This window comes from Microbacterium sp. BWR-S6Y, assembly GCF_041379845.1.
Lineage (GTDB): Bacteria > Actinomycetota > Actinomycetes > Actinomycetales > Microbacteriaceae > Microbacterium > Microbacterium hydrothermale.
In genome coordinates this window covers 115,343-340,118 of record NZ_JBFECV010000002.1, presented here as the reverse complement: position 1 = coordinate 340,118, position 224,776 = coordinate 115,343, and the positions used below count along the sequence as shown (strand labels likewise).

Below are 224,776 nucleotides of genomic sequence, written 5' to 3'. Positions count from 1 at the left end.
TCTCTCCGGCGAGGAATCCGTGGGCGAGCGGATGCGACGGGGTCACCGCCATGTTCTGCGCCGACGCGATCAGGCGCACGTCGCCGTCGAACTCGGAGCGGCGCAGCACGTTGTAGGGCACGTCGAGCACGGTGATGCGCGGGTAACCGGCCGACGACAGGATGCGCGCCTCGACGAGCTGCGCGGCGGTGTAGCCGTGCGCGCCGATCGCGCGGACCTTGCCGGCCTCGACCAACCACTCGCTCGTCGCGAGGGTGTCCTCGAGCATCGCCGTGTCGCCGCGCGCCGCGTCGAGGGAGAGCACGTCGATGCGGTCGGTGCCCAGACGCGTCAGCGACGCCTCGACCGCCCGCACGAGGTTGACGGAGTCGAGCCCGGGGTTGTCGGGATGGCGGCCCACGCGCACCGTCAGCACGATGTCGTCGCGCATGCGCCGCGAGCGCATCCACTCGCCGATGATGTACTCGCTGCGTCCCGCGGCGTAGCTGTCGGCGGTGTGCAGCGCGTTGCCGCCGAGCTCGGCGTACGCGTCGAGGATGTCGTGGCTGGCGGCGGCGTCGACGTTCCAACCGAACTCGCCGCCGCCGAGGAACAGGGGGAACACCTCGAACCCCGTCTCGCCGAGCGGGACGCGCACGTGCGAACCGAGACCGGGGCCCTGCAGGGTGATGGGGGCGGACGGGTGAGGGGCGCGATCCCGACGCAGGCGCGGCGAGGCCGTCTCGTCGACGCCCGAGCCGCTCATGGTGGGCTCCCCTCTCGCGCCGGGAACCGGTGCGGAAATGCCGCACCCTTTCGCCCCCCGACGTACTCCAACGGTATGCGCTCGCCCGGACAGGGCCGCGTTTTCACCCGGCTCGGCGATAAACATTGCGTAACGCTTGAGCGCGGCTGCGTCGCACCGGTCCCTCTGTTCACTTCCGTCACACGACGGATGCCCGCCCCGCGCGGTGCAATGCGGGACGGGCATCCGGTGATCGCGGAATCAGCCTTCGGCGGGAGCCTCGGGGCCCTCGCTCGCGGCGGCCGAGCTCTGCGTGTCGGCCGGCTCGGGCGTGGTGGCCTCCTCGTCGAGCACGGGCTCGAGCGAGAGCTTGCCGCGGTCGTCGATCTTCGTGATGCGCACGAGGATCTTGCGACCGACCGACAGAACGTCTTCGACGTTCTCGACGCGCTTGCCGCCGGCGAGCTTGCGGACCTCGCTGACGTGCAGCAGGCCGTCCTTGCCGGGAAGGAGCGAGACGAACGCCCCGAAGGTCGCGATCTTGACGACGGTTCCGAGGAACTGCTCGCCCACCTCGGGATTGGTCGGGTTGGCGATCGCGTTGACCTGGGCGCGGGCGGCCTCGGCCGAAGGGCCGTCGGTCGCGCCGATGTAGACGGTGCCGTCCTCCTCGATGGAGATCTGCGCGCCGGTCTCGTCCTGGATGGCGTTGATCGTCTTGCCCTTGGGGCCGATGAGCTCGCCGATCTTGTCGACCGGGATCTGCACGCTGATGACGCGGGGCGCGGTGGGCGCCATCTCGTCGGGAGCGTCGATCGCGGCGTTCAGGACGTTGAGGATCGTCAGACGAGCCTCCTTGGCCTGGGTCAGGGCTGCGGCCAGCACCGACGACGGGATGCCGTCGAGCTTGGTGTCGAGCTGGATCGCGGTGATGAACTCCGAGGTACCGGCGACCTTGAAGTCCATGTCGCCGAGCGCGTCTTCGGCGCCGAGGATGTCGGTCAGCGCGGCGTAACGCGTCTGTCCGTCGACCTCGTCGGTGACCAGACCCATCGCGATACCGGCGACGGGGGCGCGAAGGGGCACACCCGCGTTCAGCAGCGACAGGGTCGAGGCGCAGACCGAGCCCATCGACGTCGAACCGTTGGAGCCGAGGGCCTCGGACACCTGACGGATCGCGTAGGGGAACTCCTCGCGGCTGGGCAGCACCGGCACGAGCGCGCGCTCGGCGAGGAAGCCGTGGCCGATCTCGCGACGCTTCGGCGAACCCACGCGGCCGGTCTCACCGGTCGAGTAGGGCGGGAAGTTGTAGTGGTGCAGGTAGCGCTTGCTCGTGATGGGCGAGAGCGAGTCGATCTGCTGCTCCATCTTGAGCATGTTCAGCGTGGTGACGCCCAGGATCTGGGTCTCGCCGCGCTGGAAGATCGCCGAGCCGTGGACGCGCGGGATGACCTGCACTTCGGCGTCGAGCGGGCGGATGTCGGCGACACCGCGGCCGTCGATGCGGACGCCGTCGCTGAGGATGCGACCGCGCACGATCTTCTTGGTGACCGACTTGTACGCGGCCGAGAACTCCAGCGGCGCGCCCGCGGGCAGCTCGCCCGCCTCGACGGCGGCGATGAGCTCGCCCTTGACGCGGTCCTTGACGGCGTCGTCGGCGTTCTGACGCTCCTGCTTGTCGGCGATCTGATAGACGCCCACGAGGTCGTCGTACGAGCGGCCGGCGACGAAGTCGTAGACCTCGGAGCTGTACGCGGGGAACACCGGGTAGGGCTGGATCTCCTTGGCCGCGGTGCGCGCGACCTCGTTCTGCGCGTCGACGAGCTGACGCAGGAACGGCTTGGCGGCCTCGAGGCCCTCGGCGACGACCTGCTCGTTGGGCTTGGTCGCACCGCCCTTGATCATGTTCCAGCTGCCCTCGGTGGCCTCGGCCTCCACCATCATGATGGCGACGTCGCCGTCGTCGAGCACGCGGCCCGCGACGATCAGGTCGAAGACGGCATCCTCGAGCTGCGTGACGGTCGGGAACGCGACCCACTGGTCGGCGTGCTCGCCCTGGCCGGGGATGAGCGCGAGGCGCACACCGGCGATGGGGCCCGAGAACGGCAGGCCCGAGATCTGGGTCGACATCGAGGCGGCGTTGATCGCGAGCGCGTCGTAGAACTCGCCCGGGGCGATCGAGAGCACGGTGACGACGATCTGGACCTCGTTGCGCAGGCCGTCGACGAACGACGGGCGCAGCGGGCGGTCGATGAGGCGGCACACGAGGATGGCCTCGGTGGAGGGGCGACCCTCGCGGCGGAAGAACGAGCCGGGGATCTTGCCCGCGGCGTACGAGCGCTCTTCGACGTCGACGGTCAGCGGGAAGAAGTCGAAGCCCTCACGGGGGTGCTTGCCGGCACTGGTGGCCGACAGGAGCATCGTCTCTTCGTCGAGGTAGGCGGCGACGGCGCCCTGCGCCTGCTGGGCGAGGCGTCCGGTCTCGAAACGGATCGTGCGGGTACCGAAGCGGCCGTTGTCGAGAACGGCCTCGGCGGCGGTGATTTCTGGACCTTCCAAGAGGTCCCTCCTTCTTTGTTTAGGCTCGCCGCCCCGTGTGGGCGACGAGCTGACATGCGAAGGAGCAGGAACAGGCAGAAAGGGCGCGCCGACGAATCGACCCGGAAATCCCGGCGACTGGCCACCAGTAGACGACCACCCGGCGATCCGACGGGGAGTCCACCACAGGGGACCAGCGTCTGCCGGCCTGCTCCGTGAGCTCATATGCAGTTGAGCGGATGCCAAGACGGCATTCGCGCACCACCCTACCAGCGTCGACTCCGCCGGGGTGGTCGCGCCGCACCTCCGTGCTCTAGCGTGACCTCATGGGTCTCACGCGTCTCACCTGTCACACGCTCACCGCGTGCCTGGTGCTCGGCGCCGTGTTCACGCCGGTGCCCGCCTCGGCGACACCCGCGCCGACCCTCGCTTCCTCCTCATCGGTTACGCGCCCCGCGGCCGTCGCCGAGGCCGCGATCGCCGTCGTGAAGCAGGAGTTGGATGCCGCGGAGGCGACCGCGGCGTCCGCGTCACGCCGCGCGCTGGATGCGTCCGCGGCCGCCGAGCGCGCGCGCGAACTCGCGGCCACGACGACCGAGCGCGCCGACACGCTGACGCGGCAGAGCGCCGCGGCCGACGCCGCGCTGTCGCAGGCGAGCTCGCGGGCCGGGGCGAGTGCCGCCCGCCTCTACCGCACGGTCGGAGCCGGTCCCCTCGTCGCGCAGCTGCTGACCGAGGCCGACCCTGACTCGTTGCTGCAGCGCCTCGGTCTGCTCGACCACGTCACGGCGGTCAGCGCGCGCACGGCGGGCGAGGCCCGCAGCGCGGCGGATGTGGCGACCTCGCTGCGCGCCCAGGCGGAGGTCGCGCGCGATGAGGCGACGCGCCTGTCGGCCGAGGCGCAGACCAGTGCCGCGACGGCGTCGGCCGAAGCGGATGCCGAGACGGCGGCCGTGTCGTCGGCGCAGGCGCGTCTGAACGACCTCTACGCCCAGCTCGCGGCCCTGCGGGAGACGACCGCCGCTGAGGAGCGCGCGGCGCGCGAACGCGAGAAGGCGGCGCGCGACGCCGCCGACGAGGGGGGCGCGACCGGCGGCGGATCGGGGTCCGGCGGCTCCACCGGCGGCGGCTCGGGCGGATCGGGCGGCGGGAGCGGCTCGGGCGGGTCCGGCGGGTCCGGCGGCGGAAGCGGGTCCGGTGGGTCCGGCGGCGGAAACGGTTCCGGCGGGTCCGGATCCGGCGGCGGCTCCGGTTCCGGGAGCGGCAGCGGCTCGAACGGCGGCGGCTCGAACGGCGGCGGCTCCGGCGGCGGCGGGTCCACGGCGCCGGCCGGACCCGTCATGAGCCCGAGCGAGGCGCGCGACCACGCGCGCGGCGCGATCCGCTCCTACGGCTGGGGCGACGACCAGTTCTCGTGCCTGGTGTCGCTCTGGAACCGCGAGTCGGGCTGGCGCGCCGACGCGCTCAACCCCTGGAGCGGCGCTTACGGGATCCCGCAGGCGCTCCCGGGCGAGAAGATGGCATCCGCGGGTCTGGACTGGCGCACGAACGCCGCGACGCAGATCTCGTGGGGACTGTCGTACATCAGCGCGCGCTACGGCAGCCCGTGCGGCGCGTGGGCGCACTCGGAGCAGACCGGCTGGTACTGACCGCGAGGCCCTGAGCCGTACGGCCCGACCACGCTCCTGCTCGTGAGGACGCCGCGCCGGGCACGAGTTCCCCGGCGTATCAGAGAGTGCGCGTGCGCTCCCGATCGCCACGGGTGGGCAGGTCGACGTAGCCCTCGTGCTTCGCGTGGATGCCGTCTCCGGCGGTGCGTCCGCGCACGCGGCGCCAGACCCACGGCAGGGCGTCGCGCGTGAGCCACCCGCCCCGCGGGGCGTCGTCGTCGGCGTGCAGCGCCTCGTCGAGGCCGAGCAGGGCGCGGGCATCGGGGACGCCGAGAGCCTCGGCAGCCCGGTAGGCGACCAGGCGGTGTCCCGAGGAGCGAAGGTGCACCAGATCGTCGGCCCACAGGGGAAGCTCGCCGATCTCGGCGACCGCCTCGAGGTCGAGCAGGATCGCCCCCTGCTCGGCGGCGATGCGGCGCAGGTGCACGTTGTAGGCGGCGAAACGGCGGGCGAAGATGCGCGCCGCGGGGCGCCGCGGGAGGAAGGTCGTCACGAGCAGCACGTCGGCTCCCGTGCGACGCACGGCCCGCACGGCCGACTCGACCTCGGCCACGAGCGCGGGCAGCACCGGAGCGGGACCCACCAGGTCGTTCGCACCGATGAGGATCGACACGAGGTCGGGACGCAGGGCGAGGGCCGCGGGGATCTGCTCGTCGATGAGGTGCCGCACCCGCCGACTGCGCACCGCGAGGTTGGCGTAGCGAAACGGCCCCTCGTCGCTCGTGTGCGCGAGCAGCTCCGCGAGGCGGTCCGCCCAGCCGCGGAACTGCCCCGACGGCATGCGCGACCGGTCGCAGAGCCCCTCCGTCAGCGAGTCGCCGAGAGCGACGAATCGGGTCCACCGCCCCCGCGTGCGCGTCGCCTCGGGCGCGGCCGGGCGCGGTCCGCCGCGCAGCAGCAGGCCGTCGTCGATGCGGCGCAGGGCCACGGCATCCGCGTAGTGTCCGACGAGGTCGCGTGTCAGCGCCTCCCACGTGCGCCCCTGCACGGCGTCGCGGGCGGCCCGCGCGAAGGCCCGCCGCTTCGCGTCGTCGCCCACGAGGTCGGACACGCGCGCACGGAGGTCGTCGAGGTCCCCGGGCCGGTAGAGCCAGCCGTCGACGCTCGAACGCACGAGGTCGAGGGGCCCGCCGACGCCCGTGGCGACCACCGGCACCCCGCTCGCGAGAGCCTCCTGGATGGTCTGCCCGAAGGTCTCGCTCTCGCCCGGGTGCACGAACACGTCGAAGCCCGCCATGACCGACGACAGGGTCGCTCCGGAGAGGTGGCCGGTGAAGACGGCATCCGGGATCGCCCTCTCGAGCGCCGCGCGCGAGGGTCCGTCGCCCACGATGACCAGTCGCGTGCCGGGCAGACCCGCGAGCGCGCGCAGATCGTCGACCTGCTTCTCGGGGGCGAGCCGGCCGACGTATCCGACGATTCGCTGCCCCTCCGGCGCCACCTCGGCGCGCCACGCCTCGTCGCGGTGCGCGGGGGCGAAGCGCACGGCATCCACTCCCCGTCCCCACCGGCGGATGCGGTCGACGCCCAGGCCCTCGAGCTGCCCGGTCGACGCCGACGAGGGAGCGAGGGTCAGCGTCGCGCGGCGGTGCAGGCGAGCGACGTGCGCGGCGACGAGGGCGGTGGCGTGGGGCAGGCCGTACTTCTGCGAGTACGCCACGACGTCGGTCTGGTACACCGCGACCGAGGGGATCTTCAGGGCGTCGGCGGCGGCGAGCCCCTGCCATCCGAGCACGAACGGGGATGCCAGGTGCACGACGTCGGGGTCGAAGTCGCGCAGCAGCGCGCCCAGGCGGGCGGCGCGCGCGAACACGACGCGGACCTCGGGGTACGAGGGAAGGGGCACCGAGCGCAGCAGCTCGGTGCGCGCGCCGTGCAGATCGGCGGTGACATCGCCCGCCTTGGGGGCGATCACCAGGGTCTCGTGCCCCATCTCGGCGAGATGGCGCAGGACGTGCAGAACGGAACCGGTGACCCCGTTCATGTGCGGGAGGAAGGACTCGGCCAGCAGCGCGACTCTCACGAGACCAGGGTGCGACCTCCGCGCCCGCCGCGGGGCGCGCAGGGGCCCGACGTTCGCGATGTTCACCGGATGCTCCGCGGGCGGTCACCGGCCCGTGGGCGGGGCGTCTCGATCGGCGACGGAGAGTGACGGGATGGACGGTGTCGACGCCTGGCTGCAAGCGATCGCGACGAGCCCGTGGGCTCTTCCCGCGATGGCGGTGCTGGTGTTCGCCGACGCGTTCCTCGTCGTCGTTCCGGGCGAAGCGGCCGTGACGGCCTTCGGCGCCCTGGCCGTGGCGCACGGGACGCCCTCGCTCGCCGCGGTGATCCTCGTCGCGGGGGCGGCGGCCTTCGCGGGAGACCTGGGCTGCTACCTCGTCGGACGCGCCGTGGGCGTGGAGCGCTGGGCCTGGATGCGCGGGCCGCGGGTGTCGGCGGCGCTGGAGTGGGCGCGTCGGCGTCTCGAGCGCAACGCCGCGGTCGTGCTGTTCACCGCGCGCTTCGTGCCGTTCGCCCGACTCGCGGTGAACCTCGCGGCGGGTGCCGCGCGGGTGAGCCCGGTGCGGTATCTCGGGGTGGCCGCTCTGGCTGCTCTCGCCTGGGCGGCGTATCAGGCGGTCATCGGCGCGGTGGTCGCCGCGGTGGTACCGGGTGGTCCGGTCGTGGCCGTCGTGGTCTCGATCGTCGTGGCGGTGGGGATCGGCGTCGGGATCGATGTCGTTCTCGCCCGGCGGGCGAAGCGGCGCGCGGCGCGGCGGGAGGCCGCGCGGAGCTGACCGGTGTCCGACCGTGCGCGGCGTCGTCGCGCCCCTCAGCCGTCCGCGACCTCGACACCGGCCGCGCGGAACGGCGCCAGGGTGCGCTCCAGCGGCGCCCATCCGCGCGGATCGAGCGGGACGAACACCGTGCGTCCCGCTCGGGTCGCCGCGCGGTCGAGCTGGACACGGAGATCGCGCGTCGCCGTGCGCGGGTCGGCACTCCCGGCGAGGTCGACCGTGGCCTGCCCATCGCTGACGATCACGAGACGGCACCGCTCGCGCGGAGCGTCGGCGAACTGCTCCACCGCCAGGCGCACGGCGTCTGCGAGGGGTGTGCCCCCGCCGCCTTCCACGCTCGCGCGCTGCAGGGCCGCCCGGGCACGCGAGACACGCGGCGTACGCTCCTGCACGACGCGGGCGAACGACCCGGCGGCGAGGATCACGCTCACGTCTCCCCGATCGCGGTAGACGTGTCCGAGCGCGACGTCGGCGACGCTGCGGGCGTGAGCGGCTCCCGCGCTCCCCATCGACGACGACCCGTCGACCACGACGACCGCGTGCGTCGCCGTGGGCTGCGCGCGCAGGCGGCCGCGGAGATCGTCACGGGTCACGGCGAGGTCTCCTTCCGCGCCGTGGGCCGCGTACCGCTGCGCTGCTCGCTGGAGCGTGGGGAGGATCGCGATGCGACCACCCGCGCGCTCCGGCGCCACGATGCGCCCCGGTCGCCCGCGGCCGGCGGCGGAGCGTGTCGCTCCGCGGCGCGCAGAACGGCCTGACCGCACCGTCGCGCGCACCGCCTGGTCACCGAGGTCGACGGAGGCGAAGGCTGCCGCGCGGGCCGACGGGAGCGCGTCGGCTGCGGCGTCGATCGCGATCCCGGCGTCCGGAGTCCCCGCGGGGCCCGCGTCATCGGTGCGGGACGCCCGCTGGCGCTCGTCGCCGGGATGGGGCGATTCGGCAGAGGGCACCGCGTCGGCGTCGCTGTCCGGTCCGGATTCGTCACGGATTCGGCGCGGGTCCGTCGCGTTCTCGCCGGAAGGCGCCTGTGCGTCGCCGACCCCGTCGACGCCCTCCCCCGTGTCGATGCTGTCGGACGGTTGCTCCACGCCGTCCTCGGCGCCGTCCTCCGCGCCGCCCTCGGCGGGTGCCTGTTCGCCGTTCCCTTCCTCCGACACCTTCTCGGTCTCCGTCTCTGCGTCGGCGTCGGTGTCGGCGCCCTCCGGGCCGGCGGGGCCCTCGGACTCCGCCCCCGGCGGTTGCTCCACGGCATCCGCGGGTTCGGTCCCGCCCGCCTCGCCCGCTCTCGCCGTCGCGAGCCGCCGTCCGTGCGGTACCGCGACCCACACGCGCACGAGCGCGACCGGGTCGCCGTCGTATCCCGCGTCGACGAGGGCGGATGCCAACGCGCAGGCCGCGACATCGATGGCACCGTCGTTCACACCGTGCGCCGCGAGGGCGGCGACGACTCGGCGCCACAGCTGCCCCTCGGTCTCACCCGCGGGCCGCCGCCCTGGAGCGATGACCGCATCGACGTCGACGACGGCCGTACAGCGGCGACCGACGGCGGAGGGGAGGGTCGCGGACTTTGCGCACAGGGCGAGGCCGCGCGCGGCCCGCGGCGGGGGCTCGTCGGCATCGGAAGCACGCGCGACCCAGTCGGCGTGCGGGCGAAGCCGACGGAAGAGGGTCTCGGCGCGTTCGGCGTCACCGCCGAGCGCGAGTCCGAACGGTGCGCCGGCGCGCCAGGCCTCGATCGTCGCGCCTACCGCGAGAGGGAGCGCGAGGTCTCCGTCGAGCCGCGCGCGCAGCTCGGCGGCGGGGGTGTTCCGCGCACGGCCCCCGGTGCGTGAGGAGACCTCACGCAACGCGCCGCCCGAGCACGGCCGCGGCCGCGATCCGCACGCGGGCAGCCGTCGCCGTCGCCGGCTCCAGGGCCGTGCGCGGAGTGCGGTGTCGCAGGGCGGCGACGGCGACCGCCGCGAGGTCGTGCACGGTCACGGCCGGGCGGCCCGCCAGCGCGGCCGCGGCGCGAGCCGCACGCACGAGCACGAGCTCGGCGCGGTGGCCCACCGCCCCCACGTCGACGCAGATGCGCACGGCCGCGTGCAGCACGTCGTCACCGATCTCAAGGGCGACGCACTGTTCGCGAGCGAGGCGGATCCGCGCGGCCAGCCGATCCTCGCGCTCGACCCACGCGGCCGTGAAGGCCTCGGGGTCGCGTTCGAAGGCCATTCGGCGACGCACGATCTCCCAGCGCTGCCCGACGTCGCGGATCGTCGCGACGGGGGTCGACAGACCGAATCGGTCCTCGAGCTGAGGCCGCAGCTCGCCTTCCTCCGGATTGCCGCTGCCCACCAGCACGAACCGCGCGGGGTGGGTGTGACTGAGACCGTCGCGCTCCACGGTGTTCACGCCGGAGGCCGCGACGTCGAGCAGAAGGTCGACGAGGTAGTCGTCGAGCAGGTTGACCTCGTCGATGTACAGGATGCCGCCGTGCGCCGCCGCGAGCAGGCCGGGCGCATAGGCGATCTCGCCGCGGAGCGCGCGGTCGATGTCGAGCGAGCCCAGCACGCGGTCTTCGCTCGCACCGAGCGGCAGGTCGACGACCGGCATGTCCAGGCCGTCGCGTGCGAGGAGGTGTGCGAGTCCGCGCACGGTCGTCGACTTGCCCGTCCCGCGATCGCCCAGGGCGAGAACGCCGCCCACTGCGGGGTCCACGGCACAGAGAGTGAGGGCGTGGCGCAGGTCGTCCTGGCCGACGACGGCGGTGAAGGGGAAGACGGGTGAGGTCATGGCATCCATTCTATTGAGAATGATTCTCGCCAAGCACGCACGAACCTCAGGCCAGCGCGAGCGTCCGCTCCGCGGCGTCGACGAGCGCGTGTCCGTACGAGGGGCCGTGTCCCGCAGCGTGCACGGCCAGCGGATGCAACTGATGCAGGGGCACCCGTTCGCGCCACCCCGCGCGCAGCGGCTTCGCCGCGTCGTAGGCCGCGAGGATCCGCTCGAGGAACGGGCAGCCGAACAGCGCGAGCATCGCCAGGTCGGTCTCGCGATGCCCGCCGTGGGCCGCGGGGTCGATGAGCACCACCCCCTCGGGCGACCACAGGACGTTCCCCGCCCACAGGTCGCCGTGCAGGCGCGCCGGCGACTCGTCATCGTCGAACACGCCGTCGGCGATCAGCGCGCATACGCGGCGCACGAGCTCGGCTCCGGATGCCGAGAGGTTTCCGGCCGCGACAGCGATCGGCACGAACGGCTCGACGCGCTGCGCGGCGTAGAACGCTCCCCACGTCGCGCGCGGGACCGCGGGCTGCGCGCGTCGACCGATGAAGATGTCACCCTCCCACCCCGGGGGCGCGGCGCCGAAAGCCTCGGCTCCCGCCGCGTGCGTGACGGCGAGCGCAGCGCCGAACGCCTCGGCGGCCTCGATCGTCGGTCGCACCTCGGCGACGCGTTCGAGCACGATCTCGAGCGCCCCGGTGTCGATCACCCGCGCGATCCGCGCACCGCGGGCCTCGGCCAGCCAACCGAGGCCCGCAGCCTCGGCGGCGAAGAACCCCGCGGGGGCGTCGGCGCGGGTCTTCACGAGCTGTTCCATCACCTCAGTCTGTCGCGATGTCGGAGGTGCGCGGCACCATGGACGCATGAGCGACGGCTACGACCCGGACTTCCTCGGCATCCCCCTGCCCCTGCCTTCCCCCGCGGCGGCGACGACGCGGCTGGACTACCCGCGGTTCTCCGTGCTGCTCGACGAGCGGCGCCGGTTCGCCGCGGTCACCGGCGTCGTCATCGACGGGGCGACGCTGCGCGATCAGCCCCGCACGGGCGAGTGGCGCCTCGATCCGCGCGTACCCGCCGCATCTCAGGCCGGTCCCGACGTCTACAGTCGCAACGACCTCGACCGCGGGCACCTCGTACGCCGACGCGATCCGGGCTGGGGGTCGGCGGACGAGGCTCGGGATGCCACCGAGGCGACGTTCTCCTACACGAACGCCGCACCGCAGGCGGCCGGCTTCAACCAGTCGAAGGAGCTCTGGCTCGGGCTCGAGGACCACGTGCTGACCTACGCCGAGACGACCGACCAGCGTCTGGCCGTCTTCACCGCCCCCGTGCTCGAGGACGACGACCCGCCCTATCGCGGCATCCGCGTCCCTCTCCGGTTCTGGAAGATCGCGGCCTGGAGCACGGGCGAAGCGCTGGCGGCGGCGGGCTTCATCCTCGATCAGACCGAGCTCGTCGACACTCGGCAGGGGCTCACGGTGCCGCCGCTGGGAACGTTCCGCACCTTCCAGACGCCGATCGCCGACATCGCGGCCGAGGCCGGCATCGACACCGGGCCGCTTGCGGGCGCCGATGTGCTGGTGCAGCGCGGGCTGCGGCCGGTCGCCTCCCGTGAGATCCGGGAGGTCGCCGACATCGTGCTGTGAGCGATCCTCGGCGGAGCGAGGCGCGCGGTCGAGTCAACACGCCGCGGGCCGGCGGCCCTCCGCGACCGAGCGGAGACGCGCCGGCCGGGCCTCAGCGCACCGGCAGGGCATGCGTCGACGAGCGCCGGCCGGGCCCCGGCGCACCCGCGCGGCATGCGTCGGTGACGGAGGCCCGTGAAGCGTCCGCACCGCGCACGAGCGACCGTGCCGGCGGGCCTCAGCGCACCCGTACCGCGTGCAGCAGCGTGTCGACCGCCGCAGAGGCGTGTCCGCCGCGCAACTCGGCGTCGTCGCTCTCGCGGACGACCTGCGCGCAACGCACGAGGTGGAACCGGTCGCCGAGTGCACCGCGCAGCAGCTCGGGCGTGTAGAGGATCGCGGGGTCCGACGGCCCGTGACCGCCCGCGGCGATGTTGTCGACGTCGTGGCCGATCACCACGAGCGTCCCGCCGGGCGCGACCCACTCCGCGATCCGCGCGACGGCTGCGGCACTGTCGCGCAGGTGCAGATAGCAGGAGACGACCAGATCGACCGATGCCGCGGGTTCCCACTCGCGCACGTCGGCGTGCGCCCAGGTCACGGAATCCGCGCCGGGGCGAGCCGCGGCGAGCGCGAGCCCCGCGGACGAGAAGTCGACGGCCGTGACGTCCCAGCCGCGCGCGGCGAGCCAGATGGCCGTGCGTCCGTCGCCGGTCGCGACATCGATCGCCGCACCGGGGGTGAGCTCGGCGACGATCTCCCGCACGGCGGCGGGCGGCTCTGTGGCCCAGACCCCTCCGGCGGAGGCGCGGTAGCGCTCATCCCACTGCGTGGCATCCATTCGACTCCCTCTCGTCGTTGCCACCCTAGAACGCCAGAACCGCGCCGCGGCGAGCGCTCGCTCACAGCCTCCGCGATACGCACAACCTCAGCCGCTGAACCGCAAACACGACGAAGGTTGCGCACATGAGGGAACCTTCGCCCCGCCCGTCCGCACGAAGGTCGTTGAGCACGCACCACCGACCCAGCCCCACCACACGTGCGTCGACGCCCCGCCACCTCCACGGGCGACGGAGCGTCGACGTGCGGGCTCACTCCCCCGACAGACCACCCAGCAAGTGGCCGAACGACCGGCCCTCGCCGAGGTACGACGACGGTTCGAACGGATCGGCGTCCTGCACGGGTTCGCGGGCCGCGATGGCATCCGCGAACTCCCGGGCGCCGCGGTCGACGCGCGAACCGAGGGGGGCGACCTCGTCGGCGTTGGCACCCCAGTCACTGGATGCCGCGAACACGCCCGTCGGCACCGGGTTGGCGTGCAGGTAGGTGAACAGGGGCCGGATGGCGTAGTCGATCGCGAGCGAGTGCCGGGCGGTGCCGGCGTTCGCGCCGATGAGCACCGGGGTGCCCGTGAGCGCCTGCGGGTCGAGCACGTCGATGAACGACTTGAACAATCCCGAGTAGCTCGTGGAGAAGATCGGCGTGACGGCGATGAGGCCGTCGGCCGAGACGACGGTGTTGATCATCTGCTCGAGAGCCGCGGGAGCGAAGCCGGTGAGCAGGTTGTCGGTCAGGTCGTGCGCGTAGTCGCGGAGCTCGAACACGTCGGCCGTGGCCTCGATGCCGCGCTCGCGCAGCTCGGCGAGCGCGGCGTGGGCGAGACGGTCGCCGAGCATGCGCGTCGACGAGGGCGTGGACAGCCCCGCGGTCACGACCGCGATGCGGCGGGCGGCCATCTCAGGCACCCACCTTCGTCGCGGCGGCGCCGAACGCGCTGCCGGTGCGGGGCGCGGCATCCTGGTACGGGCTTCCCGAGACCATGTTGTCGCCGCGGTTCGCGCCGGGCACGGCCTGACGCGGGGCCGCGCCGGCGTAGATCTTCTCGACCTGGTTGGCGTGCGTGGGAGCGTCGGGCACCTCGGCCGGGCGGTTCTTCTGCAGCTCCTTGCGCAGGACGGGAACGACCTCGCCACCGAGGATGTCGAGCTGCTCGAGCACCGTCTTGGTCGGAAGACCCGCGTGGTCGATGAGGAAGAGCTGGCGCTGGTAGTCGCCGAAGGTCTCGCGCATCGCGGCGTAGCGGTCGATGATCTGCTGCGGCGAGCCGACGGTCAGCGGGGTCATCTCGCTGAAGTCCTCGAGGCTCGGGCCGTGGCCGTACACGGGGGCGTTGTCGAAGTACGGACGGAACTCCCGCACGGCGTCCTGCGAGTTGGCGCGCATGAACACCTGGCCGCCGAGGCCGACGATCGCCTGCTGGGGCGTGCCGTGTCCGTAGTGGGCGAAGCGCTCGCGGTACAGCGTGATGAGGCGCTGGTAGTGCTCCTTGGGCCAGAAGATGTTGTTCGCGAAGAACCCGTTGCCGTAGTAGGCGGCCTGCTCGGCGATCTCGGGCGTGCGGATCGATCCGTGCCACACGAACGGGGGAACGCCGTCGAGGGGACGCGGGGTCGAGGTGAAGCCCTGCAGCGGCGTGCGGAACTTCCCCTCCCAGTCGACGACGTCCTCGCGCCACAGCTTGTGCAGCAGGTCGTAGTTCTCGATCGTGAGCGGCAGGCCCTGACGGATGTCCTTGCCGAACCAGGGGTAGACCGGGCCGGTGTTGCCGCGGCCGAGCATGAGGTCGGCGCGACCGCCCGAGACGTGCTGCAGCATCGCGAAGTCCTCGGCGATCTTCACCGGGTCGTTCGTGGTGATCAGCGTCGTCGACGTCGTGAGGATGAGGCGCTCGGTCTGCGCGGCGATGTACGCGAGCGTCGTCGTGGGCGACGACGACCAGAACGGCGGGTTGTGGTGCTCGCCGAGGGCGAAGACATCGAGGCCGACCTCTTCGGTGTGCTTGGCGATGGTGAGCGTGTCCTTGATGCGCTGGGCTTCGCTCGGGGTCTTCCCCGTGGTCGGGTCCTGGGTGATGTCGCTCACCGTCATGACACCGAACTGCATGCCCGGCCAAGTGGTGTTCTCGCTCATGATGCGCCTCCGTTTTGTATGCATCTGAATATACATGGAAGAACGCACGACGCCCGACTTTATTCCGCCCTACCCCATCGGCATCCGGGATCCGACCCCGTGGACCGCGCGACACGTCGCGGTTATCGTCGCCGGGGATGACGGATGCCACCCCCTTCCCGCCGACCCGCGTGCCCTTCTGGGACAACGCGCGCTTCGCCGCCATCGTCCTGGTGGTCCTCGGGCACGCGATCCAGCGGCTGACCTACGACTCAGATGCCGCGGAGGCCGTCTACCTGCTCGTGTACGCGTTCCACATGCCGCTGTTCGCCCTCGTCTCGGGGTACTTCTCGTCGGCGGCCGAGCCGACGCGGCGTCGCATGGCCCGCCTGTTCACGGATCTCGTCGCGCCGTATGTCATCTTCGAGACCCTGTGGACGATCACGCAATTCCTCGTCACGGGGAGGACCAACCTCGACCCCGCGCAACCGTCGTGGACCCTGTGGTTCCTCCTCGCCCTGGCCCTGTTCCGCCTCGTCCTGCCTTACCTCGCCCTGCTGCGGGGCCCCCTCTTCTGGGCCCTCGCGATCTCGGTTGTCGCCGGGTACCTCCCCAGCATCGACTCGACGTTCTCGGTGTCGCGGTTCCTGGGACTGCTGCCGTTCTTCACCCTGGGGTGGTGGCTGTGCGAGCACGACGTTGTCGCTCGAGCGGGTCTCCTCGCCGCCCGACCCGTGTGGCTGCGTCTGCTCGCGGCGGGGGTGCTCGCGGGAGCCGGCGTGCTCGCGTACGTCTTCGTCGACGCCTGGAGCGCGATGCGCCTCGGCACGTGGTTCTTCTTCGTCGACGCCTACGTCGACCTCGACGCGCCGCAGTGGTGGGCCGGGGCCATCCGCCTCGCGATCATCGCGCTCGCGCTCGTGCTGATGACGGCTTTCCTGGCGCTGATCCCCCGCCGCGAGACCCGCTGGACCCCTCTGGGCCGGTACACGATGTACGTCTACCTGCTGCACACGTTCGTGCTCTATCCGTTCCGGCAGTCGGGGGTGCTGCGCGGTCTCGAACCCGTGTGGCTGTGGATCCCCGTGGTCGTGGTCGCGAGCGTCGTCATCGCCGTGGTCCTGTCGAGCCGCCCGGTGCGGCGCCTCACGCGCCCCCTGGTGGAGCCCCGGATGCCGTGGCTCTTCCACGACCGCGAGCTCGGCGCGGGCCGCGGCTCGCGCTAGCCGGCGCGCCCCGCGCCCCCCGCCCCGCGCCCCTGCGCCCCGCGCACCCCCGCCCCGCGAGATCAAGCGATCGGCGCGAGAGCACAGCCTCGGCGGCACCGCTTTCGTGTGACCTCGCGCCGAACGTGTGATCTCGACCGCGGCAGCGGCGCGGCGCAGCGCGACGCCGCAGCGGCGCGGCGCGACGCCTGCGCCGCGGCCGGGCGGCGCGCGGTCGCTACGCGCCGAGCAGGCCCGCCCCGATCGAGGTTCCGGCGGGAGCCGCGGGCGGCACCGCCCACAGTCCCGACCCGACGTGGCGGAGGTACTCGCCCATGGCATCCGTCGCCAGGGCCTTCTGCACGGTGATGTAGCGCTCGGGACTCTTCTGGAACGACAGGAAGAACAGCCCCGCGTTGAGCCGACCGAGGTCGGTCGTGCCGTCGACGAAGTTGTAGCCCCGCCGCAGCAACCGGATGCCGCCGTTCATGTCGGGATGCGCGAGACGCACGTGACTGCGCGGATCGATCGCGGGCGCGCCGCTGGCCCCCACGGCCGCGAAATCGGGGGCCGCGAACTCGTCGCCGCCGGAGAGCGGCGCACCGTTCGCCTTGTCGCGACCGACGACGCGGTCCTGCTCCGCGAGGCGGGTGCGGTCCCACGTCTCGATGAGCATCGCGATGCGCCGGGCGACCAGGTACGATCCGCCCGCGAGCCACGCCGGCCCCTCGGATGCCGAGACCCAGACGTTTTCGTCGAGGGCGGCGGTGTCGTCGGCGAGGATGTTCGCCGTGCCGTCCTTGTAACCGAAGAGGTTGCGGGGCGTCGCCTGCGAGGCCGTCGTCTTGGACGTGCGGCCGAAGCCGAGCTGCGACCAGCGGATCGTCGCCCGGCCGAACGCGATGCGGCTGAGGTTGCGGATCGCGTGCACGGCCACCTGCGGGTCGTCGGCGCAGGCCTGGATGCAGAGGTCGCCGTCGGAGCGCAGCGGATCGAGGTCGTCGCCGAGGAACGCCGGCAGGCGCTCGAGCCCCGCGGGCTTCTGGGCCGCGAGCCCGAAACGGTCGTCGAACAGCGACGGACCGAATCCGAACGTGATCGTGAGGTTGCTCGCGGGAAGACCCAGCGCCTCACCGGTGTCGTCCGGCGGAGCCTCGGGAGAGCCGCCGACCGCGCCCGTCGCGCTGACGTCGAGTCCCTGCATCATCCGCGTCGCGGCGTAGGTCCAGTCCGCAAGCAGCTCGGCGAGGTCGTCGCGGGTGGTGCGGGCCATCATGTCGTACGACGCGAAGTGCAGGTGGTCCTGGACCGGGGTGGTGATCCCGGGCTGGTGCACGCCCGCGGCCGGGGCGACGGCATCCGTCGCCGTCCGCTCCTGCTCGCGGCCGTACGCCGCTCCGCCCACGAGCCCGACGCCACTGCCCACGACGAGGCCAGTGGCGCCGGCGCCGAGGGCCAGGCCCATCAGGCCGCGGCGGGACAGCCCCTGACTCGGGGCGGACGGCTCTGCGGCCGGCTCGGGAACCGGGGAGGCGGCGTCGGTGCGGTCGTCGTGCACGCTCACTCCAGGATCGTCACCGTCAGCTGCGAAAGCGGCTCGGCGAGGGCGTTGATGAGGTCGGTGAGCTGCCGCTTGTCGGCCTCGGTGAGCTGCGAGTACGGCACGAACCCGGCGTCTGCGGAGCCGTGCGCGGCGAGAGCCGCCTCGAGGTCGGCGTATCCCTTGTCGATGCGCGAGACCAGCTCGGCGCCCTTGTCGCCCTTCGAGTCGGCGAAGTCGCGCACGAGCGAGAACGCCATCTTCGACCCCTCGACGTTCGCGGCGAAATCGTACAGGTCGGTGCCCGACCACCAGTCCTCTTCGCCGCTGATCTTGCCGGTGGCGACCTCGTCGAGCAGCGCGATCGCGCCGTTCGAGATGCCGGCGACGCCCTGCGCGTCGAGCGCCTGGGTGAAGGCGTCGGAGTGCACGTAGTCGTACAGCTCCTGCGTGTCGGCGATGAGCTTGTCGCCATAGGTGGCGCGCTCGGCGGGGGTGGACGGCGCCCAGTTGTTCCAGGCCGGGGTCTCGCCGTCGGCGTTCAGGGCGTCCTGCGCGGGGACCCACAGGTCTTTCTCGAGGCGGTGGAACCCGGTCCAGTCCAGGCCCTCGGCAACGGCGTCGACCTCGCGGTAGTCGATGCGGGGGTCGAGGTCGCCGAGCGCCTCGGCGATGGGCTCGATGCGCTCGTAGAAAGCGCGCACGCGGGGGAACTGCTCGCGGGCCGCGGCGTCGTCCCCGCCCTCGTAGGCGGCGGCGAGGGTCTGCACCGCGGGGATGAGCTGGCCGACCTGGTCCTTCACGAACGCGGCGTAGAGGTCGACGGCCTGCTGCTTCTGCTCGGCATCCGGTCCCTCCACGGCCACCGCGTCGCCGGTGACGGTGAACGCCGCCTTGCCGACTCCGTCGCCGACCATCCCCGGCTTGCACAGGGTGTAGTAGTCACCCGGCTGGGCGACCACGGTGAGGCTGCGCGAGGCGCCCGGGGCGATGTTCTCGACCTCGCCGACGATGCGGAGGCCGTCGGATGCCAACAGGTAGAACTCCGTCGTCTGCTCGCTCTTGTTGTCGACAGTGAAGGCGACGGTGCCGCTGGGCGCGCTGCCGGCCGAGACGGCGCAGCCGTCGGCGGTCGAGGTGACCGTGAGCGCGCCGGAGGCGGCGGCGTCGGTCTTGGCCACGCAGCCCGAGAGGACGAGGACGGCCGCGCCGGCCGCAGCCGAGGCCGCGAGGAGGCGTGTCGAGTTCATGATGCTCCGTTCGATGAAGGAAGAAGGATGCCGCGGCGTCGGGCGCGCGCGGGAGAAGCGGGGGCTACGGGGCCGTGGGCGTGCCGACCGCCGCCGCGGGGCGTGCGGTCGCCGCGCGCGCGGGGTGCGGCGCCTCGGAGGGCGCCGGTCCGGCGGGGACGGGGACGGCCGGGGCCGAGACGGCGGGGCGAGGACGACGGCCCGCGCGCACGCCCCGGATGAACAGCGGGGCGACCACGGCGACGTACACCACCCACGCGAGCACCTGCAGCCACGTCATCTGCGGCATGAAGCCCACGGTGGCCTGCAGCAGCACGGCCAGGGCGCTGTCGGGGGCGATCGAGGTCGAGACGTCGAACGCCCAGCCGAAGGGGAAACCCGCCCAGCCGACGGCGACCAGCCCCGTCGTCGGGTCGACGGGCGCGCCGGCCCCGAACGGGCCGGGGAGCGCCCCCGCCTCCTGCAGGTCGTGGAAGGCGTAGGCGAGCACGCCTGCGGCGACGATGACGAGGACGCCGCCGGTCCAGGTGAAGAACCGGCCGAGGTTGAGCCGCAGCATCCCGCGGGCGATGAACCATCCGAGCACGACCGCGGTGGCGAGTCCCAGGAGGGCGCCGAGCAGGGCGATCGGGGATTCCCCGAACGACTGCACCATCGACCACAGCAGCAGGGTCGTCTCGACGCCCTCCCGGGCCACCGAGACGAAGCCGATCGCGACGAGCGCCCACACCCCGCCGCGCAGCGCCTTGTCGATCCCGCCCTCGAGACCCGCCTTGAGCGTGCGGCCGGCCTTCTGCATCCAGAAGATCATCCAGGTGACCATGGCCACGGCGAGCAGCGACAGGCCGCCGCCCAGGAGCTCCTGCGCCTCGAAGGTCAGCATGTACGCGCCGAAGGTGAAGATCGCTCCCACCCCGAGCGCGAGGGCGACCGCGAGGCCGACGCCCGTCCACAGCTTGGGCAGGGCGTCGCGGCGGTCGAGGCGCGTCAGGTAGGCGACGAGGATGCCGACGACGAGCGCGGCCTCGAGGCCTTCGCGGAGGCCGATGAGGAAGGTGGCGAAGAAGCTGGCAAGCACGGGCGGGTATTCCGACTTTCACGAGGAGGAAGGACCGCGACGCTGCGGATCAGGTAAGGACAGCCTCACCTGACTGTGACAGATTACGCACTTTCGCCGGATCGCGCATCCCCGATTCCTCGACGCATCGTTCGCCACCCCCGGCGGCGGTAACGCTCGGCAACAATCGCGCGCCGCTCCCCGCCCCGACCTAGCCTCGATCCATGTCCGCGTTGAACCTCCCGATCCTCGACCTCTCGCTCCTCGACCAGGGACCCGAGGCCGCGTCCCGCTTCCGCGACGAGCTGCGCGCCGCCACCCACGACGTCGGCTTCTTCTACCTCACCGGCACGGGTGTGACCCCCGATCTCGAGGCGCGTCTGCTGCAGGCCGCCCACGACTTCTTCGCCCTCCCCGAGGCCGACAAGCTCGCGATCGAGAACATCACGAGCCCGCACTTCCGCGGCTACACCCGCGTCGGCGGTGAGCGCACGCAGGGTCGCGTCGATTGGCGCGAGCAGATCGACATCGGCCCCGAGCGCGAGGCGATCCCGGATGCCGACGGCCCCGGCTACAACCGCCTCGTCGGGCCGAACCTGTGGCCCGCGGCCCAGCCCGAGCTCAAGGACGTCGTGACCGAGTGGCACGACCACCTCACCGGCGTCGCCCGCAAGCTGCTGCGCGCGTGGGCTCTCGCCCTGGGTGCGGAGGAGCAGTACTTCGACCGCCACTTCGGCGACCCGCAGACCCTCATCAAGATCGTCCGCTACCCCGGCAAGGACGACCCGACTCCCCAGCAGGGCGTGGGCGCCCACAAGGACTCGGGCGTGCTCACCCTGCTGTGGGTCGAGCCCGGCAAGGGCGGACTTCAGGTCGAGCGCGACGGCGAGTGGGTCGACGCTCCCCCGGTTCCGGGCGCCTTCGTGGTCAACATCGGCGAATTGCTCGAGTACGCCACGCAGGGGTACCTGACGGCGACGAACCACCGCGTCATCTCGCCGACGTTCCCCGACGAGCGCATCTCGGTGCCGTTCTTCTTCAACCCCGCCCTCGACGCGCGCCTGCCGATCATCGAGCTGCCCGAGGAGTTGGCATCCGAGGTCCGCGGCGTCACCGACGACCCGACCAACCCCATCCACGCGACCTACGGCGAGAACGCCCTGAAGTCGCGCCTGCGCGCCCACCCCGACGTGGCCGAGCGCTGGCACGCGGATCTGCTGGCCGCGCGCGCGGCATCCTGAGCGCTGGGGAACCCTCTCGATAAACGCCGATCCTGTCGAGACACGCCGCGACACCGCGTGTCTCGACAGGATCGGCGTTTATCGCGTGGAGGCGCGGCGGAGCGGGAGCGGCGAGCGCCCGGGAACGCCGAAGGCCGCCCCACACCGTGGGGCGGCCTTCCAAGAATGTTTTGCGCGATAGAACGCTGGTGCGATTAGCGACGCAGACCGAGACGCTCGATGAGCGAGCGGTAACGGTTGATGTCGACGTCCTGCAGGTAACCCAGCAGGCGGCGGCGCTGACCGACGAGCAGGAACAGCCCACGGCGCGAGTGGTGGTCGTGCTTGTGGAGCTTGAGGTGCTCGGTGAGGTCCTTGATGCGCTGCGTCATCATCGCGACCTGCACCTCGGGGGATCCGGTGTCACCGGGGTGCGTCGCGTACTCTTCGATGATCGCCTTCTTGACGTCTGCTTCGAGTGCCATAGATGGGATCCCCTTCCTCTTGTTGCGCGGCGCCCGGCACCTGATGTGCGAGCTCTCTTTATCCGCGGCCGATCGAACGGCAACCGCATGAGTCTACCAGCATCGGGATGCCGCGAACGACCCGCCGTGGACAGGCCGACCGTCCGCCCGCCAGGGTCGCCCGCGTGCCGTCGTGTCGGAGGCCTGGCGTAGCCTCGATCCGTGCAGCTCACCGTTCGCGTCAAGCCCGGCAGCTCCCGCGGCCCCCTCGTCGAGGACGACGCCGACGGGCTCGTCGTGCACGTGCGCGAGCGGGCCGTGGACGGCGCGGCCAACCGCGGAGTGGTGAAGGCCCTTGCCGCCCACTTCGGCGTGGCCCCGCGCGACGTCGAGATCGTGCGCGGGCACACCTCCCGCACGAAGCGGGTCGAGGTCGACGCGTGACGACCCGCCAGAGCGCCCTCATCGATCTGCGTCCGCTGACGACCTCGCCGGCGTTCGCGCGCCTGTGGATCGGGTCGACCCTCGCGGGCCTGGGCGGACAGCTCACGGTCGTGGCGGTCATGCTGCACGTGTTCGAGCTGACGCAGAGCACGTTCGCGGTGTCGATGATCGCGGTCGCGGGCCTGCTCCCGATGGTGGCCGCGGGGCTCTACGGCGGCATGCTCGCCGACGCCTTCGACCGGCGAACCGTCGCCCTGCTCTCCGCGGTCGTCACCTTCGCCTCGACCGCCCTGCTCGCGATCCTCGCGTGGACGGGGCTCGAGACGGTCGGGTGGCTCTTCGTGCTCAGCGTCGTGAACTCGGCGGCGAACTCGATCGTGATGGCCACCAAATCGGCCATCACGCCCCGCCTGCTCCCCCGCGACCTGCTCCCCGCCGCCGCCGCTCTGCAGGGGGTCACCGTCGGGATCATGGTCATGGCCGGTCCCGCCCTCGCCGGCGTGCTCGTGGCCTTCGCCGGCTACGCGTGGACCTACTCGCTCGACGTGCTGCTGATGACCTCGCTCTTCCTCGGCCTGTGGTCGTTGCCGCGACTGCGGCCCGAGGGCGAGGTGGTGCGCCCCGGCCTCGAGTCGCTGCGCGACGGCGCGCGCTTCCTGCGCCGCGCCCCCAACATCCGTCTGCAGTACATCCTCGACATCATCGCCATGACCTTCGGTCAGCCGGTGGCGCTGTTCCCCGCGATCGGCGCGGTCCTGCTCGGCGGTGGAGCCATCACCACCGGCGTGCTCACCGCCGCCGTGGCCGCGGGGGCGTTCCTGTCGAGCCTGTTCTCCGGACCCGTCGGCCGGGTCCGGCGCCAGGGCCTCGGGATCGAGCGGGCCATCCAGGTCTACGGCCTCTCGATCGGCGGGTTCGGCCTCGTGCTGCTCGCGGGGAGCCTGGGCTGGCTCCGCCCCGATCTGGTCGACGAGACGCACGCCGCCGTCGCGCTGATCGTCCTCGCGGCGGTCGTGCTGGCCGTCTCAGGCGCCGCCGACAACGTCAGCGCCATCTACCGCTCCACGATGATGCAGGCGGCGGTCCCGGATGCCATGCGCGGACGACTCCAGGGCATCTTCATCGTCGTGGTGGCCGGCGGCCCCCGCGTCGGGGCGCTCTACGCCGGAACCCTGGCCACCCTCGCCGCCCTGTGGGTTCCGCCCCTGTTGGGCGGGATCGTCATCCTGGCCCTCGTGGGCACGCTCGTGCGGTTCTCGCCCCGATTCCGCGACTACGACGCGCTGAACCCGCAGCCCTGACGACGCCCGAGCGGGCCCGCGGCGCGCCGTGTCACACCGCACCGCACCGCGTCTTGCGGCGCCGGACGACGCCGGGCGACGCGGCGCCGCTCGACGAACGGACGCCGCGCGACTGCCGAACCCCGGCGGATTCCGGACGTCGCATCCGCCCCACCCCGCTGGTGTCGGAGGGACGCCCTATCGTCGGGATCGTGGCATCCGGTCCTTCCCCCTCCCCCGCGTCCGTCGCGGTGCAGTTCGTGCTCACCGGCGTCGTGTGGGGGTCGAGCTTCCTCTTCATCGCGGTCGCGCTGACCGGCATGACGCCCGCGCAGGTGGCCGGCGGGCGCCTGCTGTTCGGCGCTCTCGCGCTCGGGGCGATCGTCGCCGTCCGGCGCGAGCGTCTGCCCCGCAGCCGGCGCGTCTGGGCCCACCTGGTCGTTCTGGGGTTCAGCTTCTGCGTCGTGCCGTTCCTGCTGTTCGCGTGGGCCGAGCAGTACGTGTCGTCGGGCCTGGCCAGCATCTTCAACGCCACGACCCCGATCATGACGGCGATCATGGCGTGGGCGGTCTTCCGCGTCGAACGCCTCCGGCCCGGTCAGCTCGCGGGGATCGCGGTGGGCATCGTCGGCGTCGTGGTGATCATCGCGCCCGGAGCGGTGGCCGATGTCGGCGGCAGCACGGTCGCCCAGCTCGCGCTGCTCGGCGCGACCGGGTGCTACGGCTTCAGCCTCGCGTACATGCGCCGTTTCCTCGGCGACACCGGCCTCTCGGGGATCGCCTTCGCGTTCGGGTACATCGGCCCGGCCGCGGCGTTCATGGTGCTGCTGTCGCCCGTCATCCTGGCCGAGCCGATGCGGCTCGACCTCCCCGTCGTGGGCAGCATCGTCGCCCTCGGCGTTCTCGGAACGGGGGTCGCGTACGTCTGGAACCAGAACACACTCCGCGCCTGGGGCCCCACGCGCGCCTCGACCGTCACGTACATCACCCCCGTCGTCGGGGTGGCTCTCGGCATCCTGGTGCTCGGCGAACGCATCTCGTGGAACGAGCCCGTCGGCGCGGCCGTGGTGTTCCTCGGCATCCTGCTCGTGCAGCAGCGCCTGTGCCTCCCCCGTCGCGTCGCCGCCTGAGCCCGAAGACGACGAAGGACCCGGATGCCGAGGCATCCGGGTCCTTCGCCATGCGTGGTCACCGCAGCGCGCGCTGCGGTGGGATCACGCCTGAAGCGAGAGCTGCAGATCGAGCTCGATCGTGACGTCCTTGCCGACGAGGACGCCGCCGGTCTCGAGGGCGGCGTTCCAGGTGAGGCCGAAGTCCTCGCGGTTGACGACCGTCTTGGCGGTCGCGCCGGCCTTGTAGTTGCCCCACGGGTCGGTGCCGAAGCCGCCGAAGTCGAGCGAGAAGGTGGCGGGCTTGGTGATGCCGCGAATGGTGAGATCGCCGTCGACGAGGAAGTCGCCGTCCTCGACGCGCACACCGGTCGAGCGGAAGTCGAGCGTCGGGTAGGCCTCGGCGTCGAAGAACTCGGCCGAGCGCAGGTGCTGGTCGCGACCCTCGTCCTTGGTGTCGACCGAGGTGACGTCGACGGATGCCTCGACGGTGGCCTCGAGCGGGTTCTCGGGGGCGACGATGGTGGCGCTCTTGACGCCGAAGGTGCCGCGCACCTTCGAGATCATCATGTGGCGCACCGAGAAGGTGACCTCGCTGTGCGCGGGGTCGAGGACCCAGGTTCCGGTCTTGTAGCCGGGGATGTCGAGGGTGGTTGCGTCGGTCATGTCACTCCTAGAGGTCTGGGGAGCCGTGTCGGCGTCCTGACGAGCCCAACTCCCATTCACACGAATGTATTCCACGATCGTGGAAAAAGACGAACCCGAGGGTGCCGCAGCCCCCTCGGGTTCGTGAACATCGGGTTTCTTCTCAGCCGACCTTGAGCAGGTCGATGATGAAGATGAGGGTCTTCCCGCCGAGGAAGTGGCCGCCGGCGGGACCGTAAGCGAGGTGCGGAGGGATCACGAGCTCGCGGCGTCCGCCGACCTTCATGCCCGGGATGCCGTCCTGCCAGCCCTGGATCAGGCCGCGGAGGGGGAACTGGATGCTCTCGCCCCGGCCCCACGACGAGTCGAACTCTTCGCCCGACTCGTACTCGACACCGGCGTAGTGCACGGTGACGGTGTCACCGGGCTTGGCCTCGTCGCCGTCGCCGACGATGATGTCGCGGATGACGAGGTCGGAGGGGGCGGGGCCGCTGGGAGCGTCGAACTCCGGCTTGGTGCGATCAGTCATGCATCCATCCAAGCACGCCGACCCGATCGGCGAAGCCCCTGGACAAAGACTCAGCGCCCGGTGCCGCGGCGATGCCTGCGTGTCTCCCGGGCGCTGAGTTGGTCCACACCGATGTTCCCCCCGCCTCGCGCCGGTGTCAAGACCCCGGTCGGCAAGACCACACGCGATCACCGCGACCGCACAGGGCACGTCCGGAACGGGCGCGGTGTCGGCATCCTGACGCGGTCTCGACGGCGCGAGAAGCGTCATCGCGACAGCAGGGCCGCCCTCGCCGCCGTTGTGCGCTCGAGCAGGTACCGCTCGGCCGCCGGGGCCTGCGGGTCGCGCCCCGACAGCGTGCGCTGACGCGCGGCGGCGAGCGCCGTGGCATCCGCGATGAACGTCTTCATGACCGGCGAGCGGTCCCCCGGCAGGGTGCGCGCCCACGCGAGGGCGGAACGACGCCCGGGCCCGGTCGCGAGCATGTCGACCTCCTGCGGGGTGAACCATCCGGCCGCCGCGTACTCGCCGAGGCGCGCGCGCGTCAGTCGCGCCTCCTCGCGGCGGAGGGCGAGGATCCCCAGGATGAAGAGCACGAACAGCGGCACCTGCAGCGCTGCGTAGACCTCGAAGAAGCTCGCGAAGGTGGCCGATCCGTTCCACAGACCGTGCAGCAGGATCGCCCCGATCAGACCCGGGATGCCGTAGGCCAGGGCCGCTCCGGTCCGCAGGCCGCGCCGCGCGGCGAGCCCGAACGCGAACCCCGTCAGGCTGGTGAACATGACGTGCGCGAACGGCGACAGCACCGCGCGCAGGAAGAACGTGCTCGCCACCTGCGCGGGACCGCCCTCGAGGTAGCTGATCGCGAAGTACTGGACGTTCTCGGTGAGCGCGAAGCCCGCGCCGATGAGCGCGCCGTAAACGATCCCGTCGACGGGGCCGTCGAAGGCGCGACGCGCGAACGCGAAGATGAGCAGGACGCCGAGACCCTTCGCGATCTCCTCGACGATGGGCGCCTGCACCACGGCGCTGAACGCCTCCGGCAGCCTGCCGAGCGCGAGGGTGAGCAGCAGGTCGACACCGAGTGCGATGACGACCGCGGCGATCGCCCCCCACGCGACGGCGAACACGAGCAGCCGCCGTGGCTCGGGTTCCCACCGGTCGATGTAGCGCACCGCGAACCACACGATCACGAACGGGATCGCGGCCAGGATCAGACCGAGGAACGTCGCCGCCGTCCCGAGGAACCCGGTGAAGTAGCGCACGAGGAGCGCCAGCAGGGGCGCGAGCAGTACCGCCACGACCCACAGGGCCACTCCCCCTCGCCGCGACCGCGGCGGCGCGGCAGAGACCGCGACCTGCGGAGCGGTGGAGATGCGGTCGGGTTCGATCGAATCGGGTCGCGAAAGCGGCGACGGGGAGCTCATGCGCACAGCCTAGGGTCGCCGATCGCCACACTGTCGAGGCTTGCGAACGCGCGCCCGGGGACGGGCCGGTAGCGTGGAGACATGCGTTTCGCCCACGTCCGGTCTCAGGAAGGGGCGGAAGCCCCTCGTCTCGTCAGCGTCCACGGCGAGGAGTTCTCCTTCGTCGACGCGCTCTTCGAGGGCGCTCCCGCCACGCTCGAGCAGCTGATCGCCGGCGGCGACACCCTGCTCGACCGCGTCCGCGACGCCGCCGCGACCGCCCCGCGCGCACCGCTCAGCGGCATCCGGTTCGCCTCGGCCGTCCTCGCTCCCCCGTCGATCCTCGCGGTGGGCCTGAACTATGCGGCGCACTCCGGCGAGCTCGGTCTGAAGACCGACGCGGGCCCGACCGTCTTCGTGCTGTGGCCCAATTCGCTCACCGCCCACGAGGCGACCACGTCGTGGCCGCGGGCACTCAGCGAGGCCGTCGATTACGAGGCGGAGCTCGGGGTCATCATCGGCCGCCCCGGCCGCGACATCGCGGAGGCCGACGCCCTCGACCACGTCTGGGGCTACACGGTCGTCAACGACATCACCGCGCGCAACATCCAGTTCTCCGAGGCGCAGTGGTCGCGCTGCAAGTCGTTCGACGGCTTCACCCCGACGGGTCCGTTCGTGGTCACGGCCGACGAGATCCCCGACCCGCAGGACCTGCACATCTGGACGGTCGTCGACGGACACACGGTGCAGGATGCCAGCACCGGCCAGATGGTGCGCTCGGTGAAGACGCTGATCAACAAGCTGTCCGAGTCGGTCACCCTGCTGCCGGGCACCCTCATCTCCACGGGCAGCCCCGGCGGCGCCGGCTACTCCCGTGACCCGCAGATCTTCCTGCGCGATCGCTCGACCGTCACCGTCGGGATCGACGGCATCGGCGAGCTGACGACGCACTGTCGCATCCTCGACTGACGCGGCATTCACGACGAAGGGCCGGGACGCTGCGTCCCGGCCCTTCGCGGCGCTCATGCCGGACCGCGGGTCAGTCCTCGACGACGCTGTCGGCGGCGCGCACGATCGGGATCGCCGCGGTCACCGCCTGCAGGCCCGACAGCCGCGCCGGCGAGATCTGCTTCGTGACCTCTTCGCGGGTCATCAGGCCCGCCTCCACGACGAGGTCGGCGACGTTGCGGTGCGTCAGCAGCGCGGTCTTGGCCAGGGCCGCGGCGGCCGCGTACCCGATGAAGGGGGTGAGGGCGGTGACGACGCCGACCGACGAGCCGACCATCGCCCCGAGTCGCTCGCGGTTCGCCGTGATGCCGTCGACGCAGTTGACCCGCAGGGTCCACATCGCCTGGCGCATCCAGGTGATCGACTGGAAGACCGAGTGCGCGATCACGGGCTCGAAGGCGTTGAGCTGGAGCTGACCGCCCTCGACCGCCATCGTGACGGTCATGTCGGCGCCGACCACCGAGAAGGCGACCTGGTTCACGACCTCGGGGATGACCGGGTTGACCTTGCCCGGCATGATGCTCGAGCCCGCCTGCCGCGGGGGCAGGTTGATCTCGCCGAGGCCGGCCTGCGGTCCCGACGACAGCAGCCGCAGGTCGTTGCAGATCTTCGACAGCTTGACGGCGTTGCGCTTGAGCGACGACGAGAACGACATGAACGCGCCGGTGTCGCTGGTCGACTCCACGAGGTCGGTCGCGGTCTCGAGGTCGAGCCCCGTGATCTCGCGCAGGTGCCGCAGCACCGATCCGGCGTAGCCGGCGTGCGCGGTGATGCCCGTTCCGATCGCGGTCGCGCCCATGTTGATCTCGAAGAGCAGGTACGCGTTCTCGGTCAGACGGTTGTAGTCCTCGCCGAGCGTCGTCGCGAAGCCGTGGAACTCCTGGCCGAGCGTCATGGGCACGGCATCCTGGAGCTGGGTGCGACCGACCTTGAGGACGTCGTGGAACTCCTCGGACTTCGACAGGAACGACTGGCGCAGCAGCGCGAGCTCTTCGAGCAGGCTCCGCAGCGTGAGCGACAGGCCGATCTTGATGGCCGTCGGGTAGACGTCGTTCGTCGACTGGCTGCGGTTGGTGTCGTCGATCGGCGACAGGAAGGCGTAATCGCCCTTCTCTCGACCGGCCATCTCGAGGGCGATGTTGGTGATGACCTCGTTGGCGTTCATGTTGGTCGAGGTCCCCGCGCCGCCCTGGATGACGCCGACGGTGAACTCGTCGTGGAACTCGCCGTCGATGACGCGCTGCGCGGCGCGGTCGATCAGGTCGGCCTTCGCCGGGTCGAGCACGCCGATCTCGCGGTTGGCGCGCGCCGAGGCCTGCTTGACCATCGCGAGGGCCCGCACGAGGTCGGGGTAGACCGAGATCGGCCGCTTCGCGATCGGGAAGTTCTCGAGGGCACGAGCCGTGTGGATCCCCCAGTACGCGTCGGCGGGGATCTCCAGGGATCCGAGGGAATCGGTCTCGATACGGGTGCGCGTCATTGCGTCCAAAGCCATGTGGGTGTCCTCGTGGGTGTCACGGCGAGCAGGGATGCCACGAGCCTAACCACCGTGACCGACGCGGTCGTTGGACACGGCGGCACGTGCCGACATCGCCACTGTCCCGCGCGTCTATTGCACGGGCGACTTTCGCGAGAAGGCCTCGAGGCGTTCTTCGGGGGTGAGCGCCGCCATCCGCTCCACCCACGCGGGGGTGAAGTATCCCGTCGTCTCCGCGTCGACCACCGGCACCACGGCGTGGGTGATCGTGTCGTCCCACACGTGGACCAGGTGGAACGAGCGTCCCCCGTCCATCCCGTTGACCGCGTCGGCGGGACGCGCGAGGTCCATCGTGTAGCACGAGGCCGCGGCGACGCTCACCGGCACCCCGGCGAAGGTTCCCGAGGTGGAGTAGTGCAGGTGCCCGGCGAGGATCGCACGCACGTCACTGCCGGCGATCGCCGCCGCGAGACCGGGCTGGTCGCGCAGTTCGAGGATGTCGAAGAACGGGATGTGCGTGGGCAGCGGCGGGTGGTGCAGGGCGAGGATGGTGCCCCGCGGTGCGGGGGTCGACAGCTCCGCGCGCAACCACTCGAGCTGGGCCGGGTCGAGGTCTCCGTGGTGCCAGCCGGGCACGGCGGAGTCGAGGGCGATCAGCCGCAGACCGCCGAGATCGTGCACGCTCGTCACCGGTTCTTCGGTGGCCTCGGCGTCGAGCAGCTCGGCCCGCAGCGCGGGGCGCTCGTCGTGGTTGCCGGCGACCCAGACGACCGGCGCGCCGAGGCGCTCGGCCCAGGGCTCGACCTCCGCGCGCAGGGCGCGGTAGGCCTCGGGCTCGCCGAGGTCGGTGAGGTCGCCGGTGAAGACCACGGCATCCGGTCGCACCCCGGTCGCCTCGGCCGCGGCGAGGGTGCGGCGCAGGTGCACGGCCGTGTCGTACCGGTCGCCGAGAAGCCGATCGCCGCCGAGCAGGTGGGTGTCGCTGAGGTGGAGGATCACGCGCGCGGCGGGCGCGTGCTGACCGAACTGCACGGATGCCATGACCTCAGCCTACGAGGGGGCTCCGACACCGGGAGTCCGGGCGGCGCCTCCCGCGACAGCGACCGTCCGCACCGGCCCGGCGCCGTGGCATCCGCCCGCGCCCCGCCGACGACGCGAGGTCAGTGGTTGAAGAGGATCAGCAGCAGGGCGCCCAGCACGGCCGCGCCGCACACCGCGAAGCACGCGTAGGCGCCGACGAGCGACAGGCGCTTCTGCCCCTCGCTGAGCGGATTCTTCTTGGCGGCCTTCGCCACGGCCTTCTCGGCGCGACGGCGCTGCTTGTCGCTGAGCACCGTGATGGCGTCGGTGAATTCCGCCGGGGCGACCAGCGGCGGGCGGCCCCCGCGCACCAGCAGGCGCAGACCGAGGGCGTAGAAGGTGACGACGATCGAGGCGCCCAGGAGGGCCGCGACGAAGACCTGCAGGAAGGCTTCCCAGTTGATGAGCATCAGGCGTCCTTCCCGGCCTTCTCGCGCTCGAGGCGACGCTGACGGCGGGTCGGTCCGGGCTTGCGCGGCACCTTCACGGCCGCGCCCGAGTCGGCGACCTCGCTCATCGCGTTCGCGGAGGTGACCGAGTCGCGCCGCGAGCGCAGGAACAGACCGAGCACGATCGCCACGGCGATCACGGCGTCGACGGCGACGCCCCACCCGCCCAGCCACACGACGATGAGCGCGGCGGCCGCGCCCACCGCACCGGCGGCGGGCAGCGTCAGCACCCAGCCGATCATGATGCGTCCGACGGTGTTCCAGCGCACGGTCGATCCGCGGCGGCCCAGGCCCGAGCCGATGACCGAACCGGATGCCACCTGCGTCGTCGACAGCGCGAAACCGAGGGCGCTGGAGGCGAGGATCGTCGCCGCGGTCGAGGTCTCGGCCGAGAAGCCCTGCGCGGGCTTGACGTCGGTGAGGCCCTTGCCGAGCGTGCGGATGATGCGCCATCCGCCCATGTAGGTGCCCAGGGCGATCGTGATGGCGCAGGCGAAGACGACCCACAGCTGCGGGTCGGGGTTCGCCGTGGACTGCCACCCGACGGTGATCAGGGCGAGGGTGATGACACCCATGGTCTTCTGCGCGTCGTTGGTGCCGTGGGCGAGGGCCACGAGCGACGAGGTGAAGATCTGCCCCCAGCGGAAGCCGTCGCGACCGTCGGCCTTCGCGTCGTAGCGACGCGTGACGCCGTAGGCGATCTTCGTCACGACGAACGCGATCACCCCGGCCGTCAGCGGAGCGATCAGGGCCGGCAGGATCACCTTGCTCAGCACCACTCCCGTGTCGATCGCCGAGGCGCCGACGCCCACGAGCGTCGCGCCGATGAGACCGCCGAACAGCGCGTGCGACGAACTGGAGGGCAGGCCCAGCAGCCACGTCAGCATGTTCCACGTGATCGCGCCGATGAGCCCCGCGAAGATGATCGGCGGGAAGATGTCGGGACTCAGCTGCTCCTCGCGGATCATCCCGCCCGAGATGGTCTTGGCGACCTCGGTCGACAGGAACGCGCCGACCAGGTTCAGACTCGCCGCGAGGAGGACCGCGACCTTCGGCTTCAGCGCACCCGTCGCGATGGGAGTGGCCATCGCGTTCGCGGTGTCGTGGAATCCGTTGGTGAAATCGAAGAACAGTGCCAGCGCGATGACCAGCACGATGATGAGGGCTGCGCTCTCCACCGTTCGCTTTCCGTGAGAAGGAGGGGGGATGCCGACGGGATCGGCGTGACGAACGAAGAGTTCACCTGGCGTTGTCCTTCCGTTCACCGGAAGACGCGACGACATCCTTTCACCCCGACCTGTGAGGGTCAAACGCGCGGACGACCGGGCGGGCGGCATCCGGTGCGTCCTCCCGGGCCGATGTCGCAGGGGCGCACTACCGTGGAACGGTGACCGACCTCGATCCGCAGCCCACGCCTCCCGTCGCCGACCGCCGCCCCGTCGCCCGCACGCACCACGGCGACACCTTCGACGACCCGTACGAATGGCTGCGCGCGAAAGACGACGCCGAGGTGGTGGCCCACCTCGAGGCCGAGAACGCCTACACGACCGCCCGCACCGCGCACCTCTCGCGCCTGCGCGACACCATCTTCGGCGAGATCAAGGGCCGCACGCTCGAGACCGACCTCTCGGTCCCCGCCCGCCGCGGCGACTGGTGGTACTACGGACGCACCGTCGCGGGGGCGCAGTACGGCATCCAGTGCCGCGCACCGCTCGACTCCCCCGACGACTGGACGCCGCCGACCCTTTCCCCCGACCGGCCCGTTCCGGGCGAGCAGGTGCTCTTCGACGGCAACGTCGAGGCAGAGGGCACCGACTTCTTCTCGCTCGGCAGCTTCGAGATCTCGAACGATGGCACGCGCATGCTCTACGGCATCGACGTCGCGGGAGACGAGCGCTACACCGTGCGCGTGCGCGACCTGACCACCGGAGAAACGCTCGCCGACGAGATCCCCGGCACGTTCTCGGGCGCGACCTTCTCCCCCGACGGCCGTTTCATCGTCTACACCACCGTCGACGACGCCTGGCGTCCCGACACCGTCTGGCTGCACGAGATCGGCACGGGGGTGGATGCCGACGTCCAGCTGTTCCACGAGAGCGACGACCGCTACTGGGTCGGGGCCGACTTCACCCGCAGCGACAAGTACCTGGTGATCGGCGTGGGCTCCTCGATCACCTCGGAGGAACGCCTGATCGACGCCGACGATCTGCGCGGCGAGGCCCGCGTCGTCTGGCCGCGGCGGGAGGGCGTGGAGTACTCGGTCGACCACGCGGCCGTCGACGGCGAAGACGTGCTGTACATCCTCCACAACGACGACGCCCTCGATTTCGAGCTCGTCCGGGTCGCGGCATCCGATCCTCAGGGACCGCGCAAGACCGTGATCGCCCACCGCCCCGGGCAGCGTCTGCTGGGGGTCGACACGTTCCGCGACTGGGGCGTCGTCGCCTACCGCCGCGAGGGCCTCGCGCGCCTGGGCATGCTCTCGTACGCCGACGGCGCGGTCACCGAGATCGCCTTCGACGAGCCCCTGTACAGCGTCGGCACGGGCGGCAACCCCGAGTGGGCGCCGCCGGTGCTGCGGGTCGGCTACGGCTCGTTCGTCACGCCGGGCACCGTCTTCGACTACGTCATCGACACCGGCGAACTGCTGCTGCGCAAGCGCCAGCCGGTGCTCGGGGGCTTCGACCCCGACGATTACGCGCAGGCGCGCGTGTGGGCACCCGCCGACGACGGGACCCGGGTGCCGGTGTCGCTCGTCTGGAAGCGCTCGTTCGGCGAGCCCGGCGACGCGCCCCGCCCCGTGCACCTGTACGGCTACGGCTCGTACGAGCACTCGATCGAGCCCGGGTTCTCGGTGCCGCGCCTGTCCCTGCTCGACCGCGAGGTCGTCTTCGCCGTGGCGCACGTGCGCGGTGGCGGCGAGATGGGCCGGCAGTGGTACGAAGACGGCAAGCTCACGGCCAAGCGCAACACCTTCACCGACTTCGTCGCGGCGGCACGGCACCTCGTCGCCGAGGGATACACGACCCCCGACCGCATCGTCGCCGAGGGAGGCAGCGCCGGAGGTCTGCTCATGGGGGCGGTGGCCAATCTCGCTCCCGAGATGTTCGCCGGCATCCTGGCCGACGTGCCGTTCGTCGACGCGCTGACCACGATCCTCGACCCCTCGCTGCCGCTCACGGTGATCGAGTGGGACGAGTGGGGCGATCCCCTCCACGACGCCGACGTCTACGCGTACATGAAGTCGTACTCGCCGTACGAGAACGTGCGCGACGGCGTCGAATACCCGCGGATCCTCGCCGTCACCTCGCTCAACGACACCCGCGTGCTCTACGTCGAGCCGGCCAAGTGGGTGCAGCGCCTGCGCGAGGTCGGTGCCGACGCGATGCTCAAGTGCGAGATGGTCGCCGGTCACGGCGGCGTGAGCGGTCGCTACAACGCGTGGCGCGAGCGCGCGTTCGAGCTGGCGTGGCTGCTCGACGTGCTGGGGCTCGCGGAGTAGGGGGCGCCGGCCGGAGATCGTGCGAGAACAGGACTCGGCTCAGCCCCCGCGTCCTGTTCTCGAATGATCGCCTGTCCTCGCTCGCGGGAGCACGACTCCTCCCCACCCTCACGGCATCCTGATCACTCCACCGTGGGGCACGTGGAGTCCCCGTCCGCCCGACGTCGGCGGGCAGCATCGGAGGATGAGTGACGCCCTCGTCGAATTCGTCCGCCGTCGAGGCGGCGCCGTTCACACCCGCACCGCGCGCGCCGCCGGGTTCACCCCGCACACGATGATCACGGCGGTGAGCGAGGGACGGATCGAACGCATCCGCCGGTCGTGGTTGGTCCACCCGGCGTGCTCCCATCCCCGCCGTGCCGCCGCCGCACGCGGAGGTCGAATCACCTGCCTCACCGCTGCCGCGGAAAGGGGGCTCTGGGCGCCGGCAACCGCGCATCCCCACATCTGGGTGCCGCCGACGGCGTCACGGCTGGATGCCACAGGCGTCAGGCTGCACCGTGGGGTCGGTCCCGTGCCCCTGGCGAACACCGACCCGGACGAGCACATCATCAACGTGCTCTTCCACGTGGCGACCTGCCTCCCGGCCGCGGATGCTCTCGCCGTCTGGGAGTCTGCCCTGCGGCGCCGGGCCGTCGACCCCGACGTGCTGGCACGTGTGATCTGGCGATCTCCGCGTGCGTCGGAGATCGCCCACGTCGCTGGCACCCTGTCGGATTCCGGACTGGAAAGCCACTTCCGCGCGCTCATGTTCGCTGCCGGCATCTCGGTGCGGCAGCAGGTGCGCATCGATGGACATGCCGTCGACGGGCTGATCGGGGAGCGCCTCATCGTCCAGCTCGATGGCTTTGCCTTCCACAGCAGTCCCACCGACCGCCGTCGTGACCTGGATCAGGACGCGAGACTCGTCCTCCGCGGCTACACCGTGCTGCGATTCGACTACGCGCAGATCATGTTCGAGCCCGAAACGGTGGTCGATCGCATCCGAACAGCGATGGCACAAGGCCTGCATCTCGGCCCGCATCGCCCCGGCAGGTCTCATTCACAACAGGACATCGCGTGAGAACAGGACGGCGCACTCAGAACCAGTCCTGTTCTCGAACGATTTCCTGCGTCGGAACGAGCGCGACGCCCCGCCCCGCACGGACCAGTGCGGGACGGGGCGTCGGGGCGGCAGGTTCAGCCGAACAGCGCGGCGGCTTCCTCGTAGCGGTACAGCGGGACGCTGTTGAGCTCGCCGAGGGCGTCGGCGAACGGCACGCGCACGATGTCGGTTCCGCGCATCGCGACCATCTGACCCCACGCCCCCTCGTTGAGGGCGTCGGCGGCGTGCAGGCCGAGGCGCGTCGCGAGAACGCGGTCGAAGGCCGAGGGCGAGCCGCCGCGCTGGATGTGGCCGAGCACGGTGGATCGGGTCTCGATGCCGGTGAGGCGCTCGATCTCGGGGGCGAGGAGCTCGCCGATGCCGCCGAGGCGGGGGCGGTTGAAGGCGTCGAGGCCCTTGTCGCTGAACGCCTCGTCCATGCCCTTCAGCTTGAAGCCCTCCGACACGACGACGAGGGGCGCACGACCGCGGTCGTGGGCGCGCGTGACCTGCTCGGTGATCTCCTCGATCGACATCGGCACCTCGGGGATGCAGATCACGTGAGCACCCGCCGCGATACCGGCGTGCAGCGCGATCCAGCCGACGTGGCGACCCATGACCTCGGCCACCATGCACCGCTGGTGCGAGTCGCCCGTGGTGCGGAGGCGGTCCATGGCATCCGTCGCGATGTTGACGGCGGTGTCGAAGCCGAAGGAGTAGTCGGTCGCGCGCAGGTCGTTGTCGATGGTCTTCGGCACGCCGAGCACGTTGATGCCGTCTTTCGACAGGCGATCGGCCGCGGCGAGGGTCCCCTCGCCGCCGATGGCCAGGATGCCGTCGAGACGGTGACCGTACATGGTCTTGGAGATGTTCTCGGCGCCGCCGCGCGTCCCCTCGTAGGGGTTGGTGCGGCTGGTGCCGAGGATGGTGCCGCCGACCTTGGACAGGCCCTTCACCTCGTGACGCGTCAGGGGGAAGAAGTCGCCGTCGACGACTCCCCGCCAGCCGTCGCGGATGCCGACGAATTCGATGTCGTAGTTGGTCGTGCCCTTGAGCACGACGCCACGGATGACCGCGTTGAGACCGGGGCAGTCGCCGCCGCTGGTCAGGATGCCGATCTTCATGGGCAGAATCCTCTGGTGCTGTGATTCGGGTGGAGGGTCGGCGCCGTTGCCGTCTTCGACCCTATCGCCGCGGGCGGGAACGCTGCCACACGGCACGATGCCGCCGGAGCAGGATGCCGCCTTCCCGGCCCCGCGGCCGGCGCCACCGCGCCCCGCGAGAACAGGAGATCGCACCGGCACAGGCCGCGCGGGCGTCCGCCCGACCTGTTCTCGGACGATCCCCTGTCCCGGAACGCCGGCGCCCCGCCGCCCGAGCCCGCCCGCGCCCGAACAGCCCAGCACACGAGCACCTCGCCGCCCCCAACCCGCGCACGCACGAACGCCCCGGCGCCGAAGCGACCGGGGCGTTCGTGACGGGCGATCAGGCCGTGCCGAGCGCCTGACGCAGCAGGTGCATGAGCGCCGAGAGCTGCACCGAATCGCTCGACCCGGGCTCGACGGCCTGGCCGTCGAGAGCGCGCTGCGCGAGGCCCTCCTTGGAGTCGATGAGCTCGGCGATCTTCGTGTCGATCGTGTGCGCGGCGATGATGCGCCACGCGGTCACGGGCTCCTCCTGGCCGATGCGGTGCACGCGGTCGATCGCCTGCGTCTGCTCGGCGGCGGTCCACGACAGCTCCGCGAGCACCACGTTCGACGCGGCCTGCATGTTCAGGCCGACGCCGGCGGCGGTGAGCGAACACACCGCGATGCCCACGTCGGGGTCGCTGTTGAACGCGTCGATCGCGGCCTGACGGGCGGTCGAGGTCTGCTCGCCGCGCACCGAGACGGCCTTGAGGCCTGAGGCCTTGAAGTGGGCCTCCGCGGCATCCATGACGTCGATGTGCTTGGCGAAGAAGACGACCTTGCCCACCGAGCGCTGCAGCTGCACGGCGTAGTCGGCGGCGAGATGCGCCTTGGCCTGACCGATGCGCCGGACCATCGTGAAGACGTTCTCGCTGCCCGAGCCGGCGGCCTTGGACTCCTCGAGCTCGCCGTGGGCCACCAGACGCACGATGTCGTCGTCGATCTCGCCCGGGGCGAGGCCGCGGTCGCCGCGCGCCTCGATGATGCGCCGGTACTTCGCGGCCAGCCGCGCACCCAGCTCGCGCTCGGCCTGGCGGATCGAGCGGCCGTACTCGTCGTCGAGCTCGACGGGGAGGTCGGCCACGAGCTTGTCGGGGAGGTCGGCGGCGACGTCCTTCTTCTTGCGCCGCACGATGCCCATCGAGATGACGGCCTCGCGCGCCTCGGGATAGAACGCCTTGTCGGCGGGGGTCAGGCCCGTGGCATCCAGCTTCTGCATGAGCTCGGGGCCCGGCTTCTCGCCGTTGGTCCAGCCGAGGAAGCGCCAGATCGCGTCGAAGTCCTCGACGTCGTTGATCAGCGGCGTTCCGGTGAGGGCGAGCATCAGGGGGTCGCGCGTCTGCTCGCGCACCCGGGATGCCAGGGCCAGCACGTTCTGCGAACGCTGCGACGTGAGGTTCTTGATGAAGTGCGCCTCGTCGACGACGACGCCCTTGAGCCCGATCGACGACAGCCACGACAGGTGCCGGTCGAGGATCTCGTAGTTGACGATGAAGACGTCGGCGAAGGCGTCGATGTCGGCCCCGCCTCCGGAGATGACGGTCGCGCGGCGCTGCGGCGTCCAGCGCTGCACCTCGCGCGCCCAGTTCATCTTCACCACGTTGGGGACGACGACCAGCAGGGGGTAGGCGTCGGCGACGGATGCCGCGAGCACCGACTCCGCGGTCTTGCCCAGGCCCGGCTCGTCGGCGAGGAGGAACTCCCGGTGGCCGAGGCGCACCGCCTCGAGGAAGCGCGACTGGTGCGGCATGACCTCGAGCCCGCGCGGCGAGAGCCGGTCGAACTCGGGCACGGGCGGCAGCTCCATGCTCGCGGCGGATCCGCCGGCGCCGGTCTCGAACGCCTTGTACAGCGGACCCATGAGCTCCCAGCCGTCGAGGCGACGGCGCGGGGCGTCTCCGCTCGGACGCGGCGTGAGGTCGGGAGCGCGGAACGGGTTCGCCATCTGACGCGCCTCGATCGAGGCAGGCACGACCTGCTTCTCGGCGAGAGCGGCCGAGACGACCGGGGTGATCTTCGGCGTGTTGTCGGTGATGATCAGCTCGTCGGGCGGCAGTTCGGCGCCGGATTCCAGCAGCCAGTCACGGCGCATGCGGCGGGCGACGGGCGAGGTGGCCTGATCGACCTCGAGCAGCTGGATCAGCGAGGTGTCGCGCGCGGCGGTCTTCGCCAGGATCGTCGCCACGCCGTCGAGACGCTTGAGCAGCTCGGCGCGCGCGGCATCGGTGATCTCGGTGTCGGCCTTCACCCGGGCGCGCTCCTCGCGCACGAGGAACGCGATCACCTGGAACTTGACGCGGTTGGTGGGCCCGAGCTTTCCGCGCTGCGCCTTCGCCTCGACCTCGCGCACCTTGCGGGCGAGGATCGGGATGACGGGGGCTTCGTCGTCGCGTCGGGATGACGTGGTCTTCCTGCGCCGCTGGTTCGAGCTTCGGGCGGCGGTTGCCGTGGTCGGCATGCTCCTCCTGAGCGTGTCGTCCGGAAAGAGTCCGGAACGTCCCGGCGCGAGGCCGGTGGATCAGTGACCCCGGGGAACATCACCCGGCACGCCACCGGAGCGGCGATGCCTGCGGCCCGAGTGCGCCGGAACCGGAACGGTTCGCGACAGGGGCGGATGGCGGGATCGAGCTCATTCTAGCGCGAAGCGCCGCCGAACAGACCGCCACGACGCGCGGTCCTCAGGCCGCGCGTCGCAACCGCAGGCTGTTGAGCACCACGAAGACGCTCGAGAACGCCATCGCCGCCCCCGCGAGCATGGGGTTGAGCAGCCCGAGCGCGGCCAGGGGCAGCGCGGCCACGTTGTACGCGAACGCCCAGAAGAGGTTGCCGCGGATGACGCGCATCGTGCGCCGGCTCAGCGCAACGGCCGTGACGATGCCGCGGGGGTCGTCGTGCATGAGGGCGACGTCGCTGGCGTGGAGGGCGGCATCCGTCCCTCCGCCCATGGCGATGCCCAGATCGGCGGATGCCAGGGCCGCGGCGTCGTTGACCCCGTCACCGACCATCGCGACGGTGCGGCCGTCCGCGCGCAGGGCCGCGATCTCGTCGACCTTGCCCTCGGGCAGGACGCCGGCGCGCACCCTCTCGATGCCGAGCTCGGCGGCCACGGCCCGGGCGACGTGCTCGTTGTCGCCGGTGAGGAGCACGGGCTCGAGACCCATCGCCCTCAGCCGCCCGACGGCGTCGGCGCTCTCGGAGCGCACGGTGTCGGCGATCTCGACGACGATCCGGGCCTCCATCCCGCCCCCGGGACCCGCCCAGCCGGCCACGACGACGGTTCCGCGCCGCTCGCCGGCCTCCACGGCCGCGGCGAGCGCGGCGGGCAGCTCGGCGCCGAGCGCGACGGCGAGGGCGGGCCGCCCCGCGAACACGCGCGCACCGTCGACCGTGCCGAGGACGCCGCGACCCGGCAGCGCCTCGAGATCCGCGGCCACCGGCCCCTCCCCCGCGGCGGCGACGATCGCGCGGGCGATCGGGTGCTCCGAGCCGCGCTCGACAGCGGCCACGCGGCGCAGGGCGTCCGCGGCATCCGGGGATCCGTCGGTGATGACCCGCGCGACGCTCATGCGCCCCGTCGTCAGTGTGCCGGTCTTGTCGAGGACGATCGTGTCGATGCGCTCGGCCGACTCCAGGGCCGCGGGGCCCGTGACCAGGATGCCGAGCTGGGCGGCGCGTCCGGTTCCGACGAGGATCGCGATGGGGGTCGCCAGTCCCAGCGCGCACGGGCAGGCGATGATCAGCACGGCGACGGCGGCGGTGAACCCCGCCGACAGGGGCTGCCCGGCCACGAGCCACCCGACGAGGGTCAGCACGGCGAGGGCGATCACGACCGGGACGAAGACGCCCGAGATGCGATCGGCCAGACGTTGGACGCGGCTCTTGCCGAGCTGGGCGTCCTCGACCAGCCGCGCGATGCGGGCGAGCCGGGTCTGCGCGCCGACACTCGTCGCGCGGACGACCAGGCGGCCGCCCGAGGCGATCGTTCCGCCGGTCACGCTCGAGCCGGGCCCGACGTCGACCGGGAGCGACTCCCCCGTGAGCATGCTCTCGTCGACCGAGGCGCGCCCCTCCTGCACCTCGCCGTCGGTGGCGACGGTCGCCCCGGGGCGCACGACGAAGACGTCGCCGACGACCAGGTCGTCGACGTCGATGCGTCGTCCGTCGACGAGTTCGGCCTCGCGCGCCCCCAGGTCGAGCAGGGAGCGCAGCGCCGCTCCGGCCGAGCGCGTGGAGCGCTGCTCGATCACCCGGCCGAGCAGCAGGAACACGGTCACCGCGGCCGCGACCTCGAAGTAGACGACCGAGGAGGCGTCGTGCACGGGGCCGAAGAGCATCACCTCGTGACGGATGCCGATGCGCCCGGCCGTCCCGAAGACGAGGGCCCACACGCTCCACAGGTAGGCGGCGAAGGTGCCCAGGGTGATGAGGGTGTCCATGGTGGCCGCGCCGTGGCGGGCGTTGCGCAGGGTGGCGCGATGGAAGGGCCATCCACCCCACAGGACGACGGGCGTCACGAGCACGAGCGAGACCCACTGCCACCCCGGGAACTGCCAGGCCGGGATCATCCCCAGCGCGACGACCGGGACCGCGAGGGCGAGCGAGATCGTCAGGCGGGTGCGCAGCGGCGTCGCGCCCGGCGCGTCGGCCGTGTCGTGCACGTGGCCGGAGGTGTGCGAGGGCTCGGTCTCGGTCACGGGCTGAGACGACGCCGTCCGGCCGTCGCCGCCGGGGACGACGTCGCCCCCGGTCATGGCGTCGACCTCTCCCCCGGGGATCGCGACCGGGACCGGTCGCGCCGATGCCGGCGAGGCGAGCGGGCGCACCCGTGCGTCGTAGCCCGCCGCGCGGACCGCCTCGACGAGAGACGCGGTGTCGAGGTCGGCCGGGTAGCGCACGCGCGCGGTCTCGGTCGCGAGGTTCACGGCGGCATCCACCCCGTCGACGCGACGGAGCTTCTTCTCGACGCGGGCGACGCAGCTCGCGCAGGTCATCCCCTCGATGTCGAGGACCGCCTCGGCGGTCGCCGTCCTCTCGGTGTCGTCGGTCATGACGCCTCCCTCGCTCACCCGCCATAACAGGATACCCCCTGGGGGTATTCCCGGGGCGGTGATCGCTCCTGTCCACCCCGGCCCCGATGTCGGCGGTCGACCCTACGCTGGGCACGTGGCCGAGCCGATGAGACGCGAGCAGCGCGTGGTGCTGACGATCGCCGTCCTGGCATCCTTCGTGTCGTTCCTCGACGGCACCGTGGTCAACGTCGCCCTTCCCGCCATCGCGGGCGACCTCGGCGGCGGCCTGTCGACGCAGCAGTGGGTGGTCGATGCGTACCTCGTGACCCTCGGCGCGTTCATCCTCGTCGCGGGCTCGCTCAGCGACGTCCTCGGGCGCGTCGTGGTCCTGCGGATCGGTCTGATCGGCTTCGGCGTCACCTCGCTCGCGATCGCCGCAGCACCCACGGCCGAGTTCCTCATCGTCGCGCGCGCCCTGCAGGGCGTGTCCGGAGCCCTCCTCGTGCCGAGTTCGCTCGCCCTCATCACCTCCACGTTCCGCGGCGCCGCGCAGGCGCGCGCGATCGGCATCTGGACCGGGGCGACGACCGTGGCCATGATCGCGGGGCCGCTGATCGGCGGGATCTTCGTCGACACCCTCTCGTGGCGTCTGGTCTTCCTCGTCAACGTCCTGCCCATCGCGGTCACGATGTGGCTGCTCGCCCGCCTCGGACACCGCGATCACCGGCGCCCCGGAGCGCGCGTCGACATCCTCGGCGCCGTCCTGTGCGCGGCGGGTCTGGGCGGCATCGTGTTCGCCCTCATCGAGCAGCCGAACCTGGGGTGGGCCTCGCCCGTCATCTGGCTGCCTGGTGCCGTCGGCATCCTGTCGTTCGCGGGCTTCCTGGTGCGCCAACGCACCGCTCGCGACCCGATGATGCCGCTCGACCTCTTCCGCGCGCGCAACTTCTGGGCCGGCAACCTCGCGACTGTCTTCGTCTACGCGGCCCTGTCGCTCAACGGGTTCGTCGTCAGCGTCTATCTGCAGCAGGGCGCGGGACTGCCGGCCACCCTCGCCGGACTCGCGTCACTGCCGAGCACGGTGCTGATGATCCTGCTCAGCTCCCGCATGGGCGCTCTCGCGGGGCGCTACGGTCCGCGGCTGTTCATGACGCTCGGGCCGCTCGTGATGGCGGCGGGTGCGCTCCTGCTGCTGAACGTCGACGACGACTTCGACTACTGGACGCAGGTCCTGCCCGGCGTCGTCGTGTGGGGCCTGGGTCTGACCGCCACCGTCTCACCGCTCACCGCGGCCGTGCTCGGCGCGATCGACACCGAGCGCTCGGGCATCGCCTCGGCCGTCAACAACGCCGTCTCGCGCGTCGCGGGTCTCCTGGCGATCGCCGCGGTGTCGGCGGTCGTGGGCGGCTCGCTCGATCTCGGGGGCTTCCACCGCGCGGCCGTCTTCACCGCCGCACTGATGCTCCTCGGGGCCGCGGCGTCGTTCCTCGGCATCCGCAATCATCTGTCGCGTCAGGACTGACGGTCGCTCAGCGCAGGATCGCCCGCGCGCGCTCCACGTCTTCGGCCATCTGCACGAGCAGCGCGTCGATGCCGTCGAAGGCCGTCATCTCGCGCACGCGCTCCACGAACCGCACCTCGACGTGGTGGCCGTACAGGTCGAGGCCGGTCTCGTCGATCACGTACGCCTCCACCTGGCGCGCGTGCACGTCGTCGAACGTGGGATTCGTGCCGACGCTGATCGCCGCGGGATAGCTCGTGCGCCGCGTCCCGTCCACGTCGACGAGCCACCCGGCGTAGACGCCGTCGGCGGGGACGAAGCCCTCGAGATCGGCGGAGAGGTTCGCGGTCGGGTACCCCAGCTCGCGCCCGCGCTTGAGCCCGTGCACGACCTCGCCCCACACCGACGGGGCGCGCCCGAGCAGTCGGGCCGCCGTGGCGATGTCGCCGGCCGACAGCGCTTCGCGGATCCACGTGGACGACACGCGCCGATCAGCGTGCACGGCGCGGACGTCGTCGACGACGTCGACACGGAAGCCGAACTCCTCCCCCATGCGCTCGAGAAGCGCGGGGTCTCCCGCTCCCCCGGCTCCGAAACGGAAGTCGCGCCCCACGAGCACCGTGCGCGCCTCGAGGGCGTCGACCAGGATGCCGCGCACGAAGTCCTCCGCCGGGATCGCCGCCAGCGCCGCGTCGAAGGTCAGCAGCAGGGTGGCATCCACCCCGGCGCGCTCGAGCAGGTCGAGCTTCTGGTGCGGACCGATGACGTCGGCGGGGCACTTCTCCGGGCGCAGGACGCTCAGCGGGTTGCGGTCGAAGGTCACGGCGACCACGCGGGCACCGTCGGACGCATCGACGCGGGCCCGGTCGATCACCGCGCGGTGGCCGGTGTGCACGCCGTCGAACTTGCCGATCGCGACGACCGTCGGACCGAAACCGGCGGGGACCTCCGCGGGATCGCGGAAGACGATCACGACGTCGCCCGGCGGTGCCGCACGAGCCACCACAGCCCGAGGAACGGCAGCACGAGGGGGATGAAGAGGTACCCGTAGCCGTACACCGACCAGACGGTCGGGTGCTGGAACAGCGCCGGCAGGACGAGGCTCAGCGTGCCGACGACCAGCACCCCGACGAGCTCGAAGCCGATCGCCACCCACGCCACGCGGTACCACGCCGGTCGCGCGGAGAACACGAGGGCGAGCGTCGCGAGGATGTACACGACGGCGGCGAGAGCGGACAGCGAATACGCCAGCGGGGCGTCGTCGAACTCGCGCACGATCTGCACGAAGGAGCGGCCCGTGGCGGCGAGCGCCATGATGCCGTAGACGACGACGAGGACACGGCCGATGCCGGTCATCCCCCGGGAACGGGTGGGAGTGGTGGATGCCATGACCTGACGATTCTAGTTCGCCCGGGCCACCGCCGAGCGGCGGTGCACGCTCACGCGATCTGCACGGTCCAGATGACGTGCATGCGCCAGACCATCACGGCCACCGCGAGGGCCGCGACGCCCATGACGACGGTGCTCCAGCGGCTGCGCTCGAGAAGCGCCCACGCGACACCCGCGATCGGCACGAGGGCCGCGGACACGAGGTAGGTCCAGAATTCGAGCAGACTGCCCGACGGGGGGTTGCCCGCGAACGGAGCGATGATCGCCACGACGATCTGCACGATGAGCAGCAGCTCGATGAGGGCGAGCGACCCGACGGTGACGTCCCCCGGACGCCGACCGATCAGGCCCGCGCCGACCGCGACGAGTCCGGCGAGCACCGCGAGACCCACCTGCACGAGGGTGAACCACAGGATCATCGCGCGACCTCCTCGGGCATGTTCATGACGCTCTTGAGCTGCGTGCCGCGCTTCTCGACGACGCCGACCAGGAGGCCGTCGGGGTCGATCGCCGCGGCCACGGGGCCGGTGAGGCGGCCGCCGCCGTCGATGCGCTTGCCGTGGCGCAGGTCGCGGGCTTCGTCGGGTCCGACCGCGAGGGCGCCCATGACGACCGCCGCGGCGGTGGCGGGCGCGAGGAGGGCGTCTTCGGAGATCTCGTCGACGGAGGCCGCGGCCGCGACGTCGAACGCGCCGATGCGCGTCCGGCGCAGGGCGGTCAGGTGCCCGCCCACGCCGAGGGCGCGCCCGAGGTCACGCGCGAGGGCGCGGATGTACGTGCCGCTCGTGCAGTCGACGACGACGTCGAGCTCGATCGTCCCCTGTCCACGGCGGGTGGCGCGCACGTCGAAACGCGAGACGGTGACCCGCCGCGACTTCAATTCGACCTGCTCCCCCGCCCGGGCGAGGTCGTAGGCCCGGCGCCCGTCGACCTTGATCGCCGACACCGTGCTCGGCACCTGGTCGATCTCACCCGTCAGCGCGGCGATGCCGTCGCGGATCGCGGTCTCGGCGACCGCGGCGACGGTGTCGGCATCCGCCCGCGCGGTCTCGACCCCGTCGGCGTCGTCGCTGTCGGTCGACACCCCCAGCAGGATGGTGGCCTCGTACGTCTTGTCGGCGCCGACGATGTAGGTCAGCAGGCGCGTCGCCCCTTCGACGCCGAGCACGAGAAGGCCCGTCGCCATCGGGTCGAGCGTGCCGGCGTGGCCGATCTTGCGGGTGCCGAGCGCCCGCCGCGCGCGCGACACGACGTCATGGCTGGTGATGCCTCCGGGCTTGTCGACCAGGAGGATGCCGGGGCGCACCATCAGCAGAAGTCCCCGAAGACCTGTACGGGGTGGGCGGGGTCGGAGTTCTCGACGATGACGGATGCCGCCGCCTTCGGCCGTGCGGTGGCGAGGTAGTGCTTCTCGGCGTCCGGGAGCTCGGGGCGCGGGGCGCCGATGGGCGGGTTGCTCTCGAGCCAGATCGAGAAGTTCCACAGCCCCCGCACGGCGGCGTCGTGCAGGAAGCGTCCGGAGACGATGAGGACCGCGTCCGCCGGGGCTCCGGCGGAGTCGGCGAACGGCTCACCCGCGCGGAACGGGGCGACGACCCGCTCGCGGACGTCGGCGGCGTGATCGGCGAGAGACGAGCGGACCACCGTCGTGCCGTCGGCGCCGACCGCCGCGGCGAAGGCGTCGGCGAACGTCCCGGCGGCCCCGCCGTCGAGGGCATCGACCGCGACGACCACGCGCCCCGCGCGGTTGTTCTGCCGCATCAGGTCGCGCAGACTTCTCTGCAGGGTCTCGACGGCGTTCTCACTCGACATGCCTCCAGCCTACGATCGACCGCCGACACCGGACCGCTCCGGCCGCCCCGCGACGGCCCGGGCGCGGCATCCCCCGCCGCCGATGAACGCGATCGGTGCTCATCGGCGAGGGCCCGCCCGCCTCCGGCCTCGTAGGCTGGACGGATGCCAGGACTCGCCGCCCCGCTCATCGACTGGTACCGCGGGGCCGCGCGCGACCTGCCGTGGCGCCGCGAGGGCTTCGGGGCGTGGGGCACCCTCGTGAGCGAGTTCATGCTGCAGCAGACCCCGGTCGCCCGCGTCATCCCGCACCTCGAGGCGTGGCTCGCGCGCTGGCCGACGCCGACCGATCTCGCCGCCTCTCCCCCGGGCGACGCGGTGACCCAGTGGGCCAACCTCGGCTACCCGCGCCGCGCCCTGTGGCTGCACCGCGCCGCGGTCGAGATCCGCGATCGGCACGATGGTGTGGTCCCGCGCGACGTGGACGCTCTGCTCGCCCTCACCGGTATCGGCGACTACACCGCGCGCGCGGTGGCGGTCTTCGCGTACGGCGACCGCCATCCCGTCGTCGACACGAACACCCGGCGCGTGCTCGCCCGCGCGGTCGAGGGTCTCGCCCAGCCCGGCCCGCCGCACCGCCGCGACCTCGAGCGCATGGAAGCCGAACTGCCGGCCGACGTCGCCGCAGCGGCGATCGTGAACGCCGCGGCGATGGAGCTCGGCGCGATCGTGTGCACGGCGCGGGCCCCCAAGTGCGAGGCATGCCCGCTGACGAAGCAATGCGCCTGGCGCGCGGCCGGATACCCCGAGTCCGAAGACCGTCGGCGCAAGCAGGCCGCCTACGAGGGAAGCGATCGACAGGCCCGCGGTGCGGTGCTCAAGACCCTCCGCGGCGCGGCTCCCGCGGCCGTCCCCCTCTTCGCGGTGCTGCCCGACTGGCCGGATGCCGCGCAACGCGATCGCGCGATCGACTCGCTCGTGGCCGACGGCCTCGTCGAGGCGATCGACGAGCACCTTCGCCTGCCGGGCCACCCGGCATCCTGATCGGCTCCGCCGCGAGCCTCGAAGCGGCCCGTGCGAAACTCCGGAGAATCGCGCGCCGCGACCCCCGCGAGCCCCTTCCCGGCCGCCCCGAACGCGAAACCTCAGGAGTTCCGCCCGCCCCGGCCCGCGGACACCCCCAGAATGCGAAAAAGGCCGGATGCCACCCGCTCGGGGTGGTATCCGGCCTCACGGTCCGCACGCTCAGATGCGCGCGGCCTCGTCGTCTTCGTCGTCGTCCTCATCGTCGTCGAGGTCGTCATCCTCGTCCGCGCGGGGCTTCACGTACGGATCGGCGTCGCCGGCGTAAGCGGCCGAGGCGGCGAGACCCGCGACCGACTCGTCGCGTTCGCGCGCCTCGCGCAGCAGCGCCGAGATGTGATCGGCGTTCTCGGGGATGCCGTCGAGGATGAACTCCAGCGACGGGGTGAGCCGCGTGTTGAGGTGCTTGCCGACCTCGCTGCGCAGCATCCCGGTCGCGGACTTCAACGCCGCGGCGGTGTCGGCGCGGTGCGCCTCGTCGCCCATCACGGTGTAGAACACCGAGGCGCGCTGCAGGTCGCCCGTGACCCGTACGTCGGTGATCGTGACGAATCCGAGCCGCGGGTCGCGCAACCCCTTCTCGAGGCGCTCCGCGAGCACCACGCGAATGCGGTCCGCCACGCGTGCCTGTCGTTCCCCTGCCACAGCCTTCTCCTTCTCTCATACCGCCGCGAGTGATCGCGGAGGGTAAGCATCCCCATGAGGATGCCGCCCCCAGCGTAGGCCGGAGGGGGTGTGCATTCCTCCGAGCATCGGGGTGGGGGCCCCGCTCTGCTCGGGGGAATGCACACCCCCGCAGGCCGAAGCGGGAGCCGCGCCGATCAGCGCGACCCCCGCCCAGCGGATCAGCCTCGCGGCTTCTCGACCATTTCCGTGGTCTCGATCTCGTCGCCGACCTGGATGTCGTTGAACTTGCCCAGGCCGATACCGCACTCGAAGTCCGTGCGGACCTCGGTGACGTCGTCCTTGAAGCGGCGCAGCGACTCGATGGCCAGGCCGTCGGCCAGCACGACACCGTCGCGGATGACGCGGGCCTTGGCGTTGCGCGTGATCGTTCCCGATCGCACGATGACACCGGCGATGTTGCCGAACTTCGAGGAGCGGAACACCTCGCGGATCTCGGCGACACCCGACTGCACCTCTTCGAACTCCGGCTTGAGCAGGCCCTTGAGCGACTGCTCGACGTCGTCGATTGCGTTGTAGATGACCGAGTAGAACCGCACGTCCACACCCTCGCGGGCGGCACGCTCGCGGGCCTTCGTGTCGGGGCGGACGTTGAAGCCGATCACGATCGCGTTGTCGATCGTGGCCAGGTTGATGTCCGATTCGGTGATCGCACCCACACCGCGGTGGATGATGCGCAGCTGGACGCTGTCGTCGACCTCGATCTTGAGCAGCGACTCCTCGAGCGCCTCGACGGCACCCGACACGTCGCCCTTGATGATGAGGTTGAGCGACTCGACCTTGCCCTCTTCGAGAGCGCGGGTGAAGTCCTCGAGCGAGATGCGCTTGCGGGCCTTGGCCAGCTGGGCGTTGCGCTCGGCGGCTTCGCGCTTCTCGGCGATCTGACGCGCGGTGCGGTCTTCTTCGGTGACGATGAAGACGTCGCCGGCGCGGGGAACCGAGTTCAGACCCTGCACCTGCACGGGACGCGACGGGTAGGCCTCTTCGACCGCTTCGCCGTTCTCGTCCATCATCGCGCGGACGCGGCCGTACGCCGTTCCGGCGACGATCGCGTCGCCGACGCGCAGGGTTCCGGACTGGATGAGCACCGTGGCGACCGAACCGCGACCCTTGTCGAGCTTCGCTTCGATCGCGACACCGCGGGCCGCCTTGTTCGGGTTGGCCGTGAGGTCGAGACCGGCGTCGGCGGTGAGCAGGACCGCATCCAGGAGGGCCTGGATGTTGAGGTTCTGTCGGGCCGAGACGTCGACGAACATGACGTCCCCGCCGTACTCCTCGGCGACCAGACCGTACTCGGTGAGCTGCTGGCGCACCTTGGCCGGGTTGGCGTCGGGCTTGTCGACCTTGTTCACCGCGACCACGATCGGCACGTTCGCCGCCTGGGCGTGGTTCAGCGCCTCGACCGTCTGGGGCATGATGCCGTCGTCGGCCGCGACCACGAGGATCGCGATGTCGGTCACCTGCGCACCACGGGCACGCATGGCGGTGAACGCCTCGTGACCCGGGGTGTCGATGAAGGTGATCGCGCGCTCGATGCCCTCGTGCTCGGTCCAGATCTGGTACGCACCGATGTGCTGCGTGATGCCGCCGGCCTCGCCCGCGACCACGTTGGTCTGGCGGATGGCGTCGAGCAGTCGCGTCTTACCGTGGTCGACGTGGCCCATGACGGTGACCACGGGAGGACGGATCTCGAGATCGTCCTCGCTCTCGGCCTCGAGCTCGGCGTCGAGGTCGAGACCGAAGCCCTCGAGGAGCTCCTTGTCTTCGTCCTCGGGCGAGACCATCTGGATCTTGTAGCCGAGCTCGGCACCGAGCACCTCGAAGGTGGCCTCGTCGAGCGACTCGGTCGCGGTGGCCATCTCGCCCAGGTTGAACAGGATGGTCACGAGCGTGCCGGGCTGCACGGTGTAGCCGCGCAGCGCCTCGAGCTTGTCCGCGAAGTCGGCGATGGAGGCACCGCGGCGCAGACGGATGATCTCGCCGTTGCCCTTCGAGACGTTGACGCCGCCGACGACCGGCGCCGACCGCATCTCGAATTCCTGCCGCTTCGCCCGACGCGACTTACGCTGCTTGGACTTGCCGCCGCCCTTGCCGAAGGCACCCGCGGTGCCACCGCCGGGACCACGGCCGCGGCCACCGCCGCCACCGGGACGACCGGCGAAACCACCGCCGGGAGCGCCGCCACCGGGGCGCTGGAAGCCGCCACCGGCACCGCCGGGACGACCGGGACCGCCGGGACGCTGCTGGAACGGGGCGCCGGGACGACCGCCGCCGCCGGGACGACCGGCACCGCCGGGACGCGGCGCGCCGGGACGCGGCGAACCGGGGCGCGGAGCCTGGGGACGCGGGATGTTGCCGGGGGTCGGGCGCTGGCCCATGCCCTGCGCCGACGCGAACGGGTTGTTACCCGGACGGGGGCCGGCGGGACGCTGGCCCATGCCCTGCGACGAGGCGAACGGGTTGTTGCCCGGACGCGCGCCACCGGGACGCGGGGGCGAGCTGGGGCCGGGCTTGGGCGCACCGGCACCGGGGGTCGGCGCTGCCGACGGAGCCGCGGGCTTCGCGCCGGGCTTGGCCGGGGCGGATGCCGCGGGCGCGGGCGCTGCGGCGGGAGCCGCCGGCGCGGCGGGCTTGGCGGGTCCGGGGGTCGGGCCCGAGGGACGGGCGCCGGGGGTCGCCGCCGGACGGGCCGGGCCCGGGCGGGCGCCGGAACCGGGGCGCGCCGCGGGGGCGGCGGGCTTGGCATCCGACGATCCGGAGGAGCCCTCGGCCGCGAGGGCGGCGCGGAGCTTGCGAGCCACGGGGGGCTCGATGGTGGATGAGGGGCTCTTGACGAACTCGCCGAGCTCCTTCAGCTTCGCAAGCGCGACCTTGCTGTCGACGCCGAGCTCGGAAGCGATCTCGTGCACGCGTGGTTTTGCCACAATTCTCCTGTCTGAGGGCCTACCCCGGACAGGGCAGACCGCTAGTTGCGGACGGGTCTCATTTCGAGCCGTTCACTTCGTGTCCATAGCCGTTCAGCCTTTTCGCTGGAGGGTTGATTCGAAGGTCTGCGTGTCAAGCGGGCCTGACACACGCAATGCTCGTACGAAGGCGCGACGCGCGAGCGCTTTGCTCACGCACGCGTCCGTCTCGTGCACCCACGCTCCCCGGCCCGGCAGCACCGCTCGCTCGTCAGCGACGAGGACCGATCCGTCGGCGACCACACGCAGAAGCGAGGATCGGGGGGCGCGTGCGCGGCATCCGACGCACGTTCGTACGGGTTCCATCCTACACCTCGCGATCGCCCGGACGATCTGACGGTCAGTTGTCTTCAAGGATGCTGTCGGGCTGGATGTCGATCTTGGCGCCGGTCAGCTTGGCGGCGAGGCGGGCGTTCTGACCCTCCTTGCCGATCGCGAGCGACAGCTGATAGTCGGGCACCAGGGCGCGCACGGCCTTGGTCGACGCGTCGAGCACGAACGACGACGTCACCTTCGCCGGTGACAGGGCGTTCGCCACGAAACGCGGCAGCTCGGCGTCGTAGTCGATGATGTCGATCTTCTCGCCGGCGAGCTCCTCGGTGACCGCGCGCACGCGGCGGCCGAGCTCTCCGATGCAGGCGCCCTTGGCGTTCACCGTCGGGTCGTTGGCCTTGACGGCGATCTTGGAGCGGTGCCCGGCCTCGCGGGCGAGCGAGACGATCTCGACGAGACCCGCGGCGATCTCGGGCACCTCGAGGGCGAAGAGCTTGCGGACCAGGCCCGGGTGCGTGCGCGACACGGTGATCTGCGGGCCCTTGTTGCCCTTGGCCACGCTGGTGACGTACACGCGCAGACGGGAGCCGTGCGGGTAGGTCTCGCCCGGCACCTGCTCCTCGGGCGGGAGGATCGCCTCGACCGTGCCGAGGTCGACGTGCACCATGCGGGGGTTGGGTCCCTGCTGCACGACGCCGGCGACGATGTCGCCCTCCTTGCCGCGGAACTCGCCCAGCACCGCGTCGTCGGCGATGTCGCGCAGACGCTGGCTGATGACCTGCTTGGCCGCGAAGGCGGCGATGCGGCCGAAGTCGTCGGGAGCCTGCTCCTCTTCGCCGATGACGGCGCCCTCGTCGTCGGTGACGGGGGTGAAGATGCCCACGTGACCGGTCTTGCGATCGAGCGAGGCGCGGGCGCCCGCCGGGATCTCGCCCTCGGACGAGATGTGCTTGGCGTAGGCGGTCAGGATCGCCTGCTCGATGATGCGCGCGAGTTCGTCGAAGGGGATCTCCTTCTCGCGTTCGATCGTCTTGAGAAGTGCGAGATCGATGTCCACAAGGCCCTCCGTTGTTCAGCTTTCGTCGGCGCGACCGGCGCCGACAACCCTCCTACGATACCCGGGATGCCACCCGGCTCGCGACCCGCGGAACGTCGGACCCCTCGCGCTCGGCGACACGACGCAGGAGGATCCGGGCGAAATGGCGCGTTGCACGAGAACCGGCGGCCTCGGACGGTGGATCTCCTGCGCTGTGTCGATCCGGCTCCGCCGCCCTCACAGACGCTCGAGCGGATTCGCGGCGAGCTTGGCCACCACTCCCCCGTCGACCAGGCGCCGCGCGGCGGTGTCGGGCTTGCGGGCGGCCTGGTCGCGCACGCACGCGCCGAACTCCTCGGCGAGGGCGCCGCGCGGGTGGGCGGCGAGCACCTCCCGGCGGAAGTCCTCGGGCAGCGCGTCGGGGCGGGCCCCCGAGATGTCGAGGCCCGTCGCGATCTCGAGCAGGTACCCCTCGGCATCCTCCGTCGGATCCACGCCCGGCCAGTTGTGCCGCACCACGACCTCGAGCACGCGTTCGCGTCGGGGCTGCTCCCACCCCGCGCCCGCGGTCAGTGCGACGCCGACGTGACCGCCGGCGTGCTCGTACGAGATCGTGTGGTTGTCGAACTCCGTCACCGTTCCGATGTCGTGCAGCACCGCCGCGACGTACAGCAGCTCTCGGTCGATGCCCCGGATGCCGTCGACCACCGCGAACGCCTCGGCCCACAGCCACGACCGCAGCACGTGCGCCGTGATCGCGGGCGACTGGTACTGCTGCGCCAGCGCGAGGGCGCCGCGGGCGGCGAGGGTGTCGGGAACGGGGAAGTCGCTGATGCGCACGGGGCCTCCGGGATCGGGTGGACCCCCACTCTCGCGGAACCCGCGCTCGTCGACCAGACGCGCGGCGGCCACCCTTCGCAGCCTTCCCGCCAGCGCGCGGGCAGGACGCAGGAGATCCGGGCGCCGAACGCCACGACGACCGCGCGGTTCCGCGGGGCGCGGGCCGCGCGGCATCCGGATCTCCTGCGTTGTGAACCCGCCCCGCCGGCCACCGCCCTGCGTCCCGCACCCGCCCCGCCGGCCACCGCCCCGCGTCCCGCACCCGCCCCGCGTTCCACCGCCGGAACGACGGATGCCGCGGCCTCGGGCGAGCGCCCGGGTCGCGGCATCCGCGGGCCGCGTCAGCTCACCGGGGTGGCGTGCCAGATGCGGTCGAGGTAGTCGCGCATCGCGCGGTCGGAGGAGAAGTATCCGCTGCGAGCCACATTGAGGATCGCCGAGCGCACCCACGCGTCCTGGTCGGCGTAGGCGGCGTCGACGCGGTCCTGCGCGTCGAGGTACGAGCGGAAGTCGGCGAGCGCCATGAAGCGGTCGTCGTACAGCAGGTTCGACACGAGGGGCTCGAACACGGTGCGGTCGCCGCCCGAGAACGCCCCCGACGCGATGAGGTCGATCGCGCGACGCAGCTCGTCGTCGGCCTGGTAGAAGTCGGCGGGGCGGTAGCCCTCGGCCCACAGCGCCTCGACCTCGGGCTCGCTCATACCGAAGAGGAAGAAGTTGTCGTCGCCGACGAGCTGACGGATCTCGACGTTCGCCCCGTCGTCGGTGCCGATGGTGAGGGCACCGTTGAGGGCGAGCTTCATGTTGCCGGTTCCGGAGGCCTCCTTGCCGGCGAGCGAGATCTGCTCCGACAGGTCGGCAGCGGGGATGATGCTCTCGGCGAGGGTCACGTTGTAGTTCGCCGGGTACAGCACCTTCAGCGTGCCCTTGACGCGCTCGTCGGCACTCACGACCTCGCCGACGGCGTTGATGAGGTGGATGATGCGCTTGGCCATGCCGTAGCCGGGGGCGGCCTTGGCGCCGAAGAGGAACGTGCGCGGCTGCACGGTGTCGACGTCGAGGCGACCCGAGACGATGCCCTCGTAGGTGCTGACGATGTGCAGAACCTTCAGCGTCTGCCGCTTGTACTCGTGCAGGCGCTTGATCATCACGTCGAGCATGTGGCCGTCGTCGAGCGGCTGGTCTCCGCGCGCCTCGAGCACGCGGGCGAAGCGGCGCTTGTTGGCGGCCTTGACCGCGGCGAACCGCTCGCGGAAGTCGCTGTCGTCGGCGAGGGCCTCCAGGCCCCGAAGGCGCTCCAGATCGACGGTCCAGCCCGCGCCGAGGGCTTCGGTGATGAGGGCGGAGAGGTCGGGGTTCGCCAGGCGCAGGAAGCGGCGCGGCGTGACGCCGTTCGTGACGTTGGTGAACTTGTCGGGCCACATCGTGGCGAAGTCCTTCAGCACGTTGTCGCGCAGCAGCTGCGAGTGCAGCTCGGCGACGCCGTTGACCTTGGAGCCGGCGACGGTCGCGAGGTACGCCATGCGCACGGAGCGGAACGGGTGCTCCCCGATGATCGACATGTTGCGGATGAGCATCTCGTCGTCGCCGAAGCGCTCGCGCACCTCGAGCAGGAACTCGTCGTTGATGCGGTAGATGATCTCGAGGTGGCGCGGAAGGAGCCGACCGAGCAGATCGACCGACCAGACCTCGAGCGCCTCGGGCAGCAGCGTGTGGCACGTGTACGCGAAGCACTTCTGCGTGATGGCCCACGCGGCATCCCACTCGAGCTTCTTCTCGTCGACGAGCACGCGCATGAGCTCCGGCACGCCGATGACGGGGTGCGTGTCGTTGAGCTGGAAGATCACGCGCTCGGGGAGCTTCTCGAGGTCGAAGTCGTCGGGCAGGACGTTCTCGATGAAGTCGGCGATGGATGCCGCGACGAAGAAGTACTGCTGCTGCAGGCGCAGCTCCTTGCCCTGGGGGGTGGAGTCCTCGGGGTAGAGCACCTTGGAGATGTTCTCGGCGAAGGTCTGCGCGCGCACCGACTCGACGTAGTCGCCGGAGTTGAAGGTGTGCAGGTCGAAGGCGTTGGTGGCCACCGCGCGCCACAGGCGCAGGGTGTTCACGCGGCCGTTGTGGTAGCCGGGGACCATCATGTTGTAGGGCACCGCGAGCACGTTCCACTCGGGGACCCAGCGAGTGCGCTCGACGCCCTCGTCGTCGTAGGTCTCGGTGGTTCCGGCGAACGAGATCGTCTGCGCGGCCTCGGGGTGGGCGAAATCCCAGGGCGAGCCCATGCGCAGCCACGCGTCGGGCTGCTCGACCTGCTGTCCGTCGGCGAAGGCCTGACGGAAGATCCCGTACTCGTAGCGGATGCCGTACCCGATCGCCGGGATGCTCATGGTCGCGAGCGAGTCGACGAAGCAGGCGGCCAGGCGTCCGAGGCCGCCGTTGCCCAGGCCCGGCTCGATCTCGACCGCGCGGAGGTCGTCGATGTCGATGCCGCACTGTGCGAGTGCCTCGGTGGCGATGTCGGTCAGGCGCGCGGCGAGGAGGTTGTTGTCGAGCTGACGGCCGAGCAGGTACTCGGCCGAGAGGTAGCAGACGGTCTTGTTCTGCTGCGCCTTCTGCTGGGCGCGATCGTCGAACCAGCGCGCCATGAGGTAGTCGCGGACCGTGTACGCCAGGGCCAGGTACTGGTCGTTGACGTCGGAGTTCGACAGCGTCACCCCCTGGTCGAAGTTCAGGTTCTGCAGGAACTGCTTCGCGAAGCCGTCGACGGATGCCGCGGGGGCGACGACGGGCGCGAGAGCCAGGGGGTGAGTGGGGCGCAGCTCAGGGGTGTTCTCGGGCACCCTCCGACCGTAATCAGAACCCCCTCCGCCTGCCAAGACGTCATTCGAGCCGACACATGATCTTCACCCGTTCGCCGCACGGGCGGAACCGCCTCGGACGGGCCCGACGGGTCAGCGCAGCCCGCAGCCGTTCACGACCTGGTCCGTGCGGTCGATGAGGTTCTTCGTCCACGTGTAGAGCACCGGGAGGAAGCGCGACTTCGGCAGGATCGGGCGCAGGTGGTCGTATCCGGCGTAGGTGGCCCAGCGCACCGGCTGCCCCTCCGCGCACAGCTTCTGCACGTAGTCGCGCTGCAGCGTCGGCGGGATGACCTCGTCGTCGGCGCCCCACGCGACGAGCATGGGCGTGCCCAGCGGCGCGGTCATGGCGTTCTCGGCGAGACGGCGACCGAGCGCTCCCGACGTCAGATCGGCGCTGTACAGCGGCCGATCCTCCGACACGCCCAGCGCGGTGAGCACCGAGACCACGACGCCCGGTTCGCTCGGGCACCGCTGGGTCATCTCGAGCACGATCGAGCGCGACCCCTCGGCGATGTAATCGTCGAGGTCCACGTCGGCGTAGGTCTCGGAGTACGGCACGAGCACCCACGACGTGATCACCGACAGCATCGCGTTCGGCGGTCCCGAGAGCAGTTCGCGCGCGAGAGCGGGCGGATCGGCGACCGGGGCGACCACCGCGGTGCCGAGCACGTCGAGGCCCGGGGCGTAGTCCTTCGCGATCGCCGTGGTCCACAGCGCCGCGTGGCCGCCCTGCGAGTGCCCCCACACGACGGTGTCGGGCGAGAGCGTGAGGTCGGTGCGCAGCTCGCTCGTGGCCAGCACGGCGTCGAGGGACGATCGGGCCTCGCCCTCCCCGATGAGGTACGGGTAGGCGCCGGGGGCGCCCTGTCCCGAGAAGTCCGAGGCGACGACGACCCACCCGGCCTTGAGCGCCTGCTCGAGCGCGGGGATCGACCACTTGGTCGCGGAGGCGTCGCGCAGGCTCGGCGCGCACCCCTGGGCGACGCCGGTCGTGCCGTGATTCCAGACGATGACCGGGCGCGGACCCGCGGGGGGATCCTTCGGCACGATCACGAGCGCGCTGGCCACGGCCGGTCGGTTCTCGGCATCCCGTGTGGTGTAGAGGATGCGCGAGACGTCGCCGTTCTCGGGGAGGCGTCCGAGGTAGGCGTCGGAGCGGATGAGCCGGCCGTGCCCGCTGGGCACCTGCGCCGGCGGGTCGTAGAACGCATCGACCACCGGGGCTCCGGCGTCGAGCCAGTCGTTCAGCCACCACCCGCCCGCCGCGGTGGCCACCAGTACGAGCGAGAGGGCGTAGCGACCGGCGGCCGCCCACCCCGCGCGCACGCGCCGCCGCCGCACCGCGCGCTGCGCGTCGAAGGGCTCCGTTCGCGGCCGCGGACGACGGATGCCGGCGATCCCGCGCCCGAGCACCCCGAAACCGAACACGATCGTGCGCACACCGAAGACGACCGCCAGCACGAGCACCGTGACATCCGGCCAGGTGAAGGAGAGCACGCCGAACGCCACCTGGGCCACGCCCCACGAGAGGGCGAGCACGCGCGCGCTGACCCCTCCCCGACTGACCGCGCGCCCGATCGAAGCGAGACCGCCGATCACGAGCAGCACGGCGAGCACCGGCGGCAGCAGCTCGAGGCTGCGGCCCAGCCAGACGAGCACGGCGATGCCCGCGATGATCCACGCCGCCGACACCGAGCGGGCCCACCAGCTCGCGGGGCGACCGACGAGCTCGAGGATGCCCATGACCACGGCGCTCGCGCCCACGTACACGCCCAGGAGCACGAGCGAGGTGAGCGGGCGCGAGAGGATCAGCGCACCGAGCACCACCACGACGACGCCGACGATCAGGAGCACCCGCGGGGGCGCGTCGCGCACGAGGGCGGGGAGGGCGTTCCACCGGCGCAGGTGCGGTCGGCGGGTGGCGGGCATCAGGCCATGATAGGCATCACGTCGGCGGGCCCGACGCCCCTCGCGCGGACACCGGTTGCGCGCCTACGGTGGCGTGATGTCGACCCCCGCCCGCGCCGCCGCCCGTGACGCGGAGGCCAACCCCGCGTTCCGCGTCGCCGCGCGCGCCGGGTACGCCGCGAACGGCGTCCTGCACCTGCTGATCGGCGGGCTGGTGATCGCCGTCGGCTTCGGCGCGCAGGAGGACAGCGATCAGACGGGGGCGTTCCGCGCCCTCGCGGCCGTGCCCCTCGGGGCGGCGGCGTTGTGGGCCCTCGCGGTCGGTCTCGTCGCCCTCGGGGGCTGGCATCTGCTGCAGGCGTTCGCGCCCCGCCACCTCACCGTGTGGCGCCGGATCGGCCGGATCCTCACCGAGGCGCCGCAGGGCGTGGTCTTCGTCGCGATCGGTCTCGTCTCGGCATCCGTCGCCCTCGGTGCGCGCCCGCGCGCCGAACAAGCCGCGGAAGACCTCAGCGAGGGCGTGCTGACGTGGTCGGTCGGCGGGTTCGTGCTCGGGACGGTCGGCGTCGCGGTGGCCGCGGTGGGCGTCGGGTTCGTGTGGATGGGGGTGCGCCGGTCGTTCCACACGAAGGTGCGCACGCCCGACGGACCGGCGGGCTTCGCCCTGACGACCCTCGGGGTGATCGGATTCGTGACGAAGGGAATCGCGCTGCTGATCGTCGGCACGCTCGTCGTCGTCGCGGCCGTCACCGTCGAGCCCGACACGGCGGGCGGACTCGACGGGGCCGTGTCGGCGGTGCTCGCGGTGCCCGCGGGCCCGCTGCTCGCCTGCCTCGTCGGCCTCGGCTTCGTCGCCTACGGCGTGTTCACGGTCTTCCGGTCACGGTACGCCCGCCTCGACGCGTGAGCGGCGGCCCGCGTCGACCGGGCCCAGCTGAACGGTCGTCCGGGCCCGAGCACAACGCAGGAGATCGGCGTCCAGTCGTCGCCGGCGGGCCCGCGCCCACGCCCGTGACCGCCCGACGTTCGCCGGATCTCCTGCGTCGTGCACTCCGTCGCGGGAAGCACGACCCGCGCGGTCAGTCCAGGTCGGGGTCGCGCCCCGTCCGCTCGCCCGTCTCGAGCCCGGCGATCCGCGAGCGATCGTCGGCGTCGAGCGTGAAGTCGAACACGTCCCCGTTCTCGCGGATGCGGTCCAGCGACACCGACTTGGGGAAGACCACGAGGTCGCGGTCGAGGTGCCAGCGGATGACGACCTGAGCGGGGGTCTTGCCGTACTTCGCGGCGATCTGCGACAGCACCGGCTCGTCGAGCAGGCCACCGCGCGCGAGCGGGGCCCACGACTCGGTCACGATGCCGTGCGCCGCGTGCCACGCGACGAGCTCGTCCTGCGGGAAGCGCGGGTGCAGCTCGACCTGGTTGACCGCCGGCAGCACGCCCGTCTCGTCGCGCAGGCGCTCCAGGTGCGGGACCGAGAAGTTGCTCACGCCGATCGAGGTGGCGCGCCCCTCCTGCTGCAGGCGCAGCAGCGCCTTCCAGGTGTCGACGTACCGGTCGGCGCTCGGGATGGGCCAGTGGATCAGGTACAGGTCGACCCGGTCGAGGCCGAGCTTCGCGGCGCTGTCGTCGAACGCCCGCAGCGTGCGGTCGAAGCCCTGATCGTCGTTCCAGACCTTGGTCGTGACGAAGACCTCGTCGCGGTCCAGGCCCGACGCACGCAGTCCCGCGCCGACCTCCGCCTCGTTGCCGTAGAGGGCCGCGGTGTCGACGTGGCGGTAGCCCGCGGCGAGCGCGCCCTCCACGAGGTCGGCGGTGACCTCGGCCGGCACCTTGTACGTACCGACGCCGAGCTGCGGGATCGTGGAGCCGTCGCTCAGCGACAGGCGGGGAGCGGAGATCATGGCATCCACGCTACCGATGGTTCCGCCCTCCCGGCAGACCCCCCGACGACCGCGAAACGGCATCTCGCCGACGAGTCGGTTGCAGCCTGCAACGGTTTCGTCAGCGAGATGCCTTCTCGCGCTGAAGAGGCGCCGGAGCGGCGACGTCAGCGGGTCAGAGCCGCCACGGCGTCGTCGACCGACACCGTCTCGCGCTCGCCCGTGCGGCGGTCCCACATCTCGACCTGGCCGTCGGCCGCGCCGCGGCCCACGATGAGGATGCGCGGGATGCCGACGAGCTCGGCGTCGCCGAACTTCACACCGGGCGAGACCTTGGGGCGGTCGTCGTAGAGCACGTCGAGTCCCGCGGTCTCGAGCCGGTCGGAGACGGATGCCGCGAGCTCGAACGCCGCCGCATCGCGGCCGGTGGCCACCACGTGCACGTCGAACGGCGCGACCGACTCCGGCCAGATCAGACCCTTGTCGTCGTTGTTGAGCTCGGCGATGATCGCGAGGATGCGGGTCACGCCGATGCCGTACGAGCCCATCGTGACCGTGGCGAGCTTGCCGTTCTCGTCGAGGACCTTCAGGCCCAGGGCCTCGGCGTACTTGCGGCCGAGCTGGAAGACGTGGCCGATCTCCATGCCGCGCGCGAGCTCCACGGGGCCCGAGCCGTCGGGAGCCGGGTCGCCGGCGCGCACGGTCGAGACCTCGACGAAGCCGTCGCCGACGAAGTCGCGACCGGCGACGAGCGAGTGCACGTGCTTCTGGTCGACGTTGGCGCCGGTGATCCACGCGGTTCCGTCGACCACGCGGGGGTCGAGCACGTAGCGGATCTTCGTCGCCGACTCCTCGCCCAGAACGGGACCGGTGGGGGACCAGGGGCCGATGTAGCCCTTGACCAGGAGCGGGTTCTCGGCGAAGTCCTTCTCGGTCGCGGCCTCGACCTCGGCCGGGGCGAAGGCGACCTCGACGCGCTTGTCGTCGACGTCGCGGTCGCCGGGCAGCCCCACGACGACCAGTTCGCGCGTGCCGTCGAGGTGGGTGAGGGCGAGGACGACGTTCTTGAGCGTGTGCGCGGCGGTCCACGCGGTGGCCTCGTCGGTCGCGGGTCCGGCGATGCCGGGGGCGGGGGCGTCGAGGTGCGCGTTGGCGTGGTCGACGAGGGTCGCGATCGTGGGCGTGTTCGGGGAGTCGAAGATCACGGCATCCGGCTGTCCCTCGATCGGGAGGGCCTCGGGCGCGACGGTCGTGAAGGCCTCGACGTTCGCGGCGTAGCCGCCCGCGGAGCGCACGAAGGTGTCTTCGCCGATGGGGGTCGGGTGCAGGAACTCCTCGGACTTCGACCCGCCCATCGCGCCGGCGTCGGCGGCGACGATGACGTACTCGAGCCCCAGACGCGTGAAAATGCGCTCGTAGGCGTCGCGCTGCGCCTGGTACGAGGCGTCGAGACCGGCGTCGGTCGCGTCGAACGAGTACGCGTCCTTCATCGTGAACTCGCGGCCGCGCAGGAGACCGGCGCGGGGACGCGCCTCGTCGCGGTACTTGTCCTGGATCTGGTAGATCGTCAGCGGCAGGTCCTTGTACGACGAGTAGAGGTCCTTCACCAGCAGGGTGAACATCTCCTCGTGCGTGGGCGCGAGCAGGTAGTCGGCGCCCTTGCGGTCCTGCAGGCGGAACAGGGCGTCGCCGTACTCCTCCCAGCGGCCGGTGACCTCGTAGGGCTCTCGCGGCAGCAGCGCCGGGAAGTGCACCTCGAACGCGCCGGCGTTCGCCATCTCCTCGCGCACGACGGCCTCGATCTTGGCCTTGACCTTCAGTCCGAGAGGCAGCCACGCGAAGATACCCGGGGCGTTGCGGCGGATGTAGCCGGCGCGCACGAGCAGGCGGTGGCTCGTGACCTCGGCATCCGAGGGGTCTTCGCGGAGCGTGCGGAGGAAGTAGTTCGACAGACGGGTGACCACGAGAGTCGAGTCTAGGCCGCGCGGACCGGAGGGACGGATGCCGGACGCCTCACGCCGCCACGTCCGGATCGCCCGCGAGCCGCGACACGAGGTCGACCCACTCATCGACGCCCCGCCCGTTGCCGTACACGGTGAGCCGGGTCTCCCCGACGATCGCGATGATCGTGATCCCCGCACCGTTCGACGTGCCGTCCTCGATCCAGGCGGCCGACGTCCCCGGGACCTCGATCGGTCGCAGGGAGCGCTCCTCGAGGTCGGCGGCGGTGGGCTCGCCCAGGAGCGGCTGCGTGTAGAAGCCGAGGGCGAGGGCCCGACCGGAGTCGTCGGTCGGATACGACGACCATCCGCAGAATCGAGCGACCCCCGCGGCCACGGCGATGTCCCAGACCGGCCCGGAGGCGATGTTGTCGCTGGGGTAGCCGGTCTCGACGTCGGCACCCGCCCAGTCCGACACCAGGGCGTCGAGCACCGCGCACGCTTGAAGGGGCGCTCCGGCCACCTCGACACGGGGGACGCCGACGGCGCCCGCGAGACGCGGCTCGACGGTGGACAGCACGTCCTCGGCCGCCGCGCGCACGCGTTCCACCGCCGCGGTGACCTCCGGCGACGGGTCGCGGTTGTACGCCGGGTCCCACCAATTCACGCCGACCCACAGGTCGCCGATCGTCTTCTCGGCGAGGCAGAGCTCGCCCGGGCCGCAGCGCTCGTCGGCGCGCCACGCATCGACGGTACCGGCGGGAAGCGCCGCGCTCGGCAGCACCGTGACGCTGAAGCCGTCCAGGTCCGTCGACCATGCGCATGAGAGCCCGCCGAGCAGTCCCAGCATGTCGTTCTGCACCGGTGGAGTCGACCGGATGCTGTTCGCGAACGGTGAGGCGACCGCGTCCTGGACGAATCCGCTCGCCTCATCGGCGTCGAGCAGGGCGTCGCACCGACCGCCGAGCACGACGGCGGGTTCCGGCCGCGCCGGGGGCGAGACCGATGACGCGCTCGGGGTCGGGGTGGGTGCGGGTTCGAGGATCGAGGACGTCGGGCTCGGTGACGGCGAGGTGGCGACCTGCGGGGCGCTCCGGGTCGAGGTCACCGCCACTCCCCCGGCGATGCCGACCACCAGCACCGCCGCGATCGATCCGGCGACCCAGGCGCCGCGATGCGCTCCGGCCGGCTTGATGTCGCGGGCGCCGCCCACGATGCGGGCGCGCAGAGCGGCGCGCTCGTCGGGCGTCAATTCGTCGTTCATGCCCGAACCCCTTCCCGCGCGATGTCGTCGCGCAGCTTCGCCTTCGCGCGGGCCAACCGCGACTTCACCGTGCCGGCCGGAATGCCGAGGACCTGGGCGATCTCGCGTTCCGCGTAGCCTTCCAGCACCGCGAGCACGACGACCGCCTGCTCCCGTTCGGGGAGCCGCTTGAGCGCCGCCATCACACCGCTGTCGTCGTGGTCGTGCGACGCCCGCGGCTCGGTCACCGGCGCGCGGTCCAGCAGTGCTCGGTACCGCCGGCCCGCTCGTTCGAGGTTGCGTGCGCAGTGGGCGACGGTCGTCAGCAACCACGGCAGGGGCGAGCCGTCGACCAGGCGCACCGACGCGCGCTTGCGCCACAGCTCGAAGAACGCCACGGTCACGGCATCCCGCGCGTCCTCCCGCGCCGTCAGCAGCCGCGCGGCGTGCCGGAACAGGCGCCCCTCGTAGCGGTCGAACAGCGCGCCGAGCGCGAGCTCGTCACCCTGGCGTACCCGGTCCCACAGCCCGGTGTCGTCGTCATCCACACTCTGTAGTGTCCGCGAATCCCCGTTCGGTTCCCACGCGGACGAGGCCGCGGATAACGAAACGGTGACGGTGGTCAGCCGGCTCGCCGCCCGAGGTGCAGCACCGCGCGCGTGACGAGCCCCGCCAGCAGCGCCCAGAACGCGGCGCTCACCCCGAATACCGCGATCCCGGATGCCGCGACGAGGAAGGTCACCACCGCGGGCACCCGCTCGCCGGGGTCGTCGATCGCCTGCTGCACCGCGGATCCGAAGGCCCCGAACAGGGCGACGCCGGCGACCGCGGGGATGACCCCCGCCGGAGCGAGCAGCACGATCGCCGCGAAGGCCGCTGACAGGGCCCCGAGCACGAGGTACGTCCCCCCGGCAGACACGCCCGCGACCCACCGGCGACGCGGGTCGGGGTGCGCGTCGGGACCCGCCGCGATCGCCGCGCTGATGGCGCCGAGGTTCATCACGTGACCGCCGAACCCGGCGGCCGCCGCCGAACCGAGCCCGGTGACGAGCATCGCCGGACGCCACGGGATCGTGTAGCCGAGGCTCTTCATCACCGCGACCCCGGGCACGTTCTGCGAGGCCATCGTGACGACGAACAGGGGCAGGGCGATCCCCACCACGGCGCCGACGGTGAGGGTCGGGACGGTGAACTCGAGCCGCGGCAGCAGAGAAGCGGCATCCGTGTCGACGCCGGAGCGGGTCAACTCGACCGCGACGACGACGATCGCCGCGACGAAGGCGAGCGGAACCGCCCACCGCGGGAGCAGGCGGGATGCCACGAGCCACACGATCAGCACGGGCGCGACGCCCCACGGGTCTTCGACCAGGCCGACGAACGGGGCGATGCACAGCGGCAGGAGGACACCCGCGAGCATCGCCTGCGCGATCGAGGGAGGGATCCGCGCGATGAGGGCGCCGAGCGGGGGGAACAGGGCCGTGCAGAGGATGAGCGCGGCACAGACGAAGAAGCCGCCCACGACCGCCGGCCACCCGCCGTCGACCGCGCCGGTCGCCGCGAGCAGGGCGACGCCCGGGGTCGACCACGCCACGGTGATGGGGATGCGGAAGCGTCCCGCCAGCACGATGCATCCGATGCCGACGACGATCGAGATCGCGAGCAGCCCGCTCGCGGCCTGGGCCGGAGAGGCGCCGACCGTACGAAGACCGGTCAGCACGACGGCGAAGGTGCTCGTGAAACCGACGAGGGCGGTCACGACCCCGGCGACGAGCGGACGGGCGAGAGAGGGCGCGGGAGTCACGGTCATGGGACTCCCGACGCTATCGGACGACCGGGCGCCGCCCCGCGCCGGGCGGCTCAGGCCGTGATGACCTGCGCGGTCCCGGGCGCGGCATCCGGGCCCATCTCATCGGCGAGGCGGTTGGCCTCCTCGATGAGGGTCTGGACGATCTCGGCCTCGGGCACGGTCTTGATGACCTGGCCCTTGACGAAGATCTGGCCCTTGCCGTTGCCCGACGCCACGCCGAGGTCGGCGTCGCGCGCCTCTCCGGGACCGTTCACGACGCAGCCCATGACGGCCACGCGCAGCGGCACGGTCATGTCCTTCAGGCCCTCGGTGACGTTGTCGGCGAGCGTGTAGACGTCGACCTGCGCGCGACCGCACGAGGGGCACGAGACGATCTCGAGCTTGCGCTCGCGCAGGTTGAGCGACTGCAGGATCTGGTGGCCGACCTTGACCTCTTCGGCCGGCGGGGCCGACAGCGAGACGCGGATCGTGTCGCCGATGCCCTCGGAGAGCAGGATGCCGAAGGCCGTGGCGCTCTTGATCGTGCCCTGGAACGCGGGGCCGGCCTCGGTCACGCCGAGGTGCAGGGGCCAGTCGCCCCGCTCGGCGAGAAGGCGGTACGCCTTGACCATGACGATCGGGTCGTTGTGCTTGACCGAGATCTTGAAGTCGTGGAAGTCGTGCTCCTCGAACAGCGAGGCCTCCCACACGGCGCTCTCCACGAGCGCCTCGGGCGTGGCCTTGCCGTACTTCTCGAGCAGGCGGCGGTCGAGCGAACCGGCGTTCACGCCGATGCGCAGCGACACCCCGGCGTCCTTGGCCGCCTTCGCGATCGCGCCGACCTGGTCGTCGAACTTGCGGATGTTGCCGGGGTTCACGCGCACGGCGCCGCAGCCGGCGTCGATCGCCTGGAAGACGTACTTCGGCTGGAAGTGGATGTCGGCGATGACCGGGATCTGGCTCTTCTTGGCGATGATGTGCAGCACGTCGGCGTCGTCCTGCGACGGTACGGCCACGCGCACGATCTCGCAGCCGGATGCCGTGAGCTCGGCGATCTGCTGCAGGGTGGCGTTGATGTTCGTCGTCGGCGTCGTCGTCATCGACTGCACGCTCACGGGGGCGTCGCCCCCGACGAGCACCTTGCCGACCCGGATCTGACGGGTCTTGCGACGGGGAGCGAGGGTCTCCGGCACGCGGGGCATTCCGAGATTCACAGCAGGCACGCGCTCAGCCTACGCCGCCCTCGCTGCACGGAGTCGGAACAGGCTGCGAATGCTCCCTGTGGTAGGTTCGGCGCCATGCGCGCGCATTTCAGCTGGTGGCCCACCGTCTAGGCGGTGAGCTCGCGTGCGACAGACCGCCCTCCCTCGGGATCCGGGCGGTCTTCGTGTTTTCGGCGGCCGCATAGGACCCTCGCTCACAGACGGAAGTACTTCGATGACCGGGCCCGACCCCTCCTCTCCGCTCCACAGCCTCCTCGCCGGCGACGCGCCGTTCGCGCTCATCGCGCGCGACCCCGACACCGTCGAGGTGCTCACGGGCGACGTCGTCGACGTCGAGCTCCTCGCGGACATCCCCCTGATCGACGACGACGGGACCGCTCGGGAGGTCCTCGCGCTCGTCCCCTTCCGCCAGGTGCGCGAGCGCGGGTTCGTGTGCCACGACGACGGTGCGCCGCTGCGCTGCCTGGTCATCGGGGAGCGGACGATCCTGTCGCGCGCGGAGGTCATGGCATCCCTGCCCTCCTCCCCCGTTCACCTCGACGGAGCGGGCTTCGACATCGCCGACGAGGACTACGCCGACATCGTGCGCCGCGTGATCGCCGACGAGATCGGTCGGGGCGAGGGCGCGAACTTCGTCATCCGCCGCGACTTCGTCGCCGACGTCGACGCCGACCCGCGCGTGGCGGCGCTGACGTGGTTCCGCGCGCTGCTCGAACACGAGAAGGGCGCGTACTGGACCTTCGCCGTCGTCACCGACGGGCATGTCGCGGTCGGCGCGAGCCCCGAGGCGCACGTCAGCGCTCGCGACGGCGTGGTCACGATGAACCCGATCTCGGGCACGTTCCGCCACCCGGCGGGCGGGTCGACGGCCGAGACCCTGGCGGAGTTCCTGCGCTCGACCAAGGAGACCGAGGAGCTCTTCATGGTCGTCGACGAGGAGCTGAAGATGATGAGCGCCGTCTGCAGCGACGGCGGCCGCATCACGGGCCCGCACCTGAAGGAGATGTCGCGGCTGACCCACACCGAGTACATGCTCCGCGGGCACAGCGACCTCGATCCCCGCGACATCCTGCGCGAGACGATGTTCGCCCCCACCGTCACGGGCTCGCCCATGCAGAACGCGTGCACGGTCATCGCCCGTCACGAGACGACCCCGCGCGGTTACTACTCCGGCGTCGCGGCGCTGTTCACGCCGAACAGCGACGCCGGCGGACCGTCCCACGATCTCGACGCGCCGATCCTCATCCGCACCGCCTACCTCGTCGACGGGCGCCTGCGCGTACCGGTGGGAGCGACGCTCGTGCGGCACTCCGACCCGTACGGCGAGGTCGGCGAGACGCACGGCAAGGCCGCGGGCGTGCTCGGCGCGATCGGCGCGATCCCGCGCGACGTGCCCGTCGCCCCCGCCGAGGCGGACCCCGACGCCCCCGTCGCCGAGCGCCGACCGCTCGCCGAGGATCCCGCGATCGCCGAGCTCCTGGCCTCGCGCAACGAGCGTCTCGCCCCGTTCTGGATGAACCCGCAGGACCCCGAAGGATCGGGACCGTTCGCCGGCCGCACCGCCCTCGTCGTGGATGCCGAGGACCGCTTCACCACGATGCTCGCCCACCAGCTGCGCCACCTCGGGCTCGACACCCGCATCGTGCACTGGGCCGAGGTGACCGATGCGGAGGTGGATGCCGCCGACCTCGTCGTCTCGGGCCCGGGACCGGGCGACCCGCGCGACGCCGACAGCGCCCGCATCGCCGCCATGCACGGGGTCGTCGCGCGGCGGCTGAGCGACTCCGCTCCGCTGCTGGCGGTGTGCCTGAGCCACCAGATCCTCGCCGACCAGCTGGGGATCGACCTCGCCCCCCTCGCGCAGCCGCACCAGGGCCTGCAGAAGAGCGTCGACGTGTTCGGCGAACCGGCGTCGATCGGGTTCTACAACACGTTCACGGCGCGCGTCGTGCCCGGCACCTCGCAGCGGGGGCTCACGACAGGTCGCGGATCGGTGACGACCGAGATCATCACCGAGGTCGCGGCGGATGCCGAGACCGGCGACGTGTACGCCCTCCGCGGCCCCGGGTTCGCGAGCGTGCAGGGGCACCTCGAGTCGATCCTGTCGCGCGACGGCATGCGGACACTGGAGCGGCTGATCTCGCACGTGCTCTGACGGCGGGCGCCCACGCGGGAGTCCGGCGGCACCCCGCACTCCACGCGGATGCGGGCGCGCGGTGGCCGCTCGGGCGTCCCGCGCTCCGGGTCGACGCGCCTGTCGCGACGTCAGCCGGGTGAGCTCGGCGGGCGCGATGAGGTTCACCGCGAGCTGGTCCTGCAACGACGACACCGCGACGTCGGACCGGCCTCCTGGACGACCCGGACCTGAGCACCCTGGGGAGCATCTTCCCGGCGCTCCGTCAGTACAAGATGAAGAACGGCGACGGCAAGCCGACCCTGGGTTACTTCGCTGAGAAAGTGGCCGCTAGCCCCGACCTCCAGCGCTTCGCCGTCTACCAGACCACGGTTGACGATGACGGCAACTGGGCCGCTACGAACGTCGTGGACTCCATCGACTTCATCCAGCTACTCATCGCCCAGACGGCGCAACTCAACGCACGGGTAGCGGAGCTACAAGCGCGACTAGCCGCGCCGAAGTAAGTCCGGCAAGGAAAGACGGAAGGCGCGCCCCCCAAGAGGGGCGCGCCTTCGATCTGCTGGACCGCTTAGATGCGAACCGTGAACGTCGTACCGCAGTGGGCACAACGAGCACGTCCGCTAGTCAGCCGCGAGAACGGGCCGAGATTTCGGCGACAGCCGGGGCAGGGCACGTAGATCGGGCCGTTGACCCGCTTGATCACCATGACTAGTGCCGCGTGCGGTCGACGAGGATGTAACCCTGGCCGCGCTGGGGCGTCGGCGGAAGGGGGTGGCCTTCCGTCGAAGTACGTTCGCGACCCGTACGACCGCCGCGAGGACCGACGATCTCGTACTGGCCCGACGCGGGCGTGATGTTACCGGGCGAAAGAGGGGGCTTGGTGGCCATCTCAGTTCCAATCAGAACGAGCCTCGCGTCGGCCGACAGGCGCCCCGGCCAGGTTGGCCGGTGCCCCTGCTCTGCGGTGTTAGAGTCGGACAACCGGCTTCCCAACTGGTGCCTCGACCCCGAACCGCTCGGCTTCCCCGATCTGGTGTCGGGGTCGTGCTGCGTTCCGGGCTCAATACTACATATGGGTACCGACATCGGGAGGAACCACAAGGGGTAGTAGTTACATCCCTGTGATTTTCCACCGTCTCTCCCCATGTACAACACGGGTTGTCCACGATTTCATCCACAGACCGAGGAGGGTTGAAGACCGCCGACTCCGGCGTGATTCCGCGGACTTTCGGAGTTCTGTTCTCCCCTCTCCACAGATTTGTCGCTGGAGGGGGGGCGACCTTCCACAGGCGCGGGCGACGACCCCCCGGCGTGTCGCGGCGTGTCGAAATGCCCGGTCAGTGGGCACGCACGCTTCCACAACGCACACGGTTGCGGGTTCTGCCTACAGAATCTGCACCGGGTTGAAGACGTCGGCGAGGAACAGCACGCCGCCCATACCGACCAGCAGCACCACGACGACGAACGTCAGCGGGACGAGCTTCGTGGCATCCACCGGCCGCGCGACCTTTCCGCGCATGCGGGCGAACCACCGCTTGATCCCGTCCCACAGCGCGACCACGACGTGCCCGCCGTCCAAGGGCAGCAGGGGGATGAGGTTGAACACGAACAGGGCGATGTTGAGACCGCCCACGAGCAGGATCATCTGCTGAACCCGGTCGAGGATCGGGGCATTCACGGCGGCGATCTCGCCCGCCATGCGTCCTGCACCGACCACGCTCATCGGGCTGTTCGCATCGCGCGGCTGACCCGTCAGCGTGTCGGCGGCGGCCTCGTAGATACGCACCGGCAGCTGCGACATGATCTGGCCGACGTGGCCAATGTACTGACCCGTCGCCTCGACGCCCGCCGAAAGGGGCTGGGGCACGAACGCGAACTGTGGGCTCAGTCCCGCGAAGCCGATCGTTTCGTATTCGGGAGCGCCCGAGGCGTCGGTCACCGGCTGACCCTGAGAATCCGTCACGGCGCGATCCGTCGACTGTGGAGTGAACTGCACGGTCTGCTCGGCACCGCCGCGCTCGATGACCATCGAGAGGTCCGCGCCCGGAGACGCCTGGATGATCGCCGCCGCTTCGGTGAAGGTCGAAACCGGGGTCCCATCGATCGAGATCATTTTGTCGCCAGGCTGCAGGCCGGCGGCCCGGGCCGGCGCTACCGGGTCCGAGGCTTGGCAATCCTGGCGCTGCTGGCTAGCCGGAATGACGCACTCGGAGACCGAGGCGACGGTCGTGGTGCCCTGCTGGATACCGATCGCGCTCAAGGCGATCGTGAACAGCACGACGGCCAGCACGAGGTTCATCGCCGGCCCACCGAGCATGATGATGATCCGCTTCCACACCGGCAGCTTGTAGAACACGCGGTCGTCGGCGGCGATGAGCGTCTCGGCGTTGGCATCCCGGGCGTCCTGCACCATGGTCGCGAAGAACCGCGAGCGCTTCGTCCCGGGTTCGGCGTCGTCGGGGGCGGGCGGGTACATGCCGGCCATCGAGATGAACCCGCCGAGCGGCAGCACCTTGAACCCGTACTCGGTCTCGCCGATGCGCTTGGACCACAGCGTCGGACCGAAGCCGATCATGTACTGGCCGACGCGCACGCCGAAGAGCTTGGCGGGCACGAGATGCCCGATCTCGTGCAGGGCGATCGAGATCGCGAGACCGATCACGAGCACGAGCACGCCGATGAGGAAGGCGATCGCGGTCACCCGGTGACGATACCGCCGACAGCCTTTGAACGGCCCGTGCGGCCGCGATGCGGTGTCTGTGCGACACCGGATGAGACAATGGAGGCGATGCCCAGCGACGCCCCCTCGAACCTGCCCCCCGTCCTCCGACCGGAGCGTCCGCCCCGTCGCGACCTCGCGGAACTGGCCCGCCGGTGGGGAGTGCGCACGGTCGGCGACATCGACGCGACCGTCCTGTCGGGGATCACCCTCGCCACGGCCGACCTCCGCGCCGGCGAGGCCTTCGTGGCCATCCAGGGCGTGAACCGGCACGGAGCGGAGTTCGCGACCACCGCGGCCGAGCGCGGCGCGGTCGCCGTCGTCACCGATGAGGCGGGCGCCGCCATCGCGGCATCCGCGGGTCTTCCGATCGTCGTGGTCGACGACCCCCGCGCGCTGCTGGGAGACCTGTCGGCGTGGGTCTACGGCACCGGACCCGACGACGACCTGCCGCGTCTGCTCGCGACCACGGGCACCAACGGCAAGACAAGCGTGTCGCACCTGCTCGAGGGGATCCTCGGCCAGCTCGGAGTCGTCACGGGCCTGTCGTCGACCGCCGAACGCCACATCGCGGGCGAGGTCATCGTCTCGCGTCTGACCACGCCCGAGGCCTCGGAGTTCCACGCCCTCCTCGCCCTCATGCGCGAGCGCGGCGTCGAAGCCGTCGCCGTGGAGGTCAGCGCCCAGGCCCTCACGCGTCACCGCGTCGACGGCCTCGTATTCGACGTCGCCGGCTTCACCAACCTCACGCACGACCACCTCGACGACTACGCCGACATGCGCGAGTACTTCGAGGCGAAGCTCCCGCTCTTCCGCCCCGACCGCGCCCGCCGCGGCGTGGTCTGCCTGGACTCCCCCGCGGGCGCCGAGATCGCCGCGCGCGCCGAGATCCCGGTCGTCACCATCGCGACCCCCGCGATCGCGCACGATGCCGGTGCCGGGGCCGGGGCCGACTGGACCGTCGACATCGTAGACGAGCGCCAGGAGGGCACCGAGTTCACCCTCTCCGACGGCAAGGGCCGCTCGCTGACGACGGTGGTACCGGTGATCGGTCGGCACATGGCCGCCAACGCCGGACTCGCCATCGTCATGCTGCTCGAGGCGGGCTACACCTGGGAGCACCTGTTCAGCACCCTCGACGGCGAGCGCATCGACGCGTCCCTCCCGGGACGCACGCAGCTCGTGTCCGGCGCCGAGGGCCCCGCGGTCTACGTCGACTTCGGGCACTCCCCCGACGCGTTCGAGAAGACCCTGGCCGCGGTCCGCCGCGTGACCCCCGGCACGGTCGTCATGCTCTTCGGCGCCGACGGCGACCGCGACGCCACGAAGCGTCACGACATGGGTCGCACGGCGATCGAGGGCAGCGACATCCTCATCGTCACCGACCACCACCCCCGTCACGAGAACCCGGATGCCATCCGCACGGTGCTCGTCGAGGGTGCACGCCTCGCGCGTCCCGACGCCGAGATCCTCGAGTTCACGCCGCCCGAGCGCGCGATCCTCGAGGCCGTGAAGCTGGTCGGCGAGGGCGATGCGATCCTGTGGGCCGGCCCCGGACACCAGGACTACCGCGACATCCGCGGCGTGCGCACCCCGTACTCGGCGCGCGAACTGTCGCGTCGGGCCCTGCGCGCCGCGGGGTGGGCCGTGCCCGACCCGCAGTGGCCGGTGCCCTACCCGGCCGACAGCACCCCGTCGTCCGACCCCGAGCGCCCCGTCGACTTCCCGGCCTGACGCCTGGGCCCGCGGGAATCGCCCCGCGACATCGCCCGCCGACACAACGCAGGAGATGCGGTGCGCGCCGCACCCCGGCCGTCCTCCACTCCCCTCCGGCCGAACCGTTTCCTGCGTTGCGCCACATCCCGCACGGTGATGGGCGCCCGGCCGACAGCGAGATCGCCAGCGGTGCCGGACAGCTCCCGCGTGACACGACGCAGGAGTTTCGCGCGCGGGAACCGTCTGCGGAGCCGCCCGCCCTGCTCACGCGAACGGAAGTCCTGCGTTGTGTCGCGCTCATCCGTCGAGCCCCCACCGGGGTCGACCCACGGCGGTCACGGCCGCCCGCGGTGGCGTCAGCGCGCGGCGATGATCTCGTCGGCCGTCCGCCGCGCCCAGGCCTCCGCCTCGGCGAGCGACTCCCGCGTGAGGGTCGCGGGCGGCTCGTGCCGGTCGACCACGCGTTCGATGAGGTCGACGATGCCGAGGAAGCTCAGACGCCCCTCGTGGAAGGCGTCGACGGCCTGCTCGTTCGCGGCGTTGAACACGGCGGGGAAGGTCGCCCCCGCGCGTCCCACGCGCTTGGCGAGCGCCACGGAGCCGAAGGCCTCCTCGTCGAGAGGCTCGAACGTCCATTGCGATGAGGTGGTCCAGTCCAGGGGCGCCCCCACCCCGCCGACGCGGTGCGGCCAGTCGAGGCCGAGCGAGATGGGCAGTCGCATGTCGGGCGGCGACGCCTGGGCGATGGTCGAGCCGTCGACGAACTCGACCATCGAGTGCACGATCGACTGCGGGTGCACGGTGACGGCGATGCGGTCGTAGGCGACGTCGAACAGCAGGTGCGCCTCGATCACCTCGAGGCCCTTGTTGACCAGCGTCGCGGAGTTCGTCGTCACGACGCGTCCCATGTCCCACGTGGGGTGGGCGAGCGCCTGTGCGGGCGTGACGTCTCCGAGCTCGTCGCGCGAGCGCCCGCGGAAGGGACCTCCGGATGCCGTGAGCACGAGCCGTCGCACCTCGTGGGCCGCCCCGGAGCGCAGGGCCTGGGCGATCGCGGAGTGCTCCGAGTCGACCGGAACGATCTGGCCGGGGGCGGCGAGGGCGGTGACCAGCTCTCCCCCGACGATCAGCGACTCCTTGTTCGCCAGGGCGAGGGTGCGTCCCTCCTCGAGGGCCGCGAGCGTCGGGCCGAGTCCCACGGAGCCGGTGATGCCGTTGAGCACGACGTCGGCCTCGACGTCGCGCACCAGCTGCTCGGCCTCGACCGCCCCGAGGGCGAGGTGCTCGACGCCGAACTCCCGCGCCTGCGCCTCGACGCCGACGCGGTCCGACCCCGCCGCCAGGCCGACGACCTCGAAGCGGTCGGTGTGGGCCCGGATGACGTCGAGCGCCTGGGTGCCGATCGAACCGGTGGAACCGAGGATGAGGACGCGGCGCATGCCGTCAGCCTACTGAGCCGCGACGCGACCCGCGCCCGCCCGGGTCGTGCGGAACGGACCGCGCCCCGCATGCCGCGGCGCCACGAGGACGCCGCGGCGCGGGGGCTTACTGCGCAGCGGGGGCGTGCTGCACGCCGAGGATGTCGACGACGAAGACGAGCGTGGCGCCCGCCGGGATCGAGCCCTGCGCCTGGTCTCCGTAGCCGTCGGCCGGCGGGATCACCGCGAGCACCTGCGACCCGACGGTCTGCCCCTCGAGGGCCTTCTTGAAGCCGGGCACGACGGCCGTCGTGGCGAACTGCGTCGGAGCGCCCTTGTCCCAGCTCGAGTCGAAGACGGTGCCGCCGTCGTAGAGCACGCCGGTGTACTGCACGATCACAGTGTCGCCGGGGTTGACCACGTCGCCCGTGCCCTGGCGCAGGTTCTCGATGCGCGTCTCGGTGGGCGCGGGGGTGCTCGGGACGGTGATGGTGGGGGCGCCGTTGTCGGCGAAGGTCACGGTCGGCATGCCGTCGACCGGGGCGACCTCGGTGCCGTCGGCGCGCGTCGGCAGCTCCGAGATCGCGTCGGCCACGAGGACGTACGCGGGCGAGCCTTCACCCAGGATGCCGGCCGGGAAGGTCGACACGGTGCGCGAGCCGACCGGGACGCACGACACCGCGGCACCGAAGATCTGCTGGGAGTTGACGATCATGTCCATGCCGGAGGGGTCGGACGTCAGCGAGTCCAGGACCACCTCGCCCGTGGCGGCGTCGAGGACCGTGTAGTTGGCCTTCACGATGTCGCCGGACTGGATCTCCTGCCCGGTGCCCTCGATGAGCGTGCTGCGCTGGATGTCGCTGGGGGCGAAGCCGTCGGGACGGGTCACCGTGACGGGGCCCTGGAAGTCGCCCGACACCTCGAGTCCCGCGGGGACGTCGCCGGTGAACGGGGTCTGGCACGCGCCGGCATCCGGGGTGGCCGTGGCATCCGGCGTCTGCGCGTCGGTGGACGAGCCGGAGCACCCGGCCAGCAGCAGCACCGCGACGGCGGCGACGGACAGGGAAGCGATCGGGCGGAAGCGCACGGGAGACCTCTCGGAAGAAGACGGGAAGCACCTATCCTCGCGCATCCGGCTTTGGCGCGGCTGGGAGAGCGGTCGGTGCGCACGTCCGTCGCGCGCCGCGCCCCATGCGCACCTCGGCATGCGGCGGCTAGTAGCCTCGTCGGGTGAGTTCCGACCTGCCCGCCGAGACCCCCGCCGCCGCACCGCCGCAGCAGATGGGCGCCGCTTACGGCCTCGGACGGTTCCTCATCGCCCCGCTCGCCCGCGCCGTGTACCGGCCGCACGTCGAGGGGCGCGAGAACGTCCCCCGCACCGGACCGGTGATCTTCGCGAGCAACCACCTGTCGTTCATCGACTCGATCGCGATCCCGGTCGCCGCTCCCCGGCCCGTGCACTTCCTCGCGAAGTCGGCGTACTTCGAGAAGTGGGCGTCGCGGCAGTTCTTCACCGCGATCGGCGCGATCGCCGTCGAGCGCGGAGCCGGCCAGAAGGCCCTCGACGCCCTCGACCAGCAGCGCGTTCTGCTCGAGGACGGTCGCGCGGTCGCGCTGTACCCCGAGGGCACGCGCTCCCTCGACGGCCGGCTCTACAAGGGCCGCACGGGTGTCGCCTTCCTCGCGCTGCAGACCGGCGCCCCCGTGGTCCCGGTCGGCCTCATCGGCACCGACAAGGCGATGCCCGTCGGCGCGAAGTTCCCCAGCACGAGCGAGCGCATCACGGTGCGCTTCGGAGAGCCGCTCGACCTCTCGCCGCACGGTCCGGCGACCTCGGGCCGGGCGCGTCGCGGCGCGACCGACGAGATCATGGCCGCGATCCACGCCCTCAGCGGGCAGGAACTGGCGAACGCGTACAACGAGGCCCCCGCGCAGAATCCGATCGAACGCATCAAGCAGGTCCTCCCGCACGAGCGCCTCTGACACGCGCCTCCTCGCCCTTGACGCGACGGCGTCCGACGACCAGGGTCGAAACCGACGGCCCGAACCGTCGAAGCCACAACGAGGAGGCATCGTGAAGAAGTTCGTCAACGACCCGGCCGATGTGCTGGCCGAAGCCTTGCGGGGGATCCAGGTCGCTCACCCCGATCTCCGCGTGGATGCCGAGAACCGCGTCATCCTGCGCGCGGAACCGACCCGCGCGGGCAAGGTGGCTCTCGTCTCGGGTGGAGGCTCCGGACACGAGCCGATGCACGGCGGCTTCGTCGGACGCGGCATGCTCGACGCGGCCGCGGCGGGCGAGGTGTTCACCTCCCCCACGCCCGATCAGGTGCTCGCCGCCACGCAGGCCGCCGACTCCGGGGCGGGCGTGCTGCACATCGTGAAGAACTACACCGGCGACGTGCTCAACTTCGAGATGGCCGCCGAGCTCGCCGCCGCCGAGGGCGTGCAGGTCGAGTCGGTCGTCGTCGCCGACGACGTCGCCGTGCAGGACTCCACGTGGACCGCCGGCCGGCGCGGCACGGGGACCACCGTCGTCCTGGAGAAGATCGTCGGCGCCCTCGCCGAAGCGGGAGCCGACCTCGCCGCCGTCGCCGCCCTCGCGCGCCGCGTGTCGGAGGCAGGTCGCTCGATGGGCGTCGCCCTCACCAGCTGCACCGTGCCCGCGGCCGGCCGCCCCACGTTCGAGCTCCCCGACGACGAGATGGAGGTCGGTGTCGGCATCCACGGCGAGCCCGGACGCTCGCGCGTCAAGCTCGCCTCCGCCCGCGAGATCGCGAAGCTGATGGTCGACCCGATCGTGCACGATTTCGGCGACACGGCGGGACCGGCGATCGTCCTGCTGTCGGGGCTCGGCGGCACTCCCCTCATCGAGCAGTACCTGCTCTACGGCGAGATCGCCCCTCTCCTCGCCGAGGCCGGGGTCGACGTGCAGCGCGTGCTGATCGGCGACTACATCACCAGCCTCGACATGGCGGGCGCATCGCTCACGGTCGTGAAGGCCGACGACGAGATGCTGCGGCTGTGGGACGCGCCCGTGGTCACCCCCGGTCTGCGGTGGGGCGCGTGAGCGCCGCGGTGTCGACCGACGATCTCGTCGCCTGGATCCGCGCGTTCCGCGAGGCCGTGACCGACCACAAAGACGAGTTGACGCGCCTGGACTCCGAGATCGGCGACGCCGACCACGGCTCGAACATGGCCCGCGGTCTCGATGCGGTCGTCGCCAAGCTCGACCCGGCGCCGGCGAGCCCCGCCGAGCTGTTCAAGACGGTGGGGATGACGCTCGTCTCGACGGTCGGCGGGGCGAGCGGCCCGCTCTACGGAACGCTCTTCCTGCGCATGGGGCCCGCGTTGTCTTCCTCGGACGGGGTGGATGCCGCAGCCCTGGGCGCGGCGCTGCGCGCAGGTGTCGAGGGCGTCATCGCCCGCGGCAAGGCCGAGCCGGGCGACAAGACGATGATCGACGCCCTCTCCCCCGCGATCGACGCGTGGGACGCGGCAGCCGATGGCGGCCCCGCCGCGGCCGCGCGCGCCGCCGCCGAGGCCGCCGCCCGGGGCCGCGACGCCGCGGAACCGCTCGTCGCCCGTAAGGGGCGCGCGAGCTACCTCGGCGAACGCAGCGCCGGACACATCGACCCGGGAGCGGCCTCCTCGACGTTGCTCCTCGAGGCGTTGGCCGACACGCTGGCGGCCGCGGAGTGATCGGGATCGTCGCGGTCTCGCACAGCCGCGCCCTCGCCGACGCCGCGGTGCACCTCTCGCTGCAGATGGGCGGCGCCGAGCCTCCCGCCGTGCGCGTGGCGGCGGGGGGCCCCGACGGCGATCTCGGCACGGATGCCGTGGCCATCGCCGCCGCGGTCGACGAGGCGGATTCGGGCGACGGCGTGCTCGTCCTGATGGACCTGGGGTCCGCGATCCTCAGCGCCGAGACGGCTCTGGAGTTCGTCGGCGCCCCCGAGCGGGTCCGGCTGAGCCCCGCGCCCTTCGTGGAGGGTCTCGTGGCGGCGGTCGTGACCGCGGCCGGCGGCGCCGGTCTCGACGAGGTCGCCGCCGAGGTGGCGGGTGCCGGTGACGCGAAGAGACGGCAGCTCGGCGCGGCGGGCGACCAGGCCACGAGCCCCTCGCCTGCGGCATCCGTCGACGAGGACACCGCCGATGCGCCGTCCTTCGAGGCGGTGGTCGTCAACCCGTCGGGCCTGCACGCGCGTCCGGCGGCGACGTTCGTCAAGGCCGCGTCGCGTTACGACGCCGACGTGCGCATCGCCGATCTGGAGGCCGGCGGCGACGAGGTCTCGGGCCGCAGCCTGCTCGCGCTCATGGCTCTGGGGGTCCGGCAGGGGTCCCGGGTGCGGGTCAGCGCGACCGGGCCGCAGGCGCGGCAGGCCCTCGACGAACTGCGCTCCCTCATCGACGACGGGTTCGGCGAGCGCTGAGCCCGCCCCGAGGAGGCGGGGTCAGCGCGTGACGCTCAACAGCCGACGCGCGAGCGACTCCTCCACGACGAGCTCGGTCACCAGGCCCGCGGCGAGCGCGCCGCGCAGGCCGTCGAGCTTCGACAGGCTCGACACGACGCAGAAACGCCGCGGGATGCGACGCACGGTGTCGAGGTCGGGTCCGCTGGAGCGCGCATTGAGCTCGGGGATGTCGCTCGAGCCGTCGGCGCGGTAGAAGACCGTGGCGCAATCGCCCACGACGCCCTCGCGCTCGATCACCGCGCGATCGCGTTCGTCGAAGTAGTCGCCGCTGTAGACGTGCGAGGGCACGTCGGCGTGGGGCGATCCGAGTCCGAAGACGAACAGGCCCACGCGTTGCTGGATCTCCAGCACCGACCGCACCGAGCGCTCCCGCCACATCGCCTGCTTCGTGCGCGGGTCGTCGAAGAGGGCCGGCACCGGGAATTGGTGCACCGACGACGACCAGGCCGCCCCGAACTTCGACAGGATCTCCCCCGCGTACGGGATGCCGGAGGTGCGGACGTTGGCCGCGCCGTTCATCTGGACGATGTGGGTGTCGTGGACGTCTTTCTGCGGTACGTGTCGCGCCATCGCCGAGAGCGTGGATCCCCAGGCGACGCCCACGGTCATCGACGACTCGACGCGCTCGGCGAGGATGCGCGCGGCCGTCAGGGCGGTGCGCTCGAGGCGCTCGGCCTCCGAGGTGCGGGCCGGGGTGGGAACGATGTGCGCGGTGATCCCGAACCGGTCGGCGATGCGCTGCGCCATCTGCCCCCGCGCGTCGTCGGGGGGACTGATCGAGATCGTCACCAGGCCCACGTCGCGGGCGTGCTGCAGCAGACGCGAGACGGACGACCGCGAGACGCGCATCTCGTGCGCGATGGCATCCATCGTCAGGTCCTGCATGTAGTACAGCTGCGCTGCGCGCAACGCGTCGCGGGAGCGCTCCTCCGCCTGCGTCGTCACCGTCCTGACACCTTCATGAGCACCATTCTGCACGTTTGTTCAAGGGGCTTGCAACAACGTGCAGAGGGGCGCATCCTGATCGTCGTACCAACAACGAAAGGTCGCAGTCGACATGTCGTCCCCTACTTCTTCGCTCCGCGCCGACGTCCAGGCGCTCCGTGACGCCGAAGACCTCGACGTCCTGATCATCGGTGGGGGCATCAACGGCCTCGCCACCCTGCGCGATCTGGCCCTTCAGGGTGTCAGCGTCGCCCTCGTCGAGCGCGGCGACTTCGTGTCGGGCGCTTCGTCGGCCTCCAGCCACATGGTGCACGGCGGCATTCGCTATCTCGAGAACGGCGAGTTCCGCCTCGTGAAGGAAGCCGTGACCGAGCGCAACGACCTGCTCAAGACGGCGCCCCACTACGTCAAGCCGCTCGAGACGACCATCCCGATCTACAAGACGTTCTCCGGCATCCTGTCAGCCCCGTTCCGCCTGCTGGTGACGCACGGCCGCGGCAAGCCGAACGAGCGCGGCGCTCTGCTGATCAAGGTCGGCCTCATCATGTACGACACCTTCTCGCGCGACGGCGGATCGGTGCCCCGCCACAAATTCCTCGGCAAGAAGAAGTCGCTCGCCGAACTGCCGAAGCTCAACCACGACCTCGCCTACACGGCGACGTACTTCGACGCGTCGATGCACGACCCCGAGCGCATCGCCCTCGACGTGCTGCGCGACGGCATCGAGGCCGGCGCCGGTCGCACGCAGGCCGTCAACTACGTCTCCGCCGTCGGCGCCGACGCGAACGGCGTGCGGGTGCGCGACGAGGTCTCCGGCGAGGAGTTCAGCGTCAAGGCCAAGGTCATCCTCAACACCGCCGGCCCCTGGACCGACCTCGCCAACGAGGCCATGGGCCTGAAGACGCAGTTCATGGGCGGAACCAAGGGCTCGCACATCGTGCTCGACAACCCCGAGCTCCTCGCCGCGACCGGCGGCCGCGAGATCTTCTTCGAGCACTCGGACGGGCGCATCGTGCTCATCTACCCGCTCAAGGACCGCGTCCTGGTCGGCACCACCGACATCGACGCCGACCCGTCGAAGCCCGTCGTGTGCACCGACGACGAGATCGAGTACTTCTTCGACCTCATCGGGCATGTCTTCCCGACCATCGGCGTCGACCGCTCGCAGATCGTCTACACCTTCAGCGGCATCCGCCCGCTCCCGCGTCACGACGACACCGCCCCCGGATTCGTCTCGCGCGACTACCGCATCGTCGAGGACGAGATCGCCGGCACGCCCGCGATGAGCCTCGTCGGTGGCAAGTGGACCACCTTCCGCGCGCTCGCGGAGCACCTCAGCATGAAGACGCTGCAGAAGCTCCGCCGTCCCCACCGCGTGAGCACGCAGGGACTGTCGATCGGTGGCGGCGCCGGCTTCCCGGCCACGCCCGAGCAGCGCCGGCGCTGGGTCGCCGCCCGCACGAATGCGCACTCCGCCGAGCTCGTGGAGGCCATGCTCGAGCGCTACGGCACCCGCGCCGACACGATCCTCGACGCGCTGCCGGCCGAGCCGACCCCTGTCGCCGACGCCCCCGGTTACTACCGCGAAGAGCTCGAGTGGATCGCCGCGAACGAGCAGGTCGTGCACCTGATCGACGTGCTGCTGCGCCGGACGCACCTCGCCTTCGTCGGCGGGATGACCGAGCGCACGCTGCGCGAGGTCGCGGAGGCCGTCTCCGGCCCCCTCGGCTGGGACGCGGACCGCGTCGACGAGGAGATCGCCCGGACCACCGAGATCCTGCGCTCGGCGCACCGGGTCGACCTGGCCCAGGCCGGAGTCGCGCGAATCTGAGAGAACGTGCGGGCGCGCCGTCTGTCGCGCGCCCGCACCTCGCGCATAGGTTCGGAACACCGAGCCGCATCACCACCCGTGCCGAAGGTGTCCGGGTGAGAAAAGAAAGGTCGATGACGACATGCAAGAAGTGAACCTGGGGCTGTACTTCCTCTCGGAGGTGGTCGGCACCGCGATGCTCATCCTGTTGGGCTGTGGCGTGGTCGCCAACGTGGCCCTGGCCAAGACCAAGGGCAACGCCGGCGGCACCCTGATGGTCAACTGGGGATGGGGCCTGGCGGTCTTCGCCGGTGTCATCGTGTCCGCCTACTCCGGCGCACAGCTGAACCCCGCCGTGTCGATCGGCCTCCTCGTGGCCGGCAAGATCGGCTTCGTCCAGTTCCTCGTGGCCGTGGCGGCCCAGCTCGTCGGTGCGATCATCGGTGCCGTTCTCGCGTGGGCGTCCTACAAGCAGCACTTCGACGACGAGCCCGACCCCGCCTCCAAGCTGGGCGTGTTCTCCACCGGCCCCGCGATCCGTTCCTACGGCTTCAACTTCCTCACCGAGGTCATCGCGACCTTCGTGCTGGTCTTCGTGATCTTCGGCTTCAGCGACTACGGCGTGGCCGACATCGGCGTCCCCGGCGGCATCGGCGGTCTCGCGGCCGTGCCCGTGGCCCTGCTCGTCGTCGGCATCGGCGCCTCGCTCGGTGGCCCCACGGGATACGCCATCAACCCCGCCCGTGACCTCGGCCCCCGCATCGCCCACGCGATCCTCCCGATCAAGGGCAAGGGCTCCAGCGACTGGGGCTACGCCTGGGTCCCCGTGGCCGGCCCGCTCGTGGGCGGTCTGCTCGCGGGTCTGCTCGCCCCGGTGCTCCTGAGCCTCGGCAAGTAACACTTCCGCGGGGGCGTCGCCCGGCGCCCCCGCCTTCTTCCTTCCCGCAACACCGTTCACCGAACAAGACAAAGGAGTCCATCCATGGCCGACTACGTCCTCGCCATCGACCAGGGCACGACCTCGACCCGCGCGATGATCTTCGACAAGTCCGGGAGTGTCATCTCCGTCGGACAGAAGGAGCACGAGCAGATCTTCCCGCGCGCGGGATGGGTCGAGCACGACCCGCTCGAGATCTGGCGCAACACCCAGGAGGTGATCGGCCTGGCCCTCAGCCGCGCCGACATCACCCGCCACGACGTCGCCGCCGTCGGCATCACCAACCAGCGCGAGACCGCGGTGGTCTGGGACAAGAACACCGGCAAGCCCGTCTACAACGCCATCGTCTGGCAGGACACCCGCACGCAGTCGATCGTCGACCGCCTCGCGGACGGCGACCCGGAGCGGTACAAGAGCATCGTCGGCCTGCCCCTGGCCACCTACTTCTCGGGCACCAAGATCGTGTGGATCCTCGAGAACGTCGACGGGGCCCGAGAGAAGGCCGAGGCCGGCGACCTGATCTTCGGCACCACCGACACCTGGGTGCTGTGGAACCTCACCGGCGGCATCGACGGCGGCGTGCACGCGACCGACGTCACCAACGCCAGCCGCACCCTGTTCATGGACCTCGAGACCCTCGAGTGGCGTGACGACATCCTGTCCGACTTCGGCGTGCCGCGCTCGATGATGCCCGAGATCCGCTCCTCCTCCGAGGTGTACGGCACCGTCGAGTCCTCGTCGCTGCTGCGCGAGACCCCGATCGCCGGCATCCTGGGCGACCAGCAGGCCGCGACCTTCGGCCAGGCGGCGTTCGATCCGGGCGAGAGCAAGAACACCTACGGCACGGGCAACTTCCTCATCTTCCAGACGGGCGAAGAGATCGTCCACTCGAAGAACGGCCTGCTGACCACGCTCGGTTACAAACTGGGCGACCAGCCGGCGCGCTACGCGCTCGAGGGTTCGATCGCCGTGACCGGCTCGCTCATCCAGTGGCTGCGCGACCAGCTCGGCATCATCTCCTCGGCCCCCGAGGTCGAGGCGCTCGCCTCGAGCGTCGACGACAACGGCGGCGTGTACTTCGTGCCGGCGTTCTCGGGTCTGTTCGCTCCCTACTGGCGTCCCGACGCCCGCGGCGCGATCGTGGGCATGACGCGCTACGTCAACAAGGGCCACATCGCCCGCGCCGCGCTGGAGGCCACCGCCTTCCAGTCGCGCGAGGTCCTCGACGCGGTCAACGCCGACTCCGGTGTCGACCTCGCCGAGCTCAAGGTCGACGGCGGCATGACCGCCAACGACGCGCTGATGCAGTTCCAGGCCGACATCCTCGGCGTCCCGGTCGTGCGCCCGGTCGTCGCCGAGACCACCGCGCTCGGTGCCGCCTACGCCGCGGGTCTGGCGACCGGCTTCTGGGACAACCTCGACGACCTGCGCGCCAACTGGCAGGAAGACAAGCGCTGGGAGCCCAACATGGACGACAGCGAGCGCGAGCGCGAGCTGCGCCTGTGGAAGAAGGCCGTCACCAAGTCGATGGACTGGATCGACGACGACGTGCGCTGACCCGCACGCCCCCTTCCGGAACCCCGTCGGCCTCGTGCCGGCGGGGTTCCGTCGTCTCTCCCGGGTGTCCGCGGCGTCGCGTCGCGCGCCGTCGCCCGTGCGTTCGCGAGCCTCGCCGCGGCTCCCCCGCGCCCGCCGAACAGATCGCCAGGCGCCGGCCATGCGGCATCCGGATGCCGCCGCCTCAGCGCTGCGGCTTGGGGTACGCCGCCCGTACGGCGTCGGACTGCAGGTAGTCCGAGACGCCGATGAGCAGGATGGCGAAGAGGATTTGCTCGGTGACCACCCAGAACGGGTACAGCCCGGGGATGGCCGCGAGCACGAGCGCCACGACCGGGAAGATGCGGCTGAACAGCTGCAGGCGACGGAAGGCCCAGTACCAACCGGCGTGCGCGCGCCAGAGGAAGTAGAACAGGGTCGTGGTGATCGCCAGCACCACGAGGCAGCGCATCCAGACGGCGAAGCCCACGTCGTCGCCGTTGAGCGTCATCACGAGGGCGATCACGACCGTCGCGACGCCGAGGACGAAACCGAGGGCGAGCAGCAGCGTCATCGCACGGAACGCGCGCCGCACCTTCGGGTCGTCGGACACCTGCACCCGGTGGTCGGCCTGTCGGCCTCCGGCGACGCGGTCGAGTCGACGCAAAGCGGGTTCGATCTGCATGCGCTCACTGTACGACGCGCGGACGCGTCGGACCGTCCGGCCGGCGGGTCCGCGCGGGCTGTCCGAGCGGTGGGCGCGCCTCAGCCGACGGTGATCACCGGCTCGTGCCGGACCGGGAAGTTGACCGAGTTCGCGATGAAGCACCACTCGCGCGCCTGACGGTGGGCGGCGGTGGCCGCCTCCACCATCGACTGCTCGGCGACCGTGACGCGCGGACGCAGCACCACCTCGGTGAACGCTCCCCCGCTGTTGCCGTCCTCCTGCATCGTTCCCGAGGCGTCGTCCTCGTACGAGGTGACGACCACCCCCGTCGTGACGCACGCGTGCAGATACGACAGCAGGTGGCACTCGCTGAGCGCGGCGAGCAGCAGCTCCTCCGGGTTCCACTTGGCGGGGTCGCCCCGGAAGGGCTTGTCGGCGGATGCCGCGATCTCGGGCTTGCCGTCGACCGTCAGCGTCACCGCCCGGTCGTAGTCGCGGTACCCGCTCGTGCCCGTCCCCCGATCGCCGGTCCAGGTCGAGCGCAGGCGGTAGTGGTGCTCTCCGTTCATGCCCTCCAGTCTGCCCTCTTCCCCCGCGCGAGGCGCCGGTATTCGTCGCTTCGAGGGCCGCCGAAGCGACGGATCCTGGCGACTCGCGCGGGCGGCTCGGCAGGGTCGGGAGGGGGCCGGCGGGATACGATGAAGGGATGCCCGCCACGCCCCCCGCCTCCGTCGAACTCGCCGTCGTCGACCGCAACGGCTTCGTCGAATCCCGCCACGTCGGCGTCGCCGTCGTGCTCGCCCCCGACGGCACCGAGAAGCTCGCCCTGGGTGACGTGACGGCGGCGTTCCTGCCGCGCTCGAGCATGAAACCCCTGCAGGCGCTGGCGTGCCTGTCCGCGGGGGCGGACCTCTCCGACGAGCGCCTCGCGATCTCGATGGCGAGCCACTGCGGCACCGATCGCCACGCGGAGCTCGCGCGCGGCATCCTGCAGTCCGCCGGACTCACCGAAGACGACCTCGGCTGCCCCGCGGCCTGGCCCACCGACACCGCGTCGCGCGACGAGCTGGTGCGCGATCACGGCGCCCCCTCCCCGCTGCGCATGAACTGCTCGGGCAAGCACGCCGCGATGCTGCTGACCTGCGTGGCCAACGGGTGGTCGACCGCGGATTACCTCGACCCGCAGCACCCCCTGCAGGTGCACATCCGCGAGGTGCTGGAGCGTCTCGTGGGCGAGCGCATGACCACCACGGCCATCGACGGCTGCGGCGCCCCCGTCTACGCGATGAGCCTCGTCGGGCTGGCGCGGGCGATCCAGCGCATCGCGACCTCGTCCGAGCGATCCCCCTTCGCCCTGCACCGCAGCGCCGGAGCGCTCGTGCGGGCCGTCAAGGAGCACCCTTGGACCATCGACGGTCCGGGCCGTCCCGACACGATCGTCATCGAGCGTCTCGGCGTCTTCTCCAAGATGGGCGCCGAGGGCGTGCAGGTCATGACCGCCCCCGACGGCACGACCGTCGCCCTGAAGATGCTCGACGGCTCCAACCGGGCGGGGTGGGCCGTCGCCCTGCGCCTGCTCGAGCGCGCGGGAGCCCTCTCGGCCGAGGCCGTCGCCGACACGCTCGCGCTCCTGCCGCTCACGGTGTCGGGCGGCGGGGGCGTCGTCGGCTCGATCCGCGCCGTGGTCTGATCCGTCGCGGCCGGGGCGCCCGCTCGCGCGGACCCCGGCTCGCTCCTTCTCGCTCGGGCCCCGGCCCGCGCCCGCTCGCGTGGCCACCGCTCGCGCTTGCGTGCACAGCCCCGGCCCGCGCCCGCTCGCGCGGATCCCGCCGCGTCCGACCGGGCGGCGCCCTCAGATACCGCCGTCGACCGAGCGCGGGTAGGCGATGGGCTCGTCGGGCACCAGCACCTCGGTGTCGCGGTTGAGGCTCTCGCCCCGGAAGAACGGCTTCGACCCCGGGAAGGCGAACCACACCACCATCAGCACGACGCCGATGGCGAGGGCGCCGATGCCGACCACGAACGTCCCGCCGACGCCCAGCAGCACGGTGTTGCCGTACTCCGGGTCGTACATGTCGATCGCCGACTGCACGAATGCGTAGGTCAGCATGAGCGCACCCAGCAGGGGCAGGATGCCGCGGTACACGAGGTTCTTGCCGGAGGAGAACAGCTCGCGTCGGTAGTACCAGACGCACGCGTATCCGGTCATCGCGTAGTAGAACGCGATCGCGAGGCCGAGCGAGAGGATCGAGTCCTGCAGGATGTTGTCGCTGATGAGGGTCATCCCGACGTAGTAGATGCTCGCGACGATGCCCATCACCAGCGTCGAGAACGACGGCGTCTTGTAGCGCGGGTGCACCGAGCGGAACCGCTCCGGAAGCGCCTTGTACGCGGCCATGGCGAGCGTTCCTCGCGCGGTCGGGAGGATGGTGGTCTGCGTCGACGAGACGGCCGAGATGAGCACCGCGACGATCAGCACCCACCCGAACGGACCGAAGAGGCCGTCCTTCAGGGCGAGGAAGACGTCGTCCGCGTTGTCGGGGTTGGCCAGGCCGGCCCCGTCCTCCCCGACGCCGGCGTACATCATCGCCGCCACGGTGACGGTGACGTAGGTGCCGAGAAGGATGACGGTGGTCAGCAGGGCTGCCCGCCCCGGGATGCGCTTGGGGTCCTTCGTCTCTTCGTTGAGCGCGAGGCAGGTGTCCCATCCCCAGTAGATGAACAGCGCCAGCAGGACGGCCTCGGTGAACCCGCTCCAGTCCGTGAAGCCCAGCGGGTTGAACCAGGCGATGTCGAACGGGGTGGGGTTCGGGGCCGTTCCGTCGAAGAACTTCCACAGCGCGAGCACGACGAAAAGCGCGAGGACGAGGTATTGGACGGCGAGGAGGACGTTCTGGATCCGCTCCCCGATCTCGACGCCGCGGTAGCTGACGTACGTCATCGCGGCGATGAAGGCGACACCGGTCGCCGTGACCAGGGGCACGTTCTCGGCGAGCGAGCCGTCGCCGATGAGCGACCACAGGTAGATGCCGGCGATCTGCGACAGGTTGGCGAGCACGACCATGCCGGCCACGGCGACGCCCCACCCGCCCATCCAGCCGATCCAGGGCCCGAAGGCCTTGGTGCCCCACGTGAACGTGGTTCCGCAGTCGGGGATCTCGTTGTTCAACTCGCGGTACGCGAACGCGATGAACAGCATCGGCACGAAGGCCACGACGAAGGCGATGGGCGCTTGCGCGCCGACCGCGAGGACGACGAAGCCGAGGGTGGCCACGAGGGAGTAGACGGGAGCGGTGGATGCCAGACCGATGACGGTCGAGCCCCACAGCCCCAGCGTTCCACTGGCCAGGCCTTTGCCGGCCGTCCGTTCGGGTGCGGAGGTCATATGCCGAACGTAGAATCCGCGGCCAGCCGCGGTCAAGAGGAGATTCTCAGGCGGAGCGGCGGGCCACGTCGAGCACGACGATCGTGATGTTGTCGCGCCCGCCGTTCTCGAGCGCTGCCGCCATCATCGCCTCGACGGCCGCGGCGGGGTCCGCGTTGGCCTCGAGGAAGTGACGGATGCCGAAGTCGGTGAGTTCTTTGGTGAGGCCGTCGGAGCAGACGACGAACCGGTCGCCGTCGAGCACGTCGAGGCGCAGGTAGTCGGGCTTGACGCTGTCGCTCGGGCCGACGGCGCGTGTGATCACGTTGCCGTAGGGGTGGTTCTCGGCCTCTTCGGGGCTCAGTCGACCGGCGGCGATGAGTTCCTGCACCACCGAGTGATCCGTCGTCACCTGCACGATCTCGTCGTCGCGCAGGAGGTAGACGCGGGAATCGCCGATGTTGAGCGTCACCCAGTGCGGCTCGTCGGTCTGCGTCTCGAGGTACAGCCCCGTGAGCGTGGTGCCGGTCCCCTCGTCGGTGGTCTCGGGGTGGGAGACGATGTCTTTCACCGCGCGCGAGAGGGCCTTCTCGATGTTCCTGGTCGTCACCGGCCCCGCCTCGACCACGGCGCGCAGACGATCGACGGTGCTCGCGCTGGCGATCTCGCCGCCCAGATGACCGCCCATTCCGTCGGCGACGACGAACAGGGGGTAGTCGGCGAGGACGGCGTCCTGATTGACCTCGCGTCGACGCCCGGTGTCGGTGAGGGCCGCCCACCGCAGATCGAGGGAACCGTCGGGAAGGGAGACGGTACGCGTGTGGGTGGTCACCTCGGGCACGAAAGATCCTCCGGTTGGCCGACAGCTGCGCCGGCGGAACCGCGCGGCCCTGTCATCCTAGTCGACCCGTGCGCCGAGCCCGGGGACGCGCCGCGCGACACCGCCTCCCCCGCGTCGGGAATCACCCCGCGGCCGGGTCGGCGGGAAGGGCCAGGATGCCGTCGAGTTCGGCGAGATCCTCGGGACTCGGCGACCACGCGGTGGCGGCGGCCGCGTTCGACCGGATCTGCTCGGCGCTGGTCGCTCCCGCGATCACGCTGGAGACGACCGGGTGGGCGAGGAACCACCCGAAGGTGGCCTCGAGCATCGAGATCCCGCGTGCGTCGCAGAACGCCTGGTAGCTCTCCAACGCGTCCCAGGGAGCGTCGCGCCACAGGTGCGGACGCTGGCGCATGATGCGGCTCCCCTCCGGCCCGCCGTCGCGCGTGAACTTGCCGGTCAGCAGGCCGTTGTGCAGCGGGAAGAAGGGGAGGAACCCGAGTCCGAAGTGCTGCGCGGCGGGCAGCACCTCCCGCTCCGCCGCCCGGGCCAGCAGGCTGTACTGGTTCTGCGCCGACACGAAACGCACGCCCGAGGCCGCGGCATCCGCCTCGGCGATCTGCCACCCGGCGAAGTTCGAGTGCCCGACGTAGCGCACCTTGCCCTCTCGCACGAGGTCCGCGAGGGCGTCGAGCGTCTCGTCGATCGGCGTCTCGGGGTCGGGCGTGTGCAGCTGGTACAGGTCGATCCAGTCGGTGCGCAGGCGGCGGAGGGAGTCCTCGACCGCGCGGCGGATGTGCGCGCGCGACCCCTTCGCTCCCCCGGGGAGAGCGGGAGCCAGGTCGGCGTGACCGAACTTGGTGGCGAGCACGACGCTGTCGCGTCGACCCTGGAGCGCTTCGCCCATCAGTGTCTCGGAGAGTCCGAACGAGCGACCGTAGATGTCGGCGGTGTCGAGGAACGTGACCCCCGCCTCGATGGCCGCGTCGAGCACGTCGCGCGTGCCCTCGAGGGTCTCGGTGGCGGTGCCCGCCCGCCCGAAGTTGTTGCATCCGAGGCCGACCGCCGAGACGCGGAGTCCGGATCGGCCGACGGGACGGAGGGGAACGGGGTGGGAGCTCATACCTCCACGCTATCCCCGGGAACGAGGAAGGGCTCCCCGCGCGGAGCGCGCGGGGAGCCCGTGGATCGGGTCGTGCTCGATCAGACCTGCGGTCCGGCGGGAGGCGCCGGCGGCGGGGGCGTGGTTCCGGGAGCGGCCGGCGGGGCGTAGCCCTGCGCGGGCGGAGCGACCGGGGCGCCGTAACCGCCGCCGTTCTGGCCCTGGACGTTCTGCGCGGGCTGCGCGGGGATGCCGTTCCAGAAGGTCTTGTCGGCGATGAAGGACGAGCCCCACGGCGACGGCGACGCCGCGGCCGGGTTCCAGCGGTTGCTGCTGAAGCCGAGGATGCCGAGCCATATCCAGATGCCGAGGGCGTTCAGCAGGAACAGCAGCAGGATCGGCCAGGTGCGACCGAACTTCGCGTTGACGCGCACCGCGGCCATGATCATGACGACCAGGTAGGCGGGCAGCGCGATGAAGTTGAGCACCGGGATGCTCGCCGCCACGAGCGTGATGAGCACGGCCCACGGCGAGACGTCGCCGAGCTTGGCGAAGACCATCGCGTTGTAGACCGGAACCCAGGCGCGCCACTTGCCCTGCACGCCCGCCCGATCGAACACCTTCATCAGAAGGAAGGCGATGATCACGTAGCCGATGATGGAGAACAGGAAGACGAAGAGGTAGGCGACGGCCAGGAATGCCGCCTCGCCGGCACTGGTCGTCCCGTAGTCGGAGTAAGCGAGATTGATGTTGTTCACGTCGATCCTCTCGAGCGGCTCACGCGGTCACACGAGCCGGCGGGTGTCTCCCGCGCGTGACATGCTAGCGAACCTGAGTGTTCGCTGACATCCCCCGATTTCGCGCGCCTCATACTGCCAGGAGCAGCTCGTCCTCGCCCGAGGCCCGGACGGTGAACCCGTTCGCGTCCGCCCAGTCGATGAAATCATCCGCGGACGAGATGCGCGCTCCGCTGATCGCCAGCGCGCGCACGAGCTCGCCCTTCGCGTGCTTGTTGAAGTGGTTCAGCGCGCGGACGGCGCCGCCCTCCCCCGCGGTGACCACGCGCACGTACGCCGATGCCACCCCATCGGGCACCGGCCCGAGAGCGACGTACGCCTCGGAGCGCAGGTCGAGCACGAACGGCGCACCGGCATCCGGCAGCGCCGCCCCGACGGCGTCCGCCCACACGCGCCGGAGCGCCGGCAGGCCGGGAATCGACGTCCCCGCCGCCAGACGGTACGCGGGGATGCCGTCGAGCGCCGCCACCGGACCGAGCGGTGCCGAATGGATGACGACGTGCTCCGCGAGCCAGCCGCGGGCGGGCCCGTCGAGGCTGCCGGCATCCAGAGCGTCGAACAGGACGCCGGTGTAGCGGTCGACCGCGGGCATCGTCGGCGCCGATCGCAGAGCGGCGTTGTCGGCGATCTCGTGCCGGCGCTTCGCGCTGAGCTTGAGCACGCGCGCCGCCGCGTCTTCGTCGGCGCTCAGCGCGACCAGGGCGTCCACCACGGCCTCCCGCTGCGGCAGGAGCGAGGGAGCCCACAGCGACGCGAGCGACAGCGGCGCGCCATCACCGCCCGGCGTCTTGGTCTCGGACGGCGGCAGCAGGACGAGCATGGGTCCTCCGGGAAAAAGCGACGCGCGCCGCCCGGAGTCGGGCGACGCGCGTCGGCGATGAAGCGGTGTCAGGAGACGAGAGCGGCGTTTCCGGCGACGATCGTGAGTTCGTCGTCGGCCATCGACAGGAAGCCGTCCTCGGCGTTGGCCAGGATCTTCGTGCCGTCGGCGCGGGTGATGCGCACCTCGCCCTGGGCGAGGATCGCGAGCACCGGCTCATGACCCTGCATGAAGCCGATCTCACCCTCGACGGTCTTGGCCACGACGAGCGAGGCCTCCCCCGTCCACACCTCGGCGTCCGCCGACACCAGGCTCACGCGCAACGACATGTCAGCCGTTCTCCTTCTGGATCTGCGCCCACTTGGCCTCGACGTCGGAGATGCCACCGACGTTGAAGAACGCCTGCTCGGCGACGTGGTCGAAGTCGCCCTTGACGATCGCGTCGAACGACTCGATGGTCTCCTTGATCGGGACCGTGGAGCCCTCGACGCCGGTGAACTTCTTGGCCATGTAGGTGTTCTGCGAGAGGAACTGCTGGATGCGACGTGCACGCGACACGACGATCTTGTCTTCCTCGGAGAGCTCGTCGACACCGAGGATCGCGATGATCTCCTGCAGTTCCTTGTTCTTCTGCAGGATCTGCTTCACGGCGGTGGCCACGCGGTAGTGGTCCGCACCGATGTAGCGCGGGTCGAGGATGCGGCTGGTCGACGTCAGCGGGTCGATGGCGGGGTACAGACCCTTCGACGCGATCTCACGCGAGAGCTCGGTGGTGGCGTCGAGGTGCGCGAACGTGGTCGCCGGGGCCGGGTCGGTGTAGTCGTCGGCGGGCACGTAGATGGCCTGGAGCGACGTGATCGAGTGACCGCGGGTCGAGGTGATGCGCTCCTGGAGCACACCCATCTCGTCGGCGAGGTTCGGCTGGTATCCCACGGCCGAGGGCATGCGGCCCAGCAGCGTGGAGACCTCGGAACCGGCCTGCGTGAAGCGGAAGATGTTGTCGATGAACAGCAGCACGTCCTGCTTCTGCACGTCGCGGAAGTACTCCGCCATCGTCAGCGCAGACAGGGCCACGCGAAGACGCGTCCCCGGCGGCTCGTCCATCTGGCCGAAGACGAGGGCGGTCTTGTCGAAGACACCCGCCTCTTCCATCTCGCCGATGAGGTCGTTGCCCTCACGGGTGCGCTCGCCGACACCGGCGAACACCGAGACACCACCGTGGTCCTGCGCGACGCGCTGGATCATCTCCTGGATGAGGACGGTCTTGCCGACACCGGCACCACCGAACAGACCGATCTTTCCACCCTGCACGTAGGGCGTGAGGAGGTCGATCGACTTGATGCCGGTCTCGAACATCTCGGTCTTGGACTCGAGCTGGTCGAAGCTGGGCGCCTTGCGGTGGATGCCCCAGCGCTCGGTGACCTCGATGGTCTCGCCGGGAGCGCCGTTGAGCACCTCGCCGGTCACGTCGAACACCTTGCCCTTGGTGACGTCGCCGACGGGCACCGAGATGGGGCCGCCGGTGTCGCGCACGTCCTGACCGCGGACGATGCCGTCGGTGGGCTTGAGGGCGATGGCGCGGACGAGGTCGTCACCGAGGTGCTGAGCGACCTCGAGCGTGATCTCGGTCGACTCGTCACCGATGGTGATCGTGGTCTTCAGCGCGTTGTAGATCTCGGGGATCGCGTCATGCGGGAACTCGATGTCGACGACCGGGCCGGTGACGCGCGCGACGCGTCCGACGACGGCCGCGTCGGTCTTCTCGGCGGTGAGGCTCATGGCTTCTTCTCTCCTTGGGAACTTACTTGCCGGATGCCAGGGCATCGGCGCCGCCGACGATCTCGGCGATCTGCTGCGTGATCTCCGCCTGACGCGCGTTGTTGCGCAGGCGGGTGTAGTCGGTGATGAGCTTGTCGGCGTTGTCGCTGGCCGACTTCATGGCCTTCTGCGTCGCGGCGTGCTTGGCGGCCGACGACTGCAGCAGGGCGTTGAAGATGCGGCTCTGGACGTACGTCGGCAGGAGCGCGTCGAGAACCGTCTCGGCGTCCGGCTCGAATTCGTAGAGCGGGTAGACCTCGGACTGCGCGGGAGCCTCATCGGCCTCGAGCACCTCGAGCGGGAGCAGACGCACGGATTCGGGCGACTGGGTCATCATGCTGACGAAGCGGTTGTAGACCAGGTGGATCTCGTCGACGCCGCCCTCGTTCTCGCCGCTTTTGCGGTACGCCTCGATCACGGCATCCGAGATCTCCTCCGCGGTGGAGAACTGCGGGGTGTCGGTGTCGCCGACCCACTGGGCGACGCTCGGCATGCGACGGAACTGGAAGTATCCGACGGCCTTGCGCCCGACCAGGTAGTAGACGACCTCTTTGCCCTGCGAGCGGAGCAGCTCGGCCAGCTCGAGACCCTCGCGGAGGATCTGCGAGTTGAACGCGCCGGCGAGACCGCGGTCGGAGGTGAAGATGACCACGGCCGAACGGCGGATGTTCTCGCGCTCGGTCGTCAGCGGGTGATCGACGGAGGAGTGCGTGGCGACCGCCGAGACGGCGCTCGTGACGGCCCGCGCGAAGGGGGATGCCGCGCGCACACGCGCCATCGCCTTCTGGATGCGCGAGGCCGCGATGAGCTCCATCGCCTTGGTGATCTTCTTGGTGGTCTGAGCAGAAGAGATCTTCTGCTTGTAGACCCGCAGTTGTGCGCCCATGATTTACGTCCTCGTGTCGCCGCTACTCAGCGACGGCCCTTGACGATTCGCTCCTGGTTGACGTCTTCGGCCTCCGCGGCGTCGACCTTCTCGGCGCCGACGACGCTCTGGTCCTTGCCGGGCTGGAACTCCTTCGAGAACGCGTCGACGTGCTTCTCGAGCTCCGCGAGCGTGTCGTCACCGAGCACGTTGGTCTCGCGCAGCGTGTCGAGCACGGTCGAGTTGCGGCGCAGGTAGTCCAGCAGCTCGCGCTCGAAGCGCAGCACGTCGGACACCTCGACCGCGTCGAGCTTGCCGTTGGTGCCGGCCCAGATCGAGACGACCTGCTCCTCGACGGGGTACGGCGAGTACTGCGGCTGCTTGAGAAGCTCGGTCAGGCGTGCACCGCGGGCGAGCTGACGACGCGAAGCCGCGTCGAGGTCGCTCGCGAACATCGCGAAGGCTTCGAGCGAGCGGTACTGCGCGAGCTCCAGCTTCAGCGTTCCGGAGACCTTCTTGATCGACTTGACCTGGGCGTCACCACCGACGCGCGACACCGAGATACCCACGTCGACCGCGGGACGCTGGTTGGCGTTGAAGAGGTCGGACTGCAGGAAGATCTGGCCGTCGGTGATCGAGATCACGTTGGTCGGGATGTATGCCGAGACGTCGTTGGCCTTGGTCTCGATGATGGGCAGACCCGTCATCGATCCGGCGCCGAGCTCATCGGACAGCTTCGCGCAACGCTCGAGCAGACGCGAGTGCAGGTAGAAGACGTCGCCGGGGTACGCCTCGCGGCCCGGCGGGCGACGCAGGAGGAGCGACACGGCGCGGTAGGCCTCGGCCTGCTTCGACAGGTCGTCGAAGATGATCAGGACGTGCTTGCCCTCGTACATCCAGTGCTGGCCGATGGCCGAGCCGGTGTAGGGCGCAAGGTACTTGAAGCCCGCGGGGTCGGAGGCGGGGGCGGCGACGATGGTGGTGTACTCCATCGCACCGGCGTCCTCGAGCGCGCCCTTCACCGAAGCGATGGTCGAGCCCTTCTGGCCGATGGCGACGTAGATGCAGCGCACCTGCTTGTTGACGTCGCCCGACTCCCAGTTGGCCTTCTGGTTGATGATCGTGTCGATCGCGATGGCCGTCTTGCCGGTCTGGCGGTCGCCGATGATGAGCTGACGCTGGCCGCGGCCGACGGGGATCATGGCGTCGATCGCCTTGATACCGGTCTGCAGGGGCTCGTGGACGCTCTTGCGCTGCATGACGCCCGGAGCCTGGAGCTCGAGGGCGCGGCGGCCGGTCGTCGCGATCTCGCCGAGACCGTCGATGGGGTTGCCCAGCGGGTCGACGACGCGGCCGAGGTAGCCCTCGCCGACGCCGACCGAGAGGACCTCGCCCGTGCGGGTGACGCTCTGGCCCTCTTCGATGCCGGAGAACTCGCCGAGCACGACGACACCGACCTCGTTCTCGTCGAGGTTCTGGGCGAGGCCGAGCGTGCCGTCCGCGAAGCGGATGAGCTCGTTGGCCATGACGCCGGGAAGGCCCTCGACGTGAGCGATGCCGTCGGCCGCGTCGACGACGGCGCCGACCTCGGTCGCCGCGGCGCCGGTGGGCTCGTAGGCGGTGACGAAGTCCTTCAGCGCGTCACGAATGACGTCGGGGCTGATAGAGAGATCTGCCATTGTCTTCCTTCGTTCGTGGGGCCCTCGGCCCCCAAGATCACGCCCGCTCGGGCGGAAAGTCTTCAGCCGGCGATCCGCTGGCGGAGGTCGGCGAGACGTGCGGACACGCTCGCGTCGATGACGTCGTCGGCCACCTGCACGCGCAGGCCTCCGAGCACGGTCGGGTCGATCACGGTGTTCAGCGTGACAGCTGAGCCGTAACGTGCGCTGAGAGCGTTCTGCAGACGGGTCTGCTGGTCGGCGCTCAGGGGGGCGGCCGCGGAGACCGTGGCGACGATGCGCGAACGCTGGTCGGCGACGATGCGCTCCGCGCGACGGAGCAGGGCACGCACCCGACGGCCTCGTGCGTGCTCGACGAGCGAGGACACGATGAGGGCGGTTCCGGCGCTCGCGCGTCCGTCGAGCAGGGTCGAGACGAGCGTCCCCTTCGCCGATGCGCCGCCCATGCGTCCGCCGAGGGCGAGCTCGAGCTCGCCGTTGGAGGCGACGGTGCGCGAGAACGAGAAGAGTTCCGCCTCGATGTCGCCGGTCTCGGCGACCGAGGTCGCACGGACGGCGAGCTCTTCGAGACCCTCGACGAACTCCGCCGCGCTCGACCAGCGCTGCTGGGCGGCGCTCGTGAGCAGCGACACCGTGGCGGGCCGATACGACGGACCGAACACGGCCGACACGAGGCCCGCGCGGGCCTCGGGCGGGACCGACGAGTCGGACAGCGCGCCGCTCAGCTGCGCCGATCCGCTCACGGCGGCCACGGCAGCGAACAGCTCGCGTGCGACGTCGAGATCGACACCCGACGCGGAGGCCAGGGCCTCCGACGTCGCGGTCCGGGCCTGAGTGGTCGCGCTGCCCATTACTTGGCCGCCTTCTCGGAGGCCTCGAGCTCGGCGAGGAAGCGGTCGACCACGGCGTTGGCGCGCGCGTCGTCCGACAGGGTCTCACCGATCACGTTGCCCGCGAGGTCGACCGCGAGGGTCCCGACCTCGGAGCGGAGCTGCACGAGGGCCGTCTGACGCTCGGCCTCGATCTGCGCGTGAGCGCTCGCGGTGATGCGAGCCGCCTCGGACGCGGCGGTCTCCTTGGCCTCGGCGACGATCTTGCGACCGTCCTGGGTCGCGGACTCGCGGATCTCACCGGCTTCGCGGCGCGCCTCGGCGAGCTGCGCGGTGTACTCCTCGAGGGCGGCCTCGGCCTGGCGCTGAGCCTCGTCGGCCTTGGCGATGTTGCCCTCGATGGCAGCACTGCGCTCGTCGAGCAGCTTCGCCATCCGCGGCAGGGCCACACGCCACACCACGAAGATGATGACGACGAAGCACACCGCCGACCAGATGATGTCGTACACCGCCGGGATCAGCGGGTTCTGCGCCTCTCCCGCGGGCTCCGCGGCGAGTGTGACAAGAGCGTTCAGCATCCTGTCTCCTTACAGTGAGTCGAGAGCGGCCGGATCAGGTGAAGATGAAGCCGGTCGCGATACCGATGAAGGCGAGCGCCTCGGTGAAGGCGATACCGATGAACATCAGGACCTGCAGGCGGCCCGCGAGCTCGGGCTGACGGGCGACGCCCTCGATCGTCTTGCCGACGACGATGCCCACGCCGATGGCGGGGCCGATGGCGGCGAGGCCGTAGCCGATCGTGGCGACGTTACCGGTGACCTGGGCGAGAACCGTAGTTGCGTCCACGGGTTTTTTCCTTTCGTTGGGTGGCTCGGCGTGCGCCGGGCCGCTCAGTGCTCTTCTGCGACCGCGAGCTGGATGTAGACCGCGGTGAGGATCGCGAAGACGTACGCCTGGAGGAAGGCGACGAAGATTTCGAACAGGGTGAAGGCGAAGCCGAAGGCGAGGGAGCCGGCGCCGAGCGCCGTCCACCAGCCGCTGAGCCCGACCACGAAGAACTGGGTGGCCGAGAAGAACAGCACCAGCATGAGGTGGCCGACGACCATGTTCATCAGCAGACGCAGCGTCAGCGTGACGGGGCGGATGATGAAGGTCGAGAGGAACTCGAGCGGGACGATGATGATGTACAGCGGCCACGGCACGCCCGAGGGCAGCAGTGCGTTCTTGAAGAATCCTCCGGGGCTCTTCTTGATGCCGGCGTAGATGAACGTGACGTAGGCGACGATCGCGAGCAGCAGCGGCACGGCGATGACGCTCGTACCGGCGATGTTCAGGAACGGGATGACACCCGTGATGTTCATGAACAGCACCATGAAGAAGATCGTGGTGAGAATCGGCAGGAACCGCTTGCCGTCCTTGCGCCCGAGGATGTCTTCGGCGATGTTCACGCGGACGAAGTCGAGGCCCATCTCGGCGACGCTCTGGAAGCGACCGGGGACGATCTTCATCCGGCGGGTGCCGAGGACGAGGAAGAGGACGAGCGCGAGCGTCGCCAGCATCTGCGTGAGGTTGATGCGGGTGATCGCGAAGATCGTGCCCTCGAACAGGACCGCGTCGGGGAAGAACTCAGAGATGGAGGGCGGGTGGAACTCCGCACCCGCAGACGCGAAGTTCGTGATCAGGGTCGCAGCTTGAGTGGACAGCGCTGGCTCCAGCTTCGGGGCATCGGTGTGAACCGTTGCGACGATGGTCGGTGATGGTACCCGAAGTGCGAACCTGGAGAAGATTTCCCATCGCGGGCGGGTACTTATGCCACCCTATCAAACTCCCGGCGGATCCATGAGTCCGCGAGGGCCGATCGTCTCGTCCGCGGACTAAAGGGCGCGACGAGACGGATGAGTGGGTTATGGCATCCGTCAGGCGCGCAGGTCGCCGGCGTCGGGGTCGGTGGGCAGCGTGATGTCGCTGACGCTCGGGATGCGCATGCGCAGCAGCACCACGACGTCGACGGCGAGAGAGGCGATCACGCTGACCACCAGCGCGACGTAGAAGACGACCGGGTCGACCCAGCCCTGCCCCCGCAGAACGACGATCGCGACGATGAAGAGGATCAGCTTCAGCAGCCACCCGCCCAGGACGATGCCGAAGAAGATGGGCACGTACAGCGGGTCGCCGAACCATCGGTTGGCGACGAGGATGCTCGTCGCCGTGACGGCGAGGAAGATCGCGCTGACGGCGACCCCCGACAGAGCGCTGCCGAGACCCCCCGCTCCCCCGACGGCGAAACCGACCACCGCGCCCACGACGAGCAGCACGGCCGTGACGATCCCGCCCCAGACGAGGGCGGTGCGCAGGACGGGCGTGCTGGAGAGAGGACGACGGGGGGCGGGAGAGACGCTGCTCATGAGGGGGACTCCGGTCGGGTGGGTCGGACGCGACGGGAGAGCCGTCGCAGACGGTGCGATGAGGGAAGGAGGGTCAGGACGGCGCACGCGAGCACCCCGGTGACGCCGAAGGCGATCCCGATGGCGTAGTCGCCGGGCCAGCTCTGCTGGGTGCCGATGTACATCAGCAGGAACGCGAGGCTGACCACCGCCGTCCAGCTGTAGAAGATCAGCACGGCGTCGCGGTCGGAGTGCCCCATGTCGAGCATCCGATGATGCAGGTGCTTGCGGTCGGGCGAGAACGGGGACTTCCCCGCCCACTGCCGCCGGGCGACGGCGAGGCCGAAGTCGAGCAGGGGCAGCAGGACGATGACCACCGGCAGCAGGATCGGGATGAAGGCACCGAGCAGCTGCGAGCGACCGATCTTCTCGGGGTCGAGCACAGCGGGGTCGAGCTGCCCGGTGATCGCCACGGCGGAGCTGGCCATGAGAAGGCCCAGCATGAGGGCGCCCGCGTCACCCATGAACAGCTTGGCGGGGGTCCAGTTCATCGGCAGGAAGCCCAGGCAGGCACCCACCAGGACCGCCGCGATGAACGACGCGAGGTTGAAGTAGGTGCTCGCTCCGGTGTCGCGCACCAGCAGGTAGGAGTAGGCGAAGAAGACGCCGTTGGCGATCAGGCACACCCCCGCGACCAGACCGTTGAGCCCGTCGATGAAGTTCACCGCGTTCATGACGACGACGAGGGCGAAGACGGTCAGCAGGAAGCTCACCCAGCTCGAGCCCACGGTCAGGGCGCCGATGGGCAGGGAGAGGATCTGCAGCTGCCCGAACCAGGCGATGACGCCCGCGGCGACGAACTGCGCCCCGAGCTTGATCATCCAGTCGAGGTCCCAGAGGTCGTCGGCGACGCCGACGAGGACGATGAGCAGCACGGCCCCCAGCAGAGAGAGCACCGGGACCGGATCGGTCCAGAAGATCGAGAAGTAGGGGTTGCGGCTCGACAGCGCGAAGGCGGCGACCACGCCGAGGAACATCGCGACCCCGCCCAGGCGCGGCGTGGGTGTCTTGTGGACGTCCCGGTCACGGATGCCGGGGTAGAGCTTGAACCGCAGCGCGAGCTTCCACACCACCCACGACAGCGCGAGTGTGACCGCCGCCGTGAAGAGGATGGTGAGGAGGTACTGGGTCACGGACCGGGAGCCTCGGCATCCGGGGCTGCGTCGGAGGGCGCGTCGGCCGGATCGGCCGGGGCGGCCGAGGCGTCGCGATCGTCGGCCGGATCGGGCTCGAGCAGGTCGCCGAGCACCTCGCGCAGCCGCTCCCGCGAGATCGCTCCCTCGCGCAGCACGCGCACGACGGGATCGGCTCCCCCGACCAGCAGCGTGGCGTCGACGATCGTCGAGGCGACCCCGGTCTCGCTCACGCCCGCGTCGAGGTAGGCCGCGACGCTGTCGCCGAGCATGTCGCGCGCGGCGTCGATGTCGACGGCGGCGGGCATGCCGGTGAGGTTCGCACTCGACACCGCGAGCGGCCCGGTCTCTTCGAGCAGCTCGAGCGTCATCTTCTGGGCCGGCATGCGCACGGCCACCGTCCCGTGGGTGTCGCCCAGGTCCCACGACAGCGACGGCTGCGCCGGGAGGACGATGGTGAGGCCTCCGGGCCAGAACTCGCGGACGAGGTCCTCGACGGCGGCGGGAATCTCGGCCACCAGCGCGCGGAGCGTGCCGACGCCCGCGACCAGGACCGGCGGAGGCTGCTGACGGCCGCGCCCCTTCGCTTCGAGAAGCCCGGCGACGGCGCGCGCGTTGAACGCGTCGGCGGCGATTCCGTAGACGGTATCGGTGGGGAGCACGACGAGTTCGCCTCGGCCGATCGCCTGACGCGCATGGCGCATTCCAGACAGCAGCTGCGACTCGTCTCGGCAGTCGTAGACGGGTGACATGACGCGCGCCAGTCTAGTCGCGCCGCGCGCGCTGCACGCTCACGCTCGAGCGGTCCGGTCAGGGACGGACGGCGGTCGTGGCGCGATCGCGCGTGGTGAGGTCGGGATGAGTGGATGCCGAGAGCCAGCCGTCCGCCGTGAGGATCTGCCGGATCGCCTCTCCCTGCCACTCGCCGTGCTCGATGACGATCGTCCCGCCGGGGTGCGCGAGGCGCAGCCCCACGCGGCTCAGCCGGCGCACGGCATCCAATCCGTCCACCCCGCCGTAGAGCGCGGCCGGCGGGTCGTAGAGGCGCACCTCGGGATCGCGCGGGATCGCGTCGTCGGGCACGTAGGGAGGGTTGGATGCCACGACCGAGACCGTGCCGTCGAGCTCGGGGAAGGCGTCGGCGAGGTCGATGAAGGCGAGGGTGAGGTTCTCGGCGCCCACGAGGGCGTGGTTCTGCTTCGTCCAGATGAACGCGTCGACGCTGTTCTCCGCGGCGTACACGCGTGCGTGCGGCACCTCGGTCGCCATCGCGAGGGCGATCGCGCCGCTGCCGGTGCCGAGGTCGACAGCGACGGGGGCGTCGGAGGCGACGGCCCGCAGCGCGTCGATCGCGAGCTGCGCGACCATCTCGGTCTCGGGTCGCGGCACGAACACGCCCGGTCCGACGGCCAGCTCGAGGGAGCGGAAGGGGGCGCGTCCGGTCAGGTGCTGCAGGGGCTCGCGCGCGCAGCGGCGGTCCACGAGCGGAGCCAGGGCGACGGATGCCGCCTCGGGCAGGCGATCCCCGCGGATCGCGGCGGCCTGCACGCCTCCGCGCGAGGAGTCGAGCACGTGCGCGAGGAGGAGTTCGGCATCCACCTGGGGGTCGGTGACGCCGGCGGCGCGGAGACGCTCCGTGGTGTCGCGGAGGACGTCGGAGACCCGCTCGGGGGCGGGGACCGGGGGGCGGGGAGGCGAGGCGGGCTCAGACATGACGGGCACCCAGCCTATCCGCGGCACGGCTCCGGCTTGCGCGGGCTCGGGACGGGTGCGCCCCGCCGCGTCAAGCAGCGTCACACGAGCCGCCGTGTCGGAGGGCTCGCCTAAAATGATCGCGTCCCGACCGACGGCGAAAGGCGAGCCATGCCCGGCATCCACTCCGACATCACCTCTGCATTCGGCGACACGCCGCTCGTGCGGCTGAACCGCGTGGCCGAGGGCGCCGGGGGGCAGATCCTCGCGAAGCTCGAGTTCTACAACCCGGCCTCGAGCGTGAAGGACCGCCTCGGCATCGCAATCGTCGACGCCGCCGAAGCCTCGGGCGAGCTCAAGCCCGGCGGCACCCTCGTCGAGTCGACGAGCGGTAACACGGGCATCGCGCTGGCGATGGTCGGCGCGGCGCGCGGCTACAAGGTCATCCTGACGATGCCGGCCTCGATGTCGAAGGAGCGCCGCATCCTGCTCAAGGCCTTCGGCGCCGAACTCGTGCTGACCGATCCCACCAAGGGCATGTCGCACGCCGTCGACGAGGCCAAGCGCATCGTCGCCGAGACGCCGGGCGCCGTCTGGGCCCGCCAGTTCGAGAACGAGGCCAACCCGGCGATCCACCGCAAGACGACGGCCGAAGAGATCCTGCGCGACACCGAGGGCAAGGTCGACTACTTCGTCGCCGGCATCGGCACCGGCGGCACCATCACCGGCGTCGGTCAGGTGCTCAAGGAGCGCAACCCCGACGTCAAGATCGTTGCCGTCGAGCCCGCGGACTCCCCCGTGCTGACCAAGGGACACCCGGGACCCCACAAGATCCAGGGCATCGGACCCAACTTCGTGCCGGCGATCCTCGACCGCGACATCATCGACGAGGTCATCGACGTCGAGTTCGACGACGCCATCCGCCTCGCCCGCGAGACGGCCGCGAAAGACGGCATCCTGGTCGGCATGTCGTCGGGTGCCGCCATCTGGGCGGCCCTCGAGGTCGCTCGTCGCCCCGAGGCCGCGGGCAAGAACATCGTCGTGATCATCCCGTCCTACGGCGAGCGGTACCTCTCGACGGCGCTCTACGAGCACCTGCGCGAAGACTGACGTGGGAGTGCTCTCCCGCATCCGAGAAGACATCTCCTCCGCCAAGCTCCGCGATCCCGCGGCGCGCGGCGGGATCGAGATCGCGCTGCTGTACCCGGGGCTGCACGCCGTGTGGGCGTACCGCGTCGCCCACCGCCTGTGGCGACGGGGGCTGCGCTTCCCCGCGCGCGCCCTGTCGCAGGTGACCCGCTGGCTCACCGGCATCGAGATCCACCCCGGCGCGACGATCGGTCGGCGGTTCTTCATCGACCACGGCATGGGCGTCGTCGTCGGCGAGACCGCGGAGGTCGGCGACGACGTCATGCTGTATCACGGCGTGACCCTGGGCGGTCGGCAGCGCGAGGGCGGGAAGCGGCACCCCACGCTGCACGACGGCGTCGCGGTGGGCGCGGGGGCGAAGATCCTCGGGCCGATCACCCTCGGTGCCCGCTCGGTCGTGGGGGCGAACGCCGTCGTCACGCGCGACGCCCCGGCCGACAGCGTGCTCGTGGGCGTCCCGGCCAAGGCGCGCACGCGCCGCAACGGCGAAGACACGCGTGCGCTGCTCACGACGCCGGAGTACTGGATCTGACCGCCGGGCGGCCCGGCGAAGCACGGACGTAGGCTCGGTTCATGACCCGCCTGCACGACCTGTCCCTGACCGCCCAGGTACGGGGGCTGCGCGACGGTGACCTCTCCCCCGTCGATGTGGTCGGGCACTACCTCGACCGCATCGAGCGCCTCGACGACCTCGGCGCGTTCGCGGAGGTGACAGCGGATGCCGCGGTCCGTCGCGCCGCGGGGCTCGAGCGGCCGGCGCGGGGGTCGCTGTGGGGCGTTCCGCTCGCCGACAAGGATCTCGTCGCGCGGGCCGGCGTGCCGACGCGCTACGGGTCGAGATCGCGGGAGGACCACGTCCCGGCGGCATCCGATCCGCTGGCGATCGCGCTCGACGCCGCCGGCGCGGTCAACGTGGGCAAGACGAGCACGTCGGAGTTCGGGCTCACCGGGTTCACCGAGCCGCTCATCCACGCCCCGGCGCGCGATCCGTGGCGACCGTCGGCGGGCGCGGGCGGATCCAGCGGCGGCGCGGCGGTCGCGGTGGCGGCGGGTCTGCTCCCCGCGGCCGTCGGGTCGGACGGCGGCGGGTCGATCCGCATCCCCTCGGCCACCGTGGGAGTCGTCGGGCTCAAGCCCTCGCGGGGTCGGCTGCCGATCGGTTCGGGGTTGGACTCCCCCGACCAGTTGTCGGTGACCGGGCCGATCGCCCGGACCGTGGAAGACGCCGGCCTGCTGCTCGACGCCCTCGTCTCCCTTGCGCCCTTCCCCTATGCCACGGGCGCACCCGGGGCGGGCCCGTTCGCCGACGCCGCCCGACGCGATCCCGGTCCCCTGCGCCTGGGTGTCACCACGGTGTCGCCCTGGGACGACAGCGAAGACATCGTCCTGGATGCCGCCGCCCGCGACGCGTTCGCGACGGCGGCGGCCTGGTTCGCGGATGCCGGACACGACGTGACGGATGCCGATTGGCATCCGGTCGGCTACCCCGATCTCTTCCACATCCTCTGGCGCGCGAGCGCGGCGCGCATCCCCCTCGACGAGGCGGACGCCGCCCTCGTGGAGCCGCTGACGGCGTGGTTGGTCGAGGAAGGGCGCCGCCTGTCGGCGGTCGAGCTGCTCGGGGGCCTCGCCGCTGCTCGCGCCTTCGAGAGGCGGACCGTGGCGGACTTCGCGCGCTTCGATGCCGTCCTGACGCCCGCTCTCGCGCAGCCGCCGCAGCCCGTCGGCGCCTACGCGGGTCACAGCCCCGAGCGCACCTTCGCGATGCAGGTCGAGTACGCGCCGTACTCGAGCTTCGTCAACGTCGCGGGTCTGCCCGCCCTCACGCTGCCGGTGACCGCCGACCCCTCCGGCCACCCCGTGTCGGTTCAGCTGGTCGGTCGGCCCGGCGGCGAAGCCGTGCTGCTCTCGCTCGCCGCGCAGCTCGAGCGCCGCCGCGGCCCGCTCCCCCACCCGCCCGTGTGGGACGCCTGACCGCTCGCAGCGACACGACACAGGACATTCCGCCGGAGAACGGCCTGCGAGCGCTGTCCACGGTCCCGAGGATCGGCCGATCCTGCGTTGTGGCCCCGGCCCTCGTGACTCGACGTCGAGCGACGGCCCGTCAGGGAAGCAGGCCGGCCGCGGCGAACGCGCGCGCGTAGATCTCGCGGACGACGCGCTCCTTGCGGGCGTTGTAGGCGCTCATCAGGCCGTGGGCAGCGACGGCGCGCTTCGTCTCGGCGTAGAGCTCGCGGTCGCCCGCATCCGCGCGCAGCCAGTCCCGGAAGATCCGGTGCCGCGCCGCTTCGGGGCTGTCCGGGGGCCAGACGTGCAGGTTCGCGGCGGGCGCGGTGCGCACGAGGCAGCGGTGCCCGAGCCACCAGGGCTCCCGCACGCGCAGCACGAAGCCGAGGTTCTCCAGCGCGGGAACGTACGCGGCCTCGTCGTCCGTGTCGCCGACGGTGACGTCGATGTCGATCACCGGTTTGGCGGCGAGACCGGGCACCGACGTCGAACCGACGTGCTCGATCGAGAGGGCGCGTTCGCCGAGGGCCCCGCGGATCTGCGCGCGGAGCGTGTCGAAGACCTCGGGCCACGCGGCATCCGGATCCACGACCTCGATACGCCGAGGCTGCTCCGCCGCACCGACCCAGGGAGACATCCCGGGCGGCGGGGGCGTGTCGTCGAACGCGACGATCTCGGCGGCGGTGGGCATCATCCGATCCTAGGAGTCGGCGAGAGCGGCGAGCCGCGCCTCCTCGTCAGCGGCGATCGCCGACTCGATGATCGGGCCGAGGGCGCCGTCCATCACCTGGTCGAGGTTGTACGCCTTGTAGCCGGTGCGGTGATCGGCGATGCGGTTCTCGGGGAAGTTGTAGGTGCGGATGCGCTCCGATCGGTCCATGCCGCGGATCTGCGAGCGGCGCGCGTCGGCGGCGACGGCGTCGCGCTCCTCCTGCTGCTTCGCGAGCAGGCGGGCGCGCAGCACGCGCATCCCGGCCTCGCGGTTCTGCAGCTGCGACTTCTCGTTCTGCATCGACACGACGATGCCCGTGGGCACGTGGGTGATGCGCACGGCCGAGTCGGTCGTGTTGACCGACTGCCCGCCGGGACCCGACGAACGGAAGACGTCGATCTTGAGGTCGTTGGGGTCGATCGCGACCTCTTCGGGCTCGTCGACCTCCGGGAACACGAGCACGCCCGTCGTGGAGGTGTGGATGCGCCCCTGCGATTCGGTCGCCGGCACGCGCTGCACGCGGTGCACGCCGCCCTCGTACTTCAGGTGCGCCCAGACGCCCTGCGCCGGGTCGCTCGACGATCCCTTGATCGCGACCTGCACGTCCTTGTAGCCGCCGAGGTCGCTCTCGGTGCGCTCGAGCAGCTCGGTCTTCCACCCCATGGACGCCGCGTACTGGAGGTACATGCGCAGCAGGTCGGCCGCGAACAGCGCGCTCTCGGCGCCACCCTCGCCGCCCTTGATCTCCATGATCACGTCGCGGGCGTCGTCGGGGTCGCGCGGGATGAGCAGGCGCCGCAGACGCTCCTGCGTCTCGTCCACCCGTTCTTCCAGCGCCGGGACCTCGTCGGCGAAGGCCTCGTCTTCGCGCGCGAGCTCGCGCGCGGCATCCAGATCGTCGGATGCCGCGCGCCAGGCCTCGTAGGCGTGCACGATGCGGCTCAGCTCGGCGTAGCGCCGGTTCACCCGCTTGGCACGCGCCGCGTCGGCGTGCACCGCGGGATCGTTCAGCTCGAGTTCGACGGCCGCGTGCTCATCGAGGAGCCCGCGGACCGACTCGAACATCGCCGGGACCGACATCGCGAGCGCCGCCGATCAGCGGATGCTGTTGTCGTCACCGCCGCGCGCGGGCGCCGGGATCGACTTCTGCATCTGCACGAGGAACTCGACGTTGGACTGCGTCTCCTTGAGCTTGCCGAGCACGACCTCGAGGGCCTGCTGGGGCTCGAGACCGGCGAGGGCGCGACGCAGCTTCCAGGTGATCTTGACCTCGTCGGGAGAGAGCAGCATCTCTTCGCGGCGCGTGCTGGAGGCGTTGACGTCGACGGCCGGGAAGATGCGCTTGTCGGCGAGCTGACGGTTCAGGCGCAGTTCGCTGTTGCCGGTGCCCTTGAACTCCTCGAAGATCACGTCGTCCATCTTGGACCCGGTCTCGACCAGCGCGGTGGCGAGGATCGTGAGCGAACCACCGTTCTCGATGTTGCGCGCGGCACCGAAGAAGCGCTTGGGCGGGTACAGCGCCGAGGCGTCGACGCCGCCGCTCAGGACGCGACCCGAGGTGGGGGCGGCGAGGTTGTAGGCGCGGCCGAGGCGGGTGATGGAGTCCAGCAGCACGACGACGTCGCGACCGAGCTCCACGAGGCGCTTCGCGCGCTCGATGGCGAGCTCGGCGACCGTGGTGTGGTCTTCGGCGGGACGGTCGAAGGTCGAGGCGATGACCTCACCGCGCACGGTGCGCTGCATGTCGGTGACCTCTTCGGGGCGCTCGTCGACGAGCACGACCATGAGGTGGACCTCGGGGTTGTTCGTCGCGATCGCGTTGGCGATCTGCTGCAGCACGATCGTCTTGCCGGCCTTCGGGGGCGCGACGATCAGGCCGCGCTGGCCCTTGCCGACCGGGGCGACCAGGTCGATGATGCGCTGCGTGAGCTTCTCGGGACCGGTCTCCAGGCGCAGGCGCTCCTGGGGGTACAGCGGGGTGAGGTTGTTGAACTCGACGCGGGCGGCCGCGTCGTCGACCGACAGACCGTTGATCGAGTCGACCTGCACGAGCGCGTTGTACTTCTGGCGACCCTGCTGCTCGCCCTCGCGGGGCTGCTTGATCGCACCGACGACGGCGTCGCCCTTGCGCAGGTTGTACTTCTTCACCTGACCGAGCGAGACGTAAACGTCGCTCGGGCCGGGGAGGTAGCCGGTGGTGCGGACGAAGGCGTAGTTGTCGAGCACGTCGAGCACACCGGCGATCGGGACGAGCACGTCGTCCTCGCCGATCTCGGTCTCGAACTCGTCACCCGTGGTGTTCGGGCCGCGGCGCTTGTTGCGCTGACGGTTGCGGCTGTTCGACGCGCCCTGCTGCTGCTGCGCCTGCGAGCCGTTCTGCGAGGCGTCGCGCTGGTTCCCCGACGGCGCCGCCGAGCTGTTCGCGGCCTGCGGCGCGCTCTGCTGCTCGGTCTCGTCGGCGGCGGGCTGCGCGTCGTTCTTCTCGGCGGTCTCGCCCTTGTTGCGGTTGCGGTTGCGCGAGCGGCTGCGTCCGCGGCCGCGGGCGGGCGTCTCGTCGGCCTGCTCGACGGCGTCGGCCTCGGGGGCCTCGGATGCCGCCGACTCCGCCGGAGCGGAATCCCCGGCGGCGGTGGTCTCGGCAGCGGTGGTCTCGGTCGCGGTCTCGGTCGCGGTCGCCTCGTCGGGCGACGCGTCGGCGGCGGTGGCCGGGGCCTCGACGGCGGAATCCCCGGCGACGTCGGCCGCGGGGGTGGTCGGCTCCTCGGCGGCGGCGTCGGCCTTGTCCGCGTCGGCCTCGGTGGCGGCGGCCTCGGCAGCGGCGGCCTCGGCCGCGGCCTTCTCCTTCGCGGAGGCGGTGGTCGCACGGCGCGGGGCGCGCTTGCGCGGCGCGCGGGCCGGCTTCTCGGCGGGCGCGGGCTCTTCGGCGGCGGCAGGCTCTTCGGCGGCGGCAGGCTCCTCGGCGGGCGCCTCGTCAGCGACCGCCGGCGCCTCGGCGGCAGGCTCCTCGACGGGCGCCTCTTCCGCGGCGGGTGCCTCGGCGGCAGGCTCCTCGACGGGGGCCTCCTCCGCCGGCGCGCTCGCGGCGAGGGCGTCGTCGGTGAACAGCGCCTCGGGCTCGGCCGTGGCGCCCGCGTCGGCGTCAGCCTCAGCCTCCGTGTCGGCCGGGGCCGCGGCATCCGGGGCTTCCGTGCCCTCGGTCTGCTCCGCCTCGGCGGTGGCGGTGTCGTTGTCGGTCGCCTCGTCGGCAGCGACGGGCTGCTCGATGTTCTCGGCGCCCTCGGGCGCGTCGACGGGCTGGGTCTCGGAGATGGACTCCACGAGTGCTCCTCAGAAATGAAACGTGATCAGATCGCGCTTCGCCATGCAGAACGCAGACGAAGAGACACCAGCGGTTCGGAAGACTGCAGCCGATACCGGGTTCGCGATGTGTTGCGGATTTCGCAGGTGTGCAGAGGCTCAGATTCGCGAGATTACGCGGAACCCTCTGCGTTTTTCACTGTACCACCCTTGACGTCGACGGCGAGCATGAGCGCCTGCCACGGGGTGTCGACGACGGATGCCATAAGATCCGCCGCCGCGAGTCGCTGCCCGGGCCCGTCGGCGAGCACGAGCACGCTCGGTCCCGCACCCGAGACGACGGCGGCGTACCCCTCCGCTCGGAGCGCCCGGACGAGCCGGTCGGTCTCGGGCATGGCCTGCGCGCGGTAGTTCTGGTGCAGCTTGTCTTCCGTCGCCGCCATCAGCAGCTCGGGGCTCTGCGTCATCGCCGCGATGAGCAGCGCCGAGCGCGAGACGTTGAACACCGCGTCCTCGCGCGGCACCTGCAGGGGCTGCAGGCTCCGCGCCACGGCCGTCGACATCGTGAAGCTCGGCACGAAGACGAGGGGCGAGACACCGCGGTGCACGATGAGCTGCTTGTGCTGGGGGCCCTCGGCATCCATCCACGCGATGGTCAGACCGCCGAACAGGCCGGGCGCGACGTTGTCGGGGTGCCCCTCCATCTCGGTGGCCAGGCGCAGCAGGTCGACGTCGCTGAAGGCGACCTCTCCCTCGAGCAGTCCCTTCGCGGCCAGGATGCCGGCGACCACCGCCGCCCCCGAGGAGCCCATGCCGCGGCCGTGCGGGATGACGTTGTGCGCCGTCAGCCGCAATCCGGGCAGGGTGCGACCGACCGAGGCGTAGGTGTGCGCCATCGCGCGCACCACGAGGTGCGAGGCGTCGCGGGGGACGTCGGCCGTCCCCTCGCCCTCGACCTCGATCTCGAGGCGGTCGCCGTCGAGCTGCTCGACGACCAGTTCGTCGTAGACGCTGAGGGCGAGGCCCAGGGTGTCGAAGCCGGGGCCGAGGTTCGCGCTCGTCGCGGGAACGCGGACCGCGACCCGGCGTCCGGGGCCTGAGCTCACGCGGTCACCGGCTGCAGGTCGAGCACGGAGGCGACCTCCGAGGTGGTCGCGTCGACGACGGTGGGCTCGACGGTCGACCCGTCGGCGCGACGCAGGGCCCACTGCGGGTCCTTGAGTCCGTGGCCGGTGACGGTCAGCACGACCTTCGCGCCCGCGGGGACGACGCCGGCCTCGGCGCGGCTGAGCAGACCCGCGACACTGATGGCCGAGGCGGGCTCGACGAAGACGCCGACCTCTCCCGCGAGGATCTTCTGGGCCTCGAGGATGCCGTCGTCGTCGATCGCGCCGAACCAGCCGTCGGTGGCGTCGCGCGCCTCGAGCGCGAGATCCCACGAGGCGGGGTTGCCGATGCGGATCGCGCTGGCGATCGTCTCGGGGTTCTTCACGACCTCGCCGCGCACCAGCGGCGCGGACCCGGCCGCCTGCAGGCCGAACATGCGGGGCACCTTCGTCGCGACGCCGCGGGCGGCCTCTTCGCGGTATCCGCGCGAGTAGGCGGTGTAGTTGCCCGCGTTGCCGACCGGGATGAAGTGGAAGTCGGGGGCGTCGCCGAGCTGAGCGACGACCTCGTAGGCGGCCGTCTTCTGCCCCTCGATGCGGTCGGGGTTGACCGAGTTGACCAGGTGGACCGGGTAGTGGTCGGCGAGCTCGCGGGCGATCTCGAGGCAGTCGTCGAAGTTGCCGCGGATCTGGATGAGGCGACCGTTGTGCGCCACGGCCTGGCTGAGCTTGCCCATCGCGATCTTGCCCTCGGGCACGAGCACCGCGGCGGTGATGCCGGCGTGTGCGGCGTAGGCCGCAGCCGACGCCGAGGTGTTGCCGGTGGAGGCGCAGATGACCGCCTTGGCACCGTGCTCGACGGCGCGCGAGAGCGCGACGGTCATTCCGCGGTCCTTGAAGGATCCGGTGGGGTTCATGCCCTCGAACTTGACCCAGACCTCGGCGCCCGTGCGCTGGGACAGCGCCGGAGCCGGGATCAGCGGCGTGCCGCCCTCGCCCAGGGTGACGACGGTGGAGGCGTCGGTGACACCGAGACGGTCGGCGTATTCGCGGAGGACTCCGCGCCAGAGGTGTGCCATGTCAGTTCCCTTCCACACGCAGCACGGAGACCACGCGCTCGACGACGCCGCTCGCGGCGAGACGCTCGACGGTCTCGCTCAGGTCCTGCTCGCGGGCCTTGTGTGTTCCGATGACCAGACGGGCGGAACCGCCGGTCTGGGTGTTCTCGTCCGCCTCGATGACGGTCTGCTCGACGGTCGCGATCGACACGCGACCCTCGCTCAGGATGCCGGCGACGGTCGCCAGCACGCCGGGCTGGTCGTCGACCTCGAGGGTGATCTGGTAGCGCGTGATGACGTGCCCGATGGGCACGGCGGGAAGGTTCGCGCGCGTGGACTCGCCCACGCCCACTCCCCCGGCGATGTGGCGGCGCGCGGCCGACACGACGTCGCCGAGCACGGCCGAGGCGGTCTGCACGCCGCCGGCGCCGGCGCCGTAGAACATCAGGTCGCCCGCGGCCTCGGCCTGCACGAAGACGGCGTTGTTGGCCCCGTGCACGCTCGCGAGCGGGTGCGTGCGCTCGACGAGGGCGGGGTACACGCGCACCGAGATGGACTCCGAGCCGTCGTCCGCCGTGAGGCGCTCGCACACGGCGAGCAGCTTGATGACGTACCCGGCGTGGCGCGCGGATTCGATCATCGCGGCGTCGACCGAGGTGATGCCCTCGCGGTGCACGGCGTCCAGGGGCACCGTGGTGTGGAAGGCGAGGCTCGCGAGGATCGCGGCCTTCTGCGCGGCGTCGAAGCCCTCGACGTCGGCGGTGGGGTCGGCCTCGGCGTAGCCGAGCGCCTGCGCCTGCGCGAGCACGTCGGCGAAGTCGGCGCCCTCGGTGTCCATGCGGTCGAGGATGTAGTTCGTCGTGCCGTTGACGATGCCCATGATGCGCACGACGCGATCGCCGGCGAGGGAGTCGCGCAGCGGCCGGATGATCGGGATGGCCCCGGCGGCGGCGGCTTCGTAGTAGACCTCGGCTCCGACCTGGTCGGCCGCCTCGAACACCTCGGAGCCGTGGGTCGCGAGCAGGGCCTTGTTGGCGGTGACGACGTCGGCGCCCGAGGCGATCGCGTGCAGCACCTGGGTGCGGGCGGGCTCGATACCGCCCATCAGCTCGATGACGATGTCGCTGCCGACGATGAGCGTCTCGGCATCGGTCGTGAACAGCTCGCGCGGAAGGTCGGCGTCGCGCTTGCCGTCGAGGTTGCGCACGGCGATGCCGGCGAGTTCGAGCTTCGCGCCCGCGCGGTCGGCGAGCTCGTCGCCGTGCTTGAGCAGCAGGTCGGCGACCTGCGAGCCGACGGCGCCGGCGCCGAGGAGCGCCACGCGGAGCGTGCGGTAGTCGGTCATTCGGTGTCTCCGTGGGGTGTTGCGGTGGAAGCGGATGCCGAGAACCCGGCGTCGCGCGCGAGCAGATCGGCCACGGTCTCGCCGCGGACGATCACCCGGGCCTCGCCCCCGCGCACGGCGACGACGGGCGGGCGGGGCGTGTAGTTGTAGTTGCTCGCGAGCGAGAAGCAGTACGCGCCGGTGGCGGGGACGGCGAGCAGGTCGCCGGGCGTGACGTCGCCGGGGAGATATTCGGCATCCACGACGATGTCTCCCGATTCGCAGTGGTGACCGACCACGCGCGAGAGCGCCGGCGTCGCGGAGCTCGCGCGCGAGACGACGCGCGCCGAGAAGTCGGCGCCGTACAGGGCGGGGCGGGCGTTGTCGCTCATGCCGCCGTCGACGCTGACGTAGGTGCGCTCGAGTCCCTCCGCCGCGGTGACGGTCTTGACCGTGCCCACCTCGTAGAGGGTCACGCCGGCCTGGCCGACGATCACGCGGCCGGGTTCGGTGGCAACGTCGGGCATCGGGATGCCGCGCACCGCGCACTCGTCGGCGATGGCGTCCAGGATGCCGTCGGCGATCTCTTCGATCGGCTTCGGGTCGTCGACCGAGGTGTACGAGATGCCGAAGCCACCGCCGACGTTGAGCAGGGGGATCTCTCCCCCGGCGAGCAGGTCGGCGTGGAGGTCGACGAGACGCGCCGCCGACTCGCGGAAGCCCGACGAGTCGAAGATCTGCGAGCCGATGTGGGCGTGCAACCCGACGAAGCGCAGGCTCGGCAGCTCGCGGATGCGCGCGACGGCCTCGGCCGCCCCCTCGAGCGAGAAGCCGAACTTCTGGTCCTCGTGGGCCGTGGCGAGGAAGGCGTGGGTCTCGGCGTGCACCCCGGTGCGCACGCGCACGAGCACCGACTGCACCGCCCCGCGCCGCTCGGCGACCGCGGCGAGGCGCTCGATCTCGATGGGGCTGTCGACGACGACCGAGCCGATCCCGACCTCGACCGCCCGCTCGAGCTCGCGCACGCTCTTGTTGTTCCCGTGGAAGCCGAGTCGCGCGGGCTCCGCTCCCCCGGCCAGGGCGACCTCGAGTTCGCCGAGCGTGCAGACGTCGACCGAGAGCCCCTCGTCGACGACCCAGCGGACGACCTCGGTCGACAGGAACGCCTTGCCCGCGTAGTAGACGCGAGCCCGGATGCCGTGCCGCTCGGCCGCACCGTCGAAGGCCGCGCGAGCGCGGCGGGCGTGCGCGCGCACCTCGTCCTCGTCCACGACGTAGAGCGGAGTGCCGAACCGGTCGCGCAGGTCGAAGACCGACACCCCGCCGATCTCGACGGAACCGTCGTCGACACGGTGCGCGCTGGCGGGCCAGACGGGGGCGACGAGCTCGTTCGCTTCGGCCGGGGCGGTGAGCCACTCGGGCACGAGCGCGGAGTGCGAGGCGGACACGGAGGAACCTATCGGGTTTGGCGGCGACGCGACGGCCGCGGATCACGGCTCCCACCCCCGCGGAGAGTCACGCGGCGGGCAGTCCGATCAGTCTAGAGCACGGCGTATGCCGCTCCCTTCCCGCGCCGCGGAGCGGCGCTCGGGCACGGGTGGGACCGCGCGGGAACGTCGCAGGCAACCGATGCGCGCCGGACACGCATGAAATCGGCCCCGAGGAGGGGTGAGATCTGCGGACCGGGCGGACGCATGAATCGACGATGGAAAGATCCGCCTCAGCCCGCAGGGAGGGGTTCCCGGCCATGATCATCTGCTTCGAGCATGTCGTCAGCGACGCCGACACGCACATCAACCACGTCCTCCTCGCCCCGGAATTCTTGAGCGCGCTCTCGGGCGACTTCACGCACCCTCTCCTGAGGTTCCTGAATCCGTTCCTGGGGTGGGGCGAGCCCTACGGGAGACCCCGGAGTCGCCCCGCGTCCATCACCGCGTCCCAGCTGCGTGTCAACCAGGAGATCCTCGGGGCCGATGCGGTGTCGGTCGTCGGTGAGAATCCAGCCTTCTGGGGGATCGCGGCGCAGCTGACGAGGGAGATCCGTCTCTTGGAGCAGGCGTACGCATGGCGCACGACGGCGCCCCTCGACGAGAGCACGTGAGGCGAGGTCATGCCCGCCACCTTCTGGGTACATGAGCGCCTCATCGTCGTCTCTCCCGGGCATCTGGCCGTCTTCCGACCTCCGAGTGATCACGCATCGAAGTTCCCGCGGCGCGGCGTCTTCGAGCGATTGCTCCCGACCGGGGTGGGCGGCGTCCCCTGGACACTCCAGGCGACGGAACTGGACTACATCCTGAGCCTCCTCCGGATCCCGTTCACCGCGGAGCAGCTCTTCCCCCGGGCGGGGACACAGGGTTCGGTCGTCATGGACCGCTACCTCCTCGACAGGAACCAAGCGCTCGCCATCGCGGAGTGCGCGGGCGGTGACGCGGAGGCCTTCCTCCGCCGAGGGATGTTGAGCGCGATCGTCTGAAAGGCGGATGACATGTGTACGGCAGTTCGAGTGACGACCGGAGAGGGAGCGGAGGCGTTCTACATCCTGGCACCCGGGTTCATCAGCAACGTCCGCCCGGCCATCGCGCCCCGGATGCTCCTCTACGCGGGGGGAAAGCGCCTCTCGCAGATCGACGTGTCGCCCAGCGAGTTCGACGACCTCCTCGACGCGTACGGGATCCCGGCGGAGATGAAGACGGCCGTCACCCCGGGCACGACGTGGTCATGGGCCCGGACGACGCTCCATCTGGCCCGACAGCTCCGGGAGGAGAAGAGTTCCGGCTGGACGACCGGGGGCCTCTGACCTCCGGCATCTCGACTGCCCTCGTGAGACGGACGCGGTCACACGACGAACCGTCCGTTGCGGATCGTCACGGTCTGGGGCGCAGACGAGAGCGACCCGACCTGCACGCTGTTCTGGTACACGTGGACGCGGGACGGCTCCGCCGCGTTCACGATCAGTCGGTATCCGGATGCCACCCTCACGCCGTTCATCACGGCGACGACCTTGTCGTGCGTCTCGTCACCGTGCACCGTCACCGTGGCGATCACTCGTCTCGACGCGTTCTGCAGCGTCACCTGGTAGTAGGACTTCCCGCGGAAGTAGACCTCGTGCGGGGGCGCGCCCGTCGAGGTCGCCACCAGGCGCGTCCCGTCCGCGCTCATGCCGATCCATCCCGCGATCTTGTCGTACCAGCCGACGAACTCCAGTGCCGAGGTGACGGTGACGGGAACCGCGCGCCACAGCACCTCCTGCGTGGCATCCGACGCCTGCAGCACGGCGAGGACGCGTCCCTCCCGGGGGCCGACGTTCACCGCCACGCTCTCGCGTGCCACCACGGAGCTGGCCGATCCGTCGAGCGTGGAAAGACCCGACACCGTCGCCGCAACGGCGTCGCGGTCGCCGAGGGAGAGCGTGACATCGGCGGTCGTGAGCACTCCGACGGGCAGGTTGTAGCCGACGTCCCGCTCACGGCGGGAGTCGCGGGAGTCGATGGCCGTCCAGATGTGGTTCTGCAAGGCCGGGAGTGATCCGAGCGCGGAGGAGACGGATGCGGAGACCGGGACTCCCCACGCGGTGAAGAACGGTCCCAGGTCGCGGTCCGCGACCTGGGACGCGACCTGCGCGAAGAGATCCTTCTTGTCCTGGTCGGTCGACGGCATCGCGAGACCCCGGATGCGCCGCACGCGGTACACCTGGCTCACGGCGGGGTAGAAGCCCTCGCCGAACGACTGCCGCAGCTGATCGAAGAGGAACAGCGGGAGGAAGGGATCTTCGTCGGTCAACGTCGCGAAGTCGCGATCGGAGAGCTGCTGCGCGAAGTAGCGGGAGATGCGGTCCTGGGCATCCGTCGACTGATCCAAGCGATGCTCGCCGGTCAGACGTTGCTGCAGCGCGAGCGAGGAGATGTTCACCGTGACCTCACCCAGGCCCGACCACGTGTAGGCCGGCGTCTGGAACGTGTGTCCCACCTCGTGCCAGGTACCCCAGTTGTCGGGCGTGGTCAGGAGGGTTTCGCTGGCTCCGGTGTCGACCTGGAAGGACAGCCACTGATTCGTCGCGAAGGCCCAGCCCGCGCCGGAGTCGGCGCCGGAGAAGTACGCCCTCCCGGGGTACTTGAGGGCGATGCCGACGGCCGCGTACGTCAGACCGTAGACGTCGCACGTGTCCGAGAGGACACGGTCGAGACGGAAGGCCACATCGGCCGGGTCCCACGCGACACCGCGTGAGGAGAGGTCGTCGACGACGCGGCGTTGCACGTCGACGAACGAGCGCTCTCCCACGATCGAGACGAGGGGCGCCGTGGAGAACCTCGAGAGCTGCGCCGCGAAATCGTCTGGGGTCGTCCGGTCCTTCACCCACACCGGATGGGCACTTCCCCCGGCGATCGTGACCGTGGCGACCTGTTCGACGGAGGAGTTGGAGACGAACACGATGCCGTCGCACGGAGCCGTCACCCGCTGCGACCCGGCGACGAGCGCGACGCGGACGACGTCGAGGCTCTGCCCGCCGTTGAACGCCTGCCAGGGTCCGCGCGCGCCGACCGACAGGGCCAGCGCGCCCGCCGGACCGTCGACGACGTCGACGTCCAGCACGTCATTCGCCCGCACCCAGCGACCGGTGGGCTGGAGGTCGCTGTGCGCGAATCCACGATTCTCGAGGTCGCGAACGGCATCCTGATCTCCGTGCGGGAGGGCGAGCACCGTCGTCGACGCGCCCGTCGGATCGTGCACGATCACCGTCGTCTGCAGCACCTCGAGGGAGCTCGATCCCGTCGCCCCGGAGGATGTCGCCACGACCGTCGTGGTCGTCGGCGGTGCGTCGGTGAGCACGCGAACCGTCGTGGAGAAGACACCGTCGGGGCCGGTCACGCCCGACGGCTGCTCGATACGGGCGATCGACGGATCGGCCGTGGTCACCCAGATCGCTTCCCCCGGGATCGGTCGTCCCGCGGCGTCGCGGAGCGTCACGCGGACCCCGGTGGCCTCAGCGGGGTGAAGGCGCGCGCGGTCCAGAGCGACCGTGGGCGCGCCCGGCGCTGCGCTCGTCGCGCGAGCGGGGACGGCCGCGCTGAGGACGATGACGGGCGCGGACCACGCGCCCGCGGCGATCACCGTCCGACGGGACAGGGGGCTGGTCATCACGGGTCTCCCTCCGGGTGCGCCTCGCGATCCGTTCCGACCGCAGGGCACCCCGGGGGACGCTAGGACATCCGGGGGCGGGAGCCGCGACCGGCATCGACCGCGGAGCCGGGTGAGAGACCCCGCGTCTCCGGAAGACGGTGGATCAGGCGTCGGCGTCCGCCGAGTTCTCGGGCCCGAGCGCACCGGCGTCGGCGCTCACGGCACCGATGCGCGCGGGCGGACGCCCCGTCAGCCGCAGGAGCCGTTCGCCTGCAGCGACGGGTCGTTCAGGACTCCGCCGGCGAGGTCGAAGGCGGCCACCAACGTCTGTCCCTGCACCGTGGCCGAGGTCAGGGTGAGAGCGGCGGGCAGCCGATCGGCGATGCAGAGCGACCGGGTTCCGAGGACGGCATCCGCGACCCCACCGAACTGGGCACGCAGGGTGTCGGCGTCGATGGTGTTGCCGGCGAGGTCGAACGACGCCGGAGTCAGGGTGATGTCGCCCTGGGTCGCCCCCGGGGTGACGGCGACGCCCACGGGAACGCCGACGCCGAACAGCGAGAGCTCGCTCTGGAACGTGACCTCGGGGGCGGCGAGACCGACGGTTCCGGACGGGAAGTCGGGGATCTGCGCGAGAAGCGTGCGCAATTGGCCCTCGTCGAGTCGCACGGAAGCCGATCCGCCCGTCGCCGCGGCACCGCCGGACACGGGCACGCCCTGCATCTCGACGAGCACGTCGCCGGTGAGCGGGCCGAGCGTGACGTCGTCCGAGCGCACCGACACGTCGTCGAGTCGACCGCTCAACAGCTGGGGCAACACGATGCCGGCCACCGACACGTCGACCTCTTGACCGTCCGGGATGCCGACGTTCTTCACCACGAGGGATCGCACGGTGTTCGTGACGACCGATCTCGCGATGAACTCGGCCGCCACGACCGCGCCCGCCACCAGGACGACGAGCACGATGAGCACCGCGATCCAGCGACCTGAACGGCGGCGCGGGGCCACGGCATCCGTCATCCGACTTACATCCGCTCCGGCGCGGAGACGCCCAGCAGGGTGAGACCGTTGCGGAGCACCTGACCCGTCGCGTCGTTCAGCCACAGGCGCGTACGGTGCACCGGCTCGACCGGGGCGTCTCCCTGCGGGATGACGCGGCAGTTGTCGTACCACCGGTGGTACAGCCCGGCGAGTTCCTCGAGGTAGCGGGCGACACGGTGAGGCTCGCGCACCTCGGCCGCGTAGGCCACGATGCGCGGGTACTCCTGAAGGGCGCCCAACAGCGCGGACTCGGTCTCGTGGTCGAGCAGCTCGGGGGCGAACTCCGACCGGTCGACCCCGGAGTCGGCGGCGTTGCGGGCCACGTTGTGCGTGCGCGCGTGGGCGTACTGCACGTAGAACACCGGGTTGTCGTTCGTGCGCTTCTGCAGGATCTCGGGGTCGAGCGTCAGCGGGGAATCGGCGGGGTAGCGCGCCAGCGAGTAGCGCAGCGCGTCGGTGCCGAGCCACTTCTGCAGGTCGTCGAGCTCGATGATGTTGCCCGCGCGCTTGGAGAGCTTGGCGCCGTTGATCGACACGAGCTGCCCGATGAGCACCTCGATGTCCGTCTCGGGATCGTCGCCCGCGGCGCCCGCAAGTGCCTTGAGGCGGTGCACGTAACCGTGGTGATCGGCGCCGAGCAGGTAGATCTTGTGCGCGAAACCGCGATCGCCCTTGTTGAGGTAGTACGCGGCATCGGCTGCGAAGTAGGTGTACTCGCCGTTCGAACGACGGATCACCCGGTCCTTGTCGTCGCCGAAGTCGGTCGTGCGCACCCAGACGGCGTCATCCTGGTCGAAGACATGACCCTGCTCACGCAGACGGTCTACGGCATCGTCGACGAGGCTCGGCCGCCCGTCGACGTGCGCGTGCAGGTCACGCTCCGAGAACCACACGTCGAAGTGCACGTTGAAGCGCTCGAGGGATGCCTGGATCTCGCCCAGCTGCAGGCGATAGGCCGACTCGGTGGCGACGGCGATCTGCTCGTCGCGGTCGAGGTCGAGCAGGTCGGGCCGCTCGGCCACGACACGCTCGGCGAGTGCTGCGATGTATGCCCCGCCGTAGCCGTCGTCGGGCGTCGGCTCCCCGTGCGCGGCCGCGACCACGGAGCGCCCGAAGCGATCCATCTGGGCGCCGGCGTCGTTGATGTAGAACTCGCGAACGAGCGTCGCACCACTGGCGAGCAGCACGCGCGCGATCGCGTCGCCGAGCGCCGCCCAGCGGGTGTGGCCGATGTGCAGCGGCCCGGTCGGGTTCGCGCTGACGAACTCGAGGTTGATCGTGTTGCCGCGCTGCGAGTCGTTCGTTCCGAACGCCGCTCCCTGCTCGACGATCGTCTTCGCCAGGGCGCCGGCGGCCGCGGCATCCAACCGGATGTTGATGAAGCCGGGCCCGGCGACCTCGACGCTCGCGATGCCGTCGACGGACTCGAGACGCGCGGCGATCTCGCCCGCGAACTCCCTTGGGTTCGCGCCGACGACCTTCGACAGCTTCAGCGCGGCGTTGGAGGCCCAGTCGCCGTGGTCGCGGTTCTTCGGACGCTCCAGCGGAAGGTCGGCCGCGGTCAGTCCCGCCGAGGAACCCTCTCGTCGAGCCTCGGCGAGCGGGGCGATGACGGCGAGAAGGGCTGCGGAGAGGGCTGCGGGATCCATAACCCCTCAAGTCTAGGCGGAGCAGGGTCATCCGCCGTCTGCGGGCATGACGCAGGAGAAACGGCGTCATCGACGTGTGTGGGACGCGTGGGCGCCGGGCGAGTGCCGGGACTCCTGCGTCGTGCACGCGTCGCGGTGTGCGGGGGCCTTCGCGGCGCACGCCGACCGGCGGCAGCGTGGCGGGGCGAGGAACTCAGCCGATCTGAACCAGGGCTTCGTGATCGTCCGGGCTCGCGGCATCCGGGGTGTCGGCGTCGAGAACCGCGTCGACGTGCATGCGCTCGAGGCCCACGTACCCGCCGTGGTAGCTGAGGAAGGCACAGTCGGCCGCGTCGCGACCGGTGGCGATGCGTACGAGTGATCGGCGGTCGGCCAAGCGGGTGGCGTCGACGACGTACCAGGCGCCGTCGATGTACGCCTCGGCGACGGCGTGGAAGTCCATCGGCTCGAGCCCCGGCGCGTAACACGCGGCGTAGCGTGCGGGCATGTCCATCGCACGCAGGAGAGCGATCACGACATGGGCGTAGTCGCGGCAGACGCCCTGACCGGTCATGAGGGTCGTCACCGCACTGTCGGTGCCGAGGCTCAGGCCCGGCGTGTACGTCACCGTCGAGGCGACGAACGACGAGACGGCGGCCAGGAGTTCTTCGCCCGCAAGCCCGCGGAACTGCCGGCGCGCCTGGGCGAACACCTCGTCGGACTGGCAGTAGCGGCTGGGACGCAGATAGGTGATGGTCTCGAGGTCACTCGTGCGGGGGGTCTGGGCGGCGCCGGACACGACGGCTTCGTAGCGCACCGTGAGCGGCCCGGGCTCACCGGTGACCCGGTGCAGACGCGAGCCGGACTGGTCGACGATCTCGGTCGGCGTGTACACGCGATCGCCCTGCGCGAAGGTCAGATCCTCGCTCAGCAGGGGCACGCCCTGGGCGGCCGTGATCTGGAAGATGAGGTCGACGGACGCCCCCAGGTCGAGGTCGAGTTCGGCGGTCACGCGGCGCGGCACCGGGCAATCCTCGCACGCGCAGAACGCCCTCGGCGCGCACCGCGCGAACCCGTTCCCGACGGATGCCGTCAGCCCGCGCGACACGACCCGAGCGGCCCGACGACGGTGAGCGCCGCCGAGCCGCTGCGGCCCCCGACGACGGCGGTCACGGTCACCGTCGACCCGGAGCGGCGGAGGGCTGCTGCAGGTCGAAGCCCGTGGAGAACGCGCCGGCCGCATCGGTGATCCCGGCGGCGGAACCGAACCGAGCGCCGAAGGGGCCGGTGAGGGTGAGGCTCGCCCCGGCCAGCGCCGAGCCGTCGGCGGAACGGGCCGTGACCGTGAGTCAGACCTCGCCGCTCGGGGGTGTCTGATCACCGGGAGTCGAGACCGTGACGGGCGCCCCCGCGGAGGCCGTGGCCGAGGCCGGGAGCGGAACCGACAGGATGACCGCGGGTAGTCCCCAGACCGCGGTGGCGAGCATCGCGCGACGCGAGGGAGGCGAGGGACGGGAAGGGAGGTCGACGAGCATGCCGCCCATTCCACGCCCGCCGAGCATCGGGGCGGCGCCTTCTCGGCGCGATACCGGACGCGGGGAGCCCCGAAATCACTCGCCCCGACGCTCAGCCGTCTTTCTTGCCCGGCCCCTGGCCCGAACCGGGACCGGTTCCGTCCTTGCCGCCGCCCTTGTCCTTCCCGCCGCGATCGTCGGGCGCGCCCGGCGCGGGCTGCGACGGACCACTCTGATCGTCGTCGCCGGAGGTGTCGGTCGGCACGGTCGACTCGTCCTGCGGCTCCGGGTCGGTCGTCGGCGTCGGCGTCGGGGTGGGCGTCGGGGTGGGCGTCGGGACGAGGGCGGTGAGGTCCGCGCGGACGGTCGCGACACGCGTCAGGATGCCGTCGGCCTCCTCCGCCGTGAGCTCACCGGCGTCGCGCCGCGCGGTGACATCGGCCTCGAGGGTGTCGAGGCCCGCCAGCGCCGAGGCGTAGTCGCCGGCCGCGGCCTGCTCGGCGATGGTCTGCACGTTCTGCTGCCACCCGTTCGGCGTCGCCGCCGGCGGCGTGCAGGCGGCGAGCGCGAGAGTCGCGGCCAGGAGCAGCGCCGTCACGGCACCGGTGCGTCGGATCACGGCCCGACCTCCTTCCACAGGTCTTCGACGTGCTGGTCGAGAGGCTGCGGGAGCGACGGGAGCGCGGGCTCCGCCGCCCCGCCTCCCCCTCCGGCGGCCACCGCCGCGGAGATGCCTCCCACCGCCAGGACAGCGGCGACCACGGCAGCCACGATCACGGCCTTGCGCGAGAAGCGGGGCCGCCGGGACTCCCCCGCGGTGGTGTAGACGCGTGTCGGCCCGGTCGACTCCGTCCCCTCGGGAAGGCGCGCGGAGGGTGCCGTGACTTCGACGTGGGAGAGGGTGCGCAGCGCGACGATGAGACCCGCGGCATCCGGTCTCTCGGCGGGATCGATCGCGGTCATGTGCGCGAGCACCTCGCGCCACGGCGCCGGGATCGACGCGGGGATGTCAGGGGGTGACACGAGACGAGCCGCGAGCGCCTCGTGCGGGGTGCGGGATCCGAACGGTCGCGACCCGGTGAGGGACTCCAGCAGCACCAGACCGAGGGAGTAGACGTCGCTCCCGGGTGCCGCCGGCATCCCCCGCGCCTGCTCCGGGCTCAGATAGGCGGCGGTTCCGATCACCGTGTCGGCGCGGGTGACCCGCGTCGCGCCGACGAGAGAGGCGATGCCGAAGTCGGCGAGGGTCGCCCGCGGCGTCTCCCCCGTGTGCGCGGCGGGTCGCATGAGGATGTTGGAGGGCTTCACATCGCGGTGCACGATCCCCCGGCTGTGGATCACGGCGAAGGCCTCCGCGACCTCCCGGCCGATACGGGCGACCTCGGGACCGCGGAGGGGACCGCGGGCGATGAGGTCGGCGAGGGTCGGACCGGCGATGAGCTCCATCGCGAGGTACGCGGGCGTCGCGTTCAAGCGCGCGTCGTAGAGGGTCACGAGCGAGGGATGCGACAGCGAGGCGAGCAGACGGGTCTCGGATCGCACGCGCGCCACGTCGGACGGGTCTGCTCCCTCTCCGTCGATGATCTTGATCGCGAGGGTGCGCTCGAGGGCGGTGTCCACCGCCTCGTAGACACGCGCGTAACCGCCCCGGCCGAGGAGTCGGCCGAGGCGGTAGCGGCCGTCGAAGAGACCGTCGTCGGCCGGGTCGTAGGCGACGGTGGGCGTCGGTTCGGTCATGGATGCACCTCCGGGGTGACGACCCCGGCGGGGTTCAGACGAGGTCGTCGTTGGACGAGCGCGTGGTCGAGCGGGTGACCTGAGCGCCCCCCACTCCTTCGGTGCGGGTGACCGTGTCGGTTTGCCGACGGCGCGCGAGCAGGACGACGCCGATCAGGAAGACGACGACGCCGGCTCCCATCATGATGTAGCCGACCATGCTCAAGCTGACGTAGTCGTTGGGCAGGTTGACGGCGAAAGCGAGGATGGCGCCGATGACGAACAGCGCGATGCCGGCTCCGATGCTCATGGCAGGTCCTTTCGAAGGGAGGCCTCCAGCATCCCAACCCCGGGTCGGATACCGGCATGGTCTTGACAAGGGCACCCGCACACGCGCGGGGCGGCCTGCTCGCTCGAACGGGCCGCTTTCACCCGCCTCCCGACGCGATGCGCGGAATCGATCGCGTCCCCGAACCGGCAGACTCTCCGCGATGACCCGCGAACGCCCCCCGCTCACGCGCGCCCCGGACCACCTCGACCTCGACGCGCTCGGGGCGACCATACGCATCGATCTGAGCGCGTCGGCGCCGGATGACCGCGAACGGATCGCCCGCGCGTGGTCCGGCGCGGCGCGCGACGATGATTCCTCCCCCGTCGCCGTCGTGCGTCCGGATCCCTCTCTTCCCTTCGACGAGGCCGCCGCCGCGCTCTCGACGCGAGTGACGCTCGCGGCTCTCGCCGCCCGGCGCGGGGACCTGTGGATGGTGCACGCGGCCGCCGTCGCGGACGACGAAGGGCGGGTCGTGCTGTTCTCCGGACGCTCGGGGATGGGGAAGACGACCCTCATGTCGCACCTGGCGCGCGAGTACGCCTACGTGAGCGACGAGAGCGTCGGCGTCGCCGCGGATGGTCGCGTCCTGCCCTACCGGAAGCCCTTGTCGATCATCGATCGCACCGACCGAGCAAAACGTCAGGCCTCGCCGAGCAGCCTGGGGCTGCGCGACCTGCCGACGACCGCCTCGCTCCGTCTGCACGCGATCGTCGTTCTCGACCGGGATCCGCTGTGCGCGGCCCCTCGCGTCGAGGAGCTCGAGATCACGGACGCGATCAGCGCGATCGCACCGCAGTGCAGCTACCTCGCGGAGCTCGCTCACCCGCTCGCGACGTTGACAGGACACGTGAGCGCCGTGGGCGGAGCTCTGCGACTGCGCTATCGCGAGGCGAGCGAGGTCGTTCCGCTCGTCGCCGACCTGCTCGCGTCGCACCGCCCGCGGTCGCCCCTGCCGGTCGCGGCGCAGGACAGGAATGAACCCCGCGACCCGGCCGGTTACGTCCGCACTCCGGTCGTGGATGCCGTGACGATCGGGGGCGATCGTCTCGCTCTGCTGCGGCGCGGCCCGCACGACGAGACCGCCATCCACCTCGTCGACGGCATCGGTCCCGCGCTCTGGCGCGCCGCGAACGGTGCGTCGTTCGACGAACTGTTGTCGGCGGTGATCGCAGAGCACGGCCGACCACCGCAGGGCGACGCGCGCGCCGCCGTGCGCACCGCGGTGACAGCCCTCTGCGATGCCGGGCTGATGACGGCGCCCGCGCCTCCGACCCCGTTGCGCGCCGAGCCCTGACGATCGCGGCGTCGATCGTCAGGTCACTGGTCACGTCGACGACGCGCCCAACCGCGGGGTGAACGGGCGGGTGAAGCAATGGGCGCGCCGCCGACGGTCCGGCGCGACGCCGTGTCAACCCGATGCCTCCTCGGGGGGCGTCGGTGTGTCCTGGTGCCATGAGCCAGAACGACGTGACGACCAGATCGAACCGCGGCCAGTGGGAGAACGCGGTCGAAGGGCGACCGGAGCTGTCCGCCAGCTTCTCGAGCCGTGAGGAGGCGATCGACCAGGGCCGTGCGACCGCCGACGAGCTCGGGTCGCGGCACATCGTCGAGGACGCGGAACCGACAGGAGCGCCGACCGACGAGGGCTGACCGTCGGATCACACGACAGAGGCCGCGGTCACCGACCGCGGCCTCTGTCACATGCGTGCCCCCGACAGGAATCGAACCTGCGACCTTTGGTACCGGAAACCAACGCTCTATCCCCTGAGCTACGGAGGCGGACGGGTCCAGGCTATCACCGCGCCGGGGGCCGACCCGACGGGCCGAGCCGGCGCCGCGGAACCGATGCCGCGGAGCGATCGGCCCGCGTGGGGGCGCCGGTCCGCGGCATCCGGATCATTCGCCGCCGATGACGCCGATGCCGCTCGCCTGGTGGTCGGCGTTCGGGTCGTCGGCGGACGGTGCCTTCGAGGCCTCGTCGACGTCGTTCTCCTGGCTCGGCTTGACCGTGGGGTCGTCGGCCAGGTCGGAGCCCTCGTCGGGCGAGGTGTTCTGTGGGTCGCTCATGGTGTTCCCTTCGTCGAGGGATCCAGCCTCGCAACCACAGGCCGCCGGGCGCACCGGGTTGACCGGTTCCGCGAGCGGCCCTAGGGGCGGAAGATGCCGCGGACGCGTCGAGTGAGGGGCAGGTGCAGCAGCACCTCGCGGCCGTCGACGTCGACGGTGACGACGGAGCCCCCGAGACCTCGACCCGGCGACGGCCCGACGTCGGAGCGGACGTAGGCCTCGGCGACGTCGACGTAGACCGCGAGCAGTCGAGCACTCTGATCCTTCGACGACGAGGCGTCCACCAGTTGCATCCGGTGCCCCGTGTCGGTCTCGACCGAGAACCACCGGGATCCCGGCGTGGAGACGAGCGCCCACCGCGAGCCCCGCGAGAAGCGCGCCCACGCCGCACCGTCGCGCAGCTCGGTCACGACGTCGAGATCGGCCTGGGCGACCACGAGCACCTCGAGCATCGCGAGGGCCTCGGCCGCCGTGACGTAGTCGGCGCGGTCGGCGCTCAGCCCACCCCACTCGAACCTGCGCTCGCCCATGTCGCCGCCTTCCTGGCACCGAGCGTAACCCCGCCCGCCGCCGGTCCGTCCCGCCGCGAACGAACCTGAAAGCGGGCTGGGAGAACCCCTACGATGAGCGCATGCTGACCTCATCGCCGTCGTCGATCACCGATCAGACCTCGATCTTCGCGCTCAGCGCGTCCAACTCGCTCATCGCCCTCGCGATCTACGTCCTGATGGTCGTCGCGCTCTGGCGCGTCTTCCGCAAGGCCGGGCACGCGGGCTGGCTCGCGATCATCCCGATCGTCAACCTCGTCGTCATGGTGCGCATCGCCGGTTTCTCCGGCTGGCTGACGCTGCTGTACCTCGTGCCGATCGTGAACGTCGTCTTCCACGTGATCGTGCACCTTCGCGTGGGCCGGGCCTTCGGTCACGGCTGGGTGTTCTCGCTGTTCCTGCTCGTGATCTTCTACGTGATCGGCTACCTCGTGCTCGGATTCAGCGACGACAGGTACCGTCCCGAGCGCCTGGCCTGACTCCGCAGCGACCCTCAGGCGAGCCGCAGCCGATCGTCGGGGTGCAGACTGCGCAACGGCACCGACCCGTCGACGATCGCGCGCAGGGCGCGGGGGCTGACCTCGAGCTCCGCCGAGACGCGCTCCACCTCCGCGCCAGAGGAGAGAGCGCCGCGCAACGCCGCCTCCGCGGCGTGGGCGGCCTCGGCCACATCGTCGGCGGAGCTGCGCACGAAAGCGGCGAGCTTCGCCTGCGCGTGACGGATGCTCCGGCGCTGGCGCTCACGGCGGTCGGCGAGGTCGAGGGTGGGGGCGGTTCGCGGCTGGTCGGGCGACATGATCTCCACTCCGGGGGAAGCGTCCGGCTCGCGCGGCTGCGAGCTCTCATCCAGCCTCTCCGACCCGCGGGCGCGGCACATCATCCCTGAGGACGATATTGCGACCGCGGACGACGGATGCCACGACCGCGCGTTCGCGATCGTGGCATCCGTTCTCAGTCGCCCTTCACGTTGACGATCTGCCGCAGTGTGTGCCGCACGGTCACCAGGTCGGCGGCATCCGCCATCACCCGATCGATCGGCTTGTACGCCTGCGGGATCTCGTCGATGAAGGCCTCGGTGTCGCGATACTCGATCCCCGCCATGGCCTCACGCAACTGCTCGTGCGTGAAGGTCTTGCGCGCGGCCGACCGCGAGTACTCCCGGCCGGCGCCGTGCGGAGACGAGTTCAAGGCCATCGCGTTGCCCCGCCCCTCGACGACGTACGACGCGGTGCCCATCGACCCCGGGATGAGTCCCGGGCGACCGGCGTCGGCCATGATCGCCCCCTTGCGGGACACCCACACCTGCTTGCCGAAGTGCCTCTCGGACTCGGTGAAGTTGTGGTGGCAGTTGATCCGCTCGCGCTCTTCGACCGGGTTGTCGAGGAAGCGACCGAGCTGGTTCGCGACGCGGTCCATCATCTCCTCGCGGTTGAGCAGGGCGAAGTGCTGCGCCCACCGCAGCTCGCGGATGTACCGGGTGAACTCGGGCGTCCCCTCGACCAGGTAAGCCAGGTCGGGGTGCGGAAGCTCGATCCACCACTGCTTCGCCAGACGCTGCGCGACCTTGATGTGGTGCTGCGCGATGCGGTTGCCGACCCCGCGGGAGCCGGAGTGCAGGAACATCCACACGTCGTCGTTCTCGTCGAGCGAGATCTCGATGAAGTGGTTGCCGCTGCCCAGCGACCCGAGCTGCTGCCGCCAATGGCCGGCGTACGACGCGGGGTCGAACTCCGCCTTCTCGGCGAGCGCCTCGAGCTCCGCGACACGTGGCTCGGCGGTCGCGACGATCTTGCGGTTGTCGCGACCGGCCGAGAGCGGGATGGCGCGCTCGATCTGCTGCCGCAGCTCGGCGAGGTCTCGGCCGTCGAGGTCTGCGGCGTCGAACTGCGTCTTGACGGCGATCATGCCGCAGCCGATGTCGACTCCGACGGCTGCGGGCATGATCGCGCCGAGCGTCGGGATGACCGAGCCGACCGTGGCGCCCAAGCCCAGGTGGGCGTCGGGCATCAGGGCCAGGTGAGGGTGGATGAACGGCATGGTCGCCGAGGTACGGGCCTGCTCGATGGTCTTCTCATCGATCAGGCTCGCCCACGACACCAGTCGTTCGGTGAGCTTCTGCATGGATCCTTTCCTTCGTGTGGTGCGCTGACGCGCGACGAGTGAGCCTCTGTCGGGGCACACTCCCCCACTCGCGTGGAAAGAGGAACGCCCCGACCTGACGGTGCGGGGCGTGAGAAGACGGGTGTCTAGACGACCGGCGCCGGAGGGTACGACGAGAGGAGGAACGGCAGGTACTGCTCCTGCTTCCCCTGCTGCTCAGCGCGGCGATCGCGGTTCGCGGTCATCGTCTCGTCTTTCCTCGGCTCCCGTGCCGATCGGCACAGGCTTGCGAACATAACGGATGCCGCGAGCTCGTCGCAAGAGCCGCGGCATCCGATCACCATCGAAGGGCCGGGATTCACCCGGACCGTTGCCTCACGCCTGGGTGGGCTGATCGAAGTCCCAATCGATGGGCTCGTCGTCCTCGTCGTGCGGGTCAGGCTCGACCGCACGGAGGTGCGAGCGGGGGAAGAGCCGGTGGTTCTTGAGGTCGTCGGCCGCGTGGGAGAAGTCGGGCTCCTCCTCGTTCCACTCCATCGGGGCGGAGAGCACGTCGTTGCCGACGCCGATGACGAGTTCGGCCTGCGCCACCTTCTTGTCGTCCGTGACGATGGGGATGCTGACCGCCTCCGCCTGACCCTCCTTGGCCACGGCCGCCGTCAGCTCGATGAGCGACGCGGCGACGTCGTCAGTGGTCATCACGGTCTCGCCGGCATAGGTCACGCATCGCATGAGTCCACCCTGACGATGATCGGCGCACGCGGGGGGCGGGTTGCCACGGCATCGCCGGTGGGATACGACTCAGTCCCGCCGCTGGGTGGAGCGGAACATCGCTTCGTCGAGTTCGAACCAGACGGCGCGCACGGTGTCGAACTCCGCGAACGGCTCCGGCTGCGGGTCGGTGAGGGAGAGGCGGTAACCGCGAGGGAGATCATCCACGTGCTGTCCGTCGCGCGGGCCGCCGACGAGCACGTAGATCACGGGGAATCGACCGCCGGCTTGTCGACGGCGACACCGTCGACGGCGTCGCTCATGCGGTGGAGGAACGCGACGACGGCCGCCGATTCTTCGGGCGTCATGTCGATCACCGCCGCCAGCATGCGGTCGTGCATGTTGCCGAGCGTCTGCCGCACCTCGGCGTGAGCGCGCGGCGTGGCACGGATGAAGATGCTGCGTCGGTCGTCGGGGTTCGCGGTGCGCGTGACGTGTCCGGAGCGCTCGAGGCGGTCGAGGATCGCCGTCGTCGACGCGGTGGACAGGCCGAGATACCGGGTCAGCTCGCCCGGCCTCACCTGCCGCGAGGCGTCGCGCAGCAGATAACGCAGGACGAGCAGTTCGTTCTCGCCCATCGACATGGAATCGCGCGTACGTCGGCGCATGGCCACCTCGGCCGCGCGGTAGATGCGCAGCGCTTCGAGCACGGCTTTGCTGCGTCGCCGACGGTCGGACGGCTCGTCGCCGTACCAGTAGGTGACCTCTTCGGTGGATCCCGTGGGCGTGAGTCCGCGGGACGTGGTTTCGACGTCTGTCATGACACACTCCTCCCCGCTCTTCCGCCTGACTATACAACGGAAATAATAGTTAGACAAACTAGTTACTAAGCGAGTATGTTCTACACACAGCTAATCGCTAACGAAGGGAGTTCCCATGGGCCAGTTGTTCTACGGCACGTCCACCGAAGCCGTCGTCATCCCCGACCGCCTTCTCTCTCACCTCAAGGTGGTCACGACCACCAAGCTCCGCCGCAGCGAGAGCTTCACCCTCACCTGGACCCACGTCGACGGCACCCCCGGCCGCTCCACCCTCTGGCTGCAGCCGGCGATCCCGTTGCGCTTCGTCTTCGACTCGGCCGAGCCCGAGACCCTCGACGCGGCAACGCTGAAGAACATGGCCGACCTGGCGAACTCCTCGGCCGGCCTTGTCGTCGACCTCACCGCCGAGATCGCCACAGCAACCGCGTCCGCGTCCGCGCCGCGTGTCGCCCCCGCCCGCACCGCGACCTCGTCGCGCCCGCGCTCGCTGTCGAGGGCCGCCTGACATGAGTGCACCCACGCTCCCCCACTCCGCCCCGGTGGTCACCGCCCGCGTCCTGTGGGCGAAAGTCGACACCGGCTTCTGGGTCGCCCACCGCGGCGGCGAGTACGACGGCTGCGTCGACGCGGTCGCGGGAGGATACGTCTCGCGCGACGCGCACGGCGTGCCGATCGGCCGGTACGACAGCCTCGACGCCGCCAAGGCGTCGTTGCGCTCGACGACCCACCCCGCCAACGAGTCGCGTCGTCGCCGCGTCGAGCGCGCCTCGCTCCTCGCCGCGACCGCCGTCGGCGGGACCGCCCTGGCTTTCGCGCTCACCGCGGGCGCCCTGGCGCCGTACCTGTGAACGACCTGCCCGAGCCGGAGCTGCGCGACGACGCGGACGATTTCGAGGATGCCGCGAGCGCGGAGTTCGCGGCCCGTTACGGCGTCACTCCGCTCTGACCGTCCACCCCCTGGACGCGGCGCACCCCTCGTGACACGGTCAGCGAACCACCGACGGACGGAGACCCCATGAGCAACGACCACGATCGCAGCGCCGACGCCCCCGACGAGACGTCGAACGGCGCGGGCAGCGAATCGCCCGACGAGGGCGCGGCGGCCCAGAAGGACGCCGATGAGGCGGCCACGACCGACGACTCGCCCACGGGCGACATCGGCTGACCAGACGAAGACGAAGACCGGCGCCGCGTCACGGCGTCGGTCTTTTCTGTGGGATCAGAACGCGTACCGCACGCGGCAGTAGGGCAGCTTCTGCGCGATCAGGTCGGTGAGGGCCGCCACGCTCTGCGCCTTGAGCGGATGCCGGTACCGGACGTTCACCGCACCGTTCTGCGATCGCTTCTCTTCTTGCACCGTCGGCGTCCACAGGAGTTCTTCGCCCTTCGGATGCCAGCCGAGGTTCACCTCGTGCAGCGCCTCGTTGTGCGTGAGGAAGATCACTTCGCAGGCCAGTTGCGCCTTGGCCCGGGCGTGCAGTGCCGCGTCGAGCTGCTCGAAGAGCTCGGCCCAGTCAGCGAGCCACGTCGGCGTGAGGATGACCGGGGAGAAGTTGACGTGGACTTCGTAACCCGCGTCGACGAAGTCGTTGATGGCGGCGATGCGCTCCGCCATCGGGGAGGTGCGCAGGTCGGTGACCCGTGCCGTGCCCGCCGGCATGAGCGAGAAGCGGATGCGCGTGCGCCCCGCCGGGTCCCACTCGAGGAGGTCGCGGTTGACGAACTTCGTCGCGAACGACGCCTTCGCGGTCGGGGTCATGCGGAACAGGTCGCACACGTCACGGACGTTGTCGCTGAGGAGCGCGTCGACGGAGCAGTCGCCGTTCTCGCCGATGTCGTACACCCACGCGTCGGGATCGCACTGGTTGGGCTCGGTCTTCGGGCCCCGGGCGGCGACGTGGCGCGCCAGGTGGCGACTGATCTGCTCGATGTTGGCGAACAGCGTGATGGGGTTGCTGTAGCCCTTGCGCCGCGGCACGTAGCAGTACGCGCACGCCATGGCGCACCCGTTCGACAACGACGGCGCGATGAAGTCGGCGGAGCGCCCGTTGACGCGGGTGACGACGCTCTTCTTCACACCCAGCACGAGGGCTTCGGTCTTGATGCGCACCCACCGGGCGACGTTGGTCTCGTCGCCGTGCACCTCGGGGATCTGCCAGTGCGAGGCGATCGGCACGATGTCGGCCTCGGGCCAGCGCGCCACGATCTCCCGCCCGCGCTCCAGCTCGAGCGCGGCGCCCTCCGCGTAGATGCGCGTGACGCGCAGCAGATTCTCTCGATCGACGGCCATCGGTCCGTTCTACGCCGAGGGTCCGACATCGGCGCCGGCGGGAACCGGCTGACACCGGGGGCACCACCACGTGCGCCGCTGCTCCGGGTCGTTCGCGACCTCGTCGCGCACCCGCACCCGCGTTCCGCAGCGCAGGCACGCGCGACCCGCACGACCGACGACCCAGTGCGACGCCCCGCGACGACGATCGCCCGTGGTCACCTGGTACATGCCCGGCACGGTCGCCGACACCCGCAGGCACCGCGCGGCGAGCGCCACGAGCGCGTCGAGATCGGTCGCCCCGATCGGCGCGAAGGGATGGATGCCGCGCAGGAACGCGAGTTCGTTCACCCACAGGTTGCCGAGCCCGGACATGCCGCGCTGATCGAGCAGCGCCGCGACGACGGGTCGATCGGGCCGGGAGGCGAGCCGACGCACCGCCTCCGCGGCATCCCAGTCGTCGCGCAGCGGGTCGGGACCGAGATGGCCGAGTACGTCGCGCTCGCGCGTCGTGGCCACCAGTTCGACGACGGGGAGATCGAGACCCCAGACCTCCCGCCCGTCGTCGAGACGCAGCCGGACGCGTGCCTTCTCGCGCGCGGCGGTCGGGAGCGCGCGGCCGGGCCTCGTGATCGTCCACGACCCCTGCATGCGAAGGTGCGTGTGCAGGGTCTCGCCGCCGTCCAACCGCGTGAGCAAGTGCTTGCCGTGCGTGTCGTAGCCGAGGATCGTGCGACCGCCCAGCGCACGGCCGGCCGCGTTGCCCGCGCGCAGCTCGCCGTCGCGCACACGGGCGCCCGTCGTCGCGGCATCCAGACGTCGACGGAGGCGGTAGACGCTGTCTCCCTCCGGCACGTCTAGCGCGCCGCGGAGAAGAGCTGATCGTCGCGCGGAGCGAGGTCGGGGCGCAGACGCGTGCCGAATTCGTGCCGGAGCGCGCTCAGCGCCGCCTGCCACCCGGCCAGTCCGTGCACCCCGGGGCCCGGGCTCGTCGACGACGAGCAGAGGTAGACGCCCTTCATCGGCGTCCGCCACGGATCGGGGCGGTAGACCGGGCGACCGAGCAACTGGGTGAAGGTGGGCGCTCCGGCCGAGATGTCGCCCCCGGGGAAGTTGGGGTTCCACGCCGCGATGTCGACCGCCGTGCGCGAGGTCGAGGCGAGGATCGTGTCGCGGAAGCCGGGGGCGAAGCGCTCGATCTGCCGCACGACCGCCTCTTCGCGGTCGGCCGGACTCCCCGACGGCACGTGGGTGTAGGCCCACAGGACGTGCTTGCCGGCCGGCGCGCGGGTGGGATCGAACAGCGTCGGCTGCGCCGCCAGCACGTACGGGGCGTCGGGGAGCTCGTCGCGCGCGACGGCGTTCTCGGCCGCGGCGATCTCGGCGCGCGTCCCGCCGACGTGGATGGTCCCCGTCAGGCCGATCTCGGGGGTGGTCCACGGCACCGGCTCGGACAGCGCGAAGTCGACCTTCGCCACACCCCCGCCGTACCGGAACCGCTCGAGCGCCCGACGGTAGGCCGCCGGCACCCGCTCCCCCGCGAGGCGGAGGAGCGCGCGCGGAGTGGTGTCCAGCAGCACCGCCCGGGCCGGTGGCAGCTCGGCGAGAGAGGTCACCTCGACGCCGGCGTGCAGAACCCCGCCGTGCGCGCGGATGTCGGCGACCATCGCGTCGGCGATCGACTGACTGCCCCCGACCGGGATGGGCCACCCCCGCCCGTGCCCGTAGGTCGCCAGCACGAGGCCGGCCCCTCCGGCGGCGAGGCTCGGCTGGTGCAGGATCGTGTGCGCAGAGACGCCCGTGATGAGGCTCGGGACGACCTCCTCGCGGAAACGGGCGTTCCACCACGGGCCGCCCTGCTCGAGCGCCCGGACGCCGAAGAAGAACGCCGCGAGCGGGTCGCCCGGCACCCGCAGCAGCGCGTTGCCCGTGAAGTCGGCGACACCGCGCAGGTGATCGACGAGGGGGCGCATGAGCCGCTCGTACGCGCGGCCGTCGACGCCCAGCCCCTCGGCCGCCCGCGCGAGGTCGCGGAAGGCAAGGCCCGCGCGCCCGCCGTCGAGCGGGTGCGCGTACGAGACCTCGGGGACCACGAACGGCACGCGACGCTCGAGCCCGAATTCGCGGAAGAACCAAGACTCGAGGGCGAGGGGATGCACCGCCGACCCCACGTCGTGGCGGAAGCCCGGCAACGTCAGTTCCGCAGTGGATGCCGCTCCGCCGAAGGTGGACGACTTCTCGTAGACCGCTACGGACAGACCGGCCCGTGCCAGGGTGACCGCGGCGGCCAGGCCATTGGGACCGGAACCGACGATCGCGGCGTCGTAGTGCTCGCTCATCGCTGGATCGGTTCTCCCTCGGCGGTGGATTCGTGCCCGATCGCCTCGGCGCCGCCGTCGGTGCCGGGGGCGCCGCCCTCGGCGAGGTAGGCGAGGCGGTGCAGGGTCTCGGCGTTGCGCCAGCGGGTGATGGCGTCGAAGACGGTATCGGGGAGCAGCCGGGTGGGACCGGTGACGGGCTCCTCCTGGATGCGCACGACGCACCCCGCGCCGCGCGCTTTGACGTCGATCGCGACGCGCGCGATCCCGATCGGGCCGCCGTGGGGCTCGAGCACGGCCCGCCGCGGCGGGTCCCACACGCGCATCACCGTCGTGTCGTCGACGACCACCGGCCAGGATCCGAACGAGTGGTGCAGCGTCGCCCCCTCCGCGGGCCAGGAGGCGCCCACGTCGCGCATGCGCGAGGTGCCGACGACCCACAGCGGATAGAGCCAGCCGTTCGCGAGGACGCGGAAGACGTCCTCCGGAGTGCAGTGCAGCAGACGGACGTTGCGGGCCACGGGTCGCTCCTCGTCGTCGTCTCGATACGGGCGGATGCCGGGGCATCACCCCCGACAGCGCTTACGCTACGGTCCACCCCCGACACCGGTCGCGGTGGTTGCGCCCCGGCTCCGCGGCCGGTAACGGCCGGGTCAGGCGGCCGCGGGGAGGACGAACCACGCCCTCGTCCCGCCCGCCGGGGAGTCGTCGAGGCCGATCGTCCCGCCGTGGGCCTCGACGATGCGACGGCAGGTCGCGAGACCGATGCCGATGCCCTGCACGTCGGCGCCGTGTCCGCGCTGCATGGGCTCGAAGACGCGCTCACGCAGCTCCGTCGGCACCGCGTCGCCGTTGTCGTCGACGCTGATCCGCCATCCGTCGGACAGCGTCTCGACGCTCACGCGCACGTCGGGCACCTTCTCGGCCGCGACGGTGAACTTCACGGCGTTGGCGATGAGGTTCTGCAGCAGCACGCGCAGCAGCGTGTCGTCGCCCCGCACGAACGTCGAGGCGTCGACGGTCACCTCGGCCCCCGTGCGCACGAGTGCGCCGTCGAGGTCTTCGAGGACCGCATCCACGGTCTCGGCCACGTCCACCTGCGTCATGTGGGGGCGCGCGCCGCCCATCCGGGCGAAGTCGAGCAGGTCGGTGACCATCGACGTCATCCGGCCGGCCGCCGCCTCCGCGCGGGCGAGGGACTGCGCCGCACGCGGTGCGTCGGCCATCTCGGGGCTGTCGGCGGCGAGCTCGAGGAAGCCCGTCAGCGCGGTGAGCGGATTGCGCAGGTCGTGGCTGACCTGGGTCGCGAAGCTCTCCAGCTGCTGGTTGGACGCCACCAGGTCGCGCTGCACACGCCGCAGCTCGAGGACGTCGATCACCTGGTGAGCGAGCAGATCGAGCGCTCGGCTGCTGGCATCCGACAACTCCCCGACCTCGTCGTCGAAGACGCAGAGCGTTCCGATCGCGACCCCCGACGGGGTGATGAGCGGGCTCGAGGCGTAGAAGCGCACGTTCGCGATCTCGCCGGTGACGAACGCGTTCGCCGCGAAGCGATCGTCGAGCCGGGCGTCGGGGACGACCACGCGCCCGGGGTTCGAGATGACCGCCGCGCACATCGAATCCTCGCGCTCGCAGGTCGCCGCCTGGATGCCGACGGCGGCGATCTGATGCTGCATCCGGTCGTCGATGATGTTGATGACGGCGGTCGGGACGCCGCAGACGGTCGCGGCGAGCTCCACCAGGCCCTGCAGATCGGGCTCGGACGGCTCACCCACCAGGTGATACTGCGCGATCGCGTCTCGTCTGGTCACATCGTGCGCGGTCGACACGGCATCCCCCCTGCTTTCATCCGCCGAAAGCCTATCGGCTGCCGGTTACACCGCATCGGCCCGATCGGGAAGGCCCTCGCCCGCGTCGCCCTCCTTGCGCAGAGTCGCGGTATGAGCACTCCCACGCTTCCCCCGACCCCGTCCGAGCCCACCACCCCGACGCCCGCGGAACCCTCCACCCCGACACCGTCGGAACCGACGGTGCCGCTCCCGCCCGAACCCGGCACCGCTCCGGCCGACGACGCGGATGCCGGAGTCGACGAGGGTGCCGAGACGCCGGGCGCGGATGCCGCGGGTGCCTTCGCCGAAGAGGACGACGACACGATCGGCACGGCCGAGACCGTTGCCGACAACGAGGTCGAGGAGGCCGTCGTCGACGCGGTGGACCCCGGCGGGCGCCCCGACTGACCCGGCCGGGAACGCGAGAGGGGACGACGCCGACCGGCATCGTCCCCTCTGTCGTTCAGAACGGGATCAGGGGTTTCCGCGCGTCCAGAGCAGGAGGATCGCGACGGCCTGCAGCACCAGGCATCCCACGAGGATCGCCGTGCGGCGCCGCGGTGTCGACGACCACCGGTCGTCGCCCAGGAGGGGCGCCATGGGCATGAGCAGCCGGAAAGTGCTCTGCTGCGGCAGGAAGACCGCGAAGATGTACACGCCGTAGCTGAAGGCGTAGGCGACCACCATGAGACCGAGGCGGCGGACGGGTCGCGACCACATCAGCGCGAGGAAGGCGACGATCAGCGCGATCACGAGCACGATGCCCACCACGCCGAGGTGCGTCCCCGCCTGCCGGAACCAGGGCGTGAAGGGCGTGAACTCGTCGTTGCCGACGTAGTCGAGCCACCAGCCGAGCTCCGTGCGGATGTAGGCGTTGTGCGTTCCCGTGACGAACTGCGCGATGTGATTCCACGACAGCCCCGCGACGGCGATCACGAGACCGGATGCCATGAGCGAGGCCCACTGACGCACGGGGAACGGATCCACCCGACGGCGGAAGAACCGCACGAGGAAGACGATGCCCAGAGCCAGTCCGAGGGCGAGCACCCCGGGACGCGTGTACGCGGTGATCAGGCCGATCGGCAGGATCCAGAGGTAGCGGCGCTTGATGGCCAGCAGCATGCCGGCGAACATCAGCAGCATGAACAGGCCTTCGCTGTAGCCGATCACGAAGAGGAACGACATCGGCGCGAAGGAGAAGAACACCACCGCCCACCAAGCCGGCTGCGGCTTGGTGACGGTGCGCATCAGCACGAAGAGCAGCCACGTGGCGCCGAGGCTCGCCCCCAGGCTCAGCAGCACCGCGACCGGCTGCCAGCCGAGACCGGTCGCTCCCGAGACCACGCGCACCATCGTGGGGAACACCGGCAGGAAGGCCCAGTTGTTGGGGAGGATGTCGCCCGACACGTTCATCGGCAGCGACATCGGGTAGCCCTGCGCCGCGATCTGGCCGTAACGGTCGGCGTCCCACCCGGTGAGGTAGTCGAAGAACGTGCCGAGGCGCTCGCTGTCGGGACCGAAGCCCCAGCGTGCGGCCTTCGCGATCGAGTAGAAGCCCCAGAGCAGGCCGAAGTTCACGGTGCGGGCGATCGCCCACAGGAGCAGGACGCGGGCGAACGCCCCGCGCTCGATGGGCACGATACCCTCGGGCGTGCGGAGGACGTCGCGGCCGTACTGGCGCAGGGCGCGGCCCACGCGCGAGTCGCGCAGGCGATCCAGCCGTCGGGACGGACGACCGATGACCCTCGACGGTTGCGTCGGGGTGACAAGCTCGCTCGGCGGTGCGCTCACTCGGAACCTTTCACAGGGGAAGACATGGGCGAGTGACGACGGTGTCTGGCCCGGAGAAGTGCAGTGACGCCAGATGGTACCGGATGAAACTGACCGTTCCCTACGGTTGACTTCCGCCGAAATCCCCTGGTCAGTGGGCGTCGCCCACGAGCTTCAGGCCGATCACGCAGCCGACCAGGCCCAGCACCAGCAGCACTTTCACCACCGAGATCGCCTCAGCGCCGCTGACCATGGCGACCACGACCGTGAGGGCCGCTCCGATCCCCACCCACACGGCGTAGGCCGTGCCGGTCGGGATCTCGCGCATGGCGACGGCGAGTCCTCCCATGGATGCCACCAGGGCCACGCCGAAGATCACGCTCGGCCAGAGCTTGGTGAAGCCCTCCGACCGACCGAGGGCGGTGGCCCAGACGGCCTCGAGGACACCGGAGACGATGAGGATGACCCACGACATGACAGCACAGCTCCTTGGCCAGTCTTGTCGCTGTCCGGGTACTGATCCCTCGTCCGGGGACGCGGTGGGCGTCCGGTGTCCAGGGTAGCGAGCGCACCTGGGCAGAACCCGGGCACCGCGGCATCCGGGATCCGGAAGCCCGGGTCCGGGGTCAGAGGAGGAAGATCGAGGCCGCGCCGGGGTTGTGCGCGTGCACGAGCACGCCGAAGACGACCGCGTCGAAGAGCAGGTGGACCGTCACGACGTACCAGAGCGAGCGCGTCTTGAGGAAGAGGAAGCCCTGCACGATCGCGAACGGCACCGTCAGGAACGGACCCCACGCCTGATAGCCGAGCTCCCACAGGAACGACACGAACACGACCGCCTGCAGCAGGTTGGCGGTCAGGTCGGGGAAGTGCCGGCGGAGCAGCACGAAGACCGTGCAGATGAAGAAGAGCTCGTCCCAGATGCCCACCGCGCCGACGCCCACGAAGAGGCGGGCGATGAGGTCGGGGGTGGTCACCTCGGGCCAGTTCGTGTAGACGCCGGAGGTGATGAAGTAGAACGGCAGGATCAGGTAGCCGAGCACGATGACGCCGGCCAGCCACGCCCACTGCCACCAGGTCCAGCGTCCGCCGCCGCGCCAGGGGAACGAGATCGCGCGATCCCGGTAGACGAAGCGCGAGATCACGTACGGCACGACGACCGCCCCGCCGAGGGCGAGCGTGAACCGCACGAAGGCCGCGTTGTCGAGCTCGGCGTGCAACGGGATGAGACTGACGATGAACTGCCCCGCAGCGACCAGCGAGATGTCGCGGGCGATGCTCGGTTCGTCGGAGCGAGCGAGGGCGACGCCGTTGCGGCGATCGACGAGAACGGCGGATGCCACGGCGAGGGCGAGCAGGATCCACCCGAGCCACACGATCTGGACGACGAACAGCACCGGGGCGGCGAGGCACACCGCGAGCGCCGGGATCAGCTTGGGCGTCCACGTGGAACGCTCGCGGACCGGCACCGCGGTGTGGGCGGTCACGGTGAGACCCGGGTGTAGGTCAGGTCGCGGATGTCGCGGCCGACGCGCAGCCCCTTGCGCTCGAAGGCGGTGAGCACGCGCCCCTCGAAGCGCTCGGCCCACTCCCCCGCGAACGCCCGCTCGAAGCCGGGGGCGGCGTCGAGGACGTCGCGCATCTGGTCGGCGTAGTCCTGCCAGTCGGTCGCGAGGCGCAGGGTGCCGCCGGGGCGGAGTGCCTGGGCCGCGATGCGCGCGAAGTCGGGGGCGACGAGACGGCGTTTGGTGTGCTTGTTCTTGTGCCACGGGTCGGGGAAGAACACCCACAGTTCATCGACGGATGCCGCGGGCAGCAGGTGCTCGAGCGCCTCCGGCGCGTTCGCCTCGACCAGGCGCAGGTTCTTCACGCCCTCGCGATCGGCGTCGAGCATCGTGCGGGCCAGTCCCGCGGTGAACACCTCGACCGCGAGGAAGTCGGTCTCGGGCGCGGCCTGGGCGGCCGACACGATCTGGTGCCCCTGCCCGGAGCCGATCTCCACGACGAGCCGGGCCGAGCGGCCGTACACGGCCGCGGGGTCGATCGCGGTCCCGGCCTTCACGCTCGTGGCGGCCGCGGCGCGCTCGACCGGCAGGAGGTAGAACGGCGACAGCTCGGCCCAGGCGCGGTCCTGCGCCTCGGACATGCGGCCGCTGCGCCGGACGAACGACACCGGCTTGTCGCGGAACACGGGGGCGGCGGCATCCATGTCCTCCAGGGTATTCGGCTGCCCCTCGGGGGTGTGCCGCACGGGCACCTTGCGGCCGCTCACGGGACCGTCACGAAGTCGATGAGCTCCTCGACGCGGCCGAGAAGGGCCGGTTCGAGGTCGCGAAACGTGGTGACCTTCGACAGGATGTGCTGCCACGCGCGGGCCGTGTCGGCCTGCTCCTCGGCGGGCCAGCCGAGGGCGCGGCACACGCCGACCTTCCACTCGATGCCGCGGGGCACCTCGGGCCACGCGGCGATGCCGAGGGCGCGGGGGGTGACGCACTGCCACACGTCGACGAAGGGGTGGCCGACGATGCGCACGTGGGCGCCGTGCCGGCCGCGCGCGATCTTCTCGGCGATGCGCGACTCCTTCGAGTTCGGCACGAGGTGGTCCACCAGCACGCCGTAGCGCCGCTCGGCGGTGGGGGGCTCGGCATCCAGCTTCTCTTCGAGCAGGTCGACGCCCTCGAGGAACTCCACGACGACGCCCTCGGCGCGGAGGTCGGCGCCCCAGACCTTCTCGACGAGCTCGGCGTCGTGCTTGCCCTCGACGAAGATGCGGCTCGCGCGGGCGGTGCGCGCGCGCTGGTCCTCTGCCGCGAACGAGCCGGAGGCCGTGCGCGTGCGGCCCTTCGGCGCGGCCGCGGGGGCCTTCAGCACCGCGGGCTTCCCCTCGACGAGGAACCCGCCGCCGAGCGGGAACAGCCGGCGCTTGCCGAAGCGGTCCTCGAGCTCGACGTTCATCCCCTCGATGCGGGTCACCGCGCCGACGTAGCCGTCGCCCGCGACCTCGACGACGAGATCTGCGGATGCCGCGACCTCGACGGGCCTGATGCGTCCGGCGTCGCGCCAGCCGCGCGCGAGCACGTCGGTGCCGTAACGGTCGTCCATGGTGCTGTACCTCCGAGCGTTCGAGCCTAAGCGGCCCGCGTGGACGCCGAGGGCGGACGCGCCGCTCCTACCCGGGTGTCGGGGGTCGTTTATAGGGTGGATCCGTCGGGCGCCGAAGGAGGATGCATGCGAATGCCGAGGGTGGCACAGGCGATCGGTGTCGTCGTGATCGCGGTCTTCGCGATCCTGGGGATGCCGTTGACCGCGGCCGCCGTTCCTCCGCCGTCGCTCGGCTCGAGCTACGTGGTCGACCGGGTCGACGCCCTCACCGACGCCCAGGAGGCGGACGTGCAGTCGAGGCTCTCGGCCCTGTCCGCGCAGACGGGGCTCGACCTGTGGGTGGTCTACGTCGACGCGTTCACCGACCCGTCCGACGCGCAGGACTGGGCCAACGACACGGCCAACCAGAACCAGCTCAACGCGCGGCAGTACGTGCTCGCCATCGCCGTCGACGGCGACGCCTTCTCGTTCTACCTCTCGGGCGACGTCGACAGCGGAGAGTTGTCGGCCGCGCAGTTGTCGTCCATCGAGCAGGACCGCATCCAGCCGGCCCTCGAGGCCGGCGACGACGCGGGAGCGGCGATCGCCGCCGCCGACGGCATCCGCGCGGCGCACGCGCAGGCCGGCGGCAACCTCCCCGTCCCTCCCCCGACGCCCGCGACCGAGAGCGGCCCCGCCCTCGGTCCGATCGTGCTCGTGGCCGTCCTGCTGGTCGCGATCGCGGGCGTGCTGCTGTGGCTCTTCCTCCGCCGCCGCCGCGCGGGCGCGGCCGCGGTACCCGCCCCGGCCGAGAGCATCGACGAGCTCGCGCGCCGCGCCGGCTCCGCGCTCGTCGCGACCGACGACGCCCTCAAGACCAGCGAGCAGGAGCTCGGTTTCGCCCGCGCCCAGTTCGGCGACGACGCGGCGGCGCCCTTCGCCGCGACTCTGGCGCAGGCCAAGGCCGACCTCGACCGTGCCTTCACGCTGCAGCAGCAGCTCGACGACGACACCCCCGAGACGCCCGACCAGCAGCGCGCGGCCTATACCGAGATCCTGCGACTGTGCCAGTCCGCCGATGAGGCCCTGGATGCCAAGGCCGCGGCGTTCGACGAGCTGCGGGCCCTCGAAGCCGATGCACCGGCGGCGCTCGAGGCCGCGCACGCGCGTCGCGAGGCGGTCGCCGCCGCCCTCGACGCGGCCGACACCGATCTGCAGAGCCTCCGCGCGCGGTTCGACGACGACGCCCTGAGCCCGATCGCCGACAACCCCGCCCAGGCGCGATCGCGTCTCGATCTCGCCGCGGCGCAGGAGGCGGAGGCCGCGGAGGCGCTCGCGGCCGGGCGGACCGGCGAGGCCGCCGTGGCCATCCGCGCGGCGCAGACCGCCGTCGCCCAGGCCGACACCCTCGAACAGGCCGTCGGCACCCTCGGCGGCGCGCTCGACGACGCCGCCCGGCGGGCGGGCGCCCTCGTCGCCGAGATCGAGGGAGATCTCGTCGCGGCGCAGAGCCTGACGGATCCCGACGGCAGGGTCGCCGCGGCGTCGACCTCGACCCGCGCTCAGCTCGAGGCCGCCCGGGCCCTGCTCGCGGCGGATCGGACGAGTCCCCTGCGCGCGGTCGAGCAGCTGCAGCAGGCGAACGCGACGATCGACGGCGTCCTGGACGCCGCGCGAGACGAGGCGGAGCGCCGCCGACGCGCCGAGAGCCAGCTCGACACCGTGCTCGCCCAGGCCCGCGCCCAGGTGAGCGCGACCGAGGACTTCATCGCGGCGCGACGCGGCGCCGTGGGACCCACCGCGCGCACCCGGCTGGCCGAGGCCGGGGCGGCTCTCGTGCAGGCCGAGCAGCTGCGCTCCACCGACCCCACGGCGGCGCTGGCCACGGCCCAGCGCGCCGCGCAGCGCGCCGGAGAGGCCGCCTCGCTCGCTCAGAGCGACGTGGGCTCGTTCGGGGCCGGAGGCGGGGGCGGCGGAGACCTCATGGGCGCGATCCTCGGCGGGATCGCCATCAACGCCCTCTCCGGCGGGAGCCGGCGTCGCGGCGGCTTCGGGGGCGGCGGACTCGGCGGCCTGGGCGGCTTCGGTGGTACCGGCGGCCTCGGCGGCGGATTCGGCGGCCTCGGGGGCGGCGGCGGATTCTCCGGCGGCCGGTCGCGCAGCGGCGGAGGCGGAGGCTTCTCGGGGGGCGGTCGCTCGCGCAGCGGAGGCGGCCGCGGCTTCTCGAGCGGCGGCGGTCGAAGCCGTTCCGGCGGGGGCGGAGGCCGTCGACGCTGACCCCCTCGCGGCGCAGCCCGCGATCACAGAGAATTCGTAGCATCCGACACCAGACTCGACATCGTCGCCCTCAGGAAGGAACACCCCGCATGGCCAAGCAGTCCATCTTCGGTCGCATCTCGACCCTCGTCCGCGCGAACATCAACGCGCTCCTCGATCAGGCCGAGGACCCGCAGAAGATGATCGACCAGCTCGTGCGCGATTACTCGAACTCGATCGCCGACGCCGAGTCGGCCATCGCCGAGACCATCGGCAACCTGCGCCTGCTCGAGCGCGACCACCAGGAAGACGTCCAGGCCGCGGCCGAGTGGGGCAACAAGGCCCTCGCCGCGAGCCGCAAGGGCGACGAGCTGCGCGCGGCGGGCAACGTCGGCGAGGCCGACAAGTTCGACAACCTCGCGAAGATCGCGCTGCAGCGTCAGATCACCGCCGAGGGCGAGGCCAAGGCCGCCGCCCCCACGATCGCCGCCCAGACCGAGGTCGTCGACAAGCTCAAAGACGGCCTCAACGGCATGAAGACCAAGCTCGAGCAGCTCAAGGCCAAGCGCAACGAGCTCACGGCGCGCGCGAAGGTCGCCGAGGCGCAGAACAAGGTGCACGACGCCGTCAAGTCGATCGACGTCCTCGACCCGACCAGCGAGCTCGGCCGCTTCGAAGACAAGATCCGCCGCGAGGAGGCCCTGGCCGCCGGAAAGCAGGAGCTGGCCGCCTCGAGCATCGACGCGCAGTTCAACGCCCTCGAAGACGTCGGCGAGCTCACCGAGGTCGAGGCGCGCCTGGCGGCGCTCAAGGTCGGCGGCCCGCAGCGGGCCGCGATCGACGCCCCCAGCCCCGACCAGGTCTGATCGATCCCCGGAGTGCGCCGTCCGATCCGTCGGGCGGCGCACTCCCCCTCTCGCGGTGAGGACACCCATGGCCCGATTCATCGTCGCCCCGCAGTGGCAGGGATCGTCGTCGTCCCGCGCGATGCAGCTCATCGACGGAGCCGAGGCGATTGCGGGAGACCTGCCCCGCGCCGCCACGACCGTGCTCGAGGCGCCCGCGGAGGCCGGTGACGCGCAGGGCACGCGCGTCCACCGCCTCAGTGCGCTGGTGCGCATGCGCGAACGCATCGAGGAGGCCGTGCGTTCCTCGCCGGAGCCGGCCCTCGTCGTCGGCGGCGACTGCGGTGTCGCCCTCGGCGCCGTCTCGGCCGTCGCGGGCGACGACCTCACGGTGGTCTGGATCGACGCCCACCCCGACCTGAACACCCCGGACTCCTCCCCCAGCGGAGCGTTCACGGGAATGGTGCTGCGCGCCATCGCCGGCGAGGGAGAGGATCTCCTGCGCCTCGAGCCCGGGATCGCCCCCTCGCGACTGGTGCTCGTTGCCACCCGCGCGTGGGACCCCGACGAGGAGGCGTTCGTCGCCGCGCACGGCATCACCGTCCTCCGCGCCGAAGAGCTCTCCGCCCCCGAGTCCCTCGCCGACGCCGTCGCCGCCACGGGAGCGACCCGCGTGCACGTGCACGTCGACCTCGACGCCCTCGACCCGGCCGAGATGGGCGGCGTCGCCCACGCCGTCCCCTTCGGAGCGCGCACCGCCGACGTCGTGGCATCCGTTCGCGCATTGCGCGCGCGCGTGCCGCTCGCGGGCGCGACCTTGACCGCGTTCTCGCCGTCGAGTCCCGCCGCGGCCGTCGACGACCTGGGCACGATCCTGCGGCTGATCGGCGCCCTCGCGTGAGCCCGATCCCCCGCCCGCCCGCCGACTGGCGGGAGCGCGCCGAGCGCGCCGTGGCGCGCGGTCGCCGTCTCGACCGCTTCATCCCCGGCATCCTCCTCGACTCCCCCGTCAGCCGCGTCGGCTATTGGTACGGCTGCACCGTGGGGTGGGTGTGGGGCTCGATCTGGAGCACCGGTCGAGTCGAGAAGCGGCACGGGCTGTGGGTGTTCCGCGGCCTGCCGGCGTGGGCGTTCCCGCGCGGGGGCGTGTGCGTGGGCGGATGCTTCCTCACCGGCGACGACCGCCCCACCGACGTCGTGCTGGGCCACGAGGCCGTGCACAAGCGTCAGTGGCAGCGCTACGGGTTCCTCATGCCCCTGCTGTACGCCCTCGCCGGGCGGAACCCCCTGCGCAACCGCTTCGAGATCGAAGCCGGTCTCGTCGAGGGCAACTACGTGCCCCGGGGCAGCTGAGCACTCTCGACGTCTCGTCGAGCGCGTCCGAGCCGCCATCCGGGCCGGGGCGCGCGGGTCTCGGCCGTCAGCGCGCGGTCGCGAGACCGAAGCGCTCGGGCGTGTGGATCGCGAGCGGGTCGACGCCGTGCCGCGACACGAGCTCGTCGACGATCTCCGCGGTGCCGAGGTAGCCGCCGATCAGGATGACGCGGGTCGCGTCGTCGTCGCAGCAGAGCATCTCTCCGGCCCAGCCCGACACGGCGCGGGCGAGGGCCTGGCCGGGCGCGCAGGTGCGGCCGGTGCCGGGGGCGCCGCCGCGGCGCGATCGATCGAGCCAGGCGATCGTCATGCGGGCGGGGGCCGCGACGCGTCCGATCCAGGACTCGTCGGGCACCTCGATGAACACGCGCCCGGTCGAGCAGATCGGCAGGGTCGCCAGCAGCGCCTCGAGCTCGGCGAGAGAGGTCTCGTCGGCGGTCACGAGGTGCTGCACGCGGGTGTGCCGCGACGCGCGGCAGGCGGCGTCGTTGTGCTCGGAGGAGGTGGGCATGATGAGACGAGTATACGCCCGATGAAGGGTTGCCTAACCTGTGTTCGGGCTGATGATCCACGCGTGGATCACTCCACCAGCACCTCGCGGAGACGGTGGATCTCGGCATCCGTCATCCCGTGAGCGCGCAGATAGCCGGCCGCCGAACCGTAGGTCGCGTCGAGGTGAGCCAGCAGCGCGCGCATCGCGCGCTCGGGCGACCGGGTCGCGAGATCCTCGGCGTGGACGTTCTCGGGATGCAGGGCCCGGATGGCGGCGAGCACCTGGGCGTTGCGCCGCGCGGGCAGGAGGGCCTCGGTGCGCGCGTAGTCCGCCACGACCGCGTCGGGGTCGACCCCGGCGGCGGCGAGCGCGATGCCGATCGTCACACCCGTGCGGTCCTTGCCGATCGTGCAGTGCACGAGCACCGGGCGCGCGATCAGGATGCCGCGGATCGCCGACACCACGCGGTCCGCGGAGGCGTCGGCGATCTCGGCGTAGAGCTGCTCGAGGCTCAGGTCCCGCGCGAAGAACGAGGCGACCGAGCCGAGGAAGAGCGGCTCGTGCTGCACCTCGACGGCCAGGTCGTCGAGCCGGCTGGGGTCGTGGGCGCGTTCGCTCTCGTCGCGCAGGTCGACGATCCGCCGCAGCCCCATCCCGCGCAGCGCCTCGATGCCGTCGTCGTCGACGGCGGCGAGGTTGCCCGAGCGGAACAGCACCCCCGACCGCGTGCGCCCCGCCCCCGCCGGCAGACCGCCGACGTCGCGGAAGTTGCTCGCCCCCGAGACCAGCGACCCGGTCACGCGGTGCCGTCCGCGTGCACGTGCGGCGTACGCGGCGCCGTCGTGGCGGGGGGTGCGGCGTCGGAGGCGACGACCCCGGCGGCGCCGCGCGGTGGGACCGGATAGCGGCCGGCGATCGCGACGCGGTTGAAGGCGTTGATCGCCACGAGCACCCAGCTGATCGCGACGTACTCGGCTTCGCTCAGGATGCCGCCCGCCTGGTCGTACACCTCGTCGGAGATCCCGCGGTCCCTGTGGATGAAGGTGAACGACTCCGTCAGCTCCAGGGCCGCGCGCTCGCGCTCGTCGAACACCCCGGACTCCCGCCATGTCGCGATCTGCGCGATGACGTCGGCGTCGAGGCCGGCCTTCACCGCACCGTCGACGTGGACGCGCACGCAATAGGCGCAGCCGTTGAGCTGGGACGCGTGGATCTGGACGATCTCGCGCAGCCGCGCGTCGATCCCGGCCTCGGCCGCGAGTCGGCCCACCGTCGTCGAGAACGCGCGCAGCGCCGCATACGCCTCGGGAGCCGACCTCGACAGGTGCACACGCCGTTCCTCGCCCATGGCGACAGCCTAGGACCGCGGCCGGCGACGGGCGTGGGAACGCTCGTTGACGTCTCGGCATCCCCGCCCGCGCCCCCTCGCGCGGCGGGAACACCGAGACGACCATCGCGCGTGACGCCGCACGGCGGCGGGCTGGCGGCATCCGGTCGGCGGGTGACAGGCTGAACCCCATGCCCGAGCTCGACGAGTTCTCGTTCCTCCCCGCCCAGGCCGCCGCCCTCGGCGCCGCCGTCCCCCCGGTCTCGCGCGTCGACCTCCCGCTCGCGGACGGGCGGCACCTGAGCGGGCTGCGGTGGGGAGACGCTCCCCCGGCCGTCACGCTCCTGCACGGGGCGGGGCTCAACGCGCACACGTGGGACACGACCCTCCTGCACCTCGGGCTGCCCGCCCTCGCCCTCGACCTGCCGGGCCACGGCGACTCGTCGTGGCGCGACGACGCCGCCTACGTCGCCCGCGTGCTCGCTCCCGACGTCATCAGCGCCCTGGAGAAGTGGGCGAGCACCCCTCAGGTGCTCGTGGGCCACTCGCTGGGCGGGCTCACGGCGGCCGCGGTCGCGGCATCCCGACCCGATCTGGTCTCTCGACTCGTGATCGTCGACATCACCCCCGGGGTCGATCCGAGCGCGGGTCCCGCGCAGATCCGCGCGTTCTTCGCCGGTCCGACCGACTGGGCCTCGCGCGACGAGCTCGTGGAGCGCGCGCTGTCGTTCGGACTCGGGGGCTCGCCGGAGGCGGCGGCACGCGGGGTCTTCCTCAACTCCCGCGTGCGCGCGGACGGCCGCGTGGAGTGGAAGCACCACTTCGCCCATCTGGCCGCGGCCGCGGCGAACGCCGGAGCCGATCCGACCACCCCGGATGCCGTTCGCGCGGTGCTCGCGAGCACGGGCTGGGACGATCTGACCGAGGTCGCCGCCCCCGTCACCCTCGTGCGCGGGGAGCGCGGCTTCGTCACCGCGGCGGACGCCGACGACCTCGCGCGCCGGGTCGCCGGAGCCGACGTGCGGGTGCTCGGCACGGGCCACAACGCGCAGGAGGAGGATCCGGCCGGCCTCGCCGCCCTCATCCGCGAGGTGGCGGTCGGCGACCCCGCGCGCTGAGCCGCACCCCCTCCGCGCGGCGCGTCACATACGGTCGCGCTCCGTCACGAACGGCGGTCCGGGAATGCCGGTGAAAGTAGGCTGATTGCACTCCTGCATGGCATCCACAGCACTCGGATGCCCTCGGCCTGCGAAAGGACACCCCCGCAATGCTGCGCCGCACCGCTCTCGCCACGAGCACGCTCCTGATCGGAGCCCTCCTGCTGACCTCGTGCACCGGGACCACCAGCTCCCCCGGGCCGACGGGCGACCCCGATCCCAACGCCACCCTCACGGTGCGCCTGTCGCTCGAGCCCTCGAACCTCGACATCCGTCACACGAGCGGCGCCGCTCTCGAGCAGGCGCTCATCGACAACGTCTACCAGGGCCTCGTGACGCGGGACGGCGACCAGAACAACGCCATCGTCCCCGCCCTCGCCTCCGCCTGGCAGATCTCCCCCGACGGCCTCACCTACACCTTCACCCTGCGCGACGGCGTGACCTTCCACGACGGCAGCGCCCTCACCGCCGACGACGTCGTGACCTCTCTGCAGACCGCGAAGGACGACGCGACCATCCAGAGCAGCGCGGATCTCGCGGGCGTCACCTCGATCGCCTCCCCCGACGCGACGACCGTGGTCGTCACGCTCGCGCAGCCGAACAGCGACTTCCTGTTCGCCCTCACCGGTCGCGCCGGTCTCGTCTTCAAGAACGGCGACACCACGAACCTCCAGACGGCCGCGAACGGCACGGGCCCGTTCCGCGTCGAGAACTGGAGCACCGGCCAGAGCCTGACCCTCTCGCGCTACGACGGCTACTGGGGCGAGAAGGCAGGGGTCGCCGAGGTCGTACTCGACTACATCCCCGACCAGAGCGCCGCCACCAACGCCGCGGTCAGCGGCGACATCGACGTCGCGCTCGAGATCGACCCCGAACTGCAGAGCCAGATCGAGGCGACGAACACCTTCACGATCGAGACCGGGCTGACCACCGACAAGGGCACGCTCGCGTTCAACAACGCCCGGGCACCGCTGAACGACCAGCGCATCCGCGAGGCCCTGCGCCTGGCCATCGACCACAACGCCCTCGCCGAGACGCTCGTCACCGCGCAGCCCCTGAACGGCCCGATCCCCCCTCTCGACCCGGGATACGAAGACCTCACGGGGAGCATCTCGTACAACCCCGACCGCGCGCGCGAACTCCTCGCCGAGGCCGGCGCCGAGAACCTGAACCTGACGCTCACCATCCCCAACGTCTACCCCGGGACGCTCGCGACCTTCCTGGTGTCGTCGTTCGCCGACGTGGGCGTGACCCTCAAGGTCGACCAGGTGGACTTCTCCACCTGGCTGACCGACGTGTACACGAACCACGACTACGACCTGAGCTTCGTGCGGCACGTCGAGGCCCGCGACTTCGGCAACTGGGCGAACCCCTCGTACTACTTCGGCTACGACAACCCCGAGGTGCAGGGTCTGTACGCGCAGGCGCTCGCCAGCACCGACGAGCAGCAGTCGTCCGACCTGCTCGCCGAGGCGGCCCGCATCGTGGACGACGAGGATGCCGCCGACTGGCTGTTCCTGTCGGCACCGCGCACCGCGGTGGCCACCGACGTCGCGAACTTCCCGAAGAACTCCCTCAACGTGCGCCTGCCGCTCGCGGGCGTGACGGTCGCGGCGGAGTGATCCGCTACACGCTGACACGGCTGGGCCTGCTCGTGGTGGGCCTGGCCGTGGCCAGCGTGCTGATCTTCCTCTCCCTGCGGGTGCTCCCCGGCGACGTCGCCCAGTTGGTCGGCGGCACGCAGGCCGACCCCGCGCAGGTCGCCGCGATCCGCGAGAGCCTCGGACTGAACGTGCCCCTGTGGCAGCAGTACACGGCCTGGATCGGCGGGCTCTTCCGCGGCGATCTCGGCACGTCGCTGCTGACCGGCACCTCGGTGGTGACGGAGCTCCTCGACAAGGCGCAGGTCACCGTGCCCCTCGCGGCGATGTCGCTGGCGGTCGCGGTGGTGGTCGGCATCCCGTTCGGCGTGCTCTCCGCCCTCGGCCGGCGACGCGCGTGGGGGACGGCGCTCAGCGTCGGAGCGCAGGGCCTCGCCGCCGTGCCGGTCGTGTGGGCGGGGATGATGCTCGTCGTCGTCTTCGCCGTCTGGCTCGGATGGCTGCCGCCCCAGGGGTTCCCGCGCGCCGGCTGGGGTGATCCCGCGGCGGCGTTCCGCGCCCTGATCCTGCCCGCCGTGACCATCGGCGTGGTCGAGGGCGCGATGCTGCTGCGCTTCGTGCGCAGCGCCACGCTGCAGGCCCTCGGTCAGGACTACGTGCGCACCGCGGCCGCCAAGGGCCTGACCCGCACGCGCGCCCTGCTCAGCCACGGCCTGCCGAACGTGGGCCTCTCGGTCATCACGGTGCTCGGTCTGCAGATCGCCGGCATCATCGTGGGCGCGGTCGTCATCGAGCAGCTGTTCACCCTTCCCGGGGTCGGGCGCATGCTCGTCGCCGACGTCGCCGCGCGCGACCTCCCGAAGGTGCAGGGCGAGCTGCTCGCCCTGACCGGGGTCGTGCTCATCGTGGGCTTCGTCGTCGACCTCGTGCACCGCCTCATCGACCCCCGACAGCGGGAGGCCGCGTGAGCACCCTGAGACGTCTGCTCGCGATGGGCACCGGCCGTTTCGGCGTCCTGGTGGTGGGGCTGGTCCTGCTCACCGCCCTCGTCTCGCTCGTCTGGACGCCCTTCGACCCGGCCTCGGTCGACGTGAGATCGCGGTGGGCGGACCCCTCGTGGCCGCACGTGCTCGGCACCGATGACAGCGGCCGCGACATCGCGAGCCTGATGATGGCCGGAGCCCGCACCACCGTCGTCGTGGCGGTGGGCGCCGGGGTGGTCGCCTCGGTCCTGGGCATCGCCCTCGCCGCCCTCGGCGCGCTCACCGCCCGGTGGATCCGCGAGAGCGTCGCCGTGCTCGTCGACATCCTGGTGGCGTTCCCGGTGCTGATCATCGCGATGATGATCTCGGCGGTGTGGGGCGGGTCGCTCCTCGTCGTGATCTGGGCGGTGGGCATCGGCTTCGGCGTGAACATCGCCCGCGTCACGCGTCCCGAGCTGCGTCGCGTGCTGCACAGCGACTTCGTGCTCGCGGGGCGCGCGAGCGGCCTCTCGACGTGGCAGAACCTCACGCGCCACCTGCTGCCCAACGTCGCTCCGGTATTCATCGTGCAGCTGTCGTGGGGCATGGCCGTCGCCGTCCTGGCGGAGGCGGGACTGTCGTACCTCGGCTTCGGCGCGCCGGTCACCCAGCCGTCGTGGGGCGTGCTGCTGAGCGATCTGCAGCGCTACATCGCCGTTCATCCGCTGACGGTCGTGTGGCCGGGGCTCGCGATCACCCTCACCGTGCTCGGGTTGAACCTGCTCGGCGACGCGCTGCGCGAGGCCGCCGACCCGACGCTCGCCGAGCGGACCCCGTCCGCGCGCACCCCGGTCCCGGGGGTGGTCGCGTGAGCCTCGTCGTGAGAGACCTCCGCATCGAGATCGGCGGCCGCACGGTCGTGGACGGGGTGTCGTTCGACGTGCCCGACGGCGCCCGCGTGGGCCTGATCGGAGAGTCGGGCTCGGGTAAATCGCTGACCTCCCTGGCGATCCTCGGGCTCCTCCCCGAGGGCGCGCGCGCGACGGGCAGCGTGCGGTGGAACGACCGCGAGATCCTCGGCCTGCCCGACGCGCAGCTCGCCGCCCTGCGCGGCGACGACATCGGCATCGTCTTCCAGGAGCCGCGAACGGCGCTGAACCCGATCCGCACCGTGGGCCGCCAGATCGGCGAGTCCGTGCGCATCCACGAGGGCGTCTCACGCCGTGAGGCCCTGCGCCGCGCCGTGATCGAGGCGGAGCGCGTCGCCCTCCCCGATCCGCAGCGGCTCGTCTCGCGCTACCCGCACCAGTTGTCGGGCGGGCAGCGCCAGCGCGTCGCGATCGCCATGGCGCTCGCGTGTCGCCCGCGCCTTCTCATCGCCGACGAGCCCACGACGGCGCTCGACGTGACCATCCAGGCGGGCATCCTCGCGCTGCTGCGCGACCTCGTCCAGGATGCCGGGATGTCGCTCGTGTTCATCACTCACGATCTCGCCGTGCTGGCCCAGGTGGCGACCCACGCCGTCGTGCTCGAACACGGGCGGGTGGTCGAGCAGGGCGCGGTCGACGACCTGCTGCGCGCGCCGTCGTCGCCGGTCACGCGGGCGCTGCTGCGCGACGCGACCGCGACGCTGTGGCATCCGGAGCGATCGGGGCCGCCCGCATCCACGCCGCTCCCGGATGCCGCGCCCTCGGTCGACCCCGACGGAGAGGAGTCACCGTGACCGAGGCGCTGATCCGCGCGCGCGGGCTCTCGCGCGACTACCTCGCCCCGCGTACGCGCGGCTTCGGCCGCGCCGAGCGCACCGCCGGGCTCGTCGACGTCGACCTGACGGTCACCGCGGGGTCGGCCGTCGGCATCATCGGCGAGTCGGGCTCGGGCAAGTCGACGCTCGTGCGCCTGCTGCTCGGTCTCGACGTGCCCAGCACCGGCACCGTCGAGGTCGACGGGCGCACCGTCGACGGCCGCGGTTCGGCCCGCTCGCTGCACTGGCTGCGCCAGGCCACCGGCATCGTCTTCCAGGACCCCTACGCCTCGCTGGACCCGCGCATGAACGTCGAGCGGATCGTGGGAGAGCCGCTGTGGGCGCTCGGCATCGAGGGCGACCGGCGGGCGCGGGTGCGCGAGGTGCTCGAACAGGTGGGCCTCGACGCGGACGCGGGGCCGCGGTTCCCGCACGAGTTCTCGGGCGGACAGCGTCAGCGCATCGCCCTCGCGCGGGCGATCGTGCACCGCCCGCGCATCCTCGTCGGCGACGAGCCGCTGTCGGCGCTCGACGTCACCGTCCGGGCGCAGATCCTACGGCTGATCGCCCGCCTGCGCGCCGAGCAGGAGCTCACGCTCGTGCTCGTCTCGCACGACATCGGCGTGGTGCAGAACGTGTGCGACCAGGTCGTCGTCATGAAGGACGGCCGCATCGTCGAGCAGGGGCCGACCGAGAAGGTGCTGCTGCAGCCCCAGGCGGCGTACACGCGGCAGCTGCTGGCATCCATTCCGACGCTCCCGGGGTAAGGCTCCTCCCGGGGAGACTCCCGCGCCCGACCTCGAGCTCGGCTCCTCCCCCGGCGCTCGACGGCGGATCCCGTCCACCGGCCTCGAGCAAGGGATGCCGCGATGTCGGAGCTCGGCGCTACCCTCGGCGCATGACCCCCGGCATCGTCCCCCCGTTCCTGCTCGACCGTCTCGCGCAGACCGACGACCCCCGCCTCGCGCGGGCGGCCGCGGCGGCGCGGAAGACCCTCGCCCTGCCCCGCCCGCCGCGGCCCACGCGCACGCGACTGCGACTGTCGATCGAGGGCGACGCGCTGGTCGCCGAGACCGGCCCCGCCCCCGACCGCATCATCTCCGACGCGGCGAACACCGAGAACCTGCCCGGCCGACGCGTGCGCAGCGAAGACGACGCCCCCACCGGCGACGGGGCCGTCGACGAGGCGTACGACGGTCTGGGCGAGACGTACGACTTCTTCTGGGACGCCTTCGGTCGAGACGGCATCGACGCCGCGGGCGGGTCGCTGCTGGCCACGGTGCACTACGGCGACGACTACGACAACGCGTTCTGGAACGGCGAGCGCATGGTGTTCGGCGACGGCGACGGCGACGTGTTCGTCGGGTTCACCCGGTCGCTGAGCGTCATCGCCCACGAGCTCGGCCACGGGGTGACCGAGGCCTCCGGCGGCCTCGAATACCAGGGGCAGTCGGGGGCGCTCAACGAATCCCTCTCCGACGTCTTCGGGGCCCTCGCCGAACAGCACCACGGCCGGCAGCGCGCCGACGAGGCGACGTGGCTGATCGGTGCGGGCATCTTCGCGCCCGACGTGCAGGGTGAGGCGCTGCGGTCCATGAAGGCGCCGGGCACGGCGTACGACGACGACGTGCTGGGCAAAGACCCCCAGCCGGGGCACATGCGCGACTACGTCGAGACCTCCGACGACAACGGGGGCGTGCACATCAACTCCGGCATCCCCAACCGCGCGTTCTACCTCACGGCGACGGCCCTGGGCGGTTTCGCGTGGGAGCGCGCCGGGCTCATCTGGTACCGCACCCTCACCGCGGGCACGCTCTCACCGACCGCCGACTTCCGCGCGTTCGCCGCCGCCACCCTGGCCGCGGCGGCCACCCAGTACGGTGAGGAGTCGGAGGAGGTCGCCGCCGTCCGCGCCGCATGGGCCGGGGTCGGCGTCGAGGAGGATGCCGCAGCCTGACAGCACGTCGCCCGAGCGCTTCGTCGTGATCGTGGTGCGTTCGGGCGGGATCGCGGGCCTGTCGAAGCAGTGGCGGGCCGAGCCCGATCCGGAGCGTGCTCCCCGCTGGCGCGAGCTCGTGGAGAGCTGCCCGTGGGATGCCGCCGCGACGGCCTCGCCCGGCGCGGACCGCTACCAGTGGCGCATCGAGGTGCACCGCGGCGACACCGCCGTGCACCGGGCTCGGCTCGGCGACGCGCAGATCGAGGGGCCGTGGCGCACGCTCGTCGACGAGGTGCGTCACGCCGCATCGCCCTCGCCGCGCGAGCGCTGAGCGCACGGCGTCGCCCGGGGGCGGATGTCCCGCCGACCACGCGCGAACCTCCTGAGAAACCGGACGCCGGATCCCGCCGCAGCGCCCGCGAAGGGCGCTCGGGACCCGACCCTCAGGAGTTTCGCTCGCCGCCCGCGGCATCCGGAGAGGAGCCCGGCCCTCAGCCGAACAGCTTGCGCCGCTTCTTCTTCGACGGGATGCTCTTCTGCAGGTAGACGACGCCGAGCCACCGTCCGAACTTGAAGCCGACGCGACCCATGCGGCCCACCTCGGTGAAGCCCAGCTTCTCGTGCAGGGCGATCGAGGCGTCGGCGCCCTTGTCGCTGATCGCGGCGACCATCTCGCGGATGCCGAGATCCTGGCATGCGGCGATGAGCGCCTCGAGCAGCGCACGACCGAGGCCCTTGCCCGCGGCCGCCTGTCCGAGGTAGATCGAGTTCTCGACCGTGTAGCGGTACGCCGACTTCGACTGCCACGGCTGCACGAGCGCGTACCCGAGGATCTGGCCGCTCGGAGACTGGGCGACGAGGAAGGGCAGGCCGAGCTTGTGGAGCGTGGCGAACTTGTCGCGCCACTTCGCGATCGACCAGGCCTTCTCGTCGAAGGTCACCACCGAGTTGCGCACGTAGTAGTTGTAGATCTCGCGGATGTCGGGGATGTCGGCCTCGGTCGCCGGCCGGATCTCGAACGAGAAGGGGCGTTCCGGCTCCGGCGCGCGCCGCAGGTGGGCGGGCAGACGCCGACGGCTCTTCTCGTACTCCTCTTCCAGCACCCCGCCACTCTACGGGCGCGGTGGTTTCGCGCGTGTGTCCCGGCCCGGGCGTCCACGGAGGCGTGCCCGATGCAGCGAGGGGCCACGTGCCCCGTCGGGTCGCGCGGCGGAGGGTGCCGCGCCCGTCGGGGCGTCGCGTCGCGCGGCGGAGGGTCCCGCGCCTCCTCGCGGCCGGCGGGCTCAGGATCGAGCGCGGCGAGGGGTCACGCGGCGGCGGATCCCCGACGTCCTCGTGGCGACGGCGGGCGGCGGGCGGCGACTGTGCGGAACCGGGTCAGGCGGGGATGCGCCAGTCCACGGCATCCGCCCCCTGCTCTTCGAGCAGGGCGTTGATGCGCGAGAACGGCCGCGAACCGAAGAACCCGCGACGCGCCGACAGCGGCGACGGATGAGCCGACGACACGATCGCCGTCTCGCCGAGCAGGGGGCCGAGGTTGCCGGCATCCTTGCCCCACAGCACCGCGACGAGCGGGCGGTCGCGCTCGACGAGCACCTGGATCGCGTGCGCGGTCACCCGCTCCCAGCCCCACCCGCGATGGGATGCCGGCTGCCCGGGCGCCACCGTCAGCACCCTGTTCAACAGCATCACGCCCTGCGCCGCCCAGGCCGACAGGTCGCCGTGCGGAGCCGGAGCGATGCCGAGGTCGTCGTCCAGCTCGCGGTAGATGTTCGCGAGGCTCCGCGGAAGCGGCCGCACGTGCGCGTCGACGGCGAACGACAGACCGATCGGGTGCCCGGGAGTCGGGTAGGGATCCTGGCCGACGATCAGCACGCGCACCTCGTCGACGGGGGTGCGGAACGCCCGCAGCACGAGATCGCCGGCGGGGAGATAGGGCTGCCCCTCGGCGCGCAGGCGCTCGCCCACCGCGGCGATATCGTCGGCGACCGGGGCGAGGGGCTCGACCCACGACGGGTCGATGAGGCCGGCGTCCGCGAGTTCGGCGAGCGACTTCGCCGTCACGCCGCGTCTTCTTCGTGGACCGAGCCCTGGTGCGACCAGGGGAAATCGATCCACAGGTCGGTGTTCTTCCACGAGTAGTCCGGCGTGATGATCGTCGACGGCTTCGTGTAGATCACCGCCGAGCGGGCCTCGGCGCCGTGCCGGTCCAAGAGCTTCACGGCGAGATCGAGTGTGCGCCCGCTGTCGGCGACGTCGTCGACGAGCAGCACCCGGCGTCCGCTCAGGTACGACAGGTCGAGGGCGGGAGGGAGCACCTCGGGGGCATCGAGCACCGTTCCCACGCCGGTGTAGAACTCCACGTTCAGCGCGCCGCAGTTCTTCACGCCGAGGCCGTACGCGATCGCGCCGCCGGGCAGCAGCCCGCCGCGCGCGATGGCCACGACGACCTCGGGATGGAATCCGTCGGCCACGATCGCGCGCGAGATGTCCCTCGTCGCGGACCCGAAGTCGTCCCAGCTCAGTCGTTCGCGTTCGTCAGCCACTCGCGGGCCCCTCTCATCGTCTCCCCTCACCCTAGAGCGCCGAACGGGAGCACCCCTCCGACGTCCGCCGTCAGGGCCGCGCGCCCACCGGAAGGAGCATCGAGGCCGTGCCGGGGATGTCGACGAAACCGATCTGCGCCCAGTGCGCCCGCCGCGCGGCCAGCCCCGGGGCATCGAGCGCCGGCGCCGACCCCGAGACGGCGAAGGCACCCGCGATCACGAGCGCGATCGTGTCGCCGTCGAAGACCCGCGCGACCCCGCGCACGAGCGAATGCGTGACGAGGGAGCCGACCGCGGCATCGTCGACCTCGATGGAGGAGATGACGCAGAGGCTGTCGGTGAACAGCGACGACTCGTCGATCATCGAGATCAGCTCGCGATCGGCGAAGGCGGAACCGATGGACGACAGATCCGGAACGGCGTCCCGCAGCTGCTCGAGCCAGCGAGGGTTCGCGTAGTGGACGCGGTGGAGGGTGGCCTCGGCCAGCACGTGCTCCCCGCGGCCTCCCTCGACCGAGGAGTGGATGAGGGCGCGCCAGACCTCGGGCCTCGTCCGCTGATCGCCGATGCGGAACGTGAGGTTCAGCGCGATCGCCGCGCCGCCGACGCCGTCGTGCGCCCCGCCGCCGTCGATCTCGGGGGCGGCCGGGGTCACGTACCGCCCCCGCCGGTCGCTCCCTCGAACGGCCGGCGCACCCCACCTGCGGGGAGGCGGGTCCATGCCCCCCGGGGAAGAGCGCGCGCCGACCGCCCCCGCGTCGGATCCGCATTTCGCATGCGCGCTTTTCCTTTCCTTTACGAGTCGTTCCGCCCCTGGCCGACTCGACGCCGCGGAAGCGGCGTGGCGGCTCTCCCGCCCCGTCGAAATGGTCTTGAAACGAGCCTTTCGGGGCTTAGATTAGAAACTACTCATCTAATTCTTAGAGTATTGACAGCCCCACCGGCACGCCCCTTCCCCCATTGAGGAGCACGACCACGTGAGCAGTACCTACATCGAGACCGGCGGACAGGTTCGGGTTTACGACTCCGCCGTCAAAGCTCATGACTGCCTTCCCCTCGGCACGTACCGCGTACGTTTCAGCAGCAAAGAGGGATTCAGCCTCGTCCGCATCGCCGACCTGCAGGTGGGCGCCGAGAAGGTCTACGGCCACCGCGAGGCGAAGGTCGACAAGATCTTCCGCACCTACGCGCGACTCGATCGCAACCTGGGCGTGATGCTGTCCGGCAACAAGGGCCAGGGCAAGTCGATGTTCCTCCGCATGGTCGCGGAACGAGCCATCTCCCAGGGCCTGCCGGTGATCGTCGTCAGCGAAGACGCCGACGGCATCGTCGACTTCCTCGACACCCTCGACGAATGCCTCGTCATCTTCGACGAGTTCGAGAAGGTCTTCACGTCGGGGCGCGGCCATCTGGCCGGGCCCAACCGCCAGAATCAGTTCCTCACGCTTTTCGACGGAATGTCGTCGGTGCGCCGCATCTATTGCGTGACGGTCAACGACGTTCAGGACGTCAGCCATTACATCGTCAATCGTCCGGGACGTTTCCACTACCACATGCGGTTCGATTACCCGGGTCCCGACGAGGTCCGCGAATACCTCGCCGACCAGGCGCCGCACGCCGCGGCATCCGAGGTGGAGAACGCCGCCCTGTTCTCGCGTCGCGTGAATCTGACCTACGACCACCTCCGCGCGATCGCCTTCGAGATGAACCACCCCGACGCGAGATTCTCCGAGGTCGTCGAGGACCTGAACATCAAGGCGATCGAACCGAGCACCTACCGCATCGAGGCGAAGTATCTCGACGGCTCGATCCTCGCCGACGAGACCGTGCTCAACCTCCACGAGCGCAGCGACGTGCACCGCTCCGTCGAGCTGCGCAACACCCAGCGCTCGCTCTTCTTCTCCTTCGCACCGCGCGACGTGGTGTTCGAGGACGATGGGAACATCTCGATCCCCGTGTCCAAGATCGATGCGATGGACGAGGACGAGGAGATCCCCGACGAGCTCCCGGCCCGGATCACCCTCACCCTCGTCGGACAGACCAGCTACTCGTTCGAGCGCTGACGGGACTCGCCGTCACGCGATCTCGGCGTCACCGTCACCTTCTTGTTGACCTCGCGGGTGGCGGAGAACTTCAGCACCGCGTAATCGTCGACCTGCCCGCGGGCATGGGGGTCGTCGCGGATGTTCAGCACGACGTTGTGTCCCTTGTGGGGCTGGGCGTAGAACTTGCCGAACCCGGTCAGGGTGACGCGGTTGCCGGCGTTGACCAGGTCGAGGATCTCCTCGAAGATCGCGTCGTAAGCGAGCTGGGTCGTCCGCAGGGACAATCCGGCGCGCTTGGACACTCGCTGGACGAACTCGCGCTTGCTCACCTTGGGCTCATCAGACCTCGTGACAGGCATATCTCACCATCCATTGCTTTGTGCTCGTGAACGAGCGTATGCGTCGCCATCGGAAGGGGATTCGGGGTTGCCAATCCGCTGACGACAGGTGGACCGTGCTGCGGCGCGCCCTCCCCCACCGGATGCCGGCGGACCGCCCCTCGGGGTGGGGCGGCGGAGGTGCACGTCGTCGCCCGCCGCCGGGAACACGCCTCCGACCGAGACGGCCTCGAATCCGGCGGCACGCGAAGGCCGCCGAGCTCGCCACCGTGCTCTCCCGGAACCGGGATCACGCACCGCGGGCTGAGTCCGTCCCACGCCCTTCGGGTGGGCACGCATCGCGTTCGGGCGCGGTGCGGGGACGGTTTCTGCTCGTTTTCGTGATGATCCTAGCGCGTCGAACCCCCCGGCGGGAGAGTGTTTCGCGTCGATTCGCCGGGCGGCCGGCGCGCGCCTAGGGCGCCGCGGTCGCGCCCAGCCGAGCGCGCAACGGGTAGGACGCGTCGTCGAAGATGACCTGCACCGCCGCGCCCGTGCGCGGGTTGAGGAGCACGGGCGCGCGGAGGTTCACGAAGACCCCGTCGTCCGACGGATTCGCCACGACGAACACCCGGGCATCGTCCTCCCCCGCCCCGATCCCCTCGCGCATGGCGGGCGTGATGCGCGGGGCGTATCCGGCGACGACGAGCGAGGGATCCACGAGGAACAACCGCACCTCCTCGCCGCGGGAACGCAGGGCGTACAGTCCCTGCGCACCCTCGATGCGGGAGAGACGGAAGGACGTGAACGGCGCGAGCCCGGGCAGGGACGCGGCGAACTCGATGTCGAGATCGGTGATCTCCGTGGTGACGGTCATCGGAGGAACTCCAGGAGATTGGTCTGCAGCGACTTCGCCGTCACCTGCAGGGCGGACTGGTAGACGAGCTCGGCCGACTGCAGAGCGATGTAGACCTCGAGCGTGTCGACGTTCTCGACCTCGGCGCGGCGCGCCTCGAGGTCGACACCGACGCTGGTGTTCGCGGCGGACGCCCGCTCGATCTGCGCCTGACGGGCTCCGGTGACCCCGCGGGCGGTCGCGAGGGACGTGAGGTGCCCGTCGATGTCGGCCAGCCGCGGTCCCACCTCGACGCCCGAACGCAGATCGGCGGCCACGCCCCGAAGGGCCGCGAACACGCTGTCGGCGCCGTCCCCGAACACCTCCGCGCCGTCGAGGTCGACGCGCACCTTCTCACCGTCCGAGACGCGCCGTTCGACGGCCGCGCCGCCCGAACCGGCATGGGCGAACGTGGTCGGGTCGAACGCGGACCCGCTGTCGTCCGTTCCCGCGAAGACGGTGCGTCCGAGCACCGTCGTGTTCGCCTGCGCCAGCAGCTCCCTGCTCAGACTGTCGAGTTCCGCCGCGATCGACTCGCGAGCGGTCTGACTGAGGGCGCCCGAGTTCGCGCCCTGCGCGGTCAGATCGCGCGCTCGGTTGAGCAGGTCGATGCTCGCCCCCAGCGCCGTGTCGGCCGTGGTTACCCACGCCAGTCCGTCGCTGATGTTGCGCGCGTACTGCGACACCCGCGCCTGTTCGCCGTGCACCCCGAGGATCGCGGCCGCGGCCGCAGGGTCGTCGCTGGCCGAGCGGATTGCGCGCTGCGAGGTCGCCTGATCCTGCAGGCGGGCGCGGTCCGCGAGTCCCGCCTGCAGGGTGCGCAGCGCCTGCTGGTTCACGGTGCTGCTGGTGATGCGTCCGATCATGGCCACTCCGGGGTCAGCGGCCGACGAGGCCGACGCGGTTGATGAGCAGGTCGAGCGCCTCGTCGACCGCGGTCAGCACGCGAGCGGCGGCCTGATAGGCGGTCTGGTACTTCAGGAGGTTGATCGTCTCCTCGTCACCGTCGACCGACGCCTGCGACTGCTGGCCCGTGATCGCGGCGATCGCGCCCCGGTCCGCGGTGTCGGCGCGCTGCACGTCCCCCGCGACCGAGACGCCGAAGCCCGTGACGAAACTCGACCACGTCTGCGAGGGACCGGTGGGCGAGGCGCCGAGCACCGAGATGCGGTCGGCGACCGAGGTGTCCAGCGCGCCCGCCCCCGGTGCGGCGAGGGCCAGCTGATCGAGACCCGTGGGGACCACCCGCAGGCCGCGCGCGGCCGGACCCGTGGCATCCATCGCGAAGAAATCTCCGCCCGCGGCGCCCGTCGAGGTCACCCCGGAACGATGGATGCCGTTGACGGCCTGCGCGAGCGAGGTGGCGACGGCGTTGTAGGCGTCCGCGACCGCGGCGAGCGTGCCCCCCTCGGCCGCGGGCGCCAGGACGCTGAGCACTCCCCCCACCGAACCGCCGGTCACCGCGACCGGAAGGTCGGGGCGGTCCGTCCACGACACGGTGATGCGCGTCGGATCGGTGATCTCGCGCGGGCCGGTGACGGCGAGGGAACGGCTCGTGTCACCCGAGACGAGCGCGTTGCCGTCGACGCGCAGGGTCATGGTCCCGTCGTCCTCGAGGCGACCGGTCGCTCCGACGACGCTCGACAGCTGCTGGGCCAGCACGTTGCGCTGATCGATGAGCTCGTTCGCCGATCGACCCGACTGCAGCGCCGTCCGGATCTGCCCGTTCAAGGTCGCGACCTGCGCCGCGGTGACGTTGACGTCGGCGATGTGGCGGTCGAGCTGAGCGCGCGCGTCGGACCACTGCCCGACGACGCTGTCGTAGCCCGAGGAGATCTGCGCGGCCAGGACCGTCGCGTTGGTGAGGACCACCTGCGCGGCCGCGGGCTCGGGGGTGTTCGCCAGATCGGACCACCCCGCCCAGAAACGGCTGAGGTTCGCCGCCAACCCGTCCTTCGTCGGTTCGGCGAGCACGGTCTCCGCGGCACCCGCGGCCGTAGCCCGGGCGGACCAGAACCCCGACGCCGACAGTGCGTCGCGCACGCGGGCGTCGAGCACCTCGTCGCCCAGGCGCGCGATCGCCGTGACAGCGACCCCGCCCCCCGCGCTCAGCCCCGATGCCCACGCGGCGGCGGTGCCGGGCGGCGCCACGGAGGTCTGCTCGACGCGCTGGCGGGTGTAGCCCGTGGTGGTCTCGTTGGCGATGTTCTGCCCGGTGACGTTCATCCCCGCGCGGGCCGCGGCGAGTCCCGACGCGGCGACCTGGAGTCCGGCGAAAGTCGACATGCGCTCAGACCTGCACGTCGAGGAGACGGGAGCCGCGACCGGCGATGAGCGACCCGCTCGCCGCGTACTCGCCGGTCGGTTCGCCGAGGCCGGCGATCGTCTCCTGCGTGACCCGCAGCGCCGCCCGCAGGTGCTGGTTGACGATGTCCCTCTTCTGGGCGATCTCGTCGGCCAGACCCGTCATGACCGTGTGATGCGACCCCATGACCTCGCGCCACGCCTCGGTGGGCGCGACCTCGACGAGCTCGCGAAGGGTGGTGGCCTCGGGCGCTCCCCACTCCGTCGCCACGTCGACGAAGATCGTGTCGCGGAGGATGGCGCCCGAGCCGAGGGCCTTGGCGACGCGCTCGACCTCGGTCGTGGCCTGCGGGACCCAGCGCGTGCGCCCCGTGGTCACGAGCAGTTCGAGCTCCTCGAGCTTGAACAGCATCAGCTCGAGCAGTTCGCGCTGGCGCAGCAGGTGCATGCTCAGATCGGTGGCTGCCACGGAAGTCCCCTCGTTCGGGTCGGGTTCTCGTGACGGTGCGGTGCACCCGTCACTCCCGCGACTATCGCGACGAAACGGCGCGCCAGTAACCGGCGACCCCGCCGCGACGACCCGCCCTACTCCCCGGGGACGACCGCCCGCAGTGCCGACAGCAGGGCGGTCTGCGCCTCGTCGGAGCGCGACGCGGTGAGGGCGTCCTGGTTCTCGGAGACGACGCCGACGACGATCTCGCTGCGGTGGATGCGGGTGTCACGCGGGGCGTCGATGCCGATGCGGACGCCGGTGGCGGTGATCCCGAGGATCGTGACCGTCACGTCGTCGCCGATCATGATGCTCTCGTTGGGGCGCCGTGTGAGTACGAGCATGCCGCCGTGACCGCCTTCCCTGGCTTGTGCGCAGAGCGCCGTCCTATCGACGAATATACCTTTTCTGCTCGATCACGAGCGGATTCCGCTCACCCGGCGGCGCCGATCGCCACCTGTTCCCTGCGCACGACCCCGATGACGTCGGTCGCGAACCCGCCGGCGGCGGCTTCGTCGTAGGACAGGATCGGCATCCCCGCGACCTGCCCGGACACGAGAGCGCGCACGGCCTGACGCAGCGACGGCGCGCACACGAGCACGGGCTCGCCCCCCGAGGGATCGATCTCGGACACGGTGCGGCGGACGCCCTCGAGCACCTGCATGGTCGCCTCGGCGCTCAGCACGATCTGCGCGCGACCGTCGACGTGCCGCAGACCCTCGAGCATCTGCTGCTCGAGGACCGTGTCGAACATCACCACGCGCAGTCGGCCGTCCTGCGCGAAGCGCGCGGCGATCGCCGGGCCGAGGGCACTGCGGGCGGCTTCGACCAGCGAGGGGATCTCCGTCGACGATTTCGCGCGCAGGGCCAGCGCCTCGTAGATGCGCCCGAGGTCGTTGATCGACACCCTCTCGGCGAGGAGGGTGGCCAGCACCCGCTGCACCACGGGCAGCGGCAGCAGTGCGGGGGTGAGCTCGTCCACGGCCGCGGGCGTGGACTGCTTGAGGTGCTCGGTGAGCTGTCGCACGTCTTCGAGGGAGAGCAGCCGATGCGCGTGCGCGTGGACGAGGTCGGAGAGGTGGGTGATGATGACGCTCGACCGATCGATGACGGTCGCCCCGGCCAGGTCGGCGGCGTGGGACATCTCGGTGCGCACCCACTTGCCCTCGAGCCCGAACACCGGGTCGACCACGGCCCGGCCCGGGAGGTGTTCCAGGCCCGCGCCGAGCGCCAGGACGTGCCCGCGGGGCACCGTGCCCCTGCCCGCTTCGACCCCCGCGACGAGGATCGCGTACGTCTCGGCCGGCAGTTCGACGTTGTCGCGCGTGCGGACGGGCGGCATGAGGGTGCCGAGTTCGAGGGCCACCTTGCGGCGCAGCGCCTTCACCCGCGTGAGCAGATCGCCCTGGCCGCCGGCGGCGAGGTCGACGATGTCGGGGGCCAGCGAGATCTCCAGGGCGTGCACGCGCATCGTGTCGAGGAGGTCGTCGGGGCGCTCGGCGGCGGCCTCCGCCGCCTGGTGCGCCTCGGCATCGGCCGCATCGGCGGCGGCCCGATCGGCGTTGGCCTTCACCCGCGAGGCGGCGAACAGCAGAGCGGCCCCGATCGCGAGGAACGCCAGGAACGGCATCCCCGGGATGAGTCCCAACCCGAGCGCCGCCAACGCCGTGATGATGAGGGCGTTGCGCGACTGCATGAGCTGGCGTCCCGCGGCACGACCGAGTTCGGCCTCGGCGTTCTCGCGCGTGACGATCATGCCCGTGGACACGGCCATCAGCAGCGCCGGGATCTGCGTGACGAGTCCGTCGCCGATGGTCAGCAGGCTGTAGGTCTCGAGGGCCTTGTCGATCGTCATGCCGTGCATGGTCATGCCGATGACGATGCCGCCGGCGAAGTTGATGACGAGGATGACGATGCCGGCGATCGCGTCGCCCTTGACGAACTTGCTCGCGCCGTCCATCGCCCCGTAGAAGTCGGACTCGGCGGCGACCTCCGCGCGTCGACGACGTGCCTCGTCGTCGGTGATGAGGCCCGCGTTCAGGTCGGCGTCGATCGCCATCTGCTTGCCGGGCATGGCATCCAGGGTGAACCGCGCTCCCACCTCGGCGACGCGCTCGGCACCCTTCGTGACGACGACGAACTGAATGACGGCGAGGATGAGGAAGATCACGGCGCCGATCACCAGCGAACCGCTGATGGTGATCTGCCCGAAGGCGGCGATGACCTGACCGGCGTGCGCCTCGCTCAGGATCAAGCGGGTGGAGGCGACGTTGAGCCCGAGGCGGAACAGCGTGGCCACCAGCAGGAGGCTCGGGAACACCGAGAAGTCGAGGGGCTTCTTCACGAACATCGCGGTCAGCAGGATCAGCAGGGCGAACATGATGTTCGCCACGATGAGGACGTCGAGCAGCGCCGCGGGGATCGGGACGATCAGCAGCAGGATGATCCCCACGACGCCGAGGGGGACGGCGCCTTTCGACAGCACGCGACCGATCATGATCTCCGCCTTCCGTTTTCTCTCCGCGGCCCGCGACGGGCCGTCACAGGTCGCGACCGACGAGGGCCGCGGGGGGCATCGTGTGCGTTCCCGCGCGCGAACCCCTCTTGGTCAGTTGCTGGACGAAGGCGAGCACCTGCGCGACAGCGGTGTACAGGTGCTCGGGGATCTCGTGACCCACCTCGACAGCGGCGTGCAGGGCACGGGCCAGCGCGACGTCGCGCACCATCGGAACGCCCGCGCCCTCGGCGCGTTCGCGGATCTTCTGCGCGATCACGCCGGCGCCCTTCGCCACGACGCGCGGCGCCGACCGACCCGGCTCGTAGCGCAGGGCCACGGCGATGTGGGTCGGGTTCAGCAGCACCACGTCGCTGTCGGCGACGGCGGCGATCATGCGGTTGCGGCTCATCGCCATCTGCCGGGCACGGCGCTGCGACCTGATGAGCGGGTCTCCCTCGCTCTTCTTGTGCTCGTCGCGCGCCTCCTGCTTCGTCATGCGCGTGTGCTGCCGGTTGCGCTTCATCACCACGAACACGTCGACGGCGGCCAACAGCAGGCCCACCGCCACCGCGACCTGCAGCAGGGTCGCCACTCCCCCGCCGGCCCGCTCCAGCAACCAGCTCACCGTGTGCCGCCCGCTGCCCATCAGCACGGGCACGAGCCCCGCGACGACGATCCAGAGGGCGGCGCCGATCGCCGCCGTCTTGAGCAGCGCCTTCGCCCCCTCCCACAGCGCGGCCTTGCCGACGATGCGCTTCAGTCCCGCGACGATGTCGAACTGCTCGGCGCGCAGGGGGACACCCCGCAGACGGATGCCGCCCTGCGCGATCGCCGTGGCGGTGGTGGCCACCAGCACGACCAGCAGCAGCGGGAGCAGCACCTCCCCGACCGTGGCGACGGCGGCTCCGATCGCCTCGACGGCGCGGGAGGGATCGGGATCGCGCGCCACCGTCGACACCGCGGCCATCTGTCCTGAGAGGGCGCGGGACGCGGCATCCACGGTCGAGGGGATCATCACCGCCGCGGCACCGATGCACACCCAGGCCGTGAAGTCCTGGCTGCGTCCGATCTGCCCCTTGCGGACGGCTCTGCGCAGGCGCTCCGGCGTCGCCTTCTCGGTGCGCTCCCCGCTGTCGGTCCCGCTCATCGCGTCACCCCGATCAGCACCTGCGCGGCATCGCCCGCGAGGGAGGACACGATCGCCGGCAACGCGGTGAAGACGAACCCGACCAGCAGGAGGGTCAGCGCGATCTTGATCGGGAAGCCGAGCGCGAACGCGTTGAGCGCGGGGGCGACGCGCGAGACGAGCCCGAGTCCCACGTCCGCGAGGAAGAGGACGATGAGCAGCGGTCCGGCGATCTGCACCGCGCTCACGAGCATCTGCCCGACCGCGTCGGTGAGCACCTCGGCGGGACGACCGAGATCGATCGTCCCGGCCACCGAGACGGCGTCGAAGGAGCGGAACAGCCCGCCGAGCACCAGCTGATACCCGTTCGACGCGAACAGCAGCAGGATGGCGGTCATCTGGAAGAGACGCGTGAACTGCGCACCGTTGACGTTCATCCCGGGGTCGTAGGCCTGGGCGAGCTGGAATCCGCCGAAGGTGTCGACGAGGAAACCCGCGCTCTGCACCGCGCTGAACAGCACGAGCACGAGGAAGCCCAGCAGCGCGCCCACGAGGACCTGACCGGCGAGGGCGAGCAGGAACCCCCCGGTATCGAGGCGCTGGTAGCCGACGACGACCACGGGCGACACCGCCAGACCGAGGCCGACGCCCAGCATCGCCCGCACCCGCAGCGGGATCGCACCGTGGCTGAACGGCGGGGCGACGACGAGGAACGCCGTGATGCGCACGATCGCGAGCGCCGTCGCCTCGAGCCAGACGAAGTCGACGGGGATGTTCATGCGCCGCCGTTCAACAACGACGGGATGCGGGCGAACAGCTCGTTCGTGAAGGCGATGCTCTCGGCGATCATCCAATTGCCGCACACGAGCAGGGCGATGCCCACGGCGACGAGCTTCGGCACGAACGACATCGTCATCTCCTGCACCTGCGTGATCGACTGCAGCAGCGAGATGGCGAAACCGACCACCAGCGCGGTGATCAGCAGGGGGGCGCTCAGCTTCGCGGCCAGCATCAGTGCGCTCAGACCGATGTCGACGACCGCTTCGGGGTTCACCCGGCACCCCGATACGACTGCACCAGCGAGGTGATCACCAATCCCCACCCGTCGACGAGGAGGAACAGCAGGATCTTGAAGGGCAGCGAGATCATCACGGGCGGCAGCATCATCATGCCCATCGACATCAGCGCGCTCGAGACGACGAGATCGATGACGAGGAACGGGATGAAGACGATGAACCCGATCACGAAAGCCGCCCGCAGCTCGCTGAGCATGAAGGCCGGGATGAGCGTGTAGAGCGGGATGGCGTCGGGGGCCGCGGGGTTGTCCATCTGCGCGGCGCGGTGCATCAGCGCGATGTCCTCCTCGCGCGTGAAGTGCAGCATCCAGGTGCGCAGCGGTTGCTGGGCCGCGTCGAAGGCCTGACCGAAGTCGATCTGCCCCGAGGTGAACGGGGTCACCGCGACCTGGTTGATGTCGGTGAGTACCGGCCACATGATGAACAGGGTCAGGAAGAGGCTGAGCCCCGCCAGCACCTGGTTCGGGGGGATCGACGGCAGCGACAGCGCGTTGCGGGTGAGGGCGAGCACGACGAAGATCTTCGTGAAACTCGTCATCATCAGCAGCAGCGCCGGAGCGACGCTGAGCACCGTGATGCCCAGCAGCGTCGTGATGCTGTCGGACGGCGACCCGTTGATCCCGTTGATGCTGATGCCGCCCGAGCCCCCGGTCGCCGCGGCCGCGGCGTGGGCGGTGACCAGGTCGAGCACCCCCGCGAGCACCACGGCACCGCCGAGGGCGCCGGCGATGCGGGCGAGCCGCCGGCGTCGGGGCGCGTCCTCGCGCGCCGCAGCGGCGAGACGGACGGGTGCGGGCACGACGGCGCTTTCGAAAAGGGGGTCGAGGCCGATCCGTAGCCAGGAATGCGAGCGATCCGTGCTCGCGACCGACTATCGCGACGGCGACGGCCCGCGTAACCCGCGCCGACGCCGAGGTCAGGCGGCGCTGCTCGCCCCGGCATCCTCTCCGCGGGCGACGCCGGCGTCCGCGAGCGAGATGACGTTCTCGGACGCCTCGTCGTCGGCGGACGGAGCCTCCTGGGTGTCGACGACGTCGATGCCCTTCTCGCTCACGCCCAGGACGTAGCGGATGCCGCCGAACTCGGCGACCACGAGCTGCGCCTTGCCGCCGAGGCCGGTGCGCGCCACGAGCGTGATCTTCTCGGTCTTCGCGCGGGGGGCGGGCGCGATGCGCAGACCGGCGATCGCCCTCAGACGCCCCAGCCCACGACGCGGCACGAGCCCGGCGAACGGGTTGCCCCCGGCCGCCTGTCCCTTCTGGAGCCGCTTGCCGAGGAAGAGCAGCAACCCCAGCACGGCCGCGAGCGAGACGACCGTGCGCAGGACCTGGAGCAGGTCGTCGCCGTTCACGCGCCCTCCGCCTGGTCGATGATGCGCTCGACCCGCACGGCGTAGTCGCCGTCGGCCACCACGACGGTGCCGTGGCCGATGAGGCGGCCGTTCAAGGTGATGTCGGCGGGCGATCCGGCCGCGCGGTCGAGCTCGACGACCCGGCCGGGCTCCAGCGAGAGCACGTCGCGCACCGCCATCCGCGTGCGGCCGATCTCGACGACGAGTTCCATCTCGACGCCCGCGATGCGGCTGAGGCGCGTGGGGGCGGCGGGAGCCGCCGACGCGGCGTCGTCGATGCGGATGGCGGCACGCGCGACCACCGAACCGTCCTCGCGGACGAGGTCGAACACCTGCGCCCCCGCGACGGTGAACACCCCCGCGGCGTCGACCTCCTCGCCGTCGGCGAGGGTGCCGGGGCCGAGCACCGCGACGGCCGCCTCGAAGACCGGGTGCAGCCGGTCGGCCAGGGCGCCGCCGGCCGAACCGTCGTCGAGCGTGGCGAGGTCGGCGACCTGGATCGCGAGGGTCGCCCCCGGCGCCCCCGCGAAGGCGACGGCCACGGCGCGGCCGGTGGCGCCCGGGTCGGTGGACGGCGCGGGCAGCACCGGGAACGAGAACGGGAGCTTGGCCGCGATCGCGGCGGCCATGGCGGCGGCGTGGAAAGTGCTCATCGGGTCTTCTCCTCGTGGATGGTGGTGATCGTGCAGGCGAGGCGCGAGCCCTGGGCCCCCGGGACCGCGCGGGCGATCGGGGTGCCGCCCGCGACGAGTTCGAACGGTTTCGTCTCGGGATGACCGAACCTCAGCAGGTCGCCGGGTGCGAGGTCGAGCACCTCTCCGGCGGCGATGACGCGCGGTGCCACGCGCAGCGACACCTCGAGGGGGGTGTCGAGGACCTGATCGCGCACCGCGCCCTCGCGGTGCGCGGTCGCGGCGTGGCGGTCGCTCTCGGCGAGCTGGTCCACGACGACGGCCGCGGGGAGCATCACGGTCGCCGTGCTGCGGGACTCCCCCGCGCTCATCGCGAAACGCGCGACGATGACCGCCTCGCCGGGCGAGATCACCTGCATGTACTGGGGATTCTCGTGCAGGCCCGAGAACGAGACCGGTCCCGGCAGGAGCGATCCCATGCAGGCGGTGAGCAGCTCGAACGTGCCGTCCATCATCTGCAGGATCAGCGCCGACTCGAGCGGGGTCAGCGTGCGCGGCGCGATGGGCCCGGTGGGTCTGCCGCCGAGCATCTGCACGACCCACATGAGGGCGCTGTCGAGACCGAACTGCACCACGCACGGCTCTTCGCGGCCGGCGGTCGATCCGGCCACCATGGCCGTGGTCGTCGGCAGCGTGTCGGCGTACTCCTGGTACGACATCAGCTCGAGCCCTTCGGGCGCGAGATGCGTGCGCATCCGCACCTTGGCCGTGAGCTGCGAGGCCCATTGCCGGGCGAACGTCTCGAAGGCCGCTTCGAGCTGCCGCGTGTGTTCGCGGCCCAGCTGGGCCGGGCGGCTGAAGTCGTAGGCGGGATAGCGACGAAGGGAGTCGTCGCGAACGGCCGCTGTCGGCATGGCGGTGTCCTCCAGGGGATGTCTCATGGGTCAGCTCTGCGGGGTGGCCTGGACGAGACCGGGGATCAGGGAGCGCACCTGTTCGTCCTCCGCCGAGAGCACGACGATGTCGACGCGTCGGTTGGCGGCGAGGTCCTCGGGGCTGTCCCCGGCGACGATGGGCCGCTGGTCGGAGAAAGCGACGGCCTGCACCCTGGTCCCGGTGATGCCTTTGCGCTCGACGAGGAAGCGGGCCACCTTCGTCGCGCGGCCGCTGCTCAGCTCCCAGTTGCTGTCGAACGGCGGGATCGCCGCGCGGTGGTCGGCGTGCCCCTCGATGCTGATCTGGTTGCCGGTGGCCGCAAGCACACCGCCGATGAGGTCGAGGACGCGATCGGCCTTCTCGCTCAGATCGGCGCGGTTGTCGGCGAAGAACGTCTCGGCGCCGACGAGCCCGACCTTGAGCCCGCGTTCGTCGATGACGAAGTCGACCGTGTCCTGCAGCCCTTGCGAGGCCAGGGCGGCGGTGATGTCCTGACGCATCTTCTCGAGACTGTCCACTTCGCGCGCGGCCCGCGTCGCAACGTCGCGTACGCCGTCGTCGGCGAGCAGGTCCGGGGGGATCACCAGGCCCTCGGTGAGGTCGCCGCCGCCCTCGACCTGCGACTGACCGAACGCGGCGGCCAGACCGTTCTTGAGCTGGTCGTACTTCGTCTCGTCGACCACCGACACCGCGTACAGGACGATGAACAGGCACATCAGCACCGTCACCATGTCGGCGTACGACACGGCCCACCGCTCGTCGGGCTCGTCGTGCGCGGCGTCCTCGTGTCCGCGTCCTCTCGCGCGCCGGGCGCTGGTCACGCCGCGTCCTCGACGGCGGGGGCGGTGTCGGCCCGCGGTTGCTTCTTCTTCGCCGGGGCGGAGGTCGTCATCGCCTGCAGCCGTTCCTCGAGCAACCGGGGAGGGCTTCCGGCCTGGATGGCGAGGATCCCCTCGCACACCAGCGTCATCCGCTCCTGCTCGAGGACGACCATACGGTTCAGTCGACCCGCGATCGGGTTCCAGATGAAGTTGGCCGACAGCAGGCCCCAGAGGGTGGCGACGAAGGCCGCGGCGATCATGTGACCGAGCTCGTCGGGCTTGCTCAGGTTCTCAAGCACGTGCGTGAGCGAGACCACGGTCCCGACGATGCCGATCGTCGGGGCGTATCCGCCCAGCGAGGCGAAGAACTTCGCCGAGACGCGGTTTCGCGCCGACTCCGCGTCGATCTCGTCCATCATGAGGGTGCGCAGGTCTTCGGCATCCACCCCGTCGGCGAGGGCCTGAACCGCGCGACGCGTGTAGTCGTCGGGAGCGCTGTCGAGTTCCTCCTCGAGGCGCAGCAACCCGTCGGTGCGCGCCTTCTCGGCGTAGCCGACGAGGACGGGGATGACGGATGCCGGGGTGGAGCGCGGGCCGCGCACCATGCGCCCGAGCGAACCGAACGCGGCGATCGCGTCGCGGAGGGTGTGGCTGGCGATGCCGACGCCGATGGTCGACCCGAGCACCAGGATCATCGGGGCGGGGAGGAAGAGGGCGCTCAGCGACGCGCCCTCCATCGTGATCATCGCGTAGAGGGCGCCGAAGGCGGCGACCACGCCGAGGATGAAGGCGATGTCCACGACGGTCAGTCCTGCGCGGAGGCGGCCGTGAGGGCGGAGGCCGCGGCCAGGACGCGGGCCCGATAGGCCACGATCCGCGCGATCAGTTCGTCGAGGCTCTCCTCGACGTTGTAGACCCGACCGTCCACCATGTGCAGGGTCGTGTCGGGCGACTCGTGCACGCGTTCGATGAGATCGGGGTTCACCGCGAACCGCGTGTGGTCGAGGCGGGTGAGCGTGATCATCGGACGGTCTCGTCTTTCGGTGCGGAAGGGGGCGGTGGCGACTATCGCGACGCGGCCCACCCGGGGTAACTCGGGCGGGCCGCGCGGGCGACCCTCGCGCGCGGCGGGAGGGCGGGGTCAGCGCTTGAGGTTGGTGAGCTCCTGCAGCACCTCGTCGCTGGTGGTGATGATGCGGGCGCTGGCCTGGAAGCCGCGCTGCGCGACGATCAGGTTCGTGAACTCCTGGGACAGGTCGACGTTGCTCATCTCGAGGGCGCCCGAGAGCAGGGTGCCGACGCCCGCCTGACCGGCCTCGCCGATCTGCGCGGCCCCGCTGTTGACCGTCGCCCGGTAGGCCGTGCCGCCGACCTTCTCGAGGCCCTCGGCGTTGGCGAAGGTGGCCATCGCGATCTTGGCGAGCGTCTCGGTGCGACCGTTGCTGAAGGTGCCGACGATCGAGCCGTCGGGCGTGATCGCGTACGACTTCAGAGTGCCGGCGGCCGCGCCGTTCTGCCCGCTGAGGGCGACGGTGCTCATGTCGGCGAATCCCGTCAGGGCGGTCAAATCCACCTGGATGCCACCGGCGGCGAGCGTGAGACCGGCGGTCTGACGACCGTCGGTGAAGGCGAGGGCTCCGGTGGCCCCGCTGGTGGGCTCGGTCACGTTCCAGCCGGCCGCGGTGCGCGTGAACGTGAGGCTCAGCGACGTCTTGGTGCCCTGGGCGTCGTACACCTCGATGTCGCGCACGAGCTGCGTGCCGACGGCGGCCGTGGAGGGCAGGTTCCCCGTCGCGGTGGCCGTCGTCGTGGCGCGGGCAGCCGAGACGAGCTCCTGGGGGATCGAGATCGTGCCGGGCGCCTGACCGGTGTCGACGGCCCCGTTCTGCGCCGACCAACCCTGCACGAGCGAGCCGTCCGCGGTGACCATCTTGCCCTGGCCGTCGAACGAGAAGCCGCCGGCGCGGGTGTAGAGCGTCTCGCCGCCCGCGCGGACGGCGAAGAAGCCGTCGCCCTGGATCATCAGGTCGCCGCCGCGACCGGTCGTCTGCGCCGCTCCCTGGGCGAAGTTGGTGCGGATGCCGCCGACCTGCACGCCCAGCCCGACCTGGGCGGGGTTGCGGCCGCCGTTCTCGGCATCCGGGATGCCGGCCTCGCCGACGACCTGCGAGAGGGAGTCCTGGAAGAGCACCGAGGATCCCTTGAACCCCGCGGTGTTGACGTTGGCGATGTTGTTGCCGGTCGTGTCGAGCATCGTCTGGTGGGAGCGGAGTCCGGAGATCCCGGAGAAGAGCGAACGGAGCATGAGGGTCTCTTTCGTGTGGGTGGTCGAGCGGTGGATCAGGCGGTGGGCGGGGTGACGGAGGTGACGGCGTCGAGGGCGACGGTGACGTCGCCGATGGTCACCTGGGGGACGGAGCCTTCGAAGGAGACCTTCGAGACGATCCCCGAGGCCGGGACGCCGTTCGCGTCGACGTACCCGGCGCGCTGGCCGACCAGCGCGGTCGCGGCCTGGCGCATGTCGAGGGCGAAGGCCTCGGAACTGTTGCGGCTCATCGCGGTGAGCTGCTCCATCATGGCGAGCTGGGTGGTCTGCGAGATCATCTGGTTGGTGTCCATGGGCGTGGACGGATCCTGGTTCGTCAGCTGGGTGACGAGCAGTTTCATGAACACCTCGCTGTCCAGCCCCTTCTTGGGGACGGCCGCACCGGATGCGGCGGTGGCGGTGGTCGGCGCGAACGTGGGGGATGTCGCGGTGACGGCATCGACGGTCATGGGTGGTCCTCTCAGGCGAAGATGTCGAGCCCGGCGCCGATGCCGGCGCGGGTGTGATCGGTCGGGGGGTCGGCGAGCGTCGGCGACGGATGCCGTTCGGACGCACGCGGGGCGGGCTCGGGGCGCGGGCCGCGGGCGTCGGACGGAGTGTCACCGGTCGCCCCACCCGATCCCCCGGAGAAGCCGCGATCGCCCGTCGCGTCCCCCGCGCCCGCGGCGACCGAGAGGTGCGCGTGCGGCGCGATCGCCGCGAGGTCGCGTCGCAGCTCGGAGGCCATCGTGCGCAGGACGTCGCGGGCGACCTCCGTCCCCCCGGACACCTCGACGCGCACGTCGCCGTTCGCGCTGATGCGCGCACGGACGGTGATCGGTCCGACGGCCTCGGGCCGCACGGTGAGGGTGAGCTGGTGCACACCGGCGGGTCGCTGGGCGAGGTGGACGACCGCGGGGGCGACCTGGGCCGCGACCGTGCGCGGAACCGCGGCTTCGGTCGCGGGCGCGGCGGCGGTCGGCGCCGGGGCGAGGGGCGGTGCCCCGACGGCGAGCGGCGACGCGGATGCCGCCGCCGCCGCGTCCGCCGCGGCCGGAGGGGACGTCGGTGCCGACGCCGTCGCGGACGCCGTCGCCGTCGCCGAGGCGGACGGGACGACGAGGGCCGCGGCGGGGGGCTGCGGAGAGAGCGTCGACCGGGGGGCGGCGGCGGCGGGGAGGGAGACCGTCGCGTGTGCGGATGCGGCGGGCTCGCTCGCACGCTCGGCCGTCACCGCCCCGGCGGGGGTCGCCTCCCGGGCGGAGGGCGCTGCCGACGCGTCGGGCACCCGCGCCGCGCGGGTCGCGCCGGCTGCGGACGGTGCGTCGGCTCCCGGGACGCGGCCGGCATCGGCCGCGGGGACAGGAGATGGCATCCCCGTCGTGCCGGTTTCGACGACCGCGGGAGCGGAGACGGCGGAAGCGGAGACGATGGGAGCGCGGGTGGATGCCCCGAGAGGCGGGGCGGGGGCCGCGGGCACCGCTGCGGGAGCGACCGAGACGGGGACGGGATCCGCGGGCGCCACGGAGGCGACCACCCCAGGCGGAACCGCGACCTCGCGCGACGGGGCGGGACTCGCGGGCATCACCGCTGCGAGCACCGACGCCGTCGCGCGGGTCGCCGTCGCACCTTCGGTGGGGGCCGGCGACACGGGGCTCGCCGCGGCAGGCGCCGGTGCGGCGGGCGTCGGCGCGGCGAGTATCGATGCGGCGGGCGCCGGTGCGGCGAGCGCCGCGGGAGCGCCGCGGACCGCGGCGTCCTCCCCGGGGTGCTGCGCCTCCGTCGCCGCGGTGAGGGGGGCCGGGGCCGCGGCACCCTCCCCCGTGCCCTGCGCGTCGCCGGGCACACTCACGGCGTCCGACACGGCCGACCGGATGCCGCCCTCCCGGGCCGCCGACGACGCTCCCGGCACGTCCGGCTTCACGGACGGCGCCTCGCCGGTCGCAGCGGCATCCGTCGTCACCGTCCCGGGGAGGATCAGCACCGCGGGAGCGGGCATCGTGTGCAGCGAGGGGCGGGGGCCCGCATCGCCGGGGGCAGCATCGCCGGGAGCGGCGTCGCCGTCCGCGGCCGGGCCCTTCGCCGGGGGCATGATCCACGGCGCCGGCATCGTCCACAGCGCGGGCGGAGAGCTCGAGGAGCGATCCGCTTCCGTGGACGCCGTCACCGGTCGGGCCGGCGCGTCGGTCGCGGGGTCGTCGACCGGCGGGGACGGCGTTGCGGCCGGCCGATCCGTTGCGGTCGACGCGCGCGCACCGCGGCCCTCCGTGGGGGTCGAGGGAGCGGCATCCGTCGACAACCGCGGGGTCCGCTCGGCCTCGGCACCGGCGGCGAGCGCGACGGCATCGGCCGCGCGCGACATCGCCTCACCGAAAGCGGCCCCCGCCCCGCCGCTCGGAGCGGTCGGCGACGACGCCGCTCCGGGCATCGTCGCCGTCCCCACCGGCACGACCAGGGTCACCGGGAGCGTCCCGTCCCGAGCGCGGCCGCGCCGAGAGCCCCGAGTCCGGAGGTGCCGGCCGTGCCCGCGGCGAACAGCGTCTGCAGGGCGGCCGCGAGCTCTCCCTCGGTCGCCGTCTTCGGCGTCGCGCTCATAGACGCCGAAGTCGCGGCGGAGGAGGTCGTCGCGGGCCCGGCGACGAGCGCACGCGCCGCCGCGGCCGCCTCCTCGAGGAGATCGGCGAAGTGCGTCACCGCGGCGGCCGAGGTCGCCGGCACCGCAGCCGCGGAGGTCGAGGTCGTGGACGTCGCCGCCGCGGCCGTGGTGCCCGACGACGCGGCGCTCTTCGCGGCGGCGGAAGGATGCAGCGAGGAGATCTGCCCGGTGATCGCCTCGATCCGTCCGATGACGGCGTCGACGCTCATGCGGCACTCCCCTCGGAACGACCGGCGCGCGTGGTGGCGATCTCGTCGAGCGCATTCTGCTCGGTACGCGCACGCTCCTCGAGCTCGCGGGAGCGGTGGGCGCCCTCGAGCCGCTCGAGACCCTTGAGCTCCCGGCGGGCGTCGACGTGCGCGTCCTCCGCCTCGGCGGCCTCGGTACGGCGCAGGCGCGAGAGGATCTGCAGGTCGGCGAGCGACGCCTGTCCCGCCGCCCGCGCCGCGGCCATGGCCCGGAGCGTCGCCGGATCGTCGATCTGCGTCGCGAGAGCGCTCAGGCTCGACACGGCGTGCTGTTCGGCCGCCTCGGCGGCACGCGCGTCGGCGCGGGCGCGGGCCGCCTCCTCCGCCGCGACGCGCTCCTGGACGCCGCGCACGCGCAGCAGACCCGCCAGTGGAAACGTCATGCGTTCCGCCCTTCGAAGGTGTCGGTGAGGGCGGTGAGGTGCCGCCAGGATTCCTCGGTGGTGCTGAGGTCGTCGATCGACTGGGTGAGGAAGGCGTCGATCGCGGACTGGTGCGTCACCGCGGCGTCCACGAGGGGATTCGCCCCCTGCTTGTACGCCCCGATGTCGATGAGGTCGTCGGCCTGCCGCCGCGCGGCGAGCACACTGCGCAGGACCACGGCGCGCTCCCGCTGCGCGGGGGTGGTCACCTTCCCCACCACGCGCGAGACGGAGCCGAGCACGTCCACGGCGGGGAAGTGACCACGCACCGCGAGGGCACGGTCGAGGACGACGTGACCGTCGAGGATGCCGCGGGCGGCATCGGCGATGGGTTCGTTGTGGTCGTCCCCGTCGACGAGCACGGTGTACAGACCCGTGATCGATCCGCGCGGACCGGTGCCGGCGCGCTCGAGGAGGGCGGCGAGCACCGAGAACGTGGAGGGCGGGTAGCCGCGCGTGGCCGGCGGCTCCCCGGCGGACAGGCCGATCTCGCGCTGCGCCATCGCCACCCGCGTCAGCGAGTCCATCATCAGCATGACCTCGCGGCCGTCCTCCCGGAAGGCCTCGGCGATGCGCGTGGCGAGGAACGCGCAGCGCAGACGCGCCATCGCCGGCTGGTCGGAGGTCGCCACCACGACGACCGAGCGGGTCAGGCCCTCCGGCCCCAGGTCGTCCTCGAGGAATTCGCGCACCTCGCGACCGCGCTCGCCGACGAGCGCGATGACGTTGACGTCGGCGGTCGACCCGCGCGCGATCATCGACATCAGCGACGACTTGCCGACGCCGGATCCCGCGAACAGACCGAGGCGCTGCCCCACGCCGACCGGGGTCATGGTGTCGAGCACCCGCACTCCGAGACCGTGCTGCCGATCGATGCGCCGGCGTCCGAGCACGCTCGGGGCCTCGTTGCCGAGGGCGACGCGAGGGGCACCCGCGAGCGGACCGTGCCCGTCGATGGGCCGGCCGAGACCGTCGAGCACCCGCCCGAGCAGGGTCGGTCCGATCGGGACGAGCGACGCCGATCCCGCGTGCAGGACCTCGGCACCCGCCGTGATCCCGGTGAGCGGGCCGAGCGGCATGCAGCGCGTCGATCCCCCGTCGACGGCGACGACCTCGGCGTCGACGCGTCGTCCGTCCGTGGTTGTGATGCGCACGCGGTCGCCGACGGCGGCGGGGATGCCGACGACCTCCACCCCGAGCCCGACCACGGCCGTGACGCTGCCCGAGCGCTGCGGCCGGACGGCGGCGCGCACGCGCTCCCACGAGGCGCTGACGGTGGTCATCGCAGCGCGTCCCCTTCGGTGTCCTGACGCAACGCCTCGCGGGCGCGAGCGAGGGCGGATGAGACGCGGGTGTCGACGCGGACGTCGTCGAGCTCGACGACGGCGCCGCCCGGGCCGATCTCGGTGGAGGCGATGATCTCGCCGGTGCCCGACAGCACGGCGTCCCCGTCGCGCAGCGTCCGGGCGTCGCGCTCGGACAGCGTCAGCCGCACCCACGTCGCGGGCGCCGCCTCGGCGGCCGCTCGTCGCACCGCGTGGGCCGCCGAGCGGGCGGCATCCGAGAGCTCCACGCCCAGGATCGTCTCGGCGAGATCGATCGCGAGATCCTCGACCCGCTCCGCGTCGGCCCCGACGAGCGCCGCGAGTCGCTCCTCCCACGCCGTGCGCACCGCCTGCACGGCGGCGAGCGCGGAGTCCAGCTCCTCTCGCGCGGCGATCTCGCGCTGCGCGGCCCGCGCCTCGAGGTCCTCCCGCGCCCGCGCGAGGTCGTCCTGCGCGCGGCGGCGACCCTCGGCGAATCCGTCGGCGTAGCCGCGCACGCGCGCCTTCTCGGCGACGGTCCGTGCGTCCGCGACGACCTGGCCGAGGCGCGGCGGCACCAGCGGCGTGAAGGTTGCATCGGTCACGGCGGTCACCCTGCGGGTTGTGGCGAAGCCGATCCGTGGCCAAGTGGTCGAGCAATCCCTGCTCGCGACCGACTATCGCGACGCGACGGGCCGCGCGTAACCCGCGCCCGGGTCGAGCGGGTCGACCGTCGTCTCACTCGATGAGTTCGTCGTCGTCGTCGCGAGAGATGGTGATCTCCTCGGCGGCCTCGAGCTCGCGGATGATGCGCACCACCTCGGCGCGCGCCTCGTCCACCTGGCGCATGCGCACCGGGCCGAGGGCCGTGGCCTCTTCGGCGAGGTTCTCGCGATTGCGCTCGGTCATGTTGCGGCGGATGACCTCGCCGATCTGCTCATCGGCGCCCTTCAGCGCGAGGGCGAGCACCCGCAGGTCGATGCCGCGCAGCACGCGCTGCGCGTCGCGGTCCTCGAGGCGGGCGATGTCGGCGAAGGTCAGCATCCGACTGCGCACCTCCTCGGCGAGGTCGTGGTCGCGGTCCTCGAGGCTGGCCAGGAGGGCCTTCTCCAGAACCGTGTCCGAGCGGTTGATGATGTCGACGAGGGGCTGCACTCCCCCGGTGGCTTCGTGCGCCTCGCGCATGCCGAACACGCCGGTGCGGGCGCGCAGGGCCTCCGCGACCACCGCGATCGCCTCCTGCGAGGCCGTGCCCAGGGTGGCGATGGCCTGCGCGACGTCGGTGCGCAGGGGATCCTGGAGCGCCGCGAGCACGGCGGCGGCACGGTCGGCGCGCAGATTCGCCAGCACCACGGCGACCGTGGTGGGCATCTCGCCGTCGAGGATCGTGGCGAGCTGGGTCGGGTCGGCGCTGTTGAGGAACTCGAACGACACCGCGCCCTGCGACATCACCCGCCCGACCATGCCCACGGCCTTCTCGCGCCCGAAGGCGGTCTCGAGCAGGCCCGTGGCGAACTCCTGTCCTCCCCGGCCGACGGCCGACGCCCCCGAGGCGATCCGGCGGAAGTCGGCGAGGGCCGTCGCGATGGCGCTCGTGTCGATCCCGTTCAGTTGCGCCAGCTCTCCCGCGAGCAGTTCGGCCCGTGCTTCGCCGAGGTGCCGCAGCACCTCGGCGCTGACCTCCCGGTCGAGGTTGAGCATGACGATCGCCGCCTTGCGCAGGCCCGACATCGCCGGGACGGGCGCCGCGGTGGGCATGACCTCCGTGACGGCGGTCGGGGTCGCGGGCGTGCCGGCGTCGTCCGCGAGGGGACGCGTGGGGAGCAGGCTCATGCCATCGCCTCGTCCATCAGACGGGCCAGCGCCTTCGCGGCGTTCTGCGGGTCGCTCTTGGCCAGCTGCTCGACGTCGCGTCGACGCTGCTCGACGAGCACCTGCGTGACCTCGGGCTCCTCGTCGACGTCGAGGAGGGTGGGCAGCACCGCGGTCGGCGGCGTCGCGGGAAGAGCGATCGGCTCGGCCAGACCCTTCAGGCTCTTGAGCTTCTGCTCCTCGCTCTCGGTGATCGTCGAGAAGTACTCGATGGGCCCTTCTTCGGTGTACAGCAGGCGCCGCTTCATCTTGCGGCGCACCAGCAGCGCGACCACCAGGATGATCGCCGCGAGCACGATCGAACCGCCGATGATCGCCGCGCGCAGCAGTTCGGCCTGGGTCTGCGCGGCCTTCTCCGCCTCCGCCGCGTCGAGAGCCGCCTGGGCCGCGGCCGCGCCGCTCTGGCTGAACTCGACCATCTCGACGGTGACGGTGTCGCCGCGCTGGGCGTTGATCCCGGCGGCGGTGGAAACCAGAGCCTGCACCTGCTCCGCGGTCACGCCGTTCACCGCGGCCCGATCGAGGGCGACGCTGATCGTCTGACGGGTGACCTCTCCGGCCGGGGTCGTCGTCTTCTCGGTCGTCTTGTTGACGGCGTTGTTGCGCGTGGATTCCTCGGCCTGGTAGTTGCCGCCGCCGGCGGCATCCGGAACCGCGATGTTGTCGGGCCCGAGCACTCCCGTCCCGCGCCCCTGCCCGCCCGTGTAGGTCTCGGTCTTCGTCTGCTCCGTGGACATCAGGCCGCCCTCCGGGGCGGTGTAGGTCTCGTCCATGCGCTCCGAGGTGGAGTTCGCGACGTCCGCGGCGACGCTGACGGTGGCGTTGCCGGGGCCGACGATCGTCTCGAGCATCTTGGTCACCGACGAGGCCACCTTCGCCTCGTACTCGGTGGCCTGGGTGTTGGCCGAGCCGGTCAGCCCGGTGCCCACCGCGGCGAGCACCTTGCCCGACTGGTCGGTGACGGCGACGTCCTCGGGCGTCATGCCCGGGATCGAGGCGCTGGTGAGGTGCACGATCGCGGCGACCTGGTCCTCGGTGAGGGATCCCCCGCCCTGCGTCTTGACGAAGACCGAGGCTGTCGGATGCCGCTCCTCGGCGACGAACACGCTCTCCTCGGGGATGGCGAGCTGCACGGATGCCGCGGTGACCCCCGACATCGCACCGATCGTGCGGGCCAGTTCGCCCTCGATCGCGCGCTTGTAGGTGACCGACTGCTGGAACTCGCTCGCGGTGACCCCCATCTTGTCCAGCAGCGTGTACCCGCCGCTGGTGTCGCTGGGCAGGCCCGCGGCCGCCGCGGTGAGCCGCTGCGGATACACCTGCGCGTCGGGGACGAGGATCGTCGCCCCGCCCTCGGTCAGCTCGTAGGGCACGTTCGCCGACTTCAGCTGCTCGACCACGGCCGACGCGTCGGTCGCGCTCAGTCCGGTGAACAGGGGGCTCATCTGGGGCTTGGTCAGCCAACTGCCCAGGGCGATGACGCCCATCACGAGCAGCGCGGCGCCGATGACGGCGATGGTGCGCTGCGCGAGGGTGAAGCCGCCGACGAGCTGCTTGGCACGACCGAGGGTCGACGTGACGAATGAGGGCATGTCAGGCCTGCATCCTCATGATGTCGTTGAAGGCGGCGACGCCCCGGTCGCGCACGGCCACCATCAGGTCGAGGGTGACCCCGGCGCGCGACGAGGCGAGCGTGGCCTTGTGGATGTCGTCGAGGTCGCCGGTGACGGCGCGGACGGCGAGCTCGTTCGACGTCGACTGCAGGGTCTGCAGGTTCTCGACCGCGGCGGTGAGAGAGGTCGCGAAGGACTGCGCTCCCCCGGGCGACGCCGCAGCCGAGGGGGCCGGGGCCGATTCGAAGCTCAGCGGGGTCAGCGCGCTCACCCCCATCGCGGCGATGGGATCGATCGGCGTGCTCATCAGGACCGTCCGATCTGCAGGGCGGACTCGTAGGTGGTCTTCGCGCGATCGACGACCGCGGCGTTGGCCTGGTAGCCGCGCTGCGCGAGGATCAGCATGCTCATCTGGTCGCCGAGGTCGACGTTCGGGTACTGCACGTACCCGTCCTCGTTGGCGTAGGGGTGGTCGGGCTCGTAGACGAGTTTCCCCTCGGCGGTCGACTCCTCGACCCCGGTGACGTACACCCCCGGGCTGCGGGTGCCTTCGGCGACCGCGACGTACTTCTCGCGGAACATGTCCTGTCCGGGCGGGGTCGCGGTGTTGACGTTGGCGATGTTGTCGCTCAGCGCGTCCATCCACTTGCGATGGGCGGTGAGTCCCGTGCCGGCGATGCCGATCGTGTCGAAGGTCACGCGGAGGCCTGGCCGATCGCCTTGGTGATGGATGCCGCTTGGCCGCTCAACGCCTGGGCCGCGAACTGGTAGCGCAGCACGGTGTCGATGTTCGACAGCGTCTCGGTGTCGAGGTTGACGTTGTTGCCGTTGGTCCGCGTGGGTTCGAGAGAGCGCTCGACGGTGGCCGTGACGCCCCCGTCGCCCGCCGCGACGGCGCTGCGCAGGCGGTCCTCGAACAGCACGCGCTTGGCCTGGTAGTCGGGGGTGTTGACGTTGGCGATGTTCTCCGCGATCGAACGCTGTCGCAGCGCGAGACCGTCCAGCGCGCTGGACAGGGCGGTTGAGGTGACGGAATCGAGCACGCGGCACTCCGGTCGAAGGAACGAGCCGATCCGTGGCTGGTGGTCGAGCGATCCGTGCTCAGCCGCGACTATCGCGACGCGCGGCCACCGGCGTAACCCGGGTTCAGCTTTCGACGTCGAGGTAGATCGGCGCGGCGATCTGCGTGGAGGGGATGCGCCGGATCGCGGCCAACTCGCGGGCGACGTTCTCGCGGGCGGCCAGGAGGCCGCTGATACCGGCGCGCTGGCGCTCCAGCACCAGCCGGGCGCGCTCGACGACCTCCGGCGGCGGCGGGCCGGGGGGATGCTCGAAGGGCTCGTCCGCGGCATCCTCGCCGTCGGCGTCGAGAGAACGTTCGAAGGCGTCCAGCAGCCGGTTCCACGCGGCGAGGTTCGTCGTCACAGGAGCGTCAGACGGTCGAGATGCGATCAGCGGCCTCGTGCCAGGCGTCCCGCAGGGGGGAGATGAGGTCGCGGCACTCGCGCGTGGCCTCGACGTCGCGTCCGACGTTGGCGACGATGAGGCGACCCGTGAGGTAGGTGTACAGCGCACGGAGCCCGTCCGAGCCGTCCCACCCGTCTTCGAGGGAGCCGCTGAGCTCGGCGATGATGGCCTGCGCGTGCGTGAGATAGGTGCTCGCCGACGCCGCATCGCCCCCGATCTGCGCCGCCTCCGCCCGCTCGACGTCGACGAGCAGACGATCGTAGAGCATGGTCACCAGTCGTTCCGGGGTCGCGGAGGTGACCTGCTGCTCCAGGTATTCCTGCCGGGCGCGTTCGAGGGCGATGGGCATGGCTCGTTCTCCTTGTCGAGGGCGGGGCGGTGGCTACTTCGACGACGGCGTCAGGGCCGACAGCTGCGAGGTGAGCCAATCCGACCGGGACTGCAGGCCCGACAGGCGCACCTCCATCGCGGCGTACGTGCGTTCGAGGGTCGCGCGCCGCATGTCGAGACGGAGGTCCATGCGCTCGACCTGTTTCTCGAGGCTCTTCACCTCGGTCTGCTGCCCCGTGATGCGCTGGGTGATGAGCCCGTCGTACTTGTCGGAGTACTCCGACGTCGTCGCCTGCACGCGCGCGGAGACCGCCGAGAAGACGGCCTGCGCCGCCGTCGGGTCGTCGGCCATCGCGGCGGCGAAGCGGTCGGCGTCGAACGACAGCACGCCGGCCTTGTCGACGCTGATGCCGATCGTCGACGGCGAGGTCCCGTCGACGGGGCTCTGCACCGCGGCCGCGAGCGCCGCGCGCAGCGAGCGCACCGTGCTGTCGCCGGTGAAGACGCCGAGCGTGGTGGTCTTGCCGGGGGCCGCCACGGTCGCCTTCGAGCCGTTGTCGATGCGCGTCAGTAGCGTCGAGACCTCTTTGACGAAGGCCGCCGCGGCATCCGACTGCGCCTTCGCGTCGGGGGTGACGGTGACCGTGACGGGGTCGGCCGAGATCGCACCGACCGTGATGTCGATGCCCTCCCCGATGTCGGTGAACGTGTTCGAGGCGCTCGTGACGACCTGCTCGGCGGTGGTGCCGGCGAACAGGCGGATGACCGCGTCCCGTCCCTGCGCGAGCACCGCCGCGCCCGGTTCGGTGGAGACGTCGACCGCGGTGGATGCCGCGACCTCGGCCGCGGTGCCCCGGTGCAGGCGGAAGGTCCCCTCCGCGCCGGTCCGGGTCGAGGTGATCTGGATGCGCGAGAGCGCCGCCCCCTGCGCGTCGCGACCTCCGGGGACGACCGTGGCGGTCACCCCGGTCTTGGCCGCGTTGATGGCCGCGGCGAGCTCGGCGGCCGAACCGCCTCCCGTGACCTCGGTGATGCTGCCGTCGGCGGCGACCAGCGAGAAGGTGCCGCCGAACGCCGTCGCGTCTCCGGCGGCAGTGACGACCGCGTGCGCCCGCGCGAGAGCGTCGACGACGACGTCGGTCGAGAACGCCCGCGCCGTCTCCCCCGCGACGACGGTGACCGCCTCCGAGGAGCTCGAGGCGCTGTACCGGGCCAACGAGGTGGCGGATGCCGCGGCCTTCGCCTTGTCGGCCAGGCCCTGCAGCGCGGTGTTGAGCGACTGGAGGTTCGAGATGACGCTGTTGCGATCGGTGATCCGGTTGGTCACGAGGGTCTTGGGGATCGCCGCGACGTTGACGAGGGCGTCGATGACGTCTTTGGTCTTCACGCCCGAGGCGAGGCCGTCGATCTGCATCCTGTGTCTGCCTTTCGTCGAAGTCGGTGGGGGGTCATGCGAAGGCGCCCGGACGGGAGGGGTCCCCCGCCCGGGCGCCCGGGGACATCAGCGCCGCGACTCAGCGCAGGAGCTGCAGGACGCCCTGGCCCGACTGGTTGGCCTGAGCGAGCATGGCGGTGCCGGCCTGCTGCAGGATGTTCGAGGCGGTGTACTTGACCATCTCGGACGCCATGTCGGTGTCGACGATGCGGCTCTTGGCGGCGGAGAGGTTCTCGGCCGAGACCTGCAGCGAGTTGATGGTCGACTCGAAGCGGTTCTGCACGGCACCGTAGCCCGAGCGGGCGGTGGAGACGTTCACGATCTCGGTGTCGATGGCGGCGATCGAGGTGAGCGCGTTCGCCGCGGTGTCGACGTCGAGCGCCTTGATCGTCGCGCCGAGGCCCGAGAAGTCGGTCAGCGCGACGGCGATCTGGTCCTCGGCGGCCGTGGAGCCGGCGCCGACCTGGAACGTCAGGGTGTCGCCGCCCGAGAGCAGCTTGATGCCGTTGAAGTTCGTGCTGGCCGCGACACGGGTGAGCTCGTCGCCCAGGGTGTCGATCTCGGTCTTGATCGAGGTGCGCGAGTCGGCGTTGTTCGAGTCGTTGCCCGCCTGCACCGCGAGGTCGCGCACGCGCTGCAGGATCGAGTGAACCTCGGTCAGGGCGCCTTCCGCGGTCTGGATGACCGAGATGCCGTCCTGCGCGTTGCGCGCGGCGACGTTCAGGCCGTTGACCTGCGAGCGCAGGCCCTCGGAGATGGCGAGGCCGGCGGCGTCGTCCGCGGCCCGGTTGATGCGCAGACCGCTCGAGAGCTTCTCGAGCGACTTCGAGACGTCGGCCTGGTTGGCCGACAGGTTGCGGTACGCGTTGAGGGCACCGACGTTGGTTGCGATCTGAAGACCCATGTTGTTCCTCCGTGGATGGGGTTATCGTGCGGGGGCCGTCCGTGGCCCTCCATCCCCCACCTTCGCGACGACGTGGTCGGGGCGTAACCGACGGCGATCTTTTTCTCCGCGGCGATGCCGTCGTCACTGCGGCCACCCGTTCCCGTCGGGCACAGCGAAGCGCGCCGCCGCCCGCGCGAGCCGGCAGGGACTCGACCGCCTCAGGCGGGGACGGCGACGGGCGTCGCGGGGGTCGACGGGCCGAAGACCCCGTCGAAGAAGGCGGCCTTGGCCTTGGTCGAGCGGTCCGGTGCGGTCCCGTTCTCCCACGCATCGAGCGCCTCCCGCAGGAGCGAGAGGCCGATCCGGCGGAGCTTCGAGACGTAGGCGTGGCTGACCCCGAGATCGTGGGCGATGTCCTTGACCATGCGCTCCTCGAGGTACACGCCGCGGATCACCTGGCGCATCTGATCGGGCAGCGCCGCGACGATGCGCTCGAGCATCCTCTCGGTCTCGGCCTGTTCGACCGCGTGCTCGGGAAGGATCACGCTGTCGGTCAGATCGGCCGCCTGCCGCCCGTCGTCGCCCTCGAAGCGCGCCTCGAAGCTCGTGCCGGTGCGCACCATCTCGTCGAGCAGCTGCATGCGGGTGACGACCTCGGCATCCAGACCCGATTCGGTGGCGATCTCCGCGATGGTGGCCGCTCGTCCGGTGCGCCCGCGGACGAGCTCGCCCGCCACTCTCACCCGCTCGATCTTCTCGCGACTGCGCTCCCCGGCGGGGTCGGCCGTGCGCATCTCGGTGAGGATGGCCCAGGTGATCTTCGTGCGCGCGTAGGCGCCGAACGGGATGCCGCGCCCTGGGTCGTACTCGAGGGAGGCCACGGCCAAGCCCAGGTACGCCGCCGACAGCAGGTCGTCGAGGTCGACGTGCTGCGCGGTGCGCGCCTTCTCCACCGCGAGGTACTTCGCCAGCGGGAGGTTCTCGCGCGCGAGGCGCTCGGCAGAGAGGGGCACGTCGGAAACGGCGGGGAGGACGGTGCTCGACATCACGACTCCTGCTGTTTTTGCTTGTTTATGAGCAGAAACTAACACACATCGTCACGCGGGCCGCAACACCGGACGCCCGGGCGCCGACCCTCGCGGTCGGCCGTCAGGTCCGGCCGACCACGCGCAGCTCGACGGTCGCCGTGGTCGCCCCGACGATCGGCACCGCCGTCGTCGCGGGATTCCAGACGACGATCGGCACGGATGCCGCCGCGGTCGAGACCTGGTCCTCGTCGAGCCCGAAGCGCGCCCGCAGACCGTGCCGCTTCAGCACCACCGCGAGGTGCTCCCATTCGAGCCAGCGCCAGGCGCGGGTCGCGCTCAGCAGAACCCCGGCCTGCAGCCACGGTCGCGCGGGATCAGCGAAACCGCGGATACCCCCGTCGGAACGCGCGCCCGGAACGGCGAGGTGCCGCATCGCGTGCCGCAGGTCGTCGTCCAGGCGCACGAGTTCCGCCCGCGTGCGCAGGCGGGCGACGGCGGCGAGCGTGAGGACGACGGGAGGGTGGCCGAGAGTGCGCACCCGCGCCCACGTCACTCCCGGATGGGCGGCCAGACCGTGCGCCGACAGCCAGCGGGCGAAGAACCGATCCGCCGCCGCAGCCCCCTCGGCCTGCGGGCGGGCGCCGCCTTCCGCGGCGAGACGGTCGGCGACGAGCCGGGCACGCAGGAAGGGCGAGGCTGACGACGCGTCGACGATATGCTGCATCGCGTCGGGTGCGGTCAGTCCGTTCAGCCGGGCGAAGCGGTCGAGCATCGCGGCGGTGCTCATCCCCGCCCGCAGGCCCGCTTCTCCGCGGTACAGGGTGGACCGCTTCGTCTCGATCGTCACGGCTACTCCCTGTTTTTACACGTTTACGAGTGAAAGTAGCACGCCGACCGCCCCCGTTCGCGCACGGGCCCGCGCTGCTCCGACCGCCGGTGCTACTCTCGCGCCATGTCGCGCGTCTCGGGCGCGGTCGCGAGGGTGCGCACGTCCGCCCTCGGCGTGACCGCCGGGCTCATCGGGTGGTTCGTGCTGGTCGAACTCGCCAGCGGCATCCTGCAGGGGTTCTACGTGCCCCTGCTCCCCGACATCGTCGTGCACCTCGGCATCCGCGACGCCGACGTCAACTGGTTCGAGGCCGCTCAGCTGCTGCTGTCGGCGCTGGTCCTGCCCGTGCTCGCGAAGCTCGGCGACATGTTCGGCCACAAGCGGATCCTGCTCTTCTCCGCCCTGGCGACCGCTGCGGCGAGCTGGTGGCTGGTGTTCGCCGACTCGTTCGGCACCTTCCTCGCCGCCTGGGCGCTGCAGGGCTTCTACGTCGTGTGGCTGCCGCTGGAGATCGCGCTCATCTTCGACCGCGGCCGTCGCGCGCAGCACGGTGTCTCGCGCACGCGCCGCGCGGCGGGACTGCTCGTGGTCGGACTGCAGGCCGGCGCCATCGTCGGCGCCCTGGCCGCCGGGCGTCTGTTCGCCGCCACAGGAGGCGACCTGCGTCTGTCGCTCGCGGTCCCCGCGATCGTCGTCACCCTGGTCTGCCTGGTCATCTGGCTCGGCGTCCCCGAGTCCGAGCGATCGAGCGGCGCGCGGCGTCTGGACGTGGGCGGATTCGCGATCCTCGCCGGAGCCCTCCTGTGCGTGACGGGCGCCCTGTCATTCGTGCGGCTGCCCGACGGCCCGGGGCCCGTCGTCATCGCCGGGCTGCTGCTCGCGGGTCTGGCGCTGGGCGCGGTGTTCGTGCGGTACGAGCTGCGCAGACCCGATCCCGCGATCGACATCCGCGTCCTGCGACGCCCCGAGATGTGGCCGGTGCAGGCCACGGCGTTCCTGGTCGGCATCAGCCTGCTGGGGGCGCAGGGCCCGCTCGCCACCTACGCCGGCACCGACCCCGCGCTCGGATACGGACTGGGCCTGGATGCCACCGACCGCTCGAACGTGATCGGGGTGTACCTCGTGTCGCTCATCGTGGGCGCGGTCCTGTTCGCCGTCACCTCGAGGCGGGCGAGTCCGCGCGTCATGCTCATCGCCGCGGCGGCCCTGGTCGGCATCGGATACGCCCTGTTCCTCCCCCTGCACACGACGCTCTGGCAGGTCCTGCTGTGCCTCGGCATCGCCGGGCTCGGATCGGGAGCGCTGGTCGCGGCCATGCCCGCGGCCGCGGCCGCCGCGGCCCCGCGGGGGCAGACCGGCGTGGCATCCGCCCTCACCAACACGACGAAGACGGTGGGCGGCACGATGTCGTCGGCCATCTTCGGGGTCGTGCTCGCCGGCGGCGCCGGAGCGGCGATCGGTACCGCCGCCCCGTTCGCGGGGTACGTCACGGTCTGGGTGATCTGCAGCGCGGGCGGGTTCCTCGCCGCCGCTCTGCTCCTGTTCGTGCCGAAGGTCGCTTTCGCCGACGCGGACGTCGACGCCCCCGGCCTCAGCGCGTCGTCAGCGGCCCCCGCGCCAGCAGATGCTGGGCCGACTGCGCGACGGGACGCATCGTGACCAGATCGAGGTTCACGTGCCCGGGCGCATCGAGCGCATACGCGATGACGTCGGCGACATCGTCGGCGACGAGCGGCGCCTCGACCCCCTCGTAGAGCTTGTCGGCGGCATCCTGATCTCCGCCCAACCGGTTGAGCGTGAACTCCTCGGTGCGCACCATGCCCGGCGCGACCTCGATGACGCGCAGCGGTTCTCCGTTGAGCTCCTGCCGCAGCGCGTGCACGAGCATGGCCTCACCGGCCTTCGCGGCGTTGTAGCCGCCACCGCCGGGGTAGGCGGTCTGCGCGGCGGTCGAGGTGACGAAGAGCAGGTCGGCGTGCCCCGCGGCGTCGGCCGCGCGGCGCAGCGCCGGAAGGAGGGATGCCACGAGCCGCTGCCCCGACAGCACGTTCGCCTCGAACATCCAGCGCCAGTCCTCCGGGTCGCCGTCTTCGACGCGGTCGCTGCCCCGCGCCCCTCCCGCGACGTGCACGAGGGCGTCGACGCCGCCGGTGCTCTCGAGCCACGCGGCGAGCGCGGTCACGGCGTCGGCGTCGGTGAGGTCGGCGGCGTGCGCCACGACGCCCGTCTCGGCCTCGAGGGCCGCGAGACGCTCGGCGCGACGCGCGACGCCCACGACGTCCCACCCCCGCGCGCGGAGCAGGCGTGCGGTCGCCTCTCCGATCCCCGAACTGGCCCCGGTCACCACTGCGCGTCGCGTCATGGCGTCCACGCTATCGGTCCCCTCCGACACCGGAGCGGCCGGGCTGTTACGGCCCGTGTCCGCACCGGTTGTCCGCGTCGCGGGCCGTCCCTACGCTCGCAGCAGGCCCGGGCGACCGCCCGGCCCCCCAGAACCTGAGGAGCAGCCATGTCGGCACCCGAGAACTGGCGTTTCGAGACCAAGCAGATCCACACGGGCGCGCAGCCCGACCCGGTCACCAAGGCGCGCGCCACGCCGATCTACCAGACGACCTCCTACGTCTTCGACAACGCCGACCACGCCGCGAACCTGTTCGCGCTGGCCGAGTTCGGCAACATCTACACCCGCATCCAGAACCCCACGCAGGACGTCGTCGAGCAGCGCGTCGCGGGCCTCGAGGGCGGCACCGGCGCCCTCCTCGTCGCCAGCGGCCAGGCGGCCGAGACGTTCGCGGTGCTCAACATCGCCCAGGCCGGCGACCACATCGTGTCGTCGAGCTCGATCTACGGCGGCACCTACAACCTCTTCAAGTACACCCTCGCCAAGCTCGGCATCGAGACGACGTTCGTCGAGAACCAGGACGACCCCGAGGAGTGGCGCGCCGCGGTGCGCCCGAACACGAAGCTGTTCTTCGCCGAGACCATCGGCAACCCCAAGATCAACGTGCTCGACATCCGCTCCGTCGCCGATGTCGCGCACGAGGCGGGTGTCCCGCTGATCGTCGACAACACGATCGCGACGCCGTACCTCATCCGTCCCTTCGAGCACGGCGCCGACATCATCGTGCACTCGGCCACGAAGTTCCTCGGCGGTCACGGCACCACCATCGGCGGCGTCATCGTCGACGGCGGCACCTTCGCGTGGTCGGAGCACTCCGAGCGCTTCCCCGGCCTGACCACGCCCGACCCCTCTTACCACGGCGCCGTCTACACCCAGGCGGTCGGCGACGGCCTGGCCTACATCATCAAGGCGCGCGTGCAGCTGCTGCGCGACCTCGGCGCCTCCATCTCGCCGCAGAGCGCGTGGCAGCTCATCCAGGGCATCGAGACCCTGTCGCTGCGCGTCGAGCGTCACGTGCAGAACGCGCAGGAGATCGCGGAGTGGCTCGAGGCGCACCCCGACGTCGCGAGCGTCAACTACTCGGGCCTTCCGACCTCGCCCTGGTACGCCGCGGCCAACAACTACGCCCCGAAGGGCGTGGGAGCGGTGCTGTCGTTCGAGCTCAAGGGCGGCGTCGAAGCGGGGCGCGAGTTCGTCAACGCGCTCGACCTGTTCAGCCACCTGGCCAACATCGGCGACGTGCGCTCGCTCGTCATCCACCCGGCATCCACCACGCACTCGCAGCTCACGCCGGAGCAGCAGCTGACCGCGGGCGTGACCCCCGGTCTCGTGCGCCTGTCGGTCGGTCTCGAGAACATCGACGACCTCAAGGCCGATCTCGACCAGGCCCTCGCCGCCGCGCGCCGCCTGTCGGAGGCCGCGCGCGCCTGACCCACGCGCGCACGGACGCCCCGCCCCGGTCCCTCCGGCGCGGGGCGTCCGTGCGAGTCGCCAGAATTCGTCGCCTCGCCCCCCCCGAAGCGACGACTCCCGGCGAGTCGCGCGGGAGTCGCTCAGATCTTCTGCCGCGGACGGAGGCTCCCCAGTCCCCCGTCGACGCCCAGCACCTGGCCCGTCATCCACGCGTTCTCGGGCGCGAGCAGGAACTCCACGGCCCGGGCGACGTCGTCGGGCTCCCCGAGCCGTCCGAGCGGATGCATCGCCTCCGACACCTTGCGCGACATGTCGCTCGAGGTGAGCTTCTCGGTGAGGCGCGTCTGCACGAGCCCCGGTGCCACCGCGTTCACGCGCAGGCCGTGCGCGGCGTAGCTCGCCGCCGCCGAGAGGGTCAGGCCGATCACCCCGGCCTTGGCCGCCGCGATGCCGTCGTGGTTGGGCAGGCCCGCGAGGGCCGCCGCGGACGACACCAGCACCACCGCTCCCCCGTCGCGCATGTGGGCGCCGGCGGCGCGCACCGCGGCGAAAGCCGTGGTCAGCGAGGCGGCGATGAGCCCGTCGTACTGCTCGCGCGAGGTCAGGTGCGCGGGCTTGAGCAGCATCGAGCCCGCGAACACCGCGATCCCGTCGAGCGGACCGGCTTCGCCGACGACGCGATCGACCTCGTCGAAGTCGGTGGCGTCGAGGATGTGGTCGGGGTCGATGCGCGAGGAGTCCCGCGCGGTGGTCACGACGCGGTGTCCCGCGTCGCGCAGTCGTGTCGCCGTCGCCTGGCCGATGTCGCTCGAGGCGGCGATGAGAAGGAAAGTCGCCATGCCGGGATCATGACGACCCCACCCGGGAGTCAGTGGGGGCTGGACAAGCGGCATCCGAGCCGTCCCGACGCGTAACAGACCGTTGCCGACCGCGGCCACCGGCGAGAATGGATGTCATGGACTGGCAGATCTCCGAAGACACCGTGCCCTCGGCGCCGGTGACGGAGGCCGACGCGCGGTCTCTGCTCGGTCGCCCCCCGGCGACGGGCGCGTGGCGCGACGGCGACCCGATCGGAGACCGCCGATTCGCCACGTTCGGCGCGTTCACGACCGAGAACGGGGCGTCGCTCCCCCACGTGCGCCTCGCCTACGAGACGTGGGGCGAACTCTCCCCCGCGCGCGACAACGCGGTGCTGATCCTGCACGCCCTCACCGGCGACAGCCACGTGCGCGGCGCCGCCGGCCCCGGTCACGCCACGGCCGGCTGGTGGAGTGATCTGGTGGGACCCGGGGCCGCGATCGACACCGACCGGTGGTTCGTCGTCGCCCCGAACATGCTGGGCGGATGCCAGGGCTCGACCGGACCGGCCAGCATTGCCCCCGACGGGTACGAGTGGGCCGCGCGCTTCCCCTACCTCACCATCCGCGATCAGGTGTCCGCGCAAGCGGCACTGGCCGACACCCTCGGGATCGAACGCTGGTTCGCGGTCGTCGGCGGCTCGATGGGCGGGATGCACGCCCTCGAGTGGGCCGTCGGGCACCCCGACCGTGTCGCCCGGGCGGCGATCCTGTCGGCCCCGCCGATCACGACCGCCGATCAGATCGCGCTGAACTCCGTGCAGCTCGACACCGTCCGCATGGACCCGCGCTTCGCCGGCGGTGAGTACTACGACGCGGGCGACGGCGACGGCCCCCACCGCGGTCTCGCCCTCGCGCGCCGCATGGCGCTGTTGAACTACCGCAGTCCGACCGAGTTGAACTCGCGCTTCCAACGATCGTGGCAGTCGGGGGTGAGCCCGCTGGGCCGCGGCGGCCGGTTCGCGGTGGAGTCGTACCTCGACTTCCACGGCAACAAGTTCACGCGCCGCTTCGACGCCAACAGCTACCTGACCCTCGTCGAGGCCATGAACTCGCACGACGTCGGGCGCGACCGCGACGGCGTCGAGGACGCCCTGGGCCGGGTCAGCGCGACGACCCTCGTGCTGGGCATCGACAGCGACCGCCTCTTCCCCATCGACGGGCAGCACCGCATCGCCCGCGGCATCCCGAACACGCTCGACGGCGACCAGTCGGTCGTGCTCGCGAGCGATTTCGGCCACGACGGCTTCCTCATCGAGACCGCCGCCGTCGCCACGCACCTGCGTCGCCTCTTCGCCACCTGAGGGATTCCGGATGCCGCGCCCGCGGCATCCGTCCCGCGCGGGCGCCCTCCGGTCGGGGCCGTGCCGTCCGGCGGCCGGGACCTGTCGCCGGGTGCCGAGGGGCGCCGAGTATCCGAGACACCCGGAGCCGGTGCGATCGGGGTCCGGGTGTCTTGGACGCTCGACACTCGTGCACCGGCGCGGGGCGCGCGGCGCGGAGCGCTGGCGCGGAGCGCGGAGCACGGGGCGCTGGCGCGGAGCGCGAAGCACGGGGCGCTGGCGCGGAGCGCGGAGCACGGGGCGCTGGCGCGGAGCGCGGGGCGCTGGGGACGGGCGGGGCTCAGCGCTGCGTCGGGATCGAACCGGTGATCGCGGTCTGCGCGGCCTCGGCCGCCGGCATCCGGTGCGCGGGGTGCCGACCGGAACGGTCCTCGACCCGGTACGACGCGATCGCCACCGCGAGTCCGCCGAGGGCGAGCAGCGCACCGACCCACGCCGGGGCGACGAGTCCGAGACCGGCCGCGATCGCCAGGCCGCCGAGGAAGGCGCCGAGGCTGTTGCCGATGTTCAGCGCCGAGTGGTTGAGGGCCGCGGCGATGGACTGGTTGTCTTCGGCCACGTCCATCAGGCGCGTCTGAATGGCGGGGCTCAGCGCCGCTCCGCAGAACGCCACGAGGAAGGCGAAGAGCACGAGACTCACGATCCACGCGGCGGTGAGGGCAAGACCGACGGATGCCACCCCCAGAGCCACGAGCCCGACGTACAGCCAGAAGCGCAGGTCTTTGTCGGCGAGGGCGCCGCCGACGATGTTGCCGACCGTCATCCCCACCCCCACCGTCACCAGCACGAGCGAGACCGCCCATTCGGGCTGACCCGCGACGTCGGTGATCATGGGGGCGATGTAGCTGTACATCGCGAAGAATCCGCCGAACCCCACCGCGCCGATACCGAGCGCGAACCAGACCTGACCGATCCGGAACACGCGCAGCTCGTCGCGCAGACGCCGTCCCGGAGAACCCGGATGCGACGGCACGAACAGGGCGATGCAGACGGCCGCGAGCGCGAAGATCGCAGTCACCACGGCGAACGCCGCTCGCCAGCCGACCTGCTGGCCGAGGAGCGTGCCCAGCGGCACTCCGACGACGTTGGCGATCGTGAGCCCCGTGAGTACGAACGCGACGCCCTTCGCACGATTGCCGGGTCCGAGCGCATCCGCCGCCACCAGCGCGCCGATGCCGAAGTACGCGCCGTGCGGAAGACCGGCGAGGAAACGGGATGCCGCGACCAGCTCGAACGTCGGGGCGATGACCGTCAACAGCGTGAAGAACGCCAGCGCCGCCGCCAGGACGATCATCACGCGGTGCCGCGGGAAGCGGGCGACCGATCCGGCGATGGTGGGCGCCCCCACGACCACGCCGAGGGCGTAGAGCGAGATGAGCCATCCGGCCTGCGCGATGGCGTCGTCCGGGGACGACGCCCAGACGCCGGGCACGAGTTCGCGGGCGATGTTGGGCAGCAGGCCCATCACGACGAACTCGGTCATGCCGATGCCGAAGCTGCCGATGGCGAGAGAAAGGAGCGCCCGCATCGCCGCACCTCTCGAGGGAGTCGAAGAGGTCACCCGTCGATGCTAGCCGGGTTGCCGCGCGTCGTCGAATCGTTTCGAGACGACGACGGGGCGGTCCGGCGCACGATTCGCTCTCGGGCTCACCCCTCCTCCCCAGACGGTCGATCGGCGGATCCCTCCCCCGTCACGCCGATCCACGGATTTCACCCGCTCCCCCCGTGGCACTCTCGAACCCTCCCCCGCACAATGAAGGGATGCCGGAGATGACCGAACCCCAGGTCTGGGTCCTGATCGGGACGTTCGCCGCCGCCGTCCTGGGCGGCATGACCTTCAGCACGAACCTCATCATGGGCTCGCTCACGAAGGTGATCACCGCGAACACCGATCGTCTGGAGGCGCGCATCGACTCCCTGCGCGCGGAGACGATGGCCGAGAGTCGCGTCACGCGCATGGAGCTCAACGCGAAGATCGACAGCGTCGAAGCCGGGCTCAACGCCAAGATCGACAGCGTCGAAGCCGGACTCAACGCGAAGATCGACAGCGTCGAAGCCGGACTCAACGCCAAGATCGACAGCGTCGAGAGCCGTCTGCGCGGCGATCTCGCACGCATCGACGCCGACGTCTCCGCCCTCACCAAGCGCGTCTGGACCGACCCGCCCGCGATCTGATCCGACCTCAGCCGGTGCGGTCCTCTCGACGCTCCAGCGCCTGCTCGAGCCGCTCGACCTTGCCGTCGATCTCTCCCGTGCGCCCGGGACGGATGTCGGCTTTCAGCACCAGCGAGACGCGCGATCCGTAGGGCATCACGGCATCCGTCGCCGCTTTGACGACGGCGAACACCTCGTCCCACTCCCCCTCGACCTCGGTGAACATCGAGGTCGTGCGGTGCGGCAGACCGGACGCGCGGACGACGGCGACCGCCGCGGCCACGGCGTCGTGCACCGACGCGTCGGGGTTCTCGGCCGCGGCGGTGCCGACGCCGGAGGGGGCGACGGAGAAGGCGATGAGCATGCCTCGAGACTACGGCGCGGCAGCGCGCGACGGAACGGACGGCGCCCGCGGCGCACACGAACCGGCGCCCCCGAGGACAGCGCGTCGAGGTCAGTGCGCCCAGGTCAGTGCGTCGAGGGCACCCGCGGCGGGGCGGGCCGACGCCCCGTGACGATCTCGCGCAGACCCGCGGGCGGGCGCACCCGGCCGACGGGCGCCCGCACGACCCGCACGATCGCCCACACCAGCAGCACCAGACCGAGGACGTTGCGCACCTCGAGCACGACGACCGGGAAGGGGTTCGGGTGCGTGGCCATGAGCCCGTCGTACAGCAGCGGGTACATCCACTGCGTCAGCGCGGCGATGACCAGCGTGAGGGCGGCGAAGCCGTACCAGCGACGCCGGTCGACCAGCAGGCCGAGCACGACCGGGGCGAACAGCCACACGTAGTACTGCGGCGAGCCCACCTTGTTCAGCGCGATGAACGCCGTGACCAGGGCGAGCGACAGCGGGGGGAAGAGCGAGAGGAACGTCGCGCCGTGCCGGAGCTTCCACACGCCGACGGCGGCCACGCCGACCATCGTCAGGAGCATGATCGGCGTCATGGCGGCGATGACGGCATCCGCTCCCGGTCCCGTGACCTGGAAGGTCAGCACGTCGCCGTCGTAGTAGACCTCGCTGCCGGGTACGTAGAACGCCGCGAGGAACATGTACAGCCCCCCGACCGGCGCCTCCATCTGGATGCCGCGCGAGGTCTGGTCGCCGACGAACCCGAAGACGAAGGGCGCTCCGCCCAGGGCGACCACCGGGATGATGGTCGCGAGCGAGACGGCCACCGCTCCCCAGACCAGGGCGAGACGGCGACGCACGGCCACCAGCCCGGCCGCGAGGATCGCCGCGGGCCACACCTTCATCCACACCGACACCGACAGCAGGACGGATGCCAGGAACGGGCGCCGCAGCATCCAGATGCCGCCGAGGATCGCGAACGGCACGGTGATGCCGTCGATGCGGTAGATCCCCACCGGACCGATGAGCAGGATCGCCGCGAGCCAGAACCAGGCGGCGACGACGCGGCCGCGCGAACGTCCGGAGCCCACGAGCACGACGAAGGCGATCAGGTTGAACAGGGCGACCGTGATGGCCCACGCCGGCGTGTATCCGACGGCCCAGGCGAACAGCCAGGCGAAGGTCATGGGCAGGAACGCCAGCTGCGGGTAGATCCACTTCTCGGTGATCCCGGGCCACTGCCAGGTGTCGCTGCGCGTGCACGAGGTCACGTCGATGCCGCCGAAGAGCGCGCAGCGCGACCACGGTTCGTACACCAGATACACGTCGCCCATGGGCTCGTTCGGCTGCTGGTAGCCGAGGACCCCCACCACGACGTGCACGGCGACGAACGCGATCAACAGGGGAACGACACGCCTCAACACCCCCCGATCCTAAGCGGGCCGCCCCGTCGGCCCCGGACGCGCTCCCCCGCCCGCCCGGGGCGGACCGGTCAACCGTTATGCGATCGAGTCCGTCGACAGCTCCGCGACCACGCGCGGAACGGCCTCCGCGACGTCGAGCGCGGTGATCGGACCGCCCGCGCCACCCGCCGCGAGAGAGGCCACCGCCCCCGCGCGTCCGTGCACCCAGGCCGCGGTCGCCGCGTACGCGGCCAGATCGTCGATCCCGGCGCGTCCCGCCGCGACCGCACCGGCCGCGAGGGCGCCGAGCACGCCGCCCAGCACGTCGCCCGTGCCCGCGGTCGCGAGCCACGGGGTCCCCGCCGACACCCGGCGGACCCACCCTCCCGCGGCCGCCACGACGGTCACCGCGCCCTTGGACAGCACCACCCCGCCGAAGGCGTCCGCCGTCTCGCGGGCGATGCGCTCGCGATCGTCTGCCGCGGCCTCCGGCAGCCCGAGCACCGCGCGCAAGCGGTCGAGCTCGCGCGCGTGCGGCGTCACGATCACGGGAGCGGTCGCCCCGGCGACGAGGTCGAGGGCGCCCGCGTCGACGACGACGGGCAGATCGCCGCTCAGGATGCCGCGCAGCGCGGCGGTCTCGGCGGCGTCGCGCTCGGCGGCATCCGTCCCCGATCCCACCAGCCAGGCCTGCACGCGACCGTCGGCGGTGACCGTCTCGGGCCGGCGCTGCAGCACGAGGTCCTGCGCCCGGGCTGGTCCGAGGTAGCGCACCATCCCGGTCCCGGTGCGCCAAGCCGCCTCGACCCCGAGCACCGCCGCGCCGGGGTAGCGGGCCGACCCGGTGCGCACGCCGATGACGCCCCGGGAATACTTATCGTCGTCCGCCGTTGGCCTTCGCAGTACGCGGGCGGCATCCTGTGCGCCCCAGTCCATCGCCGTCATGGCGTCACCCTAGAACGCGAAGGTCCCCATGAGCGCCCTCTTCTCTCCCCTGTCCATCCGCGATATCGCGATCCGCAACCGCCTGTGGGTCTCGCCGATGTGCCAGTACAGCGCCGTGGACGGCGTGGTGAACGACTGGCATCACGTCCACCTCGCCCAGTTCGCGGCGGGAGGAGCGGGGCTGGTGATCGCCGAGGCCACCGCCGTCTCACCCGAGGGGCGCATCTCCCCGCAGGATGCCGGCATCTGGACCGACGCCCAGGCCGAGGCGTGGCGGCCCATCGTCGCCGCCATCCACGCGCGCGGCGCCGTCGCGGGCGTGCAGCTGAGCCACGCCGGCCGCAAGGCGTCTACGTCGGCCCCGTTCGCCGGCTCGCGCGGAACGGTCGCCCCCGCCGACGGCGGCTGGAGCACCGTCGCCCCCTCGGCCCTCGCCTACGCCGACTTCGCCGAGCCCGTCGCCCTCGACGCGGCGGGCATCGAGAAGGTCGTCGCCGATTTCGCGGATGCCGCCCGCCGGGCCGTCGACGCCGGATTCCAGGTGCTCGAGCTGCACGCGGCCCACGGCTACCTGCTGCACCAGTTCCTCTCGCCCCTGACCAACCATCGCGACGACGAGTACGGCGGCTCGTTCGAGAACCGCGTGCGCCTGCTCGTGCGTGTGACGCAGGCCGTGCGCGACGCCGCTCCCGCGGCGGCGGTGTTCGTGCGCTTCTCCGCGACCGACGCGGCCGAGGGCGGGTGGAGCGTCGACGACACCGTCGCCGCGTCGCGCCTCGTCGCCGCGGCCGGCGCGGATCTGATCGACCTGTCGAGCGGCGGATTGGTTCCGCAGCAGCACATCGTGCCCGGACCGGGCTATCAGGTCGCCTATGCGGACATCGTGCGCCGGGAGACGGGACTGCTCGTGAGCGCCGTCGGGATGATCGACGAGCCCGCGCTCGCCGAGAACGTCGTCGCCGACGGTCGGGCCGACGCCGTCATGTCGGCCCGGGAGTGGCTGCGCGACCCGCACTACGCCCTGCGCGCCGCAGCACAGCTGGGCGCCGACTCCCCCGCCCCCGCGCAGTACCTGCGGGCGTACTGACCCGCGCCCTCGCGGCGCTTCGCGACGCCCCGCCCGGCTGCCCCCCGCCCGGCTGCGCCCCACCCGCCCGCGAGATCACACGATCGGCGCGAGGTCACACGCACGGAGGCGCGCGGAACGGATGATCTCGCGCCGATCGTGTGATCTCGCCGACCGTCGACGGCGAGAACGAGAACACCGGATGCCGCGGGGCCCAGGGCCCGCGGCATCCGGTGTTCTTCTGCGGCGGCGTCAGACGAAACGGCGACGCTCTGTGGCGTCCTGCACCTCGCCGACGAGTTCTTCGATGACGTCCTCGAGGAACAGCACCGCGCGCACGTCGCCGTCCTGATCGCGCACCTGCGCGAGGTGGCGGCCCGAGCGACGCATGAGCGCCAGCGCGTCCTCGAGGTCGGTGGTCTCGAGCACCGACACCATGTGGTGAACGCGCTTGCCCGGGATGGGGCGGGCCATGTCGGCGTCCGACCCCTCCGCCGCACGCAGCACGTCCTTCAGGTGCACGTAGCCGGTCGGGGTGCCCTCCGCGTCGACGATCACGTAGCGCGAGTACCCGTGCTGGGCGACGGCCCGCTCGATCTCGGCCGGGGTGGTCGTCTCGGGCAGCGTCACGAGCTCCGACATCGGCACGGCGATGTCGGCGGCCTTCTTCTCGGTGAACTCCACCACCGCGGTGACCGTTCCGGACGCGTCGTCGAGCACCCCCTCGCGACGCGACTGCGTCACGATCGTGGCGACCTCGTCGAGCGTGTAGGTCGAGGCGGCCTCGTCCTTCGGCTCCACGCGGAACAGCCGCAGCACGTGGTTCGCGGTCCAGTTCAGGGCCACGATGATCGGGTGGAACGCCTTCGACACCGCCACCAGCGGCGGGGCGAGCATGAGCACGGCCCGGTCGGGCAGAGAGAACGCCAGGTTCTTCGGAACCATCTCGCCGAACACGACGTGCAGGTACGACACCAGCAGCAGAGCGACGACGAAACCGATCACGCCGACCGCCGCCTCGGGAAGTCCCGTGAGGCCGAGAGGCCCCTCGAGAAGGTGGTGGATCGCCGGTTCGGACACGTTCAGGATCAGCAGCGAGCAGATCGTGATGCCGAGCTGGCAGGTCGCCAGCATCATCGTGGCGTGCTCCATCGCGTACAGCGCGGTCTTGGCCGCGCGCGATCCGCGGTCGGCGTGCGGTTCGATCTGCGACCGCCGCGCCGAGATGACGGCGAACTCCGCGCCGACGAAGAAGGCGTTGGCGGCCAGCAGCACGACCAACCACGCGATTCCCGCCCAGTCGCTCATCACTGATCACCGCCCTTCGCCGCGCGCACGAGGTCGTCTACGTCCTGCTCCTCGGGTTTCGGGGTGAACTGCACCCGGTCGACGCGCCGGCCGTCCATGCGCTGCACCGCGAGCACGCCGTCGTCGATCTCGACGGTGTCGCCGACGACGGGGATGCGCTCGAGGGCGGCCATGATGTATCCGCCCACGGTGTCGTAGACCTCGCCCTCGGGAACCCTCACTCCGGCACGATCGAGCACCTCGTCGGGTCGCAGGTCGCCGGGGAACGTGACCGACGCGGCCGAGCGGACCACGCCCGCCCGCGAGCGGTCGTGCTCGTCGAGCACCTCGCCGACGATCTCCTCGACCAGGTCTTCGAGGGTGACGACCCCGGCCGTCCCCCCGTACTCGTCGACCACGATCGCCATCTGGTAGCCGCGCGAGCGCAGCTCCGACACGAGTGTGTCGAGGTGCACGGTCTCGGGCACGCGCAGGGGCTCGGTGGAGAGGGCGGCCACCGGGACGTCGCCGCGGCGGTCGCGCGGTACGCCGATCGCGGCCTTGAGGTGCACCACGCCGACGATGTCGTCCATCGACTCGCCGTAGACCGGGAAGCGGCTGTGGCCGGTGCGCCGCGCGAGCTGCACGACGTCGTCCGCGGGATCTCCGGCGGCGAGCGCGTGCACGCTCGGGCGCGGGGTCATGACGTCGGCGGCGCTCAGGCGCGAGAAGGTGAGGCTCCGATCCAGCAGCGACGCGGTGTCCTTCTCGAGCATGCCCGCGCTGGCCGAGCGCTTGACGAGGCTCGACAGCTCCTCCGCCGAGCGGGCGCCGGACAGCTCCTCCTTGGGTTCGACGCCGAGGGCGCGCAGCACTCCGTTCGCGCTGCCGTTGAGCACGAGGATCGCGGGCTTGAAGACCGCGGTGAACGCGACCTGGAAGGGGATGACGAGCTTGGCCGTCTGCCGCGGGATCGCGAGGGCGAAGTTCTTCGGCACGAGCTCGCCCAGGATCATCGACAGCACGGTCGCGAACCCGACGCCGATCACCGCGGCGAGGCCCACGGTGAGCGCCTCGGGCACTCCCCACGCCTCGAAGGCGGGGCGGAGCAGGTTCGAGATCGCCGGCTCCATCGTGTAACCGGTGAGAAGAGTGGTCAGCGTGATGCCGAGCTGCGCACTCGACAGGTGCGTCGAGGTGATGCGCAGGGCGTCGATCGTGAGCGAGAGCCGGGTCTCCCCGGCGGCGCGGCGCGCCTCGAGGTCGGCGCGGTCGAGATTGACGAGGGCGAACTCGCTCGCGACGAAGAGTCCGGTTCCCACGGTGAGCAGCAGCCCCACGGCCAGCATGACGTAATCCATCAGGCATCACCCCCGCTCGGATGCGCGGCGGGAGAGGGTCGTCGGGGCCTGGGTCTACAACTGGGAGGGTCGTCCATCGTGCCGTCGATTCTATGGCAGCGCGAGGCTCGCGGGCCGTGTCTGCGCGAGACGGCCGACCTGGGGAGGATGGGGACATGGATGCCACGTCCCCGGCGCAGACGCGCGCCATGGCGGCCGAGTCGGCCGTCGTCCGCCGCTACGTCCACCGCTACGGTCCGCTCGCCTGGGTGCACGCGGCGACGCCGGGGGCTCCCGGCGCACGCACCTGGCACTACTGGTGGCACGCGCATCTGCTGCACGTGCTGCGCGACGCTGAGGAGCACCGCCCCGACCCGCGGCGCGCGCGGTTGCTGCGGGCGCTGCACCGCGGCATCACCGTGCGCACGCTCGGTCGGTGGACGACCCCGTTCCACGACGACGTGGCGTGGATGACCCTGGCCCTCCAGCGCTACGACGTTCACGACCGGCGCATCGACCGCCTCACGCGGCGGCTGCACGACGCGATCGACCCCGCGGTGGGGGCGCTGCCATGGGCGATCGACAGCTCCCTCTACAACGCCCCCGCGAACGGACCCGCGGCGATCGCCCTGGCGTGGTCCGCCCATCGCGGCGCGGCGGTCGACCTCGACGCGTGGGTCGCCGTGACGCTCGACGACCCGGCGACGGGGCTGGTGCGCGACGGCGTCGAGCACGGCGTCGTCCGGTCCGAGCTTTGGACGTACAACCAGGGCGTCGCGATCGGCTCCGCCCTCGCGCTGGCCGAGGGCGCCCCCGATGCCGACGCACGGGACGCCCACGAGGCGCGCGCGGCCGCGATCGTGCGGGCCGTGGCCCGCTGGTGCGCGGCCGACGACGGGCTGTTCCCCGCCGCCGGAGGCGGAGACGGCGGCCTCTTCGCCGGCATTCTGGCCCGCTATCTGGCGGAGGCGGCCGTGTGGTTCCGGGCGCACGCGGCCGACGACGACCACCTCGAGGTGGCCGCCACTGCGGCCGGGCTCGTGCGTCGCAATGCGGACGCGCTCTCGGAGGGGCGCGCGGACGGCCTGTTCCCGGCCGATCCCCGCCGCCCCGCGAGGGCGACGGGCGACGACCTCGACCTCTCGGTGCAGCTCGGCGCGTGGATCACGCTCGAGGCCGCGGTCGACCTCGAGCGCGCGGTCACCAGCTGACCGGCAGCGCCTTGCCCTCCTCGTACCCCGCCGCCGACTGCAGGCCGACGCGGGCGCGCTCGTGGAACTCCGCGACCGAGGCCGCACCGGCGTAGGTGAACGAGGAGCGCACGCCCGAGGTGATCATGTCGAGAAGGTCCTCGAGTCCCGGCCGCTGGGGGTCGAGGTAGATGCGCGACGACGAGATGCCCTCGGCGAAGAGCTCCTTGCGCGCGCGCTCGAAGGGATCCAGACGCCCGAAGCGCCCCTGCACCGCTTTGGTGGAGGCCATGCCCCACGATTCCTTGTAGAGCAGACCCGCGTCGTCGGTGCGCAGGAGCCCGGGGGCCTCGATCGTGCCCGCGAACCACGAGCCGATCATGACGGATGCCGCGCCCGCGGCCAGGGCGAGGGCCACGTCGCGCGGGTAGCGCACGCCGCCGTCCGCCCAGACGTGCGCGCCGGCGGCGCGGGCCGCCTCCGCGGTCTCGAGCACCGCCGAGAACTGGGGCCGCCCGACCGCGGTCATCATGCGGGTCGTGCACATCGCGCCCGGCCCCACGCCGACCTTGAGGATCGACGCCCCGGCGTCGGTCAGATCCTGCACGCCCTCGGCGGTGACGACATTGCCCGCGGCGATCGGGATGCCGAGATCCAGGGCCGCGACCTCGCGCAGCGCGCGCAGCATCTGCGCTTGGTGGCCGTGGGCGGTGTCGACGACGAGCACGTCCACGCCGGCGGTCGCGAGGGCCGACGCCTTTCCGGCCACATCACCGTTGACGCCCACCGCGGCGGCGACGATCAGGCGCCCGTGGGCGTCCGTCGCGGGACGGTAGACCGAGTCGCGCAGGGCGCTGCGCCCCGACAGGGTGCCGACGACGCGGTCGCCGTCCACCACCGCGACGATGTCGACCCCCGCCTCCTCGATGAGGGCGAAGACGGCGCGGGGGTCTCCGATGCGCTCGACCTCGACGACGGGTCCGTCGCCGCGCGCGATGTCGCCGAGCGTGGCGTCGGGGAGGGCGGTCGCCAGGCGACGGGCCGGCACGATGCCGCGGTACGCCGCGAGGTCGACGACACCGTCGTCGCGGATGTCGGCCACGACGATGCCGCGGCCCGCGACGGGAGGAAGCACCTGTCGGGCGTCGGCGACGGTCGCGGTCGGCGGCAGCACGAGCGGCGCGTCCCAGGCGACCGGCTGCGACTTGACCCACTCGACGGCCTCGATCAGCTGCGGCAGCGCCAGGTCCTGCGGGAGCACGCCCAGGCCTCCGCGCCGGGCGAGCGTCGCGGCCAGCCGGGTACCGGTGACCGAGTTCATGTTCGCGGACACGAGGGGGATCGTCGCCCCGCTCCCGTCACCGGGGGCGAGGTCGACGTCGAGACGACTGCGCACCTCCGAGTGGCGCGGGACGAGGAACACGTCCGAGTACGTCAGATCGACATCGGGCTGAGCGCCGGAGAACTCCATGGGATCCACTCCATCACAGACGTGAATGGCAAGTCCCCGAAGCCGCCCAGAAACCTCGGCTAGGCTGGCAGACGCGTTGGACGCTCGTCGTCTTCGACGGCGACGTCGGCGCATCCACAGGAATCTTCATCGAGGAAAGCAGGCGATCGACTGTGTCGAGCCAGGTGACGGGCGTCGGTACTTCGAGCGAGGGCGAGTTCGGCGCGAACGAGTGGCTCGTAGACGAACTCTACGAACAGTTCAAAGTCGACAAGCACTCCGTAGACAAGGCCTGGTGGCCGATCCTGGAGGCGTACCACCCGGTCGTCGACGGATCCTCGGCCGCCGCTCCCCCGCCCGCCGCGCCGACCTCGGCGCCGGCGTCCGAGCCCAAGCCGGTGACGGCGCCGATCCCGGTCGTCGGTCAGGCCCCCGTGGCCCGCACGACCGCCAAGCCCGCGAAGCCGCAGCCCATCCCGGCGCAGGCGCCGAACGCGGTCCCCTCGGCAGGCTCCGAGAGCACCGAAGAAGACCGCGTGACGGTTCTGAAGGGGATGCCGAAGGCCCTGGCATCCAACATGGACGACTCGCTCACGGTGCCCACCGCGACCAGCGTGCGCACCATCCCGGCGAAGCTGATGATCGACAACCGCATCGTCATCAACAACCACATGTCGCGCACGCGCGGCGGCAAGGTCAGCTTCACGCACCTCATCGGGTGGGCGCTCATCCAGGCGCTCAAGGAGTTCCCGAGCCAGAACGTCTACTACGCCGAGATCGACGGAAAGCCCTCGGTCGTGGCCCCCGCGCACGTGAACCTGGGCATCGCGATCGACATGCCCAAGCCCGACGGCTCGCGCGCCCTCCTCGTGCCCAGCATCAAGCGCGCCGACACGCTGACGTTCGGCGAGTTCCTCGCCTCCTACGAAGACCTCGTGCGCCGGGCGCGCGGCAACAAGCTGACCCCGGCCGACTTCCAGGGCACGACGGTCTCTCTGACCAACCCCGGCGGCATCGGCACGGTCCACTCCGTCCCGCGCCTCATGCGCGGACAGGGCGCGATCATCGGCGCCGGTGCGCTCGACTACCCCGCCGAGTTCATGGGCGCGAGCGAGAAGACGCTCAACGAGCTGGCCATCGGCAAGACCATCACCCTCACCAGCACCTACGACCACCGCGTCATCCAGGGTGCCGGCTCGGGCGAATTCCTCAAGAAGGTCCACGAGCTGCTCATCGGGCAGCGCGGCTTCTACGACGACATCTTCGCCGCCCTGCGCATCCCCTACGCGCCCATCCACTGGGCCGCCGACATCAGCGTCGACGTCTCCGAGCGCATCGACAAGAGCGCGCGCGTGCAGGAGCTCATCAACTCGTTCCGCGTGCGCGGCCACCTCATGGCCGACATCGACCCGCTCGAGTACGTGCAGCGCACGCACCCCGACCTCGAGATCGAACAGCACGGGCTCACCTTCTGGGATCTCGACCGCGAGTTCGTCACTAACGGCCTGGGTGGCAAGCGCGTCGCCAAGCTCCGCGACATCCTGGGTGTGCTGCGCGACTCGTACTGCCGCACGATGGGCATCGAGTACATGCACATCCAGGACCCCGCCCAGCGCCAGTGGTTCCAGCGCAACGTCGAGGTCAAGTACACCAAGCCCGGCCACGACGAGCAGCTGCGCATCCTGTCGAAGCTCAACCAGGCCGAGGCGTTCGAGACGTTCCTGCAGACGAAGTACGTCGGTCAGAAGCGATTCAGCCTCGAGGGCGGCGAGTCGCTCATCCCGCTGCTCGACCAGATCCTGCAGGGTGCCGCCTCGGCCGGCCTCGACGGGGCCGCGATCGGCATGGCGCACCGCGGTCGCCTGAACGTGCTGACCAACATCGCGGGCAAGACCTACGGTCACGTGTTCCGCGAGTTCGAGGGTGCCGTGGCCGTGGGCAGCAAGCGCGGCTCCGGCGATGTGAAGTACCACCTCGGCACCGAGGGCACGTTCGTCGGCGACGCCGGCGACGAGCTCCCCGTCTACCTGGCCGCCAACCCCTCGCACCTCGAGACGGTCGACGGCGTGCTCGAGGGCATCGTCCGCGCCAAGCAGGACCGCAAGCCCATCGGCACCTTCTCGTGGCTGCCCATCCTCGTGCACGGCGACGCCGCGTTCGCCGGTCAGGGCGTGGTCGTCGAGACGCTGCAGATGTCGCAGCTGCGCGGGTACCGCACCGGCGGCACGATCCACGTCGTGGTCAACAACCAGGTCGGCTTCACCACGACGCCGACCGACGCCCGCACCTCGGTCTACGCGACCGACGTCGCCAAGACGATCCAGGCTCCGATCCTGCACGTCAACGGCGACGACCCCGAGGCCGTCGTGCGCGCCGCGGAGCTGGCGTTCCAGTACCGCGAGGAATTCCACCGCGACGTCGTGATCGACCTCGTCTGCTACCGCCGTCGCGGTCACAACGAGGGCGACGACCCGTCGATGACGCAGCCGCTCATGACCAACCTCATCGAGGCGAAGCGGTCGGTGCGTCGTCTGTACACCGAGTCCCTCGTCGGTCGCGGAGACATCACCGAAGACGAGTACGAGCAGGCGAAGCAGGACTTCCAGAACCGCCTCGAGGTCGCCTTCGCCGACACGCACGAGGCCGAGACCGGCACCAACCCCGTCGTGACCACCGACGCGGTCGACGAGCCCGCCGTCGGCGCTCCCGAGACCACCGGCGTCTCGCGCGAGGTCGTCCAGCACATCGGCGATGCGTTCGTGAACAAGCCCGACGGCTTCACGGTGCACACCAAGCTCCAGCAGCTGCTCGACAAGCGCCTCGACATGAGCCGCAACGGCAACATCGACTGGGCCTTCGGCGAGCTGCTCGCCTTCGGTTCTGTGCTGATGGAGGGGACTCCGGTCCGTCTCGCGGGTCAGGACTCGCGCCGCGGCACCTTCGTGCAGCGCCACGCGGTCCTGCACGATCGCGACAACGGTCAGGAGTGGTTGCCGCTGGCCAACCTCAGCGAGAACCAGGGCCGTTTCTGGGTCTACGACTCGCTGCTGAGCGAGTACGCCGCGATGGCGTTCGAGTACGGCTACTCGGTCGAGCGCTCCGACGCGCTCGTGCTGTGGGAAGCCCAGTTCGGCGACTTCGCCAACGGCGCCCAGTCGGTCATCGACGAGTTCATCTCGTCGGCCGACCAGAAGTGGGCGCAGCAGTCGAGCGTCGTGCTGCTGCTCCCCCACGGCTACGAGGGCCAGGGCCCCGACCACTCGTCGGCCCGCATCGAGCGGTACCTGCAGATGTGCGCGCAAGACAACATGATCGTCGCGCGCCCGTCTACCCCCGCGTCGTACTTCCACCTGCTGCGTCGTCAGGCGTACCAGCGTCCGCGCCGCCCGCTCGTGGTCTTCACCCCGAAGGCCATGCTGCGTCTGCGCGGAGCCACCAGCCCGGTCGAGGACTTCCTCGAGGGCCGCTTCGAGCCCGTGCTCGCCGACGACCGCGGTCTCGACGGCGCCGCCGTGAAGCGCGTCCTGCTGCACGCCGGCAAGATCCACTGGGACCTGCGGGCGGAGCTCGACAAGAACCCCAACCCCGAGATCGCCCTCGTGCGCCTGGAGCAGTACTACCCGGCGCCGATCGAGGAGCTCGCCCGAGTGCTGGCGCAGTACCCGAACGCCGAGCTGGTCTGGGTGCAGGACGAGCCCGAGAACCAGGGTGCATGGCCGTTCATCGCGCTCGAGGTGGCCGACCAGCTCGACCGTCCCGTGCGACGCATCAGCCGCGCGGCGGCGGCGTCGACGGCGACCGGCTCGCCGAAGGTCCACGCCAACGAGCACGCGGCGATCATGAAAGAAGCGCTCGCGCGCTGATCTCCCGCATTCCGAGGGGCTCGGTCGACGACAGTCGGCCGGGCCCTTCGGCGTTCAGGGCGAGGCAGCAGCGGCGCTCCGCGGCCGGGCCCCTCGGGGTGCGCGGCGGGGCTGGAGCAGCGGTCCACGACCGGGCCCCGCGGCACCCCTCGGCGTGCGCGGCGGGGCAGGAGAGCCCTTCTACCGGCGCCGGGCGGCGCCCCTCGCCCCCGTGTCAGGACGCGGGTGCCGCGAGCCCCAGAACGGATGCCAGGGCCGGTATCGCGTACGCCAGACTGCCGTCGAGCGCCTCGCCGGTGTGGCCCGCCCCCTCGACGATGTGCGTCAGCACCGTGAATCCGGCGGCCTTCGCGGCATCCGCGTTCGCCTGCTGACCGGGACCGTAGGTGGTGTCGGCACTGCCCCATGTGAAGATCGCGAGGTGATCGGTGTAGGTCCCGGGCGCCGCCGCGGCCATGATCACCGAGGGCTTGTTCGCCTGGAAGGCGTTGGCGTCACCGTTGTAGACGTCGGTCACGGTCTGGGCGACGTGCTCCGACCCGGGGAACTCGTTGCCCATGATGTCGAGCATCTGCCCCCAGGTGTCGGGGTGCTTCGTCCCGTACAGCGCCGCGCACGAGCCTCCGTTCGAGAAGCCCCCGATCGTCCAGTACCGGTGATCCTTCACGATGTTGAGGTTCGCTTCGGCCCACTGCGGCACGAGCTGGTTGATGTAGGTGGAGACGGCCCCGTACTTCGCGGAGTCCACGCACGCGGGGTCCCGATCCGGCGCCGTCAACTGGTCCACCACGATCGCGATCGGGGCGAGTCCCTTGTTCGCGGCGGCGAAGGTGTCGAGCGCCTTCGCAAGGGCGGTCGGATCGGGTGAGCCCGGCTGCCCCATCATGAACACCAGCAGCGGCAGAGCCGGCGGATTCGCGACCTGCGCCGCGGGCGGCAGGTAGAGCGAGGCGTCTCGCGCGGCGTACTGACCGGTGGGGATCTTGCTTCCCCCCGTCAGTGCGCTCACGGACCCCTTCGACGGCATTCCGGCCGGCGGCTCCCACGTCTGGTAAAGCGTCGACGGGTCGCCCGCGGTGTCACCGCGTTGCGGGAGCGACGCCGGGTCGAGAGCCTGCACCCCGAGGATCGCGGCCAGGTTGTGGGTGACGCCGTACGAGGCGTTGACCCCCAGCGCCCCGGCGAGGAGAGCCGCGACGACGGTGATCGCGCCGATCACGCGCCGGGGCCAGGGGCGGCGGCAGATGCCGACCACGCCGATGCCGACCGCGGCCGCAGCGCCCGTCGCCCACCAGATCGCGCCCGACGGGAGCGGCCCCTGGAACGTGTCCATCGCCTCGAGGATCTTCGCCACCACGAACATGACGACCGCGGCGGCCGCGGCGACCACCGCCGTGCGGATGAGTCGGCGGGGCGCCCACAGGAAGACGGCGACGACGCCGAGACCGGCGATCACCGCCGCCACCGGGAGGAAGGGCGAATCGATCAGCTCGAACGACAGCACGAACTTGTTCATCGACGCCCCTCCCACGCGGTCCTCGCCAGAGCGACCATCTCACGGCGTGACGCGTCGGGAAGGTAGGCACGGCCGACGGCGGCGCCGATCGCGGGCAGCTGCAGGGGGTCGCGGTAGGCGAGGGCCAGGGGACGGTACCTCGGGCGGAACTTGCCCTTGAAGCGGAACAGCGACGCGAAGCCGTACGCCGGTTCGAGCACCTCCGCGAGCCAGCGCAGCAGGGACCGCAGCGGAGCGGGATCCCCATCGACGGGCTCGTCGGGGTCGTCGGCCAGCGGTGCGCCGGAGAGGCTGAGGACGACGGCGCCCTCTTCCTGCAGTTCGAGGGCCGCCTTGGCGATGAGGAACTCCATCATGCCGTTGGGGCCGTCGGTGCGCCGACGCATGAAGTCCAGGGTCCACCCGGTGATCTCCCCGTCGGTCCAGCTGGGCATCCAGCTGGTGACCGCCTCGATGCGCTCGTCGGGGCCGACGGCCAGCAGGAGGCGCACGTCGCGGTCGCGGAGTTCGTCGAGCGAGCCGAGGGTGAAGCCCATCTCGGGCAGGGCGCGGTCCGCGACCCATTCCTCGTCGATGGCCACGACCTGCGACGCCTGGGCGACGGTGAGCTCGTGCCAGCGCGACCACACCGCGGTGTAGCCCTCCCTCTCGGCGCGGGTGAGCGGCTGACGCACCTTCTGCCAGCTCTTGCCCGCGAAGGTGAGGCCCGGCAGGTCCATCACGGTCTCCACCCCCACGGGGACGTGGCGCCACCCCAGCTCCACCAGGTCGTCGAGGGTCTCGGTGTGCACGCTGTAGAACGCCGGCGTCCATCCGTGCTCGACGCAGTAGTCGGTGAAGCCCCGCAGCGCCTCGGGCCGACGCCCCTCGGGAGCGAGCGGATCGGCGACGGCGAGGGCGACGTCACCCGCGAGACGGTAGGCCACAGCGCACTGGCGGTCGTCGGAGTACCAGTGACGGTTGCCCTCCCACGTGCCGAGGAAGCCGAGGGTGTCGCTGCCGCGGCGCAGGAGGTCGCGATAGAGCGCCTCGCCCCCGGCATCCGGCCGCCGCGCCCGACGGTACAGCCAGAGGATCGCGGCGACCACGATCGCCCAGAACAGCACGCCGATCCACTGGTAGGCGAACAGCGCGGGCCCGTGGTGGGGGAACGCGGTCCCTCCCCCGGGGTTGGTGAAGGCGGGCGGGAAGAAGCGGCGCAGGGTCAGTCCGAGCAGATCGAGCACCGACAGCTCTCGATCGAAGCTGCGCCTTCCGACGGACTCCACGACGAACAGCGTCGTCGCGCACGCCAGGAAGGCGAGCCCGACCACCGCGGCGACCGTCCGGGCCGCCGCGCGCGTGGCCCGCACCGTGAAGCGCGCCCGCGCCACCACGAGGGCGGCGGCCAGGGCGAGGGGGATCACGATGGATGCCAGGGCCCAGAGCACGTATTCCGCACCGCTGCCGTCGACCCAGGGGTCGATGCGCAGGCGCCCGTCGAGAAGGGAGACGATGGGCAGGATCGCCGAGGACACGAGCACGAAGAGCGCGACGGTCCAGGCCGAACGACGCCCCTGGCGCAGGCCCCAGGCGGCGACGAGCAGCAGCACGAGGGGCGTGATCGCGAGGAGCGCGGGTCCGGCGCCGCGGGTCATCAGCAGCGCGACCTGCTCGTCGCAGACCGACTGCGCCACGGAGCCGCACTTGCTGAGCAGTTCGTCGTCGTACTGCGTGTAGGCGTCGACCACGAGCGACAGCGGTCCTCGACCGCCGCCGCTGACGAGGGCGACGATCGGTCCGCTCCCGACGACGGCGACGAGCAGGGCGAGCAGGGTGCGCGTCTCGCGCGTCGAACTGCGGTGCCAGGAGCGGCGCTCCCGACCGCGCGCCAGGATCGCGCCGACCCCGAGTCCGATCACCGCGGCGGTCAGGCGGTACCAGGAGTCCGCGTCGCCCGCGTAGAGCGCGAACAGCGCCAACAGGGCGAAACCGACGAGTCGGAGACGGCGCCGCCACAGGGTCGGAGCGAGAGCCGACGCGGCCATCACCGCACCCGCGATGGGCGTCGTGGGATCGAGGACGGGAACCTCCGCGGCCACCACGGGCCGAAGGTCGGTGAGCGTCCACGCCGCCGCGTGCAGGCCGATGCCCACCGACAGCCCGGCCACCCCGAGCAGCAGCAGGAGGAGCGCCGTCCGCCGCGATCCCAGCAGCCGTTCCGCGTAGGCCAGCACGGTGAGCGCCAGCAGCACCGACGACGCGGCGTCCACCGGGGAGTCGGGGACCGCGAGGGCCGTCAGCAGCGTCCACCACCGTCCGCTCGCGAACGTCGCGAGGGGTCCGGCCCCCCACACCGACGCGTCCTCTCCCCACAGCGCCCCGGTCGCGGCCGCGGCGGCGATCACGACCACGGCCGTGGCGAGCGCGACGGGGTTCTCGCGCGTGTAGCGACGCAGGATCGAGCGCAGCGCGTCGAGGCGCGTCGGCTCGGACCGAACCGGGGAGGTGGGGGGTGCGTCGGACATCGGCGGAATCGTACGGCGGGATCCTATGAACGACGGTCAGTACCAGATGTCGAGCAACGGCGTCATCGCCGGGGCGAACGCCGCGTCGATCGCCGCGATCGCACCGGCGTCGCCGCGGACGAGTCCGGCCGCGGCGAGCTCGGAGGCCCGGACCCCGCCCAGCAGAAGCGAGCCGAGGGCCCCGACCGTGAGCTGCACATCGACCGGCGCGTCCGCGTCCGCCGGGGAGACGACCGCTTCTCGCGCCTCGTCGATGCGCACGGCCCACGTGCCGTCGGCGAATCCGAGCGGGTCGTCGACGCGCACGATCGCGTCGAGGGGGGCCGCATAGGCCCGTGACGACAGGGCGCCGGCCACGTCGAGCACGCGCAGCCAGTGGTGGTCGGTGAGCGTGGCGGTCACCGCGCGGCGGTCGGAGACCATCCATTGCACGGGCGGCACCGGTGCCTGCAACCAGGCCTTCACCGTGCCCACCAGGTCGTGCTCGATCGCGAAGCGCCACAGCGCCGCGTATGCGTCGTCGCCGTCGGCGAAGAGGCTCCGCACGTTCAGGACGTGGGAGGAGTAGTCGTCGTTCTCGTCGAGGGTGTAGATCAGGATGCCGCGCTCGACCCCATCGACGTCGCGGTAGACGACCGCGCGCACCTTCTCGGCTTCCTTGTCGCCGGGCGCCGCACCGGCGATCGCGCGCCACCGCCCATCCCACCCGGGGACCGCCCCGGGCCGTGAGACCCGCACGCGCTCGTGGATCGCGCGCACGTGCGCCACGACCGCGTCGCGGGGCACGAAGTCGAGCCGACCGGGCGTCGCCGGGCCCGTCCACCGCGCGCGACGGGTGTCGACCACCACGTCCGACGCCCACGCGGCCGGGGAGAAGCCCCAGCGACCGTAGATCGTCGCCTCGGTGACGGTCAGGCCCGCCAGCGCGAAACCGGCGTCGGCGGCCGTGCGCAGCTCTCCCCCGATCATCGCCCGGGCGATGCCGCGGCGACGGTGGGTGGGGGCGACGGTGACGGCGCTGATCGACCAGAGATCCGCCGTACGACCGGGCGACGTCGTCAGCGTCGACGCCCACGAGTCGATCGTGCCCACGGGCACCTCCGGCTCGCTCCCCGCCGCGTCGAAGACGCCGGTCAGCCGTCGCGTCCGCAGCGTCTTGCGCGCATGGGCGGCCTCATCGTCGGTCGACTCCCCGCCGAGGAAGCCCCGAGCGACGGCGCGCTGGAAGGGGCGGAAGCCCTCGCCGTCGGCGTCGATCCGGCGGTACTCCAGGCCGACGGCCGCCAGGTCGGCGGAGGAGGTCTGGTCGAGGGGCAGCGTCAGGGTGTCGAGGGATGCCATGACCCCAGCCTAGGGATCACCCCCGACACGCGTCAGGGGCAGCCGGCGGCGGCGGTCAGTGGGTCGACTGGATCGCGCGCAACCGCGAGAGCACCTGGTCGCGGAGCTCCTCGGGCGCCGTCTCCTTGCACGCACGCGCGACCACCTCGGTCAGCGTGCGGGCGACGTGCGCCTCGTCCTGGCATCCGGGGCAGTTCTCCAGATGCTCGCGGATGTCCTTCGCCTCGGTCTTGCAGACCTCGTTGCGCAGGTACTCCTCGAGGTCACGTCGCGCCTTGTCGCAGCCGCAGTCGCTCATTTCGTCTCTCCCGTCGCGGCCTGGATGCCGCGCTCTCTGGCGTAGTCCGACAGCAGGTCGCGCAGAAGGCGGCGTCCGCGGTGCAGACGGCTCATGACCGTGCCGATCGGGGTTTTCATGATGTCGGCGATCTCCTGGTAGGCGAAGCCCTCGACGTCGGCGAGGTACACCGCCATCCGGAAATCCTCGGGAATCGACTGCAGCGCGTCTTTGACGACGGATGCCGGCATGTGATCGATCGCTTCGGCCTCGGCCGAACGCGCACTGCTGGCGGTGGTGGACTCGGCTCCGCCGAGCTGCCAGTCCTCCAGGTCGTCGATCGCGCTCTGATAGGGCTCGCGCTGCTTCTTGCGATACGTGTTGATGTACGTGTTCGTCAGGATGCGGTACAGCCACGCCTTGAGGTTGGTCCCCTGCGTGAACGTCGCCCACGAGCCGAAGGCCTTCACGAAGGTCTCCTGCACGAGGTCGGCGGCGTCGGCGGGGTTGCGCGTCATGCGCATTGCCGCCGCGTACAGCTGATCCATGAAGGGCAGGGCCTGCTCTTCGAACTGTGCGCGGGGCTCCACCTCGAGCGGGCCGGCGTCTGCGGTGTCGTTCATCGCGCGCCAGTCTACGTCGCGTGTCCCGACGGCCACCGGGATGGCCGTCGCGGCGCGGTCGCGCTCCAGAAGTGCGGTCACGTGTCGTCCCCTTTCAGTAGAGTTGGAACCCATGACTCCGCTCGGGTATTCCCCTTCCGCCGCCACCCCCCGCGGTGCGTGGGACGCGCCCGTCGCGACCCGTCCCGTGGATGCCACGGTCACGGTGCCGGGATCGAAGTCGCTGACCAACCGCGAGCTCATCCTGGCGGCGATCGCCGACGGCCCCGGAACGCTGCACGCTCCGCTGCACTCCGACGACTCCGCCCGCATGATCGACGCGCTGCGGGCGCTCGGGGTCGACATCGAAGAGGTCGACACGGGCAGCGCCTTCGGACCCGATCTGCGCGTGACCCCGCCCGCCGCCTTCCATGGCGACACCGAGATCGACTGCGGACAGGCGGGCACCGTCATGCGCTTCATCGCGCCGCTGGCCGGTCTCGCCCGCGGAGACGTGCACGTCACCGCTCACGAGAGTGCGCTGCACCGTCCGATGGGGGCGATGATCCACGCCCTGCGCGACGTGGGCGTCGACATCGACGACGGGGGTCACTGGGCTCTGCCGTTCGCGGTTCGCGGCCACGGACACGTCCGCGGCGGCGAGGTCGAGATCGACGCCAGCCAGTCGAGCCAGTTCGTGTCTGGCCTGCTGCTCGCGGCGGCGCGGTTCGACGTCGGTCTGCACCTCCGTCACGTCGGCTCGCGCCTTCCGAGCATCCCCCACATCGACATGACCGTCGAGTCGCTCGCCCACCGGGCCGTGCACGTCGAGCGCCCCGCGGCCGGGGAGTGGATCGTGCCCGCGGGCCCCGTGCGCGCCAAAGACATCGCGATCGAGCCCGACCTGTCCAACGCCTCGCCGTTCCTCGCGGCGGCCATGGTCACCGGCGGCTCCGTCACGGTCACGGGCTGGCCGCTGCACAGCACCCAGCCCGGCGCGCTCCTGGTCGACATCCTCGCCGAGATGGGCGCGCGCGTCAGTCGGCGCGGCGGTGCCCTCACCGTGGCGGCGGGAGACGACGGCATCCTGGGCGTCGACCTCGACCTCTCGGCCGCCGGAGAGCTGGCCCCCACGCTCTTCGGTCTCGCAGCTTTCGCCGACGGTCCCACCACGCTGCACGGCATCGGCCACATCCGCGGTCACGAGACCGACCGCATCGCCGCCCTCGTGGGCGATCTGCGATCCCTCGGCGGCGAGGCGCACGAGCTCGACGACGGCATCCGCATCGTGCCGCGTCCGCTGCACGGCGGCGAGTGGAAGGCGCACCACGATCACCGCCTCGCCACCACCGGGGCCCTGATCGGCCTGCGCGTGCCCGGCGTGCGGATCGACGACATCGGCACGACGGCGAAGACCCTCCCCCAGTTCGCGGCCCTCTGGCACGCGATGCTGGGCACGGACGCGGATGCCGCGGACTGACCCGTGAGCTGGCTCGACGACCCCGACGACGACGACGACCTCGAGTTCGACGAGTCGTCGATCAGGGTGCGCCCCAACCCCAAGGCGAACCGGCCGCGCACCAAGCGCCGTCCCGCCCACGCCGACGCGCGCATCGCGCGGGTGCTGGGTGTGGACCGCGGGCGCTACACGGTACTGGTCGACGAGGACGGTCCCGACGAGCGCCGCGTCCTCGCCACTCGCGCGAGAGAGCTGCGCAAGCAGCCGATCGTCAACGGCGACCGCGCGCGCGTCGTGGGAGACCTCTCGGGTGACGAGGGCACGCTGGGCCGCATCGTCGGCATCGAGGAGCGCACCTCCCTCCTGCGCCGCAGCGCCGACGACACCGATCAGGTCGAGCGCGTGATCGTCGCCAACGCCGATCAGATGCTGATCGTGGTGGCGGCGGCCGATCCCGAACCGCGCGAGCGTCTCGTCGACCGGTACCTGGTCGCGGCGCTCGATGCCGGCATCCGGCCCCTCCTCGTCGTCACGAAGACCGACCTCGCCGACCCGACGGAGTTCCTGTCGCACTTCGCCGGGATCGACCTGCGCGTGTTCACCAGCGCGCAGGGCGACATGCCCCTCGACGCGATCGGCGAGGCGCTCGCCGGTCACGCGACGGTGTTCGTCGGGCACTCCGGCGTCGGCAAATCGACTCTCGTGAACGCGCTCACCGGATCCGAGCGCGCGACCGGGCACGTCAACACCGTGACGGGACGCGGACGCCACACGTCCTCGTCGGCCGTGTCGTTGCGCTACCGCGGCCCGGCGGGGTCGGGATGGGTCATCGACACCCCGGGCGTCCGGTCGTTCGGTCTGGGCCACATCGATCCGGCGCACGTGCTCGGCGCGTTCACCGACCTGGCCGAGGTCGCCGAGGAGTGCCCGCGCGGGTGCACCCACCTCCCCGACGCCCCCGATTGCGCCATCATCGAGGCCGTCGAGTCCGGTCGGCTCGGCCCGGGTGCCGCCGCGCGCCTGGACTCGCTGCAGCGTCTGCTCACGACGTTCCAGGGCATCGAGCGTTCTAGGCTGGAGGGGTGACCAACCTCGACAAGGGCGACACCGCGCCCGATTTCACCCTTCTCGACCAGGATGAACACCCCGTCTCGCTGAGCGACTTCCGCGGACGCCGCGTGATCCTGTACTTCTACCCGGCGGCGCAGACGCCCGGCTGCACGACGCAGGCGTGCGACTTCCGCGACAGCCTCGCGTCGCTCCAGGGAGCCGGCTACACGGTGCTCGGCATCTCGCGCGACACCCCCGAGAAGCTGCGCGCGTTCCGCGACAGCGACGGCCTCACCTTCCCGCTGCTGAGCGACCCCGATCACTCCGTCCACGAGGCGTACGGCGCGTGGGGCGAGAAGCAGAACTACGGCAAGACCGTCACGGGCGTGCTGCGTTCGACGTTCGTCGTCGACGAGGACGGCTCGATCGTCGAGCCGCTGTACAACGTCAAGGCGACCGGACACGTCGCGCGGCTTCGCAAGACGCTTGGTCTCGCCGCCGCCTGACCTCCGCGTCCCCGGCCCCGCTGCGCACTGCCCGTGCCGGCGGGGCCTTCGCCGTGCGCCTCAGTCGTCGTCGCGACGTCGCGGAGCCGCGGCGCGCACCGCGAGCACGAGCAGCACGAGGCCGATCACGGCGGGGACGGCGATGAGGACCGCGATCCCCGGCGACGCCCACTCCCCCGTCACGGCGCCGATCGCCACCGACAGGATGAGCAGCTGCGTCACGATCCCGCCGGAGCGTCCGGCCGAGACGTCGCGTGCCGTCGCCACCCCGAAGGCGGCGACGATCGCTGCTCCGATCACGGTCAGCACGATGAGGGCGATCGAGCTGACCGCCGAGTCGGTGTCGCCCCCGACGAGGGCGACCACCTGCCAGCCCGCGAGGGCCAGGATGCCGAGGGCCTCGAGGCCGAGAAGAGCGGCGGCGGCCAGCCGAATGGGCATCCGAGAGCCTCCCGACGGGCGCTGCCGCGCCGTTACGATCCGGAAACCTGCCGGTTACCTCTTGATCAGGCGGAATCGCTATGGGAGCATGGAACAAGCCGTGTGCTCCCACAGCGAAGTGGGGCGAGCGTTCGCTCGCGTTCCCACCAGGGTACCGGACCCGAATCCCGGTGCCGAATCGTCGAAATTTCTGTTACAAGGAGCACCCCTATGGATTGGCGCGACAAAGCAGCCTGCCTGACCGTCGACCCCGAACTGTTCTTCCCCGTCGGCAACACCGGCCCCGCGGTCGACCAGATCGAGAAGGCCAAGTCGGTCTGCGCACGCTGCACCGTCACCGAGGTCTGCCTGCAGTACGCCCTCGAGTCCGGCCAGGATTCGGGCGTCTGGGGCGGCCTGAGCGAAGACGAGCGCCGCGCGCTCAAGCGCCGCGCCGCTCGCGCTCGCCGCGCGTCCTGACGCCGGATTCCGCGAAGACGCCCGCCCCCTCGGGGCGGGCGTCTTCGCGTTGAGGGCACCGGGTCCCGGTCACCCGGAGGATCGCACTCCGCGCCGCGGCCGCGCGACGCCCGGGACGACACCGGATGCCGCGCCCCCGCGCCTCAGGAGGCGGAGCCGCCGATGTAGCGCAGCGGGATCTCGATCGTGACCTCGGTTCCGCTGCCCATGAGCGTGTGCCAGTCGATGGTGCCGCCGAGCTCGCCCTGGATGAGCGTGCGCACGATCTGGGTGCCCAGACCGCGGCCGACCTGCCCTTCGGGAAGTCCCACGCCGGTGTCGCGCACGCTGACCTCGAGCATCTCCCCCGACCGTTCGGCGGCGATCTCGACGTCGCCCTCCTGGCCGGCGAGTCCGTGCTCGACGGCGTTGGTGACGAGTTCGGTGAGGGCGAGGGCGAGGGGCGTCGCGAACTGGCTCGGGAGCGTGCCGAACTGTCCGGTCGTCCGCGTGCGCGCGCGGGTGTTCGGCGCGGCGGCGACCTCGGCGACGAGCTTGAGAACGCGGGCGAAGACGTCGTCGAAGTCGACGTTCTGCGCGAGACCCTCCGACAGCGTGTCGTGCACGACGGCAATTGCCGAGACCCGTCGCATGGCCTGCGTGAGCGCGTCGCGCGCCTCGTCGGAGTGCGTGCGCCGCGCCTGGATGCGCAGGAGCGATGCCACCGTCTGCAGGTTGTTCTTCACCCGGTGGTGGATCTCGCGGATCGTCGCATCCTTGGTGATGAGCTCCTGCTCCTGGTGGCGGATCTCGGTGACGTCGCGGCTGAGCACGATCGCCCCGATCCGTGTGCCGCGATCGCGCAGCGGGATCGTGCGGAGCGAGACCTGCACTCCCCGCGCCTCCATGTCGGCGCGCCAGGGCGCGCGCCCGCTCACCACGACGGGGAGCGACTCGTCGACGTCCTGTCGCTTGGCGGGGAGGATGCGGGCCGTCACTTCAGCCAGGGACTCGCCCTCGAGCTCGTCGTCGAACCCCATGCGGTTGAACGCCGAGAGCGCGTTGGGGCTCGCGAAGGTGGTGATGCCGTCGACGTCGAGGCGGATGAGCCCGTCGGAGGCTCGCGGCGCTCCGCGGCGCGGAGCGGTGGGGGCGGCGAGGTCGGGGAACTCGGCCGACGAGATCATGCCGAACAGGTCGTCGGCGCAGTCGTTGAAGGTGATCTGCTGGCGCGAGGGCGTCCGCGTCTCGCCGAGGTTGGTGTGCCGGGTCAGCACGCCGACGGTCGTGACCGCGGCGCCCTCGCGCGACAGCTCGCGCACGATCGGCACCGCGCGCACGCGCGTGGGCGTCTCCTCGAACCAGTCGGGGGATGCCGAGTCGACGATGCGACCGCTCTGGAAGGCCTCGCGCACCTGGGTGCGCCACTGCGGGCGGACGCGGTCGCCGACGATGTCGCGGTAGAACAGGGTCGCCGCTCCGCCGGGTCGGGTGTGCGCGACGGCGACAAACGAGTCGTCGGGGGTCGGGACCCAGATGACGATGTCGGCGAAGGCGAGGTCGGCCAGCAGCTGTCCATCACCCGCGAGCCGGTGCAGCCACTCGACGTCGGCCTCGCTGGAGCGGCCCTGGGCGTAGACGAGTTCACTGAGTGTCGACACCCTCCCACCCTAGAGGCCGCCCCACCGCCTCCGTGCGCCCGGCGCCTCCTCACTCCGCTGTCGGGTGAACCGGCGGGTGAATATCAGAGAGGTTCGATGCGGGGGCGGGCGAAAGCGGAGGATCCGAAACCCCCCGTCGGAGCGGTCCTCGGACCCGCCCGCGAAAAATGCGCGTTCAGCGGGTGAACTCGTACCACCCCCGAAAGGGGGGACATAATGACCGGATGACCGACGATTCTTCACCCCTGGAGAGATTCGCCGAGCTCGACGACGTCGCCGCCGCCCTCGCCCTTCCGCCTGAGGAGGTTCTTGATCTCGTCCGTGAGGGACATCTGCGCGGCATGCGGGTCGGCTCACCCGGTCGCTGGCGCATCGACCTCGACAGCGTTGATGCGCATGTGGACGCGCGGGTGGAGGATGCCCGGCGCGCCGCACTGTGGCGGCAGTCGCAGGCCGCGAGCTTCCCCGAACTGTGGGGGCGCGGCGAGATCCGGCACGACGACTGAGACGGTTCCTCCCCATCTCACCCCGGCCCCACGCCCTCCACAGGTTCCCCATAATCGCCGTGGCGTAAGGGGGCACTCCCCTACTGTCGGCCGCACGTTGATCCGCACGATTCGATGCCGCCGGCCGGAGGGACCCCATGTCATTCGCAGCACCCGACCCCGACTCTCGTCCGCCGCGCTCGCGCCCGCGCGGCGAGGAGTACTTCGCCCGGCAGAAGACGTCGACCACGGAGCTTCCGCCACCAGAGGTCTTCGTCCGCAACATCGTCCGCGGCATCCTCGAGGTGCTCGCCGGGGTGCGCGAGGTCGAGCAGCTCGCGCGGTGGCTGTCAGAAGAGGTCTACCGCTCGCTCGTGACGCGCGCCAATCTCGCCGCCCGCGCCCGGAGCGCGCGCCGGGTGCCCGCCCGCCGCGACGTGCACGAGATCCGCGGCGTGCACATCTCCTCACCCGCAGACGGCGTGATCGAGGCCACCGTCACCGCTTCCGCCCGGGTGCGGACACGGGCCGTCGCCCTGCGCCTCGAGGGCATCGACGGCCGCTGGCGCGTGACGGCCCTGGGGCTGCTGTGACATCCGGGCCCGCGTGGTCACGGCACCCGCACGATACGCGGCGGATGGTTCGTCAGGGCCGCCAGGACGCCAGGAAGTTGCCGAGCCTCTCGATCGCGTCGCTGATGACGCGAGCCTCGGGCAGGGTCACGATGCGCACGTGATCGGTCGCCGGCCAGTTGAAGCCCGAGCCCTGTACGAGCAGCACGTGCTCGGCGAGCAGGAAGTCGCGCACGAACTGCGCGTCGTCGGGGATCTCGTAGACCTCGGGGTCGAAGCGAGGGAACGCGTAGAGCGCCCCCCGGGGCATGACGCACGACACCCCGGGAATGGCCTCCAGCCCCTGCCAGGCGGCATCCCTCTGCTCGTGCAGGCGACCGGTGGGGGCGACGAGCGCGTTGATGGACTGCACTCCCGACAGCGCCGCCTGCACCGCGAACTGGGCCGGCACGTTGGGGCACAGGCGGGTGGATGCCAGCAGGTTGATGCCGTGCAGGAAGCCCTGCGCGTGCTCCTTCGGGCCGGTGATCGCGAGCCATCCCGAGCGGTACCCGGCGACGCGATACGTCTTCGACAGCCCGTTGAAGGTCAGCACCAGCAGGTCGGGCGCGACCGTGGCCATGGGGATGTGGACGGCGTCGTCGAAGAGGATGCGGTCGTAGATCTCGTCGGCGAGGACGAGCAGCGAGTTCTCGCGCGCGATCTCGGCGATCCCCTCGAGCACCTCGCGCGAGTACACCGCGCCGGTGGGGTTGTTGGGGTTGATGACGACGATCGCCTTGGTGCGGGGGGTGACCTTCGACCGGATGTCGTCGAGGTCGGGCTGCCACTCGCGCTGCTCGTCGCAGAGGTAGTGCACGGGCGTGCCGCCGCCGAGGCTGGTCATCGCCGTCCACAGCGGGTAGTCGGGGGCGGGGATGAGCACCTCGTCGCCCTCGTCGAGCAGGGCCTGCATCGTCATCGTGATCAGCTCGGACACCCCGTTGCCGAGGAAGACGTGATCGGGGTCGAGATGCGGGAACCCGGGCTCCTGCTCGTATCGCGAGACCACGGCGCGACGGGCCGACAGGATGCCGCGGCTGTCGCTGTAGCCGTGGGCGTTCGGCACCGACGCGATCATGTCGCGCACGATCTGGTGCGGCGCCTCGAACCCGAAGATCGCCGGATTGCCGGTGTTGAGCTTGAGGATCGAGTGCCCCTCGGCCTCGAGTCGGTCGGCCTCGACGAGGGCCTCCCCGCGGATCTCGTAGAGGACGTCTTTCAGCTTGGACGACTGGTCGAGAGGGCGAAGCGGGCTCATCGGTTCAGGATATCCCCGCGCCGATCCGGCCAATCGACACCCGGTGGACCGCACCCTCCCCGCCCCGGGTGGCGCCGTCGTGCGGATGGCGCGGTCGACACGCCGCCATCGGGAGGCCCGGTCCGGCCTCTCGCGGCCGACCTCCGCACGACGGCCCGGCACGACGGCGCGGCCTGACCCCGGGTGCAGACGACGGATGCCGTGCCCCCACGCGGGGACACGGCATCCGGTATCTGTCGCTCTTACTTCTTCTTCGCGGCGCGACGGTCGGCGCGGTTGGACGCCTCGGGCTGCGCGGCGGCGTCGGTGCGCTGGCCGAAGGCACCGCGCGCGCCGGCCGGAGCGGCGTCGGTGGCGGGAGCCGACGGCTGCGCCTGACGGAGGCGGTTCGTCGCCGCCTGCTGCACCTGGCCGCGGTCGTTGCGCACCTCGACCTCGCCGGCGTCGTTCGCCGCGGAGTACTCCAGGCGCTGCGTCTCGACCGGGGTGGGGGTCAGGCCCTTCGCCTCGACCTGCGCCGCGGGCTCGCCCTCGACGCTGCGCACCTCGACCTCGAGGTTGTAGAGGAAGCCGACCGACTCCTCCTTGATCTGCCCCATCATCGACTGGAACATCTGGTAGCCCTCGCGCTGGTACTCGATCAGCGGGTCGCGCTGAGCCATCGCGCGCAGGCCGATGCCGTCCTTGAGGTAATCCATCTCGTAGAGGTGCTCGCGCCAGCGACGGTCGAGCACCTGGAGCACCACGCGACGCTCGAGCTCGCGCAGCGCCTGCTCGCCGAGGGCTTTCTCGCGGTTCTCGTAGGCGATCCGGGC

General features: G+C 71.4%; 220 protein-coding genes, 1 tRNA gene and 1 riboswitch (2 of these 222 cut by a window edge). Of the genes, 64 read left to right on the top strand and 157 right to left on the bottom strand.

The features are described 5' to 3' along the window. Positions 1-745, bottom strand: partial view of an aldo/keto reductase gene (locus AB1K56_RS05435; RefSeq protein ID WP_371204891.1) — the 5' portion only. 281 nt of this gene lie to the left of the window's left edge; only the first 745 of its 1,026 coding nucleotides appear in the window; the start codon lies at positions 743-745; its stop codon lies off the left edge, out of view. A 240-nt stretch (positions 746-985) separates the two neighbouring features. Continuing rightward, positions 986-3,283: a polyribonucleotide nucleotidyltransferase gene (locus AB1K56_RS05430; RefSeq protein WP_136587917.1), complete on the bottom strand. Its 2,298-nt coding sequence runs from the start codon at positions 3,281-3,283 to the stop codon at positions 986-988. A 305-nt stretch (positions 3,284-3,588) separates the two neighbouring features. Here AB1K56_RS05430 and AB1K56_RS05425 point away from each other — a divergent pair, with 305 nt between their 5' ends. Continuing rightward, positions 3,589-4,911 (top strand): hypothetical protein, encoded by a 1,323-nt coding sequence (locus AB1K56_RS05425; protein WP_371204890.1) that lies wholly within the window; start codon positions 3,589-3,591, stop codon positions 4,909-4,911. 79 nt (positions 4,912-4,990) lie between these two features. Here the strand turns inward: AB1K56_RS05425 and AB1K56_RS05420 are convergent, their stop codons facing one another. Next, positions 4,991-6,955 carry a glycosyltransferase gene (locus tag AB1K56_RS05420; RefSeq protein ID WP_371204889.1) on the bottom strand — a complete coding sequence of 655 codons (1,965 nt, stop codon included), beginning with the start codon at positions 6,953-6,955 and terminating at the stop codon, positions 4,991-4,993. A 133-nt stretch (positions 6,956-7,088) separates the two neighbouring features. On the opposite strand from AB1K56_RS05420, the gene AB1K56_RS05415 reads away from it, so the two are divergent. Beyond that, on the top strand, positions 7,089-7,712 hold the full coding sequence (locus AB1K56_RS05415) for a DedA family protein (RefSeq protein ID WP_371204888.1): 624 nt from the start codon (positions 7,089-7,091) through the stop codon (positions 7,710-7,712). Between the two features lie 35 nt (positions 7,713-7,747). Here the strand turns inward: AB1K56_RS05415 and AB1K56_RS05410 are convergent, their stop codons facing one another. Genes AB1K56_RS05410 through AB1K56_RS05400 form a run of 3 tightly spaced genes read right to left on the bottom strand, consistent with a single transcriptional unit; the run spans position 7,748 to position 11,295 of the window. Then, a complete protein-coding gene (locus AB1K56_RS05410) occupies positions 7,748-9,559 on the bottom strand; it encodes a VWA domain-containing protein (protein WP_371204887.1) in 1,812 nt (603 codons plus the stop codon). Then, positions 9,552-10,487, bottom strand: coding sequence for an ATP-binding protein (locus tag AB1K56_RS05405; protein ID WP_371204886.1), 936 nt, complete (start codon positions 10,485-10,487; stop codon positions 9,552-9,554). Before AB1K56_RS05405 ends, AB1K56_RS05410 begins: the two co-directional genes overlap by 8 nt. A gap of 46 nt (positions 10,488-10,533) precedes the next feature. After that, a complete protein-coding gene (locus AB1K56_RS05400; protein WP_371204885.1) occupies positions 10,534-11,295 on the bottom strand; it encodes a fructosamine kinase family protein in 762 nt (253 codons plus the stop codon). 46 nt (positions 11,296-11,341) lie between these two features. On the opposite strand from AB1K56_RS05400, the gene AB1K56_RS05395 reads away from it, so the two are divergent. Then, complete coding sequence (locus AB1K56_RS05395; protein WP_371204884.1) at positions 11,342-12,124, top strand: DNA/RNA non-specific endonuclease; 783 nt, start codon at positions 11,342-11,344, stop codon at positions 12,122-12,124. A 217-nt stretch (positions 12,125-12,341) separates the two neighbouring features. Here AB1K56_RS05395 and AB1K56_RS05390 read toward each other — a convergent pair whose 3' ends face one another. The 3 genes from AB1K56_RS05390 to AB1K56_RS05380 all read right to left on the bottom strand — a co-directional run bounded on the left by AB1K56_RS05390 (position 12,342) and on the right by AB1K56_RS05380 (position 15,073). After that, on the bottom strand, positions 12,342-12,944 hold the full coding sequence (locus AB1K56_RS05390) for a class I SAM-dependent methyltransferase (protein ID WP_371204883.1): 603 nt from the start codon (positions 12,942-12,944) through the stop codon (positions 12,342-12,344). 250 nt (positions 12,945-13,194) lie between these two features. Then, entirely contained in the window at positions 13,195-13,839 is a 645-nt protein-coding gene (locus tag AB1K56_RS05385; RefSeq protein ID WP_371204881.1) for an FMN reductase, read from the bottom strand. 1 nt (position 13,840) lies between these two features. Beyond that, positions 13,841-15,073 carry an LLM class flavin-dependent oxidoreductase gene (locus AB1K56_RS05380; protein WP_371204880.1) on the bottom strand — a complete coding sequence of 411 codons (1,233 nt, stop codon included), beginning with the start codon at positions 15,071-15,073 and terminating at the stop codon, positions 13,841-13,843. Between the two features lie 137 nt (positions 15,074-15,210). On the opposite strand from AB1K56_RS05380, the gene AB1K56_RS05375 reads away from it, so the two are divergent. Continuing rightward, a complete protein-coding gene (locus AB1K56_RS05375; RefSeq protein WP_371204879.1) occupies positions 15,211-16,278 on the top strand; it encodes an acyltransferase family protein in 1,068 nt (355 codons plus the stop codon). 217 nt (positions 16,279-16,495) lie between these two features. On the opposite strand, the gene efeB is transcribed toward AB1K56_RS05375, so the two are convergent. The 3 genes from efeB to efeU all read right to left on the bottom strand — a co-directional run bounded on the left by efeB (position 16,496) and on the right by efeU (position 20,125). Next, on the bottom strand, positions 16,496-17,815 hold the full coding sequence (efeB, locus tag AB1K56_RS05370; RefSeq protein WP_371205061.1) for an iron uptake transporter deferrochelatase/peroxidase subunit: 1,320 nt from the start codon (positions 17,813-17,815) through the stop codon (positions 16,496-16,498). A 2-nt stretch (positions 17,816-17,817) separates the two neighbouring features. Then, positions 17,818-19,047: an iron uptake system protein EfeO gene (gene efeO, locus AB1K56_RS05365; RefSeq protein ID WP_371204878.1), complete on the bottom strand. Its 1,230-nt coding sequence runs from the start codon at positions 19,045-19,047 to the stop codon at positions 17,818-17,820. Between the two features lie 64 nt (positions 19,048-19,111). Next, positions 19,112-20,125: an iron uptake transporter permease EfeU gene (efeU, locus tag AB1K56_RS05360; protein WP_371204877.1), complete on the bottom strand. Its 1,014-nt coding sequence runs from the start codon at positions 20,123-20,125 to the stop codon at positions 19,112-19,114. 203 nt (positions 20,126-20,328) lie between these two features. Here efeU and AB1K56_RS05355 point away from each other — a divergent pair, with 203 nt between their 5' ends. Next, entirely contained in the window at positions 20,329-21,345 is a 1,017-nt protein-coding gene (locus tag AB1K56_RS05355; protein WP_371204876.1) for an isopenicillin N synthase family dioxygenase, read from the top strand. Between the two features lie 194 nt (positions 21,346-21,539). Here AB1K56_RS05355 and rpsO read toward each other — a convergent pair whose 3' ends face one another. Further along, on the bottom strand, positions 21,540-21,809 hold the full coding sequence (gene rpsO / locus AB1K56_RS05350) for a 30S ribosomal protein S15 (RefSeq protein WP_058623437.1): 270 nt from the start codon (positions 21,807-21,809) through the stop codon (positions 21,540-21,542). A 201-nt stretch (positions 21,810-22,010) separates the two neighbouring features. On the opposite strand from rpsO, the gene AB1K56_RS05345 reads away from it, so the two are divergent. From AB1K56_RS05345 to AB1K56_RS05335, 3 genes are all read left to right on the top strand, one after another. Then, on the top strand, positions 22,011-22,232 hold the full coding sequence (locus tag AB1K56_RS05345; RefSeq protein WP_136587905.1) for a DUF167 domain-containing protein: 222 nt from the start codon (positions 22,011-22,013) through the stop codon (positions 22,230-22,232). Further along, entirely contained in the window at positions 22,229-23,533 is a 1,305-nt protein-coding gene (locus AB1K56_RS05340) for an MFS transporter (RefSeq protein WP_371204875.1), read from the top strand. Before AB1K56_RS05345 ends, AB1K56_RS05340 begins: the two co-directional genes overlap by 4 nt. Before the next feature lie 191 nt (positions 23,534-23,724). Beyond that, positions 23,725-24,642, top strand: coding sequence for a DMT family transporter (locus AB1K56_RS05335; RefSeq protein WP_371204874.1), 918 nt, complete (start codon positions 23,725-23,727; stop codon positions 24,640-24,642). An 84-nt stretch (positions 24,643-24,726) separates the two neighbouring features. Here AB1K56_RS05335 and AB1K56_RS05330 read toward each other — a convergent pair whose 3' ends face one another. The 3 genes from AB1K56_RS05330 to AB1K56_RS05320 form a co-directional block, all read right to left on the bottom strand. Next, positions 24,727-25,287 (bottom strand): YceI family protein, encoded by a 561-nt coding sequence (locus AB1K56_RS05330; RefSeq protein WP_371204873.1) that lies wholly within the window; start codon positions 25,285-25,287, stop codon positions 24,727-24,729. A 142-nt stretch (positions 25,288-25,429) separates the two neighbouring features. Further along, entirely contained in the window at positions 25,430-25,795 is a 366-nt protein-coding gene (locus AB1K56_RS05325; protein ID WP_013583439.1) for an FKBP-type peptidyl-prolyl cis-trans isomerase, read from the bottom strand. Positions 25,796-26,040: 245 nt separating this feature from the next. Further along, positions 26,041-27,201 (bottom strand): PrsW family intramembrane metalloprotease, encoded by a 1,161-nt coding sequence (locus AB1K56_RS05320; RefSeq protein WP_371204872.1) that lies wholly within the window; start codon positions 27,199-27,201, stop codon positions 26,041-26,043. Between the two features lie 81 nt (positions 27,202-27,282). Between AB1K56_RS05320 and AB1K56_RS05315 the strand changes: the two genes are divergently transcribed. After that, complete coding sequence (locus tag AB1K56_RS05315) at positions 27,283-28,149, top strand: fumarylacetoacetate hydrolase family protein (RefSeq protein WP_371204871.1); 867 nt, start codon at positions 27,283-27,285, stop codon at positions 28,147-28,149. A 70-nt stretch (positions 28,150-28,219) separates the two neighbouring features. Here the strand turns inward: AB1K56_RS05315 and AB1K56_RS05310 are convergent, their stop codons facing one another. The 4 genes from AB1K56_RS05310 to AB1K56_RS05295 form a co-directional block, all read right to left on the bottom strand. After that, a complete protein-coding gene (locus AB1K56_RS05310; protein WP_371204870.1) occupies positions 28,220-29,683 on the bottom strand; it encodes an aspartate ammonia-lyase in 1,464 nt (487 codons plus the stop codon). 114 nt (positions 29,684-29,797) lie between these two features. Beyond that, the gene (locus AB1K56_RS05305) at positions 29,798-30,706 is read right to left on the bottom strand and encodes a phosphodiesterase (protein ID WP_371204869.1); all 909 of its coding nucleotides are present in this window, start codon (positions 30,704-30,706) and stop codon (positions 29,798-29,800) included. Positions 30,707-30,825: 119 nt separating this feature from the next. Further along, entirely contained in the window at positions 30,826-31,155 is a 330-nt protein-coding gene (locus tag AB1K56_RS05300) for a peptidase (RefSeq protein ID WP_136587897.1), read from the bottom strand. Then, positions 31,155-32,372 (bottom strand): inorganic phosphate transporter, encoded by a 1,218-nt coding sequence (locus tag AB1K56_RS05295; protein WP_136587896.1) that lies wholly within the window; start codon positions 32,370-32,372, stop codon positions 31,155-31,157. The genes AB1K56_RS05300 and AB1K56_RS05295 overlap by 1 nt, the downstream gene beginning before the upstream one ends. 209 nt (positions 32,373-32,581) lie before the next feature. On the opposite strand from AB1K56_RS05295, the gene AB1K56_RS05290 reads away from it, so the two are divergent. Both AB1K56_RS05290 and AB1K56_RS05285 read left to right on the top strand, forming a co-directional pair. Further along, a complete protein-coding gene (locus AB1K56_RS05290; RefSeq protein ID WP_371204868.1) occupies positions 32,582-34,696 on the top strand; it encodes a S9 family peptidase in 2,115 nt (704 codons plus the stop codon). A 514-nt stretch (positions 34,697-35,210) separates the two neighbouring features. Next, positions 35,211-35,759, top strand: a complete 549-nt coding sequence (locus AB1K56_RS05285) for an endonuclease domain-containing protein (RefSeq protein WP_371204867.1) — start codon at positions 35,211-35,213, stop codon at positions 35,757-35,759. Between the two features lie 116 nt (positions 35,760-35,875). Here the strand turns inward: AB1K56_RS05285 and AB1K56_RS05280 are convergent, their stop codons facing one another. From AB1K56_RS05280 to AB1K56_RS05270, 3 genes are all read right to left on the bottom strand, one after another. Beyond that, a complete protein-coding gene (locus tag AB1K56_RS05280; protein ID WP_136587893.1) occupies positions 35,876-36,904 on the bottom strand; it encodes a 6-phosphofructokinase in 1,029 nt (342 codons plus the stop codon). A gap of 361 nt (positions 36,905-37,265) precedes the next feature. Next, the gene (locus AB1K56_RS05275) at positions 37,266-39,425 is read right to left on the bottom strand and encodes a DEAD/DEAH box helicase (protein ID WP_264630418.1); all 2,160 of its coding nucleotides are present in this window, start codon (positions 39,423-39,425) and stop codon (positions 37,266-37,268) included. 220 nt (positions 39,426-39,645) lie between these two features. Further along, positions 39,646-42,015, bottom strand: coding sequence for a heavy metal translocating P-type ATPase (locus tag AB1K56_RS05270; RefSeq protein ID WP_371204866.1), 2,370 nt, complete (start codon positions 42,013-42,015; stop codon positions 39,646-39,648). Between the two features lie 127 nt (positions 42,016-42,142). Here AB1K56_RS05270 and AB1K56_RS05265 point away from each other — a divergent pair, with 127 nt between their 5' ends. Beyond that, positions 42,143-43,498: an MFS transporter gene (locus AB1K56_RS05265; protein ID WP_371205060.1), complete on the top strand. Its 1,356-nt coding sequence runs from the start codon at positions 42,143-42,145 to the stop codon at positions 43,496-43,498. Between the two features lie 7 nt (positions 43,499-43,505). Here AB1K56_RS05265 and AB1K56_RS05260 read toward each other — a convergent pair whose 3' ends face one another. From AB1K56_RS05260 to AB1K56_RS05240, 5 genes are read right to left on the bottom strand one after another with little or no spacing between them, the layout of a single operon-like run. Continuing rightward, positions 43,506-44,450: a bifunctional riboflavin kinase/FAD synthetase gene (locus AB1K56_RS05260; RefSeq protein ID WP_371205059.1), complete on the bottom strand. Its 945-nt coding sequence runs from the start codon at positions 44,448-44,450 to the stop codon at positions 43,506-43,508. Next, positions 44,447-44,866 (bottom strand): hypothetical protein, encoded by a 420-nt coding sequence (locus AB1K56_RS05255; protein WP_371204865.1) that lies wholly within the window; start codon positions 44,864-44,866, stop codon positions 44,447-44,449. The genes AB1K56_RS05260 and AB1K56_RS05255 overlap by 4 nt, the downstream gene beginning before the upstream one ends. A 50-nt stretch (positions 44,867-44,916) precedes the next feature. After that, the gene (locus AB1K56_RS05250) at positions 44,917-45,285 is read right to left on the bottom strand and encodes a hypothetical protein (RefSeq protein ID WP_136587889.1); all 369 of its coding nucleotides are present in this window, start codon (positions 45,283-45,285) and stop codon (positions 44,917-44,919) included. Next, positions 45,282-46,175, bottom strand: a complete 894-nt coding sequence (truB, locus tag AB1K56_RS05245) for a tRNA pseudouridine(55) synthase TruB (RefSeq protein WP_371204864.1) — start codon at positions 46,173-46,175, stop codon at positions 45,282-45,284. The genes AB1K56_RS05250 and truB overlap by 4 nt, the downstream gene beginning before the upstream one ends. Continuing rightward, entirely contained in the window at positions 46,175-46,678 is a 504-nt protein-coding gene (locus tag AB1K56_RS05240) for a hypothetical protein (protein WP_371204863.1), read from the bottom strand. The genes truB and AB1K56_RS05240 overlap by 1 nt, the downstream gene beginning before the upstream one ends. A 144-nt stretch (positions 46,679-46,822) precedes the next feature. Between AB1K56_RS05240 and AB1K56_RS05235 the strand changes: the two genes are divergently transcribed. Further along, complete coding sequence (locus AB1K56_RS05235; RefSeq protein WP_371204862.1) at positions 46,823-47,701, top strand: A/G-specific adenine glycosylase; 879 nt, start codon at positions 46,823-46,825, stop codon at positions 47,699-47,701. A 201-nt stretch (positions 47,702-47,902) separates the two neighbouring features. Here AB1K56_RS05235 and rbfA read toward each other — a convergent pair whose 3' ends face one another. The 7 genes from rbfA to AB1K56_RS05200 all read right to left on the bottom strand — a co-directional run bounded on the left by rbfA (position 47,903) and on the right by AB1K56_RS05200 (position 58,323). After that, positions 47,903-48,385 carry a 30S ribosome-binding factor RbfA gene (gene rbfA / locus AB1K56_RS05230; RefSeq protein WP_295781873.1) on the bottom strand — a complete coding sequence of 161 codons (483 nt, stop codon included), beginning with the start codon at positions 48,383-48,385 and terminating at the stop codon, positions 47,903-47,905. Positions 48,386-48,585: 200 nt separating this feature from the next. Further along, positions 48,586-51,348, bottom strand: coding sequence for a translation initiation factor IF-2 (infB, locus tag AB1K56_RS05225; protein WP_371204861.1), 2,763 nt, complete (start codon positions 51,346-51,348; stop codon positions 48,586-48,588). Between the two features lie 93 nt (positions 51,349-51,441). Then, the gene (locus tag AB1K56_RS05220; RefSeq protein WP_136587883.1) at positions 51,442-51,693 is read right to left on the bottom strand and encodes a YlxR family protein; all 252 of its coding nucleotides are present in this window, start codon (positions 51,691-51,693) and stop codon (positions 51,442-51,444) included. A gap of 34 nt (positions 51,694-51,727) precedes the next feature. Continuing rightward, positions 51,728-52,717 (bottom strand): transcription termination factor NusA, encoded by a 990-nt coding sequence (gene nusA, locus AB1K56_RS05215; RefSeq protein ID WP_136587882.1) that lies wholly within the window; start codon positions 52,715-52,717, stop codon positions 51,728-51,730. Between the two features lie 216 nt (positions 52,718-52,933). Beyond that, positions 52,934-53,536, bottom strand: a complete 603-nt coding sequence (locus tag AB1K56_RS05210; RefSeq protein ID WP_371205058.1) for an HD domain-containing protein — start codon at positions 53,534-53,536, stop codon at positions 52,934-52,936. 341 nt (positions 53,537-53,877) lie between these two features. Then, positions 53,878-56,373 carry a glycogen/starch/alpha-glucan phosphorylase gene (locus AB1K56_RS05205; RefSeq protein ID WP_371204860.1) on the bottom strand — a complete coding sequence of 832 codons (2,496 nt, stop codon included), beginning with the start codon at positions 56,371-56,373 and terminating at the stop codon, positions 53,878-53,880. 111 nt (positions 56,374-56,484) lie between these two features. Further along, positions 56,485-58,323, bottom strand: coding sequence for a lipase family protein (locus tag AB1K56_RS05200; protein ID WP_371204859.1), 1,839 nt, complete (start codon positions 58,321-58,323; stop codon positions 56,485-56,487). Positions 58,324-58,399: 76 nt separating this feature from the next. Between AB1K56_RS05200 and AB1K56_RS05195 the strand changes: the two genes are divergently transcribed. Further along, positions 58,400-59,209 (top strand): DUF1206 domain-containing protein, encoded by an 810-nt coding sequence (locus AB1K56_RS05195; protein WP_371204858.1) that lies wholly within the window; start codon positions 58,400-58,402, stop codon positions 59,207-59,209. Positions 59,210-59,381: 172 nt separating this feature from the next. Here AB1K56_RS05195 and AB1K56_RS05190 read toward each other — a convergent pair whose 3' ends face one another. The 6 genes from AB1K56_RS05190 to ispG all read right to left on the bottom strand — a co-directional run bounded on the left by AB1K56_RS05190 (position 59,382) and on the right by ispG (position 66,374). Then, the gene (locus tag AB1K56_RS05190; RefSeq protein WP_371204857.1) at positions 59,382-60,203 is read right to left on the bottom strand and encodes an aldo/keto reductase; all 822 of its coding nucleotides are present in this window, start codon (positions 60,201-60,203) and stop codon (positions 59,382-59,384) included. A 146-nt stretch (positions 60,204-60,349) separates the two neighbouring features. Next, on the bottom strand, positions 60,350-62,146 hold the full coding sequence (locus tag AB1K56_RS05185; RefSeq protein ID WP_371204856.1) for a proline--tRNA ligase: 1,797 nt from the start codon (positions 62,144-62,146) through the stop codon (positions 60,350-60,352). A gap of 49 nt (positions 62,147-62,195) precedes the next feature. After that, on the bottom strand, positions 62,196-63,386 hold the full coding sequence (locus AB1K56_RS05180; protein ID WP_371204855.1) for a hypothetical protein: 1,191 nt from the start codon (positions 63,384-63,386) through the stop codon (positions 62,196-62,198). Next, on the bottom strand, positions 63,383-63,913 hold the full coding sequence (locus AB1K56_RS05175) for an RNA polymerase sigma factor (protein WP_264630403.1): 531 nt from the start codon (positions 63,911-63,913) through the stop codon (positions 63,383-63,385). The genes AB1K56_RS05180 and AB1K56_RS05175 overlap by 4 nt, the downstream gene beginning before the upstream one ends. A 74-nt stretch (positions 63,914-63,987) precedes the next feature. Beyond that, positions 63,988-65,172, bottom strand: coding sequence for a benzoate/H(+) symporter BenE family transporter (locus tag AB1K56_RS05170; protein WP_371204854.1), 1,185 nt, complete (start codon positions 65,170-65,172; stop codon positions 63,988-63,990). 50 nt (positions 65,173-65,222) lie between these two features. Beyond that, positions 65,223-66,374, bottom strand: a complete 1,152-nt coding sequence (gene ispG, locus AB1K56_RS05165; RefSeq protein WP_371204853.1) for a flavodoxin-dependent (E)-4-hydroxy-3-methylbut-2-enyl-diphosphate synthase — start codon at positions 66,372-66,374, stop codon at positions 65,223-65,225. Between the two features lie 214 nt (positions 66,375-66,588). On the opposite strand from ispG, the gene AB1K56_RS05160 reads away from it, so the two are divergent. Next, positions 66,589-68,529 (top strand): anthranilate synthase family protein, encoded by a 1,941-nt coding sequence (locus tag AB1K56_RS05160; RefSeq protein ID WP_371204852.1) that lies wholly within the window; start codon positions 66,589-66,591, stop codon positions 68,527-68,529. A 254-nt stretch (positions 68,530-68,783) separates the two neighbouring features. After that, entirely contained in the window at positions 68,784-69,014 is a 231-nt protein-coding gene (locus AB1K56_RS05155; protein WP_371204851.1) for a hypothetical protein, read from the top strand. A gap of 881 nt (positions 69,015-69,895) precedes the next feature. Here the strand turns inward: AB1K56_RS05155 and AB1K56_RS05150 are convergent. Then, a complete protein-coding gene (locus AB1K56_RS05150; RefSeq protein ID WP_371204850.1) occupies positions 69,896-71,212 on the bottom strand; it encodes an RIP metalloprotease in 1,317 nt (438 codons plus the stop codon). An 87-nt stretch (positions 71,213-71,299) separates the two neighbouring features. Here AB1K56_RS05150 and AB1K56_RS05145 point away from each other — a divergent pair, with 87 nt between their 5' ends. After that, positions 71,300-72,964 carry a Mur ligase family protein gene (locus tag AB1K56_RS05145; protein WP_371204849.1) on the top strand — a complete coding sequence of 555 codons (1,665 nt, stop codon included), beginning with the start codon at positions 71,300-71,302 and terminating at the stop codon, positions 72,962-72,964. A gap of 338 nt (positions 72,965-73,302) precedes the next feature. Here the strand turns inward: AB1K56_RS05145 and dxr are convergent, their stop codons facing one another. Continuing rightward, entirely contained in the window at positions 73,303-74,385 is a 1,083-nt protein-coding gene (dxr, locus tag AB1K56_RS05140) for a 1-deoxy-D-xylulose-5-phosphate reductoisomerase (protein ID WP_371204848.1), read from the bottom strand. Positions 74,386-74,491: 106 nt separating this feature from the next. Then, on the bottom strand, positions 74,492-75,451 hold the full coding sequence (locus AB1K56_RS05135; protein ID WP_371204847.1) for an FKBP-type peptidyl-prolyl cis-trans isomerase: 960 nt from the start codon (positions 75,449-75,451) through the stop codon (positions 74,492-74,494). 194 nt (positions 75,452-75,645) lie between these two features. On the opposite strand from AB1K56_RS05135, the gene AB1K56_RS05130 reads away from it, so the two are divergent. From AB1K56_RS05130 to dhaM, 4 genes are all read left to right on the top strand, one after another. Beyond that, positions 75,646-76,347, top strand: a complete 702-nt coding sequence (locus AB1K56_RS05130) for a 1-acyl-sn-glycerol-3-phosphate acyltransferase (RefSeq protein WP_240752836.1) — start codon at positions 75,646-75,648, stop codon at positions 76,345-76,347. A gap of 91 nt (positions 76,348-76,438) precedes the next feature. Further along, complete coding sequence (dhaK, locus tag AB1K56_RS05125) at positions 76,439-77,434, top strand: dihydroxyacetone kinase subunit DhaK (RefSeq protein ID WP_371204846.1); 996 nt, start codon at positions 76,439-76,441, stop codon at positions 77,432-77,434. Further along, the gene (gene dhaL / locus AB1K56_RS05120; protein WP_371204845.1) at positions 77,431-78,066 is read left to right on the top strand and encodes a dihydroxyacetone kinase subunit DhaL; all 636 of its coding nucleotides are present in this window, start codon (positions 77,431-77,433) and stop codon (positions 78,064-78,066) included. The genes dhaK and dhaL overlap by 4 nt, the downstream gene beginning before the upstream one ends. Further along, the gene (gene dhaM / locus AB1K56_RS05115) at positions 78,063-78,797 is read left to right on the top strand and encodes a dihydroxyacetone kinase phosphoryl donor subunit DhaM (RefSeq protein ID WP_371204844.1); all 735 of its coding nucleotides are present in this window, start codon (positions 78,063-78,065) and stop codon (positions 78,795-78,797) included. Before dhaL ends, dhaM begins: the two co-directional genes overlap by 4 nt. 21 nt (positions 78,798-78,818) lie before the next feature. Here dhaM and AB1K56_RS05110 read toward each other — a convergent pair whose 3' ends face one another. Then, on the bottom strand, positions 78,819-79,784 hold the full coding sequence (locus AB1K56_RS05110) for a sugar-binding transcriptional regulator (RefSeq protein ID WP_076674632.1): 966 nt from the start codon (positions 79,782-79,784) through the stop codon (positions 78,819-78,821). Between the two features lie 112 nt (positions 79,785-79,896). Between AB1K56_RS05110 and AB1K56_RS05105 the strand changes: the two genes are divergently transcribed. The 3 genes from AB1K56_RS05105 to glpK all read left to right on the top strand — a co-directional run bounded on the left by AB1K56_RS05105 (position 79,897) and on the right by glpK (position 84,088). Continuing rightward, positions 79,897-81,615 (top strand): FAD-dependent oxidoreductase, encoded by a 1,719-nt coding sequence (locus AB1K56_RS05105; protein ID WP_371204843.1) that lies wholly within the window; start codon positions 79,897-79,899, stop codon positions 81,613-81,615. A 121-nt stretch (positions 81,616-81,736) separates the two neighbouring features. Beyond that, positions 81,737-82,492: an MIP/aquaporin family protein gene (locus tag AB1K56_RS05100; RefSeq protein ID WP_136587864.1), complete on the top strand. Its 756-nt coding sequence runs from the start codon at positions 81,737-81,739 to the stop codon at positions 82,490-82,492. An 84-nt stretch (positions 82,493-82,576) separates the two neighbouring features. After that, positions 82,577-84,088 (top strand): glycerol kinase GlpK, encoded by a 1,512-nt coding sequence (glpK, locus tag AB1K56_RS05095; RefSeq protein WP_136587863.1) that lies wholly within the window; start codon positions 82,577-82,579, stop codon positions 84,086-84,088. Between the two features lie 184 nt (positions 84,089-84,272). On the opposite strand, the gene AB1K56_RS05090 is transcribed toward glpK, so the two are convergent. After that, the gene (locus AB1K56_RS05090; RefSeq protein WP_167494255.1) at positions 84,273-84,752 is read right to left on the bottom strand and encodes a hypothetical protein; all 480 of its coding nucleotides are present in this window, start codon (positions 84,750-84,752) and stop codon (positions 84,273-84,275) included. 80 nt (positions 84,753-84,832) lie between these two features. Beyond that, positions 84,833-85,303, bottom strand: coding sequence for an OsmC family protein (locus tag AB1K56_RS05085; protein ID WP_264630390.1), 471 nt, complete (start codon positions 85,301-85,303; stop codon positions 84,833-84,835). A 137-nt stretch (positions 85,304-85,440) separates the two neighbouring features. Here AB1K56_RS05085 and AB1K56_RS05080 point away from each other — a divergent pair, with 137 nt between their 5' ends. After that, positions 85,441-86,424: an asparaginase gene (locus tag AB1K56_RS05080; protein ID WP_371204842.1), complete on the top strand. Its 984-nt coding sequence runs from the start codon at positions 85,441-85,443 to the stop codon at positions 86,422-86,424. Positions 86,425-86,586: 162 nt separating this feature from the next. On the opposite strand, the gene AB1K56_RS05075 is transcribed toward AB1K56_RS05080, so the two are convergent. The 17 genes from AB1K56_RS05075 to prmC all read right to left on the bottom strand — a co-directional run bounded on the left by AB1K56_RS05075 (position 86,587) and on the right by prmC (position 102,119). Then, complete coding sequence (locus AB1K56_RS05075) at positions 86,587-88,119, bottom strand: APC family permease (RefSeq protein ID WP_371204841.1); 1,533 nt, start codon at positions 88,117-88,119, stop codon at positions 86,587-86,589. Between the two features lie 46 nt (positions 88,120-88,165). Continuing rightward, a complete protein-coding gene (locus tag AB1K56_RS05070) occupies positions 88,166-88,939 on the bottom strand; it encodes a PP2C family serine/threonine-protein phosphatase (protein ID WP_371204840.1) in 774 nt (257 codons plus the stop codon). Positions 88,940-89,060: 121 nt separating this feature from the next. Then, entirely contained in the window at positions 89,061-90,041 is a 981-nt protein-coding gene (locus AB1K56_RS05065) for an aldo/keto reductase (protein ID WP_371204839.1), read from the bottom strand. A gap of 80 nt (positions 90,042-90,121) precedes the next feature. Next, positions 90,122-90,778 (bottom strand): DUF5684 domain-containing protein, encoded by a 657-nt coding sequence (locus AB1K56_RS05060; RefSeq protein ID WP_371204838.1) that lies wholly within the window; start codon positions 90,776-90,778, stop codon positions 90,122-90,124. A gap of 109 nt (positions 90,779-90,887) precedes the next feature. Beyond that, complete coding sequence (locus AB1K56_RS05055) at positions 90,888-91,637, bottom strand: YaaA family protein (protein ID WP_371204837.1); 750 nt, start codon at positions 91,635-91,637, stop codon at positions 90,888-90,890. Positions 91,638-91,705: 68 nt separating this feature from the next. Further along, positions 91,706-91,966 (bottom strand): F0F1 ATP synthase subunit epsilon, encoded by a 261-nt coding sequence (locus tag AB1K56_RS05050; RefSeq protein ID WP_136587855.1) that lies wholly within the window; start codon positions 91,964-91,966, stop codon positions 91,706-91,708. 1 nt (position 91,967) lies between these two features. Beyond that, positions 91,968-93,416 (bottom strand): F0F1 ATP synthase subunit beta, encoded by a 1,449-nt coding sequence (atpD, locus tag AB1K56_RS05045; RefSeq protein ID WP_058232212.1) that lies wholly within the window; start codon positions 93,414-93,416, stop codon positions 91,968-91,970. A gap of 22 nt (positions 93,417-93,438) precedes the next feature. Beyond that, complete coding sequence (locus AB1K56_RS05040; RefSeq protein ID WP_136587854.1) at positions 93,439-94,341, bottom strand: F0F1 ATP synthase subunit gamma; 903 nt, start codon at positions 94,339-94,341, stop codon at positions 93,439-93,441. 26 nt (positions 94,342-94,367) lie between these two features. Continuing rightward, entirely contained in the window at positions 94,368-95,999 is a 1,632-nt protein-coding gene (atpA, locus tag AB1K56_RS05035) for a F0F1 ATP synthase subunit alpha (RefSeq protein ID WP_264630383.1), read from the bottom strand. A 62-nt stretch (positions 96,000-96,061) separates the two neighbouring features. Beyond that, the gene (locus tag AB1K56_RS05030; protein ID WP_371204836.1) at positions 96,062-96,850 is read right to left on the bottom strand and encodes a F0F1 ATP synthase subunit delta; all 789 of its coding nucleotides are present in this window, start codon (positions 96,848-96,850) and stop codon (positions 96,062-96,064) included. Beyond that, the gene (locus tag AB1K56_RS05025) at positions 96,850-97,407 is read right to left on the bottom strand and encodes a F0F1 ATP synthase subunit B (RefSeq protein ID WP_371204834.1); all 558 of its coding nucleotides are present in this window, start codon (positions 97,405-97,407) and stop codon (positions 96,850-96,852) included. Before AB1K56_RS05025 ends, AB1K56_RS05030 begins: the two co-directional genes overlap by 1 nt. 34 nt (positions 97,408-97,441) lie before the next feature. Beyond that, positions 97,442-97,675 (bottom strand): F0F1 ATP synthase subunit C, encoded by a 234-nt coding sequence (atpE, locus tag AB1K56_RS05020; protein WP_043360904.1) that lies wholly within the window; start codon positions 97,673-97,675, stop codon positions 97,442-97,444. A 44-nt stretch (positions 97,676-97,719) separates the two neighbouring features. Continuing rightward, positions 97,720-98,532, bottom strand: a complete 813-nt coding sequence (gene atpB, locus AB1K56_RS05015) for a F0F1 ATP synthase subunit A (protein ID WP_371205057.1) — start codon at positions 98,530-98,532, stop codon at positions 97,720-97,722. A gap of 213 nt (positions 98,533-98,745) precedes the next feature. Continuing rightward, on the bottom strand, positions 98,746-99,234 hold the full coding sequence (locus AB1K56_RS05010; protein ID WP_371204833.1) for a hypothetical protein: 489 nt from the start codon (positions 99,232-99,234) through the stop codon (positions 98,746-98,748). After that, complete coding sequence (locus AB1K56_RS05005; RefSeq protein WP_136587848.1) at positions 99,231-100,406, bottom strand: MraY family glycosyltransferase; 1,176 nt, start codon at positions 100,404-100,406, stop codon at positions 99,231-99,233. Before AB1K56_RS05005 ends, AB1K56_RS05010 begins: the two co-directional genes overlap by 4 nt. Then, a complete protein-coding gene (locus AB1K56_RS05000; RefSeq protein ID WP_371204832.1) occupies positions 100,403-101,158 on the bottom strand; it encodes an L-threonylcarbamoyladenylate synthase in 756 nt (251 codons plus the stop codon). Before AB1K56_RS05000 ends, AB1K56_RS05005 begins: the two co-directional genes overlap by 4 nt. A 58-nt stretch (positions 101,159-101,216) precedes the next feature. Beyond that, on the bottom strand, positions 101,217-102,119 hold the full coding sequence (gene prmC / locus AB1K56_RS04995) for a peptide chain release factor N(5)-glutamine methyltransferase (RefSeq protein WP_371204831.1): 903 nt from the start codon (positions 102,117-102,119) through the stop codon (positions 101,217-101,219). Positions 102,120-102,269: 150 nt separating this feature from the next. Between prmC and cysK the strand changes: the two genes are divergently transcribed. Genes cysK through AB1K56_RS04980 form a run of 3 tightly spaced genes read left to right on the top strand, consistent with a single transcriptional unit; the run spans position 102,270 to position 105,221 of the window. After that, entirely contained in the window at positions 102,270-103,208 is a 939-nt protein-coding gene (cysK, locus tag AB1K56_RS04990; protein WP_136587845.1) for a cysteine synthase A, read from the top strand. 1 nt (position 103,209) lies between these two features. After that, positions 103,210-103,779, top strand: coding sequence for a serine O-acetyltransferase EpsC (epsC, locus tag AB1K56_RS04985; protein WP_371204830.1), 570 nt, complete (start codon positions 103,210-103,212; stop codon positions 103,777-103,779). Between the two features lie 41 nt (positions 103,780-103,820). Next, entirely contained in the window at positions 103,821-105,221 is a 1,401-nt protein-coding gene (locus AB1K56_RS04980; protein ID WP_371204829.1) for an amidase, read from the top strand. A gap of 130 nt (positions 105,222-105,351) precedes the next feature. On the opposite strand, the gene AB1K56_RS04975 is transcribed toward AB1K56_RS04980, so the two are convergent. The 7 genes from AB1K56_RS04975 to lysA form a co-directional block, all read right to left on the bottom strand. Further along, on the bottom strand, positions 105,352-105,945 hold the full coding sequence (locus AB1K56_RS04975; RefSeq protein WP_371204828.1) for a GrpB family protein: 594 nt from the start codon (positions 105,943-105,945) through the stop codon (positions 105,352-105,354). 9 nt (positions 105,946-105,954) lie between these two features. Continuing rightward, a complete protein-coding gene (gene prfA, locus AB1K56_RS04970) occupies positions 105,955-107,031 on the bottom strand; it encodes a peptide chain release factor 1 (RefSeq protein ID WP_264630376.1) in 1,077 nt (358 codons plus the stop codon). Positions 107,032-107,061: 30 nt separating this feature from the next. Next, positions 107,062-109,284 carry a transcription termination factor Rho gene (gene rho / locus AB1K56_RS04965; protein WP_371204827.1) on the bottom strand — a complete coding sequence of 741 codons (2,223 nt, stop codon included), beginning with the start codon at positions 109,282-109,284 and terminating at the stop codon, positions 107,062-107,064. 152 nt (positions 109,285-109,436) lie between these two features. Beyond that, entirely contained in the window at positions 109,437-110,369 is a 933-nt protein-coding gene (thrB, locus tag AB1K56_RS04960) for a homoserine kinase (RefSeq protein WP_371204826.1), read from the bottom strand. Beyond that, positions 110,366-111,448 (bottom strand): threonine synthase, encoded by a 1,083-nt coding sequence (gene thrC, locus AB1K56_RS04955; protein WP_371204825.1) that lies wholly within the window; start codon positions 111,446-111,448, stop codon positions 110,366-110,368. The genes thrB and thrC overlap by 4 nt, the downstream gene beginning before the upstream one ends. A gap of 1 nt (position 111,449) precedes the next feature. Next, positions 111,450-112,772, bottom strand: coding sequence for a homoserine dehydrogenase (locus AB1K56_RS04950; RefSeq protein ID WP_371204824.1), 1,323 nt, complete (start codon positions 112,770-112,772; stop codon positions 111,450-111,452). Further along, the gene (lysA, locus tag AB1K56_RS04945) at positions 112,769-114,199 is read right to left on the bottom strand and encodes a diaminopimelate decarboxylase (protein ID WP_371204823.1); all 1,431 of its coding nucleotides are present in this window, start codon (positions 114,197-114,199) and stop codon (positions 112,769-112,771) included. The genes AB1K56_RS04950 and lysA overlap by 4 nt, the downstream gene beginning before the upstream one ends. Positions 114,200-114,498: 299 nt before the next feature. Between lysA and AB1K56_RS04940 the strand changes: the two genes are divergently transcribed. Genes AB1K56_RS04940 through AB1K56_RS04930 form a run of 3 tightly spaced genes read left to right on the top strand, consistent with a single transcriptional unit; the run spans position 114,499 to position 115,548 of the window. Beyond that, complete coding sequence (locus tag AB1K56_RS04940; RefSeq protein WP_371204822.1) at positions 114,499-114,852, top strand: hypothetical protein; 354 nt, start codon at positions 114,499-114,501, stop codon at positions 114,850-114,852. A gap of 9 nt (positions 114,853-114,861) precedes the next feature. Next, complete coding sequence (locus AB1K56_RS04935; RefSeq protein ID WP_371204821.1) at positions 114,862-115,224, top strand: hypothetical protein; 363 nt, start codon at positions 114,862-114,864, stop codon at positions 115,222-115,224. A 30-nt stretch (positions 115,225-115,254) separates the two neighbouring features. Next, entirely contained in the window at positions 115,255-115,548 is a 294-nt protein-coding gene (locus AB1K56_RS04930; RefSeq protein ID WP_371204820.1) for a hypothetical protein, read from the top strand. Between the two features lie 38 nt (positions 115,549-115,586). Here the strand turns inward: AB1K56_RS04930 and AB1K56_RS04925 are convergent, their stop codons facing one another. The 8 genes from AB1K56_RS04925 to AB1K56_RS04890 form a co-directional block, all read right to left on the bottom strand. Beyond that, positions 115,587-117,887: a M60 family metallopeptidase gene (locus AB1K56_RS04925; RefSeq protein ID WP_371204819.1), complete on the bottom strand. Its 2,301-nt coding sequence runs from the start codon at positions 117,885-117,887 to the stop codon at positions 115,587-115,589. A 231-nt stretch (positions 117,888-118,118) separates the two neighbouring features. Beyond that, positions 118,119-118,889 carry an LmeA family phospholipid-binding protein gene (locus tag AB1K56_RS04920; RefSeq protein WP_371204818.1) on the bottom strand — a complete coding sequence of 257 codons (771 nt, stop codon included), beginning with the start codon at positions 118,887-118,889 and terminating at the stop codon, positions 118,119-118,121. A gap of 5 nt (positions 118,890-118,894) precedes the next feature. Beyond that, on the bottom strand, positions 118,895-120,559 hold the full coding sequence (gene argS / locus AB1K56_RS04915; RefSeq protein WP_371204817.1) for an arginine--tRNA ligase: 1,665 nt from the start codon (positions 120,557-120,559) through the stop codon (positions 118,895-118,897). 193 nt (positions 120,560-120,752) lie between these two features. Continuing rightward, entirely contained in the window at positions 120,753-121,562 is an 810-nt protein-coding gene (locus tag AB1K56_RS04910) for a transglutaminase family protein (protein ID WP_371204816.1), read from the bottom strand. A gap of 325 nt (positions 121,563-121,887) precedes the next feature. Further along, positions 121,888-122,073 (bottom strand): hypothetical protein, encoded by a 186-nt coding sequence (locus tag AB1K56_RS04905; protein WP_371204815.1) that lies wholly within the window; start codon positions 122,071-122,073, stop codon positions 121,888-121,890. Positions 122,074-122,164: 91 nt separating this feature from the next. Beyond that, on the bottom strand, positions 122,165-122,671 hold the full coding sequence (locus tag AB1K56_RS04900; protein ID WP_371204814.1) for a hypothetical protein: 507 nt from the start codon (positions 122,669-122,671) through the stop codon (positions 122,165-122,167). Further along, the gene (locus tag AB1K56_RS04895; protein WP_371204813.1) at positions 122,668-123,789 is read right to left on the bottom strand and encodes a serine/threonine-protein kinase; all 1,122 of its coding nucleotides are present in this window, start codon (positions 123,787-123,789) and stop codon (positions 122,668-122,670) included. Before AB1K56_RS04895 ends, AB1K56_RS04900 begins: the two co-directional genes overlap by 4 nt. Positions 123,790-123,823: 34 nt before the next feature. Then, the gene (locus tag AB1K56_RS04890) at positions 123,824-124,078 is read right to left on the bottom strand and encodes a DUF6458 family protein (protein ID WP_264630364.1); all 255 of its coding nucleotides are present in this window, start codon (positions 124,076-124,078) and stop codon (positions 123,824-123,826) included. A gap of 181 nt (positions 124,079-124,259) precedes the next feature. Here AB1K56_RS04890 and AB1K56_RS04885 point away from each other — a divergent pair, with 181 nt between their 5' ends. Together AB1K56_RS04885 and AB1K56_RS04880 are read left to right on the top strand one after the other, a co-directional pair. Continuing rightward, the gene (locus tag AB1K56_RS04885) at positions 124,260-125,393 is read left to right on the top strand and encodes an ATP-binding protein (RefSeq protein ID WP_371204812.1); all 1,134 of its coding nucleotides are present in this window, start codon (positions 124,260-124,262) and stop codon (positions 125,391-125,393) included. A 158-nt stretch (positions 125,394-125,551) separates the two neighbouring features. Beyond that, positions 125,552-125,749, top strand: a complete 198-nt coding sequence (locus tag AB1K56_RS04880) for a DUF2188 domain-containing protein (protein ID WP_136586924.1) — start codon at positions 125,552-125,554, stop codon at positions 125,747-125,749. Positions 125,750-125,805: 56 nt separating this feature from the next. Here AB1K56_RS04880 and AB1K56_RS04875 read toward each other — a convergent pair. The 3 genes from AB1K56_RS04875 to AB1K56_RS04865 form a co-directional block, all read right to left on the bottom strand. Next, positions 125,806-125,878, bottom strand: a tRNA-Arg gene (locus AB1K56_RS04875). A 117-nt stretch (positions 125,879-125,995) separates the two neighbouring features. Next, positions 125,996-126,166, bottom strand: coding sequence for a hypothetical protein (locus AB1K56_RS04870; RefSeq protein WP_167494200.1), 171 nt, complete (start codon positions 126,164-126,166; stop codon positions 125,996-125,998). A gap of 80 nt (positions 126,167-126,246) precedes the next feature. Continuing rightward, on the bottom strand, positions 126,247-126,696 hold the full coding sequence (locus tag AB1K56_RS04865) for a hypothetical protein (protein ID WP_136586925.1): 450 nt from the start codon (positions 126,694-126,696) through the stop codon (positions 126,247-126,249). 101 nt (positions 126,697-126,797) lie between these two features. On the opposite strand from AB1K56_RS04865, the gene AB1K56_RS04860 reads away from it, so the two are divergent. Continuing rightward, a complete protein-coding gene (locus AB1K56_RS04860) occupies positions 126,798-127,193 on the top strand; it encodes a DUF5684 domain-containing protein (protein WP_205822865.1) in 396 nt (131 codons plus the stop codon). 14 nt (positions 127,194-127,207) lie between these two features. Here AB1K56_RS04860 and AB1K56_RS04855 read toward each other — a convergent pair whose 3' ends face one another. From AB1K56_RS04855 to AB1K56_RS04835, 5 genes are all read right to left on the bottom strand, one after another. Next, positions 127,208-127,510 carry a hypothetical protein gene (locus AB1K56_RS04855; protein WP_371204811.1) on the bottom strand — a complete coding sequence of 101 codons (303 nt, stop codon included), beginning with the start codon at positions 127,508-127,510 and terminating at the stop codon, positions 127,208-127,210. Positions 127,511-127,665: 155 nt separating this feature from the next. Beyond that, positions 127,666-128,835 carry an RtcB family protein gene (locus AB1K56_RS04850; RefSeq protein ID WP_371204810.1) on the bottom strand — a complete coding sequence of 390 codons (1,170 nt, stop codon included), beginning with the start codon at positions 128,833-128,835 and terminating at the stop codon, positions 127,666-127,668. Between the two features lie 354 nt (positions 128,836-129,189). After that, complete coding sequence (locus tag AB1K56_RS04845) at positions 129,190-129,513, bottom strand: hypothetical protein (RefSeq protein WP_371204809.1); 324 nt, start codon at positions 129,511-129,513, stop codon at positions 129,190-129,192. Positions 129,514-129,615: 102 nt separating this feature from the next. After that, positions 129,616-129,753, bottom strand: coding sequence for a hypothetical protein (locus tag AB1K56_RS04840; RefSeq protein ID WP_371204808.1), 138 nt, complete (start codon positions 129,751-129,753; stop codon positions 129,616-129,618). Between the two features lie 38 nt (positions 129,754-129,791). Next, entirely contained in the window at positions 129,792-130,346 is a 555-nt protein-coding gene (locus AB1K56_RS04835) for a MarR family winged helix-turn-helix transcriptional regulator (RefSeq protein WP_136586929.1), read from the bottom strand. 115 nt (positions 130,347-130,461) lie between these two features. Between AB1K56_RS04835 and AB1K56_RS04830 the strand changes: the two genes are divergently transcribed. The 3 genes from AB1K56_RS04830 to AB1K56_RS04820 all read left to right on the top strand — a co-directional run bounded on the left by AB1K56_RS04830 (position 130,462) and on the right by AB1K56_RS04820 (position 131,511). Beyond that, positions 130,462-130,851 (top strand): hypothetical protein, encoded by a 390-nt coding sequence (locus AB1K56_RS04830; RefSeq protein ID WP_371204807.1) that lies wholly within the window; start codon positions 130,462-130,464, stop codon positions 130,849-130,851. A 1-nt stretch (position 130,852) separates the two neighbouring features. After that, positions 130,853-131,194: a hypothetical protein gene (locus AB1K56_RS04825; protein WP_371204806.1), complete on the top strand. Its 342-nt coding sequence runs from the start codon at positions 130,853-130,855 to the stop codon at positions 131,192-131,194. A gap of 167 nt (positions 131,195-131,361) precedes the next feature. After that, a complete protein-coding gene (locus AB1K56_RS04820) occupies positions 131,362-131,511 on the top strand; it encodes a hypothetical protein (protein ID WP_371204805.1) in 150 nt (49 codons plus the stop codon). A 54-nt stretch (positions 131,512-131,565) separates the two neighbouring features. Here the strand turns inward: AB1K56_RS04820 and AB1K56_RS04815 are convergent, their stop codons facing one another. The 5 genes from AB1K56_RS04815 to AB1K56_RS04795 all read right to left on the bottom strand — a co-directional run bounded on the left by AB1K56_RS04815 (position 131,566) and on the right by AB1K56_RS04795 (position 136,744). Next, positions 131,566-132,636 carry a spore photoproduct lyase family protein gene (locus AB1K56_RS04815; protein ID WP_371204804.1) on the bottom strand — a complete coding sequence of 357 codons (1,071 nt, stop codon included), beginning with the start codon at positions 132,634-132,636 and terminating at the stop codon, positions 131,566-131,568. Positions 132,637-132,645: 9 nt separating this feature from the next. After that, positions 132,646-133,470 (bottom strand): DNA-formamidopyrimidine glycosylase family protein, encoded by an 825-nt coding sequence (locus AB1K56_RS04810; RefSeq protein ID WP_371204803.1) that lies wholly within the window; start codon positions 133,468-133,470, stop codon positions 132,646-132,648. A gap of 2 nt (positions 133,471-133,472) precedes the next feature. Continuing rightward, positions 133,473-134,954: a phytoene desaturase family protein gene (locus tag AB1K56_RS04805; RefSeq protein ID WP_371204802.1), complete on the bottom strand. Its 1,482-nt coding sequence runs from the start codon at positions 134,952-134,954 to the stop codon at positions 133,473-133,475. After that, complete coding sequence (locus AB1K56_RS04800) at positions 134,951-135,454, bottom strand: SRPBCC family protein (protein WP_371204801.1); 504 nt, start codon at positions 135,452-135,454, stop codon at positions 134,951-134,953. Before AB1K56_RS04800 ends, AB1K56_RS04805 begins: the two co-directional genes overlap by 4 nt. Positions 135,455-135,586: 132 nt before the next feature. Continuing rightward, positions 135,587-136,744, bottom strand: coding sequence for an ATP-binding protein (locus AB1K56_RS04795; protein WP_371204800.1), 1,158 nt, complete (start codon positions 136,742-136,744; stop codon positions 135,587-135,589). Between the two features lie 129 nt (positions 136,745-136,873). Here AB1K56_RS04795 and AB1K56_RS04790 point away from each other — a divergent pair, with 129 nt between their 5' ends. Next, positions 136,874-137,170 carry a hypothetical protein gene (locus AB1K56_RS04790; RefSeq protein ID WP_371204799.1) on the top strand — a complete coding sequence of 99 codons (297 nt, stop codon included), beginning with the start codon at positions 136,874-136,876 and terminating at the stop codon, positions 137,168-137,170. 66 nt (positions 137,171-137,236) lie between these two features. On the opposite strand, the gene AB1K56_RS04785 is transcribed toward AB1K56_RS04790, so the two are convergent. The 5 genes from AB1K56_RS04785 to AB1K56_RS04765 form a co-directional block, all read right to left on the bottom strand. After that, positions 137,237-138,553: a hypothetical protein gene (locus tag AB1K56_RS04785; protein ID WP_264630347.1), complete on the bottom strand. Its 1,317-nt coding sequence runs from the start codon at positions 138,551-138,553 to the stop codon at positions 137,237-137,239. Between the two features lie 130 nt (positions 138,554-138,683). After that, positions 138,684-139,007 (bottom strand): multidrug efflux SMR transporter, encoded by a 324-nt coding sequence (locus tag AB1K56_RS04780; RefSeq protein ID WP_264630345.1) that lies wholly within the window; start codon positions 139,005-139,007, stop codon positions 138,684-138,686. A gap of 13 nt (positions 139,008-139,020) precedes the next feature. Beyond that, positions 139,021-139,084, bottom strand: a riboswitch (guanidine-III (ykkC-III) riboswitch). 74 nt (positions 139,085-139,158) lie between these two features. After that, a complete protein-coding gene (locus AB1K56_RS04775; protein WP_371204798.1) occupies positions 139,159-140,019 on the bottom strand; it encodes a CPBP family intramembrane glutamic endopeptidase in 861 nt (286 codons plus the stop codon). Further along, the gene (trmB, locus tag AB1K56_RS04770) at positions 140,016-140,741 is read right to left on the bottom strand and encodes a tRNA (guanosine(46)-N7)-methyltransferase TrmB (protein ID WP_371205056.1); all 726 of its coding nucleotides are present in this window, start codon (positions 140,739-140,741) and stop codon (positions 140,016-140,018) included. The genes AB1K56_RS04775 and trmB overlap by 4 nt, the downstream gene beginning before the upstream one ends. Before the next feature lie 59 nt (positions 140,742-140,800). Beyond that, complete coding sequence (locus tag AB1K56_RS04765; RefSeq protein WP_371204797.1) at positions 140,801-141,634, bottom strand: DUF3097 domain-containing protein; 834 nt, start codon at positions 141,632-141,634, stop codon at positions 140,801-140,803. 126 nt (positions 141,635-141,760) lie between these two features. On the opposite strand from AB1K56_RS04765, the gene AB1K56_RS04760 reads away from it, so the two are divergent. The 4 genes from AB1K56_RS04760 (at position 141,761) to AB1K56_RS04745 (ending at position 146,067) form a co-directional block, all read left to right on the top strand. After that, positions 141,761-143,890, top strand: coding sequence for a TPM domain-containing protein (locus tag AB1K56_RS04760; protein WP_371204796.1), 2,130 nt, complete (start codon positions 141,761-141,763; stop codon positions 143,888-143,890). Positions 143,891-143,979: 89 nt separating this feature from the next. Further along, entirely contained in the window at positions 143,980-144,735 is a 756-nt protein-coding gene (locus AB1K56_RS04755; protein ID WP_136586942.1) for a PspA/IM30 family protein, read from the top strand. 67 nt (positions 144,736-144,802) lie between these two features. Further along, complete coding sequence (locus tag AB1K56_RS04750) at positions 144,803-145,615, top strand: arginase family protein (RefSeq protein WP_371204795.1); 813 nt, start codon at positions 144,803-144,805, stop codon at positions 145,613-145,615. Next, positions 145,612-146,067 (top strand): Fe-S oxidoreductase, encoded by a 456-nt coding sequence (locus tag AB1K56_RS04745; RefSeq protein WP_371204794.1) that lies wholly within the window; start codon positions 145,612-145,614, stop codon positions 146,065-146,067. The genes AB1K56_RS04750 and AB1K56_RS04745 overlap by 4 nt, the downstream gene beginning before the upstream one ends. A gap of 67 nt (positions 146,068-146,134) precedes the next feature. Here the strand turns inward: AB1K56_RS04745 and AB1K56_RS04740 are convergent, their stop codons facing one another. The 3 genes from AB1K56_RS04740 to AB1K56_RS04730 all read right to left on the bottom strand — a co-directional run bounded on the left by AB1K56_RS04740 (position 146,135) and on the right by AB1K56_RS04730 (position 147,929). Then, positions 146,135-146,599, bottom strand: a complete 465-nt coding sequence (locus AB1K56_RS04740) for an SIP domain-containing protein (RefSeq protein WP_371204793.1) — start codon at positions 146,597-146,599, stop codon at positions 146,135-146,137. Positions 146,600-146,667: 68 nt separating this feature from the next. Then, on the bottom strand, positions 146,668-147,381 hold the full coding sequence (locus tag AB1K56_RS04735; RefSeq protein WP_371204792.1) for a tyrosine-protein phosphatase: 714 nt from the start codon (positions 147,379-147,381) through the stop codon (positions 146,668-146,670). Continuing rightward, positions 147,378-147,929, bottom strand: coding sequence for a carboxymuconolactone decarboxylase family protein (locus AB1K56_RS04730; RefSeq protein WP_371204791.1), 552 nt, complete (start codon positions 147,927-147,929; stop codon positions 147,378-147,380). Before AB1K56_RS04730 ends, AB1K56_RS04735 begins: the two co-directional genes overlap by 4 nt. A 170-nt stretch (positions 147,930-148,099) precedes the next feature. On the opposite strand from AB1K56_RS04730, the gene AB1K56_RS04725 reads away from it, so the two are divergent. From AB1K56_RS04725 to AB1K56_RS04690, 8 genes are all read left to right on the top strand, one after another. Then, positions 148,100-149,026 (top strand): alpha/beta fold hydrolase, encoded by a 927-nt coding sequence (locus AB1K56_RS04725; RefSeq protein WP_371204790.1) that lies wholly within the window; start codon positions 148,100-148,102, stop codon positions 149,024-149,026. A 149-nt stretch (positions 149,027-149,175) separates the two neighbouring features. Continuing rightward, a complete protein-coding gene (locus AB1K56_RS04720) occupies positions 149,176-150,687 on the top strand; it encodes an ABC transporter substrate-binding protein (RefSeq protein WP_371204789.1) in 1,512 nt (503 codons plus the stop codon). After that, positions 150,684-151,634: an ABC transporter permease gene (locus AB1K56_RS04715; RefSeq protein ID WP_371204788.1), complete on the top strand. Its 951-nt coding sequence runs from the start codon at positions 150,684-150,686 to the stop codon at positions 151,632-151,634. The genes AB1K56_RS04720 and AB1K56_RS04715 overlap by 4 nt, the downstream gene beginning before the upstream one ends. A 23-nt stretch (positions 151,635-151,657) precedes the next feature. Further along, positions 151,658-152,500: an ABC transporter permease gene (locus tag AB1K56_RS04710; protein WP_371205055.1), complete on the top strand. Its 843-nt coding sequence runs from the start codon at positions 151,658-151,660 to the stop codon at positions 152,498-152,500. Beyond that, entirely contained in the window at positions 152,497-153,351 is an 855-nt protein-coding gene (locus tag AB1K56_RS04705; protein ID WP_371204787.1) for an ATP-binding cassette domain-containing protein, read from the top strand. Before AB1K56_RS04710 ends, AB1K56_RS04705 begins: the two co-directional genes overlap by 4 nt. Continuing rightward, positions 153,348-154,139 (top strand): ABC transporter ATP-binding protein, encoded by a 792-nt coding sequence (locus AB1K56_RS04700; RefSeq protein ID WP_371204786.1) that lies wholly within the window; start codon positions 153,348-153,350, stop codon positions 154,137-154,139. Before AB1K56_RS04705 ends, AB1K56_RS04700 begins: the two co-directional genes overlap by 4 nt. A gap of 131 nt (positions 154,140-154,270) precedes the next feature. Then, entirely contained in the window at positions 154,271-155,329 is a 1,059-nt protein-coding gene (locus AB1K56_RS04695) for a M4 family metallopeptidase (protein WP_371204785.1), read from the top strand. Further along, the gene (locus AB1K56_RS04690) at positions 155,316-155,642 is read left to right on the top strand and encodes a protealysin inhibitor emfourin (RefSeq protein WP_371204784.1); all 327 of its coding nucleotides are present in this window, start codon (positions 155,316-155,318) and stop codon (positions 155,640-155,642) included. Before AB1K56_RS04695 ends, AB1K56_RS04690 begins: the two co-directional genes overlap by 14 nt. 160 nt (positions 155,643-155,802) lie before the next feature. Here AB1K56_RS04690 and AB1K56_RS04685 read toward each other — a convergent pair whose 3' ends face one another. From AB1K56_RS04685 to AB1K56_RS04670, 4 genes are all read right to left on the bottom strand, one after another. Beyond that, positions 155,803-156,414: a GNAT family N-acetyltransferase gene (locus AB1K56_RS04685; RefSeq protein ID WP_264630328.1), complete on the bottom strand. Its 612-nt coding sequence runs from the start codon at positions 156,412-156,414 to the stop codon at positions 155,803-155,805. Between the two features lie 274 nt (positions 156,415-156,688). Beyond that, positions 156,689-157,375 (bottom strand): uracil-DNA glycosylase, encoded by a 687-nt coding sequence (locus AB1K56_RS04680; RefSeq protein WP_371204783.1) that lies wholly within the window; start codon positions 157,373-157,375, stop codon positions 156,689-156,691. Next, positions 157,372-157,857 carry a phosphoribosyltransferase gene (locus AB1K56_RS04675; protein ID WP_264630326.1) on the bottom strand — a complete coding sequence of 162 codons (486 nt, stop codon included), beginning with the start codon at positions 157,855-157,857 and terminating at the stop codon, positions 157,372-157,374. The genes AB1K56_RS04680 and AB1K56_RS04675 overlap by 4 nt, the downstream gene beginning before the upstream one ends. Before the next feature lie 70 nt (positions 157,858-157,927). Next, positions 157,928-158,512: a hypothetical protein gene (locus AB1K56_RS04670; protein ID WP_371204782.1), complete on the bottom strand. Its 585-nt coding sequence runs from the start codon at positions 158,510-158,512 to the stop codon at positions 157,928-157,930. A gap of 322 nt (positions 158,513-158,834) precedes the next feature. On the opposite strand from AB1K56_RS04670, the gene AB1K56_RS04665 reads away from it, so the two are divergent. Beyond that, positions 158,835-159,920 carry an AAA family ATPase gene (locus AB1K56_RS04665; RefSeq protein ID WP_371204781.1) on the top strand — a complete coding sequence of 362 codons (1,086 nt, stop codon included), beginning with the start codon at positions 158,835-158,837 and terminating at the stop codon, positions 159,918-159,920. On the opposite strand, the gene AB1K56_RS04660 is transcribed toward AB1K56_RS04665, so the two are convergent. The 35 genes from AB1K56_RS04660 to AB1K56_RS04490 form a co-directional block, all read right to left on the bottom strand. Beyond that, positions 159,902-160,231 carry an HU family DNA-binding protein gene (locus AB1K56_RS04660; protein WP_371204780.1) on the bottom strand — a complete coding sequence of 110 codons (330 nt, stop codon included), beginning with the start codon at positions 160,229-160,231 and terminating at the stop codon, positions 159,902-159,904. The two genes, AB1K56_RS04665 and AB1K56_RS04660, sit on opposite strands and share 19 nt — an antisense overlap. A 463-nt stretch (positions 160,232-160,694) precedes the next feature. Beyond that, complete coding sequence (locus tag AB1K56_RS04655) at positions 160,695-161,096, bottom strand: flagellar assembly protein FliW (protein ID WP_371204779.1); 402 nt, start codon at positions 161,094-161,096, stop codon at positions 160,695-160,697. After that, entirely contained in the window at positions 161,093-161,980 is an 888-nt protein-coding gene (flgL, locus tag AB1K56_RS04650) for a flagellar hook-associated protein FlgL (protein WP_371204778.1), read from the bottom strand. The genes AB1K56_RS04655 and flgL overlap by 4 nt, the downstream gene beginning before the upstream one ends. A 13-nt stretch (positions 161,981-161,993) precedes the next feature. Beyond that, the gene (flgK, locus tag AB1K56_RS04645; RefSeq protein WP_371204777.1) at positions 161,994-163,400 is read right to left on the bottom strand and encodes a flagellar hook-associated protein FlgK; all 1,407 of its coding nucleotides are present in this window, start codon (positions 163,398-163,400) and stop codon (positions 161,994-161,996) included. A gap of 4 nt (positions 163,401-163,404) precedes the next feature. Then, positions 163,405-163,887, bottom strand: coding sequence for a flagellar protein FlgN (locus AB1K56_RS04640; protein WP_371204776.1), 483 nt, complete (start codon positions 163,885-163,887; stop codon positions 163,405-163,407). Positions 163,888-164,003: 116 nt separating this feature from the next. Beyond that, positions 164,004-164,252, bottom strand: coding sequence for a carbon storage regulator CsrA (csrA, locus tag AB1K56_RS04635; RefSeq protein WP_264630318.1), 249 nt, complete (start codon positions 164,250-164,252; stop codon positions 164,004-164,006). An 89-nt stretch (positions 164,253-164,341) separates the two neighbouring features. Continuing rightward, positions 164,342-166,405 carry a flagellar biosynthesis protein FlhA gene (locus AB1K56_RS04630; RefSeq protein WP_371204775.1) on the bottom strand — a complete coding sequence of 688 codons (2,064 nt, stop codon included), beginning with the start codon at positions 166,403-166,405 and terminating at the stop codon, positions 164,342-164,344. A gap of 43 nt (positions 166,406-166,448) precedes the next feature. Continuing rightward, positions 166,449-167,552: a flagellar biosynthesis protein FlhB gene (locus AB1K56_RS04625; protein WP_371204774.1), complete on the bottom strand. Its 1,104-nt coding sequence runs from the start codon at positions 167,550-167,552 to the stop codon at positions 166,449-166,451. Continuing rightward, complete coding sequence (locus AB1K56_RS04620; protein WP_371204773.1) at positions 167,549-168,310, bottom strand: flagellar biosynthetic protein FliR; 762 nt, start codon at positions 168,308-168,310, stop codon at positions 167,549-167,551. Before AB1K56_RS04620 ends, AB1K56_RS04625 begins: the two co-directional genes overlap by 4 nt. Continuing rightward, entirely contained in the window at positions 168,307-168,585 is a 279-nt protein-coding gene (fliQ, locus tag AB1K56_RS04615; protein WP_371204772.1) for a flagellar biosynthesis protein FliQ, read from the bottom strand. Before fliQ ends, AB1K56_RS04620 begins: the two co-directional genes overlap by 4 nt. After that, positions 168,582-169,406: a flagellar type III secretion system pore protein FliP gene (fliP, locus tag AB1K56_RS04610; protein WP_371204771.1), complete on the bottom strand. Its 825-nt coding sequence runs from the start codon at positions 169,404-169,406 to the stop codon at positions 168,582-168,584. Before fliP ends, fliQ begins: the two co-directional genes overlap by 4 nt. 117 nt (positions 169,407-169,523) lie before the next feature. Next, on the bottom strand, positions 169,524-169,958 hold the full coding sequence (locus tag AB1K56_RS04605; protein WP_371204770.1) for a flagellar biosynthetic protein FliO: 435 nt from the start codon (positions 169,956-169,958) through the stop codon (positions 169,524-169,526). Continuing rightward, complete coding sequence (locus AB1K56_RS04600) at positions 169,955-170,611, bottom strand: FliM/FliN family flagellar motor switch protein (RefSeq protein WP_371204769.1); 657 nt, start codon at positions 170,609-170,611, stop codon at positions 169,955-169,957. The genes AB1K56_RS04605 and AB1K56_RS04600 overlap by 4 nt, the downstream gene beginning before the upstream one ends. Next, complete coding sequence (locus tag AB1K56_RS04595; RefSeq protein ID WP_371204768.1) at positions 170,608-171,531, bottom strand: flagellar motor switch protein FliM; 924 nt, start codon at positions 171,529-171,531, stop codon at positions 170,608-170,610. Before AB1K56_RS04595 ends, AB1K56_RS04600 begins: the two co-directional genes overlap by 4 nt. A 3-nt stretch (positions 171,532-171,534) precedes the next feature. Beyond that, entirely contained in the window at positions 171,535-172,347 is an 813-nt protein-coding gene (locus AB1K56_RS04590; RefSeq protein ID WP_371204767.1) for a flagellar motor protein MotB, read from the bottom strand. Further along, a complete protein-coding gene (locus tag AB1K56_RS04585; protein WP_371204766.1) occupies positions 172,344-173,147 on the bottom strand; it encodes a motility protein A in 804 nt (267 codons plus the stop codon). Before AB1K56_RS04585 ends, AB1K56_RS04590 begins: the two co-directional genes overlap by 4 nt. 5 nt (positions 173,148-173,152) lie before the next feature. After that, positions 173,153-173,371 (bottom strand): flagellar FlbD family protein, encoded by a 219-nt coding sequence (locus AB1K56_RS04580; RefSeq protein ID WP_264630308.1) that lies wholly within the window; start codon positions 173,369-173,371, stop codon positions 173,153-173,155. A 117-nt stretch (positions 173,372-173,488) separates the two neighbouring features. Beyond that, a complete protein-coding gene (locus AB1K56_RS04575; RefSeq protein ID WP_264630307.1) occupies positions 173,489-174,652 on the bottom strand; it encodes a flagellar hook protein FlgE in 1,164 nt (387 codons plus the stop codon). Between the two features lie 35 nt (positions 174,653-174,687). Next, positions 174,688-175,122: a flagellar hook assembly protein FlgD gene (locus AB1K56_RS04570; protein ID WP_264630306.1), complete on the bottom strand. Its 435-nt coding sequence runs from the start codon at positions 175,120-175,122 to the stop codon at positions 174,688-174,690. Between the two features lie 11 nt (positions 175,123-175,133). Then, entirely contained in the window at positions 175,134-177,113 is a 1,980-nt protein-coding gene (locus tag AB1K56_RS04565; RefSeq protein WP_371204765.1) for a hypothetical protein, read from the bottom strand. Further along, positions 177,110-177,517, bottom strand: a complete 408-nt coding sequence (locus AB1K56_RS04560; RefSeq protein ID WP_371204764.1) for a hypothetical protein — start codon at positions 177,515-177,517, stop codon at positions 177,110-177,112. Before AB1K56_RS04560 ends, AB1K56_RS04565 begins: the two co-directional genes overlap by 4 nt. Continuing rightward, positions 177,514-177,939: a hypothetical protein gene (locus AB1K56_RS04555; protein ID WP_371204763.1), complete on the bottom strand. Its 426-nt coding sequence runs from the start codon at positions 177,937-177,939 to the stop codon at positions 177,514-177,516. Before AB1K56_RS04555 ends, AB1K56_RS04560 begins: the two co-directional genes overlap by 4 nt. Beyond that, a complete protein-coding gene (locus AB1K56_RS04550) occupies positions 177,936-179,261 on the bottom strand; it encodes a FliI/YscN family ATPase (protein WP_371204762.1) in 1,326 nt (441 codons plus the stop codon). The genes AB1K56_RS04555 and AB1K56_RS04550 overlap by 4 nt, the downstream gene beginning before the upstream one ends. After that, positions 179,258-179,887: a FliH/SctL family protein gene (locus AB1K56_RS04545; RefSeq protein ID WP_371204761.1), complete on the bottom strand. Its 630-nt coding sequence runs from the start codon at positions 179,885-179,887 to the stop codon at positions 179,258-179,260. The genes AB1K56_RS04550 and AB1K56_RS04545 overlap by 4 nt, the downstream gene beginning before the upstream one ends. 133 nt (positions 179,888-180,020) lie before the next feature. Continuing rightward, complete coding sequence (fliG, locus tag AB1K56_RS04540) at positions 180,021-181,115, bottom strand: flagellar motor switch protein FliG (RefSeq protein ID WP_371204760.1); 1,095 nt, start codon at positions 181,113-181,115, stop codon at positions 180,021-180,023. Beyond that, entirely contained in the window at positions 181,112-182,746 is a 1,635-nt protein-coding gene (fliF, locus tag AB1K56_RS04535; protein WP_264630299.1) for a flagellar basal-body MS-ring/collar protein FliF, read from the bottom strand. Before fliF ends, fliG begins: the two co-directional genes overlap by 4 nt. Before the next feature lies 1 nt (position 182,747). Continuing rightward, positions 182,748-183,074, bottom strand: a complete 327-nt coding sequence (fliE, locus tag AB1K56_RS04530; RefSeq protein ID WP_371204759.1) for a flagellar hook-basal body complex protein FliE — start codon at positions 183,072-183,074, stop codon at positions 182,748-182,750. Then, positions 183,074-183,466 (bottom strand): flagellar basal body rod protein FlgC, encoded by a 393-nt coding sequence (flgC, locus tag AB1K56_RS04525; protein WP_371204758.1) that lies wholly within the window; start codon positions 183,464-183,466, stop codon positions 183,074-183,076. Before flgC ends, fliE begins: the two co-directional genes overlap by 1 nt. Beyond that, complete coding sequence (locus AB1K56_RS04520; protein ID WP_264630296.1) at positions 183,463-183,810, bottom strand: flagellar biosynthesis protein FlgB; 348 nt, start codon at positions 183,808-183,810, stop codon at positions 183,463-183,465. The genes flgC and AB1K56_RS04520 overlap by 4 nt, the downstream gene beginning before the upstream one ends. Before the next feature lie 103 nt (positions 183,811-183,913). Beyond that, a complete protein-coding gene (locus AB1K56_RS04515) occupies positions 183,914-184,192 on the bottom strand; it encodes a hypothetical protein (protein WP_371204757.1) in 279 nt (92 codons plus the stop codon). Between the two features lie 7 nt (positions 184,193-184,199). Next, positions 184,200-184,583 (bottom strand): flagellar export chaperone FliS, encoded by a 384-nt coding sequence (gene fliS / locus AB1K56_RS04510; RefSeq protein ID WP_371204756.1) that lies wholly within the window; start codon positions 184,581-184,583, stop codon positions 184,200-184,202. A gap of 33 nt (positions 184,584-184,616) precedes the next feature. After that, positions 184,617-185,978: a flagellar filament capping protein FliD gene (gene fliD, locus AB1K56_RS04505; protein ID WP_371204755.1), complete on the bottom strand. Its 1,362-nt coding sequence runs from the start codon at positions 185,976-185,978 to the stop codon at positions 184,617-184,619. Positions 185,979-186,078: 100 nt separating this feature from the next. Further along, entirely contained in the window at positions 186,079-186,903 is an 825-nt protein-coding gene (locus AB1K56_RS04500) for a flagellin (RefSeq protein ID WP_371204754.1), read from the bottom strand. Between the two features lie 200 nt (positions 186,904-187,103). Beyond that, on the bottom strand, positions 187,104-187,931 hold the full coding sequence (locus AB1K56_RS04495) for a sigma-70 family RNA polymerase sigma factor (RefSeq protein WP_371204753.1): 828 nt from the start codon (positions 187,929-187,931) through the stop codon (positions 187,104-187,106). 103 nt (positions 187,932-188,034) lie between these two features. Next, positions 188,035-188,760 (bottom strand): hypothetical protein, encoded by a 726-nt coding sequence (locus AB1K56_RS04490; protein WP_371204752.1) that lies wholly within the window; start codon positions 188,758-188,760, stop codon positions 188,035-188,037. Between the two features lie 105 nt (positions 188,761-188,865). On the opposite strand from AB1K56_RS04490, the gene AB1K56_RS04485 reads away from it, so the two are divergent. After that, positions 188,866-190,401: an MFS transporter gene (locus tag AB1K56_RS04485; RefSeq protein WP_371204751.1), complete on the top strand. Its 1,536-nt coding sequence runs from the start codon at positions 188,866-188,868 to the stop codon at positions 190,399-190,401. On the opposite strand, the gene AB1K56_RS04480 is transcribed toward AB1K56_RS04485, so the two are convergent. After that, the gene (locus AB1K56_RS04480) at positions 190,334-191,104 is read right to left on the bottom strand and encodes an SDR family oxidoreductase (RefSeq protein WP_371204750.1); all 771 of its coding nucleotides are present in this window, start codon (positions 191,102-191,104) and stop codon (positions 190,334-190,336) included. The two genes, AB1K56_RS04485 and AB1K56_RS04480, sit on opposite strands and share 68 nt — an antisense overlap. A 147-nt stretch (positions 191,105-191,251) precedes the next feature. Here AB1K56_RS04480 and AB1K56_RS04475 point away from each other — a divergent pair, with 147 nt between their 5' ends. Continuing rightward, on the top strand, positions 191,252-192,574 hold the full coding sequence (locus AB1K56_RS04475; protein ID WP_371204749.1) for a bifunctional o-acetylhomoserine/o-acetylserine sulfhydrylase: 1,323 nt from the start codon (positions 191,252-191,254) through the stop codon (positions 192,572-192,574). Positions 192,575-192,696: 122 nt separating this feature from the next. Here the strand turns inward: AB1K56_RS04475 and AB1K56_RS04470 are convergent, their stop codons facing one another. Beyond that, a complete protein-coding gene (locus AB1K56_RS04470; protein ID WP_371204747.1) occupies positions 192,697-193,395 on the bottom strand; it encodes an SDR family NAD(P)-dependent oxidoreductase in 699 nt (232 codons plus the stop codon). 116 nt (positions 193,396-193,511) lie between these two features. On the opposite strand from AB1K56_RS04470, the gene AB1K56_RS04465 reads away from it, so the two are divergent. Further along, on the top strand, positions 193,512-194,717 hold the full coding sequence (locus AB1K56_RS04465; protein WP_371204746.1) for a homoserine O-acetyltransferase: 1,206 nt from the start codon (positions 193,512-193,514) through the stop codon (positions 194,715-194,717). A gap of 319 nt (positions 194,718-195,036) precedes the next feature. Here AB1K56_RS04465 and AB1K56_RS04460 read toward each other — a convergent pair whose 3' ends face one another. Further along, a complete protein-coding gene (locus AB1K56_RS04460) occupies positions 195,037-196,284 on the bottom strand; it encodes an MFS transporter (RefSeq protein ID WP_371205054.1) in 1,248 nt (415 codons plus the stop codon). 242 nt (positions 196,285-196,526) lie between these two features. Between AB1K56_RS04460 and AB1K56_RS04455 the strand changes: the two genes are divergently transcribed. Further along, positions 196,527-196,931: a hypothetical protein gene (locus AB1K56_RS04455; protein ID WP_264630284.1), complete on the top strand. Its 405-nt coding sequence runs from the start codon at positions 196,527-196,529 to the stop codon at positions 196,929-196,931. 7 nt (positions 196,932-196,938) lie between these two features. Here the strand turns inward: AB1K56_RS04455 and AB1K56_RS04450 are convergent, their stop codons facing one another. From AB1K56_RS04450 to AB1K56_RS04440, 3 genes are all read right to left on the bottom strand, one after another. Beyond that, positions 196,939-197,274 (bottom strand): MTH1187 family thiamine-binding protein, encoded by a 336-nt coding sequence (locus AB1K56_RS04450; protein ID WP_371204745.1) that lies wholly within the window; start codon positions 197,272-197,274, stop codon positions 196,939-196,941. 104 nt (positions 197,275-197,378) lie between these two features. Beyond that, a complete protein-coding gene (locus tag AB1K56_RS04445; protein WP_371204744.1) occupies positions 197,379-198,686 on the bottom strand; it encodes a hypothetical protein in 1,308 nt (435 codons plus the stop codon). A 75-nt stretch (positions 198,687-198,761) separates the two neighbouring features. Continuing rightward, positions 198,762-199,610, bottom strand: a complete 849-nt coding sequence (locus tag AB1K56_RS04440) for an NAD(P)H-hydrate dehydratase (protein ID WP_371204743.1) — start codon at positions 199,608-199,610, stop codon at positions 198,762-198,764. Positions 199,611-199,638: 28 nt separating this feature from the next. Here AB1K56_RS04440 and AB1K56_RS04435 point away from each other — a divergent pair, with 28 nt between their 5' ends. Beyond that, entirely contained in the window at positions 199,639-200,697 is a 1,059-nt protein-coding gene (locus tag AB1K56_RS04435) for an NADH:flavin oxidoreductase/NADH oxidase (RefSeq protein ID WP_371204742.1), read from the top strand. 231 nt (positions 200,698-200,928) lie between these two features. On the opposite strand, the gene AB1K56_RS04430 is transcribed toward AB1K56_RS04435, so the two are convergent. Continuing rightward, the gene (locus tag AB1K56_RS04430; protein ID WP_136586967.1) at positions 200,929-201,984 is read right to left on the bottom strand and encodes a hemolysin family protein; all 1,056 of its coding nucleotides are present in this window, start codon (positions 201,982-201,984) and stop codon (positions 200,929-200,931) included. Beyond that, positions 201,984-203,324, bottom strand: a complete 1,341-nt coding sequence (locus AB1K56_RS04425) for a hemolysin family protein (RefSeq protein ID WP_136586968.1) — start codon at positions 203,322-203,324, stop codon at positions 201,984-201,986. The genes AB1K56_RS04430 and AB1K56_RS04425 overlap by 1 nt, the downstream gene beginning before the upstream one ends. A gap of 155 nt (positions 203,325-203,479) precedes the next feature. On the opposite strand from AB1K56_RS04425, the gene AB1K56_RS04420 reads away from it, so the two are divergent. Then, complete coding sequence (locus AB1K56_RS04420; protein ID WP_371204741.1) at positions 203,480-204,514, top strand: glycoside hydrolase family 76 protein; 1,035 nt, start codon at positions 203,480-203,482, stop codon at positions 204,512-204,514. Here the strand turns inward: AB1K56_RS04420 and AB1K56_RS04415 are convergent. Further along, a complete protein-coding gene (locus AB1K56_RS04415; RefSeq protein ID WP_371204740.1) occupies positions 204,504-205,964 on the bottom strand; it encodes a GuaB1 family IMP dehydrogenase-related protein in 1,461 nt (486 codons plus the stop codon). The genes AB1K56_RS04420 and AB1K56_RS04415 overlap by 11 nt on opposite strands. 152 nt (positions 205,965-206,116) lie before the next feature. Between AB1K56_RS04415 and AB1K56_RS04410 the strand changes: the two genes are divergently transcribed. After that, a complete protein-coding gene (locus AB1K56_RS04410; RefSeq protein ID WP_371204739.1) occupies positions 206,117-209,806 on the top strand; it encodes a multifunctional oxoglutarate decarboxylase/oxoglutarate dehydrogenase thiamine pyrophosphate-binding subunit/dihydrolipoyllysine-residue succinyltransferase subunit in 3,690 nt (1,229 codons plus the stop codon). 214 nt (positions 209,807-210,020) lie between these two features. Here the strand turns inward: AB1K56_RS04410 and AB1K56_RS04405 are convergent, their stop codons facing one another. The 5 genes from AB1K56_RS04405 to AB1K56_RS04385 are packed head-to-tail and all read right to left on the bottom strand — an operon-like array spanning position 210,021 to position 216,070. Further along, positions 210,021-211,322 (bottom strand): alpha/beta hydrolase, encoded by a 1,302-nt coding sequence (locus AB1K56_RS04405; protein ID WP_371204738.1) that lies wholly within the window; start codon positions 211,320-211,322, stop codon positions 210,021-210,023. Further along, on the bottom strand, positions 211,319-213,829 hold the full coding sequence (locus tag AB1K56_RS04400; RefSeq protein WP_371204737.1) for a bifunctional lysylphosphatidylglycerol flippase/synthetase MprF: 2,511 nt from the start codon (positions 213,827-213,829) through the stop codon (positions 211,319-211,321). The genes AB1K56_RS04405 and AB1K56_RS04400 overlap by 4 nt, the downstream gene beginning before the upstream one ends. Positions 213,830-213,865: 36 nt before the next feature. After that, entirely contained in the window at positions 213,866-215,170 is a 1,305-nt protein-coding gene (locus tag AB1K56_RS04395; RefSeq protein WP_371204736.1) for a GNAT family N-acetyltransferase, read from the bottom strand. A 55-nt stretch (positions 215,171-215,225) separates the two neighbouring features. Then, positions 215,226-215,468, bottom strand: a complete 243-nt coding sequence (locus AB1K56_RS04390) for a zf-HC2 domain-containing protein (protein WP_136586975.1) — start codon at positions 215,466-215,468, stop codon at positions 215,226-215,228. Continuing rightward, on the bottom strand, positions 215,465-216,070 hold the full coding sequence (locus tag AB1K56_RS04385) for a sigma-70 family RNA polymerase sigma factor (RefSeq protein ID WP_136587203.1): 606 nt from the start codon (positions 216,068-216,070) through the stop codon (positions 215,465-215,467). Before AB1K56_RS04385 ends, AB1K56_RS04390 begins: the two co-directional genes overlap by 4 nt. Positions 216,071-216,182: 112 nt before the next feature. Between AB1K56_RS04385 and aroA the strand changes: the two genes are divergently transcribed. From aroA to bcp, 3 genes are read left to right on the top strand one after another with little or no spacing between them, the layout of a single operon-like run. Continuing rightward, on the top strand, positions 216,183-217,529 hold the full coding sequence (gene aroA, locus AB1K56_RS04380; RefSeq protein WP_371204735.1) for a 3-phosphoshikimate 1-carboxyvinyltransferase: 1,347 nt from the start codon (positions 216,183-216,185) through the stop codon (positions 217,527-217,529). A 3-nt stretch (positions 217,530-217,532) separates the two neighbouring features. Continuing rightward, positions 217,533-218,594, top strand: a complete 1,062-nt coding sequence (gene rsgA / locus AB1K56_RS04375; protein ID WP_371204734.1) for a ribosome small subunit-dependent GTPase A — start codon at positions 217,533-217,535, stop codon at positions 218,592-218,594. After that, a complete protein-coding gene (bcp, locus tag AB1K56_RS04370) occupies positions 218,591-219,064 on the top strand; it encodes a thioredoxin-dependent thiol peroxidase (protein WP_371204733.1) in 474 nt (157 codons plus the stop codon). The genes rsgA and bcp overlap by 4 nt, the downstream gene beginning before the upstream one ends. Before the next feature lie 60 nt (positions 219,065-219,124). Here the strand turns inward: bcp and AB1K56_RS04365 are convergent, their stop codons facing one another. After that, positions 219,125-219,505: a histidine kinase gene (locus tag AB1K56_RS04365; RefSeq protein ID WP_371204732.1), complete on the bottom strand. Its 381-nt coding sequence runs from the start codon at positions 219,503-219,505 to the stop codon at positions 219,125-219,127. Between the two features lie 210 nt (positions 219,506-219,715). On the opposite strand from AB1K56_RS04365, the gene AB1K56_RS04360 reads away from it, so the two are divergent. Continuing rightward, positions 219,716-219,964 carry a WhiB family transcriptional regulator gene (locus AB1K56_RS04360; protein WP_013583608.1) on the top strand — a complete coding sequence of 83 codons (249 nt, stop codon included), beginning with the start codon at positions 219,716-219,718 and terminating at the stop codon, positions 219,962-219,964. A 143-nt stretch (positions 219,965-220,107) separates the two neighbouring features. Here AB1K56_RS04360 and AB1K56_RS04355 read toward each other — a convergent pair whose 3' ends face one another. Then, positions 220,108-221,604 carry a sensor histidine kinase gene (locus AB1K56_RS04355; protein WP_136586980.1) on the bottom strand — a complete coding sequence of 499 codons (1,497 nt, stop codon included), beginning with the start codon at positions 221,602-221,604 and terminating at the stop codon, positions 220,108-220,110. Positions 221,605-221,828: 224 nt separating this feature from the next. Here AB1K56_RS04355 and AB1K56_RS04350 point away from each other — a divergent pair, with 224 nt between their 5' ends. Together AB1K56_RS04350 and AB1K56_RS04345 are read left to right on the top strand one after the other, a co-directional pair. After that, positions 221,829-222,110: a helix-turn-helix domain-containing protein gene (locus AB1K56_RS04350; RefSeq protein ID WP_371204731.1), complete on the top strand. Its 282-nt coding sequence runs from the start codon at positions 221,829-221,831 to the stop codon at positions 222,108-222,110. Between the two features lie 137 nt (positions 222,111-222,247). Further along, positions 222,248-222,682, top strand: coding sequence for an Rv3235 family protein (locus AB1K56_RS04345; protein ID WP_371204730.1), 435 nt, complete (start codon positions 222,248-222,250; stop codon positions 222,680-222,682). A gap of 52 nt (positions 222,683-222,734) precedes the next feature. Here the strand turns inward: AB1K56_RS04345 and AB1K56_RS04340 are convergent, their stop codons facing one another. Next, the gene (locus AB1K56_RS04340; protein ID WP_371204729.1) at positions 222,735-223,961 is read right to left on the bottom strand and encodes a pyridoxal phosphate-dependent aminotransferase; all 1,227 of its coding nucleotides are present in this window, start codon (positions 223,959-223,961) and stop codon (positions 222,735-222,737) included. A gap of 242 nt (positions 223,962-224,203) precedes the next feature. Further along, positions 224,204-224,776: the end of a preprotein translocase subunit SecA gene (secA, locus tag AB1K56_RS04335; RefSeq protein WP_371204728.1), read on the bottom strand. Its footprint extends 2,226 nt past the window's final position; only the last 573 of its 2,799 coding nucleotides appear in the window; its start codon lies beyond the right edge, outside the window; it ends in the stop codon at positions 224,204-224,206.

What these genes read in the sequence shown, in the direction of transcription:
- csrA (WP_264630318.1), bottom strand. Translation starts at nt 164,252, where the DNA reads ATGCTCGTACTCACACGGCGCCCCAACGAGAGCATCATGATCGGCGAC.
- AB1K56_RS04805 (WP_371204802.1), bottom strand. Translation starts at nt 134,954, where the DNA reads ATGAGCGAGCACTACGACGCCGCGATCGTCGGTTCCGGTCCCAATGGC.
- AB1K56_RS05265 (WP_371205060.1), top strand. Translation starts at nt 42,143, where the DNA reads ATGAGACGCGAGCAGCGCGTGGTGCTGACGATCGCCGTCCTGGCATCC.
- cysK (WP_136587845.1), top strand. Translation starts at nt 102,270, where the DNA reads ATGCCCGGCATCCACTCCGACATCACCTCTGCATTCGGCGACACGCCG.
- AB1K56_RS05275 (WP_264630418.1), bottom strand. Translation starts at nt 39,425, where the DNA reads ATGCCGACCACGGCAACCGCCGCCCGAAGCTCGAACCAGCGGCGCAGG.
- AB1K56_RS05200 (WP_371204859.1), bottom strand. Translation starts at nt 58,323, where the DNA reads ATGCCCGCCACCCGCCGACCGCACCTGCGCCGGTGGAACGCCCTCCCC.
- flgL (WP_371204778.1), bottom strand. Translation starts at nt 161,980, where the DNA reads ATGATCGGACGCATCACCAGCAGCACCGTGAACCAGCAGGCGCTGCGC.
- fliD (WP_371204755.1), bottom strand. Translation starts at nt 185,978, where the DNA reads ATGCAGATCGACGGCCTCGCCTCGGGCGTGAAGACCAAAGACGTCATC.
- AB1K56_RS04820 (WP_371204805.1), top strand. Translation starts at nt 131,362, where the DNA reads ATGAGCAACGACCACGATCGCAGCGCCGACGCCCCCGACGAGACGTCG.
- AB1K56_RS04455 (WP_264630284.1), top strand. Translation starts at nt 196,527, where the DNA reads ATGACCGAACCCCAGGTCTGGGTCCTGATCGGGACGTTCGCCGCCGCC.
- AB1K56_RS05195 (WP_371204858.1), top strand. Translation starts at nt 58,400, where the DNA reads ATGTCGACCCCCGCCCGCGCCGCCGCCCGTGACGCGGAGGCCAACCCC.
- AB1K56_RS05385 (WP_371204881.1), bottom strand. Translation starts at nt 13,839, where the DNA reads ATGGCCGCCCGCCGCATCGCGGTCGTGACCGCGGGGCTGTCCACGCCC.
- AB1K56_RS04740 (WP_371204793.1), bottom strand. Translation starts at nt 146,599, where the DNA reads ATGCCCACCTCCTCCGAGCACAACGACGCCGCCTGCCGCGCGTCGCGG.
- prmC (WP_371204831.1), bottom strand. Translation starts at nt 102,119, where the DNA reads ATGTCTGAGCCCGCCTCGCCTCCCCGCCCCCCGGTCCCCGCCCCCGAG.
- AB1K56_RS05320 (WP_371204872.1), bottom strand. Translation starts at nt 27,201, where the DNA reads ATGAGCTCCCCGTCGCCGCTTTCGCGACCCGATTCGATCGAACCCGAC.
- AB1K56_RS04470 (WP_371204747.1), bottom strand. Translation starts at nt 193,395, where the DNA reads ATGGCGACTTTCCTTCTCATCGCCGCCTCGAGCGACATCGGCCAGGCG.
- AB1K56_RS04395 (WP_371204736.1), bottom strand. Translation starts at nt 215,170, where the DNA reads ATGGCATCCCTCGACACCCTGACGCTGCCCCTCGACCAGACCTCCTCC.
- AB1K56_RS05080 (WP_371204842.1), top strand. Translation starts at nt 85,441, where the DNA reads ATGCCCGCCACGCCCCCCGCCTCCGTCGAACTCGCCGTCGTCGACCGC.
- AB1K56_RS05065 (WP_371204839.1), bottom strand. Translation starts at nt 90,041, where the DNA reads ATGAGCTCCCACCCCGTTCCCCTCCGTCCCGTCGGCCGATCCGGACTC.
- AB1K56_RS04435 (WP_371204742.1), top strand. Translation starts at nt 199,639, where the DNA reads ATGAGCGCCCTCTTCTCTCCCCTGTCCATCCGCGATATCGCGATCCGC.
- AB1K56_RS04450 (WP_371204745.1), bottom strand. Translation starts at nt 197,274, where the DNA reads ATGCTCATCGCCTTCTCCGTCGCCCCCTCCGGCGTCGGCACCGCCGCG.
- AB1K56_RS04630 (WP_371204775.1), bottom strand. Translation starts at nt 166,405, where the DNA reads ATGATCGGTCGCGTGCTGTCGAAAGGCGCCGTCCCCCTCGGCGTCGTG.
- glpK (WP_136587863.1), top strand. Translation starts at nt 82,577, where the DNA reads ATGGCCGACTACGTCCTCGCCATCGACCAGGGCACGACCTCGACCCGC.
- dxr (WP_371204848.1), bottom strand. Translation starts at nt 74,385, where the DNA reads ATGCGCCGCGTCCTCATCCTCGGTTCCACCGGTTCGATCGGCACCCAG.
- AB1K56_RS04415 (WP_371204740.1), bottom strand. Translation starts at nt 205,964, where the DNA reads ATGGAGTTCTCCGGCGCTCAGCCCGATGTCGATCTGACGTACTCGGAC.
- AB1K56_RS04845 (WP_371204809.1), bottom strand. Translation starts at nt 129,513, where the DNA reads ATGACCACTGACGACGTCGCCGCGTCGCTCATCGAGCTGACGGCGGCC.
- AB1K56_RS04895 (WP_371204813.1), bottom strand. Translation starts at nt 123,789, where the DNA reads ATGACCGAACCGACGCCCACCGTCGCCTACGACCCGGCCGACGACGGT.
- AB1K56_RS04720 (WP_371204789.1), top strand. Translation starts at nt 149,176, where the DNA reads ATGCTGCGCCGCACCGCTCTCGCCACGAGCACGCTCCTGATCGGAGCC.
- AB1K56_RS05305 (WP_371204869.1), bottom strand. Translation starts at nt 30,706, where the DNA reads ATGGCATCCGTGCAGTTCGGTCAGCACGCGCCCGCCGCGCGCGTGATC.
- AB1K56_RS05270 (WP_371204866.1), bottom strand. Translation starts at nt 42,015, where the DNA reads ATGACCGACGACACCGAGAGGACGGCGACCGCCGAGGCGGTCCTCGAC.
- AB1K56_RS05405 (WP_371204886.1), bottom strand. Translation starts at nt 10,487, where the DNA reads ATGACCTCACCCGTCTTCCCCTTCACCGCCGTCGTCGGCCAGGACGAC.
- AB1K56_RS05325 (WP_013583439.1), bottom strand. Translation starts at nt 25,795, where the DNA reads ATGACTGATCGCACCAAGCCGGAGTTCGACGCTCCCAGCGGCCCCGCC.
- AB1K56_RS04580 (WP_264630308.1), bottom strand. Translation starts at nt 173,371, where the DNA reads ATGATCACGCTCACCCGCCTCGACCACACGCGGTTCGCGGTGAACCCC.
- atpA (WP_264630383.1), bottom strand. Translation starts at nt 95,999, where the DNA reads ATGGCAGATCTCTCTATCAGCCCCGACGTCATTCGTGACGCGCTGAAG.
- AB1K56_RS04420 (WP_371204741.1), top strand. Translation starts at nt 203,480, where the DNA reads ATGGATGCCACGTCCCCGGCGCAGACGCGCGCCATGGCGGCCGAGTCG.
- flgK (WP_371204777.1), bottom strand. Translation starts at nt 163,400, where the DNA reads ATGTCGACTTTCGCCGGACTCCAGGTCGCCGCGTCGGGACTCGCCGCG.
- AB1K56_RS05375 (WP_371204879.1), top strand. Translation starts at nt 15,211, where the DNA reads ATGACGGATGCCACCCCCTTCCCGCCGACCCGCGTGCCCTTCTGGGAC.
- AB1K56_RS05180 (WP_371204855.1), bottom strand. Translation starts at nt 63,386, where the DNA reads ATGAACGACGAATTGACGCCCGACGAGCGCGCCGCTCTGCGCGCCCGC.
- AB1K56_RS05330 (WP_371204873.1), bottom strand. Translation starts at nt 25,287, where the DNA reads ATGACCGACGCAACCACCCTCGACATCCCCGGCTACAAGACCGGAACC.
- AB1K56_RS05355 (WP_371204876.1), top strand. Translation starts at nt 20,329, where the DNA reads ATGTCCGCGTTGAACCTCCCGATCCTCGACCTCTCGCTCCTCGACCAG.
- AB1K56_RS04790 (WP_371204799.1), top strand. Translation starts at nt 136,874, where the DNA reads ATGAGCACTCCCACGCTTCCCCCGACCCCGTCCGAGCCCACCACCCCG.
- AB1K56_RS04655 (WP_371204779.1), bottom strand. Translation starts at nt 161,096, where the DNA reads ATGACCGTCACCACGGAGATCACCGATCTCGACATCGAGTTCGCCGCG.
- AB1K56_RS04440 (WP_371204743.1), bottom strand. Translation starts at nt 199,610, where the DNA reads ATGACGGCGATGGACTGGGGCGCACAGGATGCCGCCCGCGTACTGCGA.
- AB1K56_RS04495 (WP_371204753.1), bottom strand. Translation starts at nt 187,931, where the DNA reads ATGTCGAGCACCGTCCTCCCCGCCGTTTCCGACGTGCCCCTCTCTGCC.
- AB1K56_RS05090 (WP_167494255.1), bottom strand. Translation starts at nt 84,752, where the DNA reads ATGCAGATCGAACCCGCTTTGCGTCGACTCGACCGCGTCGCCGGAGGC.
- truB (WP_371204864.1), bottom strand. Translation starts at nt 46,175, where the DNA reads ATGGTGCGCCCCGGCATCCTCCTGGTCGACAAGCCCGGAGGCATCACC.
- AB1K56_RS05025 (WP_371204834.1), bottom strand. Translation starts at nt 97,407, where the DNA reads ATGCTGAACGCTCTTGTCACACTCGCCGCGGAGCCCGCGGGAGAGGCG.
- AB1K56_RS05130 (WP_240752836.1), top strand. Translation starts at nt 75,646, where the DNA reads ATGGGCGCCGCTTACGGCCTCGGACGGTTCCTCATCGCCCCGCTCGCC.
- AB1K56_RS05250 (WP_136587889.1), bottom strand. Translation starts at nt 45,285, where the DNA reads ATGATCCTGTGGTTCACCCTCGTGCAGGTGGGTCTCGCGGTGCTCGCC.
- AB1K56_RS04620 (WP_371204773.1), bottom strand. Translation starts at nt 168,310, where the DNA reads ATGAACATCCCCGTCGACTTCGTCTGGCTCGAGGCGACGGCGCTCGCG.
- AB1K56_RS05395 (WP_371204884.1), top strand. Translation starts at nt 11,342, where the DNA reads ATGAGCGACGGCTACGACCCGGACTTCCTCGGCATCCCCCTGCCCCTG.
- AB1K56_RS04345 (WP_371204730.1), top strand. Translation starts at nt 222,248, where the DNA reads ATGTCATTCGCAGCACCCGACCCCGACTCTCGTCCGCCGCGCTCGCGC.
- AB1K56_RS05255 (WP_371204865.1), bottom strand. Translation starts at nt 44,866, where the DNA reads ATGGCATCCACCACTCCCACCCGTTCCCGGGGGATGACCGGCATCGGC.
- AB1K56_RS04600 (WP_371204769.1), bottom strand. Translation starts at nt 170,611, where the DNA reads ATGAGCACTTTCCACGCCGCCGCCATGGCCGCCGCGATCGCGGCCAAG.
- AB1K56_RS05040 (WP_136587854.1), bottom strand. Translation starts at nt 94,341, where the DNA reads ATGGGCGCACAACTGCGGGTCTACAAGCAGAAGATCTCTTCTGCTCAG.
- AB1K56_RS05030 (WP_371204836.1), bottom strand. Translation starts at nt 96,850, where the DNA reads ATGGGCAGCGCGACCACTCAGGCCCGGACCGCGACGTCGGAGGCCCTG.
- AB1K56_RS05100 (WP_136587864.1), top strand. Translation starts at nt 81,737, where the DNA reads ATGCAAGAAGTGAACCTGGGGCTGTACTTCCTCTCGGAGGTGGTCGGC.
- AB1K56_RS05055 (WP_371204837.1), bottom strand. Translation starts at nt 91,637, where the DNA reads ATGCTCGTCCTGCTGCCGCCGTCCGAGACCAAGACGCCGGGCGGTGAT.
- AB1K56_RS04475 (WP_371204749.1), top strand. Translation starts at nt 191,252, where the DNA reads ATGTCGGCACCCGAGAACTGGCGTTTCGAGACCAAGCAGATCCACACG.
- thrC (WP_371204825.1), bottom strand. Translation starts at nt 111,448, where the DNA reads ATGGCACACCTCTGGCGCGGAGTCCTCCGCGAATACGCCGACCGTCTC.
- AB1K56_RS04860 (WP_205822865.1), top strand. Translation starts at nt 126,798, where the DNA reads ATGCTGACCTCATCGCCGTCGTCGATCACCGATCAGACCTCGATCTTC.
- AB1K56_RS04555 (WP_371204763.1), bottom strand. Translation starts at nt 177,939, where the DNA reads ATGACGTTTCCACTGGCGGGTCTGCTGCGCGTGCGCGGCGTCCAGGAG.
- AB1K56_RS04575 (WP_264630307.1), bottom strand. Translation starts at nt 174,652, where the DNA reads ATGCTCCGTTCGCTCTTCTCCGGGATCTCCGGACTCCGCTCCCACCAG.
- AB1K56_RS04975 (WP_371204828.1), bottom strand. Translation starts at nt 105,945, where the DNA reads ATGCCCACCGCCGCCGAGATCGTCGCGTTCGACGACACGCCCCCGCCG.
- AB1K56_RS04950 (WP_371204824.1), bottom strand. Translation starts at nt 112,772, where the DNA reads ATGACCGACTACCGCACGCTCCGCGTGGCGCTCCTCGGCGCCGGCGCC.
- AB1K56_RS05280 (WP_136587893.1), bottom strand. Translation starts at nt 36,904, where the DNA reads ATGAAGATCGGCATCCTGACCAGCGGCGGCGACTGCCCCGGTCTCAAC.
- AB1K56_RS04390 (WP_136586975.1), bottom strand. Translation starts at nt 215,468, where the DNA reads ATGAGCGACTGCGGCTGCGACAAGGCGCGACGTGACCTCGAGGAGTAC.
- AB1K56_RS04550 (WP_371204762.1), bottom strand. Translation starts at nt 179,261, where the DNA reads ATGACCACCGTCAGCGCCTCGTGGGAGCGCGTGCGCGCCGCCGTCCGG.
- AB1K56_RS05010 (WP_371204833.1), bottom strand. Translation starts at nt 99,234, where the DNA reads ATGAGCAGCGTCTCTCCCGCCCCCCGTCGTCCTCTCTCCAGCACGCCC.
- AB1K56_RS04940 (WP_371204822.1), top strand. Translation starts at nt 114,499, where the DNA reads ATGATCATCTGCTTCGAGCATGTCGTCAGCGACGCCGACACGCACATC.
- AB1K56_RS05220 (WP_136587883.1), bottom strand. Translation starts at nt 51,693, where the DNA reads ATGGAACCCGTACGAACGTGCGTCGGATGCCGCGCACGCGCCCCCCGA.
- AB1K56_RS04690 (WP_371204784.1), top strand. Translation starts at nt 155,316, where the DNA reads ATGCCGCAGCCTGACAGCACGTCGCCCGAGCGCTTCGTCGTGATCGTG.
- AB1K56_RS05400 (WP_371204885.1), bottom strand. Translation starts at nt 11,295, where the DNA reads ATGGAACAGCTCGTGAAGACCCGCGCCGACGCCCCCGCGGGGTTCTTC.
- AB1K56_RS05415 (WP_371204888.1), top strand. Translation starts at nt 7,089, where the DNA reads ATGGACGGTGTCGACGCCTGGCTGCAAGCGATCGCGACGAGCCCGTGG.
- AB1K56_RS04560 (WP_371204764.1), bottom strand. Translation starts at nt 177,517, where the DNA reads ATGAGCGTCGACGCCGTCATCGGACGGATCGAGGCGATCACCGGGCAG.
- AB1K56_RS05170 (WP_371204854.1), bottom strand. Translation starts at nt 65,172, where the DNA reads ATGACCGTGACTCCCGCGCCCTCTCTCGCCCGTCCGCTCGTCGCCGGG.
- AB1K56_RS04750 (WP_371204795.1), top strand. Translation starts at nt 144,803, where the DNA reads ATGGCCCGATTCATCGTCGCCCCGCAGTGGCAGGGATCGTCGTCGTCC.
- AB1K56_RS04920 (WP_371204818.1), bottom strand. Translation starts at nt 118,889, where the DNA reads ATGACGGATGCCGTGGCCCCGCGCCGCCGTTCAGGTCGCTGGATCGCG.
- AB1K56_RS04465 (WP_371204746.1), top strand. Translation starts at nt 193,512, where the DNA reads ATGGACTGGCAGATCTCCGAAGACACCGTGCCCTCGGCGCCGGTGACG.
- fliS (WP_371204756.1), bottom strand. Translation starts at nt 184,583, where the DNA reads ATGCCCATCGCCCTCGAACGCGCCCGGCAGGAATACCTGGAGCAGCAG.
- efeO (WP_371204878.1), bottom strand. Translation starts at nt 19,047, where the DNA reads ATGAACTCGACACGCCTCCTCGCGGCCTCGGCTGCGGCCGGCGCGGCC.
- AB1K56_RS04885 (WP_371204812.1), top strand. Translation starts at nt 124,260, where the DNA reads ATGACCCGCGAACGCCCCCCGCTCACGCGCGCCCCGGACCACCTCGAC.
- AB1K56_RS05390 (WP_371204883.1), bottom strand. Translation starts at nt 12,944, where the DNA reads ATGGATGCCACGCAGTGGGATGAGCGCTACCGCGCCTCCGCCGGAGGG.
- AB1K56_RS04725 (WP_371204790.1), top strand. Translation starts at nt 148,100, where the DNA reads ATGCCCGAGCTCGACGAGTTCTCGTTCCTCCCCGCCCAGGCCGCCGCC.
- fliG (WP_371204760.1), bottom strand. Translation starts at nt 181,115, where the DNA reads ATGAGCCTGCTCCCCACGCGTCCCCTCGCGGACGACGCCGGCACGCCC.
- atpD (WP_058232212.1), bottom strand. Translation starts at nt 93,416, where the DNA reads ATGAGCCTCACCGCCGAGAAGACCGACGCGGCCGTCGTCGGACGCGTC.
- fliE (WP_371204759.1), bottom strand. Translation starts at nt 183,074, where the DNA reads ATGAGCACGCCGATCGATCCCATCGCCGCGATGGGGGTGAGCGCGCTG.
- AB1K56_RS05085 (WP_264630390.1), bottom strand. Translation starts at nt 85,303, where the DNA reads ATGAACGGAGAGCACCACTACCGCCTGCGCTCGACCTGGACCGGCGAT.
- AB1K56_RS05145 (WP_371204849.1), top strand. Translation starts at nt 71,300, where the DNA reads ATGCCCAGCGACGCCCCCTCGAACCTGCCCCCCGTCCTCCGACCGGAG.
- fliF (WP_264630299.1), bottom strand. Translation starts at nt 182,746, where the DNA reads ATGCCCTCATTCGTCACGTCGACCCTCGGTCGTGCCAAGCAGCTCGTC.
- AB1K56_RS04350 (WP_371204731.1), top strand. Translation starts at nt 221,829, where the DNA reads ATGACCGACGATTCTTCACCCCTGGAGAGATTCGCCGAGCTCGACGAC.
- AB1K56_RS04980 (WP_371204829.1), top strand. Translation starts at nt 103,821, where the DNA reads ATGACCCGCCTGCACGACCTGTCCCTGACCGCCCAGGTACGGGGGCTG.
- AB1K56_RS04890 (WP_264630364.1), bottom strand. Translation starts at nt 124,078, where the DNA reads ATGAGCATCGGAGCCGGCATCGCGCTGTTCGTCATCGGCGCCATCCTC.
- AB1K56_RS04730 (WP_371204791.1), bottom strand. Translation starts at nt 147,929, where the DNA reads ATGGGCGAGGAACGGCGTGTGCACCTGTCGAGGTCGGCTCCCGAGGCG.
- AB1K56_RS04870 (WP_167494200.1), bottom strand. Translation starts at nt 126,166, where the DNA reads ATGAGCGACCCACAGAACACCTCGCCCGACGAGGGCTCCGACCTGGCC.
- AB1K56_RS04340 (WP_371204729.1), bottom strand. Translation starts at nt 223,961, where the DNA reads ATGAGCCCGCTTCGCCCTCTCGACCAGTCGTCCAAGCTGAAAGACGTC.
- AB1K56_RS04855 (WP_371204811.1), bottom strand. Translation starts at nt 127,510, where the DNA reads ATGTCGCCCGACCAGCCGCGAACCGCCCCCACCCTCGACCTCGCCGAC.
- AB1K56_RS05300 (WP_136587897.1), bottom strand. Translation starts at nt 31,155, where the DNA reads ATGCTCATCAACTGGGAAGCCTTCCTGCAGGTCTTCGTCGCGGCCCTC.
- AB1K56_RS05315 (WP_371204871.1), top strand. Translation starts at nt 27,283, where the DNA reads ATGCGTTTCGCCCACGTCCGGTCTCAGGAAGGGGCGGAAGCCCCTCGT.
- AB1K56_RS04500 (WP_371204754.1), bottom strand. Translation starts at nt 186,903, where the DNA reads ATGGGTCTTCAGATCGCAACCAACGTCGGTGCCCTCAACGCGTACCGC.
- AB1K56_RS04835 (WP_136586929.1), bottom strand. Translation starts at nt 130,346, where the DNA reads ATGACAGACGTCGAAACCACGTCCCGCGGACTCACGCCCACGGGATCC.
- argS (WP_371204817.1), bottom strand. Translation starts at nt 120,559, where the DNA reads ATGGATCCCGCAGCCCTCTCCGCAGCCCTTCTCGCCGTCATCGCCCCG.
- AB1K56_RS04460 (WP_371205054.1), bottom strand. Translation starts at nt 196,284, where the DNA reads ATGCGGGCGCTCCTTTCTCTCGCCATCGGCAGCTTCGGCATCGGCATG.
- AB1K56_RS05310 (WP_371204870.1), bottom strand. Translation starts at nt 29,683, where the DNA reads ATGGCTTTGGACGCAATGACGCGCACCCGTATCGAGACCGATTCCCTC.
- rpsO (WP_058623437.1), bottom strand. Translation starts at nt 21,809, where the DNA reads ATGGCACTCGAAGCAGACGTCAAGAAGGCGATCATCGAAGAGTACGCG.
- trmB (WP_371205056.1), bottom strand. Translation starts at nt 140,741, where the DNA reads ATGGATGCCGCCGCCCCCGTGTTCCGCGACAAGCCGGTGTCGTTCGTC.
- AB1K56_RS04780 (WP_264630345.1), bottom strand. Translation starts at nt 139,007, where the DNA reads ATGTCGTGGGTCATCCTCATCGTCTCCGGTGTCCTCGAGGCCGTCTGG.
- AB1K56_RS04430 (WP_136586967.1), bottom strand. Translation starts at nt 201,984, where the DNA reads ATGAGCGACTGGGCGGGAATCGCGTGGTTGGTCGTGCTGCTGGCCGCC.
- AB1K56_RS04365 (WP_371204732.1), bottom strand. Translation starts at nt 219,505, where the DNA reads ATGCCCATTCGGCTGGCCGCCGCCGCTCTTCTCGGCCTCGAGGCCCTC.
- AB1K56_RS05000 (WP_371204832.1), bottom strand. Translation starts at nt 101,158, where the DNA reads ATGTCACCCGTCTACGACTGCCGAGACGAGTCGCAGCTGCTGTCTGGA.
- AB1K56_RS05155 (WP_371204851.1), top strand. Translation starts at nt 68,784, where the DNA reads ATGAAGAACGGCGACGGCAAGCCGACCCTGGGTTACTTCGCTGAGAAA.
- AB1K56_RS04905 (WP_371204815.1), bottom strand. Translation starts at nt 122,073, where the DNA reads ATGCTCGTCGACCTCCCTTCCCGTCCCTCGCCTCCCTCGCGTCGCGCG.
- AB1K56_RS05240 (WP_371204863.1), bottom strand. Translation starts at nt 46,678, where the DNA reads ATGTCGAGTGAGAACGCCGTCGAGACCCTGCAGAGAAGTCTGCGCGAC.
- AB1K56_RS04865 (WP_136586925.1), bottom strand. Translation starts at nt 126,696, where the DNA reads ATGGGCGAGCGCAGGTTCGAGTGGGGTGGGCTGAGCGCCGACCGCGCC.
- AB1K56_RS04405 (WP_371204738.1), bottom strand. Translation starts at nt 211,322, where the DNA reads ATGAACAAGTTCGTGCTGTCGTTCGAGCTGATCGATTCGCCCTTCCTC.
- AB1K56_RS04830 (WP_371204807.1), top strand. Translation starts at nt 130,462, where the DNA reads ATGGGCCAGTTGTTCTACGGCACGTCCACCGAAGCCGTCGTCATCCCC.
- AB1K56_RS04935 (WP_371204821.1), top strand. Translation starts at nt 114,862, where the DNA reads ATGCCCGCCACCTTCTGGGTACATGAGCGCCTCATCGTCGTCTCTCCC.
- AB1K56_RS04760 (WP_371204796.1), top strand. Translation starts at nt 141,761, where the DNA reads ATGCGAATGCCGAGGGTGGCACAGGCGATCGGTGTCGTCGTGATCGCG.
- AB1K56_RS05075 (WP_371204841.1), bottom strand. Translation starts at nt 88,119, where the DNA reads ATGACCTCCGCACCCGAACGGACGGCCGGCAAAGGCCTGGCCAGTGGA.
- AB1K56_RS04815 (WP_371204804.1), bottom strand. Translation starts at nt 132,636, where the DNA reads ATGGCCGTCGATCGAGAGAATCTGCTGCGCGTCACGCGCATCTACGCG.
- AB1K56_RS04480 (WP_371204750.1), bottom strand. Translation starts at nt 191,104, where the DNA reads ATGACGCGACGCGCAGTGGTGACCGGGGCCAGTTCGGGGATCGGAGAG.
- prfA (WP_264630376.1), bottom strand. Translation starts at nt 107,031, where the DNA reads ATGTTCGAGTCGGTCCGCGGGCTCCTCGATGAGCACGCGGCCGTCGAA.
- AB1K56_RS04485 (WP_371204751.1), top strand. Translation starts at nt 188,866, where the DNA reads ATGTCGCGCGTCTCGGGCGCGGTCGCGAGGGTGCGCACGTCCGCCCTC.
- AB1K56_RS04850 (WP_371204810.1), bottom strand. Translation starts at nt 128,835, where the DNA reads ATGCAGAAGCTCACCGAACGACTGGTGTCGTGGGCGAGCCTGATCGAT.
- AB1K56_RS04925 (WP_371204819.1), bottom strand. Translation starts at nt 117,887, where the DNA reads ATGACCAGCCCCCTGTCCCGTCGGACGGTGATCGCCGCGGGCGCGTGG.
- AB1K56_RS04570 (WP_264630306.1), bottom strand. Translation starts at nt 175,122, where the DNA reads ATGACCGTCGATGCCGTCACCGCGACATCCCCCACGTTCGCGCCGACC.
- AB1K56_RS05425 (WP_371204890.1), top strand. Translation starts at nt 3,589, where the DNA reads ATGGGTCTCACGCGTCTCACCTGTCACACGCTCACCGCGTGCCTGGTG.
- aroA (WP_371204735.1), top strand. Translation starts at nt 216,183, where the DNA reads ATGACTCCGCTCGGGTATTCCCCTTCCGCCGCCACCCCCCGCGGTGCG.
- AB1K56_RS05235 (WP_371204862.1), top strand. Translation starts at nt 46,823, where the DNA reads ATGCCAGGACTCGCCGCCCCGCTCATCGACTGGTACCGCGGGGCCGCG.
- AB1K56_RS05380 (WP_371204880.1), bottom strand. Translation starts at nt 15,073, where the DNA reads ATGAGCGAGAACACCACTTGGCCGGGCATGCAGTTCGGTGTCATGACG.
- AB1K56_RS04755 (WP_136586942.1), top strand. Translation starts at nt 143,980, where the DNA reads ATGGCCAAGCAGTCCATCTTCGGTCGCATCTCGACCCTCGTCCGCGCG.
- AB1K56_RS04595 (WP_371204768.1), bottom strand. Translation starts at nt 171,531, where the DNA reads ATGAGACATCCCCTGGAGGACACCGCCATGCCGACAGCGGCCGTTCGC.
- AB1K56_RS04625 (WP_371204774.1), bottom strand. Translation starts at nt 167,552, where the DNA reads ATGAGCGGGACCGACAGCGGGGAGCGCACCGAGAAGGCGACGCCGGAG.
- AB1K56_RS04710 (WP_371205055.1), top strand. Translation starts at nt 151,658, where the DNA reads ATGGGCACCGGCCGTTTCGGCGTCCTGGTGGTGGGGCTGGTCCTGCTC.
- AB1K56_RS04425 (WP_136586968.1), bottom strand. Translation starts at nt 203,324, where the DNA reads ATGGATTACGTCATGCTGGCCGTGGGGCTGCTGCTCACCGTGGGAACC.
- AB1K56_RS04825 (WP_371204806.1), top strand. Translation starts at nt 130,853, where the DNA reads ATGAGTGCACCCACGCTCCCCCACTCCGCCCCGGTGGTCACCGCCCGC.
- AB1K56_RS04400 (WP_371204737.1), bottom strand. Translation starts at nt 213,829, where the DNA reads ATGTCCGACGCACCCCCCACCTCCCCGGTTCGGTCCGAGCCGACGCGC.
- AB1K56_RS04360 (WP_013583608.1), top strand. Translation starts at nt 219,716, where the DNA reads ATGGATTGGCGCGACAAAGCAGCCTGCCTGACCGTCGACCCCGAACTG.
- AB1K56_RS05050 (WP_136587855.1), bottom strand. Translation starts at nt 91,966, where the DNA reads ATGTCGTTGCGCGTGAGCCTGGTGTCGGCGGACGCCGAGGTGTGGACG.
- AB1K56_RS04765 (WP_371204797.1), bottom strand. Translation starts at nt 141,634, where the DNA reads ATGGACGACCGTTACGGCACCGACGTGCTCGCGCGCGGCTGGCGCGAC.
- AB1K56_RS05190 (WP_371204857.1), bottom strand. Translation starts at nt 60,203, where the DNA reads ATGATCTCCGCTCCCCGCCTGTCGCTGAGCGACGGCTCCACGATCCCG.
- AB1K56_RS04385 (WP_136587203.1), bottom strand. Translation starts at nt 216,070, where the DNA reads ATGAACGACACCGCAGACGCCGGCCCGCTCGAGGTGGAGCCCCGCGCA.
- AB1K56_RS05105 (WP_371204843.1), top strand. Translation starts at nt 79,897, where the DNA reads ATGTCGTCCCCTACTTCTTCGCTCCGCGCCGACGTCCAGGCGCTCCGT.
- AB1K56_RS05160 (WP_371204852.1), top strand. Translation starts at nt 66,589, where the DNA reads ATGACCGGGCCCGACCCCTCCTCTCCGCTCCACAGCCTCCTCGCCGGC.
- AB1K56_RS04695 (WP_371204785.1), top strand. Translation starts at nt 154,271, where the DNA reads ATGACCCCCGGCATCGTCCCCCCGTTCCTGCTCGACCGTCTCGCGCAG.
- AB1K56_RS04880 (WP_136586924.1), top strand. Translation starts at nt 125,552, where the DNA reads ATGAGCCAGAACGACGTGACGACCAGATCGAACCGCGGCCAGTGGGAG.